At 46.1% G+C, this 230,686-nt stretch carries 212 protein-coding genes and 2 tRNA genes (2 of these 214 running past the window's edge); 104 read left to right on the top strand and 110 right to left on the bottom strand.

Translation table 11 applies throughout. The features are described from left to right. Nucleotides 1-282, top strand: partial view of a DUF4142 domain-containing protein gene (locus DP923_RS14055; protein WP_112306497.1) — the 3' portion only. Its footprint begins 267 nt before the window's first position; only the last 282 of its 549 coding nucleotides appear in the window; its start codon lies off the left edge, out of view; it ends in the stop codon at nt 280-282. Nucleotides 283-490: 208 nt separating this feature from the next. Continuing rightward, nucleotides 491-1,552 (top strand): proline iminopeptidase-family hydrolase, encoded by a 1,062-nt coding sequence (locus DP923_RS14050; RefSeq protein ID WP_112306496.1) that lies wholly within the window; start codon nt 491-493, stop codon nt 1,550-1,552. A gap of 70 nt (nt 1,553-1,622) precedes the next feature. On the opposite strand, the gene DP923_RS14045 is transcribed toward DP923_RS14050, so the two are convergent. The 3 genes from DP923_RS14045 to DP923_RS14035 form a co-directional block, all read right to left on the bottom strand. Next, entirely contained in the window at nt 1,623-2,054 is a 432-nt protein-coding gene (locus DP923_RS14045; protein WP_112306495.1) for an STAS/SEC14 domain-containing protein, read from the bottom strand. A gap of 358 nt (nt 2,055-2,412) precedes the next feature. Further along, nucleotides 2,413-3,672, bottom strand: a complete 1,260-nt coding sequence (locus DP923_RS14040; protein WP_112306494.1) for a hypothetical protein — start codon at nt 3,670-3,672, stop codon at nt 2,413-2,415. 351 nt (nt 3,673-4,023) lie between these two features. After that, a complete protein-coding gene (locus tag DP923_RS14035) occupies nt 4,024-5,667 on the bottom strand; it encodes an ABC-F family ATP-binding cassette domain-containing protein (protein ID WP_112306493.1) in 1,644 nt (547 codons plus the stop codon). A gap of 169 nt (nt 5,668-5,836) precedes the next feature. Here DP923_RS14035 and DP923_RS16885 point away from each other — a divergent pair, with 169 nt between their 5' ends. Beyond that, nucleotides 5,837-5,959 carry a hypothetical protein gene (locus DP923_RS16885; RefSeq protein ID WP_262510392.1) on the top strand — a complete coding sequence of 41 codons (123 nt, stop codon included), beginning with the start codon at nt 5,837-5,839 and terminating at the stop codon, nt 5,957-5,959. Nucleotides 5,960-6,021: 62 nt separating this feature from the next. Here the strand turns inward: DP923_RS16885 and DP923_RS14030 are convergent, their stop codons facing one another. After that, complete coding sequence (locus DP923_RS14030) at nt 6,022-6,960, bottom strand: NADP-dependent oxidoreductase (protein WP_239021043.1); 939 nt, start codon at nt 6,958-6,960, stop codon at nt 6,022-6,024. Nucleotides 6,961-7,361: 401 nt separating this feature from the next. Between DP923_RS14030 and DP923_RS14025 the strand changes: the two genes are divergently transcribed. From DP923_RS14025 to DP923_RS13990, 8 genes are all read left to right on the top strand, one after another. Further along, on the top strand, nt 7,362-8,255 hold the full coding sequence (locus DP923_RS14025; protein WP_125047743.1) for an EboA domain-containing protein: 894 nt from the start codon (nt 7,362-7,364) through the stop codon (nt 8,253-8,255). Between the two features lie 99 nt (nt 8,256-8,354). After that, nucleotides 8,355-9,299, top strand: a complete 945-nt coding sequence (locus tag DP923_RS14020; RefSeq protein ID WP_239021042.1) for a TatD family hydrolase — start codon at nt 8,355-8,357, stop codon at nt 9,297-9,299. A 1-nt stretch (nt 9,300) separates the two neighbouring features. Then, entirely contained in the window at nt 9,301-10,206 is a 906-nt protein-coding gene (eboC, locus tag DP923_RS14015; RefSeq protein ID WP_112306490.1) for a UbiA-like protein EboC, read from the top strand. A 68-nt stretch (nt 10,207-10,274) separates the two neighbouring features. Further along, nucleotides 10,275-11,456, top strand: coding sequence for a 3-dehydroquinate synthase (locus DP923_RS14010; protein WP_112306489.1), 1,182 nt, complete (start codon nt 10,275-10,277; stop codon nt 11,454-11,456). A 171-nt stretch (nt 11,457-11,627) separates the two neighbouring features. Then, entirely contained in the window at nt 11,628-12,854 is a 1,227-nt protein-coding gene (gene eboE, locus DP923_RS14005; RefSeq protein ID WP_112306488.1) for a metabolite traffic protein EboE, read from the top strand. Beyond that, a complete protein-coding gene (locus DP923_RS14000) occupies nt 12,847-14,235 on the top strand; it encodes an alkaline phosphatase family protein (RefSeq protein ID WP_112306487.1) in 1,389 nt (462 codons plus the stop codon). Before eboE ends, DP923_RS14000 begins: the two co-directional genes overlap by 8 nt. Nucleotides 14,236-14,250: 15 nt before the next feature. Beyond that, on the top strand, nt 14,251-15,306 hold the full coding sequence (locus DP923_RS13995) for a c-type cytochrome (protein WP_112306486.1): 1,056 nt from the start codon (nt 14,251-14,253) through the stop codon (nt 15,304-15,306). 221 nt (nt 15,307-15,527) lie between these two features. Beyond that, nucleotides 15,528-16,364, top strand: coding sequence for a DNA/RNA non-specific endonuclease (locus DP923_RS13990; protein ID WP_112306485.1), 837 nt, complete (start codon nt 15,528-15,530; stop codon nt 16,362-16,364). Nucleotides 16,365-16,625: 261 nt separating this feature from the next. Here DP923_RS13990 and DP923_RS13985 read toward each other — a convergent pair whose 3' ends face one another. Continuing rightward, entirely contained in the window at nt 16,626-19,883 is a 3,258-nt protein-coding gene (locus DP923_RS13985; protein ID WP_112306484.1) for a T9SS type A sorting domain-containing protein, read from the bottom strand. Nucleotides 19,884-20,180: 297 nt separating this feature from the next. On the opposite strand from DP923_RS13985, the gene DP923_RS13980 reads away from it, so the two are divergent. Continuing rightward, on the top strand, nt 20,181-20,861 hold the full coding sequence (locus DP923_RS13980) for an EcsC family protein (RefSeq protein WP_112306483.1): 681 nt from the start codon (nt 20,181-20,183) through the stop codon (nt 20,859-20,861). Nucleotides 20,862-21,052: 191 nt separating this feature from the next. Here DP923_RS13980 and DP923_RS13975 read toward each other — a convergent pair whose 3' ends face one another. The 4 genes from DP923_RS13975 to DP923_RS13960 all read right to left on the bottom strand — a co-directional run bounded on the left by DP923_RS13975 (nt 21,053) and on the right by DP923_RS13960 (nt 26,934). Then, nucleotides 21,053-21,262, bottom strand: a complete 210-nt coding sequence (locus DP923_RS13975) for a heavy-metal-associated domain-containing protein (RefSeq protein ID WP_112306482.1) — start codon at nt 21,260-21,262, stop codon at nt 21,053-21,055. A gap of 129 nt (nt 21,263-21,391) precedes the next feature. Beyond that, nucleotides 21,392-23,659, bottom strand: coding sequence for a heavy metal translocating P-type ATPase (locus DP923_RS13970; protein ID WP_112306481.1), 2,268 nt, complete (start codon nt 23,657-23,659; stop codon nt 21,392-21,394). A gap of 503 nt (nt 23,660-24,162) precedes the next feature. Continuing rightward, nucleotides 24,163-24,738 carry a helix-turn-helix domain-containing protein gene (locus DP923_RS13965; RefSeq protein WP_112306480.1) on the bottom strand — a complete coding sequence of 192 codons (576 nt, stop codon included), beginning with the start codon at nt 24,736-24,738 and terminating at the stop codon, nt 24,163-24,165. A gap of 33 nt (nt 24,739-24,771) precedes the next feature. Continuing rightward, on the bottom strand, nt 24,772-26,934 hold the full coding sequence (locus DP923_RS13960; RefSeq protein WP_112306716.1) for an FUSC family protein: 2,163 nt from the start codon (nt 26,932-26,934) through the stop codon (nt 24,772-24,774). Nucleotides 26,935-26,949: 15 nt separating this feature from the next. Between DP923_RS13960 and DP923_RS16730 the strand changes: the two genes are divergently transcribed. After that, on the top strand, nt 26,950-27,141 hold the full coding sequence (locus DP923_RS16730; protein ID WP_165838199.1) for a hypothetical protein: 192 nt from the start codon (nt 26,950-26,952) through the stop codon (nt 27,139-27,141). A gap of 6 nt (nt 27,142-27,147) precedes the next feature. Here the strand turns inward: DP923_RS16730 and DP923_RS13955 are convergent, their stop codons facing one another. After that, a complete protein-coding gene (locus tag DP923_RS13955) occupies nt 27,148-27,684 on the bottom strand; it encodes a YceI family protein (protein WP_112306479.1) in 537 nt (178 codons plus the stop codon). A 166-nt stretch (nt 27,685-27,850) separates the two neighbouring features. Continuing rightward, nucleotides 27,851-30,055, bottom strand: coding sequence for a PAS domain S-box protein (locus tag DP923_RS13950; RefSeq protein ID WP_165838198.1), 2,205 nt, complete (start codon nt 30,053-30,055; stop codon nt 27,851-27,853). Between the two features lie 301 nt (nt 30,056-30,356). Between DP923_RS13950 and namA the strand changes: the two genes are divergently transcribed. The 3 genes from namA to DP923_RS13935 all read left to right on the top strand — a co-directional run bounded on the left by namA (nt 30,357) and on the right by DP923_RS13935 (nt 34,434). Further along, a complete protein-coding gene (gene namA / locus DP923_RS13945) occupies nt 30,357-31,436 on the top strand; it encodes an NADPH dehydrogenase NamA (protein ID WP_112306477.1) in 1,080 nt (359 codons plus the stop codon). 63 nt (nt 31,437-31,499) lie between these two features. Then, entirely contained in the window at nt 31,500-32,540 is a 1,041-nt protein-coding gene (locus DP923_RS13940) for a ferredoxin--NADP reductase (protein WP_112306476.1), read from the top strand. 250 nt (nt 32,541-32,790) lie between these two features. Next, the gene (locus DP923_RS13935; protein ID WP_112306475.1) at nt 32,791-34,434 is read left to right on the top strand and encodes a M28 family peptidase; all 1,644 of its coding nucleotides are present in this window, start codon (nt 32,791-32,793) and stop codon (nt 34,432-34,434) included. A gap of 85 nt (nt 34,435-34,519) precedes the next feature. Here the strand turns inward: DP923_RS13935 and DP923_RS13930 are convergent, their stop codons facing one another. Genes DP923_RS13930 through DP923_RS13920 form a run of 3 tightly spaced genes read right to left on the bottom strand, consistent with a single transcriptional unit; the run spans nt 34,520 to nt 38,491 of the window. Then, complete coding sequence (locus DP923_RS13930) at nt 34,520-36,031, bottom strand: glycoside hydrolase 5 family protein (protein ID WP_239021041.1); 1,512 nt, start codon at nt 36,029-36,031, stop codon at nt 34,520-34,522. Then, nucleotides 36,018-37,208: a UDP-galactopyranose mutase gene (glf, locus tag DP923_RS13925; RefSeq protein WP_112306474.1), complete on the bottom strand. Its 1,191-nt coding sequence runs from the start codon at nt 37,206-37,208 to the stop codon at nt 36,018-36,020. The genes DP923_RS13930 and glf overlap by 14 nt, the downstream gene beginning before the upstream one ends. Before the next feature lie 11 nt (nt 37,209-37,219). Continuing rightward, nucleotides 37,220-38,491, bottom strand: coding sequence for a glycosyltransferase family 1 protein (locus tag DP923_RS13920; protein WP_239021040.1), 1,272 nt, complete (start codon nt 38,489-38,491; stop codon nt 37,220-37,222). 421 nt (nt 38,492-38,912) lie between these two features. On the opposite strand from DP923_RS13920, the gene DP923_RS13915 reads away from it, so the two are divergent. From DP923_RS13915 to DP923_RS13905, 3 genes are all read left to right on the top strand, one after another. Continuing rightward, a complete protein-coding gene (locus DP923_RS13915; protein ID WP_112306473.1) occupies nt 38,913-40,376 on the top strand; it encodes an aminoacyl-histidine dipeptidase in 1,464 nt (487 codons plus the stop codon). Nucleotides 40,377-40,659: 283 nt separating this feature from the next. Beyond that, nucleotides 40,660-41,271: a DUF3347 domain-containing protein gene (locus tag DP923_RS13910; protein ID WP_112306472.1), complete on the top strand. Its 612-nt coding sequence runs from the start codon at nt 40,660-40,662 to the stop codon at nt 41,269-41,271. 464 nt (nt 41,272-41,735) lie between these two features. Next, on the top strand, nt 41,736-44,204 hold the full coding sequence (locus DP923_RS13905; RefSeq protein ID WP_112306471.1) for an outer membrane beta-barrel family protein: 2,469 nt from the start codon (nt 41,736-41,738) through the stop codon (nt 44,202-44,204). Nucleotides 44,205-44,328: 124 nt separating this feature from the next. Here DP923_RS13905 and DP923_RS16590 read toward each other — a convergent pair whose 3' ends face one another. The 3 genes from DP923_RS16590 to DP923_RS13895 all read right to left on the bottom strand — a co-directional run bounded on the left by DP923_RS16590 (nt 44,329) and on the right by DP923_RS13895 (nt 45,370). After that, nucleotides 44,329-44,703 (bottom strand): hypothetical protein, encoded by a 375-nt coding sequence (locus DP923_RS16590; protein WP_125047741.1) that lies wholly within the window; start codon nt 44,701-44,703, stop codon nt 44,329-44,331. After that, nucleotides 44,676-44,972, bottom strand: coding sequence for a hypothetical protein (locus DP923_RS13900; RefSeq protein ID WP_112306470.1), 297 nt, complete (start codon nt 44,970-44,972; stop codon nt 44,676-44,678). The genes DP923_RS16590 and DP923_RS13900 overlap by 28 nt, the downstream gene beginning before the upstream one ends. 173 nt (nt 44,973-45,145) lie before the next feature. Beyond that, a complete protein-coding gene (locus DP923_RS13895; protein ID WP_112306469.1) occupies nt 45,146-45,370 on the bottom strand; it encodes a hypothetical protein in 225 nt (74 codons plus the stop codon). A gap of 111 nt (nt 45,371-45,481) precedes the next feature. Here DP923_RS13895 and DP923_RS13890 point away from each other — a divergent pair, with 111 nt between their 5' ends. Then, nucleotides 45,482-46,129: a hypothetical protein gene (locus DP923_RS13890; protein ID WP_112306468.1), complete on the top strand. Its 648-nt coding sequence runs from the start codon at nt 45,482-45,484 to the stop codon at nt 46,127-46,129. A gap of 83 nt (nt 46,130-46,212) precedes the next feature. On the opposite strand, the gene DP923_RS13885 is transcribed toward DP923_RS13890, so the two are convergent. After that, nucleotides 46,213-46,482, bottom strand: a complete 270-nt coding sequence (locus DP923_RS13885) for a hypothetical protein (RefSeq protein ID WP_112306467.1) — start codon at nt 46,480-46,482, stop codon at nt 46,213-46,215. 453 nt (nt 46,483-46,935) lie between these two features. On the opposite strand from DP923_RS13885, the gene DP923_RS13880 reads away from it, so the two are divergent. From DP923_RS13880 to DP923_RS13870, 3 genes are all read left to right on the top strand, one after another. Next, nucleotides 46,936-47,127 carry a cold-shock protein gene (locus DP923_RS13880; RefSeq protein WP_112306466.1) on the top strand — a complete coding sequence of 64 codons (192 nt, stop codon included), beginning with the start codon at nt 46,936-46,938 and terminating at the stop codon, nt 47,125-47,127. Nucleotides 47,128-47,314: 187 nt separating this feature from the next. Continuing rightward, nucleotides 47,315-47,797: a DUF4126 family protein gene (locus DP923_RS13875; protein WP_112306465.1), complete on the top strand. Its 483-nt coding sequence runs from the start codon at nt 47,315-47,317 to the stop codon at nt 47,795-47,797. Between the two features lie 263 nt (nt 47,798-48,060). Then, nucleotides 48,061-49,470 carry an MBL fold metallo-hydrolase gene (locus DP923_RS13870; protein WP_112306464.1) on the top strand — a complete coding sequence of 470 codons (1,410 nt, stop codon included), beginning with the start codon at nt 48,061-48,063 and terminating at the stop codon, nt 49,468-49,470. Nucleotides 49,471-49,528: 58 nt separating this feature from the next. Here the strand turns inward: DP923_RS13870 and DP923_RS13865 are convergent, their stop codons facing one another. Further along, a complete protein-coding gene (locus DP923_RS13865) occupies nt 49,529-50,176 on the bottom strand; it encodes a hypothetical protein (protein WP_112306463.1) in 648 nt (215 codons plus the stop codon). A 141-nt stretch (nt 50,177-50,317) separates the two neighbouring features. After that, on the bottom strand, nt 50,318-51,661 hold the full coding sequence (locus tag DP923_RS13860) for a hypothetical protein (protein ID WP_112306462.1): 1,344 nt from the start codon (nt 51,659-51,661) through the stop codon (nt 50,318-50,320). 271 nt (nt 51,662-51,932) lie between these two features. On the opposite strand from DP923_RS13860, the gene DP923_RS13855 reads away from it, so the two are divergent. From DP923_RS13855 to DP923_RS13845, 3 genes are all read left to right on the top strand, one after another. Beyond that, nucleotides 51,933-52,262 (top strand): hypothetical protein, encoded by a 330-nt coding sequence (locus DP923_RS13855; RefSeq protein WP_112306461.1) that lies wholly within the window; start codon nt 51,933-51,935, stop codon nt 52,260-52,262. Nucleotides 52,263-52,537: 275 nt separating this feature from the next. Beyond that, nucleotides 52,538-53,551, top strand: coding sequence for an NAD(P)/FAD-dependent oxidoreductase (locus DP923_RS13850; protein WP_112306460.1), 1,014 nt, complete (start codon nt 52,538-52,540; stop codon nt 53,549-53,551). After that, a complete protein-coding gene (locus tag DP923_RS13845) occupies nt 53,548-53,871 on the top strand; it encodes a 2Fe-2S iron-sulfur cluster-binding protein (RefSeq protein WP_112306459.1) in 324 nt (107 codons plus the stop codon). Before DP923_RS13850 ends, DP923_RS13845 begins: the two co-directional genes overlap by 4 nt. Before the next feature lie 173 nt (nt 53,872-54,044). Here the strand turns inward: DP923_RS13845 and DP923_RS13840 are convergent, their stop codons facing one another. Beyond that, complete coding sequence (locus DP923_RS13840) at nt 54,045-55,148, bottom strand: alanine racemase (protein WP_112306458.1); 1,104 nt, start codon at nt 55,146-55,148, stop codon at nt 54,045-54,047. Nucleotides 55,149-55,344: 196 nt separating this feature from the next. Between DP923_RS13840 and DP923_RS13835 the strand changes: the two genes are divergently transcribed. The 4 genes from DP923_RS13835 (at nt 55,345) to DP923_RS13820 (ending at nt 59,438) form a co-directional block, all read left to right on the top strand. Then, on the top strand, nt 55,345-56,061 hold the full coding sequence (locus DP923_RS13835; RefSeq protein ID WP_165838197.1) for an acetolactate decarboxylase: 717 nt from the start codon (nt 55,345-55,347) through the stop codon (nt 56,059-56,061). Between the two features lie 200 nt (nt 56,062-56,261). Further along, on the top strand, nt 56,262-57,638 hold the full coding sequence (hemN, locus tag DP923_RS13830; RefSeq protein WP_112306457.1) for an oxygen-independent coproporphyrinogen III oxidase: 1,377 nt from the start codon (nt 56,262-56,264) through the stop codon (nt 57,636-57,638). A 389-nt stretch (nt 57,639-58,027) separates the two neighbouring features. Further along, entirely contained in the window at nt 58,028-58,555 is a 528-nt protein-coding gene (locus DP923_RS13825) for a CopD family protein (RefSeq protein WP_112306456.1), read from the top strand. 244 nt (nt 58,556-58,799) lie between these two features. Then, complete coding sequence (locus DP923_RS13820; protein WP_112306455.1) at nt 58,800-59,438, top strand: hypothetical protein; 639 nt, start codon at nt 58,800-58,802, stop codon at nt 59,436-59,438. 264 nt (nt 59,439-59,702) lie between these two features. On the opposite strand, the gene DP923_RS13815 is transcribed toward DP923_RS13820, so the two are convergent. After that, the gene (locus DP923_RS13815; protein WP_112306454.1) at nt 59,703-61,481 is read right to left on the bottom strand and encodes an aminopeptidase P family protein; all 1,779 of its coding nucleotides are present in this window, start codon (nt 61,479-61,481) and stop codon (nt 59,703-59,705) included. A gap of 516 nt (nt 61,482-61,997) precedes the next feature. On the opposite strand from DP923_RS13815, the gene DP923_RS13810 reads away from it, so the two are divergent. The 4 genes from DP923_RS13810 to DP923_RS13795 all read left to right on the top strand — a co-directional run bounded on the left by DP923_RS13810 (nt 61,998) and on the right by DP923_RS13795 (nt 67,278). Next, a complete protein-coding gene (locus tag DP923_RS13810; RefSeq protein ID WP_112306453.1) occupies nt 61,998-62,219 on the top strand; it encodes a hypothetical protein in 222 nt (73 codons plus the stop codon). Nucleotides 62,220-62,673: 454 nt separating this feature from the next. Beyond that, nucleotides 62,674-66,012 (top strand): PAS domain S-box protein, encoded by a 3,339-nt coding sequence (locus DP923_RS13805; protein WP_112306452.1) that lies wholly within the window; start codon nt 62,674-62,676, stop codon nt 66,010-66,012. Between the two features lie 6 nt (nt 66,013-66,018). Next, entirely contained in the window at nt 66,019-66,429 is a 411-nt protein-coding gene (locus DP923_RS13800; RefSeq protein WP_112306451.1) for a response regulator, read from the top strand. A 480-nt stretch (nt 66,430-66,909) separates the two neighbouring features. Continuing rightward, nucleotides 66,910-67,278 carry a hypothetical protein gene (locus tag DP923_RS13795; protein ID WP_112306450.1) on the top strand — a complete coding sequence of 123 codons (369 nt, stop codon included), beginning with the start codon at nt 66,910-66,912 and terminating at the stop codon, nt 67,276-67,278. A gap of 89 nt (nt 67,279-67,367) precedes the next feature. Here DP923_RS13795 and DP923_RS13790 read toward each other — a convergent pair whose 3' ends face one another. Next, nucleotides 67,368-67,742: a hypothetical protein gene (locus tag DP923_RS13790; protein WP_112306449.1), complete on the bottom strand. Its 375-nt coding sequence runs from the start codon at nt 67,740-67,742 to the stop codon at nt 67,368-67,370. A gap of 95 nt (nt 67,743-67,837) precedes the next feature. Next, the gene (locus tag DP923_RS13785; protein ID WP_112306448.1) at nt 67,838-68,599 is read right to left on the bottom strand and encodes a DUF547 domain-containing protein; all 762 of its coding nucleotides are present in this window, start codon (nt 68,597-68,599) and stop codon (nt 67,838-67,840) included. A gap of 143 nt (nt 68,600-68,742) precedes the next feature. On the opposite strand from DP923_RS13785, the gene DP923_RS13780 reads away from it, so the two are divergent. Next, nucleotides 68,743-68,967, top strand: a complete 225-nt coding sequence (locus DP923_RS13780) for a hypothetical protein (RefSeq protein ID WP_112306447.1) — start codon at nt 68,743-68,745, stop codon at nt 68,965-68,967. On the opposite strand, the gene DP923_RS13775 is transcribed toward DP923_RS13780, so the two are convergent. Then, complete coding sequence (locus tag DP923_RS13775) at nt 68,968-69,972, bottom strand: alpha/beta fold hydrolase (RefSeq protein ID WP_112306446.1); 1,005 nt, start codon at nt 69,970-69,972, stop codon at nt 68,968-68,970. A 261-nt stretch (nt 69,973-70,233) separates the two neighbouring features. Between DP923_RS13775 and DP923_RS13770 the strand changes: the two genes are divergently transcribed. Next, complete coding sequence (locus DP923_RS13770; protein WP_112306445.1) at nt 70,234-70,872, top strand: hypothetical protein; 639 nt, start codon at nt 70,234-70,236, stop codon at nt 70,870-70,872. A 131-nt stretch (nt 70,873-71,003) separates the two neighbouring features. Here DP923_RS13770 and DP923_RS13765 read toward each other — a convergent pair whose 3' ends face one another. Beyond that, complete coding sequence (locus DP923_RS13765; protein WP_112306444.1) at nt 71,004-71,693, bottom strand: porin family protein; 690 nt, start codon at nt 71,691-71,693, stop codon at nt 71,004-71,006. Nucleotides 71,694-71,896: 203 nt separating this feature from the next. Between DP923_RS13765 and DP923_RS13760 the strand changes: the two genes are divergently transcribed. Together DP923_RS13760 and DP923_RS13755 are read left to right on the top strand one after the other, a co-directional pair. Further along, a complete protein-coding gene (locus DP923_RS13760) occupies nt 71,897-72,946 on the top strand; it encodes a nucleoid-associated protein (protein ID WP_112306443.1) in 1,050 nt (349 codons plus the stop codon). A gap of 113 nt (nt 72,947-73,059) precedes the next feature. Then, entirely contained in the window at nt 73,060-73,512 is a 453-nt protein-coding gene (locus tag DP923_RS13755) for a hypothetical protein (protein ID WP_112306442.1), read from the top strand. A gap of 36 nt (nt 73,513-73,548) precedes the next feature. Here the strand turns inward: DP923_RS13755 and DP923_RS13750 are convergent, their stop codons facing one another. Beyond that, nucleotides 73,549-74,496, bottom strand: a complete 948-nt coding sequence (locus tag DP923_RS13750; protein WP_112306441.1) for a sterol desaturase family protein — start codon at nt 74,494-74,496, stop codon at nt 73,549-73,551. A 244-nt stretch (nt 74,497-74,740) separates the two neighbouring features. Here DP923_RS13750 and DP923_RS13745 point away from each other — a divergent pair, with 244 nt between their 5' ends. Continuing rightward, a complete protein-coding gene (locus tag DP923_RS13745; RefSeq protein ID WP_112306440.1) occupies nt 74,741-74,932 on the top strand; it encodes a hypothetical protein in 192 nt (63 codons plus the stop codon). A gap of 7 nt (nt 74,933-74,939) precedes the next feature. Here the strand turns inward: DP923_RS13745 and DP923_RS13740 are convergent, their stop codons facing one another. From DP923_RS13740 to DP923_RS13730, 3 genes are all read right to left on the bottom strand, one after another. Continuing rightward, entirely contained in the window at nt 74,940-75,788 is an 849-nt protein-coding gene (locus DP923_RS13740) for a potassium channel family protein (protein ID WP_112306439.1), read from the bottom strand. An 87-nt stretch (nt 75,789-75,875) separates the two neighbouring features. Then, complete coding sequence (locus DP923_RS13735; RefSeq protein WP_125047739.1) at nt 75,876-76,403, bottom strand: RlpA-like double-psi beta-barrel domain-containing protein; 528 nt, start codon at nt 76,401-76,403, stop codon at nt 75,876-75,878. A 372-nt stretch (nt 76,404-76,775) separates the two neighbouring features. Beyond that, nucleotides 76,776-77,579 carry a rhomboid family intramembrane serine protease gene (locus DP923_RS13730; RefSeq protein ID WP_112306437.1) on the bottom strand — a complete coding sequence of 268 codons (804 nt, stop codon included), beginning with the start codon at nt 77,577-77,579 and terminating at the stop codon, nt 76,776-76,778. 284 nt (nt 77,580-77,863) lie between these two features. Here DP923_RS13730 and DP923_RS13725 point away from each other — a divergent pair, with 284 nt between their 5' ends. Then, entirely contained in the window at nt 77,864-79,759 is a 1,896-nt protein-coding gene (locus tag DP923_RS13725; RefSeq protein ID WP_112306436.1) for a glycoside hydrolase family 3 protein, read from the top strand. 17 nt (nt 79,760-79,776) lie between these two features. Then, nucleotides 79,777-80,481, top strand: coding sequence for a hypothetical protein (locus tag DP923_RS13720; RefSeq protein ID WP_112306435.1), 705 nt, complete (start codon nt 79,777-79,779; stop codon nt 80,479-80,481). A 61-nt stretch (nt 80,482-80,542) separates the two neighbouring features. Here DP923_RS13720 and DP923_RS13715 read toward each other — a convergent pair whose 3' ends face one another. The 10 genes from DP923_RS13715 to DP923_RS13670 form a co-directional block, all read right to left on the bottom strand. Further along, entirely contained in the window at nt 80,543-81,058 is a 516-nt protein-coding gene (locus tag DP923_RS13715; RefSeq protein ID WP_112306434.1) for an NUDIX domain-containing protein, read from the bottom strand. A 58-nt stretch (nt 81,059-81,116) separates the two neighbouring features. Beyond that, on the bottom strand, nt 81,117-82,139 hold the full coding sequence (locus tag DP923_RS13710; protein ID WP_112306433.1) for an SDR family NAD(P)-dependent oxidoreductase: 1,023 nt from the start codon (nt 82,137-82,139) through the stop codon (nt 81,117-81,119). A 97-nt stretch (nt 82,140-82,236) separates the two neighbouring features. Continuing rightward, the gene (locus tag DP923_RS13705; RefSeq protein ID WP_112306712.1) at nt 82,237-83,004 is read right to left on the bottom strand and encodes an outer membrane beta-barrel protein; all 768 of its coding nucleotides are present in this window, start codon (nt 83,002-83,004) and stop codon (nt 82,237-82,239) included. A 285-nt stretch (nt 83,005-83,289) separates the two neighbouring features. Continuing rightward, nucleotides 83,290-84,189, bottom strand: coding sequence for a M28 family peptidase (locus DP923_RS13700; RefSeq protein ID WP_112306432.1), 900 nt, complete (start codon nt 84,187-84,189; stop codon nt 83,290-83,292). A 63-nt stretch (nt 84,190-84,252) separates the two neighbouring features. Then, nucleotides 84,253-84,447 (bottom strand): hypothetical protein, encoded by a 195-nt coding sequence (locus tag DP923_RS13695; RefSeq protein ID WP_112306431.1) that lies wholly within the window; start codon nt 84,445-84,447, stop codon nt 84,253-84,255. A 146-nt stretch (nt 84,448-84,593) separates the two neighbouring features. Then, complete coding sequence (locus tag DP923_RS13690; protein WP_112306430.1) at nt 84,594-85,175, bottom strand: hypothetical protein; 582 nt, start codon at nt 85,173-85,175, stop codon at nt 84,594-84,596. Nucleotides 85,176-85,314: 139 nt separating this feature from the next. After that, nucleotides 85,315-86,208 (bottom strand): M48 family metalloprotease, encoded by an 894-nt coding sequence (locus DP923_RS13685; protein ID WP_112306429.1) that lies wholly within the window; start codon nt 86,206-86,208, stop codon nt 85,315-85,317. A 172-nt stretch (nt 86,209-86,380) separates the two neighbouring features. Beyond that, the gene (locus DP923_RS13680) at nt 86,381-86,974 is read right to left on the bottom strand and encodes a hypothetical protein (protein WP_239021039.1); all 594 of its coding nucleotides are present in this window, start codon (nt 86,972-86,974) and stop codon (nt 86,381-86,383) included. Nucleotides 86,975-87,049: 75 nt separating this feature from the next. Then, nucleotides 87,050-87,598 (bottom strand): porin family protein, encoded by a 549-nt coding sequence (locus tag DP923_RS13675; protein WP_112306428.1) that lies wholly within the window; start codon nt 87,596-87,598, stop codon nt 87,050-87,052. A gap of 187 nt (nt 87,599-87,785) precedes the next feature. Beyond that, a complete protein-coding gene (locus tag DP923_RS13670) occupies nt 87,786-90,053 on the bottom strand; it encodes a Tex family protein (protein ID WP_112306427.1) in 2,268 nt (755 codons plus the stop codon). A gap of 204 nt (nt 90,054-90,257) precedes the next feature. Between DP923_RS13670 and DP923_RS13665 the strand changes: the two genes are divergently transcribed. From DP923_RS13665 to DP923_RS13625, 10 genes are all read left to right on the top strand, one after another. Further along, on the top strand, nt 90,258-91,619 hold the full coding sequence (locus tag DP923_RS13665; RefSeq protein WP_112306710.1) for a neutral/alkaline non-lysosomal ceramidase N-terminal domain-containing protein: 1,362 nt from the start codon (nt 90,258-90,260) through the stop codon (nt 91,617-91,619). A 359-nt stretch (nt 91,620-91,978) separates the two neighbouring features. After that, nucleotides 91,979-92,167, top strand: coding sequence for a hypothetical protein (locus tag DP923_RS16585; protein WP_125047737.1), 189 nt, complete (start codon nt 91,979-91,981; stop codon nt 92,165-92,167). Between the two features lie 19 nt (nt 92,168-92,186). Further along, nucleotides 92,187-92,747, top strand: a complete 561-nt coding sequence (locus tag DP923_RS13660; protein ID WP_112306426.1) for a hypothetical protein — start codon at nt 92,187-92,189, stop codon at nt 92,745-92,747. 130 nt (nt 92,748-92,877) lie between these two features. Beyond that, nucleotides 92,878-93,570 carry a glycosyltransferase family 2 protein gene (locus DP923_RS13655; protein WP_112306425.1) on the top strand — a complete coding sequence of 231 codons (693 nt, stop codon included), beginning with the start codon at nt 92,878-92,880 and terminating at the stop codon, nt 93,568-93,570. Nucleotides 93,571-93,578: 8 nt separating this feature from the next. Continuing rightward, nucleotides 93,579-95,054 (top strand): cellulose synthase family protein, encoded by a 1,476-nt coding sequence (locus tag DP923_RS13650; protein ID WP_112306424.1) that lies wholly within the window; start codon nt 93,579-93,581, stop codon nt 95,052-95,054. 1 nt (nt 95,055) lies between these two features. Next, the gene (locus DP923_RS13645; protein WP_112306423.1) at nt 95,056-96,387 is read left to right on the top strand and encodes a glycosyltransferase 87 family protein; all 1,332 of its coding nucleotides are present in this window, start codon (nt 95,056-95,058) and stop codon (nt 96,385-96,387) included. Nucleotides 96,388-96,476: 89 nt separating this feature from the next. Then, complete coding sequence (locus tag DP923_RS13640) at nt 96,477-96,911, top strand: hypothetical protein (RefSeq protein ID WP_112306422.1); 435 nt, start codon at nt 96,477-96,479, stop codon at nt 96,909-96,911. 88 nt (nt 96,912-96,999) lie between these two features. Beyond that, nucleotides 97,000-97,521 (top strand): GNAT family N-acetyltransferase, encoded by a 522-nt coding sequence (locus DP923_RS13635; RefSeq protein WP_112306421.1) that lies wholly within the window; start codon nt 97,000-97,002, stop codon nt 97,519-97,521. 141 nt (nt 97,522-97,662) lie between these two features. After that, complete coding sequence (locus tag DP923_RS13630; RefSeq protein WP_112306420.1) at nt 97,663-98,202, top strand: DUF2975 domain-containing protein; 540 nt, start codon at nt 97,663-97,665, stop codon at nt 98,200-98,202. A 2-nt stretch (nt 98,203-98,204) separates the two neighbouring features. Next, entirely contained in the window at nt 98,205-98,414 is a 210-nt protein-coding gene (locus tag DP923_RS13625) for a helix-turn-helix domain-containing protein (protein ID WP_112306419.1), read from the top strand. Here DP923_RS13625 and DP923_RS13620 read toward each other — a convergent pair. Then, complete coding sequence (locus DP923_RS13620) at nt 98,411-99,340, bottom strand: DUF1684 domain-containing protein (protein WP_112306418.1); 930 nt, start codon at nt 99,338-99,340, stop codon at nt 98,411-98,413. The two genes, DP923_RS13625 and DP923_RS13620, sit on opposite strands and share 4 nt — an antisense overlap. Before the next feature lie 176 nt (nt 99,341-99,516). Between DP923_RS13620 and DP923_RS13615 the strand changes: the two genes are divergently transcribed. Continuing rightward, entirely contained in the window at nt 99,517-100,092 is a 576-nt protein-coding gene (locus DP923_RS13615; RefSeq protein WP_112306417.1) for a sugar O-acetyltransferase, read from the top strand. Nucleotides 100,093-100,225: 133 nt separating this feature from the next. Here DP923_RS13615 and DP923_RS13610 read toward each other — a convergent pair whose 3' ends face one another. From DP923_RS13610 to DP923_RS13575, 8 genes are all read right to left on the bottom strand, one after another. Beyond that, complete coding sequence (locus DP923_RS13610; RefSeq protein ID WP_112306416.1) at nt 100,226-100,912, bottom strand: DUF2461 domain-containing protein; 687 nt, start codon at nt 100,910-100,912, stop codon at nt 100,226-100,228. A gap of 70 nt (nt 100,913-100,982) precedes the next feature. Beyond that, complete coding sequence (locus tag DP923_RS13605) at nt 100,983-101,861, bottom strand: hypothetical protein (protein ID WP_125047735.1); 879 nt, start codon at nt 101,859-101,861, stop codon at nt 100,983-100,985. Nucleotides 101,862-101,974: 113 nt separating this feature from the next. After that, complete coding sequence (locus DP923_RS13600; RefSeq protein WP_112306414.1) at nt 101,975-102,577, bottom strand: TIGR04282 family arsenosugar biosynthesis glycosyltransferase; 603 nt, start codon at nt 102,575-102,577, stop codon at nt 101,975-101,977. Then, nucleotides 102,564-103,085, bottom strand: a complete 522-nt coding sequence (locus DP923_RS13595) for a rhodanese-like domain-containing protein (RefSeq protein WP_239021038.1) — start codon at nt 103,083-103,085, stop codon at nt 102,564-102,566. Before DP923_RS13595 ends, DP923_RS13600 begins: the two co-directional genes overlap by 14 nt. A gap of 36 nt (nt 103,086-103,121) precedes the next feature. Beyond that, nucleotides 103,122-104,189 (bottom strand): arsenosugar biosynthesis radical SAM (seleno)protein ArsS, encoded by a 1,068-nt coding sequence (arsS, locus tag DP923_RS13590; protein WP_112306413.1) that lies wholly within the window; start codon nt 104,187-104,189, stop codon nt 103,122-103,124. A 3-nt stretch (nt 104,190-104,192) separates the two neighbouring features. Continuing rightward, complete coding sequence (locus DP923_RS13585) at nt 104,193-104,528, bottom strand: arsenosugar biosynthesis-associated peroxidase-like protein (protein WP_112306412.1); 336 nt, start codon at nt 104,526-104,528, stop codon at nt 104,193-104,195. Nucleotides 104,529-104,634: 106 nt separating this feature from the next. Continuing rightward, nucleotides 104,635-105,471: an anti-sigma factor gene (locus tag DP923_RS13580; protein WP_112306411.1), complete on the bottom strand. Its 837-nt coding sequence runs from the start codon at nt 105,469-105,471 to the stop codon at nt 104,635-104,637. After that, nucleotides 105,464-106,018 carry an RNA polymerase sigma factor gene (locus DP923_RS13575; RefSeq protein ID WP_239021037.1) on the bottom strand — a complete coding sequence of 185 codons (555 nt, stop codon included), beginning with the start codon at nt 106,016-106,018 and terminating at the stop codon, nt 105,464-105,466. The genes DP923_RS13580 and DP923_RS13575 overlap by 8 nt, the downstream gene beginning before the upstream one ends. Nucleotides 106,019-106,196: 178 nt before the next feature. On the opposite strand from DP923_RS13575, the gene DP923_RS13570 reads away from it, so the two are divergent. Continuing rightward, complete coding sequence (locus DP923_RS13570) at nt 106,197-107,561, top strand: NAD-dependent succinate-semialdehyde dehydrogenase (protein WP_112306410.1); 1,365 nt, start codon at nt 106,197-106,199, stop codon at nt 107,559-107,561. 104 nt (nt 107,562-107,665) lie between these two features. Here the strand turns inward: DP923_RS13570 and DP923_RS13565 are convergent, their stop codons facing one another. From DP923_RS13565 to DP923_RS13545, 5 genes are all read right to left on the bottom strand, one after another. Next, entirely contained in the window at nt 107,666-108,430 is a 765-nt protein-coding gene (locus DP923_RS13565; protein ID WP_112306409.1) for a YdcF family protein, read from the bottom strand. 105 nt (nt 108,431-108,535) lie between these two features. After that, complete coding sequence (locus DP923_RS13560; protein WP_112306408.1) at nt 108,536-108,757, bottom strand: DUF2905 domain-containing protein; 222 nt, start codon at nt 108,755-108,757, stop codon at nt 108,536-108,538. Nucleotides 108,758-108,787: 30 nt separating this feature from the next. After that, on the bottom strand, nt 108,788-109,387 hold the full coding sequence (locus DP923_RS13555; RefSeq protein WP_125047733.1) for a hypothetical protein: 600 nt from the start codon (nt 109,385-109,387) through the stop codon (nt 108,788-108,790). A 9-nt stretch (nt 109,388-109,396) separates the two neighbouring features. After that, a complete protein-coding gene (locus DP923_RS13550; RefSeq protein WP_112306406.1) occupies nt 109,397-110,215 on the bottom strand; it encodes a metallophosphoesterase family protein in 819 nt (272 codons plus the stop codon). A gap of 248 nt (nt 110,216-110,463) precedes the next feature. Next, nucleotides 110,464-111,372: a glycosyltransferase family protein gene (locus DP923_RS13545; protein WP_112306405.1), complete on the bottom strand. Its 909-nt coding sequence runs from the start codon at nt 111,370-111,372 to the stop codon at nt 110,464-110,466. Between the two features lie 142 nt (nt 111,373-111,514). Between DP923_RS13545 and DP923_RS13540 the strand changes: the two genes are divergently transcribed. Next, nucleotides 111,515-113,944, top strand: a complete 2,430-nt coding sequence (locus tag DP923_RS13540) for a type IA DNA topoisomerase (protein WP_112306404.1) — start codon at nt 111,515-111,517, stop codon at nt 113,942-113,944. A gap of 62 nt (nt 113,945-114,006) precedes the next feature. Here DP923_RS13540 and DP923_RS13535 read toward each other — a convergent pair whose 3' ends face one another. Then, nucleotides 114,007-114,408 (bottom strand): Ig-like domain-containing protein, encoded by a 402-nt coding sequence (locus tag DP923_RS13535; protein WP_112306403.1) that lies wholly within the window; start codon nt 114,406-114,408, stop codon nt 114,007-114,009. Between the two features lie 455 nt (nt 114,409-114,863). Here DP923_RS13535 and DP923_RS13530 point away from each other — a divergent pair, with 455 nt between their 5' ends. Beyond that, nucleotides 114,864-115,895: an SWFGD domain-containing protein gene (locus tag DP923_RS13530; protein WP_112306402.1), complete on the top strand. Its 1,032-nt coding sequence runs from the start codon at nt 114,864-114,866 to the stop codon at nt 115,893-115,895. A 162-nt stretch (nt 115,896-116,057) separates the two neighbouring features. Then, on the top strand, nt 116,058-116,675 hold the full coding sequence (locus DP923_RS13525; RefSeq protein ID WP_112306401.1) for a porin family protein: 618 nt from the start codon (nt 116,058-116,060) through the stop codon (nt 116,673-116,675). A 79-nt stretch (nt 116,676-116,754) separates the two neighbouring features. On the opposite strand, the gene DP923_RS13520 is transcribed toward DP923_RS13525, so the two are convergent. From DP923_RS13520 to DP923_RS13505, 4 genes are all read right to left on the bottom strand, one after another. After that, complete coding sequence (locus DP923_RS13520) at nt 116,755-117,393, bottom strand: carbonic anhydrase (RefSeq protein WP_112306400.1); 639 nt, start codon at nt 117,391-117,393, stop codon at nt 116,755-116,757. 70 nt (nt 117,394-117,463) lie between these two features. Next, the gene (locus DP923_RS13515; protein WP_112306399.1) at nt 117,464-119,041 is read right to left on the bottom strand and encodes a SulP family inorganic anion transporter; all 1,578 of its coding nucleotides are present in this window, start codon (nt 119,039-119,041) and stop codon (nt 117,464-117,466) included. A 141-nt stretch (nt 119,042-119,182) separates the two neighbouring features. Beyond that, entirely contained in the window at nt 119,183-120,577 is a 1,395-nt protein-coding gene (locus DP923_RS13510; RefSeq protein ID WP_112306398.1) for a HAMP domain-containing sensor histidine kinase, read from the bottom strand. Continuing rightward, the gene (locus DP923_RS13505) at nt 120,574-121,257 is read right to left on the bottom strand and encodes a response regulator transcription factor (RefSeq protein WP_112306707.1); all 684 of its coding nucleotides are present in this window, start codon (nt 121,255-121,257) and stop codon (nt 120,574-120,576) included. The genes DP923_RS13510 and DP923_RS13505 overlap by 4 nt, the downstream gene beginning before the upstream one ends. A 104-nt stretch (nt 121,258-121,361) precedes the next feature. Here DP923_RS13505 and DP923_RS13500 point away from each other — a divergent pair, with 104 nt between their 5' ends. Then, on the top strand, nt 121,362-122,267 hold the full coding sequence (locus DP923_RS13500) for a cation diffusion facilitator family transporter (protein WP_112306397.1): 906 nt from the start codon (nt 121,362-121,364) through the stop codon (nt 122,265-122,267). A 71-nt stretch (nt 122,268-122,338) separates the two neighbouring features. On the opposite strand, the gene DP923_RS13495 is transcribed toward DP923_RS13500, so the two are convergent. The 3 genes from DP923_RS13495 to hpf form a co-directional block, all read right to left on the bottom strand. Beyond that, nucleotides 122,339-122,698 carry a DUF1801 domain-containing protein gene (locus tag DP923_RS13495; RefSeq protein ID WP_112306396.1) on the bottom strand — a complete coding sequence of 120 codons (360 nt, stop codon included), beginning with the start codon at nt 122,696-122,698 and terminating at the stop codon, nt 122,339-122,341. Nucleotides 122,699-122,823: 125 nt separating this feature from the next. After that, a complete protein-coding gene (locus tag DP923_RS13490) occupies nt 122,824-123,471 on the bottom strand; it encodes a DsbA family protein (protein WP_239021036.1) in 648 nt (215 codons plus the stop codon). 281 nt (nt 123,472-123,752) lie between these two features. Next, complete coding sequence (hpf, locus tag DP923_RS13485; RefSeq protein WP_112306394.1) at nt 123,753-124,058, bottom strand: ribosome hibernation-promoting factor, HPF/YfiA family; 306 nt, start codon at nt 124,056-124,058, stop codon at nt 123,753-123,755. Between the two features lie 242 nt (nt 124,059-124,300). On the opposite strand from hpf, the gene DP923_RS13480 reads away from it, so the two are divergent. Further along, on the top strand, nt 124,301-125,557 hold the full coding sequence (locus DP923_RS13480; protein WP_112306393.1) for an alpha/beta fold hydrolase: 1,257 nt from the start codon (nt 124,301-124,303) through the stop codon (nt 125,555-125,557). A 109-nt stretch (nt 125,558-125,666) separates the two neighbouring features. Next, the gene (locus DP923_RS13475) at nt 125,667-126,386 is read left to right on the top strand and encodes a hypothetical protein (protein ID WP_112306392.1); all 720 of its coding nucleotides are present in this window, start codon (nt 125,667-125,669) and stop codon (nt 126,384-126,386) included. A gap of 134 nt (nt 126,387-126,520) precedes the next feature. Here the strand turns inward: DP923_RS13475 and DP923_RS13470 are convergent, their stop codons facing one another. Then, a complete protein-coding gene (locus DP923_RS13470) occupies nt 126,521-126,952 on the bottom strand; it encodes an OsmC family protein (RefSeq protein WP_112306391.1) in 432 nt (143 codons plus the stop codon). A gap of 348 nt (nt 126,953-127,300) precedes the next feature. Here DP923_RS13470 and DP923_RS13460 point away from each other — a divergent pair, with 348 nt between their 5' ends. Next, complete coding sequence (locus DP923_RS13460) at nt 127,301-129,820, top strand: TonB-dependent receptor domain-containing protein (protein WP_239021035.1); 2,520 nt, start codon at nt 127,301-127,303, stop codon at nt 129,818-129,820. Nucleotides 129,821-130,157: 337 nt separating this feature from the next. After that, a complete protein-coding gene (locus DP923_RS13455) occupies nt 130,158-130,946 on the top strand; it encodes a PhzF family phenazine biosynthesis protein (protein WP_112306389.1) in 789 nt (262 codons plus the stop codon). Nucleotides 130,947-131,045: 99 nt separating this feature from the next. Here the strand turns inward: DP923_RS13455 and DP923_RS13450 are convergent. Then, nucleotides 131,046-131,119: transfer RNA gene (locus DP923_RS13450), tRNA-Ile, on the bottom strand. 96 nt (nt 131,120-131,215) lie between these two features. Here DP923_RS13450 and DP923_RS13445 point away from each other — a divergent pair. Together DP923_RS13445 and DP923_RS13440 are read left to right on the top strand one after the other, a co-directional pair. Beyond that, the gene (locus DP923_RS13445) at nt 131,216-131,848 is read left to right on the top strand and encodes an HAD family hydrolase (RefSeq protein WP_112306705.1); all 633 of its coding nucleotides are present in this window, start codon (nt 131,216-131,218) and stop codon (nt 131,846-131,848) included. Beyond that, nucleotides 131,835-133,124, top strand: coding sequence for a site-2 protease family protein (locus DP923_RS13440; RefSeq protein WP_112306388.1), 1,290 nt, complete (start codon nt 131,835-131,837; stop codon nt 133,122-133,124). The genes DP923_RS13445 and DP923_RS13440 overlap by 14 nt, the downstream gene beginning before the upstream one ends. 150 nt (nt 133,125-133,274) lie before the next feature. Here the strand turns inward: DP923_RS13440 and DP923_RS13435 are convergent, their stop codons facing one another. The 4 genes from DP923_RS13435 to DP923_RS13420 all read right to left on the bottom strand — a co-directional run bounded on the left by DP923_RS13435 (nt 133,275) and on the right by DP923_RS13420 (nt 139,117). Next, nucleotides 133,275-133,580, bottom strand: a complete 306-nt coding sequence (locus DP923_RS13435) for a rhodanese-like domain-containing protein (protein WP_112306387.1) — start codon at nt 133,578-133,580, stop codon at nt 133,275-133,277. 2 nt (nt 133,581-133,582) lie between these two features. Then, the gene (locus tag DP923_RS13430) at nt 133,583-135,391 is read right to left on the bottom strand and encodes a T9SS type A sorting domain-containing protein (protein ID WP_112306386.1); all 1,809 of its coding nucleotides are present in this window, start codon (nt 135,389-135,391) and stop codon (nt 133,583-133,585) included. A gap of 142 nt (nt 135,392-135,533) precedes the next feature. Next, complete coding sequence (locus tag DP923_RS13425) at nt 135,534-136,310, bottom strand: PASTA domain-containing protein (protein WP_112306385.1); 777 nt, start codon at nt 136,308-136,310, stop codon at nt 135,534-135,536. A gap of 104 nt (nt 136,311-136,414) precedes the next feature. Beyond that, nucleotides 136,415-139,117, bottom strand: a complete 2,703-nt coding sequence (locus DP923_RS13420) for a D-alanine--D-alanine ligase family protein (protein ID WP_112306384.1) — start codon at nt 139,115-139,117, stop codon at nt 136,415-136,417. A gap of 137 nt (nt 139,118-139,254) precedes the next feature. Between DP923_RS13420 and DP923_RS13415 the strand changes: the two genes are divergently transcribed. The 8 genes from DP923_RS13415 (at nt 139,255) to DP923_RS13380 (ending at nt 144,036) form a co-directional block, all read left to right on the top strand. Further along, nucleotides 139,255-139,614, top strand: a complete 360-nt coding sequence (locus DP923_RS13415) for an endonuclease domain-containing protein (RefSeq protein ID WP_112306383.1) — start codon at nt 139,255-139,257, stop codon at nt 139,612-139,614. A 146-nt stretch (nt 139,615-139,760) separates the two neighbouring features. Beyond that, the gene (locus DP923_RS13410; protein WP_112306382.1) at nt 139,761-140,960 is read left to right on the top strand and encodes a phosphoglycerate kinase; all 1,200 of its coding nucleotides are present in this window, start codon (nt 139,761-139,763) and stop codon (nt 140,958-140,960) included. Between the two features lie 131 nt (nt 140,961-141,091). Beyond that, the gene (locus DP923_RS13405) at nt 141,092-141,472 is read left to right on the top strand and encodes an SRPBCC domain-containing protein (protein WP_112306381.1); all 381 of its coding nucleotides are present in this window, start codon (nt 141,092-141,094) and stop codon (nt 141,470-141,472) included. Nucleotides 141,473-141,557: 85 nt separating this feature from the next. Continuing rightward, nucleotides 141,558-142,289 carry an FRG domain-containing protein gene (locus DP923_RS13400; protein ID WP_112306380.1) on the top strand — a complete coding sequence of 244 codons (732 nt, stop codon included), beginning with the start codon at nt 141,558-141,560 and terminating at the stop codon, nt 142,287-142,289. Nucleotides 142,290-142,339: 50 nt separating this feature from the next. Continuing rightward, complete coding sequence (locus DP923_RS13395; protein WP_112306379.1) at nt 142,340-142,561, top strand: VF530 family protein; 222 nt, start codon at nt 142,340-142,342, stop codon at nt 142,559-142,561. A 21-nt stretch (nt 142,562-142,582) separates the two neighbouring features. Beyond that, the gene (locus tag DP923_RS13390; protein ID WP_112306378.1) at nt 142,583-142,843 is read left to right on the top strand and encodes a hypothetical protein; all 261 of its coding nucleotides are present in this window, start codon (nt 142,583-142,585) and stop codon (nt 142,841-142,843) included. An 8-nt stretch (nt 142,844-142,851) separates the two neighbouring features. Continuing rightward, nucleotides 142,852-143,475, top strand: coding sequence for an HAD family hydrolase (locus DP923_RS13385; protein WP_112306377.1), 624 nt, complete (start codon nt 142,852-142,854; stop codon nt 143,473-143,475). A gap of 78 nt (nt 143,476-143,553) precedes the next feature. Further along, entirely contained in the window at nt 143,554-144,036 is a 483-nt protein-coding gene (locus DP923_RS13380; RefSeq protein WP_112306376.1) for a GNAT family N-acetyltransferase, read from the top strand. A gap of 365 nt (nt 144,037-144,401) precedes the next feature. On the opposite strand, the gene DP923_RS13375 is transcribed toward DP923_RS13380, so the two are convergent. The 4 genes from DP923_RS13375 to DP923_RS13360 all read right to left on the bottom strand — a co-directional run bounded on the left by DP923_RS13375 (nt 144,402) and on the right by DP923_RS13360 (nt 149,746). Further along, nucleotides 144,402-146,396 carry a RecQ family ATP-dependent DNA helicase gene (locus DP923_RS13375; protein WP_317047283.1) on the bottom strand — a complete coding sequence of 665 codons (1,995 nt, stop codon included), beginning with the start codon at nt 146,394-146,396 and terminating at the stop codon, nt 144,402-144,404. Nucleotides 146,397-146,720: 324 nt separating this feature from the next. Next, nucleotides 146,721-147,509, bottom strand: coding sequence for a hypothetical protein (locus DP923_RS13370; RefSeq protein ID WP_112306703.1), 789 nt, complete (start codon nt 147,507-147,509; stop codon nt 146,721-146,723). A 341-nt stretch (nt 147,510-147,850) separates the two neighbouring features. Beyond that, nucleotides 147,851-148,507, bottom strand: coding sequence for an ABC transporter ATP-binding protein (locus DP923_RS13365; RefSeq protein WP_112306375.1), 657 nt, complete (start codon nt 148,505-148,507; stop codon nt 147,851-147,853). 186 nt (nt 148,508-148,693) lie between these two features. After that, on the bottom strand, nt 148,694-149,746 hold the full coding sequence (locus DP923_RS13360) for an AI-2E family transporter (RefSeq protein WP_112306374.1): 1,053 nt from the start codon (nt 149,744-149,746) through the stop codon (nt 148,694-148,696). Between the two features lie 211 nt (nt 149,747-149,957). Here DP923_RS13360 and sucC point away from each other — a divergent pair, with 211 nt between their 5' ends. Further along, nucleotides 149,958-151,160 carry an ADP-forming succinate--CoA ligase subunit beta gene (gene sucC / locus DP923_RS13355; protein ID WP_112306373.1) on the top strand — a complete coding sequence of 401 codons (1,203 nt, stop codon included), beginning with the start codon at nt 149,958-149,960 and terminating at the stop codon, nt 151,158-151,160. 287 nt (nt 151,161-151,447) lie between these two features. On the opposite strand, the gene DP923_RS13350 is transcribed toward sucC, so the two are convergent. Further along, nucleotides 151,448-151,864, bottom strand: coding sequence for an organic hydroperoxide resistance protein (locus tag DP923_RS13350; RefSeq protein WP_112306372.1), 417 nt, complete (start codon nt 151,862-151,864; stop codon nt 151,448-151,450). Between the two features lie 173 nt (nt 151,865-152,037). Here DP923_RS13350 and DP923_RS13345 point away from each other — a divergent pair. The 6 genes from DP923_RS13345 to DP923_RS13320 all read left to right on the top strand — a co-directional run bounded on the left by DP923_RS13345 (nt 152,038) and on the right by DP923_RS13320 (nt 156,579). Then, nucleotides 152,038-152,111 (top strand) — tRNA-Arg (locus tag DP923_RS13345). A 410-nt stretch (nt 152,112-152,521) separates the two neighbouring features. Beyond that, complete coding sequence (locus DP923_RS13340) at nt 152,522-153,397, top strand: STAS domain-containing protein (RefSeq protein WP_112306371.1); 876 nt, start codon at nt 152,522-152,524, stop codon at nt 153,395-153,397. A 4-nt stretch (nt 153,398-153,401) separates the two neighbouring features. Then, nucleotides 153,402-153,815 (top strand): STAS domain-containing protein, encoded by a 414-nt coding sequence (locus DP923_RS13335; RefSeq protein WP_112306370.1) that lies wholly within the window; start codon nt 153,402-153,404, stop codon nt 153,813-153,815. Then, complete coding sequence (locus DP923_RS13330; RefSeq protein WP_112306369.1) at nt 153,808-154,212, top strand: anti-sigma regulatory factor; 405 nt, start codon at nt 153,808-153,810, stop codon at nt 154,210-154,212. The genes DP923_RS13335 and DP923_RS13330 overlap by 8 nt, the downstream gene beginning before the upstream one ends. Further along, nucleotides 154,202-155,230, top strand: a complete 1,029-nt coding sequence (locus DP923_RS13325; protein ID WP_112306368.1) for an ATP-binding protein — start codon at nt 154,202-154,204, stop codon at nt 155,228-155,230. The genes DP923_RS13330 and DP923_RS13325 overlap by 11 nt, the downstream gene beginning before the upstream one ends. Before the next feature lie 5 nt (nt 155,231-155,235). Beyond that, on the top strand, nt 155,236-156,579 hold the full coding sequence (locus tag DP923_RS13320; RefSeq protein WP_112306367.1) for a sensor histidine kinase: 1,344 nt from the start codon (nt 155,236-155,238) through the stop codon (nt 156,577-156,579). Between the two features lie 59 nt (nt 156,580-156,638). Here DP923_RS13320 and DP923_RS13315 read toward each other — a convergent pair whose 3' ends face one another. After that, entirely contained in the window at nt 156,639-157,049 is a 411-nt protein-coding gene (locus DP923_RS13315; RefSeq protein ID WP_112306366.1) for a response regulator, read from the bottom strand. Nucleotides 157,050-157,669: 620 nt separating this feature from the next. Between DP923_RS13315 and DP923_RS13310 the strand changes: the two genes are divergently transcribed. Then, nucleotides 157,670-157,966: a sll1863 family stress response protein gene (locus DP923_RS13310; protein WP_112306365.1), complete on the top strand. Its 297-nt coding sequence runs from the start codon at nt 157,670-157,672 to the stop codon at nt 157,964-157,966. A gap of 57 nt (nt 157,967-158,023) precedes the next feature. Here the strand turns inward: DP923_RS13310 and paaN are convergent, their stop codons facing one another. Next, entirely contained in the window at nt 158,024-159,697 is a 1,674-nt protein-coding gene (paaN, locus tag DP923_RS13305; protein ID WP_112306364.1) for a phenylacetic acid degradation protein PaaN, read from the bottom strand. Between the two features lie 184 nt (nt 159,698-159,881). On the opposite strand from paaN, the gene DP923_RS13300 reads away from it, so the two are divergent. Then, nucleotides 159,882-163,664, top strand: coding sequence for a S8 family serine peptidase (locus DP923_RS13300; RefSeq protein ID WP_112306363.1), 3,783 nt, complete (start codon nt 159,882-159,884; stop codon nt 163,662-163,664). Between the two features lie 100 nt (nt 163,665-163,764). On the opposite strand, the gene DP923_RS13295 is transcribed toward DP923_RS13300, so the two are convergent. Continuing rightward, complete coding sequence (locus DP923_RS13295) at nt 163,765-166,032, bottom strand: aconitate hydratase (RefSeq protein WP_112306362.1); 2,268 nt, start codon at nt 166,030-166,032, stop codon at nt 163,765-163,767. A gap of 162 nt (nt 166,033-166,194) precedes the next feature. Here DP923_RS13295 and DP923_RS13290 point away from each other — a divergent pair, with 162 nt between their 5' ends. Next, entirely contained in the window at nt 166,195-167,457 is a 1,263-nt protein-coding gene (locus tag DP923_RS13290) for a peroxiredoxin family protein (RefSeq protein WP_112306361.1), read from the top strand. A gap of 375 nt (nt 167,458-167,832) precedes the next feature. Here the strand turns inward: DP923_RS13290 and DP923_RS13285 are convergent, their stop codons facing one another. Continuing rightward, entirely contained in the window at nt 167,833-168,813 is a 981-nt protein-coding gene (locus DP923_RS13285; protein ID WP_112306360.1) for a polyprenyl synthetase family protein, read from the bottom strand. Between the two features lie 237 nt (nt 168,814-169,050). Here DP923_RS13285 and DP923_RS13280 point away from each other — a divergent pair, with 237 nt between their 5' ends. Genes DP923_RS13280 through DP923_RS13270 form a run of 3 tightly spaced genes read left to right on the top strand, consistent with a single transcriptional unit; the run spans nt 169,051 to nt 170,985 of the window. Next, nucleotides 169,051-169,908 carry an alpha/beta hydrolase family protein gene (locus tag DP923_RS13280; RefSeq protein WP_112306359.1) on the top strand — a complete coding sequence of 286 codons (858 nt, stop codon included), beginning with the start codon at nt 169,051-169,053 and terminating at the stop codon, nt 169,906-169,908. Next, the gene (gene folK, locus DP923_RS13275; protein WP_112306358.1) at nt 169,901-170,392 is read left to right on the top strand and encodes a 2-amino-4-hydroxy-6-hydroxymethyldihydropteridine diphosphokinase; all 492 of its coding nucleotides are present in this window, start codon (nt 169,901-169,903) and stop codon (nt 170,390-170,392) included. Before DP923_RS13280 ends, folK begins: the two co-directional genes overlap by 8 nt. A 35-nt stretch (nt 170,393-170,427) precedes the next feature. Next, the gene (locus DP923_RS13270; protein ID WP_239021034.1) at nt 170,428-170,985 is read left to right on the top strand and encodes a YdeI/OmpD-associated family protein; all 558 of its coding nucleotides are present in this window, start codon (nt 170,428-170,430) and stop codon (nt 170,983-170,985) included. Nucleotides 170,986-170,989: 4 nt separating this feature from the next. Here DP923_RS13270 and DP923_RS13265 read toward each other — a convergent pair whose 3' ends face one another. From DP923_RS13265 to DP923_RS13250, 4 genes are all read right to left on the bottom strand, one after another. Continuing rightward, the gene (locus tag DP923_RS13265) at nt 170,990-171,295 is read right to left on the bottom strand and encodes a hypothetical protein (RefSeq protein ID WP_112306357.1); all 306 of its coding nucleotides are present in this window, start codon (nt 171,293-171,295) and stop codon (nt 170,990-170,992) included. 91 nt (nt 171,296-171,386) lie between these two features. Next, on the bottom strand, nt 171,387-172,262 hold the full coding sequence (fabD, locus tag DP923_RS13260) for an ACP S-malonyltransferase (RefSeq protein WP_112306356.1): 876 nt from the start codon (nt 172,260-172,262) through the stop codon (nt 171,387-171,389). A 122-nt stretch (nt 172,263-172,384) separates the two neighbouring features. Next, nucleotides 172,385-172,810, bottom strand: coding sequence for a thiol-disulfide oxidoreductase DCC family protein (locus tag DP923_RS13255; RefSeq protein WP_112306355.1), 426 nt, complete (start codon nt 172,808-172,810; stop codon nt 172,385-172,387). Continuing rightward, complete coding sequence (locus tag DP923_RS13250; protein WP_112306354.1) at nt 172,810-175,611, bottom strand: T9SS type B sorting domain-containing protein; 2,802 nt, start codon at nt 175,609-175,611, stop codon at nt 172,810-172,812. The genes DP923_RS13255 and DP923_RS13250 overlap by 1 nt, the downstream gene beginning before the upstream one ends. 220 nt (nt 175,612-175,831) lie before the next feature. On the opposite strand from DP923_RS13250, the gene DP923_RS13245 reads away from it, so the two are divergent. From DP923_RS13245 to DP923_RS13230, 4 genes are all read left to right on the top strand, one after another. Next, nucleotides 175,832-176,512: a succinate dehydrogenase cytochrome b subunit gene (locus DP923_RS13245; protein WP_112306353.1), complete on the top strand. Its 681-nt coding sequence runs from the start codon at nt 175,832-175,834 to the stop codon at nt 176,510-176,512. 21 nt (nt 176,513-176,533) lie between these two features. Then, nucleotides 176,534-178,468 carry a fumarate reductase/succinate dehydrogenase flavoprotein subunit gene (locus DP923_RS13240; RefSeq protein WP_112306352.1) on the top strand — a complete coding sequence of 645 codons (1,935 nt, stop codon included), beginning with the start codon at nt 176,534-176,536 and terminating at the stop codon, nt 178,466-178,468. A 168-nt stretch (nt 178,469-178,636) separates the two neighbouring features. Continuing rightward, nucleotides 178,637-179,389, top strand: a complete 753-nt coding sequence (locus DP923_RS13235; protein ID WP_112306701.1) for a succinate dehydrogenase/fumarate reductase iron-sulfur subunit — start codon at nt 178,637-178,639, stop codon at nt 179,387-179,389. Nucleotides 179,390-179,526: 137 nt separating this feature from the next. Further along, on the top strand, nt 179,527-180,051 hold the full coding sequence (locus tag DP923_RS13230) for an NADPH-dependent FMN reductase (protein WP_112306351.1): 525 nt from the start codon (nt 179,527-179,529) through the stop codon (nt 180,049-180,051). A gap of 276 nt (nt 180,052-180,327) precedes the next feature. Here the strand turns inward: DP923_RS13230 and ftsZ are convergent, their stop codons facing one another. The 13 genes from ftsZ to mraZ are packed head-to-tail and all read right to left on the bottom strand — an operon-like array spanning nt 180,328 to nt 195,706. Continuing rightward, nucleotides 180,328-181,887: a cell division protein FtsZ gene (ftsZ, locus tag DP923_RS13225; protein ID WP_112306350.1), complete on the bottom strand. Its 1,560-nt coding sequence runs from the start codon at nt 181,885-181,887 to the stop codon at nt 180,328-180,330. 24 nt (nt 181,888-181,911) lie between these two features. Further along, entirely contained in the window at nt 181,912-183,261 is a 1,350-nt protein-coding gene (ftsA, locus tag DP923_RS13220) for a cell division protein FtsA (RefSeq protein WP_112306349.1), read from the bottom strand. A gap of 11 nt (nt 183,262-183,272) precedes the next feature. Then, on the bottom strand, nt 183,273-184,034 hold the full coding sequence (locus DP923_RS13215) for a cell division protein FtsQ/DivIB (RefSeq protein WP_112306348.1): 762 nt from the start codon (nt 184,032-184,034) through the stop codon (nt 183,273-183,275). Further along, complete coding sequence (murC, locus tag DP923_RS13210; RefSeq protein WP_112306347.1) at nt 184,021-185,430, bottom strand: UDP-N-acetylmuramate--L-alanine ligase; 1,410 nt, start codon at nt 185,428-185,430, stop codon at nt 184,021-184,023. Before murC ends, DP923_RS13215 begins: the two co-directional genes overlap by 14 nt. Next, nucleotides 185,427-186,539, bottom strand: coding sequence for an undecaprenyldiphospho-muramoylpentapeptide beta-N-acetylglucosaminyltransferase (gene murG / locus DP923_RS13205; protein ID WP_112306346.1), 1,113 nt, complete (start codon nt 186,537-186,539; stop codon nt 185,427-185,429). Before murG ends, murC begins: the two co-directional genes overlap by 4 nt. After that, nucleotides 186,532-187,671 (bottom strand): FtsW/RodA/SpoVE family cell cycle protein, encoded by a 1,140-nt coding sequence (locus DP923_RS13200; RefSeq protein WP_112306345.1) that lies wholly within the window; start codon nt 187,669-187,671, stop codon nt 186,532-186,534. Before DP923_RS13200 ends, murG begins: the two co-directional genes overlap by 8 nt. 24 nt (nt 187,672-187,695) lie before the next feature. Then, on the bottom strand, nt 187,696-189,033 hold the full coding sequence (gene murD / locus DP923_RS13195; protein WP_112306344.1) for a UDP-N-acetylmuramoyl-L-alanine--D-glutamate ligase: 1,338 nt from the start codon (nt 189,031-189,033) through the stop codon (nt 187,696-187,698). A gap of 7 nt (nt 189,034-189,040) precedes the next feature. Continuing rightward, nucleotides 189,041-190,261 (bottom strand): phospho-N-acetylmuramoyl-pentapeptide-transferase, encoded by a 1,221-nt coding sequence (mraY, locus tag DP923_RS13190; protein ID WP_112306343.1) that lies wholly within the window; start codon nt 190,259-190,261, stop codon nt 189,041-189,043. A 59-nt stretch (nt 190,262-190,320) separates the two neighbouring features. After that, nucleotides 190,321-191,775 (bottom strand): UDP-N-acetylmuramoyl-L-alanyl-D-glutamate--2,6-diaminopimelate ligase, encoded by a 1,455-nt coding sequence (locus DP923_RS13185; protein WP_112306342.1) that lies wholly within the window; start codon nt 191,773-191,775, stop codon nt 190,321-190,323. Beyond that, nucleotides 191,775-193,874, bottom strand: a complete 2,100-nt coding sequence (locus DP923_RS13180) for a penicillin-binding protein (protein WP_165838196.1) — start codon at nt 193,872-193,874, stop codon at nt 191,775-191,777. Before DP923_RS13180 ends, DP923_RS13185 begins: the two co-directional genes overlap by 1 nt. Beyond that, on the bottom strand, nt 193,864-194,295 hold the full coding sequence (locus DP923_RS13175) for an FtsL-like putative cell division protein (protein ID WP_112306341.1): 432 nt from the start codon (nt 194,293-194,295) through the stop codon (nt 193,864-193,866). Before DP923_RS13175 ends, DP923_RS13180 begins: the two co-directional genes overlap by 11 nt. Before the next feature lie 38 nt (nt 194,296-194,333). Next, the gene (gene rsmH, locus DP923_RS13170) at nt 194,334-195,239 is read right to left on the bottom strand and encodes a 16S rRNA (cytosine(1402)-N(4))-methyltransferase RsmH (RefSeq protein WP_112306340.1); all 906 of its coding nucleotides are present in this window, start codon (nt 195,237-195,239) and stop codon (nt 194,334-194,336) included. After that, entirely contained in the window at nt 195,239-195,706 is a 468-nt protein-coding gene (mraZ, locus tag DP923_RS13165; protein ID WP_112306339.1) for a division/cell wall cluster transcriptional repressor MraZ, read from the bottom strand. The genes rsmH and mraZ overlap by 1 nt, the downstream gene beginning before the upstream one ends. Nucleotides 195,707-196,056: 350 nt before the next feature. Between mraZ and DP923_RS13160 the strand changes: the two genes are divergently transcribed. From DP923_RS13160 to DP923_RS13150, 3 genes are all read left to right on the top strand, one after another. Further along, nucleotides 196,057-196,458, top strand: coding sequence for an HYC_CC_PP family protein (locus DP923_RS13160; protein ID WP_239021033.1), 402 nt, complete (start codon nt 196,057-196,059; stop codon nt 196,456-196,458). A gap of 84 nt (nt 196,459-196,542) precedes the next feature. Continuing rightward, entirely contained in the window at nt 196,543-198,771 is a 2,229-nt protein-coding gene (locus DP923_RS13155) for a TonB-dependent receptor (protein ID WP_112306338.1), read from the top strand. A 69-nt stretch (nt 198,772-198,840) separates the two neighbouring features. Then, entirely contained in the window at nt 198,841-199,200 is a 360-nt protein-coding gene (locus tag DP923_RS13150; protein WP_112306337.1) for a heavy-metal-associated domain-containing protein, read from the top strand. A gap of 65 nt (nt 199,201-199,265) precedes the next feature. Here the strand turns inward: DP923_RS13150 and DP923_RS13145 are convergent, their stop codons facing one another. From DP923_RS13145 to DP923_RS13100, 10 genes are all read right to left on the bottom strand, one after another. Beyond that, nucleotides 199,266-199,838 carry a hypothetical protein gene (locus DP923_RS13145; RefSeq protein ID WP_112306336.1) on the bottom strand — a complete coding sequence of 191 codons (573 nt, stop codon included), beginning with the start codon at nt 199,836-199,838 and terminating at the stop codon, nt 199,266-199,268. A gap of 212 nt (nt 199,839-200,050) precedes the next feature. Then, a complete protein-coding gene (locus tag DP923_RS13140) occupies nt 200,051-200,743 on the bottom strand; it encodes a fatty acid desaturase (protein ID WP_112306335.1) in 693 nt (230 codons plus the stop codon). Between the two features lie 26 nt (nt 200,744-200,769). Then, nucleotides 200,770-201,468: a lycopene cyclase domain-containing protein gene (locus tag DP923_RS13135; protein WP_112306334.1), complete on the bottom strand. Its 699-nt coding sequence runs from the start codon at nt 201,466-201,468 to the stop codon at nt 200,770-200,772. After that, nucleotides 201,469-202,005 carry a hypothetical protein gene (locus tag DP923_RS13130; protein ID WP_112306333.1) on the bottom strand — a complete coding sequence of 179 codons (537 nt, stop codon included), beginning with the start codon at nt 202,003-202,005 and terminating at the stop codon, nt 201,469-201,471. Beyond that, entirely contained in the window at nt 202,002-202,835 is an 834-nt protein-coding gene (locus tag DP923_RS13125; RefSeq protein ID WP_112306332.1) for a phytoene/squalene synthase family protein, read from the bottom strand. Before DP923_RS13125 ends, DP923_RS13130 begins: the two co-directional genes overlap by 4 nt. A 21-nt stretch (nt 202,836-202,856) precedes the next feature. Continuing rightward, on the bottom strand, nt 202,857-204,353 hold the full coding sequence (locus DP923_RS13120; RefSeq protein WP_112306331.1) for a phytoene desaturase family protein: 1,497 nt from the start codon (nt 204,351-204,353) through the stop codon (nt 202,857-202,859). 29 nt (nt 204,354-204,382) lie between these two features. Then, nucleotides 204,383-204,898 (bottom strand): RNA polymerase sigma factor, encoded by a 516-nt coding sequence (locus tag DP923_RS13115; RefSeq protein ID WP_112306330.1) that lies wholly within the window; start codon nt 204,896-204,898, stop codon nt 204,383-204,385. 249 nt (nt 204,899-205,147) lie between these two features. After that, nucleotides 205,148-206,038: a MerR family transcriptional regulator gene (locus DP923_RS13110; RefSeq protein ID WP_112306329.1), complete on the bottom strand. Its 891-nt coding sequence runs from the start codon at nt 206,036-206,038 to the stop codon at nt 205,148-205,150. After that, nucleotides 206,019-206,504 carry a sterol desaturase family protein gene (locus DP923_RS13105; RefSeq protein ID WP_112306328.1) on the bottom strand — a complete coding sequence of 162 codons (486 nt, stop codon included), beginning with the start codon at nt 206,502-206,504 and terminating at the stop codon, nt 206,019-206,021. The genes DP923_RS13110 and DP923_RS13105 overlap by 20 nt, the downstream gene beginning before the upstream one ends. A 50-nt stretch (nt 206,505-206,554) precedes the next feature. Further along, entirely contained in the window at nt 206,555-207,328 is a 774-nt protein-coding gene (locus tag DP923_RS13100; protein ID WP_112306698.1) for an enoyl-CoA hydratase/isomerase family protein, read from the bottom strand. Nucleotides 207,329-207,520: 192 nt separating this feature from the next. Here DP923_RS13100 and DP923_RS13095 point away from each other — a divergent pair, with 192 nt between their 5' ends. The 5 genes from DP923_RS13095 (at nt 207,521) to paaD (ending at nt 211,251) form a co-directional block, all read left to right on the top strand. Continuing rightward, nucleotides 207,521-208,105 carry a TetR/AcrR family transcriptional regulator gene (locus DP923_RS13095; RefSeq protein WP_112306327.1) on the top strand — a complete coding sequence of 195 codons (585 nt, stop codon included), beginning with the start codon at nt 207,521-207,523 and terminating at the stop codon, nt 208,103-208,105. Nucleotides 208,106-208,212: 107 nt separating this feature from the next. After that, nucleotides 208,213-209,199 (top strand): 1,2-phenylacetyl-CoA epoxidase subunit PaaA, encoded by a 987-nt coding sequence (gene paaA, locus DP923_RS13090; protein ID WP_112306326.1) that lies wholly within the window; start codon nt 208,213-208,215, stop codon nt 209,197-209,199. Between the two features lie 71 nt (nt 209,200-209,270). Then, entirely contained in the window at nt 209,271-209,903 is a 633-nt protein-coding gene (locus DP923_RS13085) for a phenylacetic acid degradation b (RefSeq protein ID WP_112306325.1), read from the top strand. A 2-nt stretch (nt 209,904-209,905) separates the two neighbouring features. Then, nucleotides 209,906-210,661 carry a 1,2-phenylacetyl-CoA epoxidase subunit PaaC gene (gene paaC, locus DP923_RS13080; RefSeq protein ID WP_112306324.1) on the top strand — a complete coding sequence of 252 codons (756 nt, stop codon included), beginning with the start codon at nt 209,906-209,908 and terminating at the stop codon, nt 210,659-210,661. A gap of 110 nt (nt 210,662-210,771) precedes the next feature. Continuing rightward, nucleotides 210,772-211,251, top strand: coding sequence for a 1,2-phenylacetyl-CoA epoxidase subunit PaaD (gene paaD, locus DP923_RS13075; protein ID WP_112306323.1), 480 nt, complete (start codon nt 210,772-210,774; stop codon nt 211,249-211,251). A 76-nt stretch (nt 211,252-211,327) separates the two neighbouring features. Here the strand turns inward: paaD and DP923_RS13070 are convergent, their stop codons facing one another. Next, nucleotides 211,328-213,052: a M3 family oligoendopeptidase gene (locus DP923_RS13070; protein WP_112306322.1), complete on the bottom strand. Its 1,725-nt coding sequence runs from the start codon at nt 213,050-213,052 to the stop codon at nt 211,328-211,330. A gap of 114 nt (nt 213,053-213,166) precedes the next feature. Then, nucleotides 213,167-214,246, bottom strand: coding sequence for a ferredoxin--NADP reductase (locus DP923_RS13065; RefSeq protein WP_112306321.1), 1,080 nt, complete (start codon nt 214,244-214,246; stop codon nt 213,167-213,169). Nucleotides 214,247-214,515: 269 nt separating this feature from the next. On the opposite strand from DP923_RS13065, the gene DP923_RS13060 reads away from it, so the two are divergent. The 3 genes from DP923_RS13060 to DP923_RS13050 all read left to right on the top strand — a co-directional run bounded on the left by DP923_RS13060 (nt 214,516) and on the right by DP923_RS13050 (nt 216,732). After that, entirely contained in the window at nt 214,516-215,070 is a 555-nt protein-coding gene (locus tag DP923_RS13060) for an AP2/ERF family transcription factor (protein WP_112306697.1), read from the top strand. Nucleotides 215,071-215,168: 98 nt separating this feature from the next. Continuing rightward, nucleotides 215,169-215,864 (top strand): peptidoglycan DD-metalloendopeptidase family protein, encoded by a 696-nt coding sequence (locus tag DP923_RS13055; protein WP_112306320.1) that lies wholly within the window; start codon nt 215,169-215,171, stop codon nt 215,862-215,864. Between the two features lie 76 nt (nt 215,865-215,940). Beyond that, nucleotides 215,941-216,732 carry a mechanosensitive ion channel family protein gene (locus tag DP923_RS13050; RefSeq protein ID WP_112306319.1) on the top strand — a complete coding sequence of 264 codons (792 nt, stop codon included), beginning with the start codon at nt 215,941-215,943 and terminating at the stop codon, nt 216,730-216,732. A 95-nt stretch (nt 216,733-216,827) separates the two neighbouring features. Here the strand turns inward: DP923_RS13050 and DP923_RS13045 are convergent, their stop codons facing one another. After that, nucleotides 216,828-218,036, bottom strand: a complete 1,209-nt coding sequence (locus DP923_RS13045) for an ABC transporter permease (protein ID WP_112306318.1) — start codon at nt 218,034-218,036, stop codon at nt 216,828-216,830. Between the two features lie 65 nt (nt 218,037-218,101). On the opposite strand from DP923_RS13045, the gene DP923_RS13040 reads away from it, so the two are divergent. The 3 genes from DP923_RS13040 to DP923_RS13030 are packed head-to-tail and all read left to right on the top strand — an operon-like array spanning nt 218,102 to nt 220,752. Next, complete coding sequence (locus DP923_RS13040) at nt 218,102-219,328, top strand: exo-beta-N-acetylmuramidase NamZ family protein (RefSeq protein ID WP_112306696.1); 1,227 nt, start codon at nt 218,102-218,104, stop codon at nt 219,326-219,328. Nucleotides 219,329-219,331: 3 nt separating this feature from the next. Next, nucleotides 219,332-220,270: a methionyl-tRNA formyltransferase gene (gene fmt / locus DP923_RS13035; RefSeq protein ID WP_112306317.1), complete on the top strand. Its 939-nt coding sequence runs from the start codon at nt 219,332-219,334 to the stop codon at nt 220,268-220,270. Beyond that, nucleotides 220,267-220,752, top strand: a complete 486-nt coding sequence (locus DP923_RS13030; protein WP_112306316.1) for a dihydrofolate reductase — start codon at nt 220,267-220,269, stop codon at nt 220,750-220,752. Before fmt ends, DP923_RS13030 begins: the two co-directional genes overlap by 4 nt. Before the next feature lie 98 nt (nt 220,753-220,850). Here DP923_RS13030 and porU2 read toward each other — a convergent pair whose 3' ends face one another. Further along, on the bottom strand, nt 220,851-225,920 hold the full coding sequence (gene porU2, locus DP923_RS13025; protein WP_112306315.1) for a putative type IX secretion system sortase PorU2: 5,070 nt from the start codon (nt 225,918-225,920) through the stop codon (nt 220,851-220,853). A gap of 28 nt (nt 225,921-225,948) precedes the next feature. Beyond that, a complete protein-coding gene (locus DP923_RS13020; protein WP_125047731.1) occupies nt 225,949-227,046 on the bottom strand; it encodes a putative type IX sorting system protein PorV2 in 1,098 nt (365 codons plus the stop codon). Nucleotides 227,047-227,320: 274 nt separating this feature from the next. On the opposite strand from DP923_RS13020, the gene DP923_RS13015 reads away from it, so the two are divergent. Next, a complete protein-coding gene (locus DP923_RS13015; RefSeq protein WP_112306694.1) occupies nt 227,321-227,659 on the top strand; it encodes a PadR family transcriptional regulator in 339 nt (112 codons plus the stop codon). A gap of 2 nt (nt 227,660-227,661) precedes the next feature. After that, nucleotides 227,662-230,172, top strand: coding sequence for a PspC domain-containing protein (locus DP923_RS13010; protein WP_112306314.1), 2,511 nt, complete (start codon nt 227,662-227,664; stop codon nt 230,170-230,172). 222 nt (nt 230,173-230,394) lie between these two features. On the opposite strand, the gene DP923_RS13005 is transcribed toward DP923_RS13010, so the two are convergent. Continuing rightward, nucleotides 230,395-230,686, bottom strand: partial view of a CCA tRNA nucleotidyltransferase gene (locus DP923_RS13005; RefSeq protein WP_112306313.1) — the end only. Its footprint extends 1,121 nt past the window's final position; only the last 292 of its 1,413 coding nucleotides appear in the window; its start codon lies beyond the right edge, outside the window; its stop codon occupies nt 230,395-230,397.

Here is a 230,686-nt window from a genome sequence, read left to right as displayed (position 1 = left end):
GCAAAAGCCAACAACATCAATGTACCGATGCCAACCCGTGAAACTTTGCCGGAAGATAAAAAAACCATCATCTCCCGACTGGAAGGGAAAACCGGCGTAGCCTTCGACCAGGATTTTGCTGATGTGCAGGAAGATGCACACGAAGATGCGGTTGAGCTGTATGAAGACGCCGTTGAAGACCTGGATAACGGCCCGTTAAAAGACTTTGCACAGAAAACCTTACCCGTTTTGCGCAAACATTTAGAACACGCCAAACAACTTGAGACGCAGGTAGGAAGCTAATAACCTTTTAGCCGATCTTACTTTTCTGAAAGTAGTTATTTTTTAATTTGCAAAAAGCCGGTTCTGTGCAGGACCGGCTTTTTGTTTTTTCTACAAAGTATAAATTGTTGAGAGGATGGAGTATGCTACTGAAAAGTATAGCATTTATTAACCTACTATTTTTATATTTACTAAAGTTAAAATCCTGACCTTTTTTATACCGAACCCCATGAAATGTATACTTCCTCTTGTGCTGGTTTTCCTCTTGTTTTTTCAGGGATGTTCGTCCCCGTCTGGCACCGAAAATGAGCGCAAGTCTAATACCACTGCTAACTACCTGGATTACTCCGGCCGGGAAGATGTGCTGAGCGGCGGTGCCCGGATGATCAAGATCTCTACCCCGAAGGGCGACTTTAACGTCTGGACAAAACGTGTAGGTAACAACCCAACCATGCGGGTGCTGCTGTTGCATGGCGGCCCTGGCGGTACCCACGAGGCCTTTGAGTGCTTTGACAGTTACCTGCCCAAAGCTGGCATCGAGTATTATTATTACGACCAGCTTGGCTCCCATTACAGCGACCAGCCCAACGACACCAGCCTCTGGAACATAGATCGTTTTGTAGAAGAAGTAGAACAGGTACGAAAGGCGCTCGACCTGGATAAAGACAACTTCTATTTACTGGGCCATTCCTGGGGCGGCATCCTGGCCACAGAGTATGCGCTAAAGTACCAAGATAACCTGAAAGGGCTGATCATTTCGAACATGATGTCGAGTGTGCCGGCCTATAATAAGTATGCTGAAGAAGTGCTTGGCCCGCAAATGCCCAAAGAAGTGCTTTCGGAAATAAAAGCGCTGGAAGTTAAGAACGATTTTGCAAACCCACGCTACATGGAGCTGCTGATGCCCCATTTTTATACCCAGCACGCCTTGCGCATGCCCCTGGAAGAATGGCCCGATCCGGTTAACCGTATGTTCAACCACATGAATAATACTATTTATGTACAGATGCAGGGCCACAGCGAATTTGGAATTACCGGCAATGCTTCCCTTAAAAACTGGGACCGCTCCCAAGACCTGGCTAACATCAAAGTACCAACTTTAACCATTGGCGGCCAGCACGACACCATGGACCCTAAACACATGGAGTGGATGGCCACACAGTTTCCGGAAGGCCGCTACCTGCATTGCCCCAACGGCAGCCACATGGCTTTCTACGACGATCAGCAAACCTATTTTAACGGACTTATTTCCTTTATCAAGGATGTCGATAACCCCGGCAAAGGCAATTAAAAGTATAAATGCTTCAAATAAAAAAGCCCGGCCTGCCAGGCCGGGCTTTTTTATTTGAAGCATTTATAAATTAGATTTCGATGGGGACATCGGCTGGCTGCGCTGTGATGATCCAGTTTCGGGCCTCCTCAAAATCTTCAAAAATGCGCATCCTTAGCAGGCCACTTACTTGTTCCTCCATCATCTGAGCTGATAAAGCTGCATAAGATTCAGGGTTAACCACATGCGCGAAATACCGCAGGCCGTTCTCCACTGCCAGTGGCGTCCATTCATTGGCAATCCAATCGTTGGCATGGTTCCAGTCTCCGATAACCAGGCGGTTGTCGTTTAACAGGTAGGGGCAATTATAATAAGCAAGCAATTCGAGGCAGGCATTTGCTCCCAGCATTACATTTTCCAAGGTCTGATAGCCTAGCCAGTTGTTATGCACCAGATTATATTTGTCCTCATACTCCACCGTCAGGAAAACATTCCCAAAAGCGTTGCAAATTTCTTTCTTCATGGCACAGGTAAGCTAAATGTATTTTTTATCAGAAGGGTAATATAATAAATCTAAAGTAAAATTTCCCTTAAAAAGCGCAGGCAAAAATCTGCCCTGCCTGACAGATGCTTTTATTCACACAATTTTCAATTTACAACGTATTGATCATCAAACATATTAATAAACTGACAAATATTTAAAATAAATATATTTAAGCACCGTCTTCCGCCTTATCTGGGAGTAAAAAGCTGAAGTAATCAACTTAGAAAACACAGCTGCATTATCCACTAGCTGGCTTAAGAAGAAAAGTTATCCTTAATTTATACTTTGCTGAGCTGTATGTAAAAGAAGGGAAAGGTTATACTTTCCTGAACCGGATTTAAGAAGAAGGTGAATAGCGCTGAATGGCTTTTACCTGCCCTACCAAAAATAAAAGCAAACCGACCGGCATCAGGGTGCTCACGCTAAAAAGCAGCAGCAGGTAGCCTGGCAGGCTGCCGTAACCAAGCCAGTTCAGGATTCCCTGCAAAAAAAGTATACTTTCGCTACTGATAAAACCAAGTATAAATAGCCCGACTCCCCACCTGCTAACCCTTTTCTGCATACTGAGCCATCTCAGTTGCACAAAAAAAGCAAGTATAAAAAAGCTAACGAACCCAATTAAAACCAAGTGTAGGTACCCGATAATGAAGTTCCGGAAAGTATAGGCCAGGTTAGCCACGTACGGAAACGCAGAGGTAAACTGCATCAGTACTTTAAAAACAAAAGCCGTAGCAGCCAGTAAAAACAGAACCCGGACCCAGCCTGTAAATAACGCCAAAAGTTGCTTGCGTAGTGGCCGTAACATACTGATTAATAACCCAAGCGCAATTACCTGAGCCAACGCCGCTGTTCCGCCGATAAAATAAACTATAGTTGGTGGTTTTATCCAGAGTACAGATAGCAGATAAGCAGGAAAACAAGCCCAGCACATCAGCCTGAAAAACAATTGGCTATACTTTTTATTGAAGTCGATTTTATACTTTTCGAGGAGCCAGCACAGCAGGCCAAGCACTACAAACGTAAACCAGCCGTTGTACAGGAAGTGCAGGTAAAAATAGATGGCGTTAAAGTATAGTTCGGTGCCGCTGTTGCCTGTCCCCATGATCGGGCCCATCGCCCAGGGCCCAAGTGTAGAAAGTACCAGAAAAAACAGCGCCGCTTTTATAAACCGAAACGATACTTTATACTTGCCAGCGACTACTTTTGCAGCTTTGGCATCTTTCAGAAACCTGTATACAAACCAGTAGCTCAGCAGTATGTGCAACGTGGAAAACGTAATGGAAACAGCGCCGTAGCCCTGCAACGGAAAACTCAGCAACATACCCAGCACCGCACCCTGCGAAAGCCAGAATTGCCAGGCATAGGTTGGTTTGGAACGCAGGTTTACCGGGAGGTAAGCATACAGCAGCGCTACAAAACAGGCCGGGTAAAGCCAGCCCAGCAAGGCCACATGCGAGTGCGCGTGCAGCAGGTATTTGTAATTGATACCCGCAAAAGGCGACACCACCTGCCAGCGGAGCAGCAACCCAAGCAGTGCCACTACTACAAAGTTCAGCAGCGCGACCAGTAACCAGTTCTGTTTTTTTGTGATATCCAATTCGTGTACGGAATTACGTTGCCTTATACTTTGATCAGGCCAGACAGGGTGCAGTTTGAAGTATAAGTGCAAGTATAAAGCTATTGCCGGAAGTATGAAATGATGTAGGTCATGTTACAAGTTGGGCATAAAAAAAACGCTTTCCGGTTAGAAAAGCGCTTTTTTATACTTTGAGGCTGTTTAGAGTTTTAAACAAATAAATTACTACGGCCCTTGCTGCGTGTTTTCACCAGCAAGCTCCTATTGGTGAAAGTATAGTTGTCGGAGAAAACACCAACAACGGCAGGTTTAGGTACTATAATTGATAAAAAAAGCGCCTTCCGGTTAGAAAGGCGCTTTTTTAATATGTTGTTATTTTGCAGCGGTTCGTTCTATCTCCCGCAGGTTTTCCATTTTCTTGTTTCTGAGGAAGCCGTTGATATCTTCGAAGTGCTCGCGGATACGCTTGTTGCCAAATTCGTATACTTTGTTGGCCAGCCCGTCCAGGAAATCCCTGTCGTGCGATACCAGTATTAATGTTCCATCGAACGCTTTCAAAGCATCTTTCAGGATATCTTTTGTGCGGATATCTAGGTGGTTGGTAGGCTCATCCAGTATCAGCAGGTTAACCGGTTGCAGCAACAGTTTGATCATGGCCAGTCGTGTTTTCTCGCCACCTGACAGCACTTTTACTTTCTTCTCAATCGTTTCGCCACTGAACATGAAGGCGCCCAGCATATCTTTAATGCGCGTACGCACATCGCCAATCGCAATCTGGTCTATCGTCTGGAAAACGGTCAGTTCTTCATCCAATAAAGAGGCCTGGTTCTGGGCAAAGTACCCGATCATGCAGTTGTGGCCCAGTTGCAGTTTCCCGTCAAAATCAATTTCGCCCATAATGGCTTTTACCAGCGTAGACTTTCCTTCGCCGTTTTTGCCTACAAACGCTATTTTCTCGCCACGTTCAATGGTAAGCGATGCATCGGCAAATACGGTATGGTCGCCATACTTTTTGGTTAAACCTTCGGCCACCACCGGGTAGTTGCCCGAGCGCGGTGCCGGCGGAAATTTAAGGTTAAGCGCAGACGTATCTACTTCATCCACCTGGATGATCTCGATTTTCTCCAGCATTTTTACCCTGGATTGTACCTGCAGCGTTTTAGAGTAGGTACCTTTAAAGCGGTCGATAAAGCCTTGTATATCGGCAATCTCTTTCTGCTGGTCTTCGAACTGGCGCTGCTGCTGTTCGCGTCTTTCTTTACGCAGCTGTAGATATTGCGAGTAATTTACTTTGTAATCGTAGATGCGGCCCATCGTTACTTCGATGGTGCGGTTGGTGATGTTATCGACAAAGGTCTTGTCGTGCGAGATCACGATCACGGCCTTGGCGTTGTTCACCAGGAAATCCTCAAGCCACTGAATCGATTCGATGTCCATGTGGTTGGTCGGCTCATCGAGTAAGATCAGGTCAGGCTTCTGTAAAAGGATTTTGGCCAGCTCGATGCGCATGCGCCAGCCACCACTAAACTCGCGCGTCGGGCGGGTAAAATCGGCCCTTAAAAAGCCAAGACCCAATAGCGTTTTCTCTACTTCGGCATCAAAGTTTATCTCTTCAACGGAGTAATATTTTTCGCCAAGTTCGGATACCTGCTCGATCAGTTTGTAATAATCATCGGAGTCGTAGTCGGTGCGGGTTTCGAGCTGGGCGTTCAGTTCGTCCATCTGCTTTTTCATGTCCAGCACTTTGCCAAATGCTTTCGATGCTTCCTCAAATACGTTGCAATTATCTTCGGTGAGCAAGTGCTGCGGCAGGTACGCAATCACGGCATCTTTCGGGGCCGATACTTTGCCACGCGTCGGTTTGCTCACGCCAGCAATAATTTTAAGCAGCGTTGATTTGCCTGCGCCGTTCTTACCCATCAGGGCGATGCGGTCGTTTTCGTTGATGTTAAAAGCGATGTTGCTGAAAAGTGCCGAGCCGTTAAACTCGACTGTAACTCCGTCTACTGAAATCATGATTTTCTAAAAATAAGCCTGCAAAGATAAGGTTAATTCTGACCAATTTCATTGCAAAGTATAACTGAAACTGCACAACAGCAGCTGGCTGGTTAAAAGTTTAGCTTCTATATCAGAAATCAAATTCAGGGATTATACTTCTGCTTATACTTTTATTCAGAAAAAGCTGATGCAGCCAGCCCTTGCTGTGTGTTTTCACCAGCAAGCACCAATAAGCAGAAGTATAGTTGTCGGTGAAAACACCAACAACGGCGCGACGGCAGGTACAGCTATACTTTATACTTTCGTCTGAAACCAGAAAGCCGCCCGGCTACAAAGCAAAGCGGCTCTCTGAAGTATAATAAAGGGTTGATTTTACGGGGTGATCACGATTTTGCCGGTAGTGTGCTGCGTCTGGATCTGGTCTAATGCTTCAGCGGTTTGCTCCAAAGTATAAGATTTAGTTTTCGGCACGTTCAGTTTTCCGTCTTCTGCCAGCTGGCGCATGTGCTCGAGTTGCTTTGAATTTGGCTCCACAAACACGTACGTAAAATCTATACTTTTATCAAGGTCCTGGCCTTGGTTTAAGATCGAAACCAACTTCCCTCCCGGCTTCAGGGCTTCTAAACTTTGCGTCAAGGTTTCGCCGCTGGCACAATCAAAGATCAGGTCTACGCCCTCCGGAAGTATGGCTTTTACAGCCTGGCCAATGTGATTATCTTTGTAGTCGATGGTATGGTCGGCGCCAAGCTCTTGCATGTAAGCATGGTTTTTCTCGCTGGCTACTCCAATTACGGTAGCGCCTTTTTCTTTCGCCAGTTGGATGCCTATGGTGCCCACGCCGCCCGATGCACCAAGTATAAGTACCGTTTGCCCTGCCTGCAGATTGCCCGCATCAAACATGGATTGGTACGCCGTCAGCCCCACCAACGGAATGCCGGCTGCTTGTTCCCAGGTCATATTTTTTGGTTTGGATGCCAGGTAACTTTCCGGAATAACGATATATTCTGCAAAGGTACCGTATTGCATCGTTGGCCTGCGCGCATAGGCGTATACTTCGTCGCCAACCTCGAACCGGCGGGCACTGAAAGCATGCTCCTCTACCACGCCAGCCACGTCCCAACCCGGAATAACCGGAAACTGGTAAGGCAGCATTTCTTTCAGGTAGCCCTCGCGCACTACATAATCCACAGGGTTTACGCCAGCCGCTTTTATCTTCACCAGTACCTCCCCTTCTTTCAGTTCAGGTATCTCTACGGTACTAATTTTTATCTTGTCGGAGCCGCCGAATTCTTCATAAATCGCAGCTTTCATTTGTTTTGCCATAGGTTGTATTTTCTTTTTTGATAGTAAAGTATAACCTGATCGGCCGAAAATGGTTGGCGGGAATGTAGGATGATAGCTAAGTGCAAAGTATAAGCTGCTGTTGCAAACTCTTTCTTCCACTAATTTTCATTCTAGTTTATAAAAGATAAACACCAAACTATTCGTATACGCATTGTAAAAACTATACTTTGACGCTATTAAAAATATAACCGCCTTATAATCAGCTTAACAACATAAATCTATACTTTTCAGCTATATTTGTATAGAAAATTATCCTGAAATCTCCCTTAAAAGAGTTACCTTTTACAGATAAGCCCGTATAAGCAGAAAGTATTATATATTAAACATCTAATACTTTAACAGATTCGCTACTTAAAATTCAGATGCTTGTGTATCAGACAGATCTAAATCAGGCTAAAAGCTTCCTATTCAACCTGTTCCGCCAAAATGCTACGCCGGCAGCCCAGGACTGGCTTTCTCAGAAACTAACCCTGCTGGATACGGCCTTTTCGGAGAAAGACTTTTACCTGGCTTTTAGTGCAGTGCCCCGCTTTACCGGCAAAACGCCTTTACAACTAACAGCAGCAAGTATAGCCGAAGCCGATCAGCTTCGCACCGGTTTTTCGCCTGCTGCTTGGACGGTGGATCAACTGGCCCGAACACTGCTGTTGCTGGCATTGCCGTATGAGGAGAAAGAACGCTTCCTGAAGATCATCAACCAGTTGTATAATACCGCTGATATGGGCGAACTGGTTGCGCTGTACGCCAGCCTGCCTTTATTGCCTTACCCGGAAGCGTTTAAAGCACGCGCCGCCGAAGGTATCCGAACCAACATAGGCTCTGTTTTTGAGGCCATCGCGCTGCACAACCCCTACCCTGCCGATTACCTGGAAGAAGGCGCCTGGAATCAATTGGTTTTAAAGACTATCTTTACAGGTAAGCCGCTGTTTAAAATTTATGGTTTGGACAAACGCAGCAATCCGGCGCTGGCACGCATGCTTTCGGATTATGCGCACGAGCGTTGGGCAGCAGGCCGCACCGTTACCCCGGAATTATGGCGACCAGTAGGGCCGTTTATAGAGGAGCGTTTGCTGCAGGATATTAAAAGGCTTTTTGCGGAACCGGCCGGCCTGCAACACGAAGCTGCGGCACTTGCCTGCTACCAGAGCAACTCCACCGAAGCGAAAAATTTACTGAACGATCATCCCCAGCTAAAACAAAGTATAGAAAACAATGAAATTACCTGGGAACTGATCGGCACGAAAAACCTGGCTGTTTCCTAAAATTCTACAAATGAAGCTTTTACAAAGGACAAAAGAAAGTATAGCTTTTACCCTTTGCCGCTACAAAACATACATCAAGAAACTATAAAATCATACTTCATGCTTAACCCGAACATGCGCTTTATCGACCCACATATCCACATGACCTCCAGAACGACAGATGATTACGCCAGAATGCGCGAAGCAGGCATCGTAGCCATCATCGAACCTGCTTTTTGGCTGGGGCAGCCACGCACCGAAGTGGGGTCTTTCAAGGATTATTACAGCAGCCTGGTTGGTTGGGAGCGTTTCCGGGCAAGCCAATTTGGCATCAAGCATTACTGCACCATCGGCCTGAACTCGAAAGAGGCGAACAACGAAGCGCTGGCCGAACAGGTAATGGAACTGCTGCCGCTATTTATTTACAAGGAAGGTGTGGTGGGCATTGGCGAGATTGGCTACGACGACCAGACGGCCGCTGAAGATAAATACTACCGCCTGCAACTCGATCTGGCCAAAGAAACCAACATGCCAGTGCAGATACACACGCCACACCGCGATAAAAAAGCCGGCACTATCCGAAGTATGGAAGTATGCCTGGAGCATGGCGTGGCACCCCACATGGTTATTGTAGACCATAATAACGAAGAAACCGTGAAAGATACTTTGGACAGAGGTTTCTGGGCCGCCTTTACCATTTACCCGCATTCTAAAATGGGCAACGAGCGCATGGTAGAAATTGTGAAGCAATACGGTTCCGAGCGCATCATGATCAACAGCGCCGCCGACTGGGGCATCAGCGATCCGTTGTCGGTTCCGAAAACCGCTGCGCTGATGCTGGAAAAAGGGATTTCGATGGAGGATATCCACAAAGTATGTTACCAGAACGCCCTTGCTGCATTTGGCCAGAGCGGGCAAATGAACGAAGCTGACTGGATGGATAACAACACCGTAGACCAGCGCGATAAGTTTTCTGACAATTCTATACTAAGAGGTGGCCAAACGCCGGTTGTAGGAGAAATTAACACATCTTCTTCAGCAACAGACTCTAACATTATTCGCTAACATGGCCCTTGTACCTTACCTGCGCCTGATGCGGCCTGCCAATATTGTTACAGCCATTGCTGATATCATGTTGGGTTACGCTGCTTCAGGCGCACTTTTATACTTTTTAGACGGCAGCCAGACGTTAGCAGTTTCAGGCCTGACTCCACTTTTCTGGCTGATACTGGCAACGGTGGGTTTGTATGGCGGCGGCGTTGTTTTTAACGATGTATTTGATGCCGAACTCGACAGCGTAGAAAGGCCCGAGCGCCCGATCCCAAGCGGACAAGTTTCGTTAACGGCCGCAGCTTTATTAGGCGGAGCTTTACTTGTTGCCGGAATTCTGGCAGCGTGGCAGGTTTCGGATTTAAGCGCTGCTATTGCCGTAGCCGTTGCTTTGTGCGCACTGCTCTACGACTGGAAAGGCAAACATCATAATCTGCTTGGCCCTGTAAACATGGGTACTTGCCGTGGTTTAAACCTGTTGTTGGGTGTGAGTGCCGTGCCCGAAGCCGTAGAACAATTCTGGTACCTGGCCTTCATTCCGATCGTGTACATTTCAGCGATTACCATGATAAGCCGCGGCGAAGTGCATGGCGGTAACCGGAAAGCATTGCAGGGTGCTATTGTAATGTATGCACTCGTTATTGGAGCTATACTTTGCCTGGCTATACTTCCCGAATTTGAGTTACTCTACAGCGTGCCCTTTTTGCTGCTTTTTTCGTATCTAATTTTTCCACCGCTCTTTAAAGCTTTGTCAGCTAAAGAACCGAAACTGATCATGAAAGCAGTAAAAGCCGGTATACTTGCCCTGATTGTGATGGATGCGAGCATTGCAGCTGGTTTTGCCGGTTGGCCCTATGGTTTGGTGGTGCTGTTGCTGCTGCCCGTTTCTATTTTCACTGCCAAAAGCTTTGCTGTCACCTGATCCGGTAACAGCAGACTTACGTATTCAGAAATCGATCTTACGAACTTAATTGCCCAATTTTATACTTTATGCAAGTTATCCAACAGACTTTCCAGGTGCAGTACAGCTACGGCATCCATTTTACCGAAGGTCTTTTTAATACCAATAATACCCTGTTGCCTGATCTACTTAAAAAAGACGGCAGTCTGGGGCCACGTAAACTTTTGTTTGTGCTCGATAGCGGTGTGGCAGCGGCGCATCCAACTTTACAACAGGATATCAAGGCCTTTTCGGAACACTACTCACAAGTGCTGACCGCTGCTTCCGATTTTATCATTATACCCGGCGGCGAAGAAGCGAAAAACGACCCGAAATACCTGCAGCAAATATTGGATGCAGTGAACGATCATGGTATCTGCCGGCATTCATACTTAGTGGCCATTGGTGGTGGCGCTATACTTGATCTTGCTGGTTTTGCAGCGGCCATTTCGCATCGCGGCATCCGTCATATCCGCATCCCAACTACTGTTTTATCCCAGAATGATTCGGGAGTGGGTGTAAAAAACAGCGTGAATGCTTTTCAGAAGAAAAACTTCCTGGGCACATTTGCACCGCCTTTTGCCGTTTTAAATGACTATCATTTCCTGACCACTTTAGAAGACCGCGACTGGCGTTCGGGTATTTCGGAAGCAATTAAAGTAGCGCTTATCAAGGATGCCGCTTTTTACGATGAAATAAAAACGAATGCAGCCAAACTCGTTGCGCGTGATAAAGCGGCAATGGATTCGCTTATTTTCCGTTGTGCCGAATTGCACGTAGCCCACATCGGCGGCAAAGATCCGTTTGAGATGGGCTCGTCGCGACCATTGGATTTCGGGCATTGGGCCGCGCATAAACTGGAGCAACTGACCAACTACGAACTGCGCCACGGCGAAGCGGTAGCCATTGGCATTGCCCTAGATGTTACTTATTCAATGCTTTCGGGAAGACTCAGCGAGCAGGATTGGGAAAATGTACTAGCGCTTTTAGTTGAGCTGGGCTTTGATCTTTATGTACCGGAACTGTCCCAAACCATCAGCGAAACAAACCAGACCTTATGCATTTCGGTTGGCCTGCGCGAGTTTAGAGAGCACCTGGGTGGCCAGTTAACCATTATGCTGCTAAATAAAATCGGCGAAGGCGAAGAAGTACACCAGATGGACGACGCAATGGTAAAGAAAGCCGTTGCACTGCTTGCCCAACGCTACAGCAAAGCGCCGGTTATACATTAACCTCCCCCTGCCCCCTCCTAAAAACTGGAGGAGGTTTAGGCAAATCGTTAAGTTGCATAACTGAGCTAAAGGCAAAAACTTAAGTGCTGTAATTTTTTAGAATAAAACACTCTTTCCCGCCTCACTCCTGTTTTTAGGAGGGGGCAGGGGGAGGTTAACCATTCGTTCTAGATGAACTATAAAGCTAACTACCACCTCACTTATTGCACCAACATCCACCCTGGAGAGACCTGGGCCGAAGTGATGGCGAGCTTACAGGATTACCTGCCCGCTTTAAAAGCCAGGCTTTCGCCGGATGCACCTTTTGGTGTGGGATTGCGCCTGTCTGATTTGGCGAGTCGTGAGTTGCTGGAAGAAAATAAACTGGATACGTTTAAGCGCTGGCTCATTTCAGAAGACCTGTATGTGTTTACCATGAATGGGTTTCCGTTTGGTGGCTTCCATCACCAGGTGGTAAAAGATGCCGTTCATAAACCTGACTGGACTACCCGCGAACGACTGGATTATACCATTAGGTTAGCCCAAATCCTAGCGGTGCTGTTGCCCGAAGGTATGGAAGGTGGCATTTCTACGTCTCCGTTGTCTTATAAACCGTGGCACACCAGCGCAGATGCTACGGAAGAAGTTTTCAGAACATCCACTGAGCACCTGGCAGAACTAACCGGCACCTTGCTGCAGCTCAAAGAGAAAACCGGCAAAACAATCCACATCGACATCGAACCCGAACCGGACGGCGTACTCGAAAACACCGAAGAAGTGATCCGTTATTACAATAACTGGCTGCTGCCTTTTGGGGGAAGTATACTTCAGCAACAGTACGAGCTATCACCTGAACAAGCAAGGGAAGCCATACTTGCACACATACAGCTTTGCTACGATGTGTGCCATTTTGCGCTGGCTTACGAGCAGCCCAAAGTTGCTTTTGCACAGCTAAAAGAAGCCGGCATCAATATCGGAAAGATACAGTTGAGTGCCGCGCTTAAAACGGCCATTCCGGAAAGTATAAACGAACGCGAATTACTGGCTGGCAAAATGGCGCCTTTTGTAGAATCCACGTACCTGCACCAGGTGGTAGCCCGTAACAACTCCAACCAACTTGCTCACTTCCCGGACCTGACCGAAGCGCTGGAAAACTTAGAACAGACAGATGCAGTAGAATGGCGCACGCATTTCCATGTGCCTTTGTTTACGGATGCGTATAACGGGTTGCAATCAACCCAGGACGATATCAAACAGGTACTCGACCTTTTGGAAAACAACGCCGTAACCGCACATCTGGAAGTGGAAACCTATACCTGGGATGTACTTCCGCAACCTTTAAAACTCGACTTAACCGACTCCATCCAACGTGAAATGGAATGGGTGCTTAACCATACTGGCCTGAAAAATCATGCATAAAACTGTCGTAATAGATGTAGTAGGCTTAACCACCTCGCTGCTTTCAAAAAACAATACTCCTTTTTTATCGGAATGGGCAACTAAAGCGCAGCAACACCTCATAAAACCTGTGGTGCCTGCTGTTACCTGCACGGCTCACGCTACGTACCTCACCGGCAAAGCACCCGAAGAACATGGTATTGTGGGCAACGGCTGGTATTTCAGGGACGAGTGTGAGATCAAATTCTGGCGGCAGTCAAACAAACTGATTCAGGCAGAAAAGATCTGGGATGTGGCCAAAGCCATGGACCCGACGTTTACCTGCGCGAACATGGGCTGGTGGTATAACATGTACACTAATGCAGATTATACGCTCACGCCGCGCCCGCAATATCTGGCCGATGGCCGTAAGATGCCCGATTGCTATACCCAGCCTGCTGACCTGCGTGATAAGTTACAGGCGAAACTGGGCACGTTCCCGTTATTCAGTTACTGGGGACCTAAAACCGAGATCAAATCGAGTAAGTGGATTGCGGATGCCTCTAAAATAACCGATGAGCTCTACAACCCGACCCTCACCTTTATTTACCTGCCCCACCTCGATTATAACCTGCAACGCCTCGGACCCAGCGATTCGCGCATCGCCAAAGATTTGCAGGAAATTGATACCGTCTGCGCTGATCTGGTAAAGTTTTATGAAGCCCGCGGCGCACAGGTAATTATACTTTCGGAGTATGGTATTTCGGATGTGAACCGCTCTATATCGCTGAACCGGATTCTGCGTGAGAAAGGCTACATAGCTGTGCGCGAAGAACGTGGCCTGGAGTTACTGGATGCCGGAATCAGCAAAGCTTTTGCTGTAGCCGACCACCAGGTAGCGCATGTTTACGTAAACGACTTATCAAAATTAAAAGAAATAAAAGCGCTGCTGCAACAGGTGCCCGGCGTGCAGGAAGTACTGGAAGGCGACGAGCGCAACAAGTATAACCTGGCCCACGACCGTTGCGGTGAACTGGTGGCGATTGCCGATAAAGATTCGTGGTTCAATTATTATTACTGGCTCGATGATGCCAAAGCGCCGGATTTTGCCCGCATGGTCGATATCCATAAAAAGCCGGGTTACGACCCCGTAGAGATGTTTGCCGACCCGAAGATCAAGTTCCTGATGCCGTTGGTGGCAGGTAAACTGCTCAAAAAGAAACTGGGATTCCGGACGCTAATGGATATCATTCCGCTGGATGCTACGTTAGTGAAAGGCTCGCATGGGCGCATTCCGGAAGATAAAGGGGAATGGCCGTTGCTGCTAACTAAAAACCCGGATGTAGCGCCCGCCGAAGTACAGGCAACCGATGTTTTCAATATCATATTGGCCCACTTAACACAAGGCGTAACCGTAACGTAAACGAAACTCTAAAGTATGAAAGACGACAAAAAAAGTATAAACCTATTGCTAAGCACCTGCGGCATACTGGCCTTACTTTCTTTTGTCGTTTTGCTTTTAGTGGCTGTTACAGGTGCTTTCTATTTATACCCGGCTGCCAGTTATACTTTCACTGATTCAAAAACCGTCAATTCAACCGGAAAATCTGAACCTGTTACGTCAATAGAGAAAGACGAAGTATGGCGCGCACCTGCGCTCAGTTCGCTGACAGGAAATCCCGAAGAAAAAAGTATAACGTATGGCCGCGAGTTGATTGCGCATACAGCCAAATACCTAGGGCCTGAAGGAAGCGTTTTGCAGATCAGCAACGGCATGAACTGCCAGAACTGCCACCTGGATGCAGGCACCAAGATATTCGGAAACAACTATTCGCGCGTATTCTCAACTTACCCTAAATTCAGGAAAAGATCAGGCTCCGAAGAAGATATATACAAGCGCATCAACGATTGCCTGGAGCGCAGCCTAAATGGGAAGCCACTGCCACTGCACTCAGAAGAACTAAAAGCCATGGCCGCTTACATCAACTGGGTGGGCAGGGATGTAAAAAAAGGCGACGAACCGGAAGGAGCCGGCTTATATGAAATCGCGCTACTTGACAGGGCTGCCTCACCTGAAAAAGGAAAACTGGTATACGAAACCAGATGCCAAACCTGCCACAGCGAAAACGGGCAAGGCCAGAAAAAAGCTGGCGCCACAGAATATCTTTATCCGCCGCTTTACGGGGACAACAGTTATAATGTAAGTGCAGGCCTGTACCGGATCTCTAATTTCGCGAAGTTTGTGAAAGCCAACATGCCCCTTGGCGCGACTTACGACAAACCCATACTTTCTGATGAGGAAGCCTGGGATGTGGCCGCGTATGTAAACTCCATGCCACGGCCGCAAAAAACATTCAAGCAGGACTGGCCTGAAATAGCAGACAAACCGTTCGATCATCCGTTCGGGCCTTACGCCGATGCCTTCACTGAGAAGCAACACAAGTATGGCCCCTTTCAGGAAATAAAGCAGGCACAGCAAAAAAAGGCACTTTAACTTATTTATACTTTAGAAGCGATCTTTATACTTTGAAAGCACTTCCTTAAAATCATTTCCCAGCCTGATTTCAACGGCCATTATACGACCTTAACGCTTGCTGACAAAAAACACGCATCAAGAGCAGAAACCATTTATTTTTGGTACAATAAAGTTACTTTTACTAAGTTATCCTTACTCCTACTCTCTCCTTTTGCCGGAGGAGTTCACACAATTTATAAATGAAAGTTTCCCATACTTTAAAATACCTATTTATACTTCTGCTCGCGTTTAGTTGTAAGTCAACAGAAGTTACTCCCGATAAAACCGATCACCTGGCCTTGGGCAACCCCAGCAACGCTATAACCGATAGCAGCCAACCGGAAAACTACCTGCTTGCCAAGCCACAATATGTTGTATCGTATAGCAAAAGTCGGGGTATACCTAACTGGGTAAGTTGGCACGTGAACAGCACCTGGCTCGGCCAAACCGACAGGCAGGATAACTTCCGGGCCGATGCAACGCTTCCGGCAGGCTGGTATAAAGTAAACGCATCCAGTTACACGGGTACTGGTTTTGATCGGGGGCACTGCACACCTTCCGCAGACAGAACAAGCAGCAGCGAAGATAATGCCGCTACCTTTTTAATGACGAATATGCTGCCGCAAGCCCCGAACCACAACCGCGAAACCTGGGCGAACCTCGAAGAATATACCCGCAAGCTGGTGCAGCAAGGCATGGAGATTTATGTGATTATGGGGGCGTATGGCGCAGGCGGCACCGGTGAAAATGGCTACCGGAAAACAATTGATGAAGGCCGTGTGACCGTACCGGCACGCATCTGGAAAGTACTGGTGGTTTTACCTGAGGGGAATAATGACCTGAATCGCATCAACAGTTCTACGCGCGTAATAGCGGTAGATTCTCCTAACCTGAATTCTGTTTCCGGGGATTGGGCAAAGTATAGAACTACGGTGGATGCCATTGAACAGGCAACCGGCTACGATTTGCTATCGGCCTTGCCAACCAAATTACAGCAAGACCTGGAAAGCCGCCTCGATAACGGGCCAGTCAGGTAAGTATAAAGCGCATAAAAAAGAAAGGCTCTCTGAATAAACAGAGAGCCTTTCATAATATTGAAAACTTACTTTTCAACTTTTAGCCATCCGTTTATACGGTAGCTTATTTCAAAGGGTTTCGTTATTGCTGAAAGTTTTTGATTTTTTTCGGCGTCCGCCTTTATTCTCTATTTCAGAACTCTCCAGCAAGTATAAACCTAGTATAAAAACCGCCCTTCCTGCAAAACAGAAAGGGCGGCTGAAGTATAAAGTAAGCGATACCTACTCTTTTACAATTCTAACAGTGTGTGTTCCTGTTTCGTTACCGGCTTTCAGGTAGTATAAACCTTCTTTCAGGCGCAGTGATGTTAAGTTAAGCTCGAGGCTGTTTCCTTGTAATGCGTGTGTACGGTTGTATACTTCGGTGCCCTGGCTGTTGAAGATCACAACAGTTACTTTCTTGCTAGCTGGTACTTCGCCGAAGCTCATGGTAACATTATCTTTAACCGGGTTTGGATAGGCTGTGAAAGTATAAACGTTCGCCGCAGCAGCCGGAGCTACAGGTGCTGGTGCATCCTCACAAGATGTGGCAACACCACAACTTCCCAATGTAGCACCCTTCGCCAGGAACGATTCTACAAGTTTAGCCGGCACCTGCAGGCTCTTCTCAAGACCTGGTTTGCCGGAGGCGTTGTAGCAGATCTGTACCATGCCATTCTTATAGCTCACATCTACCACGCATACCTGTACCGAATCAGTGGCTGTTCTGCCTATGGCATCGGTTACTGTAACGGTATAAACGGTGGTTTCGGAAGGGCTAACCGTGATAGACTGCCCTGTCTGGCCGTTGCTCCACTGGTACGTATAACCCGGCTTGCCGCCAGTTGCATCGCTTGCTGTAAGTGTAGTTGAAGCCTGCGGCGCATAGCCATAGTATACCGTTCTGTTTTTACCGGCATCAACCGTAAGCGGGTCGGCCAGCTCGAAGCGTGTCACCACTGCCAGGTGGTCGGAGGTGGTGTTGGCGTAATTCGGGATCAGGTTGAACGGAATAACAAGCGTTTCGGTACCAACCAGGTAATTATCATACAACTCGTTGCTGATGGTGATATGGTCGATCACGTTATCCTGTGTGATGAACGAACGCAGGCCAGCTTCGCTTAAAGAAGCCGTTACTGTTTTAAAGTTATCAGAAGACACAAACGGGTTATAAGTTGTAGTGCCTCCTCCGATCGAAACGTCTACATCATCATTATAATCTCCCAGCATTACAATGTTTGCATTCGGGTAATACTGATCCAGTGTATCTTTCAGGGCCTGTACATCAAAGCGTCTTCTGGTTAGGTCTGCGCTGGCAGAACCGGATTTTGCGTGGATGTTGATCAGCTGGTATCTTTCTGTTACGCCTTCTACGGTTGCATCAACAGTCAGCATATAAGGCAATCGGCCACTTGACCAGAACGAAGAAGGATTACCGCCCGGAATTTTATCCAGTGGTGTGCTAGCGCCTAAACGGGCCGCATCATACATTTCTTCAAAAATAACCTGCTCATCTACTACCGAAATTACAGCTGTATTATACAGGAAACATACTTTCTGAGCCGGGAAAGCCGGGTCCTCGCCATCAAAAGAATAAGAATAACGATCGGAACAAATACGCTTGTAACCAGGCAGCATATCTACCAGGCGTTGCAACAGGGCTTCATCCGAAATTTCCTGCACTGCAATTACATCTGCTTTTACGCTATCGATCAGTTTAAATGCGTTCTGTAGTTGCAGTTCGTTATCAGCCGGTCCGAAATCTTTTTGCGTAGCGCCGAAAAACTCCATGTTCCAGGTCATAACGTCCAGTGTTTTGGTGATGGCTACATCGGTGCCTTTTGGCAAGTATGGCGCAGTGCCTGGCAAATCGGCTCTGAAGCGCGGGAATAACTGCAACGCACCCCGGAAGCTACCAAGAACGCCTGTTACAGTAACTGCCTCCTGTGGCTTCACGCGGCCAACAAGACTTTCTACATCACCATCGATGCGCAGTTGGGTAGTGCCTGTGTTATCTGTAATGGTATAGTTGCTCTCCGGGAACAGTAAACCGCGTGTATCCGTGAACGTAGCATTCGGGATCGTTACCAGCTGGCCTTCCAGTGTGCTGATCTCGGCAATAGAAACCTGCTTCGAAGCAATCGGATTTTTAGCAACACCTAGGTCTGTAAACCCGATCACATCCACTAGCTGCACCTGCTGGTTAAATGCACCAATAACCGCAATTACCTGCAAGGAATCGCCGATGGCAAAATCTTCTCCGTTATGAACATCAAACTCAAATAAAGCGATACCACCGGTGTTATCCTGTATAAAAGCAGGTCCGCCGAGTTCGCCGGCAGCCGTTAAGGTACCATTTACAATCACTTCGGTACCAAGCGGAAGCTTGCGTGCCTGCGCAATAGTTACTTTTTGTGGTTCAGGGTTTGGCTCTGGCTCCACCGGACCATCGCCGAAGCTCTGCCCAGCGTTGATCTTGTTATAAGTGCTGGCGATGGGCACAGACCAGGTAAAATCAGACGCTTTGAAACCTGAACCGGTTAGCTGTAAAGAAAAACCGATAGGAGTTGTGCCAGTCTCTTCTGGTACAATCGCTGTGCTGGCCATGCCATCTGCCGGGCCACCTACTGCCGTAAAAGCACCTTCGTAGCTTAAGAACTCTACTACCTCACCGTTCGCATTTACCAGCGCAACTGCATCCGGAGATCCGTTCTGTAAATCTTTTATTTCGAAAAATAACGTGCCGTAGCCATTCTGCTGATTAGGCAGCACCCCTGCAAGAGACGTCGTTTTGTAAGGTTTGCCATCATTGCCATTGTACGCTACAATGCTCCAGCCTGCCAGGTCGGTGCCCGCGTTACCGGCTACTTCCACGCCTTCGCCAGCATCGGTGCCAGCGTTATCGTAGTGCAGCTCGTTGATGAACACCACTGCTTGTAAGGGTATAAAGCTTTGCCCGTTATTGACAGCATTGTAAGTAGAGGCGGCTTCCGGCGCCCAGGTAAAATCAGTGTAAGACTTGCCTGTGCCCGTTAACTGAAGCGAAAACCCAACTGGGGATGCGGTACCTTGCTTCACACCGATATCAGTGCTGGTTAATCCGGTTGCCGGTCCGTTGGTAGCTGCAAATGTACCTTCGTAGCTCAGAAACTGCACAACTGCCCCGGCTGCATCTACTAAAGCAATCCCGTCGGGGTCGCCGTTCTGTAAGTTTGCGATCGGAACGAAAACAGTCCCAAACCCAGCCTGCTGCGCCGGAATAGTACCGGATAAATTCTGGATGCTGTAAGACTGCCCGTTGGCTCCGTTATAAGGTACCAGTTTCCAGCCGGATAGGTCAGCGCCAGCCGGGCCCGCTATTTCAATGCCTTCACCTGCATCGGTGCCTACATTATCGTAGTGTATTTCGTTAATAAAAACTTGTTGTGCTGCAGCTTGTAGCGGAAGGCCTAAACCGACCACCAGGCAAGCGGCCTGCAAGCTTCGTAAAATTTTTTTCATTTGAATCTGTTTGTTTAGTTTAACTGAGAGGCAATTTGTAATCTAAATTATAAAATAAAGTATATATTATGTTATTAAAAAATTAAATTTTATTAATCAATCTTGTTTAAGCTATAAAATATATTTTCTTATATATAGTAAATTAGAAGGATACAGGTTGCTATTAAACATCGAACTCTTAAAGTTAGAGCAAGTATAAATTTAAGAGTATAAGAGAATTAACTTCAAGTAAGCAAAAAAATGGTGCCACCATACGAGAATTACGCTTTACAAGAAATGCAGGATTAGCAGCAGCAAATGCAGCGCTCCCCAACTTTCCTGAATAACATGGCCAAAAAGCTGCAGGTAAAAATGAACAGCTATATTCCGGATAAGGTACACGGTGCTATTACTGCCACTATCAAACAGATGGTACGTGCTATGTTGTTTGGTGCCCAAAAGATAAACCGGCAGCCTTTGTTACACGCGCCGCTGCAGGAACGCGAAAGGCTGGTGCAACGACAAATTGAATTCTACAAGAAAGCAGCCGCGACCGAAGGCGGCATCACGGGTGCAGGTGGCTTTTTGCTGGGCCTTGCTGATTTCCCGTTGCTGATCAGTCTGAAAATAAAGATGCTCTACGACATTGCCGCTTTTTACGGATTTGCCCTGGATGATTACCGCGAGCGGATCTATTTGCTGCATATTTTCCAGCTGGCTTTCAGCAGCCACCAGCACCGCCGCGAAGTATACCTGCAAATGCGCCACTGGGAACTACAAAAAAACGATCTGCCCGAAGACATTCACCAGTTCAATTGGCTGCACTTTCAGCAGGAGTATCGCGATTATATTGATCTTGCCAAAATGGCCCAGCTGATCCCGATCATCGGGGCACCGGTTGGGGCAATCGTGAATTATAAACTGCTGAACAAACTTGGTAATACTGCCATGAACGCCTACCGGATGCGCTGGTTCGAGAATCAGAAACTGCTAAACTAGTTAACAGCTTAAAGTATAAGTGGAGAATAAAAGATACAACCAATACTGAAACCCACCCCTAACCCCTCCGAGGAGGGGTTAGGGGTGGGTAAAGTCTACAGTATAAAAGCATTTTGAAGTATAAAAAAAGCGCCGTTCCATAGCCGGAACGGCGCTTTGCAAGTATAAAATCTATACTTTAAAAGTATAACCTATAGGGTCTGGGCTTTAAAGCCGGCTTTCTCTACTACCGCAATTACTTCGTTTTCGGATAAGGAATCTGTTTTAACGGTCAGTATCTTTTCTTTAACGGCTGTATCTACGGCCCATTCTGCTATGCCTTGTGTGTTATCGAGTACGGGGGTAACTTTCTCGATACAGCCGCCGCAGTTTATGTTGGTTTTAAATTTAAGGTCTTTCATATCTTTCTCTTTTTATACTTCTACTAGATGTTACAAAGGTACGGCCGGGCTAGTGGAAAGTGTTTATAGAATTCCGGATTTGCGTTACAGAATTTTGCTGTACATCTATACTTCACACCCAATTATACTTTACAGCTTCCGGGCTTTTAACCTTAAGCTGTTACTAACCACCGACACCGAACTCAGGGCCATCGCAGCACCAGCCAGCATAGGATCCAGCAGGAAACCGTAAACCGGGTAAAGTACGCCAGCCGCAATAGGTATCCCGATCAAATTATAAATAAAGGCCCAGAAAAGGTTTTGCTTAATGGTGCGCACTGTTTCCCGCGACAATTTCAGGGCTTTGGGTATGTGCTGCAGGTCCGATGAAATAAGCGTCATTTTGGCTACATCGATGGCAATATCCGAGCCTTTGCCCATGGCTATACTTACATCAGCCTGCGCCAGCGCCTGCGAGTCGTTTATACCGTCGCCGACCATGGCCACTACTTTACCGGCTGCCTGCAACTCTTCTACAAAAGCCGCTTTATCGGCAGGAAGCACTTCCGATTTATACTTTGTTACGCCCACCTGCGCCGCTACAGATGCAGCCGTTTGTTCGTTATCGCCGGTGAGCATGTACACGTCTATGCCCTGTTGCTGCAATGTTTTGATAGCCGCCGCAGAACTTTCTTTTATCTGATCGGCGATGGCGACAAGGGCGAGTACCTGGTGCTGATTTGCAAAAAAGATAACCGTTTTCGCTTCGGCGCGCAGGCTAGCAGCTTTATCGGCCAGTAAGGTGTCCGGAAGTATAGCCTGATCTGAGAGTAATTTAGGACTGCCGGCAAAGTATACTTTATCTCCGGATTGCGCCCTTACACCCTTCCCGGTTATACTTTCGAAGTTGGTTAAAGTATGCGTTTGTACTTTCTGTTCCCGTAATTTCCGAACGATAGCCTCGGCTAGCGGGTGCTCGGATTGCTGCTCTAAAGCCAACAGTACAGGCAATAAAATTTCTTTCTGATTTTCAGCTCCAGCTGCCCATTGGATGTCGGTTACTTCGGGCTTACCTGCAGTGATGGTGCCTGTTTTATCAAGTATGACCGCGTTTACTTTGTGCGCCAGCTCCAGGCTTTCCGCATCTTTTATCAGGATGCCATTTTCAGCGCCTTTGCCAACGCCTACCATAATAGCAGTGGGTGTGGCCAAACCAAGCGCGCACGGGCAGGCAATAACCAGTACCGTTACCAGCGCCAGCAAACCTTGCGTCAGGCCATTATCGCCGCCCAGCACAAACCAAAGTATAAAACTAAGCAGCGCGATGCCGATCACGATGGGAACAAAGATGCCGGCAATTTTATCGACCAGTTTCTGCACCGGCGCTTTGGAACCCTGCGCCTCCTGCACCATTCTGATGATCTGGGCCAGCATGGTTTCGCTGCCTACTTTCTCGGCCGTAAACCGGAAGCTGCCTTTCTGGTTAATCGTACCTGTGTACACTTTATCACCGGACTGTTTGGCTACCGGCACCGGCTCACCGGAAAGCATGGCTTCATCCACATACGAACTGCCCGAAACCACCAGACCGTCCACCGGAATTTTCTCGCCTGCCCTAACCAACAATAAGTCGCCTTTTTGTACTTCGGAAACCGGTATTTCGCGTTCCTGCTCTCCTTCTATGCGCCACACCGTCTTGGGTTGCAAACCGATCAGTTTCTTAATAGCAGTCGATGTGTTGGATTTGGCCCGTTCCTCAAGCAGCTTACCTAACATAATAAACACAATAACGACAGCAGCAGCCTCAAAGTAAACATGCGCATGCAACCCACGTGCGTGCCAGAACTCCGGGAAAAACGTATTGAAAACACTAAACACGAAGGCAATGCCGGTACTCAGGGCAACCAGCGTATCCATATTGGCTTTGCCATGGCGGGCCTGCTTAAAGGCATTTATGAAAAAGCTACGGCCAAAATAAAACACAACCGGCGCACTCAGCACCAGCATGATCCAGTTGGCGTAAGGCATATTCATGAAAAACATCCCGATCATGAAAACCGGAAACGTAAGTATGGCCGCCGCTATGGTTTTCTGTTTGAGTTGCCTGTAATTATTTTCCTGTACTTCCTCCTGCTTCTCCAGCGCATTTTCCTCGTCCACGATCAGGTCGAAGCCGATGTCCTGCACACTTTTCTGGATTTCTGAAATCGAAATTTGTTTGGGGTTATAAGCAACCTGCAGGGTTTGGGAAGCGAAGTTTACGGCTGCACTGTGCACGCCTTCCTGCGCGCCTACCATACTTTCTACGCTGCCGGCACACGAGGCGCAACTCATACCCGTAACCGGAACCGAGGCTTTTATTTCTGAAGACGCTTTGGCAGCAGTCTTTTTAGTTGATCTTAGCTGTATATTTTCCATAGCTCATTTTATTTATAGCGTTCAGGATAATACAAAGATACATAAAGCCGGAGCCGGGGTGTTACACAATTCGGAAGAAGCGTTATATGATTTTGGTTGTTGGATGGTTTAATTGTTAAGTTGTTGAAAGCTAAATTATTGATTGGCTGAAGTATAGAACTAAGTTCTACCGCAAGTTTGAGCGAAGCGGTAACTTGTGGTTTTGCATGATGTAAGTTTGTAACTTGCTTTCTGCGACAGCAGAAAAACTACTCGTGCTGAAACGGTCATTCTATTTGTCATCCTGTTAAGGATCCTGGTAATGAGTTGCAGATAATTCACAAGATCCTTAACAGGATGACAAATAGCATGAGGCAGAATAGAGATAGTATAAGCCGCTGCCATACTTGCTTTTGCAAAGCAAAGAAGTTACAAACTTCTATTCATACTTAACCACAAGTTACCGCTGCACTCAAACTTGCGGTAGGATCACTTTATGCTTCAACAATCCAGCAATTCAACCATTAAATAATCTTATCAATGGTCTTGCGTTTGTTCTCTTTTATCTCTTTAAAATGGCTGGGCGTCAGGCCGGTTACTTTTTTAAACTGATTGGAGAGGTGCGCCACGCTGCTGTAGCCGAGTTTATATGCTATTTCTTTCAGGCTGAGTTCGTTGTACACCAGCAGCTCTTTTACTTTTTCGATGCGCTGCAGGATCAGGTATTTCTCGATGGTGATGCCTTCGAAAGCAGAAAAAAGCGAACTGATGTAGGAATAGTCCAGACCGGTTTTTTGCGATAAATAATCTGAAGTGTTCACGCGCTGATCTGCTTCGCCTTGCGTATGAATCAGGTCAATGATGGCCAGTTTTACCTGTTCTATCACCTGCGTTTTGCGGTCGTCGAGCAGCTCGAAACCATTATCGGTCAGTACTTGCCTGATCTTCTCCAGGTCGATGGTATCGTTTTCAGCACTGATTTCCGCTTCGCCTAACGATATGTTATGCACTGTATAGCCAAGCCCCGAAAGCTCCTCTGCCACTACCCTGTTGCAGCGGTCGCAAACCATGTTTTTAATAAAGAGCTTCGTGGTGTTCATACGTCAAGTTTATACGTTGTAGGATGCAAAAATTTATACTTCCAGCCTGTGTTTCGGATTAGTAGCTGCTTCTGTTACCTTCAGAATATCGCTGCTGATCTTCTGAATAAAATCGAGGTGCTCCTGTAGCGCTGCATCTTCAGGTATGGTAACAACCTGGTCTGCCATTTCGGGCAATAATTTTACCAAATGCGCACTTTTAGCAGCCGGGTTCAGCGCATTTATACTTTCAGAAAGCAGGTGCAGCGACCGGCGGACCGACCGGAGCATATCCGGAGCATAAACGCCGCTTGGACGTTCCTGCACGCTTGCCCCCAGGGCCGCCATACTCGACGACAGCACATGCGTCAGTACCCTGAATTTGTGCACTTCTTTGCTGCGCCACTGCTTGCTGCGCGGCTCCGAGAGCATCCGTTGGAACGCCGCAGAAAGGTTGGCCGAGCTGACGTATACTTCTTTTCGGGCCAGTTTATATTCCAGTATGTTGTCTTCTTTCCCGGTCATCAACTCGCCGATGCGCCATAGGTAGTCGCTGTTAGCCTTTAAAACATGCTGCATAAAACCTTTTATAAGCTGCGACTCCCAACTCGGAAACAGGAAGTAACTGGCCGAAAAAGCAATCCCTGCCCCGATAAAAGTATCCACGATGCGCTCTTGTACCAGATCTATGCCGCCCACACCCATAAACGAGAACAGGATGAGCACAAAAGGCGTCATGAAAATGACGCTGATAGTATAATTAACCCGCTGGAAACTGTACGTACCTACCATCAGGAAAAGCAAAAGTATAAATTGGGCCGTTTTATCTTTTACAAAGGCCAGCACCAGCACCCCGATCAGACCGCCGATCAAGGTGCCAACAATACGCTCGTAATTACGCTGTTTGGTTAAGCTGAAACCGGGTTTCAGGATAACGATGATGGTGAGCAGCACCCAGTAACTATGCGGCCCGTAGGCCAGAAATTTGGTAAGCAGAAAGCCAAAAAAACAAACCAGCGCTACCCGGAACGAGTGCTTGAAAATAGAGGAATTAAACGTCAGGTTCTCTCTGATCTTTTTAATGTCGAAGCTCTGATGGGATACAAAACGGTCGTAATCCAGCATGTTCGGTTTGTTCAGCGGATTGGCCGGTCCGGCATTCAGGAAACCCATGATGGCGTGCAGGTGCTGTGTCAGGCTGCGCAGGTTTACCATTATTTTTTTCAGAACCAGCAGGCTGCCGGTATTTCCTTGCCTTTCCAGGGCATCAATCTTCTGCTTTAGTTCGTCGAGTTGCGCATTCAGGTTTGGCAGGCTTCTGTAGCGCGTATTCGATTGGATGGCAAAACCGATGTTATCGAGTTCGTTGGCAACTGCCCGGATATGGCTGGCTACATCCGGCAGGATACCGGTATTCCCGAAGCGTTCCCGGATCATGGCATAATCAAATGCGTTGGCCAGGATCTGCTCATACAGATCCATCAGATCAACAAAGGTCAGCAGTAAAGCGCGGCTGGCATGAGTGGATTCCTTAACAACAACCCTGGTTTTGAACAGAATTTCCCGGACGGCATCTTGTTTTTCGCTTACCTGCACCTGCTGCGCCACCAGCTTTTTATAATCGTCTTCGAGGTTGGTATGTGTGTTGTAGAAATCAGCTTTGATGCGAAGGAATTTGGCTACTTCGTGCACGCATTCGCCAAGGGCCTGTTGTGCCGCTAAATAGGGCCGTATCTGGAAAAAGAGTAAGCTCAGCACAGCATACCACACGCCTCCGGCCATAATAAGCGCACTGTAACCGGGTACTTCTGCCGGTGTCAGGGCGGTATCCATCATCAGGATCATCACCAGCAAACCCGACGTGCCCAGCGCAGCCGCGCGGTTCCCGTACACCAGAAACATCGAAAACAGGAAGCTTAGCAGCAGTACTTCCAGACCCAGCAACCATACATACAAACGGGCAAAACCCGTTAGCATGGCAATTACAAAAATAAGCAAACTGCATAGCAGCATAGCATTGCGCTTGTGCAGTACCGGCCCGGGGGTATCGGTTATACTCACACAAAGTGCGCCCAGCGAAAGAGTAAGCCCGGTTTGGAACTCGTTAAAATGCGCAAACACCAGCGAAGGTAAAAGTATACCCAGTGTAATGCGCAATCCGTCGGAAAAGTATTGGCTGAAAAAAAAGTGTCTGATCTCGCGTGTCTGGCTATTCATAGCAAAGGTAGGGCCGTGCAACAGCGTACATTATTGTTTAGGGTAGCGTTGGTAGCCGTGAAGCTACTTATTTATATCATGCTTTGCAGCAAAATACAGTTCAGAATTTTATACTTGCTGCTGCAAAGCTATACGTTGGGCAAGTATAAAGCTCAACGGAGCCGCTCTGCACAAAAGCAAAACGGCTCCGTTGAGCATGAAGTATAATTCAGATTAACCCTGGCGTACCAATTGGATTTCGCCGTGCAGCTTAATATCATCGCTTACTACTACGCTGCCCGCTTCGGTCACAGCATTCCAGGTGAGGCCAAATTCTTTGCGGCTTATTTTGCCTTCTACGGTAAAGCCCGCTTTGGTCTGGCCATAAGGGTCTACCACAATGCCGGCATATTCCACATCAAACGTTACGGGTTTCGTCGTTTCACGAATGGTGAGGTCGCCGTGAAGTTTTGCGCTGCCTTCGCCTGTTTTCTCGTATCTGTTCCCTTTAAAAATAAGCTGCCCGTGGTTGTCGGCATCAAAAAAGTCAGCAGATTTCAGGTGGGTATCGCGCTGCTCGTTGTTTGTATTGATGGAGTCGATATCGGCCGTGAACATAATTTTGGTAGCAGTTTCGAAGTTATCTCCTTCTGTTTCTACTTCCAGGTTAAATGTCTTAAAATAGCCTGTTACAGTCGTGATCATAAGGTGCTTTACCTTGAACTGAATTTCGCTGTGGGCCGGGTCGATGATCCATTTTACATTTGCCATGGTTTTTTCTTTAGGGATGAAAACAAGTTTAGAAGGCTTTCTTAGTACCTACCTGCTGCTTATATGGTTTTCCGTTCCTTTTTGTTTCGACGAATATTATGGGCAACCTGACTTTTACCGCTCATACTTTATCCGGGCACATGCAGACAAAGTATGATTTGAAAACTTATGCGGCCAGCTGCGGTATCGTGATCCGGAACCTGGTACCAACGCCCGGCTGGCTGGTCAGGGATATTTCGCCGCCAAGCGCTTCTACCTGCGTTTTAACCATGTATAACCCTATGCCGCGCCCTTCTACGTGGTAATGGAACCGTCTGTAAAGCTTAAATAACTGGTCACCGGCTTTCTCCATATCTATCCCAATGCCATTGTCCTCGAAGTATAACGTACGCGTTTTCTGGTCACTTTCCATATAAACCTGCACATGCAATGCTCTTTCCGGCGATCTGTACTTGATGGCGTTGCTGAGCAGGTTATGGAAAATGCTGTACAGGTAGGCTTTGCTGGCAGTTATGGTAATATCGCGCGGCACCAGGTTTTCCAGGATAGCACCTGATTCTTCGATTTTTTCTTCAAGGCCGCTGGCAGCTTCGTTTATAACCTGTGCCAATGGCGCAATCTCGTCTATGCCGGCCTGTGCATTACTTCTGATGGTCAGGATCTTGTTCAGGTCTTTGATCACCATATCCAGGTGGTTGGCTGATGTTCCTAGCTTCGAGATGGCCAGTTCGTATTGCGGGGTTTCCTTGTTCATTTTACCCAACAACCCAATCAGGCCCAGCACATTGGCTACAGGCGCACGTAGGTTATGCGATATAATGTAAGTAAACTGCTGCAGGTCGCGGTTCTGTTTCAGCAACTCGTCTGCCAGCGTGATCAGCTCTTTTTCTTTCTTTTTTTCTTCTGTGATGTCGGTTTCAATAGCAATGTAATTGATCAGCTCACCGCTATCATCAAAAATTGGCGTAATATCAATGGCAAACCATATCTTCTCTCCGTTCTTGCGATAATTCAGCACTTCTTCCGAAAAAGGAATCTTCTCATTAAATTTTTTGTCGATGCGCGCACTTGTTTCCGGGTCTGTGCCGGGGCCTTGCAGTAACCTGCTCGGTACCATGCCAATTACTTCTTCTTTGGTGTAGCCGGTTAAGCGCATGAAGCCTTCGTTTACCCATTCAATCTGTTGTTCGGCGTTCATGATCACCACACCGTTGGTTATTTTGCTGGCTACAAACGAGAGTTTGTTCAGTTCGCGCTCGGTATTTCTGATCTGGCTTACATCCGAAAAATAAATGGTCAGGCCGTTTCGGTGCGGGTACAAGCTATAGCTAAGCGTCAGGTTATGAAGGGCAATATACTCTTCAAAGTATACGGACTGCTGGGAAGCCACCGTAGCCTGACATTTCGCGTAAAATAGCGTATCCACCAACTTCGGGAAGATATCCCAGATGCATTTGCCAATTAACTGGCGGCGTTTTATACCTACATAAGAAGTATAAACTTTATTTACATAACTGTAGCGCCACTCGGTATCAAGCACAAACAGCGGTTTGGTTACGCTTTGTATAACACTGTTAAATTGCTCGGCCTGCTGCCTGATGATCTGCTTGGCGCGTTTAAGCTTTGTTATATCTTTGGCCATGCCCTGTACGCTTACTACCTCGTTCCCTCTGAAAACCGGCGATAGTGTAAAGCTGATATCGCGCTCACTTCCGGATGGGTGGTATACTTTTGCGGCAATCTTTCCGGACTCCCCGTTCAAGGCTTTCTGGAAGGCAGTCATGGCGTGGCGGTGGTATTCGGGGTGCAGAAAACGGGCAAAATGGCTTCCCTGCATTTCTTCCTGTCCGTACCCGATGGCTTTGGTAATGCCCTGGTTTACGTGTTCTACCACTCCTTCGAGCGACAAGCCGAAAACGCCTCCCAGTTGGTTGGCAGCAAACGAAGTATATAATTGTGAACTGTAAATTTCGGTAGCGACAGGTTGGCTTACAGGCTGCTGTACAGTTGGTGTTACCAGGCGCGCCTGCAGCATGATGCCCGAAATAGAAGCATTGGAAAGTTGATTGGTAAGTGTACATTCCAGCCATTTCAGTTCGCCGGATATACTTGAAAACCGCAAGGCGGGCAGACGTATCTCTTTTGCCTGCTGAACAGACTCCAGCGCAGAAGCCAGCACCGGTTGGTCGTGCGGGTAAAGTAAGCGTAAAATATTGGTTCGTCTAAGTACAGTAGAATTTGTTCCAAATATTGCTCCTGCAACCGGATTTATGTATTCGATGTTCCCCCATGGGGTTAGCACAGCAATAATATCGGCACTGTTTTGCACCAGAGAAGCAAACAGTGAGGGTGGCAAAAAGGTATCAGGCATAGAAAAATGTGTTGCAGCCGGCATAGCGAAAGGTGGGTATATCCTTGTGCTATACGTTAATGCTCGAAGATACGGTTTTAATATAAAAAACAATATATTCTAACAATATTTATAATATAGTTTTCTTAATTCTTTATTTAAAAGTATAAATCAAGGATTTGAAAGGTAACTTCCTGGAGATCACACGTAAGATTTTTAATTCAAAACAAATTCCGGGCGCTGTTTGTAAAAGAGACGAACATACTTTACAAATCCGGAAAAACTATTTGCTTCCGGATATATACTTACTGGAACTAAACCAATGGCTAACCTTTTCACACCGCTTACCATACGCAACATCACTTTCCGGAACCGCATTGCCGTTTCGCCTATGTGCCAGTACTCAGCCGAAGATGGCTACACCAACGACTGGCACTTGGTACATTTGGGCAGCCGGGCTGTAGGCGGCGCTGGCCTTGTAATTGCCGAAGCAACCGCCGTTTGCCCCGAAGGCCGCATCACACCAGACGATATCGGTATCTGGAAAGACGAACACATACAAGGGTTGCAGCGCATTGCAACCTTTATTAAAGCAGAAGGCGCCATACCCGGCATACAACTGGCCCACGCCGGCCGCAAAGCCAGCCACCAAAGCCCCTGGAAAGGTGGCAACGTTATACTTGCCGATGAGCCGAATGGCTGGCAAACCGTAGCACCAAGCGCCATCCCGTTTACTTCCGAAGAACCTGCTCCGCTTGCCCTGGATGAAGCCGGCATTCAGAAAGTGATTTCCGACTTTAAAGCAGCAGCAGAACGCGCTTTGGAAGCTGGTTTTGAGGTGATCGAATTGCATGGCGCACATGGCTATTTACTGCACGAGTTTATGTCGCCGTTAAGCAACCAGCGCACCGATAAGTATGGCGGCAGTTTCGAGAACAGGGTACGATTGCTTTTAGAGATAACCGACGAAGTCAGAAAAGTATGGCCCGAGGAATATCCGCTTTTTGTGAGAATTTCGGCTACCGACTGGACCGAGGGTGGCTGGACAGAACAGGACTCCATCGAACTTTCTAAAATATTAGTGACTAAAGGCGTTGACTTGATTGATTGCTCCACGGGCGGAAATGTACCGAATGCAAAAATTCCGGTAGGGCCGCTTTACCAATTGCCTTTTGCCGAAAGTATAAAACGCGAAGCCGGCATTTTAACCGGAGCCGTGGGCATGATCACGACAGCCGAACAAGCCGACAACATCATCTCAGCAGAAAAAGCTGACCTGGTTTTACTTGCCCGCGAACTGCTCCGCGACCCGCATTTTCCGTTGCGTGCCGCACAGCAACTGGGCTACGAAGTAAGCTGGCCACCGCAATACGACCGGGCAAAACCTTACCGTGTACTTTAAATTTCGTATGTATAAATTCTGAAAATATTAACCACTTTAACTCCGGGCAAAATTTTTTAAGCGATGTCAACAAGTTATAAAACCTTAACTGTAAGCCATATTAAAGAAGAAGCGCCCGGCGTTAAAGAAATAACGTTTACCCAGGGCGCCGATCAGGTAACGTATAAACCGGGCCAGTACCTCACACTGGTGCTCCCGACCAAACTGGGCGAGATCAGGAGGTCTTATTCCATCACATCTGCGCCCGCCCTGAACGAGCCGCTGGCCGTTGGCGTGAAACGGATTCCGAACGGTGCTTTTTCGAGGTTTTTAACAGATACACTGCAGGTTGGCGATAGGCTCTTAACCACAGGGGCCGGTGGTTTTTTCACTTTGCCTGATGAGTTGGAAAAGTATAAACAAGTATTTTTTCTGGCGGCCGGCAGTGGCATTACGCCAATCTTTTCGCTTTTAAAAACGGTACTTTATACTTGCCCTGACTTAAAGGTAGTACTGGTTTACAGCAACAGCACAAAAGAGCGTACTATGTTCCGGGAGCCGCTCGAGCAACTCGCCGAAACCTTTAAAGACAGGCTGCACATCGAGTTTTTATACAGTAATTCAGCTGATTTGGCGCGGGCACGTCTGCACAAAGAGTTGCTGCATGATCTTTTGCGCACTTACGCACACGCGCCCTTTTCAGAAACGCTGTTCTACATTTGCGGACCGCTTAACTACCGGCGGCTGTGTTTTTATACATTGCGGCAAGCCGATGTACCGTTAGAGAATATCAGGAGAGAGATTTTTAACACCGAACAGGCCATGCCCGTTATGCTTCCACCGGATACCGAGCCGCACCACGTAACCATACTTTTCAGGGGGCAGGAATACAGGCTAGAGGTGCAGCACCCCACTACTATCTTGCAAGCAGCCCGTGCAGCCGGCATTACACTTTCTTACTCCTGCGAAACCGGGCGTTGCGGCAATTGCGTAGCAAAATGTACCTCTGGCGAAGTATGGATGGCCAACAACGAAGTGCTAACCGAAAAAGAAACTGCTCAGGGCCTTATCCTGACATGTGTGGGCTACCCTGTTGGCGGCGATGCCGTCATCGAACTGGATTAATCATACTTTCCTGAAAATCAGTCCTGAAATCAACCCAATTCATACTTGCAGCAAGTATAAATCGGGTTGATTTTCTCGTTGTAAGCCAGCCGCATCCTGTTGATTTGTTAATAGAAAAGCTTTTAAATTTTTCCTGGCTGGGCTTTCAAAGTATAAATTCCAACTTCCGAAAACGGGATTGCCAGGTTGATCCGATTATTAATACAACTGAAAATTGTTTAGCTTTATCCGGATAAACGAACTGAACTTTATGAAAAAAACCTCGCTCCTACTTTGCCTGTGCGGTCTGTTTTTTACGCAGCCTGTTTTTGCACAAGCTTTAAAAGTAGAAAAAAGCATTTCTAAAAAGCTAAAAAAAGTAAAGCCTGAAAGTATAAAAGGTCACATCCAATACCTCGCCGACGATAAACTGAAAGGCCGCAAACCCGGCACCGAAGGTTACCAGATGGCCGTAGATTATGTAACTGATGAATTTAAGAAAATGGGCGCCGAACCGGGCGGCGAAAATAATACCTACCTGCAGAAAGTACGGCTGCGCACAGCCACTACCGCGCCAAGTGCTACGTTTACAAGTATAGATGCCAGCGGCAAACAAGAAGTTTTAACATATGGCAAAGACTTCTCGATTTACCCGAATCCGCAGGAAAAAAATGTGACCGTAGAAGCGCCGCTTGTATTTGCCGGTTATGGTATTACAGCCCCGGACCTAGGCTACGATGACTATGCAAACGTAGATGCGAAGGGCAAAATTGTAGTTGTGTTGCGTGGCGCTCCGGCCAGTTTCCCGTCTACAGTTTCGCTTTATAGCATGGATATGCTGACTATTCTGGAGAATGCTGCCGCGCATGGTGCGGTTGGTGTGCTGGTTGGTGCTACTGCGCAGGGCGCTACGCCTCCTACTTTTGCAGGCGGCGTTAACAGCGTGATGGGAGCAGATGGCAATGTGGCTTTTTCCAGAAGTTTTGCATCCGATCAGATCAAAATGCTGGGCATGGTAAACTACGAAACCCTGCAGAAATACCTGGCAACAGCTAACCTGAAAATTGACGAAACCATGGTATCGCTTAAGAGCGGAAAAACGGTTTCGGCACCGATTGCTTACTCGGCCAAAGCCAGTTATACTTCCCAGTATAAAGACATCGAAAGCTATAACGTGATCGGCAAAATAACCGGCTCCGACCCTGTCCTGAAAAATGAATACGTGGTTCACAGCGCGCACCTCGACCACATGGGCATCGGCAGACCTATAAACGGCGACTCTATCTACAACGGTGCCCACGATAACGCATCCGGTGTTGCCAGCCTCCTGGAGATTGCAAAGCTCTACTCTAAGATGAAAGTAAAACCGAAGCGTTCGGTACTGGTCGTGATGGTAACTGCTGAAGAAATGGGCCTGCTGGGTTCTGCATACTTTGCTAAATTCCCGACGGTGCCGGCCAAAAGTATAGTAGCCGATATCAATACCGATATGCCTACCCTGATTGCGCCCTTGCTTTCTGTTGTGCCGTTGGGCGCTAACCACTCGTCGTTACAGAAAGAGGTACAGCAAGCCGCTGCATATTTAAATCTGGACGTAGAAGAAGACCCGGAACCAGAGCAGAACCGCTTTATCCGCAGCGACCAGTACAGCTTTGTAACTGCGGGCATTCCGGCCCTGCACATCAAGTATGGCAACAAAACCGCCGATGGCCAGAACAACCTGAACAAAACCGTAGAAGCCTGGCGCGCCACTACCTACCACAAACCTCAGGATAACCCCGATGGCGTTTTCGATTACGATGCCGCTAAAAAATATGTGCAGCTTAACTTCCTGATCAGTTTGCAGGTAGCACAAGCACCTCAACGCCCTACCTGGAACCCCGGCGATTTCTTCGGAACACGCTTCGCGCTTTAAGTAAAGTATAAAGCAGAGATCTTACAAAAGCAGAACGGCCTCCCTGAAAAGGAGGCCGTTCTCGTTTAAATCAAAGTATAAATTTCTAGTTTTCCAGTGTCAGGGCAACGGCAATATCTGCTTTTACTTCGCCCAGGTCAAGTATTAGATCGCCTCCTTCAAGGTGTGAAATAGTAGAGCTTTTAACTGGATAATCCTGCAATGTATTCCAAAGTGTAACCTTAAAATCTCCAGCCATCATTCCCGGCACTGTTACCGAAACCGCTATAGGTGTTGCATCTGGGTTAATCAGGCCTTTGTTCTTAGGCGTGGCATCTTTCCGAAGCAGCCAAAGTATAGCTTGTTTATCGTCGGCGCAGGCAAAGGCGGCAAACGAATCCGAGTTTAGTTTTACTTCTTCGTTCAGATTTTTTCTTCTGAAATTTTTCCAGTCGATGAGCTCGATGAAGCCGGCCATACTTTTCTGGGCTTCCCGCATGCCGTGCGTTAACGTATGGGGCTGGCGATACGGCCAGCGCATGCCGCCACCCGCTCCACCAGCTGCCAAGTGTGCCCATTGTATGTGCCGGAAGTACTCGTCATCAAACGCTTCTGGCAGCATTTTCTGCTTTGTTTTGTACACCTGGATGGGCCCGTGTTCGCTATCAAAAAACGGCCTGTTGCCCTGCAAATGATTGATGGCCTCGCGCACTAATTTGCCTGTACAAATGGCAGATAAAACGGTTTCTTTTGGTTTGTTGATGGAAGCAGCATCATAAAAATGTGTGCTCGCAAAATCCAGCATCGGGTGCCTGAAAATAACGTCGGCTACAGTCGGGTGCTCGTCCAGCACAGGCCCGAAAAGCGATACGGTTTGCGGATGGCTTTTCCCATACAAACTCATTTCAAGTGTTCGTACATGCTGGCTGAGTTCCTGTATAACTTCAAAAAAATTATCAGTTCTGCCTCCCGCGTACGCCGGATGAATCTCGTTCCAGAGGTCCCAGCCAAATAAAACGCCGCTTCCGCCCCAGCGTTCTACCACAAAGGTTAACCTGTTTTTTACGGCTTCCATCGTATTCGGGCAAAACAGCCAACCTGATCTTTTTTTACAGGGGCCTCCGTTTTTAGCGTTGTAGGGATGATGTTTCCACCGGATCCACATCCAGAACGTATCGAAAGGCGTAAGCAGAATCCGCATGTTATACTTGGCGCAGAGCTTGAACAGGTCGTCCCATAACTGCACCATGTTAGGAGAAAAATTACCGGCCGGCCGCTCGAAATAACTATGGTCGTGTTGCGCATATTCCAGCATCAATCGCAAACAAGTCACGCCTTTGCCGGCGAGCCAGGCCAGGTGCCCTTCTACCTGCGCCAGGTTCTTCCGCCTGAAAAGCCCTTCAAAATCCGGCCAGGTAATCGCATCGTTCTGCCCGATCGGTGTCCAGTTTTCCCCGCTTTCGGTTATAAAATAGGGAGCATCCGGAGCCACCTGTATCCAGGGCAGATCATTTTCCAGGGCAAAAGGCTGCATCCGGGCAATGCCGGGCCTGCTGCTTTTTTTGGGTTGTGCGAGCGTGATTAACTGGTCTTCTGTTTCAGTACTAATGACTTCCATTGGTTTTTATGCCTGTGGTAACATCTTCAAAAATGCTTTCTTTCCCGTTCAACTCCAAATCTACTCCATTGCCCTGAAATAGCTGGTTGCGCGTCAGTATCTTTTTATAGAGTGTAAGGGCCTGCGCCACCACCTGGTCCATGTTATAGTATTTGTACGTTGCCAGTCTGCCTACAAAATGTACGTTTGGTGTCTCGTCGGCCAGCTTTTTATACTTGTTGTAGATCTCGGCATTTTCGGGGCGAGGCACCGGGTAATACGGGTCTCCTTCGGCTTGCGGGTACTCGTAAACGATGCTTGTTTTGGTATGCTGCTGGCCGGTCAGGTACTTAAATTCTGTGATGCGGGTATAAGCATGTTCGTTCGGGAAGTTAACTACAGCTGCTTCCAGATGTTTTTCGGTTGGCAGCGTTTCGTGCTTAAACTCCAGCGAGCGGTAGGGCAGTTTTCCGTAAGTATAATCAAAATACTCATCCACCGGGCCGGTAAAGATCATCTCCTTAAACGCAATCGTATCCTGTACATCATGGTAATCGGTGTTCAGCATGATGTGAATATTTGGATGAGCCAGCATTTTCTCGAACATGGCTGTGTAGCCGTGCAATGGCATGGCCTGGTAGGTATCCGTAAAATAACGGTTATCGCGGTTGGTGCGCACCGGCACCCGCGAGGTAACCGATTTATCCAGCTCAGAAGGGTCCATGCCCCATTGCTTGCGGGTATAGTTCCGGAAAAACTTCTCGTACAGTTCGCGGCCAACTTTGCTCACTACCACATCCTCCGACGTACGCACCGGCGATACTTCCTCGGCCACGGATTTAAAGAAATCATCTACCTCAAAAGAAGTCAGGCTGAGGCCGTACAGTTTGTTGATCGTATCAAGGTTAATGGGCATCGGTACCAGTTGTCCGTCCACGCTTGCCAGCACACGGTGCTCGTAAGGGCGCCACGCCGTGAAGTTAGACAGGTAATCAAACACCTCGCGCGAGTTCGTATGGAAAATGTGCGGCCCGTATTTGTGCACCAGAATCCCGTCTGTGTTATAATGATCGAAGGCATTGCCACCAATGTGGTTGCGCTTATCCAGGATCAATACTTTTTTGTTTAATTGCGTAGCCAGGCGCTCTGCCAGCACACTTCCTGCGAAGCCCGCCCCTACTATCAGGTAATCATACATAGTGTGTTGGTTTAAGCAATTTCCATTTTAGTTTGAGTGGACGCGGCATTCTGGCGAATTTTCAGGCTGATCAGATCAACCATGTCCTGCCAGGTCTGGTCCCACGACATGTTGGCCATGAACGTATCTACCTGCTGTGCCCATACTTTGTCTTCGCGTTGCGTGAGTGCTGCTTCGATGGCCTGCACAAATTCTGCTGATGTGGCAGCAATGTGTACCAGTTTTTCTTTACCATACGGCCTCACCACATCGCGTATCGGCGTAGATACCACCGGCTTTCCAGCCGAAAGGTATTCCGGTGTTTTAGTCGGGCTGATAAAGGTAGTGGACTCGTTGATAGCGAAAGGAAGCAGCGCCACATCCCAGCCACTTAAATAAGCAGGCAGTTCCTGGTAAGATTTTCCGCCCAGGTAATGGATATTGGCGCGTTGAGGCAGCATGGCAGGATCAATTTTAACTACCGGCCCAATCATGATCAGTTGCCACTCCGGTCTGGCATCAGCAACGGCTGCCAACAGATCTAAATCCATGCGCTCATCAATCACACCAAAAAAGCCCATGCGCGGGCCTGCTATACTTGCCTGGTCTGCGGGTTGCGGTAATTGTTGTTTTGCCTGTGCAAAATGCGCTTTATCAATACTGCTCGGGAAAGGGTAAATGGCATTGTGCTGGTGTTGTTTGGCTTCGTATAAACTTTGGCCGCCGGTAAACACCAGGTCTGCTTTCTTGAACAATTCCTTTTCAAGGTCTTTTAAACGCTCCGGTGCAAACTTAAAAGCTGCCAGCTCATCCATGCAATCATACACGGTTAGCTGCGGTTTAAAATGAGCCGAAAAGCCCAGGGCCATGGGTGTATAGTACCAGAAAATATAACGGTCCAGCGTTTCAGCTTTAAAAAAGGCATCGAGCAGATCGCGCTGTGCAGCCTCCAACTGGTTATGATCGAAGCCATGCGGAAAGTGCGGCACCACTACCTGTACATTTCCGTCGCGTGCCGAAGTATGAAGTACCGGGTTTTCTGTCTCATCAAAGATCGGCTCTTCGATAAAGTATAAACGGCCGTGTTGCGCAAACCTGGAGAGCAGGTGTTGGGGGCGCTGGTACACAAAATCCCAGCGCAGGTGAGAGAAGCAAACTACATCCGGCATTTGCTGCAAAAAACTGGTGGCTGTCTCTTGCCCTGTACGGGCGATTTTCATAGGTGAAACACTGTCAGTGCTCGTAATGGCGGCGGTATTTTCTTGCAGGTTAAGGGCAGCAGACGAAGGTATGTCTTTATACATATAAATTTGTTTCGGTTAAGATTTACGGGACTTCGGGAAGCGTGCAAGGCCTTTCAGCTTTTTTGCACATAAATCTCCATAAGTACGATTCAGCTGCTAAAAAGTGAACATCAAATCTTATTATATTTCACTTTTTTATCTATTAATATAATCCTATGTTTAGATTTAAAAATTTTGCCTTTATAAAATACAGTTAACTTAAGTTACTTTAAAGATTAAGCATGCTCCTGAAAATAGCTTTAAAGTATGGCCTGGCGCTGGTATTTATTTATACTTTAAGAGCTTGATTTATACTTGATGGATGATCGGATTTTAGATGCTAAGAAAGTAAGCCTTATATTAGCGGCGCAGTTATACTTCTGGTTTTACATCCGGAGTTGATATACGCAGTTTATACTTTACAACACCAACCTATCTGATTATGAGCAACGAAGTAAGAGCGTTAGAACCCAAAGCTTTATGGAGCAATTTTGCCGACCTGAACGAAGTACCGCGCCCCTCTAAAAAAGAAGAACGTGTTATTCAGTTTATGAAAAGCTTCGGCGAAAAGCTGGGCTTACACACGCAGGTAGATGAGATCGGCAACGTGATCATTAAAAAACCGGCCAGCCCCGGCATGGAAAACCGCGAAACCGTTGCGCTGCAAAGCCACCTGGATATGGTGCATCAGAAAAATGCCGACACCACATTCGATTTCAATACACAGGGCATCCAGATGTATATTGATGGCGATTGGGTAAAAGCAAAAGGCACTACGCTGGGCGCTGATAATGGCATTGGCGTAGCGACTATTATGGCGCTACTAGCCTCAACTGATATTGCGCATCCTCCCCTGGAAGCTCTTTTCACGATTGATGAGGAAACTGGTATGACAGGTGCCTTAAACCTGAAAGGCGGTTTGCTGGATGCCAGCATCATGTTGAATCTGGATACCGAGGACGACCGCGAACTGACTATCGGGTGCGCCGGCGGCATCGATATAAACGCAACCGGAAAGTATACTTCCGACACCCTGAGCGGCGACCATAAAAGCTACAAATTAAGTATAACCGGCTTAACCGGTGGCCACTCGGGCATGGATATCCACCTGGGGCGCGGCAATGCTAACAAACTGATGAACCGCCTGCTGGCTGGTGCTGTCACGGCGCATAACGCACGCATTGGCTCTATAGATGGCGGCAGTTTACGCAATGCCATTCCGCGCGAGTCGTTTGCAATAGTAGCTGTTCCGGCTGCCACTGAGGTCGCTTTTAAAACTTATATTACCGAGCAAACGCAAATACTACAGGCGGAATACAACATCACAGACCCAAACATACAGGTAACACTGGAAGAAGCCGAAACGCCAACAGAAGTTCTGCCAACTGCGCTGCAGGCTACTTTTATCCGGGCCATTTATACGTGTCCGAACGGCATTCACCGCATGAGTCCGGCCATTGAAGGCCTGGTGCAGACGAGCAATAACCTGGCACGTGTACTTGTAAAAGACGGCACTTACCTGATGCAATGCCTGACCCGCAGCTCCGTAGATTCAGAGAAAAATGACCTGGCGATGGCCGTGCAAAGCGCTTTCGAACTGACAGGCGCTACGGTTAGCAACAGTGGTTCTTACCCGGGCTGGACGCCAAAACCAGATGCTGCCATCGTTAAAATTATGAGCGACCTGTACCGCCAGAAATTTAACGAAGCGCCTCACGTTAATGCCTGCCACGCCGGCCTGGAGTGCGGCATTTTAGGGGGAAACTACCCTGCCATGGAGATGATCTCGTTTGGGCCAAACATACAGGGCGCACACTCTCCGGATGAAAAAGTACAGATAAGCTCGGTTCAGAAATACTGGGATTACCTGCTCGATACTTTAAAACAAATTCCGGTTAAAGGTTAATCCAGATACTTTTCAAAGTATAAATCCTTAAATTTTATACTTTGAAGCTGTTTAGCGTTTTTAACTAAATAAATTTTTGCGGCCCTTGCTGCGTGTTTTCACCAGCAAGCACTTCAAGTTTAATGTATAGTTGTGGGTGAAAACACCAACAACGGCGGGTTAAGGCGCTGTAATTGAAAACGCTAAACAGCTTTTTTTGAGAAGCTTTCTTGAAACCTGAAATACAAATCCGGAAATGAAAGCAAAACATCAGTTTTAGCGGACGTTATAAAAGAAACCGAACATGAAAAAGACACTTATTGCAGCCACATTTTGCGCGTTTATTTTTACAGCCTGCTCCGAGCAAAAACCAGCTACTGAAGGCCAGGAAACTGCCCAGGCAGAACAAGCATCAGAAGATTCCGAAGCAGAAACCGTAGTGGTGGAAACACCGGATTTTACAGCTACCGGCGGACCGGTTAAAATGCAGGTGGAACAATTGCTCACAGATTATATTACCCTGAAAGATGCCCTGATTGAGTCGGATGCGGCTACTGCCAAAACAGCAGCCACTACCGTACTGACAGCTGTAAATGCCATTCCGGTTGCGTCGCTGGCAGGTGATGAAAAACAGTATACCGAAGAAAAAACGCAGGCCATAAAAGATGCTGCCACCGCTATTTCCGGCTCTGCCGACCTGGGCGTGCAACGTACACATCTGCAGCCTTTGTCTGAAGCTACTTATGCGCTGACTAAAGCATTTGGCGCTACCGATCAGAAGCTATACTACCAGTATTGCCCGATGGCCTTTGATGACAAGGGCGCTTACTGGATCAGTACGGAAGAGCAGGTGCTGAACCCATACTTTGGTGATGCAATGCTGAAATGCGGCACTAACAAAGAAGCATACAACTAATTTATAAGTTTATACTTTGCTGAAAGCGGAACAGGCTATCCTGTTCCGCTTTTTTGTTTTATAGCGTATTCAGGATTCGTACATTCTATAACTTTTCCGTTATCCATTCTGCTTTATACTTTGAAGCAACATTCCGTTTCATCCTTAAAATAGAATGGTTGGCCGGTTAATTTCTGCTATTCGTCTACTTCTCGTTTCCCTCAGGCAACCACTGCCCTGCTTCCTACATCTTTGGTTCATAAGTTAAAAAGACTAACTCTACATCGCAGCAATCATTTTTAGCTAATTGATTTTCAATTAATTAAATGCAATTATACTTTCTATACAAAGTATAATCTGGTTGAGCGATAAAAAAGTAAGGTTCGTCTAAAACTATACTTTAAATCTAAACAGTACCTTGCTATACATAGTACTTTAGTATAAGTTTGCATCAGTACATTAACACTCGCTAACAAAATAACACTATGAAAAAATTGTATCTCTTTCCTGTTTTGTTTTTATGTATGCTTCTGGGAGCGGGCCCTGCCCAGGCCCAATCCGGAAGTATGCTTTCCGGAACTATCGCCGACGAAAAAGGGCAGGCTGTTGGTTTTGTGAACGTAGCTGTTTTAGATGCTGCCAGCGCTAAGATCGTTACAGGCGCCATTGCTGATATGGACGGAAAGTTTGAGATCAAATCTCCGGCTACCGGCACCTATCTTCTGAAACTGACAAGCCTCGGCTACGTCGAAACCAAGACAGCTGTTTTTACTGTTACGGGTCCTGAGTTTTCGAAAGATTTCGGAAAGATACAACTGAAGTCTGATGCCAAAACACTGAAGGAAGTGCAGGTGCAGGCCTTGCGCCCTACAGTAATTACGCACCCGGATAAAATGGTGGTCAGTGTTGAGAACACGGCCATGGCATCGGGCAGCACAGCTTACGAGGTACTCACCAAATCGCCGGGCGTTTGGGTTGATCAGGATGGCAACATACAGCTGAATGGCAAAGCAGGAATCCAGATCATGCTGAACGGCAAACTATCCTACTTAACAGGCAAGGAGCTGCAAACTTTACTGCAGGGCATGTCCGCTGAAAACATCAAAGACCTGGAGATCATCACTAATCCATCGTCAAAGTATGATGCGGAAGGCGCTTCGGGCATCATCAACATAAACCTGAAAAAGAACATTGATTTTGGTTTGAACGGCAGCGTGTACGGCAACTATACCTACAACAAACTGAATTCATATTCGGCAGGTACCAACTTCGGTTTTAAACAGGGCAAATGGAACACCACCGCCAGCCTCGATTTTGCAAACCAGTTGCGTTACCGCGATATAAACACCAACCGCATCATCATGGACAAAGGCGAAAAAAGCACACTGCTACAGGACGGTTACGACGAGTCTGAGCGCATTTCTCCTTCCCTGCGCTTCAACACCGATTATGATATCACAGACAAGCACAGCATTGGTTTTATGGCACGACTGGCCCATACAACGAGCAGCGATGTGTTCCTGACAGCGACAAACCAAACGCTACAAAATGCAGCCGAAAACAAGTTTATTGATGCCAGAAATGAGGCAGATGGTACTTATAAAAACGGTACGTTTAACCTGCATTACATGGGCAAATTAGATACAGCCGGCACTACCCTGTCTGCGGATCTGGACTTTGTAAATCTGGTGAACGATGACCAGGCGGAGTTCTTTAACCGCACCATTTTCCTGTCCGGAAACCAGGCAGATGCAACTGAACTTCTACAAAACGACAACCCCACCAGTTATAACATTTATGCTGCGAAAGTAGACTTTACCAAACCCCTTACCAAAACTACCAAACTTGAACTGGGCGCAAAAGCAAGCCATGTAATTTCGGATAACGAACTGCAGTTTTATGTTGTGAACGATGGCCGACGAAATCTGGACCCGAACAGAAGCAACCACTTTATTTATACCGAAAACATTTATGCTGCTTATGCCAACTTATCTGCAAAACTGGGCGATAAATGGACGATGCAGGCTGGCTTACGCGCTGAACAAACCGAATCGGAAGGCGACCTGAAAGACAAAGCTCCGATTAACAAACGTAGTTACCTTAATTTTTTCCCGACCTTGTTTCTGCAGCAGAAAGTGAGCGATAATTACCAGATAGGCTACAAATTCAGTCGCCGCATAAACAGGCCGCATTACGAAAGCCTGAACCCATTCGTTTTCTACCTCGATAAATTTACATCGGCACAGGGCAACCCGAACCTGAAACCGCAATACACCAACTCTTTTGAAGTAACCAACACGTTTAAGCAGACCTATAACCTGATTTTGAGCTACGCCGAAACCAAAGATTTTATGGGCGAAGTACCGATGCTGGTGAAGCGTATGGTAGAAGAGAACGGCGAAATGAAAGAAGAAATTGCAACTGTTTTTCTGCAGCAAAACGTGGAAGATTTGCGCAACGCTACCGCTACACTGGTTGCTCCTGTACGAGTTTCCAAAAGCTGGGAAATCAGCAACAACCTGATTCTGATGTATAATCGTTACAAGAAAGAAATTGCCGATGAGCCGGTGTTAAACGAGAAAACAACTTTCTTCTTCAACACAAACCACAACATCAGGCTGCCTTATGGTTTCGGCTTGGAGCTTTCCGGACAATACCAGGGCCCGGCCGCATACGCACTCTACGAAGTAAAAAGCACCTGGTGGGCTGATGCAGGCTTGAAGCGTTCTTTTAAAGACGATAAACTGACCCTGACCCTGAATGTAACAGATATCTTTAGAAGCCGCACCATGAACGTGGATACCTACTTAAACGGCAACTTGAATGCCATAGAACAGTACCGCGGCACCCAGGCCGTGCGCTTCAGCCTTCGCTATAAGTTTAACAAAGGCAAATCGTTTGAGCAACGCAAACGCGACACCAGCCTCGACGAGCTGAACCGTACCGGAAATTAAGATTCTTATGATTTTATACTTTGCCGGCAGCAGATTTATACTTGCTGCCGGCTTCGTTTTTATACTTTGCGATTGATTTATACTTTGGTTGATCAGCCAGAAATTAGCTGTTTAGCATTCAGATTTACTTATTGAGGAAACGGTAAAAGATCATCCCGCCAATTGCATAGAGTACGCCATCCACCCAATCGGAAGTATAACGGGGCATAAAACCAGGAAAGAAAACTTCGAAAGCAAGTATAAAATACACGACCGTAAAAACCACGTGGTACCACGCAAGCCGTAATTCAGAACCGTAAAAAAGACGAAGCAAGTATAAAGTGATGGTTAGTACCAGGGGCAGGCAAAGCAGATCATCAAGGTAATTTATTATCCACCACGGTCTTGGTAAGGCCAGCCAACGCCAGCTTACGTGCCCAGCATAAATTGCCGCCAGCACCCAGAATAAGGGAGAAACAGTGTGCCAGATTCTTAGCCAGCCAGAAATGCGATAAGCCACAGAATAAGCGAGATAATGGAAACAAAGGCAAGCTGAAAGCCCAGCCCTATCCTTTTGAAAAACTTAGTATACCACGCATCATCCGGATCGACCTGAATAAAATTAACGGAGAAACGCTCTTTTTCTTCTTGTTTGCGCACTTCCTGTGCTTGCTGGCTGGCTACTTTAACCGGGTCCAGTATCTTGTGGCAATGTTCGCAGCGGTCAGTTGGGTTCTGGTTCCAGCCGGACCATTGGCCGCAGTGTGGGCATTTCTTGCTGGCTTTCATAAAGTATAAATTTATTTGTGGCAGGTAAACCTAACCTGAAATCGTGTAAAAGAAAATCAAATGGCAGCATTCTAATTTACTCTATTAGTAAACAGGCAAGTATGATTTTAAGGGGTCTAGAGTAAATTTCAGGTAGTAATAGCTTGATGATTTACTGGCTTACAAAGTATCCATTATCGGAAATTGCTTGTCGGGTTGGCAGGCCGTATAAGTAGCCAGAGAATGATGCCCAGCGGCCAAGATGGCAGAAATGCAACCAGCAGCGCTATTAAAATACCGGATTTCCCTCTGCGTTCGGCATCGCGGTAGGCCCAGATAATGCTCCAGACATAAAGTACCAGAATCACAATACCCAGCACAATTCCTAAAAGCCCGAGCCCTAAGATTAACTCTCCCATTACTTTACATTCATTGGTTTACCTTATTTTTTAACGAAGTAAACACATGTTGGTTTAACATCGGCCCCGCCCAGACGTACGCTTTAGTAAATGTAACTTAAAAATAATGCCATGGGCCTGAAGAATATAGTAGACAAAGTAAAGGAAGAAATTAAGGTGTTGCAGGGCGATGCCTCGAAAGATAAGGTTTATGCCAACGAGCAGGAATTTGCCGATGAAGCTGCCGCATTAGCCGCTTTTAAACGGAGCCAGGAGAAATTATTTGATGTAAACAGGTGGTCAGAACTGGAAGGTTTTAACTCTACCTTTACACTGTATGATGCCAACGGAAATCCGGCAGAAAACGAAGTGGCGCAGGAAGGCTTTTATATGCAGATCATACTTCCGGCCTCTCCGATCGAGAACTGGGTACGCATAACTGATGTACGCCGGCAAGACAACCTGGTGGAATTTACCGTGCACCCCAGCGAAAAGCCAAAGCCAACCAACGAAGGCAGGGAGGTAACCCAGCACTTTTTTGTAAAGGAAGCCAGCAGCACGTTCCGGGTAACCAAAGAAGGCATCAAACTGGCCGCTTTCGAAATCGGTAAGAACGAGACCATCAACAACACCGGCGAAGAGGCAGGTAACAGAGCTTTACTGAATACGCTGGTGGCAGAAGGCGGCTGGGCAGGTGTGCAGGCGCTGCAATGGGATAAGCTTACCCGCTACCTGGTACATTTAGAAGAACCTCCGACAGCAGATACAGCTAACGCTTAAATCTTCGTTTAAACAAAAACCCCACGCTGCCTACCTCATAAGAGTTGTGCAGCGTGGGATTTTATACTTGGATCGTATGCTTGTTACAGAAGTTCCTGGTATAGTTTCTTAGATTTTACGCGCAATGAAAACCAACCGTAATCAGCTTTCAAAGTATGGAAATTACTGCCTTCGATGATGCCGTTAACGCTTTTGCCGTTCAGCTCTTCAGCAATAATTTTATCTTCAATCACAAGAAAATCTTTTACCAACCCTTCCTTCACAAAAGAACATTCTACGCCTTTAGTGTTGTAAGTCAGTACCAGTGTGTTGCTGTTTGCTAAACCCTGTTGTATTTTCTCTAATTCCTTCATAAATAATTATTGATCTAAGGCTATAAGTAATATTGGTAACAGTTAGTTCCTTAATATATAAATATTTTTTCAAACAAGTGTACTATTGGCTTAACTATCAAGGTTAAGTTAAACCTGAAAGTATAAAAGTTAAGGTTTACGGTCTTTTCCTTGTTGATGTAAGAATATATTATGTGTTAGTATACTTTACACCTCCCACAACCAGTTAATGCGGAATTTAGAAGCAAAGCAAATATCGGTTGGATGGAGCATACTCCGATTTTCAGGGAGATTTCCAGAAGATGCTGATTGGTTATTTTGAACAGATATGGTTTGAGCAGAAGTTTAACCTTGAAAATAAATACAGTACTGAACGGTTTTAAAGGGGCTTTTTGGAAAAAAAGTATAAAATAAAAATGCGATAGTGAACAATTTAGCCTACCTTAACGTCTTCAGTGTATAATTAACAACATCATGAACAAAGGAACAGTAAAATTTTTCAACGATTCTAAAGGATTCGGATTTATCAAAGACGCAGATTCAGGACAAGAGTACTTCGTACACATCTCTGGACTAGTAAACGAAGTTCGTGAGAACGATGAAGTAACTTTCGACCTGCAAGAAGGAAGAAAAGGACTAAACGCGGTAAACGTAAAGCTGGTTTAGTTTTAAACTATAAACCATCAAACAAAAAAGGCCTTGCTTCACAGCAAGGCCTTTTTTGCGCCCGCTATTTCCGCTCTGATAAGAGGTTAGGTTGTTGGGTAAAAAAAACACCTGAACTCTTTAAGCGCATAATTTTCCCGTCTCTGCCTGCGCTTTCGCGTATATCCAAAAAACATACGACGAACAAATGAAACAGACAACTCAAAACTATACTTTAAAAGCATTGGGCATGGGCGCTATTGCAGGCATGCGTGCGCTTTCGGCCCCTGCCATACTCAGCAACGAATTACAGGACGCCCCTACCGCTTTGCTTGCCAATAGCCCCTTGCGTTATTTACAAAAAGGCCCGGTAGCAACCGGACTTAAATGGCTGGCCGTAACCGAAATGGCCGGCGATAAAGTACCGAACTCACCAGACCGGATTGCCTTGCCGCAGATCGGGGTGCGCGCTATTTCAGGCGCTGTAGTAGGGGCTACCATCTTTACTGTAAACAACGATAGTCCGCTAAAAGGCGCAGCACTCGGAGGTGTAGCTGCCATTGCCGCTACCTATGCCACTTTCTACCTGCGCAAAGCGCTACATGATAAAGGCAAGGTTCCGAATTTAATCTGTGGATTGATCGAAGATGGCATCATGCTGAAAAGCGGCTTAGCCATCGCTAAAAAGTAATTCATACTTTCTTTAAATCTGCCGGCTGGTGATTTATACTTTAAAATCATCAGTCGGCAGATTTTATTTTAGCACCCTGCAGCTGATTTCAACATAGGTTATCAATGCATACTTTCCCTTGTTTTCATTTATACTTCTCAAAGATGATTTCCAATATACAGCATTCTGATAACGCCAACTTCTGAACAGTAAATAACATTAATCACTTTTTGAGCGAAAATTTATACGCATCTTTGCAGGAGTTTATACGCAACCACTGCATCATGAAAGTTGAACAGATTTATACCAGTTGCCTGGCTCAGGGCGCTTATTACATCGAAAGCAACGGCGAAGCTGCCATCATCGACCCGCTCCGCGATATTGAACCCTACCTGCAAAAAGCTGCCGGCAACAACGCCACCATCAAATATGTACTCGAAACACACTTCCACGCTGATTTTGTATCCGGGCACATAGACTTAACCAAAGTAACCGGCGCAACGCTGGTTTTCGGGCCGAACGCGCAGCCCTCTTACCCTGCCCATATTGCCAAAGACGGCGAAGAACTGAAAGTGGGTAAGCTGACCCTGAAAGTGCTGCACACACCTGGCCATACATTAGAATCTACCACGTATTTGCTGCAGGACGAGAACGGAAAAGACCTGGCACTATTTACCGGCGATACACTGTTTATTGGCGATGTTGGCCGTCCTGATCTGGCTGCAAAATCGGACCTTAGCCAGGCTGACCTGGCCGGTATGTTGTTCGAGTCGCTGCGCACGAAGATCATGCCGCTGGCAGATGATGTGGTCATTTATCCAGCGCATGGCGCGGGCTCTGCTTGTGGAAAAAACATGAGCAAGGAAACATCTGACACCCTCGGAAACCAAAAGAAAACCAACTACGCCCTGCGCGCTGATATGACGAAGGCGGAATTTATTGCAGAAGTTACCAACGGACTCCTTCCTCCTCCGGAATATTTTCCGGTTAACGTACAACTGAACAAACAAGGCTATATCAACATTGATACGGTGCTTGCCAAAGGCCTGCAGCCTTTAACAGTAGCTGCGTTTCAAAATGAAATAAATAGTGCGAACGCACTGGTGCTGGATACCCGCAAACCGCAGGATTTTGCTGCCGGCTTTATTCCTAAATCAATAAATATCGGGATTGATGGCGGCTTTGCGCCCTGGGTAGGCACTTTGTTACCGGATGTGCACCAGCCTATCATATTAGTTGCAGATGCAGGCCGCGAGCAGGAAGTAATTACCCGCATGGCCCGCGTTGGGTTCGATAACATACTTGGCTTTCTGGAAGGCGGAATTGCTGCCTGGACTGCTGCCGGAAACAAAACTGAAACCATCACCTCTATTGCAGCGGATGCGTTTGCAAAAACCTATGCTGAGGATGATACAATTGCTGTAATTGATGTGCGCAAGCCCGGCGAATTTGCTCCGGACCACATTGTAAACGCTAGGAACCTGCCGCTCGACTACATACAGCAGCAACTTGAGCAGTTTCCGAAGGGTGAAACGCTATATATCCATTGCGCGGGTGGTTACCGTTCTATGATCGCAGCTTCCATCCTGAAGCACAAAGGCTTTACCGATCTGGTTGAAATACAGGGAGGTTATGCTTCCATCAAAAACACAACTATACCACGCCATATAGCTGCAACTGAAGTATCGGCTTAAAAGAATAATAGAGTACATTATAAAAAAAGCGCCTCCTGATAAAGAGGCGCTTTTTTTATTACCAGTTCTGTTCGTGGTTTCTTCTGTATCTGTTCTGATGATCCTGATTTCTGTAATTATCTGAATCAGGTTGCCTTATACCCTGTCCGTATGCATTGCGGTTTTCGCCGCCGCCATAACCTGATGCGGATGTGTATTGTGTTACATTGCCTCTGTCGCCGCTCATGGCGCCGTACTCAGGTGCTCCACCAAACCCGCCATGTGCACTGTAATTAGATCCTCCGAAGGCAGCACCGCTGTAACCGCTCATTCTTCCGGAATTGTAGCCTTGCTCCTGCTGATATCCCGAACCTGATGAATTTCCGAATTCCGGGACGCCGTAGCCCTGCCGGATATCGTCTAACTGGTGGTGCTCGCGACGTACCTGGTTATCATAAGCGTTCCTTAATTGTTGGTTGTTGCGCTGGTAATTGTTGTACGCTTCGTTATCGAAATCGTGGTTGCCGGAACGGAGTCGGGCGTGGTTATCATACTGGCTCATATCTTGGCGGCGCTCTTCTATACTTCGGCCATTAAAATTGCTGTCTGGTCGGCGGTCGTGGCCTCTCCCGAAATCGTTGTGGTAATTCTGGCCGTGGCTTTGGTTGCGTCTGTTTTCTTCGCCTACACCTCCGTGGTAATAGTTGTCTTGCTCGTATCTTTCCATAGCGTTGTTTATTAAATTGAAGTATGAATTAGTTTGAAACTATACTTTACGTTTTAATCAAAGTATAAATCTGAAAAGTATATAATACAAAAGCCTGCAACATGGCAGGCTTTTGTGAGTGTGAATAGGGTTCCGTACGACTTAGTATCTGTCGTTCTCGTCCCAGTTTCTGCCACGGCCGGAGCGTGGATTCACATTGTTATCGGAGTTATAGCTTCCATGGCCAGACTGGCTTCCGGAACCATAGTTGCCCTGGCTGCTGCCTGAGCTTCTGCCATAACTAGAGTTAGAAGAACCCATAGAGCCGCCGCCGTAATTAGACGAACCCTGGCCTCTGGAGCTGCTGCCGTAATTGCCCTGCGAACCTGATCCCATAGAACCACTTCCGCCATAACCTGAGCCAGAACCCATCGAGCTGCTACCATAGTTTGAACCACCGTAGTTACCCTGTGAACCTGACCCGCCTCTGTTGCTGCTTCCGTAGTTTGATGAGGAACCGTAGTTGCCTTGCGAACCACTTCCGTAGTTAGATGAGCCTTGTCCTCTTGAGCTGCTGCCATAATTACCCATGGAGCTGGAGCTTCCCGTAGAACCGCTTCCATAATTACCTTGTGATCCTGAACTTCCCATGGAGCTGCTTCCACCATAACCTGAGCCTGAACCCATAGAACTGCTGCCGTAACCTGAAGAGCCAGTGTTACCTGAACCGTAGCTATTCATAGAGCCGCTGCCAAAGCTGTTTCTGCCACTATCAGATGATGCGCCATAGTTGCTTCTGCTGCTGCTGCCGTAACCAGACTGCGATCCTGAGCCATAGCCTGACTGTGAACCTGAACCAGACGAACCATAGTTTGATCCTCTGCTTGAACCATAGTTGCTGCTGCCGCTCTGGCCGTAGTTAGATGAACTGCCCATGCCACGGTTTTGGCCTCCGGAGCTATAGTTGTTGTTCATGTAGTTGCTGTAATCGTTGTCGGAGCTGCCACGTGATGAGCTGCCCTGCGAAGAAGAACCGTAGTTTCCTGACGAGTAACGATCGTTGCCACGCATACTTCCGGAAGAACTTCCCTGGCTTCCGTAGCTACTTGATTCGCCTCTGTCTGAGCGGTAAGAACCGCCGCCGCCGTATCTGCTGGCTTCATTGCTGCTGGAGTTGCCTAAATTAGAGTAACCATACCCTGAGCCTCCGCCATAAGTGCTGCCACCTTCTCCGTAACGAGTACCGCCGCTGTAGTCGCCGGTCGTGCTGCCGTAAGAGCGGTAACCGCCACGGTCGCTGTCGCTGGATGAGCCATATGAACGGTTGCTGTTTCCTGAGTTTCCGTAGTTGCGGTTGCTATTGTTATCCTGGTTATAGTCATCGTCATCGTGTCCGACTACGCGGTTCCAGGCGTTGCTTATAGTCTCGCCTACGCGACCCAGAAAACCTCTGTCTTCGTTATTGTCGTAATCGTTGTTGTAGTCATTCTGATAATCTCTTGCCATAGCTTTGGTTTTTAAAAATTAGAGTTAAAGTACACATGCTTCTTAAACGCAGTTACTTACGGCCGGTTATCCTTTTGAGCTTTAAAAACCCATATTTCACCGCAAAATATTTGGGCCCGCTTTTATGCTCCAGGTATCCTGAGCTGCATCTGATCTAGTCATCCCTGTTTTAAGCTGATAAAGCAGACTTCCGCCACAACATTATAAGGCAATTACAGGTACTGCATAGTGCTTTACTACAAATCCGTTTTCCTTCCTTCGTAACAAAAAAATGGCGACTCAAAACAGGTATCTGAATGCTAACATGCTCTTAAACCGCCTTTTTGAAGAAGGCCTATCCTTACAAGCCATCACATCTACTTTGCAAAATGAAATAAAACAGGCTGAGAACCTGAAGATAAACCTGGTAGATGAAGAGATAAAAAATAACCCGGAAGCAGTGGTGCTGCTCACAAATGATATCGACTCTTATGTTATGAAACTGCAGCAGGTGTTAGCTGAAATCGGCCTGGACCGTTATTCCCGGAAAGTACTGAACTCCGAGCCGATCGCAGAAGTCAGGAATGCAATTTTAAAAATTCTGGAAAACGATAAGGAATAGAGTAATCTATACTTTCAGGAAGTATAAATTAATTTTGTTGTGGCTAATAATCACATTAAGCAGGCTGAACAAAGTATAAATACCTGCAACAAAGTAAGCCAATCGGTGTTATGCTGAAAAGCATGTTACAATTCCGCGACCGAACATTTACTGATGCATAACCGCACATCATCCTAACCAGCTAAACCGTTTATTTTAAAGTATTTTATTAGGGAAGCTCTAAAGGCCGTTGTAATTTTGCGCCTTTAACCGAGCGACTAAAATCTGACGCAGTAATGGAAAGAATAACAACTGATATATGTATAGTGGGCGCAGGCCCCGTAGGACTTTTTGCCGTATTCGAAGCCGGACTTTTAAAAATGCGCTGCCATGTGGTAGATGCGCTGGCAGCTGTTGGCGGCCAGTTAACCGAGATTTATCCTAAAAAACCGATCTACGATATTCCGGGTTTTCCGGAAGTGATGGCCGGCGACCTGGTTAAAAATCTGGAGCAACAGATTGACCCTTTTCACCCTACATTTACATTAGGCGAGCGCGTAGAAGACCTTGAAAAACAGGAAGACGGTTCTTTTATAGTAACCACTGTTGCCGGTACCGAAATTGCCTGCAAAGTAGTAGTGATTGCCGGTGGCCTGGGTTCTTTTGAGCCCCGCAAACCAGCCATCGAAAACCTGGAAAAGTATGAAAACAACGGCGTAACCTACATGGTGCGCGATCCGGAAACATTCCGGGACAAGCGCGTGGTAATTTCGGGTGGCGGCGACTCTGCCTTAGACTGGACTATTTACCTGGCGGCAATCTGCAAAGAACTGACCCTGGTACACCGTGGCACCATGTTCAGAGGAGCGCCTGAGTCTGCGGCCAAAGTCATGAGCATGGCAGAAGAAGGCCAGATCAAACTCATCCTGAAATCGAATGTAAGCGAGCTGCACGGCGAAAACGAACTGGAAGCGGTAACGGTGCTGGTTGATAACGAGGCACCTTATCAGATCGAAGCCGATTACTTTATTCCGTTATTTGGCTTGGTTCCGAAGCTTGGCCCGCTGGAAAACTGGGGACTGGATTTGGAGAAAAGCGCGATCGTGGTAAACACCTTTGATTACTCTACCAATATCCCAGGCATCTACGCCATCGGCGACATCAACACGTACCCGGGCAAACTGAAACTTATACTTTGCGGTTTCCATGAGGCGGCCCTGATGGCACAAAGCGCTTACAACATTGTGTATCCAGATAAAAAATTCGTGCTGAAATATACTACCGTGAACGGCATACAGGAACTGACATGAAAGACACCATAACCATTTATGTAGCCCAGGAAAACGGCGAACGCATTGCCCTCGAAGCACCCACCGATATGGGCCTTTCGGTTATGGAAGTGCTGAAAGCAAATGAGTACGATATTCAGGCTTTGTGCGGTGGAATGGCTATTTGCGCAACCTGCCATGTAGAGGTACTGGAAAGCGAAGCACTACCCGAGCAGAGCGACGACGAAGCGTATATGCTGGAATCGTTGCCGCACGCTACCCAGCAAAGCCGCCTGTCGTGCCAGCTGCGTGTAAACGAAGAACTGGATGGCATAGTGCTGCGCATTATGCCCGAAGCTTAACATTTATACTTGCAGGCATGCTGTTTATACCTGGCAGCGTACTTGAAAGTATACTTACCCACCCCTAGCCCCTCCAAGGAGGGGAATTTATACTTGAGCGAATTCCCCTCTCAGGAGGGGTTAGGGGTGGGTTTACAAGTTCAGAGGTAATCTCTTTGTACAGGCTCCAACCTTTACTTTAGCAACCCCGATAAATGTTCCAGCTGCTCACCTTCCAGCGTAGTATAACCCCGCATGGCATCCGCCGTCAGGCACGAGTGAACAGGTAGCACATACAGCAGATCGCCGATTTTATACTTTGCCAGTTCCGCATCGCTCGCTTTTACGATACCATGTTCCTGCGAAAGCGACACCAGCATAATCCCCTCTTTTGGCGCAGTCCAGCCGCTTTCGGTTAGCTCCACAATCCGGCCAAAACATAAGCTGCCATCTGCCTGCGGCAAAACATCTTTCGAGAAATGCACGCTGCCGCCGTAAAGTATAATTTCGTTGCGCTCCGGGTGAATGGCCACTACCGGGCAAGCCATGCAAACTGCAATTTCATCAAAAGTACAGGAGCCGATGTGCTGCTGCGTGAGGTCGTAAAAAACATAATTGCCCGGCCGGATCTCATCCACACCACTCAGATCATCCAGCATACTACACGAAGGCGTATCGCCTAACGAAAGCTTCAGGTCCGGAAAATGCGGTTTATACTTTGTTTGAAGCTCCTGCAATGCACTGACCGTTGTGTTATGAATGGCCTGCACGGCTGCTTTTTCGGTTTGCTTATAGGTATGGCCGTCGTGTGCCAGGAAACCCGAGAAATACAGGTTTACACTTTGTTTTATACTTTCTAAAGTTAAGCTGATGTGCCCATGATCGGTTGGAAGTATGCCGGTGCGGTGATAGCCGGTATCGATCTTGAGCCAGGTATAAACCGGATGCAGCAACCCTTGCGCCAAGGCCTCAATCGTTTCTGAATTTACAGCAACCAGGTGTAGTTTTATAGTGGCGGCCAGCCGGTTAATGCGTTCCATTTCCAGGATGTTGGCCGGGAAAGCTACCATAATATCCGTCCAGCCGTGGCTTGCAAAATACTCGGCCATCCGCAACGATGAAACCGTTATCCGGTCTACTCCCGCTTCCCGGAACCACTCGCCCACCTGCCAAGATTGGTGTGTTTTAAAATGCGGCCGCAGCTTCACATTATTTTGGTCGGCTTTCGCTGCCATTTTATGTATGTTGCGTCTGCATTTTTCCTGATCGAGCAAGAGCGTTGGTACGGTTATGTTCATGGCATTCTACTTTTGAGGATACATCACTTTTATACTTCAGGCAATGTAAATGATTTAACAGGTATTAAAAATAAGAACGTAGCTTTAAGTTGAAAGCTGAACCTTTTTTAAATTCAAAAGAGATTAACTTAATTTTAAGCTAATTTAACAGCTGTAGTGCCGGCTACAGCCATCAACGTAAAAACAATTTTATACTATGAATTTCAACACCATACTATTAGGCCTTGCCGTTTTGACTTTTACAGGCTGCGCAACAAAAACGCAACAAACAGATCATACAGTAAAAGTTGTCGGTGAGATGAAAAACGTAATGTGGAAAGGGCAACTCCAGGGCAACATTCAACTTGATACCATCGCAGACAAGACAAATTTATACGGCCTCGGCCCTGTGGAATATCTAACAGGAGAGATCCTGATCCTGGATGGTAAATCGTATAAATCGACTGTTACTTCGGACACAACCATGCTGGTAGAAGAAACCTATAACTTGAAAGCGCCCTTTTTCGGATATGCCAACATTTCAAAATGGAAAGAACAAAACCTGCCGGAAAACATACAGACCATTCAAGAATTGGAGCAGTACCTGGATAAAGAAACCAAAGCCTCGCAAAGGCCATTTATGTTTAAGCTTTCAGGTGCAGTGGAGCAGGCAACTATCCATATTGTAAATCTGCCGAAAGGCTCCAAAGTGAGTTCTCCGGACCAGGCCCACGAAGGACAGATAAACTATAAACTCGAAAATGAACAGGCAGAAATAGTGGGTTTCTTTTCTACAGAACACAAAGCCATTTTCACGCATCACGATACCTACCTGCACATGCACCTGATAACGGCCGATCGTAAAAAAATGGGCCATTTAGATGATGTGCTGTTTCAGAAAGGAGCGGTTAAACTTTACTTACCGGCAGAGTAAAAACTGCAGATACACACCAATAAAGTTGAATTTTGGGTTGCTGGAAGTATAATCTTAAAAGATTATACTTCCAGCCTCTTTAAACCTGACAATAATCTCCCTTTTCAACTGATATTTATCATTTAATTCACAGCCGTTACTTCAGACCTTTGTAGTATCAATTGCAGCCCAGTTAACGGGCGCTGATACAACCAGAAGCTATGAACACGACTGTTTTAACTACCGCCTCCGAACTGCTAGCCAAATATGATGTGCCTTCGCCGCGTTATACCAGCTACCCTACCGTGCCTTATTGGGACGAAACCCCACTAACACAGGAGCAATGGATGGCACACGTAAAACAGGCTTTCCGGAAAACAAACAGCACCGAAGGCATCAGTTTATACCTGCACCTGCCTTTCTGCGAAAAACTTTGCACCTACTGCGGCTGCAACAAGCGCATCACCACCAACCACGCCGTAGAAGAACCCTATTTGCAGGCTATATTGCAGGAGTGGGAAATCTACCTGGCAGAATTCGAAGAGCGCCCGCGCATCACGGAGTTGCATCTGGGCGGTGGAACGCCCACTTTTTTCAATGCGCAAAACCTGAAAACGTTACTTACTTTACTTCTCGAGAAAGCTGATATAACCGAAGATGCAGCCTTTAGCCTGGAAGTACACCCCAATGCTACCAACCGCGAACAACTGGAAGTATTGTATGAACTGGGCTTCAGAAGGCTGAGTGTGGGTATTCAGGATTTCGACTCAAGAGTACAGTTTGTGATCAACCGCATCCAGACATTCGAGCGCACTAAAGTTACGTTTGATGATGCCCGCGCCATTGGCTATACTTCCATGAACGGTGACATTATTTACGGCCTGCCGTTCCAAACTCAAGACAGCATTCGCCATACCATCGAGAAAGTAAAAGAGCTGCGCCCCGAAAGGATCGCCTTCTATAGTTATGCCCACGTGCCCTGGAAAAGTAAGGCACAGCGCCGCTATTCAGATGCCGACCTGCCATCGCCGGATGAAAAACGTGCCTTGTATGAGCTGGGCCGCGAGCTATTGCAGGAAGCCGGTTACCTTGAAATTGGGATGGACCATTTTGCCCTGCCGGATGATGAACTGAACATTGCTTATGAGCAAAACACGCTGCACCGCAACTTTATGGGCTACACGCCGCGCCATACCGAACTGCTGATCGCTTTGGGCGCATCCAGCATTTCCGATACAGGTACCGCGTTCCTGCAGAATGTAAAAGAAGTGGAAGCCTATGAAGCTGGCATCGCAACAGGCAAACTCCCCATCCTGAAAGGCCACGCCCTGACAGCAGAAGATACTTTGATACGAGCGCATATCCTTAACCTGATGTGCCGGTTTTATACATCGTGGAGCGAGGCCGAGCAGCCATACTTTGCCGATGCCCTAACAAGATTACAACCTTTAGCCGAGGATGGGCTGGTAGCCTACGGAAACACATTTGTGGAAGTATTACCGGCCGGAAAAACTTTTTTACGAAACATTGCCATGTGTTTTGATGCCCGCCTCTGGGAATCGGAGCCAACCACACCTGTATTCAGTAGATCAGTTTAACAAAAATGGCAGCGCAGCCTTCCTGTTTCATTTGCTAAGGTAAGGTTTAACATCGTTACAAAGGCTTGCTGCTTATGCCCTTCCGGTAAACCGGAAGGGCTTTTTGTTTTAGATCCTAATCTGTTTATTCCGGAACAACTTATGCAGTCTCGGCTCTTTCGATTTTTATTCCGGTTTTATACTTTGCCGGTTGATTAAAAGCTAAAAATCGAGTTATAAATCCGCACATTAAGTACTTCAGGCTTACAAACCGGCAGAGTAAATATTTATACTTGTGCGCTGATAGTATCTTGATAAGGAGATGAGCGTTTTTTTCAGGTTGGTGCAAGCTGAACAGTCTTCACCAATTATTCCGACGTATACCTTACCTTTGTAAAAAACAGTTTCAGATGAGCTTCTTTTACGTTAAGGCCCTGCATATTATTTTTGTAGTTACCTGGTTTGCGGGCCTGTTCTATATTGTGCGCCTGTTTATTTATTTCGCTGAAGCCGCCGAAAAACCCGAACCCGAGAAAAGTATACTTCAGAAACAATTTTCCCTGATGCAGAAAAGGCTGTGGTATGGTATTACCTGGCCATCGGCTGTGCTGACGTTTATCTTCGGGTTGGGCATGTTGTACTTGTATGGCTCGGTGCCGGGCTGGCTCGTCTGGAAGTTGTGTTTTGTTGCGGGATTATACGTGTACCATTTCCTGTGCCACGTCCTTTTTAAGCAGCAGCAGCAAGGCATTCTAAAGTATACATCCACCCAATTACGCATCTGGAACGAAGTAGCCACGCTTTTCCTGTTCAGTATCGTATTCCTGGTGGTGCTTAAAAGCAGCCTGAGTATGCTTTGGGGGCTTATCGGGCTAATCGTATTTTCAGTTATCCTGATGCTGGCTATCCGTATCTACAAACGAACCAGAGAAGGTTAATTTAAGTTAGAAATTTAGAAAGTTAAAAGGTTAGAAAGCTGGTTTTCTAAAGTATGGCTTTTTAATCAGACACTTTGCTTCGTCTATACTTTGGTTAGCACATCTTTAGCGGATTTATACTTTGTTTTTGACTGAATGAGGAAAACTTCTTGCTCAACTATATCCCCCTTTCTAACTTTCTGAATATCTAACTTTTTAACTTAGCCCGACTTTCTAACTCATACTAACTTTTTTAACTTAAACTATGCCGACTAACGCTAACCTGAAACCAAACGAAAGAGAACTGATGAAGCTGATCCGGTTTTTCAGCAAGCGGGCTGTGGCGTTGGCGCAAACCGGCGAACTGACCGAAGACCACTCACAGCTGACCAACGCCTGCCAAAATCTGGAAACCCAGCTGTACATGCATGCCGAAAACCGCGCCGCCATACTGGACAAACGCGAGCGCCTGCAGAGAATAATAGAAGAAAACGCACAATGCCCCAAGTGCGGCAAAGCCGATATGCTGAAGAAAAACGGTGTGGCTACAAACGAACACGGCTGGAAAAGTAATACCTACCGTTGCCGCCGCTGTAACACAACCTTTACCTGGAACCGCCCGAACAACCCCTGGCACATGGCCGAGTTTCTGGAAGTATATATGAAACAGTTAGAAGAAAACGCATCTAAAGAAGTAAACGAAGAAGTACAAGCACATATAGCGCAAGCCTTGGCAAACATGCAGGAAAGCCTGGACCGCCTGCGCCCGGTACTGCAAATATCGGATGAAGAAGTAGCGGCACTGGAAGAAAAAGAACTTGAAATGGACAAAATGATCCACCAGTTTAAAAACTACCTGCTCATCGAAAAAATAAAGCTGGATACCTGGCAAGACCCGAAATAATTAAAACAAGAACGGCTATACCTGCACCTGCAAGTATAGCCGTTTTTCAAAAATAAGAAGTATCCCCCCCTTTATTGTGTCATCTGACCAACAAGTTGTTGGTGAAAACACACAACAACGGCCAACATCCTCTTGAACTTGTTAGTAATACTTTTCTGATAATTTATTACCCACCCCTAACCCCTCCGAGGAGGGGAATTTATACTTGAGAGAATTCCCCTCCACGGAGGGGTTAGGGGTGGGTTAACAATAGAAAAAATCAACTCAAATCGCCTTTGCTTTCTCTTTCAGCCAGGCTAGTTCCTGGGGGTTCAGGTGCGGGCCAACACGGTCTAGGACCATCTGGTTGTAGGCATTCAGCCAGTTTAACTGGTGCGCTTCCAGCAACTCTACCTTAACAGGCGTTGTATCGATCAGGGCAACAGTCAGGTGCTCAAACGTATAAAACTCACCGAAATCGTTTACTTCGTCTTCAATCGTTAATACCAGATTTTCGATGCGAATGCCGTACTGGTCCGGGCGGTAAATACCGGGCTCCACTGATGTGATCATGCCCAGCTCAATATCGATGGGGGTTGGCGTGGCATTAAATACATGTGGTCCTTCGTGCACATTCAGGAAGAAGCCAACGCCGTGGCCGGTACCATGGCCATAGTTGCGGGCATAATCCCAGAGCGGCTTACGTGTAATGGCATCAATCTGGTAACCACGCGTGCCCTTCGGGAAACGGGCTGTTGCACCATCAATCATCCCTTTTAATACCAACGTATAATCTATACTTTCCTGCTCCGTTAAATTTCCCAGCGATACCACACGCGTGATATCAGTAGTGCCGGTACGGTATTGTCCGCCAGAGTCTAATAAAAATAAACCTTCTGCTTTCAGTTCCACATCGCTTTCGGGAGTGGCTTTATAGTGAGGCAAGGCGCCGTGCGCGCGGTAACCGGCAATGGTATCAAAGCTTTCGCCCACAAAACCCTCCTGCTGCGCTCTGAACTCCAGGACTTTATCTGCCACCGAAAGTTCGGTAATAGTAGTTTTGCCGATATTATCTTCCAGCCACTTAAAGAAACGGGTAAGCGCCACGCCATCTTTCACCATCGTGATGCGGGTATTTTCGATCTCCGTTTTGTTCTTTACTGCTTTAAAAACGGTGGTTGGGTTGGTATCCTGTACAATGCGCACGCCAGCCGGTATTTTATTATATAAGGCAAAGCAGGTACGCCTCGGATCTATCAGAATGGAACTGTCAGAGGACAAACCCGCCAATGCCTGTTCTATACTTTCGTAAGGCTGCAACGTAACGCCTGCCTGCTGTAAGGTAGCTTTATCGCTGCCGCTTAGTTTACTTTCATCTACATAAAGTTCGGCTTTATCCGCGCTGATCAGGGCAAAGCTTAACACCACCGGGTTGCATTTTACATCGGAGCCACGCATATTAAACAGCCAGGCCATATCATCCAGTGAAGAGATAAGGTGCGTGCCTGTTTTATGCTTCTGAAGCGAAGCACGAACTTCTGTTAACTTATCGGTCAATGATTTCCCCGTGATTTCTTCGCCTAACAGGTAAGCTGGTGCAGTTGGCAAAGCAGGTCGGTTTTCCCAGATCGGATCAAGCAAATCGTATTCAGGGGCCAGTTTTATACCTTGAGGGGCTAATGCCTGTTCCAGCATTTGTGCCAGGTTAACCGCTATCAGTTTGCCGTCAAAAGCTACGATTGCACCTTTGTCAAACTTCTCGCCTAGCCAGGTAATGTACTCGGGTGTGTTTTGTACTTTCAGTTTCACCAGCTCAAAACCGGAATTTTCCAGTTGTTCGTTTGCCTGTACAAAGTAGCGCGCATCGGTCCAGAGTCCGGCAAAATCTTCGGTTATCACCAGCGTGCCCGCAGAGCCGGTAAAGCCCGAAGCAAAGTAAATACACTTATAACGATCTGGCAGGTACTCGCTTATATGCGGATCGGCGGATGGAATAATGTAGGCACTTATGCCGTGCTCCTTCATTTGGCTGCGGATGGCAGATAATCTTTCTTTATAGCTCATAGTTTAGGGCTTTCGTGTTATGGCAAATTAAAAAAAGATGGCGATAATCAGGCAGCGAAGTTGATTTATCTCCACTACACCTCTTTTAATTTGCTGCCAACTATATTTTATAAGCCTCTGCCTACGCCAAATTTTAAAGTACAGATCTTTGATTAGGCTATTAATTTCTGGCCCCTGCTTTGTTAATACTTAATAAAGTAACCTGTAATTATACTTCTATCAGATTAAAGGAATAATACTATTTTTTATTTAATAGTAGTGCTTCTGTTTTTTAGGATAAATGGAGCTGATAAATCCTTGGTTTATCAGATTATACTTTCAAAACAGCTCTAGCCTGTGTTACTAATTTAGTATTTATATTATTAATTTACTCATTAAAGCACCCATATTTTATACTATTCCTTTAATTCAATAAATAATAAAATGAATTTCAACAATTTTTAAAATAAAACGTAGCGCGCCAATACAACCTATTAAATTAATTAATACATTAGAACTATAGAAAAGGAAATCGTTATGGAATACAATATTATAGTTGCTCCGGACCTGGAGGTGTTGGCAACAGAAGTAGCAGGATTTTTGCCAATGGGTTGGCAATTAAAAGGTGGTATCTTAGAACATAACGATGGTTTTGCCCAGCAGTTAGTACGCACCCCTTCCGATAATATCAGATTACAGCGCAAACAAGTGCGCCCAGCAAAACAAAAACGAACAAAATGGATCCAGACGGGTCTGTAAGCATATAGCGCTTTCAACCTTTAGCCGGGTATAAAGCCCTTCTGCTTGTAGCTTTCAAAGCTGCAGACAGAAGGGCTTTTAATTTTCAGGCATTTTCCCCTAGTTTAAAAGCAAAACTGTATTATTTGGCAAAACCAGCATTTATAGCAGGAAACCACAAAGTATAACTTTTATAAAATAGTATAGCCCATTATAAAATTACCTGAAGTATGATCTCATTTTTAGTGACCAATTTTTTTTAACTAAAACACTAATTATCACGAGAGTATACACAAGTAATGGTTGTACACCAGCTACATCCCCGATGCTCTTATTATTAAAATCAACGGCTTAACATATAATCTAAGTAATATTAATTTTTAATAATCTAACAATCCCGATATATAATTATTAGTTGTTAACTGTTAGCCTTATATTTATCATTCGACAACTGTGACCTTCAGCGCATTACATAATGCCAAACGACAATAAACATCCATATACGAATAACCAGAACAGGACGATCCGATTTATAACTATTTCGTTTTCAGTACTTGCTATTGGTTTAATTGCCCTGAGTGCAATCTCTTTTATAGGATTTAAAAATATCCGTGAAACTTACAGCAAACAGGTTTCTACCGCTTTTCAGAAACTTGACCTGATAGACACGCTACATGACAACGAAGAACTCGTGTATACGAAGGTCATGGGGCATCTCATTACTTCGGACCCCAAACTGAAATCTGATTTAGAACGCGTTATCCGGCAAGCAAACGCCGAGAACACTACCAAATTACAGGCGCTGGAAAGTACAGTTGTAGAGGATAACCGCGTAGAGCTTTTTCAGAGCCTCCAGCAAGAACGTGCGCTGTACTATACGGAAGTCTGGAAACTGCTTTCCCTCAGCAATCAGAAAATGCAAAAGGAAGCAACACAGTTTAACCGCTCTAACCTGCTTCCTGCTTATGTTAGTTATAAAGACGCTATCGATAGTTTTAACGACCATATCCGGGATTCTACAAATAAGAATGGAGACAAAGCGTTGGAGTTTGTATCTGATGCAGCTTTAAGTTATTACACACTCCTGATGCTGGCTGTGCTGGCCGTTGTGATCACATCTCTGTTGATGTATTATATCATCAAGCAGCTAAAACAGGAAAATATCGCGCTCAATACAGAAGTTACTGAGCGCATTCAGCTTGAAAAAGCCTTAAATGACAGCCAAACACAATACAAAGGGCTTTTCGACAATAACCCTATGCCCATGTGGATCTATGACCAGAACACCTTCAGGTTTCTGGAAGTGAACGAAGCGGCTGTAAATGAATATGGCTTAAGCAGAGAAGAGTTTTTGGAAAGAACGATACTTGATATAAGACCTGACGATGATGTAGAACCTTTAACTGCCCATCTTGACAAGATAGATAAGTCTTCGGTTGCAACCAGCACCCGCCTGCACCGGCGAAAAGATGGCAGTACATTTAATGTACTGGTTAAATCCAGACCGCTGCCGGACATGGACCAGCAAAAGCCACGGGTTGTTATTGCTATCAACATACACGACCAGGTAGTGGCCACTGAAAAGCTCGAACGCCAGGAAAAACAATTACGCGAAGTAAGCTCCAGTATTCCGGGTGCGGTTTACCAGTTCCAGCTTACACCTGCTAAGGTATTCGATTTCCCTTATGTAAGTGAAGGCATCATCGATCTTTTTGGTGTTACTCCCCAGGAAATCTATGCCAACGCTAATGTTGTGTACGCTTCCATTTACCCCGACGATCTTCTGGTTGTGCAGGAATCTTTGTATGTATCTTACGAGAAGCTAACACCCTGGGAAAAAGAGTTCAGGGTGTGGCAACCTGCTTTGCAAAAACATATCTGGATTCGGGGCCATAGCCTGCCTACCCGCAAGCCAGATGGTACCGTGCTTTGGAATGGTACTTTTATAAACATAAACTCTCAAAAAGAAGCTCAGGACGAATTAGTAAGAAGCGAAGCCAACCTGCGAGCGTTACTGGACAGCTCGCCGCAGGCCATTTTCCTGTTAGATGAACACCTTCGCATTATTGCCTATAATGCGGTTGCCGCTGAAGATGTATTCCAGTTCGAGATGAAAAAACTTGAAACAGGTGAAAATATCATGGGCTACATTACAGAAGGAATGTCCGAAAGCTTTGTGCAACACCATGCGTTATGTTTGCAAGGAGAAACGATCCGGTACGAAACAGGCAAACATGATTTCTGGCATGAGGTTACATTCAGGCCCGTTACTGGCCCGGATAATAAAATACTGGCTGTTGCGCTTTCTATCAATGATATATCAGAACAAAAGAAAGCGATCGAAACAATCCGCCAAAATGAGGTAAAACTTGCCCGAGCGCAGCAGATGGCTAATATCGGTAACTGGGAATTCGATCTGCAGCGAAGGCTGGTACATTGGTCTGCAGAGATGTATGCCATTTACAATCTTAAAAAAGATTTTATTCTGACTCCGGAAGCTGCCTCTTCTTTTCTGCACCCTGATGACAGAGATGAAGCCCGGGAAAAGTATCTCCAGTTAATTAAATATCCCGGAGATTATACTTCAGACTATAAAATAGAGCTTCCCAACGGGCAGATAAAATACATTTCGCAGGTTTGTGAGGTCTTAACCGATGAATTTGGTAACCCGGTTAAACTTGTAGGGGCCGTGCAGGATATCACAGAAAGGATTCTTGCTAAACAGGAAATAACAGAAGCAAAGAATTTGCTTCAATCCACAATAGAGAACATTCCTGAGATTATTTTTTCTTCGGATGCAGGCTTAAAGATCACGTACATCAGCCCCCAATGCGCTGAGATTACGGGCTACCCGGGCGATAAATTTCTGAATTGCGCGCATACCTGGCTCGAAATATTACACGAAGAAGATAAGCAGTATATACTTAGCCATGTAGTATCGCAAATTAAGTTAGGCCAGAAACAGCAATTTGAAGTCCGGATAACAGATGCCAATGGCAACCAGAAATGGCTATTACTGAGAATGTCGCCTTTGTTGGATGAAAATGGCAGAGTTCTACGTGTAGACGGTTCTGCGGCTGACATGACACAGTATAAGCTGGCTGAGGAAAAACGGCAGGATCTGACCGAAGAACTTTTAAGACAGAACCAGAACCTGCAGCAGTTTGCCTATATCGTATCGCACAACCTGCGGGCACCTATTGCAAATATTTTAGGCCTCACATCCATCTATAACCGTGAGCAGCCGAACGCGCCCGCTAACTTAAAAGTAGTAGATAAACTGGAAATATCTGCTAACCTGCTGGATACCACCATCCGCGACCTGAATGATCTGCTAACCATCCGAAGCGAAATAAATAAAGTAAAAGAAGAAGTGTACCTGGAAGATCTTCTTCAGCCGGTGTTACTTAGTTTATCGGAAGAGATTAAAAATGCAGGAGCCTGTATAGAATATGATTTTAACACAACTTCAAAAATTAAAACGGTACGCAGTTATGCCTACAGCATCCTCTTAAATTTGGCTTCCAATGCAATAAAGTATAGATCAGAAAAAAGAAAATTGCACTTAAAAATTAAAACTTCAAAAGTTCCTAACTATATTTGTCTAAGCGTTTCAGATAATGGCATTGGTCTTGATTTAACAAAAGTAGAAGACAAGGTTTTTGGCCTTTATAAACGTTTTCACTCTAACATTGAGGGCAAGGGACTGGGTTTGCATTTAGTTAAAACACAGGCCGAGCTGTTGGGTGGTAAAGTAGAAATTAGAAGTCAGGTAGACGTAGGTACTACATTTAACATATATTTCAAAAGTTAGCTTATAATGAGTTTGTTAAAGAAGGTTGTTTTAATTGATGATGATCAGGTTAATAATTTTGTCTGTGAAAGCATCATTAAAAATGAGAAGTTTGCGGAGGAAGTTATAAGTTTTGAGCGGGCTGAAAACGCTCTTGCCTATTTAAGTTCTGCAGCAGCTGAAAAGCCTGAAAGCTTCCCAAACCTAATCTTTCTGGATATTAACATGCCCGGTATGGATGGCTGGTCTTTTATAGATGAATATCGCATGTTACCTGAACACATCACAAGCAATTGCTGCCTGTTCATGCTATCTTCGGCGGTAGATAGAAAAGACATCATATCTGCTAAAAACCATCTGGAAGTAAAAGACTTTTTCTCTAAACCATTATCTCCTGAAATCTTAGAGTTTATCAAAGAAGAATTTATCGGTCGGTAATCTACACCTGCCTTATACTTAAAAAGCAAATGCCAGCTGGTCGTAATGCCAGCTGGCATTTGCTTTTTACACTCTGCCATCCTGCGTTCATACTTCTCACCTACTATTTATTATCCTTAATTTAAAGAAACCATTGTGGCTACTTTCTTATATTTAAAGCGTATAAACCAGTACAACCTGTGTTAATAAGACTATCGTTAATTTGATATCAAGCATGAAGTATACTTTCTACATCCCATATTTTCTATGCTTGATCCTAAATAACTAAAAAAATAGTCAATACATTGCACTATTACAGTATTAATATTAACATAATAAGATATTAAGTAAATTTTTAAAAAAATATTAATAAAAGTATCGCATTTTCAAAACTATAAAGTACCTTCGGGCGTAAGTTATATCTAATAATAGATATATATAATTTACGGCAACAGTTAAACGCAATTAAATACTCTGTATCTATCTATACTTTACGCCCAAATGAAAAAATTTTTACTTACCGTAACATTACTTTTTTCTTGTGTTTTAGCATTTGCTCAGGTACAGTTATCTCCTGAAGGAGAAAGAAAGTGCCTTGAACTGACCCGCTCCATGTCTATCAAATTGCGCTTAAACGAAGCAGAGTATATCAGATTAAAAGCTTTAAACCGCAGCCATGTGGCTAAAACAGATGAGATTCTGAGGGCTTACAGCCAGGATGACCGACTGAAAACAGAAAAGATCGCTGAATTGGAGAAAGGATACGAGAAAACGCTTACTTCGTTTTTAAAGCCTAACCAATTGCAAGCCTACGCTGTGTACAAAGAGGAAAAGAAAGTACGCTTTATGGCTTCTTCTGAAGAGAACTAAATTTATTGCCTGATCAGGGCTTTATACCATAACAAAAAAGGCTGCGAAGAAAATCTTCGCAGCCTTTTTTGTTATCAGAACCTTTATGTTTAAATGCGGCTGTGGTCGGCGTTATCAGCTGTTTTTTCATCGTCACCAAATTTCTGGTCACCTGTCCGGATGCCCGAAACGCTATCATCCATGGCAGTATCGCTTCCTTCAAACTCAAAGCCAGGGCCTTGCGCATGACTTTCTATACTTTTAGGGTCGTTGGCACCGTAGCCTGTTGCTTCGTTTCCGCCAATGTGCAGGTTTTGTAACTGATCTTTCTGGCCGGTGCGTTCGGTATCTCCGTTTTGGGCTACATTTCGTTTGGCACTTGGGTCTGGTTGGTTCCCCATGCCTACCCGCTGGTTGTAATCGCTGTTTACGTTTTTAGGTCCGCCGGTATTTTTCAGTTCTTCTTCGTTTTCTATATTTTCCATGGTTGGGTGTCTTTAGTTATGATATCGTATACGCGCCGAAGAACCACTTGTTCAATTATACAAATTTATACTTTACATAATAAATACACTAAATACTACTGTAAGCTGGTATCATTCAACGCCCAATCATAAGTGTAGTAACCCACCGTTTTGGCCGGCAAGGGTTTAGGTAAATACTTGTTGATGTAATCCACTATACTTGGCGCCTCTCTTAAAAAGTCTGCCTCGTACCACCTAAATATCTCTGATACCTGTACCTTGTTTGTTTTAGCATCTACTCTGATGAAGTTCTTATCCTGCAAGGTCTGTTTGGTTTGCGCTTCTAACTGGGCATCTAGCGTAGCCGGCCTGAATGCTTTAGCCAGTAGCGGCGGACAGGACTTGGCTGCACAAACCAACGCAAAATGGATGCGGGCATCTTTGTAAGGAGCTATTAGCTTTTTCTTTTCCAGTTCATTCAGAGTCAGCATCTCTCCCGCTACGTTATACTTTTTTGCATCAAAAAAACCGGCTATATCCATCACAGACTTTACCGGGTAGTAGTGAATTACCTGTTGCCACACCAGCATATTATAGGCATTAATATAAAAGGCTTTTTTCTCGTTAGCCGAGGCTTTGCTTAGATCATAGGTCGCAATCTGTTGTGTTATACTTGCCAGTTCCTTTTTACGCTGCTGCAAAAACGTATAGCGCACCTGCCCACCCCGGACGTGGTCCTTCAAAAGCTGATCTACCTGATCAAAAAAGGTTATATGATATACTTTTTGTACAGTTGCCTCAGCTTTTGAAGTAACAATTAACAGCAGCATGATGGCTACAACGTATAGTTTCGGAATCACTTTCAGGTTATTTTTCACTTGGATCTGATTTTATGGCCTTGTTGCAATAAACAAGCCGGAAGGTAGTTATTGCTTTATTATCTTTGCCTCGATCATTAACCTGTTGCCACCCTAAAGGTTTATCCACGTTAATAGTAATAAAAAAACCAAAAACCTGTTGCATGAAGCTATCCAAGATCTACGACCCTCGCCAGATGAATTCCTACCAGTTTGTAGCTGCAACAGGTTTAGTTATGACGCTTTTAGCAAATATCATACTTGCCTTAGTCGGTAAAGAAATCGAGAACTTTAATGCGTTATACCTCTGTTGGGCAGTCTTTTTTACGTTAGGCACGATCGTGAATTTCCGGAGCAAGCCCGAAGATGACCACCATCACCACCATTAACTAGTTCTGTTTCAGGAAATCGGTTAAGGCTTTATGAAACTGTGCCGGTGCTTCGATATGTGGTATATGGCCGATCTGGCTTAACTCTATTAACTTGGCATTCGGGATAGCGCCTGCAGTTTGCTGCCCTAACAAGGGATATTGCCCGTGCTGCTCCACTTTCTGTTTATCTTTAATATAGCCTTTGCCTACAATTGTCCTGTCTGTTTGCCCTATTACCAGCATCACGGGCACCTTCAGCTGGCTGAATTCATACACAACAGGCTGCTGAAATATCATAGCATAGGTTAGCGCCGCTGCCTTGGCCACCACCGGATAATCTTTACTGGCTATTTGCGAGGCAGGTAATTGCACCCACTCGTCGTAAGCTGGCTTCCAGGCGGTATAGTAGGTTTTGTGGTAGTTGCGGATAGAGGCTTCTGTGCGTTTCAACTCCTCCTGGTACAGTTCTTCTATTGTTTTATAGGGCACAAACGTGCGGTAATCTTCCAGCCCGATCGGGTTCTCCAGTATAAGTTTGTGCGTTTGCTCCGGATACAGCAAGGCAAAACGCGTGGCTAGCATCCCTCCCATCGAGTGCCCTACAACGGTCGTTTTTTTAATACCGAGATGCAGCAATAAGGCGTTTGTGTTATGGGCCAGTTGATGGAATGTATAGTATACTTCGGGTTTATCGGATTTGCCAAACCCGATCTGGTCGGGCACGATTACCCGGTATCCCTGCTCTGAAAGGTAACTGATAGTTTGCTTCCAATACGCTCCGCTAAAGTTTTTGCCGTGCAGCAATACAATTGTCTCAGGGTTGGCATTTTTACCTGACGCAGCCACATCCATATACGCCATTTTATAAGGGCTGCCTTCCATACTTACTTCAAAATATTTAACGGCAAACGGGTATTTGTATCCGGATAAAGTTGCATCCTGCACCTGTAACAGCTGCGCCCGAAGCGGTAGCAAGTATAAGATCAAACTAAAGAACAGGATGCTTTTGAAAATATTTCTCATAGATGCTTAATTGCTTTGGTATGTAGTATCATACTCTTTTAAAGCAGGTTGAGTTGGAAGCAAGACGATAAGAAAGAATATGCAACAGAATTAAAATACTTAAGGGTAACTTCTTTCAGATTAAAAATAAATCCTATATATTGTATTTTATATTTATACTTTACCTCGGCAAAAAGCTAGCATTTATACTTTTAGAACGCTTCGTTACCTGCCGGATTATCGTGCGCTAAACCTAACACTTACCTATAAATTACCAAGCCCATGAAAAAACTAGTTATTGTATTACTGGCCTGTATGGCTACTTTCAGCAGTTGCGGACCTGAGATTTACCAGTCGGCCAGCTTTGCAACTGTGAAGGAGAAACACAAAGTGGTGGCCATACTTCCATTTGACGTTACCATCGAATCCAGGAAACTACCAAAGGGCGTAACCGCCGACATGATCCTAGACCAGCAGCGTGATTATGGCTATGGCATCCAAAGCGATGTATACGGTTATTTTCTGAAGCAAATGAGCAAATATAAGTATACCGTTACGTTTCAGGATGTAACCAAAACCAATGCTACGCTAAACGATGCCGGCCTTAGTTATGACGAGCTTCGCCTGAAATCGAAAGACGAATTATGTGCTTTGCTGGGCGTGGATGCCGTGGTATCCGGAAAAGCATCCATGACGAAACCAATGTCGGATGGCGCTGCCATTGCAGTTGGTTTACTGGTAGGTGCCTGGGGCCCAACCAATACCGTTATGACAACCATTACCATACATGAAAGCGAAAAAGGCGACCTGCTCTGGAAGTATGATTACATGGCTTCTGGCAGCATTGGCAGCAACCGACAGTCGCTTACCAATACGCTGATGAAAAACTCCTCTAAAAAATTCCCTTATAAGAAATCTTAGTTCTGAGGCTCTCCAAAGTATAAAATTATAGCTGTTACTTCTATACTTGCTTGCATAAAAAAGGCCGCTACTTCTAGTAGCGGCCTTAGCAATCACCTTAAAACATATGTACTTTTAATATTTTCTTTCTTTCAGAAAGTATAACCAACCGAAGCCTTTATTGTTCTGTTAAACGTTTCGAAACTTCCGTTCTTATCGATTGGCTGTAAACCGTAATCGTAGCTGGCGCTCATGTTAAAGCCATTTGCAAAGCGGTAACCTAAACCACCGGCCAGGCCAAGATCAAACTCGTTAAACTGCTCTGTAGCATCAAACTCGCGGTTCAGTACATTAAAACCAAGTGCACCAGCCTCTGCCTTTATTTTATTTGAAACCAGGTACGACACCTGTGGCCCACCAAAAACATGGAATCCTTCGCCGATGTATACTTTCGCCATTATTGGCAAATCAATGTACTCGGCTTTGTTTGTGATGGTAGCACGTGGGTTCAATATGTTTAAAACGCCTCCGCTTTCGTTCGGGATAGAGCCAATCAGCTTTGTGCCTTTCTGAGAGTAAGATAAACCCGGTTCAATCTCAAAACCAGGCATCACCGGAATAGTTACATAACCTCCCACATGGAACCCTTCGCGCATTTTTCTGGAAACGCTGCCGTTCGTAAAATCGATCAGGCTCTGGGCGCTGTTTACTGTTTCGCCTTCCCACTGAGATAAGTTAAGGCCTGCTTTTATACCAAAACGGATCGGTTGCTGCTGTTGTGCAGTTGCTTTTTCTGCTGCAAAAGCCAGCACAACTGCTATAAGTAAAAATATCTTTTTCATCTCTTCTTCCTTTTAATTTTATGCTGTCTTTAAAGCTGCGCTGCTTGTATTGCCAACTTGTAAAAACCGTGCCACAAAATAAAAGGCGTAGAAACGAATTTATACTTTTAATTTATACTTCAGATTATCAATTAGTTAAAAATTAACATTCTTAGAAAGCAGCTTTATCTGTTACCTTTGCGGCTCCTTATTATACTTGTACCATGAACGATAGAACAGAGGTCAGGCTGAAGAAACTTGCCGTGCACCGCGTTGGCAATAAAGCGAAGGAAGAAGGCGTGATTGCCTCGAAGGATCTGGTGGACCTGCGCGATGAACAGTTATCCGATCTGCTGCTTACTTACTTCATGACGCCGTTTAAACAGGAAGAGTTTTTCAGGTTTACGCATACTTCCGACCTCGCCCTGAACGAGTTGTTTGCTTATGCAGCGCTGCTTTTTAACGAGCCGGAGAAATTTCATACTTACTCGGTGCATATTCTTAACCACTTGTACGAGCAATCAGACCACCCGAAAGTGAAAAGCGGCGAGCTGTATGTAGTCTACTTTTCGGGTTGCGTGATGGGCGACGAAACCGTGGACGCGATCGGTATTTTTAAATCAGAGAACAAAGACACGTTTCTTACCTTTCAGGATAAGGCCGATGACCTGGAAATAAACTACCACGCGGGCGTAAACCTGAAAAGCGTAGACAAAGGCTGCCTCATTTTTAACACCGAAGCCGAGGATGGTTTCAGGGTGAAGATGGTTGATGCCAACAGTACCGATGCCGTTTTCTGGAAGGAAGATTTTCTGAATGTAACCGAGCTGCGCGATACAAACTTTAACACCAAAGCTGTTTTAAACCTTTGCAAGGATTTTTCTGAAGAGGTGTTTGCCAAAACGGAAAGCAAAAAAGCGCAGGTAGAATTCATCAGCCGTTCGGTCGATTACTTTTCTAAAAGCGATACTTTTGACCTGGAAGAGTTTACCAGCAGCGTGATAGATGAACCGGAAGCAAAAGAGCGCTTTAAGAACTATAGCCAAAGCTTTGCCGAAGAACGTGGTTTTGATGTGATCGATGATTTCGAGATAAATAAGAATACGGTGCGCAACATGAAGCGTAAATTCCGGAATTTCATAAAACTGGATACGCAGATCGAAATCAAATTTAGTGGCTATAACCCGGAGCAAAGCGAGCAGTTTGTAGAGCGCGGCTTTGATAAGGAACGGAACATGCACTTTTACAAAGTATACTTTTACAACGAGTCGTAACGTTTTTGATCAGAAACTATACTTGCAAAACCTGTGTTTGTAACTGCGCACTAAAACTACGGAACAATAATTGCGCTACACCCCAGACCAGCTTTAGAGATTAAACAACCCATATGAAGAAGACAGCTTTTGTCCTGCTATTAACTATTTTTGCCAGTAGCGCTTACGCGCAGAGTATTGCAGCACAGCAATCAACTACAACAACGCCAACCAAGGCCGCCCCGGCTGCAAAAACAGTGGAGCAGCGCGCCGAAGAAATAACCAACGGTATGTCGCGTAATTTGCGCCTGAACGCCGAGCAAACCAAAAAGCTCTACGTGATTAACTTGGAAAGTATGAAACAGGCCGAAAAAGCGAAGGTGAAGCATAAGAACGATCCGCGCAAAACGGTACAGCAAATGGATATCATCAGCCAGACCAGGCTTTCGCAGGTAAAAGATATTTTATCGCCCGCCCAGTTCCAGCAATACCAGGAGCGCCGCGAAGAAAAAATGGGTGTACCGCGCGAAGTACGCTCTAACCCGGCAGCACGGCAGCAAAGCCCCATGAACGAAGAAAATAACTAATAAAAAAAGCCTGGCTCACACCAGGCTTTTTTGTTTTCAGGCAGTTGCTACAGGTTCTGTTAAGCTAGGTGTAGGGCTGCCACTTCGGCTTTCTTCTTTAGCAGTTAAGGCAGCCTGTTGTTGCTGTTCTGTTATAATGGCCCCCGGCGGATAGTATAAGATCTTAAACACCTCTTTCAGGGATTTAGCACCTTTGATATCCTGCCAGATGGCGACCCACTCATGGAAAACCAGGTATACCGGATTGTAAGACGTAACCGGTGTGGTTAGCCCGTAAACCGGCTTTTCTTCTTCAGACACAAACGTGCCAAACATCCTGTCCCAGATAATAAAAGTAGAGCCGTAATTTTTATCGATGTATTCGGGGTTAGACCCGTGGTGCGCACGATGATGTGAGGGCGTTACAAAAATATATTCGATTGGGGCCGGCAGTTTTTTGATAACTTCGGTGTGTACAAAAAACTGGTATAGCACCGCTACCTGGTGGCAGATAAAAAATGTGAACGGATCGATACCAAGCAAAGGCACAGGTATAAAGAAAACGAACTTTATATGGTTTGTCCAGCCGGTCCGGAAAGAAACACCAAAGTTCATTTTCTCTGAGGAGTGGTGCGTAACGTGGGTAGCCCACCAGAAACGCTGCTCATGCGATACCCGGTGCGCCCAGTACCTGCATAGGTCTACGGCAATAAAACAGACGATAAACCCAACCCAGCTCCGTGGCATGGCCCAGGGCACCATGTTATATACTACCATCGCAATTGCAAACAGCCATACTTTAAGTATAGCCCCAAGCACTGCGTTAACGCCGCCGATCACAACAGCCGCCATAAAATCTTTCCGGTTGTAATAAGCCCGCTTACCGAAAAAACTGATGCCCCACTCTACCAGCAACGAAAGTACAATGATCGGCACTGCATAGTGCATAATCGTCAGGTCGTCGAGCTGCTTGAGTTGGTCAAATGTGTAAATTTCCTTTCCCATTAAAAAGTATAAACTGTGTACTGTGTATACCTTTTAAAACGGTTCTCTACCTAAAGAGTTAGAAATTTATACTTTCAGGAGTCGAAAATGAGTTTTAACCTGTTGCCTTGATGCTGTTTATGCTTCCGTTAAATAATTTCTGAAGCAAGATTAATCAATGTTTAAACACTTTATTTAGTGTGCCAGCGCTTAACCTGTAAAGCATTATAAACCGCCATTTCTTATATTTGCAAAAAAGCTGAACATGAACATCCGCAAGAAAATAAAAACAACATTACCAGGTAAAGGCTCCCGTTTCACGGCGCTCGATCTGTTTGTAAAGGCTGCCGAAAATGAGAACTGGACCGAGCAGGAAATTCAGTTTGTGATAAACGAAATTGTGGAAGCAAAAGACGATAAGGAAGCGCACGAGATACTGAAAGATTACAGCGCATAAAACAAGCCTATAGTTGCGGAGGACTAGGACTGGGCTTGTCATTTTCTTTTTCCTGAAGGTGCTGTAATACTAACTGCAACTCAGAGCGGAGTTGGTGGAGCTCTTGTTGCAGCTCTCGTATCTGCTCTGCCCCTGCCACCGCCGACTCTTTATCATTGGCATCGGTATCTATAAAAAAAGTAGCCAACGTGGCGGTAAAGTATCCGAACACAGCAAAGCCATACATCGCTAATAACAGGCACAATACCCGCCCCTCGGCCGTTACCGGAAAATAATCGCTCCCGATAGAAGTCAGCAGCATAACCGTCCACCATACGGATTCGCCAAAGCTATCTAAACCATGTTTGTTTTCGAAGGCATAGATGCCAGCCGAACCAGCCAGAATTACAATTAGCGTAAGTGCAAGCATGTAACCGAAGGCCCGCCGTTTCATGGTCTGGCCCAGGCTGCGCATACTTCTGTTAATAGAACTAACTACTTTTACAAGCCGCAAGCCTCTTGCTGCACGCACTGTAGCCAGTAACCGGAATGCACGTGCCACCCTGAAAAGCCTGAGGGCAGGCACTGCCAGCGAAATAGTAGTGAGGATGTTCTTTTTTAAGAACTTAATCTTATGGGGTGCAAGTATAAACTTGATCAGGAAATCAATTATAAATAGTACCCAAATAATATTGCTGAACAGCTGCAGCAACGGGCTTAACCCTTTTATAAGTTCTACTACCAGCAATACCAGCCAGATAAACCCAAGCACCACCATCGGTATTTCCAATGCATCCTGCAGGCGGTTCAGGAGTTCGTAGCGCTCCTGCTCAAGTTGTTTTTCCGGTTGTGCTGCTTCTGTATCTTTTTGCTTCATGTATATTTCCGTGCGTGGCGCCGGCTTTTGGGGCTGACCGGCTTAATAGCACAGGTACGGTTGTGGCTCCAGGAACGTTAGGCGGCCTTAATCCACTTTGGCTATACTTACGTTTTTCCAGTAGCCCATTACATCATCTTGTTTGCCAACTAAAATATCGATGCGGTTACGGATGCGGCGGTTCATTACATCCCGCACAACATAAAGTCCGTCGAGGTCGTTGGAGATGCCGCTTACCCAGAGCGAGTCGCCATAATTAATTTCGCCTCCCCAGCGGCTGTGCAGGTTTCTTGATACGGCAATCCAGCGGTGTTTTCCGGGGTTTTTCTTACTGATGCGGGAGCCATCCGCAGTTATAAAGGGAGTAGAATCGGTTTGATTTGGCTCAGGGAAATAAACGGAAGCAGAAACGTTGAGTTTGGGTGGTATATCTTCTGCTTTTTCTTCTTTTTCAGGGGCAGGTAAAGGGCTGATAAAATTGCTCGAATCGGGCACCCATCCTATGTAGTAATCTTTTGTTTTCGGAACAGAAGTATCAGCCTTCAATTCGGAAAATTCTTTGGCAACCAATCCCATAGAAAAAAAGGCAACCACGAGTATTTTTAACCTTATCATGCTTAATCCATTTCGTGAAACATCGATTTTTGTAATAATGACGCTTAAACGGCTGGAAACTGATAGGGTTTTACAAAAGCCTCAGAAAGCATTTTAAACTCAGTTTTACCCACTAAATTCAAACGCAAGGTTTTGTCTAATTTGGTATAATTTTTATTATAATATTTAAATATTGAGATGCAGCAAAAATAGGATGGCATCCCACACCTCGTAGCAGCTTGTACTTGCCGGGTAAGTTTATACTTTAGGCTGCTTTTGGTTGAGTTATATACTTAGGCTAAAGTCAAACCTGATCTTACTTCTGAAGTTTATATATTGATCTGAAACAAGTACGGAGCTGTATAAAACAGCCGGACTAAGTATGGATAGATTTTAACGTTGAGCAACCTGCGGCCCGGTAGACAACGGAAAAGTGTTGGTTGCCGGCCCTAACTTATACGTGTGGCTGACGATAGCAGCAGGCTTAGGTTTTTGTACGGTATAAGCGATATGAAAATACTGATGATGGCTCCCCAAGGTATGGCTGAGATGCTTTTGCACCACATCGGTCTGTAATACAATGGCCTCCTTCTTTTTTATGGCTTCGGTTTTCTCACCAAAAAGCAGCGCAGCTACAAAACCCGCTATAAGGCCGCCCACATGCCCTTCCCAGGATATGCGTTCTTCAGCCGGAAATAAACCGTAAAAAAGCCCGCCATATAAAAAAAGCACTGCCAGCGAAACCGCCATAGCCCCCCTGTTCTGTTTCAGAAAGCCATTAAAAAGCAGGTAGCCGGCCATGCCGTAAACCAAACCGCTCGCGCCAATGTGGTAGGATGATCGCCCCAGTAACCACGTAAGCAAACCGCTGCCCAGATAAATAGTGCCCAACACACGTAATGCCACCGAACGGTGCAGGTAAAAAATAAAACCGGCTAACAACACCAACGGAAAAGAATTGGACAGCAAGTGCAACAGATCTGCGTGGATAAGCGGGCTGGCAACAATCCCGATCAGGCCAAAAAAATTACGCGGCAACACACCTAACCAGGCAATGCTGGCATCCGTGAGGTAGGTTAACACATGAATCAGCCAGAGCATGGCCATAAAAAGCACGCCCGGCAAAAAACTGTAACTAAAATCAGTTTTATCGGTTCCTGCTGCTACAGCAGAATCTTTTAAAGGTGAGAGGTACATGGTTCTGAGCTTAATCTTTTACCAAGTTATACTTTCTGGCCATTTGTGCGTCCTCTAATTTAACTTTATACTTTGATAACGGATAAAGCGCTGGTACTGGCGAGTAACGTTAACCTGAGTTCAGGCATCTACAAACCTAAACACACTTTGTTCAGTTAAGGCTATACTTTATAAAAATACCTTTACACTTTTAATTCACGTATTGGTGCAGTCCGGTAATTGTTATGTACGCTTTAACCAGCAGCAACGCAAGAAGTAAGAATAAACAGCGTTAAAAGATAGTTATGCTCTTCCACCACATTCGCCCTTCCCTGACCAAGTATGTTTTAATCTGGTCGATGCTGCTACTGCTCTGCACATTGCTGGCTGGCTGCGATAGCTCGGATGCGCGCGGGCAAAAAACATACAAGGCGGTTCATGCAAAAGCTATGGCCACCCCAGCTGTGCCTTACAAAAGGCCCGATAATTTACTGGAAGCATTGGCTTTACCGCCCAGCACCTGGGTCGATTCTGTTTTTAAGACCCTGACGCCTGAAGAACGTATTGCACAACTTATTATCATCGAGGCATTCTCGAACAAAGGAAAAAAGTATGAAGCCGATGTGCTCAACCTGATTCAAAAGTATAAAGTAGGCGGTATCATTTTTTTCCAAGGGGGGCCGGTGCGCCAGGCAAAACTTACCAACCGTTTCCAGGCTGCTTCTAAAGTACCTCTGATGATCGCGATGGATGCCGAAACCGGCGTAGGCATGCGACTGGATAGCACGATGCAATATCCTTTTCAGCAGATGCTGGGCGCCATTCAGGATAACGGGCTCATTTATGCGATGGGTGCCGAGGTGGCCGAAGAATTTAAACGCCTGGGGATGCACATTAACTTTGCGCCGGTTGCCGATATCAATAATAACCCCAATAACCCGATCATAAGTTACCGCGCTTTCGGCGAAGACCGGCAGGATGTAACCGCAAAAAGCCTGGCTTACATGCAGGGAATGCAGGAAAACGGCATTATCGCGGTAGCCAAGCACTTCCCGGGTCACGGCGATACCAACATCGATTCGCACTATGATCTGCCGGTTATTCCGTTCAACCGCCAGCGCCTCGATTCGCTGGAACTTTATCCTTTCCGTGAACTGATCAAATATGGTTTGGGCGGTATGATGGTGGGGCACATGCATCTGCCTCAACTCGACTCAACCAAAAACCTGCCTTCCACCCTATCAAAACCAATTGTAACAGATCTGCTGCGCGATGAACTAAAGTATAACGGGCTGATTTTTACGGATGCGATGGTGATGAAAGGCGTGACCAAATATTTTAAACCCGGCGAGGCCGAAGCGCGCGCCCTAATTGCCGGCAACGATGTACTGGAACGATTAAACAGTGTGCCTAAAGCCATCCAGGCGGTAAAACTCGCTATTGCAAACGGGGAGATCAGCCAGCAGGAAATAGACAGGCGCTGCAAACGCATACTGGCTGCCAAACAATGGCTGGGGCTGCATACGTACAAACCCATCCCGCTACCAAATTTACACACCGACCTGAACCCGTCGGTAGCGCACGAAACAAACAAGCACCTGGCAGAAGCTTCGCTTACTGTGCTCCGGAACCAAAAAAGGATGTTGCCGTTGCGCACTCGTCGTAAAGCTCGTATTGCCACTTTATCAGTCGGGGCGGTTAGGCCGACAGCCTTTCAGAAGTATACCAGCCAGTTAACTACTACCAAAAACTTCACTATCCGGAGAAAAGCAAGTATAAAATACGCCAGAAAGTTAGCGAAGCAGCTGGCAGGTTATGATGTAGTGCTGGTAGCTTTGTATGGGCCTGATATGCGGCCAAGTACAAGCCTGGGGTACGGCAAACCTGTAAAAGACCTCGTGGTGCAGTTAGCGAAATCAAATAAAGCAGCCATCGTTTTGTTTGATAATGCTTATACGTTAAACCAGTTTCCGGGCATCGAAAAAAGCAGGGCCCTGGTGGTGGCTTACCAGCCGCAGGTTATTGTGCAGCAATCGGCGGCAAAACTGCTTTTCGGTTATTTACCTGCGCGGGGGCAGCTTCCGGTAACTGTTAACAAACATTTTGTTTACGGCGATGGCATCATCAAAAATAAGCCCCTGCACATTTCACTTACCAGCACCAAGCATCCTGTTTCGGCTGCATCCGTACGTATACCTTAGAAACACAGAAACACCTCATGCAAAAAATAAAAACACCCCTGTACCTGGGCTTAGCTGCCTGTTTAACTTTTGGCCTTGCCAGCTGCGAAGGCAACCGGCAGGTAGAGGGCAACGATGAAATAGCGACCGAAACCACAACAGAAGACACAGCTGTGGTAATGGAAACCGGCGAGACAGCCGACGAGAAACTGGAAGAATTCAGGGGCTGGTTAAACGAAAAATCAGCGAAAGGCGACACGGCCATACGCCGCGACTGGCCGGAAGTAAAAGAAAAACTACGCCTCCGGAATGCCGAACTGGAAAAGAACTTCGACAGTTTATCAGTTAAATCAAAAGAAGAATACCGCCAGCTGCAGGCACGTTACAAACAGTGGGAAAAACGCCAGGAAGAGCGCCAGCAACAGCCCCTGGATGTAAAGCAGGTTAAAAAATGGCAGCAGCAACTGTTAGGCGAGTTCAGTGATATGCAGAAGATAACGCCTGCCAATGCGCGCGAAGCCTACTTAACTTTTATGGGTGTTGTTAGAGCCAAGCGCCGCAACTGGACTCAGAACGATTGGGATTATGTGGATTATGTGTACAGCCAGCTAAACGTAAGACGAGGCCAGATTGAAGGCCAGTTAAACTCAGCGGATAACCTGAAAATAAGAGCGCTGCAAACCGAATACCTTGCCCTGGAAGGTGCAGCCGATACACGAAGCATTCTACGTGAGCAGCAATAAAGTATAAATCTTAACTTTAAAGTATAAAGGCCGGTTCAGAGCCGGCCTTTATACTTTAAAGTTATTTTCGCTGGAGCTTTACCCATTGCTGTGCGATGATGGTTTTTGCATCGGGCGTTTCCAGTTCATCGAATTCCTGGGCAGTTAATTTTACCAGTTCGATGTGTTCGTTTTCGTGGGCATTACCGCCGCCTGCTGCGTGTTGCGCTGATACTTCCGCATAGTATAACGTTACTTTTTCGGTAGTGCCGCCCGGCGAGGAATAGAACGTATGCAGGTACTCCAGTTTATCTACGTGGTAGCCAATCTCCTCTTCTATCTCGCGTTTTATACTTGCTTCGGGCGTTTCTCCTTCATCAATCATACCGGCTACAACTTCAATCAACTCAGATTCCGAACCAACCCTGAACTGCTTTGTCAGGATGTACACCTGCTGTACGGTATCGTAAACAAGCGCCGCTACGGCATGGCCACGCTCAAACTGCTCCCGGGTAAATTCCTGCCCTTGGTGCTCTACTGTAAGTTTATATATTTTGAAATAGCCGTTGTAAGCTTTTTCTCTTTTTTTGATTTCCATAGGTTTTGTAGGCCATGCGTTTAAAGTATGGCTGGCGCGAAAGTATAAAAGATTAAACTTAAAGCTCGTTATTTTTGACAGTTGCTTTGTTTGCATTGTTGGCCAGCCACGATTTGGAAAGGCTTGTTTCGCTCTCAAAACCTGTAGCCCTGTTCTTGCCAATACCGCCTTCGCCGGGTAATAACTGGTTTACAAACCCAAAAATATCCGCCATCAGTTGCGGGGAATGGGCGTGCAACCGTTCAGCCATCTTCGCCGGGAAAGTAGTGGTAACCTGTGCATCGCCATGCCGGAAAGCATTTAAAATCTGCTTCGCTGTTTTCTCCGCACTCATCGATGTTAGCGGACTCGAATCCATCAGTTTAAATAAAGTATATTCTATTTTGTGTTGCCCTTTTACGATGGCATGGCCCGTACTACCCGATTGGATCAGGCCTGGTGTAGCTGTAGTTACGGTGATGTTATACTTTTTAAGTTCGGCGCGCAGCCCTTCCGAAAAGCCAACCAACGCAAATTTACTTGCGCTGTAAGGCAACAAGTGTGGTACGCTTATTTTTCCGCCGATAGAGGCAATGTTCAGAATACGGCCTTCGCCGCGCGCTTTCATGGAGGGCAGCAAAGCATAGGTGGTAAAGATAGGCGCCCAGTAATGGATTTTTATGGCCTCATCAAACTCCTGCATCGTCATTTCTGCGGCCGGGCCAGCGTGTATCATGCCGGCATTGTTGATCAACACATCAATCGGCCCAAATTCATTCTGAACCGTCGTGATCATGTCGTTCACCTGTTGCTGCTCAGTCAGGTCGCATTTTATTACCAGCACATCAGCGCCTTTTCCGGCCAGTTCCAGGCGGGCGTCTTCCAATTGGCGTTCGGTGCGCGAGCACAATACCAGCCTGGCTCCTTCTTTGGCTAGTTGGCGGGCCATGACAAGGCCAAGGCCACGGGCACCTCCTGTTATCAGGACTACTTTGCCCTTAAAATCGTAGGCATTCAGTTTTTTGGAAATAGCTTTGGCAGCAAATAAAGCACCGGCCCCGGCAGCAAGCCACAAAAGCTTGTTATCATTCGTTGTTTTCATAGTTGTTAAAGCAGTATGTTTCGTGTGGCAGTATGTAGGGTTGCCTTTCTGCTTTACGGAGGTACTTAGCTGTAGTTAGTATAAAAACCGGGAGAGGTTATTTTGTGCGAGGCCGCCTAGTAAACACTTCACTTTTAACAACCGGTGTGTACATGATTTTGACTGAGGCGGTACCATAATGATCGTTGGTATTCGGGTTACCGAAGCGTGCACTGATGTTATCGAGAAAATCGGTGGTTGAGATCTGGTACATCAGCTCCGGGGCTATACTTATCTGGTCGTTTATCCGGAAACGAAGGCCACCGCCAAACGGAATTACGGCAGCTACAGCCGGGTAATCGCGCTCAGGGTCATCTTTTACAGGCGCTTCATCCAGTTTGCCCTGTCCCGGGTAAGAGATAGCAGTATAATAGATCAGGCCAGCACCAGCTTTTACATAGGGCACAATAAAGCGTTTGCGCGACGAGCGGTAACCGGTGCCACTGTAACTATCGAGCAGGTTCAGCACCACCGTTCCGGATACTTCAATTACTTCTGTCTGAAACGAAACATTGAGCTTGCGCCACTTTTCACTTTCCTGTGCACCTAGGCGGGCATAGTTCACATTTCCGCTTATTCCGAATTTAGGAGAGAGCTTATACAGGGCTCCTACACTGAAGTTTGGTCCAAAATTGTTGCATCCCCAACCCCGGCAAATATCGCTTTTAACTGCAGCTATGCCTGCTCCGGCAATAAAAACCAATCCGCGCTCCGGCGTTAAGCTTTCGCGGCCTTTCGGTAAAAAGTTAGGCTGGGCCTGTACAAAGTATGGCAGTAAGCTAAATAAAAGTATGAAAGTTATCTGTGCGTATAACTTCTTTCCCATCGCATTTTCAGGGTTAACGTGAATAAAAATAAGGCAGCTTTTAAATTGAGAATGCCCGGTAAAGTATAGCTTTCCTTCAAAATCTATAACAAACAACTTACGGTCTGTTTAAAAATACTGCGCCGGTTTATACTTCCGGATTACTTATATCTCCTACGTCAAATATAAAAAATGGATAATATATACTTGAATATCGCTACAAATACTTTTTAAAATGATATATCAAGCATTTATACTTTGTATGCGTAAGGAATCAGACTGGATTATACTTGGCAGTCTGATTATTTACTTACTGAAATGTTTGTCTGCAATCCGGATAAAGTCGATTACTAATGCGGCAGCATCGGCATAAAAGTCTGGTGTCAGGGCTTCGTACTCGTCGGTTGGCTTGTGATAATGCGCATGAGACTCTACCCCGAAATAGGCAAACGGAATGTTGTGTTTATGAAAGTGGTAATGGTCGGATTGGTTGGTCCAGTCATCATGGAGCTGTTCTGGCCTGTCGTGGCCAAGCAGGAGTCTGGCTTTGGCTCTTGGCTTCACTTTTTCGAGCAGCGGTTTTAACTGCGGATAATGATAGGCACCGCTGGCATATAGTTCACCTTTGGTATTAAGGCCTAACATATCCATGTTCACATTCAGGAGGATATCCTTTACTGGTACCGGAGGATTTTTCAGGAAAGCTTCTGCTCCTTTCAGCCCCTGCTCTTCCGCATCCAGGGCGGCAAATATCAAGGTATGATCTGGTTTGTTTTTCGAAAAATATGCGATCGCGGCTAACAGCCCACCTACGCCGGAGGCATTGTCATCAGCTCCGTTGTAGATCTCGTTGCCACGCTGGCCTACATGGTCGTAATGCGCCGTAATTACAATGGCTTTCCCGGATTTGCCCGGAATATAGCCTATCAGATTTGTGGCCTGTAAAGAACCCAACTCACGGTTTACCAGTGTAAAAAACTGTTTGTAGCTTTTATTGTAAGGTTGTAAACCGAGCTGCTGAAAACGCTTCTCGATGTATTGCTGCGCCCGCTTGTTTCCGGAACTGCCACTTAGCCTCCCTCCCAGCGAGTCCGCTGACAGCACTTTTACATCCTGCAGCAGTTGGGTTTTATTGAGGACGTTGCTTTGCGCTACACTTACAAATGGCAGGAGGGCAAAAAAAAGGAGGGCTATTTTCATTCTCATAACTTTCAGATTATAAAAGTACGAAGAAGAAAACAGCCCTCTATTAATATGCCTTATATTTAACTAGAACACCGGCCACGGAATCCAGGATTTCGATCTTTTCTTGCTGGTTTCCTGCGGTGTGTTATCATCATCGGTAATAGAAGCTGGTTGCGCTTGCGCCGATTCAGCAATAGCGTAACTTCTTGGTATCCAGCTATTATTCAATGTTTTGGTAGTAACCTGTGCTTCTTTTGCATTAATTTCCTGATTCTCCATGATCTGTTTGGCTAGCAGTTGAATGAATAATTTTCTACTTATATAGCCTTAACAAGGCGTGCTACGGCTTTTGTTCACGAAAAGTTATAATATTGGCCAGCTGCCCGAAATTCATTTACAGAATAATGTACTACCTAGAAATTATACTATTTTATACTTATAAACCCCGGAAATTCGAGCGCACCTACACTGGTTTGCAAAGTAGGCTTTATCTGTAATTTGATATTCGGTTTTTGGGCACCGTCCTGCTGCAACAGCGAGGCCAGCCTCACCAGGTTATTCAGGTTTGGTTTGCCTTTCTCTTCGTTAAAAACAATCGGCGTCCGGACGGTTAAGGTATTCAGGCCATGGCGCAGCTGTACCGGCTCACTCACCATTCCACTGATTTCCTTTTCGTCGTTGATAAGCAACTGCCATTTAAGCTGGGTGACCGTTACGGTGCGGTCCTGATTGGCCTCATCCAGCTCTACGTTTAAGCCAAGTGTCGTGATCGCATCAAACTTGTTCTCGGAGAAAGCACTGAATAAGGTGGCCGCTTCGCTGAACGAAAAGCTTTGCGGTCCTTTCTTTTCGAGCATATTAATGCCGTTCACATCAATCTGGCTAATGCCTGCCAGGTCATACTTTGCTTCTTTGAAAGCATCGAGGTCGTTTTTGGTTTTGCAGGAAAGTATACTTGCAGCCAATACGATCAGCAGAAAAAAATTAGTCAGTTTATTCAGGTTCATGTTTAATCGGTTATTCAGGCCGCTTACAGGCTTATCGGAAGTATAAAATTACGGAGTAAAGATATTAATTGGTTGCTAAAAATACGACGGCCATACGTTTATAGTATGGCCGCCTGTATAGCAAAGTATAAAATAAGGCTTAAGTAAAATAACCTACACGTTGCCCGCGCTTGTTTACTACTGTTCCTTTTTCCGAAATAAAGAGCGGCTGCATGTACTCGCTTTCGAAGTAATATGGGTAATCCGGGTTATTGGTTCTGGATAATTTGCCCAGCACTTTTACGCCCTGATTGGTAACTTGTACCAGTTGCAGCTTTTTAGTTAGGTAAAACTGCTCGTTTGGCGCTGAAGTAAAGTATACCCGTGTGATAACATCCTGCGAAGTTAATACTGCGCGCTGTACCTGAGGCTGCTGCCGTTGTTGCTGCGCAGGTTGTGGCCGCGATGCGATAGCGCGCTGGTCCGGGCGTGGTTTCTGGGAGCTAGCCATTAACTGGGAATCTGCATCTTTCCAGCCTTTGCTGATAGCGGCCATCCGGTAACTGCGGCCCGGGTGCGTGCGCGAAGTGCGCTCCTCCGACAGCAGGTTGATCGCAGCCTGGGCTTCGGCCAGACTGGCTCCCATCTTGCGCAGCACAAACCCGGAGAACTCATCAGCCTCTAGTTCGTCGGCTGGGTTGCTTCCGCTTCGGGTTAACGTATGGCCGTTTAAGTGGTGGCCTATTTCGTGGGCCAGTATACTAACGCCGCCCCAGTCTGTGTGCACGGCGTTGTTAATGGCAGCCAGGAAATCCTCGTTGTATAAAATGTAACGGTTGCCATTATAAATCACAGCGGCTGCATTTTCGATATCGGCGGCACGCAGTTCAAAGCGTGCTTTCAGGCCCACCACCTGGATAATTTCCTGCACAATATCGCGTGCGCCCTGTACCTCTGTTGCCGGCGAAGGCTTTGGAGAAAGCGCCGCAGATTGGCCCAGCAAAGGCAGCAGAACTAAGCCAAGTATAACCGGAAGTTTATGTAAGTATCGCATAAGTTTGAGTATTAAAGCGTAGCAGAAATAAAACGAAAATGGTCTTGCTACCGGTATACTTGCTATAGCAACTTTTTTGCCAGACTTTTTATACTTTCTCCCTGATGGCTATTTACTTATACTTTATTTGTTGCTGCTCCTAGATCTTGCAAACCGGAAGTATAAAAAGGTTTTAGTTCTGACCTGAAACCGTAATAAAGTTCGGAGATGGAATGTTACCGACCGGTGTTTTGATTGTTGGTTTTATTTGTAGCGATACGTTGCCTCTTATATCAGCCTTCGTATTGATCAGGTTGATGATTCGGGATAATCCTTCGTAATTTGGCTGGCCATTGACCTCGGTTAGCAGCACAGGCGTAACTAACGCAATGGTATTCAGGCCTTCGCGGAGTTCTAGTTGTTTTGTTACGGTGCCGGTTAATGCTTCTTTGCCGCTTACCAATAACAGCCACTCCAGTTTGGTTACTGTTAATTTCCGGTCTGATGTTGTGTCGGGTAATTGCACGTGCAGGGCCATGTTACCGCTTACCTGCAGTTTGTTGCTGGTTAAAGAAGTGAGCAGGCTGTCGCGTTCCTGGTTGGTGAGGTTTTGGCCGGTCATCAGGCGCTGCTGCAGGTCTACGCCGTTAATTTTTACATCGGTTATACTTTCGAGCTGGTAGTTTGCTTCTGTAAAAGCCTGTATATCCTGCACTTCTTTGCAGTTGGTAAACAGCAGGATCATACTTAAAAACAGCAGCGTTCCTCTCATTTTTTCAATTCTCATTTTCCCTAGTACGCAAAAGCCCCGGCTGCGAATACAGCCGGGGCTTCAGGAATCTACTATAATTTATACTTTAAGTTAGTTAATTGGGAAGGCAATGCCAACCTGAATCGCAATCTGCTCCAGCGGTGTGTTATACTTTACCTGGGCATTGAAGTCTACTTTTTCGGTGATCGGTAGAACCATTCCGGCGCCAAGGTTTACGCCAGCCTTGTTATCAGATACATCATCGGCATCCATCCAGTTATCATCACCGGATACCTCTAATTTCGCAAAACCTACAGTTAAGCCCGTCATACCGTAAAATGATACTTTTTCAGATTTCGCAAAATAATATCGCGCGTCAAGATCCAATGTACTTACTCTACCCGACATTTCGCCGCCAAAAAAATCAATCTTCGATTTAAAGAAATAAGTAAAGCTGGGAGCAAAGCTGATCTTTTCATTAAAAAAATATTCGCCTCCAATGTGTACGCCTAGTCCTCCTTTAGAATCTAAATCTTCATCTAAAGCAGCTTCTGATCCATAAGCCAGGCCGGCGCCTAACTTAAATTTCCCCTGCTCCTGAGCAAATGTTGTACCTGCAGCCATAACAGCTACCAATAAGGCTAATAGAAAAGTTTTCATGTAATTAAAAGGTTTAATTGTTTAACTATATCCGTTAAAATTACATCTATTACCTATATATAAAAAACAATATATAAATAAAGCATCTATTTATAATCGCTCCATTTTAAAGTATAAAATGCTAGGCAGCATTAAAAAAAGCCCCGGCTGCGAATACAACCGGGGCTTTCAAATTATACTTTGAATTTTACTTGAACATGCCTTTCAGCTTGGCCAGTTTCGCCTGGAAATCATCCATCGGCTCTTCCTCTTTTTTAGCATTATCCTTTTTAGCTGTATTTCCGGTAGCTGGTCTTGCAGCTGGTTTGGCTGCATTCGGCTCGCCTTTCATACTTAGGGAGATGCGTTTGCGGTTTACATCCACTTCCATCACCGTTACTTCTACCTTCTGCCCTACTTTCACTACATCGTGCGCGTTGGTTACGAAGCGGTCTGATAGATGGCTCACGTGCACAAGGCCGTCCTGGTGCACACCTACATCCACAAAAGCACCAAAGGCAGTAATGTTGGTAATGATGCCCGGCAGTTTCATGCCTTCGCGCAGGTCTTTGATGTCGTTTACGCCTTCGGTAAAGCTAAATGCCTCAAACGTCTCGCGCGGGTCGCGGCCTGGCTTGGCAAGCTCGCTTAAAATATCCTGCAGCGTAGGCAAACCCACTTTATCGGTTACGTAATTTTTCAGGTTGATCTGCTTGCGGAGTTCTTCTTTCTGCATCAAATCGCGCACAGTTACGCCGAGATCTTTCGCCATTTGCTCTACAACCGGGTAACTTTCGGGGTGAACGGCAGAGGCATCGAGTGGATTTTTAGCATAGCGGATGCGCAGGAAACCTGCTGCCTGCTCGAACGCCTTATCGCCTAAACGGGCTACTTTTTTCAGTTCGGTGCGCGTCTTGAACGGGCCGTTCTGGTTACGGTAATCCACAATGTTCTGCGCCAACGCAGGCCCTAAACCGGAAACGTAGGTCAGTAGTTGCTTGCTGGCTGTATTCACTTCCACTCCAACGGCATTTACGCAGCTCATTACCACATCATCCAGGGTATGCTTTAAAGCAGTCTGGTCTACGTCGTGCTGGTACTGGCCTACACCTATACTTTTCGGGTCGATCTTTACCAGTTCTGCGAGCGGGTCCATCAGGCGTCGGCCAATCGAAACAGAGCCACGAACGGTAACATCCTGGTCCGGAAATTCTTCACGGGCCACTTCCGAAGCCGAGTAAATAGATGCGCCGCTTTCGTTTACCATCACCACCGCTACTGTTTTCGGCAGGTTAAGCGTATTTACAAATGCTTCCGTTTCACGGCCGGCTGTGCCGTTGCCAATCGCGATGGCTTCAATTTCATACTTGGTAACGAGGTACTTTATGTTCTGGCCTGCTTCCTGCGCTTTGCCGGCACCGGTGTGAGGGTAAATGGTTTCGTTGTGCAGCAGTTTGCCTTGTTTATCGAGCACCACCAGTTTGCAACCCGTTCTGAAACCCGGGTCAAGGGCCATCATCGTTTTCTGGCCAAGCGGCGAGGAAAGCAGCAACTGGCGCAGGTTATCAGCGAAAACACGAATAGCTTCTTCGTCAGCACGCTTCTTCGAGCTCAGGCGCACTTCAGTTTCCATACTAAGCTTCAGCATGCGTTTGTAGCAATCGCGGGCAGCCAGGCGTACCTGCTCCGAAGCCGCGTTGTTGCCTTTCACGAACATCCCTTCGAGCTTGGCGAGTGCTTCTACTTCTTCGGGTTGCGCGTTCAGCATCAGAATCATTTCGGTTTCGCCGCGGCGCATGGCCAGCACACGGTGCGAAGGTGCTTTTTCGATCGGCTCTTCCCACTCAAAATAATCCCTGAACTTCTGGCCTTCTTCTTCCTTGCCCATCATCACGCGACTCTTGAACACGCCTTTCTTCTCGAACAGCTGGCGCATACTTGCCCGTGCATCGGCATTCTCGTTTATCCATTCAGCCATGATGTCGCGGGCACCGGCCAGGGCTTCTTCGGTTGTTTTTACTTCTTTTTCTTCTGAAATAAAAGCAGCGGCTTCGGTGGTTACATCCATGTTCTCCTGCTCAAACAGACGTTGGGCTAATGGCTCCAGTCCTTTTTCGCGGGCGATGGTGGCTTTGGTGCGGCGCTTAGGTTTGTAAGGCAGGTAAATATCTTCGAGTACGGCCATGGTTTCGGCGGCCATAATGCGGGCTTCCAGTTCCGGCGTAAGTTTTTCCTGGTCTTTGATCGACTTCAGTATACTTTCGCGGCGCTTGTCCAGTTCCTGCAGCTGCTCCAGTCTGTCGCGGATGGCAGCGATCTGAACTTCGTCTAAAGAGCCGGTGGCTTCTTTGCGGTAACGCGAAATAAAAGGTACGGTCGCGCCTTCTGCCAGCAGGGCTGCGGTGGCTTCTACCTGCTTAATGGTGATAGTAAGCTCGGAGGCAATTTTTAATAAATGGTCAAGATTCGGTTCCATATGCTGGATGTGGATTAGGCCGGGGCAAATGTAGATGGTAATAGAAGTATACTTTCCGCGCTGCTGCCTTCGCCCCTGTTATCGTGTTTTAAAAGATTGTAGTAAGTTAGCAAAACCAAATTTAAGGTTTCCTGACCAAACCCGAAAGAAAAAGACAGGCTGCTTTTAGGAACCGGCCCCCGTATGCAAGCTCAATCTTCAAAAATGCGCCTTTCAGCCTCGTTTGTTCTCAGTATACTTCCGAAAAAAGTACGAAACGTGCTGATGTTGGTCTTAGTAGCATGCGTGGCTCCATCCTGTGTTATTCAGAAACCGGACGAAACACCTTTCCAGCAAGCAGCTTATTATAAAAACACATCTGAAAGTATAAATAACAGCAAACCAATTTCAATTACAGGCGATACGCTGCAAGTTGGCTGGGCGAAGGTAAACATTACGCCGCCTGCCGGAACACCGCTGGCTGGCTACGGCAAACGGCTCGGGATGAAGTATAAAACGGTACACGATTCGGTTTGGGTACGGACATTTGCTTTTGATAATGGCCAAAGTAAAGCAGTATTGATAACCCTGGACATGCTGATCGCGCCCATGAGCGTAGCTGCTGGTTTGGAGACAGAGTATGAAAAGCTGGATTTGAAACCCGACCAAGTATACTTAACGGCTACGCACACGCATACCAGTTTTGGCGGTTGGGGCAAGAAACCGGCCGGCAGAGTAATGGCCGGCAAGTATAAAAAAGCAGTTGTAAAGCAAACGGTGCAGCACATCATCCAAAGTATAAAACTGGCGCAGGTAAGGCAACAACCGGCGCGCGTAGGCTACGGAACTGCAAACGGAGCGGCGCTGATCCAAAACCGGCTTACAGGCAGTGTTACCGAGCGCGATACAACCATCCGGTTTATGAAGTTCGAACAGGCTGGCGGCGCTTCGGCTATACTTACCACGTTCTCGGCACACCCTACCATACTTCCGTCCATGCAACCTATACTTTCCAGGGATTACCCGGGCGTGCTGGTGGATGAACTGGAAAAGAACGTGAACTTTGCTGCTTTCGCGGCTGGCGCGGTGGGCAGCCATAACACCGTTTACAAGTATGGCGACACGTTTAGGAGTGTAACCGAGACCGGAACGCAACTGGCCAAAATCATACTTCGGGAAGCTAATCAACTTAAAACAGCCTATACTTCAGAACTGAGTACCCACAAAATTGAACTGGCCTTACCGGAACCACACTGGCGGCTCGGCGATAACAAGCGGTTGGCTCCGGGTCTGTTTTACGCTGTTTTCGGAAAGTATAAAGCGCACCTCAACCACCTGCAAATTGGCAATACGGTGCTGCTGGGCGTGCCCGCCGATTACTCTGGAGAATTTATGGCCGAACTTGAAACAGCAGCGAAATCAAACGGGAAGAATGTGCTGGTTACAGGTTTCAATGGCAGTTACATTGGTTATATCATCCCTGAAAAACATTACCAGCTCCGCAAGTATGAGGCACGGGACATGAATTTTTATGGCAGGCAAAGTGGTACGTATATCACACAGCTGCTTTTGCAGTTGCTTTACTAAATACTTAAGTTGAAAGATGTGTTTTGTTTTTGCTGGCGTAGCTTATGTCTTCTTTAACTTGACTAGTACTAGTTGCATAGTTGGCTTTTTCGCTCCAAGTCCGCTGGGACTCGTTTTCCCCTTCAGCGCTGTGTTAATTTCCTGCCTTACGGCTGCTGCGCACCGGAAATTCACAAGGCGCTTCATGGAAAAACTGGGATAAGTTTTTTATTTGATCAGCCGATTTATACTTTACAGAAAGTATAAAGTATACTTCAATTAAGAGCAGGTGGCTTTGGTTGAGCTAACTCCCCTCCTTTTTTCAAGGAGGGGTGCCGCAGGCGGGGTGGTTAAGCGCATAAGTTAGGCCCAGCCTGCACATGAAAAACAGCTATAAAACAAAAGATTTAAATGATGAGTATGTGCAGCTACACCGGCAAAGCCATACGTTTCAGCTACCATTTTTCGTTTCAACTGAAAAGCACATGCAACCCTTTGCCCTGTTAAATGGGTCTATTAATCGTATATTAGTCGCTTGTTCAGAAAAGCTAAAATCAGATTACCTTTAAAATCATACTTAATTTCATCATGAAAGTAAAATCCCTCACCCTCGGAAGCTTGTTAGTTTGCAGCCTTTTTTTGAGTTCCTGCGAAGATTGCGACAGCCCGACCGTAACCGAAGTAACTGAAGCCGATGCAGAATGGCTGGTGTATGAAGACCCGAAAGACACTATCCGGTTTGTAGATGAGCAGGCCAATGTGATCAAATACATCCGTACAAGCGTGAGAGGGGGAAACGTGCCCGGCAAAGACACTTCCATTGATGATGAATGCTACAAAAACCTGGATACCCAGGTAACAGTTACCATCGAGGATGTGAAACGTAAAAGCCCCGGACTTGCTACCTACGTCCTGAAAAGGCCGGACGACCTGTCTATAGGTCTGGCTGTAGAAAACCGCAAAACATACGACCTGGACGAAACAAAGCCAACCATAGAGGCTGAAGTAAATGGCAAAGTGTATCAGAATGTATTTGAGCTGACGCCTGCCGCCACTAACCCGACCGATGTAAAGCGTATACTTTTCACGAAGGCAGAAGGCTTTATCCGGATAGAGTTTAACGACAATAAATTCCTGGACCGCCAGTAAAAACCAGGTTCACAAAGTATAAAAGCGTAGCTTCTGCAAAACGGGGCTACGCTTTTTTTAAGCAGCTTCTTTTAAAGTATGAACGGCTACTCAAAATCCTTTCTGTAAATTGGCGGTTATAACTGCTTACATGCCCTGTATCAACGTCATCATCCCGGCTTACAACGAAGAACAATCCATCGCTCAGGTAGTAGCTGCTATCCCTGCCGGTTTGGTAGCGGATATCATCGTTGTCAATAACAATTCATCAGACCAAACGGCTAAGGTGGCCAGCGCTGCCGGCGCCACTGTGTTACACGAGCCCACGCCCGGTTACGGGAATGCCTGCCTGTGCGGAATTGCGTATGCCACTGCAAAACCTGAAGAGGAGCGTCCGGATATTATTGTTTTTCTGGATGGCGATTTTTCTGATCATCCCGAAGAAATGCCCTTACTGCTGGCTCCCATACTTGCCGGGAAAGCCGATATGGTGATAGGTTCGAGGGCGCTTGGTAACCGTGAGGCAGGCGCTATGATGCCACAACAGATCTTCGGAAACTGGCTGGCTACTACCTTAATGCGATGGTTTTACGGCGTAACCTATACCGACCTCGGGCCTTTCCGGGCAATAAGAACAGACGCGCTGCTGGCCCTGAACATGCGCGACCGCACCTACGGCTGGACAGTGGAAATGCAAGTGAAAGCAGCTAAAAAAAGGGTGCCCTATACCGAAGTGCCTGTAACTTATCGGAAGCGGATCGGTTTGTCTAAAGTATCAGGTACAGTGAAAGGCTCGGTGATGGCTGGCTATAAAATTATACTTACCATTTTTAAATACCTGTAACAGCACCTATGCACTTACTCAGCGGTCTTGTTCTGGTTATTTATGGCATCTGTCTGGCCTTTATTTTCGGCTACAGCCTGGTGCAGCTGCACTTAACCATACTTTACTGGCTCTGCAAACGCTCCGCACAACGTATAAAAGCATACCCAGCACCCGATGTATGGCCCGCCGTTACGGTGCAGTTGCCGGTTTACAACGAGCGTTATGTTGTAGAACGCCTGCTGGATGCTATAGCTGCTTTTGATTACCCACGCCACCTGCTCCAGGTTCAGATATTAGACGACTCTACGGACGATACCACCGAGCTGATACAGACCAGGCTAAAAACTTACGAAGGCAGCGGCATTGATTTTCAGCACATCCGGCGCGAGCGGCGAAGTGGTTTTAAAGCAGGCGCTTTGCAATATGGGCTGGCACGCGCTACCGGCGATTTCATTGCTATTTTTGATGCTGATTTTGTTCCTGGCCCCGATTTCCTGAAACGTACCATTCCTGCTTTTACTTCAACTAAAATTGGTGTGGTGCAAACCCACTGGGGCCATCTCAACCAAAATTATTCGCTGCTTACCAGGTTGCAGGCTTTCGGGTTGGATGCGCATTTTACCGTGGAGCAAAGCGGCCGCAACAGCGCCGGGCATTTTATTAATTTTAACGGTACGGCCGGCGTTTGGCGCAAAACCTGTATAACCGATGCCGGTGGCTGGCAAGCCGATACCTTAACCGAAGACCTGGATCTGAGCTACCGCGCCCAATTAAAAAACTGGCAGTTTGTATACCTCGAACAGGTCGAAACACCTTCTGAACTGCCCGTAGCGATGGGCGCTTTAAAATCGCAACAGTTCCGATGGGCAAAAGGCGCCGCCGAAACCGCCCGCAAACACCTCAGGCAAGTATGGAAATCAGATAAACCGGCCGGTACCAAAGCGCATGCAGTTTTCCATTTGCTGAACAGCGGCATTTTTATTTGCGTGCTTGTAACGGCCTTGCTGAGTGTGCCTTTGCTGTACATAAAAGCGGAGCTACCCGACCTTCAGTTTCTGTTTAAAATAGGCGCGGTGCTGTTAATCAGTTTGCTTTCGCTCAGCTTTTTTTACTGGACTGCCCTGTACCAGAAAACCCACGATGCAAGCAAAACCACCTGGCAATTTATTCCTCTTTTTCTGCTGTTTCTGAGTATGTCGATGGGGCTTTCGCTGCACAATAGCCTGGCGGTACTGGAAGGGTATATCGGCAAAAAATCCCCTTTCATCCGGACGCCCAAGTATAACATTGTGCAGGCAGCAGACAGTTGGCGGAAACAAGCTTACTTCCTGAAAAGTATAAACCTGTTAACCATACTGGAAGGAATTTTGGCGGTATATTTTTTATTTGGCATTGTGGCAGCTTTCGAGCTACATGATTTTGGCTTGCTGCCATTCCATGTGCTGCTGATGCTGGGGTTTGGTTCTGTTTTTCTATATTCGGTTTTGCATAGCAGGCGCTAACATGACCAGAAACACCGTTGCTTACCTTTTACTTGGCCTATCAGGAGTAGCCTATGTGGGCTTAGGATATTACACGCCGCGCACCGATTTTACGCAACTGCTGCTACTTTATACTTTCGTTTTCGGGGTGTATGTATATTACATCAACCTGAAAATAAACCTGTGGCACGGGCTGGCTGCAGCTATACTTTTCAGATTATTGCTGCTTTTTGCTACGCCTGCTTTATCTGATGATTATTTCCGTTTTATCTGGGATGGGCGTTTGCTGACTGCCGGCTTTAACCCGTATTTATACTTGCCTTCGTGGTTTGTAGCGGAGGGCGCTCCTGCCCTGCCCGGAATTTCCGAAACGCTTTACCAGCAACTAAACTCCCAGGTATACTTTAGCGTGTACCCACCAGTGGCGCAGGCTATTTTCTGGCTCAGCGTAAAGCTTTCTCCGGAAAGCCTGCATGAAAGTATAATCGCTATACGGGCTATACTTCTAATGGCCGAAACCGGAAGTATACTTTTGCTGTTACGCCTGCTCCGCAAAATGGCCCTCCCCGAAAAAAACGTTTTGTTCTACGCCCTGAACCCGCTGGTTATACTGGAGATTACCGGCAACCTGCACTTCGAGGGACTGATGATCTTTTTCCTGCTGGCTGCGCTGCTATTTTTATACTACAACCGTTTGGTGTGGGCGGGCGTTATGTTCGGGCTGGCTGTGAGTGTAAAATTATTGCCGCTTCTTTTCCTGCCCGTCGTGCTACGCAAGTTGGGCTGGCGCAGGTTTATACTTTTTGCGCTGCCGCTCGGGCTTACCGTACTGCTTACATTTATACCTTTGGTTACCACAGAGGTGCTGCAAAATATCTTTCAAAGCATCGATTTATACTTCCGGAAGTTCGAGTTTAATGCCAGTTTGTATTACCTGCTGCGCTGGCTTGGTTTCCGGGTGTGGGGCTATAACCAGATTGCTTTGATCGGACCGCTTTTATCGGTGGGCACGCTGGTACTTGTATGCGCGATGGCTACTGTAAAACAGATCGGTTCGTTGCGCCGCCTGATGGGCTTTATGGCTGCCGCGCTCGTGATCTACCTGTTGCTGGCCACAACGGTGCATCCCTGGTACATTACCACGCTCGTAGCCTTAACAGCAGCCAGCCATTTCCGGTTTGCCATCGTCTGGTCGGGTTTGGCTATACTTACCTATGCCGCCTACAACACGCCGGTTTACAAAGAAGACCTTAGCCTGGTTGCCCTGGAATATACGCTGGTGCTTTTGTGGCTCGTCGTGGAATTATACCTATACCGCCAGCGTCGCCGGCACGCTAATCTGGAAGTCGGATAGTTTCATCTCATTAATAACCAGCTATGTAAAGCTATCTGAGCATTTTTTATAGTTGCACTCACAGGATGATATTTAGAAATTAAATCAAAATGGAAAATTTTAATCTGTGGTTCGGAGGGCTGATAGGGTTTGGTTACATTTATTACATGATTGCAGGCCGTTTCTCTCTAAAACCTAAGGATCAACCTTTTAATAATTTATTTGAAAATAGCTTCTTTGTCAAAAATTTAGGTTTAACAGTATCAATAGCTATAATCGGGCTGTGGAGGATTAGCGATGACACTCGTGAGACATTATATTTTGCACCCATTATTTTCCTTGTTACACTAAGGATAGCAGACTTAATTTCATTATTTATTAATGACCGTCATGTTATAATTGCAACAAGATGGGACAATCCTCCTAAAGGTAAGAAAGGAATAAATTGGATTGACCGTGTTCTTTCCTTTTTAATAATATTCATACCTATGATTTCTTGCGGACTTATTATGAATAAATTGAATTTTGGAGTATTTATTAAATAAACATTCCTGACGCAAGTAAAAAGCATTTGTATGATTTACTCCTAACTAGTAAAACAGTTATTAACAGATGTGCGATCGCTAAAACCAAATGCAAAGTATAAAAATCAAAAAAGTAACGACCGAAGATATAGCGCGGCTACAGGAAATTAGCCGACAAACTTTTACAGAAACTTTTGCGGAAGGCAACACAGAGGAGAACCTGAAACAATACCTGGAAGAAGGCTTCTCACTTGAAAAACTGACTGCCGAACTCAGCAACGAAAACTCCGAATTTTATTTTGCGACAGAGAACACAAACGTAATAGGCTACCTGAAACTCAACTTTGGCAAGGCTCAGACAGAATTGAAAAGCAAAGAAGCTTTGGAGATAGAAAGGATCTATGTTCTGAAAGAGTATCACGGGAAAAAAGTCGGGCAAGTGCTTTATGAATTCGCGCTAAAAGTGGCAAAGCAGAAAGATGCCAGTTACGTTTGGTTGGGTGTTTGGGAAGAAAACCATAGGGCTATCCGTTTCTACAAAAAGAACGGCTTTGTGGCGTTCGATAAACACATTTTCAGATTAGGGAACGATGAGCAGACAGATATTATGATGAAGCTGCATCTAAAGTAAAAACAAAGTATAAATCCGCCTATTTTACCCGATCGCTAGCTAAAAGTATAAATCCACCTTAACCTAAATAATTAATAAATATTTATTGTTTTTCAATAAAATATTATTGATATTTGTTTCATACTTTTAAATCAAAAGGCGATGAAGACAAATACACACTTTATTTTCACGACGGTTAACGTCCTGTTCTGGATCGTATTTATTGGTTTGTGCATTAAAACCGGCGCGCTCCTTTTCTCATTTTTTGTCAGTCTGTTTATAAATCCGGCAGGTTCTCAGAATCTATACTCCGGATTAAACCTTTCCGGGCTCCACCACTTTAGCAGGCACAACTATATCTCCATCATGTCGCTGCTGATTGCGCTTTCGGCCCTGAAGGCGTATATGGCCTTTCTGGTTATCCAGATCTTCCAGAAAATCGACCTGAGCCAACCCTTCAACGTAATGGTTTCCAAATTAATAAATAACATCAGCGAAGTGGCGCTTGGCGCCGGAATTCTGGCCATTATAGCCGAAGGTTATGCCAAATGGCTTTACAAAAAATCTCCTGACATCGGCAACCTGCACCAGTACTTTGATAATGGGAGCGAATTTCTTTTCCTGGCCGGGATCATCTTCGTAATCGCACAGATCTTTAAGAAAGGCGTTGAAATACAGTCTGAAAACGAGTTAACCGTTTAGCTATGCCGATTATTGTAAATCTGGATGTGATGATGGCGAAGCGCAAGATGTCACTGAACGAGCTCTCGGAAAAAGTAGGACTAACCCTGGCCAATCTTTCTATTCTGAAAACAGGAAAAGCAAAAGCCATCCGTTTCAGTACGCTGGAAACTATCTGTAAAGTGCTCGATTGCCAACCCAGCGACTTGCTGGAGTATAAAGAAAGTGATTAATGCGCTTCTTCGTAGCTTTTTTCGCCAGCAGGAACCGGGATGGTTAAAAAGTTTTGTTTAGGCGGCAACGGGCACGTGGCGTAAGGAACAAAAGCGCAGGGCGGGTTGGTGGCTTTGTTAAAATCAAGGATGATCTTGCCATCTGCGCCCGGTTTATCGGCATACAGGTAGCGGCCCGCGCCATAGGTTTCGGTTCCGTTGGTCTTATCCGCAAAAATCACGAAATACGAGTCTCCTTCGCCAAGCGCATCCAGCCTGTGCTCTTTACCATCAACCGTAAAAACGAGCGTTCCCGGAGATTCCTCTTGGGCCGTTTGCCCCAGCACATTGGTTATGGCAATCTTCTTCGGGAAAATACCGGATTCGAGGCGGGCTTCTACTCGCCAGTCGGTGGTAACGGGGTAGCGTGTAATGCCTTTAAAGTTGAGGCGCGCATCGCTTTGGGTATCGCGCAGCCGGATGCCATACTTGTTACCGCGTTTGATGACATACCATTTCAGGGAGCCATACTTCATTTCGGGCGCATCTTTGGTGCCGCGCTCAAAAACAACTGCTTCGGTTACCTGTTTGTTGTTCACTAAAATAGCTGTTTTGTTGTGCACCTGCAGCGTTACTTCGTTCCCGGAAAGTATAAACGTACCTGCCCGCGCCGCAATCTTGCCTTCCGGAAAAACCAGGTCATTGCCTGCAGCGCTTCCGAATGTGTTCTCTCCTTCGTTCAGCCAGAATAAGCCGGCTAAGGCCAGCCAGCCATCTTCGGCTTTTAGCTTTGCTTCGCGCTCCTGGTGCCACGCGTTTATACTTGCTTCGTAAGCTGCAACATCCTGTACAGCTGTCTGGGTAGTTTGCTCCTGCTTGCTGGTGCAGGCGGCCAGACTCAGAATCAAAACAAAAGCTATACTTATACTTACTCTTATACTTTTCATGATGCTTTATACTTTAAGGCGCTGATTTAAAACCAACGTTGATGAGCGCAAAGTTAATTACTTATTGCATATGTAATTTTTGGTTTTACAGTAAGAGATGAGCTGCTGAACTGGCAAATCAGCAAATAAAAGTATACTTTAACTACAACACTTTCACTTAGCTTTAATGTAGTACGATGGCCCGATCAGAAAAAGAAAAAATGCTTGCCGGCGAATTATACGATGCGCTGGATCAACAACTTTCGGAAGAACGCCTGCAGGCCCGGCTGCTTTTAAAAGCCCTGAACGACGCACCCGAAGACCAACCCGAAAAACGTGCTGCTATACTTGCCAAATTAATTCCGGAAGCCGGCGACGGCCTTTGGATCCAAACTCCTTTTTACTGCGATTACGGCACCAACATTAAAACCGGCGAGAAGGTATTTTTCAACTTTAACTGCGTGGTGCTGGATGTGATGCAGGTAACCATTGGCAGCCGCACTTTATTTGGCCCGAATGTGCAGCTTTACACCGCTACGCACCCAATGGATTACAAAGAACGCGCTTCCGGGCTGGAGTTTGCCAAGCCGATCACCATCGGGGAAGATGTTTGGGTGGGCGGCAGCGCCGTTATTTGCCCAGGCGTATCCATCGGCGACCGCAGTGTAATTGGGGCCGGTAGCGTGGTGACAAAGGATATTCCGGCAAATGTATTTGCGGCCGGAAACCCCTGCAAAGTGATCCGGAATCTGAAAGAAAATGAGCCGGCTTAAACGCTTTTGCCACCACTCCATCCACAAAGTATAAACCTCGAACCAGTTTCTAACATGCTCTTGCTTAAGAAGGAGAAACTGAAGCGATAATAAACCCTGGTTATACTTTAAAGCAAGTATGACCGGGCTTTTTTTATTTCTCTTTTTCGACGTCGCGCATCGGGTGTATCAGGAAATCGTTGAGGGGTTTCACCGCTCTAAAAGCAGTTAATACCACATCCATAAAATCAGCCTGAAGCACTACTTTATCGGGCAGGTTCATTACACCGTTCCAGCCTTTATAGCGCAGGTATTCGATGGCCGGGTTGTCTTTATCGTAGCCTTTGGGAGTTGTTTTGAGCTGGTCGCCGGTAATGCCCTTGAAATGTTTTTTAAACGCCGGCGCTTCCAGAATTTGCTTAAACTCATCGAGGCTGTAATCAATTTCCTGGCGCACGGCTTTTAGCTGCTCTGCCGGTGGGTACCACAGCCCGCCTGCCAGAAAAGATTTGTCGTTGCCGGCCAAATGTAAATAGTAACCCGGGTAAATAGACTTGCGCCCGCCTTCTGCTATATAAGCCCCAAAATGATCTTTGTATGGCCTTTTATCAGTTGAGAAACGCACATCGCGGTAAATCCTGAACACCAAATCTTTGCCCTTCTGGTCGCGTACTACGGGCTCAAATTTTTCCATGCCAGGCAGCATTTCATCCAGAAAAGCAATGTAATTCTGGCGGGCAGCATCGTAGCGCTTTTTGTTTTCTGCAAACCATTCGCGGGCGTTGTGCTCGGCCAGTTCAGCCAGAAAGTTGAGCGTGCTTTTATCTATTGTGGTAGCCATGTAGCTTTTTTCTTCTTTTGATCAAGAATCTATACTTGGTTTTGGCGCGGTAAGGTTGCCTCTACTTCAATTATGAATCGCGTTTCCAGTAGGCGTAGCGGCTTATTTTTTTCAGTTTCAGGTTGCGGCCGTCCCAGGTTTGTTGCTGCAACAAATGGTTTGGGTAGGCTTTTGCAAACCAATAGCTGTTCACTTTCGCCGAGTCGAGTTGTACCTGCACCTGCCATACTTCCGCTTCGTTAAGCTGGGCATTTATACTTCGGATGTGGGCTTTGTACACCACCGGCGCTTTGGCCTGGTTGGTTTGCTGCGTTTCTAAAATATTAGCGTCAAAAGTCGGGTTGTCGGTAAACTTTAAAGCCCGCAAGGTATACGGAAGCTGATCTTCTACGAGCAGCTCTTTTGGTAATTGATGCATGCCTGTCCCTTGCCCATCGAAGTATGAATTATAGCTCAGATCGAAATTTGCGCCCTTATCTGTGATCGATTTAAACGTATTGCCACACCATTCCTGCGACGAAGTTGTGAGTTTATGCAATGCCCACGGCCTGTCGCGAAGTATAAATACGGAGGTCAGGTAATGGTAAGGATAATTGTCTGTTTCGATACGGGCAAAACTGTTTACTTTCAGCACTTCAAAAAGATCATTGCGGGTATAATCATCGGTCTTCACATTATTTTCCCGGTTAAAATCTTCTTTCACCGTCAGAACCGCGTATTCGTACGCCCGGTTTTTTCCGTAAATCATGCGTTCGGCATCGTATATGGCTACTTCGGCCAGGCCATCGTCCCAGTGTTTAGCCTTTGCCCAAGTCTGGTTAAAATAGGTTGCTAACTGGTTGTATTCTTTTGCCGGCGCATTGCCAGCCTCACTTCCTGCGTTCCGGGAGGTGCAGCCTGCCAGTGCGCACCAGGCCCAAAGTATAAAACCACAAAATCGTGTCGTCATTTTTTTGTTCTTAAGAAGCGAAGCTACGGCTATATTTTTTATACTGAAATGCTGAACCAACCCTGCCTGTAGTGTACTGATTTATACTTTGGAAAGCGCTGGTAACAGACTAATCACTCCTGCCCAAGCTCAGAAAAATCAAAATCCTCGGCTTTGTCAACGTCAGAAAGTATGGGCAACAACGTATAAGTCAGGTGCAGCGCCCTGGTATCTTTGAGCGTATCCGGAAAAACGTGTTCGGTGCTCCACTGCTTATTCCGGAAAAATGGCAGGTGCAGTTTTTTCATGCCAAGCAGGTAATAACCGCCATCCAGCGCCGGGCCAATAACTACGTCATGGGTTTCGAGTGCAGCAAAAGCCTGTTGTATAATTTCCTGGGTCAATTGCTGGCAATCGCTCCCGATGATCACCACCGAAGTATAACCAGACGCAAAAGCGTTTTCAAAAGCAGCATTCATTTTCTCACCCAGATCGCCTTCGGGCTGCAGGGCCTTCTGGTAAATATCGTCGGGCCAGTTATCGTTATGCGCTATTTTTTCGGCGTAATACACCAGTTTATCTACGGGGAGTTGCTGTGTAACCTGGCGTGTGTGCTGCAATAAATGAATGTATACTTCCAGCGCTACTTCGGGACCAACGGTGGCTGCCAGGCGGGTTTTAACTTTGCCAAGCTCCGGGTTGCGCACAAATAACAACAAGAGTTTAGTCTGCTCCATATACTTTTTCTCCTTTGTGTAACCAGATTCCCCAGCTCTTAGCATAAGCATGCACTTGTTTGGTGCGGCCCGCTTTGTTATAAACCGGCAGCCCGGTGTTTACCCAATCAAAAAGGCCACCATACAAATTCCGGACATTGGTGAAACCGGCTTCCTGTAGCTGCTCTCCTACTTTTTCGCTACGGTAGCCCACAGAACAGTATACGACAAGCGGTGTGTTTTTAGGAATGTCCTTCAGTTTAGAAACCTCGAACGTATCATAGCCTACCAGCCTGGCTCCTTTCAGGTGGCTGACTTTATACTCTTCGGGAGCGCGGGCATCCAGCAAAACAGGAGGCTGTTTCTGCTGCATTTGTTCTTTAAGCTCCGCTGATTTTATAACCGGAACCGTATGGCTATACAGCCCGCGCAACATCAGCGCGTACGCGTTATTGTTTGTTTGTCCGCAGGCTTGCAAGCTTACAGACCAGCAAACCAAAAGTGCGAAGTATAGTTTTTTGAGTTCCAAGCGGTAGTATACTTTTATATAATGCGAGCTAACAACCTACTTAACGGTTTCGCCGCCGCAGCTCGAGCCCGCTCCGGCCGTACAGCCAAAGCAATGTTGGCTTAACATAATATACCTACTATCTAGATATTCAAGTATAAACTCGCTGATATGTTGAGAGGCGCGTGCGTCTACTTTCAGATCAAGCATCTGGTTAAAATCGCAATCATATAAATAGCCATCCCACCCCACCGAAATGGTGTTGCGGCACATGACACCGGCAGCAGCCACCGGGTTAAAGGCGTCGATTATTTTCTGCATGTAGCTCTCGTAGTTGCCGCTGCTTACCAGGTAATCGAGGTAACGGCTAACCGGCAGGTTGGTAATACAAAACAGATTATTGAACGTGATACCGTACCCGCTCTTAAGTCTGCGCTTGAATTCTGCTTCGAGGGAGGTTTGCGAGCCCGGCAAAAAGGCACCGGATGGGTTGTAAACCAAATCAAGCGATAAACCCGAACCTTCAATTCCATACCCTACAGCATTCAGCATTTGCAGGGCTTTTATTGATTTCTCGAATACGCCTTCGCCACGCTGCGCATCAGTTCGTGAAGCCTGAAAATAGGGCAACGAGGATACCACCTGTACCTGGTGCGCCTTGAAAAACTCAGGCAGGTCGTGGTATTTAGGGTTGGCAAGTATGATGGTGAGGTTGCAGCGTACCATGATCGTTTTGCCCAACTTCGAAAGCTCCGCTACAAACCACCTGAAATCCGGGTTCATTTCGGGCGCGCCGCCTGTCAGGTCTACTGTCGTGATCTGGGGCGTGCGTGCTAACACATCCAGGCATTGCTGCATGGTAGCGCGCGTCATGATCTCTTTGCGGTCGGGGCCTGCATCTACGTGGCAATGGCGGCAGGTCTGGTTGCACATTTTGCCCACATTTATCTGCAGAATGGTAGTGCCCGTGGGTTTTAACGGGAACAGGCCGCTTTCCTGCAGTTTACTGCTGAAAGCCGGAAAATAATCGCCTTGCTGCCGGGGCTGCTGCAACACCTCCAACTGAAAAAAACTATCGGCAAACTGGCTCTGCTGCGCTTTTAAAGATTTAACAGGAAATGCCATACCTTACATAGAGAGTTCTTTGATCTTGTTCATCATCTGCACCCCATGTACCAGCGCTGCGCCGCCTTTAATAGCCGCTGCCACGTGCACAGCTTCCATCATCTGGTTTTCGTCGGCGCCTTTCTGCAGGCAATCTGTTGTGTAGGCATCAATGCAATACGGGCACTGCACCGCATGCGATACTGCCAGTGCAATCAGGGCTTTTTCACGTTCGGTTAAAGCGCCTTCTTTAAAAACCTCTCCGTAATAATCAAAAAACTTGCGCCCCATCTCCGGTTGCAACTCTGATATGTTTCCGAATTTGGCAAGGTCGGCTGGGTTGTAATAAGTATTATCCATGGTTTGTAAACTAGTATATACGTGTAAGTATAGAGTAAAAAACAGGCAGCCGGCAACGTGGTTATTCGCGTGTGCCGGCTGCCTGCTATGCTAAGTATAAATGGTACTAAGACTTCACCTCGCCCATCACAAAAAGTTGCTCTAGTGTAGGGTTTACGCTTCCGCCTTCCGGCTCCAGGGTAATGGCGAAGGCTTGTGCAGCTCCTATGGTTTTCATTTGCTGCAGGCCGGTTATGTTGGTTAGAGCCAGCGTGCCGGCATCTACTGGTTTGCCATCATACAACGCCCACAACTGGTATTGCTTGCCTGCTGGTGCCTGTGGCAAGGCCAGTGTGTTAAGGTAAACCTGCTTTTCCTGCTGGTTCCAGTACACAATGGCGCGTGCTTCCGGATGCGCTTCCACGCCCTGCAATTTTACAGGTTTATAGGCTTCATCCTGAAGGATGGTAAGCAGTTGTTCCTGTTGTTTTAATTGCCCTGATACGGTAGAAAAGTTTTGAGCCAGTTGCTGTTCTGCTACCATGGCCAGCGCTAATCTGTTCTCAGCTTCCTGCCATTTGTTGTAAAAATGAAAGCTAAGTATACCCGAAAGCAGGAACAGCACCACACTGGCTGCCATCATCCATTTATACGGATTGCCTTCTCTTTCCTCGTCTACATAGAAAGGGATTACGTTATCTTGATCCGGAGAAGTATAAGGAGCCTCAGTGGTGATAGGCTGTGCTCCCAGTTGGTTTAAGATTCTATTTTTAAGCGCAGGCTGCGGTTGTACAGCATACAACCGGGCATAGTTTTCCATTACGGCGCAGGCTTCATCCAGCGCAGCTTTTATCTCCGGCGATGCTGCTGCCAGCGTTTCCACCTCCTGGCGTTCTTCGTGCGTTAATGCGCCTGCCGCATACAGCTCTAACACCCCGGACGCTATGTAATTTTCGTTATTCACGTCCTTTAAACAGTTTTCCTAATGATTTAATTGCACTCCTTGCCCTTGTTTTCACCGTACCTAACGGGATGTTGTACTCGTCTGCTATCTCAGATTGTGTAAAGCCTTCAAAGTACATCAGGTCGATGATCTGTTTTTGTTCCGGGCTTAGCTGTTCCGTTATTTCCCGGATACCGATGTGGTCTGGCTTAAAACCGGACGAACCAAATTCCATACGAGGCGAATCCGGAATTTCCTGTGTTTTCAGACTTACGCGGTGTTGCTTCGAGCGGATTTTATCAATGGCCTGGTTGCGGCAAATATTTATCATCCAGGTAAAAAGCCTGCCTTTGGAGGCATCATACCCATGAAACGAATTCCATATTTTCACAAAGGCTTCCTGCAGCACATCTTCGGCCACTTCCTCTACCTTCACGATCTGTAAGACCACACCAAAAAGGGTAGCACTGTACATATCATATAAGATAGAAACCACTGTGCTGTCCTGTGCACGCAGGCGGGCAACCAGCTCTTCTTCTGAAATACTAGATAGTGGAGAGTTAGACAATGATTTAAGGTTAAATGCCCGACAAGTACAGGCATATGCATCAAATTTATAAATATTCTGGAAACTGTTTCTATAACTGTAAATAGAAATAAAAGTTTTTAGGCTTACGCTAATAATTCGGCATGCAGCCACGTAATGATACCTTACGTATATTTACCCCGAACCTCAATACCAAACTATGGCAATTGCAACACTAAATCCGGCTACCGGAGAAGTTATAAAAACCTTTACCCCATATACCGCAGAAGAAGTAGCCCAAAAGATTGAGGCTGCCCAGAAAGCCTTCGGAAGCTGGAAAAAAACAAGCTTCACAGACCGTGCTGCCCTGATGCAGCAGCAAGCCGATGTACTTGAAAAAGAAGCCGAAAAGTATGGCCGCATTATTTCCCTGGAGATGGGCAAACCCCTGAAAGATGCGATAGCCGAAGTAAAGAAATGCGCCAGCGTATGCCGCTATTATGCCGAAAATGCCGAAGATTTTTTAGCGGATGAAGAAATAAAATCTAATGCTGCGCGCAGTTTGATCGCGTACGAACCGTTGGGCGTTGTGCTGGCTGTGATGCCCTGGAATTTCCCGTTCTGGCAAGTATACCGTTTTTTAGCGCCCGCCCTGATGGCCGGCAACGTGGGTTTACTGAAGCATGCTTCCAATGTGCCGCAATGTGCCCTCGCGATAGAAGAAATTGTGAAACAGGCAGGCTTTCCGGATCATGTTTTCCAGACGCTGCTGGTGGGCTCTAAAGAAGTAGATAAGATAATTGAGCACGAGCACGTAAAAGCGGTAACACTAACAGGCAGCGAAGGCGCCGGCGCCAAAGTAGCCGAAAAAGCTGGCCATGAAATAAAGAAAACTGTACTCGAGCTGGGCGGCAGCGACCCTTTTATTGTACTGGAAGATGCCGATCTGGAAGAGGCCACTACGTTTGCCGTAAAATCCAGGATGGTAAACACAGGCCAGAGCTGCATTGCTGCCAAGCGCTTTATCATCGTTGAAAGTATAGCCGACGCCTTCCTTGAAAAGTTTAAAACAAAGATGGCAGCCCTGAAAACCGGAAACCCATTGGAAGAAGCCTGCGATTATGGCCCGCTTGCCCGCGCTGACCTGGCAGAAGAACTCCAAAAGCAGGTCCAGGAATCAGTTAAAAAAGGGGCTGAAGTGGTTCTGGACGGTGGACAAAAAGAAAAAGACAGTGCCTACTTTAAGCCTATGATTCTGAAAAATGTAGTGCCCGGCATGCCTGCTTACGACGAAGAAATGTTTGGCCCGGTGGCCGCTGTGATGGTGGTGAAAGACGAAGCCGAAGCGATCCGGGTGGCCAATGATTCAAGGTTTGGTTTAGCCGGAGCCATCTGGACGAAAGACGAAAAACGGGGGCTGGAAATTGCCCGCCAGGTAGAAACCGGCGCTATGTTTATCAACGCTATGGTCGAATCGTCGCCGGAACTGCCTTTTGGCGGCATCAAAAAATCGGGTTATGGCCGCGAGCTATCCTATGTGGGCATCCGGGAGTTTGTTAACCAGAAAAGCATCTGGATAAGCTGACAGTTAAAAGATAAATTCCCCATAATCTGAAAGTATAAAAAAGCGCTGCAGCCTGATCAGACTGCAGCGCTTTTTTATACTTTATACTTTATACTTGCCTGGTATTAACAGTACCCCAGCATTTTGTAGATGATGTAGCCCGCAATTTCGTGGAGCAGCATGTGCCAGTCTGAGAACGAATAAATATCCGGTATAAGTAACTTATCGGGCATATAGGATCGCTCGATAGCGTAAAAATCGGTACTGAAAATGGCAGGGCGAAGCCCCGCTTTCTGGAAGCAGGCTTCTGAGCGCCGCATATGAAAAGCCGATGTTACCAGTAATAACTTCTTAAGTTCCGGGTGCTTTTTCAGCAGTTCTGCCGTTTTGGTTGCATTTTCGTAGGTATTGCGGCTCTCGGTTTCGAGGATGATATTCGAAGAGGGCACGCCGGCCAGCAACAGTATTTTCTTTATCTGCTCCGACTCGGGCGAGGCTACTCCATATATTTTTCCGTTACCGCCACTGATCACAAATTTCTTTATCTTCCCTAAGCGGTATAACTGCAGCGGATGCAGGAAACGGTCGGCGCCTTTTTTAGTGTGTACCCTATCCGGCAGGCTCGTATCATACTTGGTAACGCCCGTCAGGATAATAGCCGCATCGTACTTTTCCATTTGCTTCAGAGGGGTAGCTGCCACTTCCCAGGCGCGCCAGGCTTCGTTGCTCAGGAATGGATTGGAAAGTATAAAAAGGATAAGTATGGCAGCCAGTAAACTTCTTCTCCGCCAGATGGCAGATTTCAGGAAAACGGCAAACAAAAGCAAAAGCAACACCCACAAAAAAGGCATCAACAGGTAATCCAGTGTTTTGGAAAGTATAAAAAACATAGCAGTGGCCAAACCAATAGGAACGCTTGCAAAGATAGGCCTTTCTGCTAACGTGCCATACGATGTGCTGACTTTAGCGCCTATACATGCCGGAAAGTATACTTGCTAAAAGAACTTCCGGAAAACCCACAGCAGAACCGACAGCAAAATACTGATTAGCAACATGCTGGTAAGGGGCGCATAAAACCGCATATTTTTATTTGCTATCCGGATATCGCCGGGCAGGTTGCCAAACCAGTTCAACTTATCGCCGGCCAGCCAGATTACCAAACCAATTACCACGATCAGTATACCAACTAACACAAGAATTTTACCGAGAGGTTGCATAGTAGTAACGTTTATACGTACTGGTATACTTTAAAAACCAGCTTTCAGGCCAACAGAAAAACTAATGATATCCCAGCCTGTCAGGGTTTTATCTTTTAAAGCAGAAGTTAAGATCAGGTCGTAGGTTCCGACTTCTCCATAAAGGGTAATATCCTTAAAAAGCCCATTTTTAGGTAAGGGATGGCTTATTTCTGAGCCCAGGCCGCCGGTTAAGCGCAGGCTGCTGATCCACCAGTAATAGTTTTCCGGGTAGGCATTATCCCATGAAGTTGAGAACTGGCTTCGGAAATGGTAGGTTAGGGCCAGGTTGGTGCGCAACGGTGTCAGTTTAAAATCGTTGCCCAGTTCCACTTTCTTAAATGGCTTGTAAATTCCTTTCAGGGTAAGCAAGTGCAGCGATTCTTCGGCATCAAAAGAAGGCACATACCCATACAACAGTTCTGCGTTTATTTTATCTTTTGAAAAACTATAGTTGGCACCTGCTGCAAACATACCGATATTGCCTGCAAACTGCACTGTCAGGCCATCAGGGGCATACCATTTCCGGATTGTGGTGGTATCGGTTTGTGCAAAAGTATAAGCGGGCATTAGAAATAGTAATGCAAGCGCGACAAGTTTATGTAATTTCATTTCTTTTAATTAAAACTTAACGCGTTCGAACGTAATATCAGGGCCGGTAACAGTAAAGATGATGTACTCCCGTGTTTCTGTTGAGCCGGTTATCAGATAAGGCACGCGGCTGCCTGGCAGCGTGCCGCTTTCATACTTATGGTTATGCCCATGCAGCGAATAACGCACGTTGTAGGTGCTCAATAAATTGGTGTAGCGGTCTTTGTTTTCGGGGCCAAACTCAGGGCTGCTGGGCGCGATATGCGAAACCACAAATACAGGCTCATTCCTGGCAGTAGCTGCCAGTTCTTTTTCGAGCCAGTTCAGGTCAGGCACTTTCTTGTTAAATTCCAGATAATTGGTATTCAGCAATATAAATTTTCTTCCGCCCGCAGTAAAGCTCAGGTCATACTCCCCATACATCGCCTTAAAAACTTCTTTGCCATTATTTACGGCATCGTGGTTCCCGATTACCGCTACATACGGCATTTTAAGCTCCTTAAAATCCTGGTGCACCAATCGGTACTCTTTTGTTAATCCGAAATCGGTTATATCGCCGCTAAGCAACACAAAATCGATGTTCTGCTGCTGGTTAATGTGTTTAACCATTTCAGCGTTCTCTTCATAAAAACCCTGGGTATCGGCGGTAAGTATAAACCGGAGCGGTTTGGATGGGCTAAGGTTTGCCTTCTGTATTCTTTGTATATTGATCTGGTTGATGTTCTTTTCATCATCCTTTAACCGGACCTCGTACGGACTGTACTCAAACTCGTCGCAGCTTTGCAGGCCCAGCGTAAAAAGCACAACAAACAACCCTGCAACAACCCGCATCTTATCTTTCAAACTCATAATCTAACTAGTGTAACTGCATAGTATACCATAAAGTCGTGCGTATGTTTCAGACTTTAAGTATTTAAAAGCAACTATATTCCGATAAGTAAAGATTAAGATTAAAAATCAGGATGTTATAACTTTAAATTATTTTGTAATTACGATACTCCCCGATGCGGTGCCCTGTCAGGCGCTCAATAAATATTTTAATCTTGTCTTTTAGTTTGAGTTTGTTCTTGCTCAGGTTATAATTTTACTTACAGTTGCTATACCTTATTCCAGTTAGAATAACCAATAATGCTTTTACCTCCATTAAGATTATTTTCAAAAAAAGAAATCAGTCTATACTTTAGTTTTTCATGTTTTACCTTTGGACGTTTGAGATCTGCTTTTTTAGAGAAATTGAGTTTATTCTTCCAATTTAGCCTCTGAATGCACTCATGCATTACTTTCGGATGCGTACCTTTGAACACAGGAATATTACCTAAAGCTCCAAAATCAAATTCATTTGCCCACAAACGATGCTCTTGTTCAATCTTTTCAATTCCATGATGCATAGAATCTTGTTCTTTCTTTTTAACCTGCATGAGCCGGGGCGGCCTTACCCATCCGTAGTGGTATACATGCGCATCAATCTCTTTTACGCTTAACTTTTCTGAATTTCCTTTACGAAAAGATTGTGCATCTTTATAAGAGTAGATGCCTACCTTGTTTCTCACAATTCTTATTTCATTTCTGTACCATCCATAGAATGGCAGATAGTGATCATAGTCTCCCCAAAAATGGTGGTATTTAAAAAGAAATCCATCTACCAGTGGGTTATCCAATTCTATCTGGCAAGCGGATAGTATCATTCCAAAATCTTGTTCGTGTATCACCTCATCAGCCTGTAGGTAAAAACACCAATTTCCGCTACATTTACTTAAAGCAAAGTTAGTTTCTTCAGCAAAGATCTGGCCCTCCACAAAACTTTGTTCAGACCAAACCCTGTCGTAAACTTTTATTTTGTCTGAGCCAATCGATTCCAAAAGCTCTCTGGTTTTATCGTCTTCATCAGAATCCCCGAGTGCAACCACAAACTCATCTACAAGGGGCAATATGGAGCATACTGATTCTTTGACAGGATAATATAGTTTATCACCGTTTCTACTCATTGTAAATCCACTTATCTTCATGGGTTGTAGCAGAGTTTAGAGTAAATGAATAATATATAAACGTAAGGAATCCCGAACAGAGCACCATACTTTCAGAAAATCGGAATTGAGCATTAAAAACCGTAAATTTGGAAGGTGTTAAATCTGCTTAATCTGTAATTGTTTGAAAGTTTGTATTGCTGAAAAACCAAGTGTGGCCCGCGAGATAGCGCAGGTAATTGGCGCAAAAAACCGCAAAGACGGCTACTTTGAGGGCAATGGCTACCAGGTAACCTGGACGTTCGGCCACTTTTGCACTCTCCGTGAGCCCGACGACTACCGCCCGGAGTGGAAGCGCTGGAGCCTCTACGACCTTCCCATGCTGCCGGAGCGTTACGGTATAAAACTGATGAAAGACAGCGGCGTGCAAAAGCAGTTCAATATTATCAAACAACTGCTCGACCATGCCGACGAAGTAATAAACTGCGGGGATGCCGGCCAGGAAGGGGAAGTGATTCAGCGGTGGGTTTTAACGGAAGCAAAGTATAAAAAGCCTTTCAAGCGGCTTTGGATTTCGTCGTTAACAGAAGATGCCATTCGCCAGGGTTTTGCCAGGCTGCGCGAAGGTGCCGAGTTCGACTCGCTGTACCAGGCTGGTAAAAGCCGCGCCATCGGCGACTGGCTGCTGGGCCTGAATGCCACGCGTTTATTTACGCTGAAGTATGCAAATGGCAGCCGCCAGACCTTATCTATTGGCAGAGTGCAGACGCCTACCCTGGCCATGCTGGTGAATCGCCACCACGAGATCGTCAATTTTGTGCCACAGCCTTTCTGGGAACTGAAGACTGTGTACCGCGAGGTAACTTTTGCCAGCACCAACGGCCGTTTCCAGAAAGAAGAAGATGCACAGAAAATACTCGAAGCTATCCGGCAGGCCGAACTTACGATAACCGATGTCGAAACCAAAAAAGGCACGGAAGCACCGCGCAACTTATTTGATCTGACTTCGCTGCAGATTGAGTGCAACAACAAACTGGGCATGTCGGCAGACGAGACCCTGAAAACCGTGCAGAGTTTGTACGAAAAGAAAGTGGTTTCTTACCCGCGTGTCGATACCACGTATTTGCCGGACGATATTTACCCGAAGATACCAGGTATACTTCAGGGGCTCGATAATTACAGACAGGAAGTAGCGCCGCTGCTACAGGACAAGATCCGGAAAACGAAGAAAGTATTTAACAACAATAAAGTAACCGACCACCACGCCATTATTCCGACCGGTTCGTCGGCTGGTGGTTTGTATGGCCGTGAGGCTGATGTATACGATCTTATTACCCGCCGTTTTTTAGCTGCTTTTTACCCGGATTGTATCGTGAGCAACACTACGGTTAGTGCCGAATCAGCAAGTTATGCGTTTCGGGTACGTGGCAAGCAGATTCTGGAACCAGGCTGGCGTGTGTTGTATGGGGCTGAAGATATTAAACCGGATACTCCTGCAAAAGAAGGTGAAGCCGAAGAAGTAACAACCGGTGTACTGCCACATTTCGATAAAGGCGAGCATGGTCCGCATGAACCTCTGCTCGAACAGAAAATGACAAATCCGCCAAAAGAGTACACGGAAGCAACACTGTTACGCGCTATGGAAACGGCCGGAAAACAGATTGAAGACGAAGAACTAAAGGAGGCATTAAAGCAAAACGGCATCGGCCGGCCCTCTACCCGCGCCGCCATCATCGAAACTTTATTTAAACGCCAGTATATCCGGAAAGAAAAAAAGAAGATCATCCCAACACAAATGGGTATCGATCTGATTGGGGTTATTCCGAACCAGACCCTGAAATCTGCGGAGATGACAGGCCAATGGGAACGTAAGCTGCGACAGATCGAAGCAGGCGAGTTTCAGGCAGACGAATTTCTGAAGGAGTTGCAGGAGTTTGTCGTAAGCCTGGTGCAGGAAGTAAAGTATGATAAAGCCACTGTTACCATCGAGCAGCGGCCCGAAGAACCAAAACCAGCCACCAAAGCAGCACCTAAACCAAAAAAAGAAGCTGTTCCTACGCAGGGCTTAGGCGCTTGCCCGGCCTGCAAACAAGGATACATTGTAAAGGGCAGCAAAGCGTATGGCTGTATCCGGTACAAAGATGGCTGCCGTTTTCTGTTACCAATCGAGTACCAGGGTAAATCACTGACAGAAAAGCAGGTAACAGCATTGCTTACAAAAGGCAAAACGCCAGCCATAAAAGGTTTTAAAGATGAAGCCAGCCATAGCTATGATGCCATACTTACCCTAAACCCAACTACGTACCAGCTGCAACTCGAAAAAACGGAGAAAGTCCCGGCCGCTGACCCGTTTGCGCAATGCCCGCGCTGCAAACAAGGCAGTTTACTGAAGGGCAGTGCCGCTTACGGTTGCAGCCGTTTCCGGGAAGGGTGCCAGTTTAGGTTGCCTTTTGAGATGGGGGGCAAGCAGCTTTCCGATAAGCAGATCAGTGCATTGCTTTTAAAAGGAAAGACGCCTGTTATCAAAGGGTTTATTTCAGCTAAAACCGGTAATGCTTTTGATGCCGCCCTCACCATTAACGACGAGGGGCAGGTAGTGTACCAGTTCAAGTAAAACACAAAGGGCAGTTATACTTTATAACTGCCCTTTGTGTTAATTTATACTTAAAAAACATGTCATCGTACGCTAAACTTCACTTCCTGTGTGGCTTGGTTGGTACGCTTATCAATTGCGTTGATCAGCAAGGTATACGCGCCCGGTTTTAAGGCATTTACGGCTATTACAGTATCAAAAGCCAACCTCGACTTGGCTTCTGCTTTGTTAAATTTTACATGCTCTTTGGCATCTTTTGCACCGGCTATAGTAAAAGAGATTGCTTTAAACTCATCTTTATCTACCGCAGAAACGGCTATGTGCAGCCCATCATTTTTGCTGATCGCCTGGTTATTGGTCGGGCTGATGATCATTACGCTTGGCTTTGAACCATCAGGTTTCAGGTTATTCTCATCAAAAAGATCTGAGCAGGAAGATAAAGCAAGCAAGCCTGCAACAAAGAAAAGGAAAGTTTTTAATGGCATGGTATTATTGCTAAAAGTCACCCGTTGTGCTTCAATCGGTTAAAATGTTATTTTATTATACTTCACCGGAATGCAAAACACACTTCGTACTGCTAAATTACAACTACTACTTAAATCTCAAAACAAAACACATAAATAAAGTATAATAATTTATAAACTCAGATTTACAGATATACTTAAATCACAGCTTATTAATCAAAACATCAAGTAAAATAATTCAGGCTATAATCACAAAATATAATAATTAACAACTTTACAAAACATCATAAAATCACAACTAACCACCAGAATGTATTTATAATTTACCTGTTACACCAAAAGGCAATGCTTAACGCATTTAGCAGACTTAAATTGCATTACTACTTTATAACCAATCAGCAGCATAGCCGTAAAAAAACACATCGCAGCCCTAAAAATGCTGCTTTAAATTGTTTTTAAACTAAAACACTACACGCATGAGAAGCTATGGAAACTTGGGTGCAAACCCATACAATAACAATTACAGATCAGAAACGAGAAGTTCAGGAAGAAATTATTATTCCGGAGACTTTGATTTAACAAAACGCGACCGCAGTTCAGATAATCAAGATTCATACGGCTCTAATTCAAATTCTTATGGATCAGGGCAAAGCAGTAATCTTTCATCTGGCTACAGCGGCAGACCATCTGGATATTCAGGCTCCGGTTCTTCCAATTACGGTTCAGGCTCTAATTACGGAAACTCAAACTATGGTAATTCCAATTATGGCGGCTCCAATTATGATACCGGTATGGGATCATCTTCTAATTACGGATCGTCTAATTATGGCTCATCTAACCGTTCAGGCAACTATAACCGAAACGAATACGGCAACCAGGACAACTGGGACAGAATGGGCGACAAAATAGAAAATTCCTGGGAGAGCGCTAAAAACAGCTTATCTAACGCCTGGGACCGCGCAACCAACGATAATGACAACGACTACAGAGGTTCTTCTTACAACCGTGGCAGCTATAATACCGGCCGTGGCACTTCCTCAAATTATGGCTCAGGCTACGATTCAGGACGCTCATCTTACGGTAACTCCTATGGCGGCTCTAATTACGGATTCGGCTCAGGTAGTAATGCAGGATTCTCTAATACAGCCTATGGTACCGGCTCGTCATTAGGAACAGGTTCCTATAATTCAGGCTCCGGCTATGGTTCTTCGAACTCGAATTATGGATCATCTAATTATGGCTCGTCTAACTACAACTCGGGCAGTGGCCGTTATTCCGATGATTACGATAACAACGACCGCGGCTTTTTCGACAGAGCCGGCGACGAAGTAAAATCGTGGTTCGGAGATGATGAAGCAGAACGCAGAAGAAGAATGGATGAGATGCGCGACAGAAGAGAAGATTCTGATTACGATTCTTATAACAGAAACTCATCCTCTTACGGCAATACCTATAGCGGCCCTCCGTACTCTTACGGTTCGTCATCACGCAGAGATTATGAATGGTAATACAAACTGGCTAATTAATTAGCTGTAATATTTTTAAAAAAGCCCTGCTACTTCTGGTAGCGGGGCTTTTAATTTATATGGATGTTATAACAAAAGCTTTTATACTTTTGTAGCAGGATTTGCATTGCTTATCCGGTTTTTATACTTCCATTCTTACTTACCATGAAAAAAACAACGTTAGCAGTACTCTTCTCCCTAATCACTTCGGTTGGGTTTGCACAACATGTAGGCATTAAAGCAGGTGGCACGCTGGCTACTTTTAAAGGCGAAAACGCCAAGAATTATGATCTCCGCGTAGGGTATACAGGCGGTATTTTTGTGCAGCAGCATTTTAACGACCTGCTGGGCATCCAACTGGAAGCACTTTACACCTCCAAAGGCGCGCGTAACAAGTATAGCTCCGGCTCTAACCAGGTGCAGGATAGCTACCGGCTCAACTACGTGGATGTGCCCCTTATGCTGCATTTTTCTGCTGGCGGTTTGTTTATCGATCTGGGTCCGCAGGTTTCTTTTATCGCCAACGCACGCTATATAACTGAAATAACGAACAGCTCCGGCAACAGAACTACTACTGTAAAATCCGACATTACCGATAATCCTTACTCCATCGACTTTGGGTATGTGGCTGGTATCGGCTACCGCGCACCAAATAAACTGGGCCTTGAGGTACGTTACAATGGTGGCTTAAAAGATATCGACGATGAAGGTGCGGCAGCTGTGGCTGGTCTGGAGCGTCGTAATTCTTCTTTCAGTCTGATGCTGAGCTACCTGTTAAATTAGCTTTTACCAACCTATCAAGTATAAAAAAAGCTTTGCCGGTCTGGCAAAGCTTTTTTTATACTTGATAGGTTCGATCGGCTTAGTTTTCCTGTGTTTCTTCCATCAGGTTATAAATATGCTCAAAACGTTTGAAATCTTCAATCTCCACTTTCAGATCACGTAAGAGGCCTTCTTTGATGTCGTACACCAATCCATAAAGTTTTGGCGGGTTATCAGTCAGCATGGCATTCTGGATAATAGATGTTTTGGAAAGGTTGTGCACCTGCTCTATCACGTTTAACTCCACTAAACGCTTCAGCTTATCAGTTTCATTATCTATTTCACCCAGTTCATCATCATGCAGACGGATCACATCTTTTATATTGCGCAACCAGTTATCGATCAGGCCAAACTGCTTGTTGCCTGCCGCTGCCGCTACACCGCCGCAGCCATAATGGCCCACTACCATAATGTCTTTCACTTTAAGTACCTCTACTGCATACTGCAACACCGATAGCAGGTTCATGTCGGAATGTACTACCATATTGGCAATGTTGCGGTGCACAAACATTTCGCCGGGGCCTGTTCCGGTTATAGCCGATGCCGGTACACGGCTATCAGAGCAGCCAATAAAAAGATAACGTGGCTCCTGCCCTAACGCTAATTTGCTGAAATAATCCGGATCGTTGCTTAATTTTTCAGCTACCCACTTTTTGTTATTCTCTAATATGTTTTCCATCTAGTTTTTGCTGGTTAATATCTTTTGTTGATCAATTTTATACTTTAAAAATCTTGTGCTAAGGCGGGTCTTAATGCATTTCCAGTACGTCCACTTCCGGCACGTTCAGTAACTCTACATTAATATTGCGCTCGTGTGCAGTCTTCTTAAACTCGTGTATGGCTTCCAGCACATCATAATCAATGTATTCCGAACTTTCAGCATCTATAATAACATGGCTGTTGCGTGGCAAATGATCTAGCGTAAGGGCAATACTGGCTTTGTTAAGGAAAGAAACGTGCTCGCTCAGTTTGATGCGGATCAGGTCCTTACCCGGCAAAGCTTCTTTCTCATAGAAGTATGGCGACTTGTAATTAGCTTTCAGGATAAAGAAAATACCAACTGCCAGACCAACACAGATACCTACCAGCAGGTCAGTGAACAGAATAGCCAGAATTGTTATGATAAAAGGGAAGAATTGCTCGAAGCCAAGCTTCATCTGTGCTTTATAAAGCGCAGGTTTGGTTAGCTTATACCCCACTATCAAGAGTACGGCAGCTAAAGCCGAAAGTGGAATCTGGTTCATGAATTTTGCGAAAAGCAATACCGACACAGCCAGTAAAACACCATGTGTAAAAGCTGATACTTTCGTTTGCGCGCCGGAAGCTACGTTCGTAGACCCACGCACGATAACCGCCGTCATAGGCAAACCACCTAACAAGCCGCTTACCATGTTACCGATGCCCTGTGCTTTTAACTCGCGGTTTGTAGGAGTTCGGCGCTTGTGCGGATCAAGCTTATCAACTGCTTCCACACTTAATAATGTTTCCAGGCTGGCTACTATGGCAATAGTAAAGGCTACCACATAAAGCGAAGGATTGGTTAAGGGCTCCAGGGTCAGGAAGCGAAGCTCGTTGCTGAGACTGCTTAAGCCATCCAAAACAGGCAGGTTTACCAGGTGTGTCGAGTTAATGGCCAGTTCAGGGAAAAAGCTCTTGAACAGGCTGTTGATACCAATAGCAGAAAGTACAGCTACCAGTGCGCTTGGCACTAATTTAAAGATCTTGATCCGTTTAATCACTGGCGTATCCCAAACCAGCATAATTACAAGGGAGATCACGCCTACCAGCAGCGCTCCTACTTCGATTACCGAGAAAGCATGCCCAAGCTCCGAAAAGGTGTTTCTGCCATCAGGCTGAAAGAACTGCATCTCCCCAAAAAAGTCTTCATCGGCTCCTAAAAAGTGTGGTATCTGTTTCAGGATAAGGATAAGACCGATAGCAGCCAGCATCCCCCGGATAACAGACGAAGGGAAATATAAACCAATGACGCCGGCTTTTAAAAACCCAAGTATAAGTTGCAGGAAACCAGCCAGTACAACGGCCAGCAAAAATGCCTCGTAAGAGCCTAAGGTTTCGATACCGTTTAACACGATAACTGTTAACCCTGCTGCCGGCCCGCTAACCCCCAGCTGCGACCCACTTAGCCAGGTAACCAGTACACCCCCTACAACACCTGTTACAATACCTGAAAATAACGGCGCACCAGATGCCAGCGAAATGCCGAGGCACAAGGGCAGTGCTACTAAAAACACAACCAAACCGGCTGGTATATCTTTGCTCAGGTTAGCGAGGTAATCCTGGCTTTTTAAATTAGCGTCTTTTATCATTTTAATTCCATCTTTAGATCCGGCTGCTGCCCCGCACTACTCACCAATGCAAGGGCAGTAACCGGATTTTTACCTTACAGCCACAAAGCTAGCTTGGCAACATTAAGCTGGAATTAAAACCAAATTAAAATCAGATTAAAATTACACGCGGCCTACCGGAATAAAGTAATAAGCCTGCGGAAGCGTAATAGTCACTTCAGTGCCCTCTTTAATAATGGAGTTCACGCAGATTTCGCCCTGGTGTAGTTTCAGGATGCGTTCGGCCAGTGGCAGACCAATGCCGTGGCCTGTAATATTGCGCACATTCTCAGCCCGAAAAAAAGGAACAAATACATGCTTCAGATCCTGGGAAGTGATGCCTACCCCATAATCTTTTACCTGCAGCTGCACATCGCGGTCTGTGATAACAATGCGCCCTACAACGGCTTTATCTTTTGGCGAAAACTTGATGGCATTCTCCAGCACATTCACAATGGCGATAAGTAACAAGGCTTCATTTCCTTTAATGATCAGGCGGTCTTCTTCTTCCGGGAAGTTGGCAAAGTCGATGTTGATGCGGGAATTTGGCTGGCGTTTAATAGCCTGGTCGCGGGCCATCCAGATCAACTCATCTATCCGCAAAAAAGATTTTTTAATCTTAGAGGCATCTATACTTGCCTGTGCTATCTGCAGCAAGCCATTCGATAGTTCGGCTAGCAGGCGTGCATCTTCCAACGTAGACTGCAGCACCCGTTCATACTCTGCTGTTTCGCGGGGCTTCATCAGTGCTACTTCCAGTTCCCCGATAATGGCCGTAAGCGGGGTGCGCAACTCATGCGAGGCATTGGAAACAAAGGTGCTCTGCATCTCGAAAGACATTTCCAGGCGGTCGAGCATTTTGTTGAAAATACGAGCCAGGTGTGATACCTCGTCGCGGCCATCGGCGTTGCTCAGGCGCATACTCAGGTCAGATGCGTTTATTTTTTCCACTTCGCTCACCACCTTGGTAATAGGCCGCAGCGCCTCCCTTGAAAAACCCCAGCCCGCCAGCATCACAATCACCATCGAGCCAAGAAAACCGAAGGTCAGCAGTATCTCGAGTTGGTCTAATTTACGCAGGCTGTAAGCATCTACACACGAAGAAAGTACAATATAATCGCCCTGGTTATCGGGGTAATAAATACCTACTACCTGTCGTACGCCTTCCTCATACATCACTATTCTTTTAGTTTTGATCAGGTTGAGTAGTTTGGCATCTACGCCCAGTGTTCCTTTTCCTTCAGAAAATAAAAGCTCACCATCTGCTTTAAAAACACGGACAGCCTCATAGGGCAATACCTGGTAATATTTAATTTGATTTTGTCTGCGGGCTTTTGGTGGCAGTTCATCAGCATCCAGCAGGTGATGAGCCGTAATATAGGCACGCTGCCTGATGCGTTCGTAAAAATCGTTTTTACGGTGCAGCGATGTAAAATAGTAAACGCCCAACGAGAACAGTGCCAGAATCAAGGCAAAAATGGCGGCAAACTGCAGTGTTAATTTGGTCCTGATTTTCATACGCCGTCCTGTATTTTAAGCACATATCCCATCCCTACCAACGTATGGATCAGCTTGGTTTCGAACCCTTTGTCTACTTTTTTGCGGAGGAAGTTAATGTATACATCGATCACGTTGCTGCCTGTATCAAAGGATGTTTCCCATACCTGCTCGGTAATATCAACCCTGGATACTACCCTGCCCTGGTTACGCAGCAGGTAATACAATAAGGCAAATTCGCGGGCGGTCAGGTTTAAGGCTTTGCCACCTCTAGTTACCGTTTTTTTGCTTACATCCAGCTCCAGGTCGGCAATGCCCAGTTTTTCGCCGGAACCGTTATCAGTTACACGGCGGGTAAGCGCCCGGATGCGGGCCAGCAACTCTTTAAACTCGAACGGTTTGGTCAGGTAATCGTCTGCGCCGGCATCAAGGCCTGTGATTTTATCATCGGTGGTGCCAAGCGCTGTCAGCATCAGTATAGGCATTGTTTTGCGCTGCTGCCTGATGTGGCGGCAAACGTCCAGGCCGTTCATGTTCGGAAGTATAATATCCAGTATGATCAGGTCATAGTCGTTCTGCTCGGAAAGCTTTATGCCGAAAAGCCCATCGTATGCCTGGTCTACCTCATAGGTCTGTTCTTCCAGTCCTTTTTTTATAAAGGCGGCTACTTTGGGTTCGTCTTCAATTAATAAAATTTTCATAACTACGCGCAGGATGCCGCAAATGGCCTTACCGCTGTCCAAAGATACGAAGCCACAAGTACAGATTGAGGTATCTAATTATACTTCTTTTCGTTCTGATAAGTATGGCAGCTCCTCATAACCACGATCACGGCCACCATCACCACGCTGGCAGCAACATAAAATTAGCTTTCTTCCTGAACCTTAGCTTTGCCTTGCTCGAGCTTTTTGGCGGAGCCTGGATAAACAGCGTAGCCATACTTTCTGATGCGCTGCACGACCTCGGCGATTCACTGGCGTTGGGGCTGGCCTGGTACTTCGAGAAGCTATCGGTGCGTGGCCGCGACCTGAAGTATACGTTTGGCTACAAGCGGTTTTCGCTCTTGGGTGCTGTTATAAATGCTGTTATCCTGCTGGCTGGCTCGGTGCTTATACTTTCCGAAGCTATACCGCGGGTCTGGCAACCCGAACAAGTGAATGCAACCGGCATGATCGGTTTTGCAGTGCTGGGCATATTGGTGAATGGCGCTGCCGTTTTAAAACTGAAAGACAATTCTTTAAACGAGCGTGTGGTGCGGCTGCATTTGTTGGAAGATGTGCTGGGCTGGGTGGCCGTTTTGGTGGGCGGCATTATTTTATACTTTTTCGATTTCCCGATCATCGACCCGCTGCTTTCCATTGGCATTTCTGTTTACGTGATCTACAATGCCTTTAAGAACCTCCGGGCAAGTATGAACATTTTGTTACAGGCGGCACCCATCGAAGTAAATTTAACCATTGTGCAGCAAAAATTAGAAGAACTTCCTGCCATCCAATCCATCCACGACCTGCACATCTGGACCCTGGACGGAACCACACATATTTTAACGTTGCACGCCATCGTAGATAAAGATGTATCGCTGCTGGAAGCTGAAAGTATAAAACAACAGATCCGCGACCGGCTTTCCGACCTGCAGATAAACCATGTTACGTTAGAGCTCGAAATACCCGGCCAGCCCTGCAGCCAGCAACAATGCCCTGCCGAAGTATAAACAGCGCGTAAACTAAAAAGAGAAACACAGCAGCTGTATTTCTCTTCAAGTCTAAAGTATAAGTTCGTAAATCAGGTACGGTTCAGGGTAACGGCTGCGCGCACCAGCTCCGTAAAATAAGCCGACTGTATATCCTGCATTGATTTTATTTTGATGTGAGGCGGTTGCCCGTCGCGGCTTACCAGGCGCTTTTCCGGATCTGCTAATTCCTTTCCTCTGAAAAAGCCTAAGTGGATACCACTGCGGGAGGAGGCGAAGTAACAAACAGGGCCGTGAAAAAAGTAGCAGGGCAAATCCCAGCGTACGCATTCTTCCAGGTGAGGCACAGCTGCCAGTATGATCTGCCGAACAACTTCTGCTAATTCGCGTTTCTCGTCTGGCAGCGTATCCAGGTATTCGTCTACCTGATTGGCTGTAGTTCTGTTTCTCATGGTGTGTTGATCCCTGGTAAAGTTTTTACTATCAAATATACTTATATTCTGATATTTAAACAACTTTCAGGCATTTACCACCATTCAGATCGAACTAATAGCTATACAATCGTAAACTTAAAGCGTTATACTTTCATTTCGAGTTCGCGTAACATGCGCTGTTCCAGCTCGTTCAGGTCGGTGTAACCTTTAGTGAGGTAAGCCATGCCATGGGTAGTTTGCAGAAATACGCTCGGGAAATTATCAGCGCCTATACTTTCTACATAGTTAAATTCTTCTTCCATCTGCTGGATGATCTCTTCAGATTCAAACAACGTCATGAACAGGTTTTCGGAGATGCCAAACGGGCGTACCAGCTCTGCCAGCACGGCTGGGTTCCGCAGGTCTTTCAGATCGGCAAAAAAAGCCGAATGCATGGCCCGTAAAACTTCCAGGGTTAACTTAGGCCGGAGTAAACGCACGCATAACAAAGCACGGCAGGCCGGCTCGGTATTATAAACAAAGCCACGGCGGGTAAAGAAACGGTAATCGAAGGGTACGCTGGTGCGGTCCTGTACGCGATGCCAGCTTACGGCCAGTTTATCTTTTGCATCCGGGGTGAGCGGTTCGGTGGCGTAAGCCTGCAAAGGGCCCATTAAAACTTTAACAGTTAACCTGCCTTGCCATAAGGCCCGCATCCTCCGGATAACAGGCGTAAATCCATAGCACCAGCCACACATGGGGTTGGTAATATAAAGCAGCGTCGGGTTGTCGGGCGTCTTGATCATAGGCATTTCATTTGTTTTCGGGAAGGCAACAAAAAGCAGGGTTGCCCGGGGCTAAAGTAGCTAAGGTAAAGTATAAACCGGCTTGCAAGTAGTGTTAAGGTAAGCATTTCTGGCCAGATTAGCGCCGGTAGCCGCGTTAATTAATCAGAATTAGCTGTAATTCTGTGTCCACACTTTATTTTTATACCTGCAATACCGGTTTTATACCTGGCCTTAAGCCACCAGACCCGCTGGCTTACCTCCGAAATGAAGCAAAGCAGCGGGCCTGGTTACAGCTGATTTTGAGCTTATCTTTTCTCTAACTGGCGCTTCAGTTTTTCTTCCACATTTTTAAGCAGCTCGTACCAGTTGCTGCCTTCGTCCTGGGCAAAAACATCGTTCCCCGGAATACCTACGCGCATGTGCACACTTTTCTGGTTGGTGGCCTGGCTGGCTTCTTCCTTAAAGTATACATCAATCGAGTCTATCTTTTTGGCATGGCGCTTTATTTTCAGGATCGAATCGCGCACACTTTGCTGGATCGCATCTGAAATGTCAATATCCACGGCCTGCACATCTAATTTAATGCCTTCGAAGTTTTCAGTATAGTTCATTTTGTGGTTCGTTTTAATGGGGTGAAAATTTTATAACATAGGCGCCCTGCCTTTGCAAGCACGCCTTAGCCAATTAAACGGGCGGGCTGGCTTTAAGTTAAACGCAGGGGCTGCAATTTTATACTTTATGTTACAGATGAGGCATCTTATTAATTTTTTCAGAGGCCAGGCAACTATACTTTGGGAAGCTGCATCTGACAGGTATAAACTAAGAAAATGTATACCAACCCTCTTTCAATTCTATGAAAAAATTAGCTACCTCCCTCTTCCTCTTGTTTTTTATGCTTGCCAACCAGCCTTTGCTGCATGCGCAATCCACTAGCCTGGTAAGCGTGGGCGACCACTCCCTGGAAATGATACAGGCCGGCGCAGGAGATTACACGGTTATCTTCGAATCTGGGTTCGGGATGGATTACAAAGTATGGGGCAACGTAGCTTCGGAAATAATGAAGACCAACAAAGTATTACTGTATTCCAGAGCCGGAACAGGCAAATCGGAGCCAAACCCGAAAACCCAAACCCTGGAGCAGGCTGTAAACAGTTTGGCTACGCTTCTTGAAAAAGCGAACGCCCAGCCGCCTTACATCCTGGTGGGCCACTCGTATGGCGGTTTCATTATCAGGGCGTATGCAGCGCAAAACCCGGGCAAAGTAAAAGGGCTTGTTTTTGTAGACCCATCGCATGAAAAACTAATGGCAGCGCTCAAAAAAGCGGACCCGGCCAAAGCTGCGAAAGATACCGAAGCCCAGAATCAGATGATGCCGGCACAGTTTAAAGCTGAAAACGATTACATCAACCTAATTTTCGAGAAAGGCGCTTTGCCGGACTTTGGTACGCTGCCAGCTGTGCCGGCTGTGGTACTAACCTCGGTTCAGAAAAGAGAGAAGCCCGACCTGTTTTTGCATGAGCCACTGGGCATCACTATCTGGCGAAAACTACACGCTGATCTTTTCGCTCAGTTTACGGATGGCGCCCATTACGTAACAACCCGCAGCGGCCACAACATCCACCGGACCGAACCCGAACTGGTGGTACAAGCCATTAAACAAGTGATAACTTTAGCTGATAAAGCAAAAGCAGAACAAGCGTACGCCCTTAAAATGCAGCAACTCGAAAGCAAGCTGAAGGAAGCAGAAAAGCAACTGAAAGGTAAGAAACCCAAAACCGGAGAAACGCTGGTATTTGCTGCCCTCCAGGATGCCGGCTTCGATGAAAGCACAATCAACGGCATTGGCTACCATTACCTTGGAAACCCGGCTGCTACTCCGTTAGCAGTGGCTATTTTAAAGTATAACACTGTTGCCCACACCGGTTCTGCCAATGCCTACGATAGTTACGGCGAAGCCCTCTTGGCCCAAGGGCAACTGGAGCTGGCCCGAATTCAGTTTATAAAAGCGATCGAGCTGGCCACCGCCACCGATAACCAGGCCACGATCCGCAACAGCAAAGCCAATTTAGAGAAAATAGAATCGCGCCAAAAGCTGGCTAAAAAGAAGTAGAACTGCGGCTGTGAAAGTATAAATCAACTTACTTTTTTGGCACACAAGCACATCAGAACAAAGCCGATTTACGTTTAAACTCCACGTATACTTTCTAAAGCTAACACCCATGAACACCCTACCAATCAACTGGCTAACCGAAGGATTACTGGATTTTGAATATAAAAAGTATTTGCTGCTGGCTTACCTGCAAACTGCCCGGCAGGAGTTTTCGGCGCAGCGCCTCTACCCTGTTTTCCCTGATTTAATTATGCATTACCAGAACTTAAAACTGGTGAAAGAGAAAAAGCAGCTGGTGTATGAGCAGTTCCCGGAACGCATCAGCCGGGCCGATTTTGAGAAGCTGGAACTGGTATATGAAAAAATTGTGGCCGACGACGAAACCATGCAGCAGATAGAAGACATTATTCAGTTTGCCTACCCCCGTTTCAGCGAAACCCTGGAAACCGGCCGCGAAGTATATGACGCCATAGAGCGACAGCTCGAAATTATGCCCGTAGGCATTACGCCGCTTTACTTTAATGAAGGTTACCTGTTTCTGGATGAATTTCCGGGAAAGGAAACGCAGGTGTTTATGTACCGCATTACCGTGTTCGAAAATACCTATGAAAAGTACCGTGGCATCCATACCGAACATCTGCAAACCGTGCGCCGCGGCATGGCCCTCACGCACGAAAACCTGAAAGTACAACTCGTAAAAGAGCGCCAGGAACTGCCCAACCCCGCTACCTTTGTGGTGGCAGCCAAAGTGCCCGTTCCGCTGGAACATGCTTTGCTGCCAATTGCTAAACGCTCGCTGGTAAAGTATGTAACCAAACTGGCCGCTTAATTTATACTTTAGCGCCCTGCATTTTATGAAGTATGGCAACGTATAATTTATCGTAACTTAACAAAACAAAAAGCCGCTGCAAGTATAAATTGCAGCGGCTTTTTGCTGAGCACGATCATACTTTAAAGTATAATTTACAGATTTACTTCCTGGCCTTTCAGCTCATAAGTATACGTTACGGTAGCTGTTTTATACAGAATATGGGCAACAGAACAGTATTTTTCCATCGAGAGGTTAATCGCTTTCTTTACTTTTTCTTCGTCTAAAGGTCCGCCAAGTATAAAGTGTACCTGTATATCCTTAAAAACAGAAGGTAGTTCGCCGGGCACCCGTTCGCCGTTCACTTTTATCTCGAACAAATCTATTTGCTGGCGCTGCTTTTTCAGGATCTGGATGATGTCGATGGCGCTGCAGCCACCCAAGGCCATCAATAGCATTTCCATCGGCCGGGCACCTGCATCGTGGCCGCCTATGGCAGGCGAACCATCCAGGTGTACTTCTACGCCGGCTGCACCTTTGGCAACAAAATGAAAATCCTGATCTACGCGCGTTAAGTTAACTTCCATGTAAAACTGGTTTGTGGTTATTTTTAAAGTATAAAATTAAGCTAAAAGCCGGATTAATCTATACTTCAGCGGTAGGTATAATGCTTCTTTTGTTTTGCCTGAAACCGTTCCTGGCTACTGAAATCCTGCTTTATCAAGTTTTCTCAAATGAAACAGCCATTATCATCGACCAACTGCTGATCGGGTTCATATGCCTGTTTATATAGAAAGCGGGTGTGTCTGTCTAATCCATTTTAGCTACTCATAAACTAAGGTTTACTTTGTTAAAAGAAAGGCACTTCCGTCTTCCTCAATTGCTAAACTACCCCTTTACTTTACCTGATTGTTAGTTATCAAGCTCATAAAACTATGAACAAAAAAAATACGCTTTTATTACTGCTCGGCTTAAGCGCTACCACAGCGTTTGCACAAGCACCGGCAGCCCAGCCTAAAAGCAGCCAGCAGATGGCCTTGGCGCAGCCGAACGATGCAAAAGGCAATGCCAGGATCAGCGGTGCTGTTTTAGATGCCACCACCAAACAACCCGTAGAATTTGCTACGATCGCGCTGATCAGCCAGGCAACCGGCAAACCGGTAGATGGCACGATGGCCGATGAGAAAGGCCGTTTTACCTTAAATAAAGTAGGCGCGGGCAAGTATAACTTACAGGTATCGTTCATTGGTTATCAGCAGCAGGTTATCCCGAACGTAACGGTAGCCAATGATAACTCGGATGTAAACGTGGGCACGATTTCGCTTGCCACCGATACCCGCAGACTGGACGAGGTAGTGATCACCGGCGAAAAACCGTTGGTAGAAGAAAAAATAGACCGCACCGTTTACAACGCCGAAAAAGACATTACCAATGCAGGTGGTACGGCAGCCGATGTACTTCAGAAAGTGCCTGCCCTCTCGCTTGATAACGACGGAAACGTACAGCTGCGCGGAAGCGGAAACGTACGCGTACTCATCAACAACAAGCCTTCTGCTATTATGGCCGGTAGCATCGCTGATGCCCTGAAGCAGATTCCGGCAGACCAGATCAAATCCGTGGAAGTGATCACCAGCCCATCTGCTAAGTACGACGCCGAAGGTACAGCCGGTATCATCAACATCATCACCAAAAAAGATGGCGGTCTGCAGGGCGTAACCGGATCGGTGGCGCTTTCTGCGGGTACGCGTGCTTCCAACGGCAACGCCAGCCTGAACATCAGACGCGGCAAGCTGGGCATTAATGGTAGTTTAGGTGGCGTTCGGTTCTACAACAAAGGCGACATGACCAACGAAACCATTTCTCCTAAGTATAGCGAACTGTCTGACAACCGACTCATCAGAAGACAGAACGGTAAAACCAATATTAATGGTGCTTTCCTGAACGGGCAGTTGGGCTTTGAGTATGATTTCAATCCGCAAAACTCTTTATCGGGCAGTGTCCGCAGCAACGGCGGCAGTTTCGAAATGGAAAACGACCAGGCGCAGCGTGTTACGATAGGCGGCATTGAGGAAGAATCTCAATCATTCTCAACTGATATCCGCAACCAGAACGAGCGCATCGGGGTTGATTATAACCTGGACTTCGTGCATACGTTCAAAAAGCCGCAGCAGGAACTCGCCATCTTAACGCAATATGCTGTCAGCGATGTGGATACCCGCAACAATCAGGACCGTTTCTACAGCAACGAAGCCCCTTTTTACTTGCAGCGTAACAACAACGAAGGCGGTAACAAAGAACTGACCTTGCAGGCTGATTACGTGCATCCGTTAAAAAACAAGCAGATGCTGGAAGTTGGTGCTAAAACAATTTTCAGGGATGTGACCAGTTATGGTCTTTCCAGCAACCAGCAAGCCGGCTTGGAAGATACCGACAAACTGTCTTTTGACTATGGCCAGAATGTATATGCTTCTTACTTAACCTACGGTTTCGCGATCAGGAAAAAACTGAACGTGAAGCTGGGTACCCGCTACGAGTACACCGATATCTCTGCCGATTATGCACGCTCCGAGAACGGCAGCACAGAAGAAAGAGCGCCATTTGCAGATGATTATGACAACGTGATTCCGAGTGTGGCCCTTTCTTATACTTTGAAAGACAAACATACTTTCAAGGCAAATTATACGCAGCGGATCCAGCGTCCTTCCCTGTTTTTCCTGAACCCTTTTGAGCAGGACCAGGCACCGGGCACGGTAGTAAAAGGGAACCCGTACCTGGATGCTGAACTTACAGACCTGTTTGAGTTAGGTTACAGCACCTACTTTAAAACGGCATCCATCAGCACCAGCTTATACATGCGCCAAACGGATAACGCCATCGAAACCGTCCCGGCTTTTGACGACGCGACCAACACGACCATTTTAACGTTTGATAACGTTGCCCAGAACAAAACCTACGGTGTAAGTTTATTTGGTTCTGTGAAGCCTATAAATGCCCTGACTATTGGTGGTAGCTCCAACATTTACTATGTAAACCTGGAAAGCGATCAGTATAAGAATGATGGCTGGATGTATAACATCAATGCGAACTCGTCTTATACTTTCGGAAAAGGAATCAGTGCCCAGTTTAACGGTGGTTTTAACTCTAAAAGAATTCAGTTACAGGGTAACTCGGCATCGTTCTCTTACCACAGCTTAGCTTTAAAGAAAGAGCTGTTTGCAGGTAAAGGTGGTCTGAGCCTCGGTTTCGACAACCCGTTCCGCAGAAGTATGAAAATGAGAAACGATATCAACGCGTTGGATTACGAGCAGCACATCCGCATCAATAACTACAACCGTGGCTTTAAAATAGCTTTTGATTACCGTTTCGGTAAAATGGACCAGCAACGTCCGCCTAAACGCAAAAAGAGCATCCGTAACGACGATGCCAAGCAAGGCGACGGAAACGGTGTAGGTTAATAAACTCTAACTTCAATAAAAAGCCTCTCCTTTTGCAAGGAGAGGCTTTTTGCTTTTATGCTATTAGGTATACTTGAGGCGAAACAAAGTATGAATTGGCCTGAAATCAAAAAAAGACTCCCCGAATTAACAGAGAGTCTTTCTTTGTATGATCAGTTTTTGAAAACTTTTCAACTTTTAGCCATCCATCTATACGGCTCCTGTTTCCAAAAGGTTATGGAATTGTTAAAATAATTTGATTTTTATTTTTGATGATGTATTTCTGCAAGCAATAAACAGCTGCCACGTAGAATTTGTACCTTTATTGGCAGCAAACAAACACCATTAACCCGCTCCCATGAAACTAGACCTCTATCAGATTGATGCCTTTACGGATAGGATATTTGGTGGTAACCCTGCCTGCGTGGTGCCGCTACAAAGCTGGTTACCGGATGAACTGCTGCTACAGATTGCGAAGGAAAATGCAGTAGCTGAAACAGCTTTTTTTGTAGAGGAAGGAAATCGTTATCATCTCCGTTGGTTTACGCCCGAAATTGAAATGGACCTTTGCGGCCACGCAACGCTGGCAGCTGCGCATGTTATTAAAACGATACGAAACTACCCTTCCGATACGATTGCTTTTGATACGTTGAGCGGTGAATTAATGGTGAGCGTAAACGAGGACGTTTATACCTTGGACTTTCCTTCGCGGAACCCAACTCCGGCTACGTTGCCTGAAATCATCGAAGCAGCACTGAGCATCCAGCCGCAAACTGTTCTAAAAGCCAGAGATTATGTGTTGGTATATGCGTCTGAGCAGCAAATTAAAGAGCTGGTCATCGATCAGCAGATGTTCAATAAAATTAACCTGGACCCCGGCGGCGTAGTGGTAACAGCCAAAGGCACGGAAAGCGATTTTGTTTCCAGGTTCTTCACGCCGCAAGCCTCCATCCTCGAAGACCCCGTGACCGGCTCTGCCCATTGCTCGCTTATCCCTTACTGGAGCGCCAAGCTGAATAAAAAAGAGATGAAAGCCATTCAGCTTTCCGAAAGAAAAGGCACGTTGCTGTGCGTGGACAAAGAGGACAGGGTACTTATCAGCGGAACAGCAAAAACATACTTTAGCGGAGTGCTCTGGACGGATTAAGCAGAAAGTATAATCCATAAAGTATAATTTGTACCGGAAAAAGTATGAAAATAAAAAAAGCCACTTAGCAGTTTTACCTGTAAGTGGCTGATTATGAAGTGGGCCCACCTGGAATCGAACCAGGCACCTACTGATTATGAGTCAGTTGCTCTAACCGAATGAGCTATAGGCCCGTTCCCTGTTCTCAGAAGTAACTTCTTTGTTTTTGGGAGTGCAATTTTACATATTTGCATTCGAAATATCAAACCCTATCGCAAAATATTTTTCCTGTGGATTTAACGAAAGTCAAAAACATCATCTTCGACCTGGGCGGGGTGATCATCAATATAGATTATAACAAAAGCATCGAGGCGTTCCGGAAATTAGGTAAAAACAACAGTATCATTGAGTTCAACCAGAAAGAGCAGTCCGAGTTATTTGATAAACTGGAGACCGGAAACATCTCGCCGGAAGCATACCGCGCCCAACTCCGCGAAAAATATTTACTTGAAGCCACCGACGAAGAGATAGACGAAGCCTGGAACGCCATGCTGCTCGACATCCCAAAAGAGCGAATCGACCTGCTGCTGGAACTGGGTAAAAAGTATAGAATCTTTTTGCTGAGCAATACTAACGCCATCCACCTTCAGAAATTTAACGAGATTGTAGCGCATAGTTTCACTATCCCAAATCTCGATTCCTTGTTTGAGCAAGTGTATTACTCCCATTTATTAGGTATGCGCAAACCGGACGCGGTTATTTTTGAGCATGTGGTAAACGAAAACGGGCTGCAGAAAGAAGAAACGCTTTTTATAGACGATAGCATCCAGCACATCGAGAGCGCCAAACTGGCCGGTATACAAACTTTGCATCTGGCTCCGCCGCTTACTATTAACCAGGTTTTCGGGAATGGGGCTGCTTAACTTTGGGCGCAAGTATGGCCTGCACCTGCTGCTGTTCTGCGTTACGTTTATCACCACCACTATTGCCGGCGCAGAGTGGCGCTTCGGGAAGCTTTTTTTCCTGGGCTATGAGGGCTTTGCCTGGACGGGCACGCTCACTTGGGAAGAGTTTTTAGCTGGTTTATACTTTTCAATTCCGTTTCTGGGTGTGCTCACCGTGCATGAGTTTGGGCATTACTTTACGGCAAAATATTACCGCACCAACGTAACGCTGCCTTACTACATTCCGCTTTGGTTTGGCATCACATCGTCGCTTGGTACGATGGGGGCTTTTATCCGGATCAAAAGCCGGATCCGGTCGCGGCAGCAGTTTTTTGATATTGGCATAGCGGGGCCGCTGGCTGGTTTTGTGGTGGCTGTCCCGTTGCTTTTTTACGCCTTTACGCACCTGCCACAGCCCGAATACATCTTCAGCATCCATCCGGAATATAAACAATTTGGCCTGAATTACGCGCAGCAGGTATACCAGGAAAGTGGGTTTAATTTCGCGCTGGGCAAAAACCTGTTGTTTATACTTTTCGAGACGTTTGTAGCAGACCCGGCCTTGTTACCGAATCAGTATGAGATCATCCATTACCCGCTGGTTTTTGCCGGCTACCTGGCGCTCTTTTTTACCGCGTTAAACTTACTTCCTATTGGCCAGTTAGATGGCGGGCACGTATTGTATGGCATGTTAGGCTACGAGCGCTTTAACCGCCTCTCTTCTATCTTTTATGCGCTGTTTATACTTTATGCCGGCTTGGGTGTAATCTCCCCGCACAGCAACCCACTCTGGTCCGAAGACCTGTTGGTGGTACAAGCGCCTTTTACGTACTGGGCTTTCTCGAAATTACTGGATGATAAACGAAAGGGATTTTCGGCAGCCCTGGGCATGCTGGTGCTGCAATACGGGCTGGCATCTACCTTTCCGGCGTTAAGCGGTTATATCTGGATGTGGCCCTGGTATATATTGTACCTTGTTTTTGTGCTTCAACCGGCTACGCCAACTTTAAAGTACAACTTATACTTGGCAGGCATTATATTGGCAGCACAGGTACTGATCTCATTTGTTTTTCCGGAGGCGGATGGTTACAGTGGCTGGCTTGTATTCGGGTTGTTGTTATCGCGGGTGATGGGTATTTTCCATCCTGCGAGCCGCAACGAAGCACCGCTTACTCCCGCCCGGAAAGTGCTGGGTCTCGTAGCTTTTGTGGTGTTTATACTTTGTTTCAGCCCTACTCCTTTTATAGTTGAGTAAAGTATAAACTTTGATTTTACTGAGTTACATTCCTGGTCCTCTCAAACAACCAACTTTACAACTCAGGTAACAAACAATCACTTCAGCAACAAAAAAAGGCAGCAGACTACCGAAAGTCTGCTGCCTTTTTTTGTTGATTCAAAGTATAAATTAGCCATTGTATGCCAGAAACCCACCAAGCAGGTTACGGACATTGGCAAAGCCCTGCTGCTGTAAAAAAGCTTTGGCAGTAGCAGAACGCGCCCCCGAACGGCACTGTACAATCACTTCCTGCTCTTTTAGGTCTTCCAGGTCTTCTAATTGTTGTGGCAGCGAGCCAAGCGGTATATTTTTAGCGCCGGCAATGTTGCCTTCCTGGTATTCCCAGTCTTCGCGAACATCAATTATAACGGGCGTTTCGCCTTTGCTGAGGCGCTCTTTTAATTCTTCAACAGTGATATCGGCTGATGTGATCATGATTAGTTACGGATTATCTTTTTTGTGATGACAGATGTACTTGTTTGTATACGCAAGGTATAAAGCCCCGGCGAAAGCTTGGTCAGGTTTATGGGTTGCCCCGCTCCTTCCGAAACCTGAAAGTATACTTCTTTGCCCAGACTATCAAATATGCGCAGTTGCTGGTAAGGTTCTTTAAAGTAGATGAAGCCGGATGTTGGGTTTGGGTATACCACGAAACGGGCAGCTTCCTCGTCTTCTTTCACGCCAAGCGGCCCCTGCTGGCCGGTCATAACGGGGCGCAGCATCAGGGCGCCTTTTACGGTATTATCGGCTACCCACCCTGTCCGGCTGGTAAACAAAAAGCGCCGGTCCGGCATCTGCTCGTTCAGGTCGAGGCCAATGTTCACGTAAAAGTTACCGGGCTGCGACCAGCCTACATAAAAACGGCCGTTAACCGGCGCTGGCGTTGCAAGTGCCACTTCGTAAAACTCGTTTAAGTTAGCTGAATGGCGAATATCGAAATTCTGCTGATACAATTGGCGGCCCGGCACACCATTTTCATCGGCCCAGATTCTAAGAGTAAGTATAGTTCCGGTCAGGTTCTGGCCCACTCTCGGAAAGTATACCCGGAACGCCCTGACCTGATCTTGTTCTGATACTTCGTATAATTGCGCGACCTGCACATTTCCTTCTCCCGGAAAACTGAAACCAGCTTCGGCGGTGCCATCATCATAGGCAAAATAATCGGCAAACTCGGTTTTTCGTAAGGTGGTGTCGTTGGCATTTAATAAGGTGTTGCGTTCGCGGGTATCCAGCAAAAAGCCATGGACCAGTACCGCGCTCGGCTCATTTAAAGTAAGATTAGAAACACGGGGCGCACCCGAAATAGCATACTGCAGAGCAGCCTGTGGTAACAATCCCTGTTCCCGCAAAAAAGTATCGGCTACGGCTGCATCGTTATTTTTAATGAACCCACGCCAACTAATAGCAGCGGGCAAAGCAGAATTATTATTTGCCATGATACGTACCTGTTCAGCGAGATAAATGGCTGGGTTGGCCTTAAATTGCTTGAGCGGCATGGCTGTATAATCTTTTAACAGGTTACTCACCGGTTGGCTTACAGACACATCGCGGATGGTATTCTGGTTTTTGCGGCGGTTTCGGTCGAGTTCGATGTAATCAATGTTCCAGACGTCTGTTAAGCCATTGCGGCGCCCCACGCTCCGGAACCTGAACTGGAAATCATTATGAAGAAAAGTGGCTGCCTTTATACCTACAAACACCTGCGCGAATGGGGTTGCAACGCCTGTACCGTTCTGTTGCCAAACCGGAACCCATCTGCCGGCAATATCTTTAAATTCTAAAAGTATAAATACCTGGTTATTCGTACTTCTGTCGGGCACATCGCCGAGGCCGCCAGCCTGCCAGTAAAAGCTCAGGTACACCGAGTCCGCTGGTGACAGGTTACCTAAAAGTAGCGGCTGCGAAGTAAGCGTATCGGAAGGACCAGGTACGTTGGTAGCTAACGTATACGGGGTTCCGTTCTGGTTTAAGCCATCAAAAGAAGCTACGTTTTTAGAGGGCGGGGCAACAGGATAAGTATGATTGATGTAAACGCCACCGTTCAGCCAGCGGTTAGGGTCCGGCGTGGTGGTAACCGTAGCAAAATCATCGAAAAAAGGCAGGCTGATGGCTGCACCTACTTTATACTTTGCAACAGCCGCTGTTTGCCCTTTGATAATCTGTTGCCCTAATGGCGTTACAACTTGTGCAGAAGCAGCCAGGTTAACAACCAGAAACAGCAGTATAAATGCCAGCTTTTTTATCATGCTTTTGGTTTAATAAAGCGTTGCCAAAGTATAAATGTATCGTATCGTTCGCTTTGATCAGAAAGTATAAAAATGGCTTTTGTACCTGCTGGCAAAGTATAAACTAAAAGCGCCCGCCCATGTAAGGCAGGCGCTTTTTATTTTATTCTATGCCAAGTACCTGTTCCTGGCCGGCCACCCAAAGGTCTACAAATTCGCCTTTGCGTATCATGGCGCCTACTTCTGCAAACGGTCGTTGCTTTAAAACGGTACCATCGCGCTGGTCGCTGCCTTGCACGTAAATAATATTCCCGATCTGGAGCCCCTGCCCTACGAGTAAAACCGAAGCTTCATCTACCGGCATGCCTACTACTGCAGGTACTTCAAATTCTGTATCGCCTAAACCGTTGCCTACATGCAGATCAACAACAGAACCTTTCGCGATCATTTCTCCCGGCTTTATTTCACGGCCCTTTACAAATTGCTTTAGTACGGCATTTTGCTGCAAGTCAGGCACTTCTGTAATATTACCCTTTTTCAGGTCGTAGCTTTTCAGGATAAGCTCTGCATTTTTAACCGAACCACCGATTAGCCTGGGCATTTTGATCATCGGCGGGTTTTTCATGTTTACGGAAATGTAGATCTTGCGGTCCTGCTTTACTTTTTCGCCTGGTGCCGGGTCCTGGGTCAGGATCTCGAACGGTTTTTTGCCGGAGTTAAAGCTGGAGTCGTTTATAAAATAGCGCAGGTTCTGGTCTTCCAGCAAGGTTTCGGCATCGGGTAATTGCATGCCTGTAATCTGAGGCACCGGAATGCTTTCGCCGTGGTTGGTTGTAGACGGCAGGTACAGGTAAAAGAAGCCCATCACCAGCACCGCTACAATAGTCGCCATTATGGCGAGGTGCTTCAGAACATCTACAAACGAATTTACTTTAAACATATATTTCTTAGACAATAGACGTTAGACAAAAGACATCAGATACTCTCCTGCTTCTGACTTCCCAAATTTTAACTTCCTAAATTTTTAACTTTCTAAACTTCAGGCTATCCCTGGTTTTTAAGCTGTGTACGCTCTACGCCAAACTGCAGAATGCGGTCGATAAAATCGTAGGGCTTGTACCCGTTGATAGCTGTCTGATGGAAAATACAGGTAGCCGGGGTCATGCCTGGTAACGAGTTTACTTCGATGATAATTGTTTCTACCTCATCGTTTTCCAGCACGCGCACAAAGGCATCAATACGGGCATACCCTTCGATTTGCAAAATCTGGGCAACGCGCTTTAAATCCTGCTTTACTTTATCTGATATTTTCTGACGTCGCGCCGGGTCTGTGGCATAACGGGCCGGGGTAATATTCTGCCCTTCGCCAGCCAGGAACTTCTCTTCCAGGGACAATACTTCGCCTTCGGCCAGCGTCTCGGAAGCTTCAAATATCTCGTAGTTTACCGTTCCATCCGGATTATAGCTAGTCAGTAAACCGCCTGTTACTTCCAGGAAGTGCTTGGCGCCGTTTCTGGAGATCAGCGTTTCGATCAGGAAGCCGGCTTTGTTCGGAAATTCTTCTTTAAAACCAAGCGATAAGGTGCGGGCACAATCTGTATCCAGTTCTTCCATCTCCCTGAAAATAAGGGTTGTAAACGCCTCCAGTTCAGTACGATTCTTTATCTTTTTTACGGCAGAGCTGCAACCATCATCGGCTGGCTTGGCTATAAAAGGGTACGCAAACCCGGCTTCTATACTTGTAAAAAAGGCTTCCTTGTCGTTCAGCCAGTCTTCTTTTAGCGCCATGCGGTGTTTGGCCACCGATACGCCATGTTTGCCCAGCAGCTCCGTTGTATCATACTTGTTGATCGTGATCTGAGACGAACGGATGCCCGAACCGTTGTACGGAATGTGGAGTTTTTCGAGCTCCTGCTGCAAAGCGCCGTCTTCGCCGGGCCTGCCATGAAGCGCTATAAATACAGCATCTACCAGGTTTTTAAGCTGCGAATACGTAATGCGCTGTGGCTCCTGCAAACTGCGGCCTGTATACTTGCGGGTTATACTTTCGGCTTCTCTGATGATCTGTTCCAGCATCGGGTGCGGTTTGCCGCCCTGCTCAAAATGCTGTACTTTTTCCTTGATATCGTCTGCATTATCCTTCAGCATGATGTTGATCGGGATGGTATACAAACGGTGCGACTCGTTGCTGCCAGTTAAGAAAATAGGCAACGGTTCATACTTGGTAGACGAGGAAAGTTTTTCATAAATGTTACGGCCGCTCTCCACGGAAATATGGCGCTCCGAAGAATAGCCACCCATAATTACGCCTACTCTTATCTTGTCGTGGCGATGCGCCTGCTGTTCTTTGATCTTGGTATCCAGTTCTGCCAGCGTTCTTGCGAAGCGCACCGTATCTTTCCCGGACTTCAGGCGCTCGGCCAGCGAAGTACGGATAATATAGGTCAGGAACTGCGACGGGTTCAGGCCAATTTCAGCTGCCTGATGGAAGAAGAACGACGACGGCAACATGCCCGAAGTTGTGTTCGGATCGTTCAGGAAAATATCACCGTTTTCGGTAATAAACCCATCCAGACGCGCATATACGTTAAAGCCAAAAGCCGTAAAAAGTTTGCTGGTAGCCTCCCGGATGCGCTGAATATCTTCGGATGGCAGGTTGATCGGGGTGATTTTACGGCTCAGGCCAGGCAGGTATTTCGAGCGGTAATCAAATACTTCGCTGCCTTTCACGATCTCGGTGGGCGGCAACGCAATTGGTTTTCCGGTTTCATCCTGCACCACAATACTCGAGAACTCGCGCCCCTGAATAAAAGCTTCTACCAATATTTGATGCTCGTGCTCTACGTTGGTCAGGGTAATGCTATCGGTAGCGGTGTTGTTGAAAGTATGGTTGAGCTGGCGCAGCAATTCTTCGGGGTGGTAAATAAAGTCGCCTCCATCCAGCATCAGCGGCATCCCAATTCCTTCCCGGATATCGACCAGCTGCTTCATGCTGGCCAGTTGTTTCTCCTCGCCCATCGCCAGCCACTGGCTTTTGTAAATGGTCTTGGTAAAGAAACTACGGTCTACAGCTGCCTCAAAAGCGGCAAAATCTTTTTCCTTGATGATCGAAACGCCAATGGAAGAACCCTGATGCGGTGCTTTCAATACCAATGGCAAGCCCAGATCAGAAACCAGCTGCTCGAATAAAGCTGCCCGGTTATTTTTATCTGCCCACGTGGCATGCTGTATTGTTCTGTAATCCGGCGTCGGGAAGCCGTGCTGTTTCAGCATTTCCTTCTGCGCTGCCTTGTCGATGCCGATAGCCGACGGAAGTATGCCCGAGCCGGAATATGGGATGTGGTACCACTCCAGCAAACCCTGTATGCTACCATCTTCGCCGTACGGGCCGTGCAAAGTCAGAAAAGCAAAATCAAAATGCTTTTTGAACTCGTTTGGCTGTAAGCGCTTGCCGGCTTTGGCTATAATCTTGTCCTGCTCCTCTATACTCAACTCACCCAACGACTCCAGGTAAATCTGAAGGCCGTGTTCGGTGGCAGGCAACACATCCACAGACGGATAAAAATCGCGGATGGTGCCTTTGTAAACAAACTGCCAGTCTAAAAGTATGAAGTTACCCAGGCTATCCACAAACACGGGAACCGCCTCGAACAGTGATTTATCTAAGTTATCGTATACGGTGCGGCCGCCTGCAAACGAGATCTCACGCTCTCTGGACGGTCCTCCGAAAATTATGCCTATTCTCATGGTATGCAAAGGTAGTAAATGGAGTTAAAAGTTACTACCTCCCCCTGGCCCCCTCCTAAAAACAGGAGGGGGTATTTTTTTATTGTAATAAACAGCTTTTTTATAACTAGTGTTGCTTCGCTTTATAACATGATAGTATGAGACAGGAACAACTGCACAGTTTGCCTACGCTGAAAAAGATGAGGGCTGAATTACGAAATAATTTAACGCCTGCTGAAGAAGAGGTATGGCATCTGCTCCGGAAACATAAAATACAAGGCCTCAAATTCAGGCGGCAACACAGTATTGGTAATTTTATTGTGGATTTCTATTGTGCTGCTCTGAAACTAGTCATTGAAGTTGATGGCGCAGTGCATGATAGCCAGGAAGCAATAGCTAACGACAAACTCCGGGATGAAATATTACATGAACTCGGCTTTAAAGTTCTGCGCATCCGAAACGATGAAGTCTTCTTAACCCCCAATGAAGTCATCAATAAAATTAAAGCTTCTCTATAAAGATACCCCCTCCTGTTTTTAGGAGGGGGCTAGGGGGAGGTAATATCCTACGCCATTTTACTATATTTGCCGCAATCCCGTATAGGGGTAACAAAAAGCAGTTTCGCCCGAACAACAGAATCAGAATAAAACTATAACCATACTTCATGAAAACGATAGACCAGTACGATTTTTCAGGCAAGAAGGCCCTGGTACGTGTAGATTTTAACGTGCCCCTCGATGCAGATTTCCGCATTACCGACGATAACCGTATCCGCGCGGCGGTGCCTACCATCCGCAAAATATTAAACGATGGCGGCGCTGTTATTTTAATGTCGCACTTAGGGCGCCCGAAAACCGGCCCTGAAGAAAAATACTCGCTCAAGCACCTGGTAGATCATCTATCTAAAGAATTTAACACCACCGTAAAATTTGCTACGGATTGTGTGGGCGATGATGCTGCCCAACTGGCAAACGAACTGAACCCAAGCGAAATATTGCTGCTCGAGAACCTGCGTTTCCATAAGCACGAAGAAAAAGGCGATGTAGATTTCGCCCGCCAATTGGCAGCACTGGGCGATGTATATGTGAACGACGCCTTCGGAACAGCGCACCGCGAGCACGCATCTACGGCTGTAATTGCCCGCAACTTCCCGAACGATAAAGTGATGGGCTATGTGATGCAGGCCGAACTCGACAATGCCCGCCGCGTGCTGGATAATGTGGAGCGCCCATACACAGCCATTATGGGTGGTGCTAAAATATCAGACAAAATCCTGATCATCGAGAAACTGATGGACAAAGTGGATAACCTGATTATTGGCGGCGGCATGTCTTATACTTTTATAAAGGCAGATGGCGGCGAAATTGGCTCGTCTTTGGTAGAAGAAGATAAAGTAGACCTGGCGAAACGCTTAATTGCCATGGCCCGCGAAAAAGGTGTGCAACTGATGATACCGGTAGATTCCGTAATTGCAGATGCTTTCAGTAACGATGCTAACGTAGATACCTGCCTGAGCCACCATATTAAACCCATGTGGATGGGACTGGATATAGGCCCTGAAGCGCGCGGGCAGTATGCTGATGTTGTCCGCAACTCTAAAACCATACTTTGGAACGGCCCGATGGGTGTGTTCGAAATGTCGAATTTCTCGGTTGGCACAGAAGCTATTGCCGAGGCAGTAGTGGAAGCAACCTCGCATGGCGCATACTCGCTTATCGGTGGCGGCGACTCGGCTGCGGCGGTAAACCAGCTGGGTTATGCGGACCGTGTGTCGTATGTTTCGACTGGCGGAGGCGCGTTGCTGGAGTACATGGAAGGCAAAACCTTGCCGGGCGTTGCTGCGCTGGAGCGTTCCGATTACTAAGCCTTATAGGTTAAAATCATACTTTATCCCCTGTTGCTGTAAAGTAGCAGGGGATTTTTTATACCTTGCTACTTCTAACACATCAACCCTAAAGTATACATTTATACTTGCCAACTATACTTAGCATCCCCATGAAAGACTACAAGAAATATTACATCATACCGGCATCGCCAGAGGAAGTATATATTGCCTTAACCAACCCCGCTACCATCCAGTTATGGTCCGGCGACAAAGCCGACATGTCGACAGAGCCCGGCTCAGAATTCTCTTTGTTTGATGGCAGCATTGTAGGCAAAAACCTGGAGTTTGAGGAAGGCCGCATGATTACACAGCAATGGTACTTCGGCGACCAAACGGAGATTTCTACAGTTACGATTAAGCTGCACCCGCACAAATTCGGAACCTCCGCCGAGTTGCGCCATTACAACATCCCCGACCAGGATTACGACGACATTACAGAAGGCTGGGACGAAGCGTACTTCGGTGCTATTATTGAGTTTTATGAAGAGTAAGGAAGTATACTTATGTACATAGTGCAGATAAGCATATGTTTTATTGACATGAGATTCACAGTTTAAGCAGCTATTTCCTCAGAATATGAGAATTTTCGACCGACCTCAAGATCATATCTTTTCAGTTACTAAGCTTTTAGATCACATCAATTCCAGTTTATATACTTCTAAAATAGACCCTGGGAAATGGATGTTTAGAGGCGAATCGAATTTTGACTATACTTTAAAACCAAGTATCGGTCGGTTATTTGGAAAAGAACCTTTTTCTTCAAAAGAGATACTATTAAAGTTCGAAAAATCATCATTTAATGAATTTCAAGTAAGCTCCTATAATCAGCTACGCGAATCGAATTTATTTATTTTACTTGCAGTTGCACAGCATCATGGCTTAAAGACAAGATTATTAGATTGGTCTTTTTCAGCTTTAGTCGCTTTATTTTTCGCAGTTGAGAATGAAAGCCATTTTGATACGGATGGATCTTTTATAGCATTTCAATCACAATTTCCTTTTAATCAACATATCCAAAAATCTTCATCTCCTTTTGATATGGAGGAGGATTATGACTTCGTCTTTACACCAAGTCTTTCAAGAAGAATAGAAGCCCAACAGGGAATTTTTCAATTGTTCAGAGATCCAACCGAAGAATTTTCAGAAGCATCTAATCTCATGAAGTTTAGAATTCCAAACTCTAAAAAAGCAAATATTAAAAGAGAACTAGAAGTACTTGGAATATCATATAAGACTATCTTTCCAGATTTGGATGGACTATGTAAAACAATAAATTACAATAAACTTCAATCACAATCGATTTATTAAACCTTACAATTATATGTTTAAATTTATTCATATGATTTCTACAACCACCAATGGCAGAAACACAGAAAAATAACCCGCTCCACGGCAAAACCCTGGAAGCCATACTTACCGAACTGGTAGAGTATTACGGTTGGGAAGAACTGGGTTACAAGATCAATATCAACAGTTTTAACCACGAGCCAAGTATAAAATCGAGCCTGAAGTTTCTGCGCAAAACGCCTTGGGCCCACGAGAAAGTGGAAGGTTTATACTTGTATACCTTTAACCGCTAGTACTTTTATACTTATACTTTGATGAACAAGCAAACTATTTTACTGGTAATGAAGAAGGCAGTTCCGATGCTGTTATTCTACCTGTTTTTCGCGACCATCTTACGCCTTTGGGAGCCTATTAAAAATATGTTTTCTGGGCTGCCTGTAGACTGGACCGCCGAATTCGCTAAAATAGAGTATACCCGCATGTTGATCTTTGCCGTACTGGTTTCGGTGTATGTGGGCTACAGAGAACTGAAACGCCAGCAAGCCCGCGAAGAAATAACCCAGCCCGAAAACTAACAAAACAAATGAAAACCGACAGCATCATTTTCGACCTCGATGGCACGCTCTGGGATGCTGCCGATACAGTTGCCAAAGCCTGGAAAGCCGCTAAAAAGCAGGTTAATTTTGAGATTCAGGATATCACGCCGGAAGATATCCGGAACGTGGCCGGCATGCAACACGACCTGATCTTTAAAAAGCTGTTCCCAAACCTAAGCGAGGCGCAGCAAAAGAAACTGATGGAAATAAGCGGCAAAGAGGAAATGGCGCACATCCGCAAGTATGGCGGCGTACTCTACCCAAACCTAACGGAAACACTGCAATACTTACAGCCAACGTATAAACTCTTTATCGTAAGTAATTGCCAGGATGGCTACATCGAAGCGTTCCTGGAGTTTAACGAGCTGCATACTTTCTTTCCTGATTTCGAGTGCTCCGGCAGAACGGGTAATCCCAAAAACGAAAACATCCGTGCCATCATCCAACGCAACCAGTTGCAAAACCCTGTTTATGTTGGCGACACCACCGGCGACCAGCAGGCTGCCGAAAAAGCAGGCGTTCCGTTTGTTTACGCCAAGTATGGCTTCGGGCAGTTACCAAAGTATGAGCAACACCTCGACCAGTTCGCTGACCTGAAAAAGCTGTTCTAAAAAGCCTAATGCTGAAATATAGCTTTTAAAATTATACTTTTTGCAGAGCTTAAAACCGGCTCCGTCGTATACTTTCCCATGATCCGAGAAGCCTCCCCCGACGATATAGACGAACTCTTTGAACTCTGGCGCGAACTGCTGCACTACCACCAGGGCCACCACGCTGTTTTCAAGTATAACCCGAACCAGGAGCATGTTTTAAAAAGCGAACTCTTAACCCGCATCAAGGATAAAAATACGCGTGTATTCGGCTACATGCAGCACGATGAATGGGTTGGAATGATCATTACCAGTTTTAAAGAAGGCGTTTCAGGTTTCAAGCTATCCAGGAAAGGGCTGATTGCGGAAACGGTTGTAAAGGAAAGCCACCGGGGCAGCGGCATTGGCAAAGAACTGTTGGAGGCCGCCCGCAACTGGCTCGAAGACATGGGCGCCGACCACATCGAATTACAGGTATCCGTTAAAAACGAATCAGGGCTTGCTTTCTGGCAAAACCAGGGCTTTACCCCTTCTACTTACCACATGATTCTTGAGCTGAAAGATGCCGGGAAAAAGAAGTGAGTTATACTTTGAAGTATAGATTATGTTGGATTTTCAGTAATGGTAACCCACCCCTAGTCCCTCCGAGGAGGGGAATTTTACTGTAACGTTACGTTCGAAAGTATAAAGCTGAAATAAAGCTGATTCGGATATTTTATCCGGATCTTTAGTGATGGGGATTTGAAATCCCCTTGTTACAGCGGCTCGCAGGGATTAGGAAATCCCCTACTCCATACTTTCGGATTTGGAAATCCGAAAGAGCTGTGATATTTAAGCTATGATTCTGAATCAGTCGTTACATAAGTTGTTGGTGAAAACACACAACAACGGCGAGTTGTATTTCGGAAGGCGATTACAGATTTTAATTTGAAACCAAAATTTAATCATCAGCTTTTCTCAGTCAGTTCCAGTTTTCCGGAATCCTGGTATTTGAGTTTTCCTAAGTCAAGTAGCTCGCGGAGCAGGTTGGTTATGGTGTCGTTATACTTTGGCTCGAACTGTTGTACCAACTCTTTTGGTAAGTATGACTTTTGTTGCAGCAGGTCCAGCACTTTTTTCTGTAACGCTTTTCCATCTTCCGGTTCGCGTGTCTTTTTGCGTTGCGCCAGGCAATAATCACAGATGCGGCAGCTTGTATCCGAAACCTCCCCAAAATATTCTAGTAATTGCTGGGTACGGCAGCGGTTAGCGGTTTCTACGTAGCGGCCCATTTCGGTGGCCTGTTCCAGGGCACGGCTGCGGAGTTGATCCAGCTTTTTAGTGTCCAGTTTCAGGTTGGCAGCATCCTGGCGCGGAGCAGTAAAAATTAGTTGCGGTGAATCATGTTGCGGCTCGTACACCAACACTTTCAGTTTATGCAGGTATTCCAGTTTGCGCCGGACATCGGCTTCCGGCATGTTCATGTATTTAGCCAATGCTCTTTCAGATATCTTCACGAAGTTAGCAAACGCTTCTCCCCCATGCAGCCGCAGCAGCAACCGGATCATTCTATCCTGATCAGGGTTTTTGAGCTGAAAATCATACAGGGCCATATTCTCTAGCAGAAAGTATAACCGCGACGGCATATAGTAACTTTCGTTGAGCTGCACGTAGCCTTCCTGCTCCAGCCTTTTGATAACGTGGTGAACTTCCAGCGCATTCAGCTTATAGTTCTTGGCAAAATCAGCCAAATCAAAATCAAAGTTGCTGAGCAAACCACTACCGACGGCCAACTGGTAATAATTAGCCAACGATTGATACACTCTCCTGATCAGCTCTACCGGCGGATGCGCTTCCTGTACTTTGCGTTTGAGTTCGGCTACATCACTCGGCCCAACCAGAATAGTGGCGTACGCATACTTTTCGTCGCGGCCAGCACGCCCGGCTTCCTGGTAATAGGCTTCGAGGCTTTCGGGCAGGCCAAGGTGTACCACCAGCCTTACATCCGGTTTATCAATTCCCATCCCAAAGGCATTGGTCGCGACCATTACCCGTACGTTGTCCTCGATCCAGCTTTGTTGCACCAGGTTGCGGTCCTCAAACTTAAGTCCGGCGTGGTAGGCTGCTGCTGCAATGCGTTTTGATTGTAAATATTTGGCTATCTCCACTGTTACGCGGCGACTGCGCACATATACTATACTTTGGCCTTGCATGCGCTGCAGAATTTCCAAAAGCCGGCTCACTTTATCTTCTGTATAAAGGCACGAATACGAGAGATTGCTGCGGGCAAAGCTCTTTACAAAAACGTTCTCTTCCCTAAAGTGTAGTTTCTGCTGAATATCTTTCCGGACAACTTCGGTAGCCGTAGCTGTAAGCGCAATAACAGGCACTTCTGGCAGCGCAAGGCGAAGCTCGGCTAGTTGCAGATAAGGCGGCCTGAAATCGTAACCCCATTGCGAAATACAATGCGCTTCGTCGATAGCCAGTAGCGTGATGTTCATGCGCTTCATGCGCTCCTGGAAAAGGTCTGTCAGTAAACGCTCCGGCGACAAGTATAAAAACTTCACCTGCCCGTACACGCAGTTATCCAGCGTAATGTCGATCTCTCGTCGGTTCATACCCGAGTAAACTGCCACCGCCGAAATGCCTCGCTTCTTTAGTTGCTCTACCTGGTCTTTCATCAGGGCGATAAGCGGTGTTATTACCAGGCAAATTCCCTCCTTTGCAATAGCCGGCACCTGAAAGCAAACCGACTTACCGCCACCTGTCGGCAGAAGCGCCAGTGTATCCTTTCCAGCCAACACAGAACGGATAATATCTTCCTGCAACGACCTGAATTGGTCGTAACCCCAGTAGGTTTTAAGTATGGAATGTATGTGCTGCAATGGCCGGTTGTTTGAGTTGCGAAGATACGGGTTAAGCGGTATAATCACGAAGTATAAAATTCGGTTATACTTCAGCATCCTTTTTAAAGACTCATTTACCGTACAGATGTAAACCCACCCCAACCCCTCCAAGGAGGGGAATTCTCTGCTGAAGCTTAATTATACTTTTCAGCCCTCGCTCGCGTCCCACGAGTGTGAATACCAAGATTACTTTAACAGGAATTGCTTTCGAGTCCTGCTACAAACTAATTCCCCTCATCGGAGGGGTTAGGGGTGGGTCTACACTTAATTCACTTCTTCATTTCAAAACTATGCCCTATTCTCATTTTCAAAGTATAAACCGGGCATAAAAAAACCCTTTCACTAAAAAAGTAAAAGGGTTTAGGATAAGTATAAATTTACTTACGCTGCGGCAGATTGTCCGTCTTCACGGTCTTCGATCACTTTCTTCAGTTTCTCGATGGCCTGTGCGGCGCGTTCTTCGTCAAAGCGGTTAATGTTAAGCAGCATCTTTGTTTTTTCCTGGCGCGTGATAACCGGGTTGTTCAGCAGTCTGATGATCTCTTCTTTCTGCTTGGCAGATGCATACCGTACACTGTTTGTTGCCACTTCTTCTGCTGTAGGCTCTGGAGTAGCAGTATTCGCAGCTGCAGCACGCATGGTTGCCTTCTTCTCGGTTGGTACGGCTGCTTTGCCTACTGGCTCGTTGCCTGCATAATCCATTTCCTCGGTAGGAGTTGGCTCATAACCGGCAGCACGAATTACCCAGGCCAGTATGTTACGATATGCTTTACCAATAGCTCTTGTCTGCGCCATTGAGGCAATCGCAAATTCCTGGTAATATTTTTTACCACTCTCTTTGTTAGAACAGATGGCAAAACCGGCACCTACAATCTGCTGACTGCGCAGATCAAGTAAATTAACTTTTGCCTGGTATTTTATCTCATCATCTGTGCTGATGTTAACCACATGGTCTACTACAGGAAGTATACCTAGTCGCGATCCGGCATATTGCCAGCCTTCGACGTTTACATATTCTTTGCCCTGTATATTCTGGTATAATCGGTTTTCCTTTATAAACTTAGCCAGGTCAACCGCCAGATGTAGTGTCTCGTCAGATTTGGCAATATCATAACTCTCGACCTTTGCCTTCTTCTGCAACACTTTTGTTTCTTTCTCTGGTTGATTCATATCTCTTAGCTTCTTATTGTAGTACATATATCAAACACAACCCTGTGTAGAATAGTGCAAAAAATGCTAAAAATTATAAAATTTATAACACTGATTATCAGTAACTTATAAATTATTTTTTTAATATTTTTGGCTATTGCCACAGTTGTATCAAAAAGCTAAAAGTTGAGCAGCGGGTAAAGATTAACTACGTAAAAGTACAGCCCAGAGTTGGATTAAGGTAAGAAGTATAAAACTTGCGTTACAAGTAGCAGGCTTTACAAAAAGAAATCGCTCTGCTCCCATGTAAAGTATGGAAACAGAGCGACAAAGTATAATTAACAATATGTCTGAAGTATAACTTAGCTGCCTACAATCAGGCCGTCTTTCATTACCAGCCGGCGGTCGGCCATGTTAGCCAGCTGCTCATTATGCGTCACCAGTACAAAGGTCTGGTTAAACTCATCGCGCAGCTTAAAAAAGATATTGTGCAGCTCGTCGGCGTTTTTCGAATCCAGGTTACCGCTGGGTTCATCTGCAAAAATAATGCGTGGTGAGTTGATCAGCGCGCGCGCCACAGCCGTGCGTTGCTGCTCCCCACCCGACATTTCGGAAGGTTTGTGGTGCAGGCGATGCGATAGCCCCAGCATATCCAGCAAATGGGCTGCACGCTCCTCTACTTCTTTCTCCGGGAAGCCACCTAAGTAACCCGGCAAACAGGCGTTTTCGAGGGCCGTAAACTCGGGCAGCAGGTTATGAAACTGGAAAATAAACCCGATGTGCTTGTTCCGGAAACGGGCCATTTCGGCGGCATTCATTTTAGCGATGTTCTTGTCATCAAACATCACATCGCCGGAATCTGCCGTATCCAGGGTTCCTAAAATGTGCAGCAACGTACTTTTGCCGGCACCCGAAGCACCCACAATCGATACTACCTCGCCGGGAAGTATGGAAAGATCAATGCCTTTAAGGACAGGCAACGTACCGTATTTTTTGTAAATGTTAGATACCTGGAGCACAGCTTATGTATTTGTAAAAGAGCAATCAATTAAAACTTAAATCAGCCAAAGCTACAAAACAAACCTATACTTTAGCAATGCGCTCTTAAAATACCAACGCCTGCCAGGTTAAATGCTGTAACTATTAGCTTGTAATTTTCAGGCCGTGTACGGATGCAGGTTTCCAAAGTATAAAAATTCAGAAAATCAGGACATCGGTTTTTGTACCTGTGGTTTTTCCAGCACATCTTTTACATACAGCTCCTGCACCAGCACCATGATAACGGCCAGTATAGGCGCTGCCAGCAAAAGCCCCATCGCACCAAGCAGGATACCAAGCAATACCTGAAAAAAAAGCAGCAACGCCGGCGGCAAGTCTACTGTTTTCTGGAAAATTAAAGGTGTAATAAGATAGCTTTCAAATAGCTGGATCCCCCCATAAATCAGCAACACGTACAATGCCATCTGGCCTCCTTCTGTCAGGCCTATCAGCAAAGCAGGCAACCCGGCAATCCAGGGGCCGATATTGGGAATGAACGCAAACAGAAACGCAATAAACGCCAGCGCGAACGCCAGAGGCAAGCCGATTAAACTATACCCGATTGCTGTACTTATGCCAATGATAGCCATCGCCAAAAGCATGGCAACCAACCAGAGTTTGAGCGTTGTATAACACGCATCAAGTACCTCCAGTACGCGCGTTCTGCTTTTTACCGGAAATAATCTGGTGAAACCATGGGTATATAACTTCGGATTGGATGCAAAAAACAGGGCTGTTATCACCACAATAAAAAAATCGGTGAGGAAGCCCAGAACGGTAGAAAAAGCCCCAGTAACTCCCGATATAATGGTTTTCTGCTTTGGCAGCATGCTGCTCAGATCATCCGGCACTTTATCCAGTACCTTGTCGCCCCAGCTTTGGCTACTGACCCAGCTTTCTACGCTCGTGAGCGCCTGCGGTAAGGTTTGCTGCATTTCTTTTATCTGCTGCCCTACTGTAGGAGCCAGCAGCCAGAAAGCCCCGATCAGCAAACCAAAGAAAAGGATAACTGATAGCAACAGTGCTATTCCTCGTTTCATGTGCGTTTTGCCCACAATCCAATCGGTAATGCCACAAAACATAACTGCCATCAATACACCGGCAAAAACCAGTAAAAAGAAATAGGCTTGTTTTCCCAACAAATAAAAACCGGCTGCAGTTAAAAGTATAATGAAAGCAGCAAGCAGCACACGTTTTGCAAAAGTATAGGTAGCAGGCATAGGCAACAGGTAAAAACTAACCGTAAAACATCATATCTTCTTTTGTTTTACCTTTCATGTGCTCTACTTGTTATAGTTTTATGTACCGCACCTCTAACACCGGCCCTAACAAAACTTGTGATATGCTGTTTTACCTTAAGATTTTAAAAAAGCATTACTTGAATTTAAAGCTAAGAAGACGTACTTTCGTGCGTCCATTAAAACTGAAAGCATGAACATACACGAATATCAGGGTAAAGACATTTTAAAGAGCTTCGGCGTACGCATACAGGAAGGTATCGTAGCTGACACGCCGGAGGAAGCTGTAGAAGCGGCCAAAAAGCTAACCGAGCAAACCGGCACCAGCTGGCATGTAATTAAAGCACAGATACATGCAGGTGGCCGTGGCAAAGGTGGTGGCGTTAAGCTTGCTAAAAACCTTGACCAGGTTAAAGAAATTGCAGGCCAGATTTTAGGCATGACACTGGTAACGCACCAGACAGGCCCGGAAGGCAAACTGGTAAATAAAGTACTTGTTGCACAAGATGTTTATTACCCTGGCGAGTCTGATCCGAAAGAATTTTACCTGAGCATTCTGCTTGACCGTGCAAAAGGTCAGAACGTGATCATGGCATCTACTGAAGGTGGTATGGACATCGAAGAAGTTGCTGAGCACACACCAGAGAAGATCATCAAAGAATGGATCGATCCGGCTGTTGGGCTGCGTCCTTTCCAGGCCAATAAAATCGCTTTCGCGTTTGGCTTAGAAGGCGAAGCTTTTAAGGAGATGGTGAAATTCATCACAAACCTGTACAAAGCTTATGTTGAGACAGACTCATCTATGTTTGAGATCAACCCTGTTCTGAAAACTTCAGACAACAAGATCTTAGCGGTAGATGCGAAAGTTGATTTAGATGAGAATGCACTGTTCCGTCATAAAGACCTGGCTGCCCTGCGCGATACTTCAGAAGAAGATCCGTTGGAGGTTGAGGCAAGCGAATCGAACCTGAACTATGTAAAGCTGGACGGTAACGTTGGCTGTATGGTGAACGGTGCTGGTCTGGCTATGGCTACCATGGATATTATTAAACTTTCCGGTGGCGAGCCCGCTAACTTCCTTGATGTAGGTGGTGGGGCAAATGCACAGACTGTTGAAGCTGGTTTCCGCATTATCCTGAAAGACCCGAACGTAAAAGCGATCCTGATCAACATCTTTGGTGGTATTGTTCGTTGCGATCGTGTTGCAAATGGTGTAGTAGAGGCTTACAAAAACATTGGTGATATCCGTGTTCCGATCATCGTTCGTCTGCAAGGTACAAACGCTGAAGAAGGTGCCCGCATCATCGACGAGTCTGGCCTGAAAGTTTACTCTGCCGTAGCTTTGAAAGAAGCCGCTGAAAAAGTAAAGCAGGTTTTAGCTGAAGTTGGAGCTTAATCTCTAAAGTATAAAAACAAAAAAGGCTGCCGTAACTGGCAGCCTTTTTTGTTTTTATACTTTAAGAAAAGTTAGAAAGTTCAGAAGTTAAAAGTTATCATTGAAGTTGTTTAGTATCATAGATTATTTGCCCAAACCCGCCGTTGTTGGTGTTTTCACCGACAACTATACGTTAGCCTACTAATGCTTGCTGGTGAAAATACGCAGCAAGGGCAACCTGCATCAGTTTTCTTTTAAAACACTAAACAGCTTCATTTTTTACCTTTTTGACTTCTAAAATTTCTAATTTAAATCACTTCCAGTTCTACTTCGATGTTACCTTGCACGCCAACAGAGTATGGGCAAATCTGGTGCGCTTCGTTTACCATCTGTATTGCTTTTTCACGGTCAACGCCTTTTAGCTCTACTTCAAGCTTAACGCCCAGGCCATACGCGTGATTTTCACCTCTAAGCAGGTCTACGTATGCTTTTACAGTAGATGCCGGATCGAGGCGCTCTTTGTGCTGAGCAGCTACCACCATCAGGGCACTCTGAAAACAGGCTGCATACCCGGCTGCAAACAATTGCTCAGGGTTGGTTTTTCCTTTTTCGCCGCCTAAGCCTTCCGGTATAGAAAGGGGCATATCAATAATTCCGTCTGATGATTTTACGTGGCCACGTCGGCCTCCTGTAGCAGTTACTTCTGCCGTATACAGTTTTTCCATAGTTAGCTTTGTTATTTTAATGTCTGACTTGTTATCTATAAACTCAAAAATTGAGGGTATTGTTTTGGCTGCAAGTAAATTAACAGGCGCATATGTTAACGGCAGGATTTAACTTTATAAATTTAAGCCCGAAAGTTTCGTTTTAACGCCATTGTTCCTATTTTTGCATTCCTGCACTCGTAGTTCAACTGGATAGAATATCGGATTTCGGCTCCGACGGTTAGGGGTTCGAATCCCTTCGAGTGCACTGTAAAGCTTTAAAGCCCTGTAAATGTATGTTTACAGGGCTTTTTTTTGTGGCGCTTCAAAGTATAAATAATTCTGTTTGTTACAGAATGTACAAACCAGGTGGCACCACTCCTCTAGATTCTGGTTTTACTAGCAGGATAAATCATAATCTATTCATTACCAAGAAGTAATCACTCGAATCATAAGTACGCTTCTGTTTAGGAAACAAAACCCACGTTCCGTTTTATTAACAACAGCTGCATGTATCTTAAACCACTTACAACCGTATGAGTGAGCTTTGCAATAATATTAGTACATCGTATGCCAGTGGTTTTACCATAGATTATAGGTATGCTTATTTTATAATTATATCTTCGTATATAATCTGTTCCTGATAAACACTGCGATACGCTTAAGAGATAAAAAAACATGAACCAATCGGCACAACTGCTCAAAAAGAAAAAAAAGACGATACTTGAAAACTGGATTAAAAATCAGTTAACGGAAGAGTCGCTTCGCGAAGACCTGATCTCTAATGATGAGTTACGTCGCCAGTCAGAAGAGTTGTTGGATAAACTTACTTCTGCCCTGGAAAAAGGAAACACAGAAGATATTTATAATTCTGATTTTGAACAAGTTACAGATATATTAAGTGATATTTCGGTAACACGCGCACGTCAGGGTTTTTCGCCGCGTGAGGTTACACTTTACGTCCTGAGCCTGAAACAAGCCGTGACGGATGTGATGGAAAAAGAACTGCGCGACAAACCTGAGGTTTTGTACAAGGAGATTCTGCAGTTTAACAAACTGATCGATAGCCTGAGCATCCATACATTTGAAACTTACCTGCGCGGCCGCGAAGAAGTTATACTTCGTCAGACAGATGAGATAAACGAAATCTCTACGCCGGTTATCCGTGTTTGGGATGGTATACTTGCCCTTCCGATTATCGGCACGCTAGATAGCTCACGCACGCAGATTGTGATGGAAAACCTGCTGCAGGAGATTGTAAATACAGGCAGCAACATTGCTATACTTGATATTTCAGGTGTTCCGGCCGTGGATTCGCTTGTAGCACAGCACCTTATTAAAACGGTAAGCGCTACCCGCCTGATGGGTGCCGAGTGTATCATCAGTGGTATCCGTGCCGAGATTGCGCAGACAATCGTTCATCTGGGCATCGACCTTTCCAATATTAAAACTAAAGCTTCTTTATCTTCTGCGTTGCAACTGGCGTTCAGTATGCTTGCCCTTGAAGTAAAAAAGAAGAATGCTAACTCATTTTCAGGTAAAGTAATCAGATAATACCATGGATAGGATTCCAATTTTAAAAATGGGGCCCTTCCTGTTGGTAACTATACAAGTAGACTTATACGACAGGCTGGCTCTAAATCTTGAGAATGACCTTATCGCAATGGTAAGCAAAACCGGCGCGCGTGGCGTTCTCATCGATATCTCTGCAGTTAATATAGTTGACTCCTTTATGGGGCGTATTCTGGGCAACATTGCTTCTATGTCCCGTATCATGGATGCTGAAACTGTAGTAGTGGGCATGCAACCTGCCGTGGCTATTACATTAGTAGAGCTTGGTTTAACCCTGCAGGGTGTGCACACGGCCCTTAACGTAGAAAAAGGGATGGATTTGCTCTATGATAGAACAGATTTGTTAACTACACAAGAAGACGAAGACAACGGAGAGGCCCCTGATGATTACAATGAGTAAAGACACGATGCAAATCGTGCGTGAACAAGACGTTGTACCATTCAGGAACAGGGTGCGTGAGCTGGCCGTGAAAATAGGAATGAGTCTGGTAAACCAAACCAAACTTATTACTGCAGCCAGCGAACTTGTCCGGAACATGTTAAAATATGCCAATGGTGGTAAAATAACCCTTGAGATAGTCAACAAAAACGGGCAGAACGGCATCAGGCTGATCTTTGCAGACGAAGGCCCCGGTATAGAAAACATACCACAGGCTATGCAGGACGGCTTTTCGACTGGCAAAAGCCTGGGCCTTGGGTTACCGGGTACCAAACGCCTTGTAAACGAATTCGACATTAAAAGTGTGGTAGGCTCTGGTACTACAGTTACTGTTACACACTGGAAAAATGGACGTTAAACACCAGCGGTTTCTACTTACCGACAGAAGCTTCGCCAACATTGTAAAACGGGATATAACCCGGATGGCCGAAAGCTACGGCTTTTCGCCAACTGAAGTAGGCCGGATAAATATTGTGGTGTCAGAGATGGCATCTAACCTTTTAAAGCACTCCCCTACCGGCGGCGAACTGCTTGTAAAATTCACTCCTGATAACGCGATAGAAATTTTATGCCTGGATAATGGTCCCGGCATGAAAGATCCGCAGCGCATGTTAGCAGATGGGACCTCTACTACCGGCACGGCCGGCGAAGGTTTAGGGGCTATTATGCGGCAGTCCCATACATTCGATATGTATACTTTTGTGGGAGGCGGCACTGTTATACTTTCGCGTATCTATAAAGGGCAAACCGAAGTACCTAAAAGAAAAAGCCCTTTTGAGGTAGCTACGGTAGCCATACCAAAACCCAACGAGCAATTTTGTGGCGATGGCTTTGGCATAGCAGAAAAAGGGAAACAATGTTATTTTATTGTATTGGATGGATTAGGGCATGGCGCTGCCGCCAATGAAGCCAGCAACGAAGCAGCCGCTGCTTTTTTGGTAAACCATACTTTAAACCCTGCCGATAACCTGCGTCAGATACACAACACAATCCGGAAAACACGCGGCGCTGTGGGCACCATCGTGCACATAAACCTGGCGCAGAACATGTTAAGTTATTGCGGCATTGGTAATATTGCCGGCAGGCTTTTTAACATCGAAGGGCCGGGTATCCAGAATACAGCCAGCAAAAATATTATAGCTTACAATGGCATTTTAGGGCATAATATTCCGAGTACGCTTAATACCCAAACCCACGAGTGGAATAATTATAAGCTGCTTATCCTTCATTCGGATGGTATTAAAACACGATGGGACCTGAGTAAATACCCGAACCTGCACCGCCATGACTGCAGTATTATTGCTGCCATTGTTTACCGGGATTTCCGACGCGATACCGATGACTCGCTGGTAGTTGTAGCACGCACAAAATCCTGAGATGTATGCCAAAAGTCATCTTAAAAATCAATATCAACAATGAACTGGATGTAGTGCTTGCCTACAAGCGGGCGAAACAATTATCCGAAAGATTAGGCATTACCATCGGCAACCAGACCAAGTTTGCTACAGCTGTATCAGAGATTTGCCGCAATGTGGTGGAGCATGTAGGCAGTGGTACTATACAGTATAGTCTAACGGAAGTACAAAGTATAAATTACTTGGAAGCCATCGTGAGTGACCGGGGCCGGGGCATAGGCAACGTAGATTTCCTGATGAACCGCAATATAGGATCATCCCATATCAAAGGAGCAGGCCTGCTCAACTCCCGCAAGCTGGTAGATTATTTTAATATCCAGAGTGAATCGGAGAAAGGTACTAAAGTTACGTTGCGCCAGCGCCTGGCACACAACGCGCCTACTGTAACAAAAGCCATTGCTGAAAACTGGGTAATGGAGTTTGATCAGGATGGGGTATCGCCTTATGCAGAAATTAAACGCCAGAACATGCAGTTGCTGGAAGTGCTGGAACAACTCCGCGAACGCAACGAAGTAGCCGAGCAGCGCTTACAGGAAATCAGCAGGCTAAACAAGCAACTACAACAAACCAACAACGATATCCAGGTGCTGCTGCAGGAGCGTGAAAGCCAGAATACCCAGCTGCAAAGTATAAACGAAGACCTCGATACCTTTGCCCATACCGTATCCCATGATCTGCGTGCGCCCTTACAGAATATAAATGGCCTTTCAGAAGCGCTAAAAGACTGTTTGAGCACTAACAAGTTAACTGAGGCCAAAACCCTGCTTCCGATGCTGCAACAGCAGACAGCCCGCATGGACCAGTTTATTATGAGCATACTGGCTTACTCGCTGGCCGGCCGGAAGAACATAACTAAAGTAGAAACCGATCTGCACGAGTTGGTAAAGGGTGTTACCGAACTGCTGAACCTGCCGGATTACATTACCATCATCTTACCGGAAACGCCTTTAAAGCTCAGAACGGAAAGTATACTTCTGCACCAGGTATTCAGTAACCTGATAGGCAACGCCATTAAATACCACGACCTGAAGCAGGATGCCACTATAGAACTTAGTTTTACCCAACAAGGAGATTGGCTTTATTTTGCATTGCAGGATAATGGCCCTGGTATACCTGCCCGTTCCCATCAGCATATTTTTAATGTTTACCAAACAGTAAATATGGATAGTGCCGGAAACAGTACCGGGCTAGGCTTATCTATCGTTAAGCGGATTATAACAGGCAAGGGTGGCAAAGTATGGCTGGAGTCTGAAGGGCGTGGTACCAGGTTTAGTTTTACCTGGCCAGCCAGCGAAGTAATCAAAGAATAAATACATTCATACATCAAAAAGCCTGCTTTGGTAAAGCAGGCTTTTTGATGTATGAATAGTTAATTTCTGTTGAAAAATTCCTGCAGCAACTCCTGCACATCGTGCTTGGTAAGCGTTTTGGAATAATGCTTTTTAACACGGCTATAGTTCTTCAGGCGTTCCAGGTCGTAAAAGCTGGCCGAAGAGGTTAGCATCATAATAATGACGTGGTCCTGTGCATCTAACTGGCGGTTCTGATATTCATCCAGGAAAGAAAAGCCATCCATTACAGGCATCTTAATATCCAGAAATATCAGGTCCGGGCATTTTTTACCCGAAGCTTCTATACAGGCATCACTTAAATATTCTATTGCATCCCTGCCATTGGTACATACCATAATTTCCTTAGCCACCTGCATGTCTTCGAGCAGGCGCTTGTTCAGGAAATTAGTTGTATCATCATCATCAACTAATAGTATTAGTTCGAGCATTGCTTTGATATAAATTCTGGATAATTACAAACTGTAGTAACTACTAAAAGAGTTGCATTTACGACAACAAATATCAAATTAAGATTCCCCATTTCAAAGTGTCTTTTAAAACAATAACTAACTTTAGTAGTTTACCCACGCTGCTATACCAATAAACCCTTAGCAAAAGAAAAAAACTATTCTCAGAACGCTCCGGCAAGTATAATTTTAAGGCTTTTTCGCTCCCAAAAATTGTCCTTCTCCTTACACATACAACTAGTTATACTTTAGCTGCATCCGCTTGTCTGTGTTGTTTTAAGTTAACTAACCTGTTCCGCACCTTTCTATAAAACAGGTTAAGCTGCACTTGCCGCTTTCTTACACCTGCGAGCGCCAACATATAGTTATCGGTGGTTACAAAAACGGCGGCTTTAATCATTAAAAACAGGAGCGCTGAAGTATTTCAAAGTATAAATGCCTTCGCTGATCACCTTCAGTTTCAGACTACAAGTAAAAAGCTATTCTGTTTTTAAAAGTATGAATCTTGCTCCATATGCTTTCGTATCGTATGTTAGCTATATCCTTTTTAGGCTTATATAAGTAAATAACTCCATCAAACACCTGAAACCACAACTACCTATATGGATACTTATAAAATGAACCCCGATAACATGCGTGCCCCAAACAATCTTTCTCCTGAAGAGATAAGAAAAAGTCTGGAAGAGCTGGATGCAAAGATCAAAACGCTGAAAGCAAAGGTTAACGCCACCACCGCCGACTCGAACCATACATACCACGAACACATTGCAGCCCTCGAGAAAAAACGCTCGCTGCTAACTGATAAACTAAACAGTTCAGAAGAAAACCAAAGCAAATGGCAGGACATCCGGACAAGTATAAATAGCCTGCTGGATGATGTGAACAACATTTTTAAATAAAAAAAGCCCGGACTAAATGATATAGTCCGGGCTTTTTACTTTTGTTTATACTTTGAACTACGCCATAGCCGGCTCTCTGAAACCAACCCATGTAAAGCGCTTAATTACAAACTCAGGGTTTGTGAACGAAGCGTTACCTGCCGGGTTACCACCCGTTACGTGGAAATCAGAGAAACTCGCATTCTGGTTTACATAGATGCCACCGGTCAGGTTAAAGCTTACCGGCGTAGCAGCCAGGCTCATCTCATCCATTATTTTTTCTTTCGTTTCCGGATCTGTCGTATAAGCGCCGCAGGAAATAGCGCCATAGTTCAGGGCCATCTCTTGTGCCAGCGCAATCGACTGATCGGTATCTTGCGTTTTGATCATCAGCATGATCGGGCCAAACAACTCGCGGCTGTAGCTTTCTTTTTCAGAAGCATCCACCTCGTAAATTACCGGTGTGCAAGTACGGGCGTTCGCAAATACCGGGTTACTGAAATCGCCACTATTCAGCAATGTAGTCCCTTTGATGGAAGCAGACTCTTTTACACGCTCAATGGTAGCCGGATTCTGGATGGCACCTAAAATATGCGGGCCAGCTTTCGGGTTATTGGCAAGTGCCGTAACCGCATCTGCAATTTTTTTCACTACCTCTTCGTAAGGCACTGTTTCGCCGGCTACTTTAACACCCGAAGCCGGGATAAAGAAGTTCTGCGGTGCGGTACACATCTGGCCAGAGTATAAGTTTACCGAAAATGCCAGGTTCTGCGCTACTTTATCCAGGTCCTCCACCGAGTCAAGTATGATAGAGTTCACACCCGTTTTTTCAGTAAATACGGTTTTGCCTTTCAGGCTCTCTACGTAGTTACCAAACTCTGTTCCGCCTGTGTAATCGATCAGTTTTACTTTCGGGTTCTCAGCCAGTTCTTTTGTGATTAGGTGGTCGTCTGCATCTACAGCCAGCTGGCAAATGTTTGGATTTAATCCGTTTGCCTGTAACACTTTCTGTACTTCGGCTACCACTATTGCAATTGGTAATACCGCTTTCGGGTGTGGTTTAATGATAACCGGGTTACCCGTGATCAGGCTGGCATACATACCCGGCACTGTGTTCCAGGTCGGGAAAGTGGCACAACCAATTACCAGTGCAACGCCTTTTGGTACGGCTTTCCAGGTTTTATCCAGCTTCAGGTTGTACTTGCCCATCGGCTTCTCCCAGGTAATCGCTTCCGGATAGCGGGTCTGCTCCTGGTAACCGGATGCAATTGCTTCCAGCGCACGGTCAGCGGCATGCGGCCCCGATGCCTGGAAAGACATCATATAGGCCTGGCCTGTGGTGTGCATGGTCGCGTACGCGATCTCAAAGAAACGGTGCTTTATCTGCTCCAACGATTCGATCAGCAAAGCTGCACGGTCGGCAGGTTTTACTTTACGCCACTGATGGAACGCTTCTTCGGCCCGGCTCACCAAGGTTTCTGTTGCAAAGTATGGATATTTTATACCTAACGGCTGCTGCTCGTAAGGCGAATCCTCCTGCCCTACCCATGCTTCCGGGTCTTGCTGCAGTAATTCTGTAAACTGCTTGTTCAGGTGTGTTTTATACTTTTCGCGGCCTTCTTTGTCGGCGTTTTCGCCATATACTTCCGGTAACGGGTTTTCAGGGTATTGTGCAAAGAACGTACGGGCGTCGATGGCCGCTACGGCTGCTTCTAAAATAGAAGTATGTTTCTCGCTTAAATTCAATTCCATAGTCAAGCTTTCTATATGTATGAGGATATGGTTTATCTTAATTGTGTGAATTTACATAATTTTTGGCAAGGTATAGACACCTCTTGAATTTATGTAACTAACTTTACGTTAGACGGAACCGCTTCCGGCTCATCCTGGTTTCGTTCGCTATTTATAATTAATTTACTACAAGCAATTTGACAAAATGTTTACCAGCCGTTTTGCGCTGTTTCGTGGCTTAGGCTGCGTACTGGCATTTATACTTTATACTTTACCCGGCTTTGCCCAACAGCCTGGTGCCCCTACACAACCCTACACCGTTGTTTATAAACTGAAGCCAGGGTATAGCGAGGCCGCTTCGGTCAGGGCTATGGGCGGCAGCCGCCTGCAGGAGTCTTTCGAAAAGATAAAAGCCAGAAAAGTACAACAGGTTTTCCCGAACCAGGCTGCCGGTGCAAGAACGCTGCGTAAACAAAAAAACCAGGTCGATCTGTCGCTGCTTTACAAATTAACCTATGGCCAGGACCAGAATTTCGAACAGGTAAAACGCGCCTTGTTAAGTACCGGAATGGTTGATTATGTAGAGCCTGTTTACGTGCGCGAGCCCATGCACCAGCCCAACGATCCGAGCTCAGACTCTCTTGTTACAGCGCAATATTATTTAAAGCTGATTAACGCGTACCGAGGGTGGGCAATTACAAAAGGCAGCGAAGAAGTGGTGATCGGGATACTGGACACAGGTTTCAGACTAAGTCATAAAGAACTGGAAAGTAAAGTAGCCCTTAACACCAGCGACCCGATCGATGGCATCGATAACGATAACGACGGTTTGATTGACAACTACAAAGGCTGGGACTTTTCTGATAACGATAACAACGTATTCGACGATACTTCCTGGAAAACCCACGGCACAGCAGTTGCTGGTATCACATCTGCTTCTTCGGACAATGGTTTTGGAATGGCTGCCGTTGGTTTCAACACAAAGTTTCTGCCTTTAAAGGTTTTCCCTTCTACGGCCAACGGTAGTTTCGGCGGCTACGAAGCTATGGTATACGCTGCCGAAAAAGGTTGTAAAGTAATTAATTTATCGTGGGGCGGTTTGGGTTACTCACAGTTCGAGCAGGATATTATCAATTATGTCGCGCTGGATAAAAATGTAGTGATCGTGGCTTCCGCCGGGAACACAGGCACAGAGGTAGACTATTACCCTGCCACTTATGATAATGTGCTGTCTGTAGCCGGTACTGATATTAATGACCGCAACAATTATACTTACAATTATGGTGTGGATATAAGTGCACCCGGCGTAAATATGTATTCGGTTAATGGCAATACAGAAGAGGGCTTCAGCAGGTTTTGGGGAACTTCGTTTGCTGCTCCGGTGGTGGCAGGCGCCGCAGCACTTATCCGGACACAGTTTCCGGCGCTAAACTCCCGCCAGGTAGTAGAACGCATACGTATGAGTGCCGATGATATTTATGCTAAAAACGCAGCTCCCAATTTTGCAGGTAAATTGGGCAGAGGCCGCCTCAACCTAAAAAAAGCGTTGTTAGCTACCGACCTCAAATCTGCCAGGGCAACGGCGCTTTATTTTGAGAGTAAAGCCACGCCGCGTGCCGGAGCCATTGTGCCGCTTACAGCAGATATTACCAACTTCCTTTCTCCCCTTTCCAACCTCCAAATCCGGCTTACAAGCCAGTCCGAATTTCTGGCAGTGGAGCAGGCAACCGTAACAGCCGGAAGTATAGCTACAATGCGTTCGTTTACAACCACTCCAGATAAAACATTTAAAGTCCGTATCTCCGAAAGTACGCCCCTAAATACGAAAGTTATTGTTCGGTTAGATTATACGGATGGTGCTTACACTGATTTTCAGTATATCACCCTGATCTTAAACCCAAGCTTTGTAACCCTGGATGCCAATAACCTGCTGGTAACCATAAACAGCATGGGTAACCTGGGATACGATGGTCTAAACCTGGATAAAGGTTTGGGAATACGCTATGAAGGCAACTCGCTTTTATTTGAAGGAGGCCTGATGGTAGCGACAGCACCTACAAAAGTGGCAGACAATATCCGGAACGAGTACTATGAAAGTGATGGTGATTTTACGCCTGTCAGCAACGCACGGCTGCACCACCAGACGCCGCTGGCAACCCAGGAAGGCCGTGCTGTTATGCAGGATGAAGCCAACACAGGCCTGCAGATAAAACACATTACCTACGCCTGGGCCGACCAATCCGATCAGGATTACGTGATCCTGGAATATCACCTGAAAAACACCACAAACGCTACCATAGAAAACGCTTACGCCGGTATTTTTGCCGACTGGGATATCAGTAACTCTTCGGATGGCTTTCTGTATAACGCTGCCGACTGGGACAACGACCTGCGTATGGGGTACGTGTACAGCCTGCGCCAGCCATTGCCGTTTACAGGTATAAAACTCCTCACAAATGGCACTGCCGGCTACCACGCCATCGATAATTACGGCGGCGATAAAAGTTCTTTCTCGGTGGAAGACGGCTTTACAACGCAGGAAAAGTATAAAGCATTAACCAGCGGTGTAGCACGGCAAAAAGCCGGTTCAGGCAAAGGAAATAACGTATCGCATGTGGTTAGCAGCCAGGTTCAAAGTATAGCGCCCGGCCAAACCGCCATTGTTGCGTTTGCGTTACTGGCAGGCGATGACCTGGCTGCCCTGAAACAACACGCTACAGCCGCCCAGCAAAAGTATAAACTTCTGAAAACCGGCCCTGCTCCGCTTGCCATACAAGAGACACTTTGTAAAGGCAGTACCTATACCTGGAAACCGGAAGGTGGCAGCAAGTATAATTTTTACACGGATGCCGAAAAGAGCAACTTACTCGCATCCGGAGCTTCTTATACTTTAAAAAACTTAACGGAAAACACTGTTATCTACGCCGCCAACATCGATTCTGTATTTGAAAGTGCAGTTGCAGCCGGTACCTTCGCGTTAGCACAAACCCCGGAAGCAGAGATTAATCAAACCGGGGCAAAGGTTCATGCCGGCATTCCGGTTACGTTTACCAGCCAAACCCAGCATGCCCATAACTTAACCTGGTACTTACCCGAAGCCCAAACCAGCAACAGCGAAAGTATAAATTATACGTTCACGAAGGCAGGTACTTATGAGATCAGCTTAACAGCCACCGACGAGCAAAACTGTACAACTGTAACAGCCACTAAAAAAGTAACGGTATTGCCGCTGTTACCAGGCCCGGCACCTCTTGCACTTACCGAAACGATGTGCGCCGGCAACAGCCTGGTTTGGGCTCCGGAAGGAGGTACTACCTTTAACTTTTACGCTGATTCAGAAAAGAAGAACCTGATCGGAACCGGTGCTTCGTTTGCATTAACGAATATCACCAAAAGCACTACCATTTACGCCTCAAATGCTGATTCGCTGGTAGAAAGTGCCTTGTCGCCTGCTGTGGTTAAACTTGTACCTAAGCCGGAAATAGATTTTACGTTTGATGTTGCTAAGATCTATCCGGGTATGCCTGTTACGTTCGTTAGCCAAAGTATAAATGCCGCCACCTTACTTTGGAATTTCGGAACGCCTGATACGCATACAAGTCCAAGTACCGTCCATACTTTTGCAGCTCCGGGCACCTACTCGGTTACACTTACCGCAACAGATAATTTAAACTGCAATACAGTTAGCGTCACCAAACAGGTAGAAGTACAGGCCACCTCTCCTGCTGCCATTGCGGAAATGCTGGTGCTCTACCCGAATCCGTCAAACGCTGTTGTTACAGTTAATTTACTCACAGACGGCGACGCGACCAAACTACCTAAGATCAGTATCTGGGATGCAACCGGCCGTGCCGTGCAACCGCCTGTTACTTCCCTAAAGGCCCAGCAGGTAACTATTAATGTCAGTAACCTGCAGGCTGGCTTATACTTTGTCCGGTTCGATTACAGCAACACCAGCATCACCAAGCGAATTCTGGTTACAAACTAAAGCCATACTGTTTACTTAACTTATACTTTCCCAAAGTATAGAAAAAAAAAGAGAGCCTCCGCTATAAGCAGAGGCTCTCTTTTTTATGTACTAATTGTTACTATTTCGATTCCTGCATACGGATCAGGTTGAGTGCAGATCCGGCTTTGAACCAGGCAATCTGGCCTTCGTTGTACGTATGGTTTACTTTGATAATATCCGTGCTGCCATCTTTGTGGTGAAGTGCCACTTTTAACGGAACACCCGGTGCAAAGCTTTCCAGACCGAGGATATCGATGGTATCGTTCTCTTCGATCAGGTCGTAATCTGCTTTGTTATCGAAAGTTAAGCCCAGCATACCCTGCTTTTTCAGGTTGGTTTCGTGGATACGGGCAAAAGATTTTACCAGTACAGCACGAACGCCTAAGTGGCGCGGCTCCATGGCAGCGTGCTCACGCGAAGAACCTTCCCCGTAGTTTTCATCACCCACTACAACCGTACCGATACCTGCTGCTTTGTACGTACGCGCAGTTGCCGGTACCGTATCATAGCCACGGGTCATGTCGTTGTATACGTTGTTAGGCTCGCCGTTAAACGCGTTGATCGCACCGATCAGCATGTTGTTGGAGATGTTATCCAGGTGGCCACGGTATTTCAACCAAGGACCAGCCATCGAAATATGGTCTGTTGTACACTTACCTTGTGCTTTAATAAGCAGTTTCAGGCCTTTCAGGTCTGTACCTTCCCATGGCTTAAAGCCTTCCAGTAACTGCAAACGGTCAGATTGCTCATCCACGATGATGTTTACAGCACTTCCGTCCTCAGCTGGTGCTACATAACCGGCATCCTCTACCGCAAAGCCATTAACCGGCAACTCGATACCTTTTGGCTCATCAAGCATTACCTGCTCGCCGTCTTTGTTTGTAATGGTATCTGTAAGCGGGTTAAATGTAAGGTCGCCGGCAATTGCAAAAGCAGTCACGATCTCAGGCGATGCCACAAACGCGTGTGTGTTCGGGTTACCATCGTTACGCTTCGCAAAGTTACGGTTGAAGGACGTGATGATCGAGTTTCTGCGAGTCGGATCATCGGTATGGCGTGCCCACTGCCCGATGCACGGACCGCAAGCGTTTGCCAGTACAACACCACCCATCTGAGCGAATGTATCCAACAAACCATCGCGGGCTGTTGTATAACGCACCAGTTCCGAACCAGGCGTGATTGTAAATTCAGCTTTCGCTTCGATGTTTTTCTCTACAGCCTGCGCTGCAATGGAAGCGGCACGGGTAATGTCTTCGTAAGATGAGTTGGTGCACGATCCGATCAGACCAACTTCCAGTTTAGCTGGCCAGTTGTGCTCTCTTACCACCGCAGCAAACTGCGAAATAGGCCAGGCTGCATCCGGCGTGAATGGACCGTTTACGTGTGGCTCTAACGTAGAAAGATCAATCTCAATTAACTGATCGTAGTAAGCAGAAGGGTTTGCGTATACTTCGTCGTCGGCACGCAGGATATGCGCAACCTCGTCAGCCAGTTGTACTACTTCTTCGCGGTTAGTAGAGTTTAAGTACGCACGCATGCTGTTATCGTAAGCAAAAACCGAAGTAGTTGCGCCGATTTCAGCACCCATGTTACAGATCGTACCTTTACCAGTACAAGACATATTTTCAGCACCATCGCCGAAATATTCTACAATCGCACCGGTACCACCTTTTACAGTAAGTATACCAGCCACTTTCAGGATCACATCTTTCGGAGAAGTCCAGCCGTTCAGTTTACCTGTCAGTTTTACACCAATTACTTTCGGGAATTTCAGCTCCCAGGCCATGCCAGCCATTACGTCAACGGCATCAGCGCCACCAACACCAATCGCTACCATACCAAGGCCACCGGCGTTTGGCGTGTGCGAGTCTGTTCCGATCATCATACCACCCGGGAAGGCGTAGTTCTCAAGCACTACCTGGTGAATGATACCAGCACCTGGCTTCCAGAAACCGATGCCATACTTGTTCGAAACCGAGGCAAGGAAATCATATACTTCTTTGTTGATATCGTAAGCTTCCTGTAAATCCTGGTCTGCGCCAACACGCGCCTGAATTAAGTGGTCGCAATGCACCGTAGATGGAACCGCTACAGTAGGTTTGCCAGCCTGCATGAACTGAAGCAAGGCCATCTGTGCCGTTGCATCCTGCATGGCTACTCTATCCGGGGCAAAATCTACGTAAGACTTGCCACGCTCAAATCCTTGTGTGGCGTTACCGTCGTATAAGTGAGCATACAGAATTTTTTCTGTCAGGGTAAGCGGCTTGCCTACTACCTGGCGGGCAGCGGTTACACGCTCTTCCATGCCGGCATAAACTGCCTTGATCATTTCTAAATCAAATGCCATAGTTTCGCTATTGTTAGTATGTTTAACTCTTTTTTGTGAAGTTCACAAATGTACGAAATATCATAGTTTCTGAAAAATATCAGCGTAAATGAATATAAGCTCAATATACCATTCATTTTTTTGTGTGCTGGTATTTTCAGCCATAACCCTTAAGTTTGTTTTATGATACAGTCTCACATTAATACACCTGCCAGGCTGATTTTGTTTTTGGCGCTGGCCTTCTCTCAACTTATAACGTCCTGTAACTCTAAGCAATCATCTGATATGGCCATAAAAGAAGGTAGCTGGCGCGTGGTGCTGCAGGCACAAAACCAGGAAATTCCGTATATCATGAACGCCGAAGCCAAGGACGGCAAAACGGTATTATACCTGCTGAACGGCGAAGAACGGATTCTGCTGGATGAGATTACACCGATGGGCGATTCTGTAAAAATCGGCTTACATATTTTTGATGCCGACCTGATCGCGAAAGTAGAAGATGGCCAGATGAAAGGCCGCTTTGTGAAAAATGATACCCCGGAACCATATTCTGTCCCTTTTACGGCAACACATGGCCAGAAAAACCGCTTCTCCGAAAAACCTGCACCAGCCACTTTTGCCTTTGGTGGCAAATGGGAAGTAGTGTTCTCGGATAAGGAAGGCAGCAGCTACAAAGCGGTGGGCGTTTTTAACCAGGATGATAATTATATAACCGGCACGTTCCTGACTGAAACCGGCGATTACCGCTACCTGGAAGGCGAAGTAGCCGGTAACCAACTGAAAGTTTCTACATTTGATGGCAACCACGCCTACCTTTTCACGGCAAAACCTGCCGGCGACAGCACCCTGCAGGGAGAATTCTTTTCGGGGATGAGCGGTTACGAAAGCTGGACAGCCAAACGCAATCCGGACGCCAAGTTGGCCGATGCCAACACCTTAACGTTTTTAAAACCAGGCTACGACAAACTTACTTTTTCTTTTCCTGACCTGAACGGCAAACAGGTAGCGTTAACCGATCCGAAGTATAAAGGCAAAGTGGTTATTGTGCAGTTACTTGGTACCTGGTGCCCGAACTGCCTCGACGAAACCAACTTCCTGAGCCCATACTATAATGCCAACAAAGCACGTGGCCTCGAAATTATCGGTTTAGGTTTTGAGCGCAGCCCTGAGTTCGAAAAAGCTGCTGCCCGCCTGGCTAAAATGCGTGATAAGCTCGATATAAACTATGATTTGCTGGTTGCTGGTGTATCAGACAAAGATGCCGCCGCTAAAGCTTTACCTGCATTAAACCACGTCATGTCTTTCCCGACCACTATTTACATCGACAGACAGGGGAAAGTAAGAAAAGTACACACCGGATTTTCAGGCCCCGGTACCGGTAAATATTACGAAGATTGGGTAAAAGATTTTAATGCCACCATGAACGAATTGCTTGCAGAAAAGTAGAATTTTATGGTCAGAAAAAGAGGCTGTTTAGCGTTTTAAACAAATAAATTACTGCTGCCCTTGCTGCGTGTTTTCACCAGCAAGCTCCTGTTGCTGAAAGTATAGTTGTCGGTGAAAACACCAGCAACGGCAGGTTCAGGCGCTGTAATTGAAAACGCTAAACAGCTTCGAAGTATGAAAAAGGCCGTTACAATTTTGTAACGGCCTTTTTGTTTAGCTCAAATAGTTCTACTGCTCCGGGTCAAACCACTCCCAGCCCCTCCTTATCCAAGGCGGGGAGTCTGCTGTTGCTGCTGTAAAGTATAAAAGTGATATCTAAAGTATAACTCCCTCCACTGTTTTTAGGGGAGGGTTGGGGTGGGGTAAAATACGGAATTATTTCTCGCGCTCGATGGTATACGCGATGAGTTGCTCCAGGGAAGTTCGGGATGGCGAAGCCGGGAACGTATGAAGTATAGCTAAAGCCTCAGCATGATACTTATTCATGATCTCAATTGTATAATCGATGCCGCCGGATGCTTTCACAAACTCAATTACCTGCTGCACCCGTTTGCTGTCGCCGTTGTTGTTTTTTACGTTGTAGATAACGCGGCGCTTGGTCAGCCAGTCTGCTTCGCGGAGGGCGTGGATCAGGGGCAAAGTCATTTTTTTCTCCTTGATATCAATGCCAACCGGTTTGCCTATTTCAGCTGTTCCGTAATCAAAAAGATCATCTTTTATCTGGAACGCGATGCCTACTTTCTCGCCGAACAAACGCGCTTTCTCCACATCTTCCGGCGATGCGCCTGCCGATGAAGCACCTACGGCACAGCAAGAAGCAATTAAAGAAGCCGTTTTCTGGCGGATGATGTCAAAGTATACTTCTTCGGTAATATCGAGTCGGCGGGCTTTCTCAATCTGCAGCAACTCGCCTTCGCTCATTTCGCGCACTGCATTCGATACGATCTTCAGCAGCTCAAAATCATCGTTGTGCAACGATAAAAGCAAGCCTTTTGAGAGCAGGTAATCCCCTACCAGTACGGCAATCTTATTTTTCCAGAGGGCATTTACAGAAAAGAAACCACGGCGGTAATTGGCATCATCTACCACATCATCGTGTACCAGCGTAGCCGTGTGCAGCAATTCGATCAGGGCAGCGCCACGGTATGTTGCATCGCCAATGCCATCGCCCCGGAAAAGCTTGGCCATAAAGAATACGAACATCGGCCGCATCTGCTTGCCCTTGCGCTTTACAATGTAGCTCATGATCCGGTCCAGAAGCAGCACCTTCGACTTCATCGAAGTCCGGAACTTCTTCTCGAACAGCTCCATTTCCTCGGCAATGGGGGCTTGTATTTTAGTTAGGCTGATGCTCATGTGTTGGGTATGCAATATTACGGTCTCACGGGGTGGTTTGCAAGCGCATACTTTAATTGTTGGTTCCCGATTGTTAAATTGCTGCATAAAATAAAGTGTTACATTGTCGGATTGTTAGGTTGTGATATGCAAGTGGCTTCTTTATAGCTCCCTCATCCGAACTCACCCGGAAGTATGGATCTGGCAACAAAAAGCCACTCAACAGTTTAACCATCAAACCATTTAACTAAAGCAGCCATGACTGATACCCTGAAAATAAATTTCACTGTTTACCCCAATCATAACCGGCCTTTTACCGCCGACGCCTGTTTTATACAGGACGGCAAACCAAAACCTGTTGTCATTTTTACACATGGCTTCAAAGGCTTTAAAGACTGGGGCCACTTTAATCTGATGTCCGGGTACTTTGCAGAGCGGGGCTTTGTGTTCGTGAAATTCAACTTCTCGCATAACGGCACCAGCGTAGATAATTTTGCTGACCTGCATGACATGGAAGCCTTTGGCCAGAACAACTTCAGCTTAGAACTTGATGACCTTAAAGCACTGATAGACCTGTTGCACGACGAAAATGGCCCGCTCTCCCCTGCTGAGCTTGATTTAAGCAACCTCTTCCTGATCGGGCATAGCCGGGGCGGTGGCGCAGTAATACTAAAAGCCGTAGAAGATAGCCGCGTGAAAGCTGTGGCGAGTTGGGCAGGCGTGAGCAATTACGACCAGCGTTGGCCCGAAACGGTGATGCAGCAATGGAAAAAGGAAGGCGTGCAATGGGTACTGAACGGGCGCACCGGCCAGCAAATGCCGCTCTATTACCAGGTAGTAGAGGATTTTCTGGAAAATAAACACCGCCTCGATATTTCGGAACTGATCAAAAAAATGCAGCAACCGCTTTTGATCCTGCATGGCGAAAACGATGAGACACTCCCCATCCAAATGGCCCATCAACTGAAGGCCGGTAAGCCAGATGCGGACCTGCACTTGCTGCCCGGCGCAGATCATTCTTTCGGAGGAAAGCACCCTTACGAGTTAGCCGATTTACCAGATGCAGCAACTGTAGCAGCCAATCTCACCATCGATTTTTTCAGGAAACATGCCTAAGGTATACTTGCTTTTGGGCGGCAACCTGGGTAACCGCACTTTATACTTGCAGCAGGCCCGCGAACATATCAATCAGCAGACCGGAAGTATAAAACGTGCTTCCAGACTTTACGAAACCGCCGCCTGGGGAAAAACCGATCAGCCTGCTTTCCTGAACCAGGTGCTGGAAATTGAAACACAGCTAAGTCCGGAGCAGGTGTTACAAAGTATAAACGCCATTGAACAGGAACTGGGCCGGGTACGCTTTGAGCATTGGGGCGAACGCGTAATCGATATCGATATACTTTTTTACGACGAGCTGGTGCTACAAACGCAACGCTTAACTATTCCGCACCCGCAACTACAGAACCGCCGCTTCACGCTGTTGCCTTTAGCAGATATTGCCCCTGAACTGCTTCATCCGGTGCTCAACCAAAGTATAAATCAGTTGTTAGCAACCTGCGCCGATATGCTGGAAGTGAAAGTTTTTGAGGAATCAGTTTAGCGTAATTCCAGTAAAACGTTTATCAAAGTATAAATATGATAAAACCTGCTTTTTTTGCTGATCAAGCTGCATTCAGAAACTGGCTGGCGCAGCACCATGCCCATGCAAAAGAGTTGTTGGTTGGCTTTTATAAAGTTGGCTCTGGTAAAGCAAGTATGACCTGGCCGCAATCCGTGGATCAGGCGCTTTGCTATGGTTGGATCGATGGCGTGCGAAAATCCATAGACGCGGAAAGTTATTGTATCCGTTTCACGCCGCGCAAACCTAAAAGTATCTGGAGCAACGTGAACATCAAAAAAGTAGCAGCCTTAACCGAACAAGGCCTGATGCAACCCGCCGGGTTAGCCGCTTTTTCTTTAAGAACCGAGGCAAGATCCGGAGTTTATACGTTCGAGAATGCTCCTGTTGAGCTGGATGAAAAATTTGAAAACCAACTAAAGGAAAATACAGCTGCCTGGGAATTTTATCAGAAACAAGCTCCATCCTATAAACGCACCGTAGCCAGCTGGATTATGAGTGCAAAGCAGCCCGCTACGCAGCAAAACCGGATACAAAAGCTGATTTCTAAGAGTGAAGCCTGCGAAAGAATCTAAGCTGCTAATGCCTTGTTGCAATACTTTTATCTATTAAAGCTGCAGCTTCTGCATAGCTGCCTTCCGGGAAAAACTCAGCACAAATTTTAAGAATAGCAAAGAGATGGTTCTGAAGTGAGGCTTCGTTTATACTTTCTTCTTTTAGTGCATCCTGCGCCAGGTGCAACGAAAGATCTGAAAGTAACAATCTTCTTTTCTCAGCCCATTCCGGTGTGTTTTTATAGACAGCTGACTCCGGATAAAAGGACTCCACTTTCGAGTGAGAGGCATCTATTAACTTTAGTATGGCTTTTCTGTTAGCAGCATTCATAGATTGAGTAGTTATGAAAGTATAAAGTATATAAAGCCCGGGCTGGTTCGTAACTGGCCCGGGCTTTTTATACTTTATACTTAGTCCGGAATTAAATGGCGGAGCTTACTTCCATAGTACGTTCGATCTTTTTAACAAGTCCCTGCAGCACTTTGCCCGGTCCGCATTCCACAAAATCGGTGGCGCCATCGGCTACCATTTGCTGCACCGATTGGGTCCAGCGTACGGGTGCGGTTAGCTGCTTGATCAGGTTTTGCTTAATCTCGGTGGGGTCGGTGTGCGGTTTGGCGTCTACGTTCTGGTAAATCGGGCAGATGCCCTGGCTAAACGTAGTGGCTTCAATCGCTTTGGCCAGTTCTTCTTCGGCGGGCTTCATCAGCGGCGAGTGGAAAGCGCCACCAACCGGCAACGGAAGTGCGCGTTTGGCACCGGCTTCTTTCATTTTTTCGCAGGCAATTTCGATGCCTTTGTTAGAGCCGGAAATAACCAGCTGGCCCGGGCAGTTGTAGTTTGCCGGTACCACCACTTCATCAATAGCAGCACAGATCTCTTCTACCTTTTCGTCTTCCAGGCCAAGTATGGCGGCCATCGTAGATGGGTTGGCTTCGCAGGCTGCCTGCATGGCAAGTGCTCTTTTAGAAACCAGACGCAGGCCATCTTCAAAGCTTAAAACATTGCAGGCAACCAGCGCCGAGAACTCACCCAGCGAGTGGCCTGCTACCATATCCGGAGCGAAATCTTTCGCTACTCTGGCCTGCGCCACAGAGTGCAGAAAAATAGCTGGCTGCGTTACTTTGGTTTGCTTTAGTTCTTCGTCGGTGCCGCTGAACATGATCTCGGTGATGTTAAAACCAAGTATCTCGTTTGCTTTATCAAACAACTGTTTTACTTCGTCGTGCTGCTCATACAGGTCTTTGCCCATACCTACAAACTGGGAACCCTGCCCAGGGAAGACGTATGCTTTCATTTGTATTGTATTAATGGTTATTCGTTATTCCGCTTGATGGTTAAATAACTTGATGGTTGCTCAGACTATAGTTAGTTTATACTTTAGAGAAACAACAATCTAACAAACAGCAATTTAACAATTTACGCTACAAACCTGGCGCGTTCTTCGGGGCCAGGCAACAGGCAGCTTTCTCTCTGGCCGGCAATCAGGTAGCGGTTTCGGGCTACTAGCCGGTACACAAAATTGCGGAAAGATAAGGGAATAAACCTTAAATAATAAAGAAGTGGCAACGGAAAATTAAGGTAACGGGCAATGCGCAGCACCGCTTCAGACTCGGTATAAAGAACACCTTTCTCGTAAAAAAGGATGGAATCGGGCAACGGCTCCGGTACTTGCGCTAACGGTACAAGCTGCGTAGCCAACCCGGACTGGAGCGGTGCAAAGTATAAATCCTGCTTTTTGTTATGCTTCAGGGCAAACTGTACGCTACCCTGGCAAAAGCCGCAGGTGCCATCGTAAAACACGATGGGCTTTTCCTGCAACTCACTTACTGTATGGTTTTTCATTAGCGAACGATCTCAACCCAGCCTTTATACTTGGTTGATGCCCGGGCCGGATCTATACTGAATACGGAAACTTCTGCTTCGTAGTAGTATACCCCGTCGGTTAACCGGTTGCCGTCCTTATCTACACCGGCCCAGTTAATGTATGGGTCGCTGCTGCTTTCGTATACCAATGTCCCCCAGCGGTTAAACACTTTAAACTTAGTTGACCGGATAAATCGTGCACGCTCATCTGGTCGGAACACATCATTTTTACCGTCTCCGTTTGGCGTGATGATGTTTGGCAACATAAAGTAGAAGCAGTTGTCTTTGCATACTTCGTTACTAAATACGCTCTCGCGACCAGTTACATCGGTTAAGGTTACCACATAGCAACCCGCAAACGACTCGAGGCCCGTATGGGTGAAAGTAGTTTCTTTGGTAGTCGCTAATTTAGTGTACTCTGTCTGGCCCGGCCCTTTAAAGTATACAGTATAGAAATCAATGTCTGTGGTACAATCCGGGTCGGTTGGCGGCACCCAGGTAAGTATGTTCTGGTAAGGCGGATCCGTTGGATTCTGCAGGAACTGCTCACAATTAAGCTCGTTTATACTTAGCACCGGCGGGCAAACCAGCAACGGAATGAGCGCACATGACTCCTGGCTCTTGTTCAGGAGTGGCTCCGGCACGCCCGCTATCTGGTAGGTTCCGGCAGTTTCGACATAATAGCAATAGGTTACGCCGCGCTGTAATGGCCCGCCCTGCGCCGTGCCACGGTCTGTATAGGTTCCGCTTGTCGCGCCGGCTTTCACCTGATCTACGAGAACAAACTGCGTTGAACCTTCGGCTCTTCTGTAAATGCGATGATCCAGTATGGTATTGTTCCAGGGCACATTATACGTCCAGTTCAGCACAATACCTTCTTCATCGTTTGGCGCTGCGGCTGTTGTTAACCGTACGCTGGATGCTTCCGTGGAATGACGCAGGTTGGTTGGTTGTCCGTTCTGAGCCTGGTAAAACTCCAATTTATAGCGGTACGCATTATTCTGCGTATTCAGGTTCTGATCTACAAAAGAAGTAGCGCCTGCAATGTTCCGGCTTGTAAAGATCGGCGCACCAAAGTTGCCACCCGGCTCCATGCCTACTTTACGGTATAATCTATACTCAAGCGGCTGCGCCAGGTTATCTAAGTTAAGCGGCGCGATCCATCTTACCGTTATCTGGCCATTTGTAGCGCTTGTACGGTCAACAGTTACATTAGTAAGGTAAGGTATATCTTGGTCTACGGTAATGCATACTTCGTTTGATGCTATACTTTTACCACCAGCCGGCGCCGGGAATTCAGCATAAGTAATGTAGCAATATTCTGTGCCGGGTTTCAGGCCGGCTCCGTTGTTGGTATCTGTAAAACTGGTAGCCCACGTACCGTTTGCATTCTTTCGTACTTCCCCGATCAGCACATAACCTGTGCTGGCAGGCACGCCGGTCTGGCAGGCATCCGGCACAAAATTAGACTTGCCTTCGCGTCTGTAAACTTTCATAACAGATGCGTTCTGGCACGTATATGGGTTCCAGTTAATGGTTACACTGCTTGCGCCGCCTTGTATACCCGTTAATACAGGTGGCGGACCAACTACTGTAATGTTCCAGGGTTGGAGATCGGCCAGCTTGTTTTCGGCAGGTATGGGCCTGTCTTCCGCTTTAAAAATTACCTGGTACGGGCGCTCTCGCACATCGCCACAAACGGTTGGCCATCTGAACGTGCCTGTTGCCACGCCGCCTGTTGTATTGGCATTGGCTACAAAACTGGCTGGCGGCACAATTCCACCGTTACCGGCAAGCGTTAAATTAATTCTGTCGCCGTCCGGATCGGTTGCTCTGACAATACCTACAAGGGTTGTACCGGCTACTACACAGGTGTCTTTTGGCTGCAATACAGGTGGCCTGTTCGGGTTATCTTTTACAATGATCTGCATATCCCGGACCACTTCGCTTAGCTTGGCTGCTACGCGCCTGCCATTTGGCTGTACGGTTATCCGCCATTCTTCTACCACAAAAGCTACGTTGTACTCCCCTTTCATGCAGGGTGCATTCCACTCCAACTGGCCGGTTACAACATTCAGAGTAAGATAAGAGGTAGCTGTTCCGTTGGCAGTGGTACAGGCAAAAGTTCGGCTTGGCAACGTATAACCGGGCACATCCGATATTCTGCCACCTGGTACTTCAACCCGTTGCGGCACGCGCAGTTTAAAAGCAAGGCTATCTCCGTCAGCATCGGTGGCGCCGGGGTTGTGCACAAATATTCTGCCTACCGCAGCTTTATCGATGGGGGCAACGCGCAGTACAGGCGTACTGTTAAACCCGCGCAGGGCATTTATATTAACAATCGTTTCAATGTAGAAGTTGATATCCTGCGAAGGAGGTGCAATGTTTTTGATGTCGTTGTTCCGGTTCTGCCCGTTCCAGGAAACTACGTAGCTCCCGTCTGCTCCATAGGTGTACTCCCACCTAAAAACTTCTTTATCAACCAGATCGGCGGGCTCGCCTATCGGTATAACAGCCAGGCGTTCTACTTCCTGTGTGGTGCCATCTCCGTTCCTGATCAGTACAACAGGGTCTTCCGCGCTGGATGCCCGGTCGGTGTACATGATCATGGTAAAGAAAAAACGGCGCGGATTGGGGTTTGCTGTGGTGTCGCGCTTTGCTGTAATATCTCCTGCCCGGATGTGTGTGGCCTGCGCCTCAGGCACTGCACCCAGTAACATGATCATTACCCACAACAGGCAGGCATGCAGGAAGTACTTTATGCGTAAGCTTTTCGGCATACAGGTGGGGTTTGGCAGTAAAATTTAGCTATAAAGAAAACAAATCCGGGTAATATTACCAACAATAAGAGATAATGATGGTTATACTTTAAAGGTTTTTTGTCCTACGCATACCAATTTAGATTGATTCAAAATATGATTTTAAAATTGTTTTGTATATAGCCTGCATGTACCTTTGAGAATTAAAAACGCTCATTTATTTAACCCTTAACAAATACAGATGAATTGGTTTACTAAAACGTTTTCCAGTACTGTTGGCCGGAAGATCGTGATGTCCATCACAGGTCTTTTTCTGTGCTCTTTCCTGGTGGTCCACTTAATTGGCAACTTACAGCTCTTTAAAGACGATGGTGGCGAAGCCTTTAACATCTACTCCCACTTCATGGCGACCAACCCGATCATCCGCACCATGGAGATCGTTTTAGTCCTTGGCTTCCTGTTCCACATTTACGATGCGATCGTTTTAACGCGTAAGAACAAAGCCGCCCGCCCGATTGGTTATGCCGATAGCCGCCCGCAGGAAAACTCTACCTGGTCTTCCCGCAACATGGGTTTATTAGGTACAGTTATACTTGTGTTCCTGATCATCCACCTTTGGAACTTCTTTGTTCCGGCTCGTTTTGGCGGTCTGGATGGTGTCGTGATCGAGAATGTAGAGTACGATAACCTTTACCTGAAAGTAGTGCAGTCGTTTGACATTTGGTGGTATGTAGCCATTTATGTTATTTCGATGGTAGCGCTAGCTTATCACCTGATCCACGGTTTCCAGAGTGCATTCCAGTCGCTGGGCCTTGATCACAAGAAGTATACCCCATTCATTCAGAAATTCGGATACGCTTTTTCTGTAATCGTTTGTGCTGGCTTTGCTGTCATCCCATTATACTTCTTCTTCCTTAAGTAATAACTGTCTTTTCATATTGCTATGATATTAGATTCTAACATCCCGGAAGGCCCGTTAGCGGAGAAATGGGACAAGCATAAATTTAACGTGAAGCTGGTAAACCCGGCCAACAAACGTAAATACGATATTATTGTAGTTGGTACCGGCCTGGCTGGTGCTTCTGCTGCTGCTACTTTTGGTGAGCTTGGTTACAACGTAAAAGCATTCTGTTTTCAGGATTCTCCGCGTCGTGCGCACTCCATTGCGGCTCAGGGTGGTATTAATGCTGCTAAAAACTACCAGAACGATGGCGACTCTGTTTTCCGTCTGTTCTACGACACCGTTAAAGGTGGTGACTACCGCGCACGTGAAGCTAACGTGTACCGTCTGGCTCAGGTATCTGTAGATATCATTGACCAATGCGTGGCGCAAGGTGTACCGTTTGCACGTGAGTACGGCGGGCTTCTCGCTAACCGTTCATTCGGTGGTGCGCAGGTATCGCGTACGTTCTATGCACGTGGCCAAACCGGACAGCAGTTGCTTTTAGGTGCTTACTCAGCGCTTAACCGCCAGATTGCTTACGGTAAAGTAAAAATGTATCCGCGCACCGAAATGCTTGACCTGGTAATGGTAGATGGCAAAGCACGTGGTATTGTAGTTCGTAACCTGATCACGGGTAAGGTTGAATCGCATAGTGCACACGCTGTAGTTCTGGCAACCGGCGGATACGGTAACGTATTCTTCCTGTCTACGAATGCGATGGGTTCTAACGCTACAGCTGCCTGGAGAGCACACCGCAGAGGGGCATTGTTCGCTAACCCTTGCTTTACGCAGATCCACCCTACCTGTATCCCGGTATCCGGCGATTACCAGTCAAAGCTGACGCTGATGTCTGAGTCGCTTCGTAACGATGGCCGTGTTTGGGTTCCTAAAACTGTTGAGACAGCACAGCGTCTTCGCAAAGGAGAAATCACGGTGAACGACATCAAAGAAGAAGACCGCGATTACTACCTGGAGCGTAAGTATCCTGCATTTGGTAACCTGGTACCACGCGACGTGGCTTCCCGTAATGCCAAACTGATGTGCGACGAAGGTCGTGGTGTAGGTGCTTCAGGCCTTGCCGTATTCCTGGATTTTGCTGATGCAATTAAGCGTGAAGGTCAGCCGGCTATTGCAGCCAAGTATGGTAACCTGTTCGATATGTATGCTAAGATTACTGATGAGAATCCGTATGAAAAGCCAATGCGTATCTACCCTGCCGTACACTATACCATGGGTGGCCTTTGGGTAGATTATAACCTGATGACTACTATCCCTGGTTTATATGCGACCGGCGAGTGTAACTTCTCTGACCACGGTGCAAACCGCTTAGGTGCTTCTGCCCTGATGCAAGGTTTAGCTGACGGATACTTTGTAGTTCCTTATACTATCGGTGATTACCTGGCTAAAATGCCAAACGAGCGTATCAGCACCGAGCACCCTGCCTTTAAGGAAGCCGAGCAGAACGTAATGGCTATTACAAACAAGCTTCTTTCTATCCAGGGAACGCGCACAGTAGATGATTTCCATAAGGCACTTGGCCTGATAATGTGGGATTACTGCGGTATGGCCCGTAACGCCGAAGGACTTCGTTTCGCGAAAGCCGAGATCCGTAAACTGCGTGATGAATTCTGGAGAGATGTGAAAGTAACCGGCGTAAACGAAGAGTTAAACCAGACACTTGAGAAAGCACACCGTGTTGCCGATTTCCTGGAGCTTGGAGAACTGATGGTAGACGATGCGCTGCACAGAGAAGAATCTTGTGGTGGCCACTTCCGTGAGGAATACCAGACACCGGAGAACGAAGCCCTGCGCGATGACGAGAACTTTGCTTATGTAGCGGCCTGGGAGTTTACAGGAACTGGCAACCAGCCAATGCTGCACAAAGAAGATCTCAAATTCGAGAACGTGAAGCTGACACAGCGTAGCTATAAATAAATAATTAATTACGAATTAAGAATTACGAATTACAAATTAGGATTGCAGGTAAGTATAACTTCTCAGTTTTTTTCTAATCAGTAATTTATTTTTCTCAATTCGTAATTGTTAATTCGTAATTCTTAATTGACAAATAAAATGGCTGGAAGTAATCCAAATGCTAAACCGATGGATCTTACGCTAAAGGTTTGGCGCCAAAAAAATAAAGATGCCGCTGGTCAGCTGGTAACTTACCCTGTTAAAGGAATCTCTCCTGATATGTCTTTCCTGGAAATGATGGACGTACTCAACGAGAACCTGCTGCGTAGCGGTGAAGACCCGATCGCGTTTGACCACGATTGCCGCGAAGGTATTTGCGGTGCGTGCAGCCTGCACATCAATGGCCGTCCGCATGGCCCGGAGCGTGGCACTACAACCTGCCAGCTGCATATGCGCCACTTCAAAGATGGCGATACCATTACCATTGAGCCCTGGAGAGCAGCTGCCTTCCCGGTGCACAAAGACCTGGTAGTAGACCGTTCTGCCTTTGACCGTATTCAGCAGGCTGGTGGTTACGTATCTGTTAACACAGGTGGCGTACCGGATGCCAACGAGATTCCGATTCCGAAAACGATTGCAGACAAGGCGTTTGATGCGGCAACCTGTATCCAGTGTGGTGCATGTGTAGCAGCGTGTAAAAATGCTTCTGCTATCCTGTTCGTATCTGCTAAGGTATCGCAGCTTGCCCTGTTACCACAAGGTAAAGTAGAGCGCCAGACGCGTGTAGAGAACATGGTGGCCCAGATGGAAATAGAAGGTTTCGGAGCTTGTAGCAATACAGGAGCCTGCGCTGCCGAGTGTCCGGTAGGCATTTCGCTGGAGAACATTAACATGCTGCGCAGAGAATATATTTCTGCTAAGGCAACTTCAGAAAACTTCTAAGTAACTTATTAGTTTATAAAAGGCGGGAGCAGCAATGTTCCCGCCTTTTTTGTTTTAAATCCAGACCACTTATCTTTGAAACTATACTTGCTTTGGTGAATTTATACTTGGCCTGAAGCACTTTTATACTTTAACCTATGATCACACTTATATCCGGCACGAACAGACCTGCCTCTTTAACCAGAGCGATAGTGAGTTTATATGCTTCTAAACTGGAAGAAAAAGGCATGGCATACCAGATACTCGATCTGGCCGAACTTCCTGAGGACTTTGTAATTTCTGCTCTTTACGACTACACCGGCAAAAACGAAGCGTTTAATAAATTAGGCGCTATGGTCGCCAATTCTGAGAAGTTCGTGTTTGTGGTGCCAGAGTATAACGGTTCCTTCCCGGGTGTTCTGAAAGCTTTTATTGATGGCCTGGATTATCCGTTTACCTTCAAGAATAAGAAAGCGGCTTTAGTGGGCCTGTCCTCCGGGATGCAGGGCGGCCTGCTGGCTACCAGCCACCTGACCGATATCTTTAACTACCTGGGCATGCATGTGCTGGCACAGAAGCTGAAACTGGCTTTTATAAGCAAGAACTTCGATGGCAAGGAGCTTACCAACGAGTTGTATGCGCAGCTTTTAGAGGAACAGGTAGAAAGCTTTATTAACTTTTAAGTATAGAAACTGAAGACTGTATTTATACTTTGAAACTACTTAGCTTTTCAATAAAACCGTATAAACTGGACTCCTGCGTGTTTTCAACTGCAAGCATATAGACTAATGTTGTCGGTGAAAACACCTACAACGGCGCAATCTGAAGTAAAATCTTATTGATTTATACTTTGATCTGAAAGTATGACTTTACTTTTAAATAACATCAGAAAGTATAAAGTATAAAAAAAGCCCGCTTTAAACAGCGGGCTTTTTTTATACTTTATACTTGGAAGAACCTTAGTCTACATTGTCATGCAGGAAGCGGTTATCTCCTAAGATCTCGTTGTCGTCGTTCAGGTTAAAGCGGGAGATGCTGCGCTCCGAAGAATGAGAAACTCTATCCAAGGCTACATTGCGGCGCAGGTAAGCCGGAACTTCCATCTTCTCCTTCATGGCTTCAGATGTAATTTCGGTGCTCAACATTTGCAGGCGTGCTTTTCTTTCGTCGGCAAGTTGCTTTAAATGTAATTGCTCCTGAGCACGTCTGTCTGCTTCACCAACAGAATAGCTGTCCGTGCTTCTGGCGGCAGCCGTAAACCCATCGTTCTTCGTATGCGCATCCAATATATGCACGATACGGGTAGGCTGAGCCTGTTCAATTGGCTTGCGCTGCTCATACTGCTGCGGTGCCGGAGCAGGTGCAGGCGTTGGAACTGGTACCGGTGCAGGCGCAGGAGCAACAGGTGCTGGTGCTGCTGCCGGACGAGGCGCATAGTAAACCGGCTCAGGTGTTTCTACCTTAACGGGCGCTTCGTTTGTTACTTCAATTTTTTTTTGGCTGTTTAAGTCAAATACTGTTTTTTTTGGTTCCAGTATACTTTCAGCAGTGCTCGCGAAACCTGTAGCAATAACAGTTACACGAATGCTCTGGCCAAGCGAAGAATCAATACCATGTCCGAAGATAACTTCAGCTTCCTGACCGGCTTTGTCCTGGATATACTCCGTGATCTCAGTCAGTTCATCCATTTCAAGTTCAGCCTGCTCACCAGACATGATCGAAAGAAGAATTCTCTGAGCACCAATAATATCTGTGTTGTTCAGCAACGGAGATGAAAGCGCTTCTTCAGCAGCACGCAGGGCACGGCCCTCGCCTTCTGTGGTAGCAGAACCCATTACGGCAGCACCAGAGTCTTTCATTACCGTCTTAACGTCTTCAAAGTCCACGTTCACTTCCGCAGTAACCGTAATGATCTCTGCGATAGATTTAGCGGCTGTCGTTAATACGTTATCCGCCTTCGCGAAAGCTTCACGGATGGTCAGGTTACCGAACATCTCACGCAGCTTATCATTCAGGATAACAAGTATGGTATCACAGTTTTCGCTTAGTTCTTTAACACCGTTCTCGGCAGCAGTTTTCTTTTTCTTGCCTTCAAATATAAAAGGCGCCGTTACGATCCCAACTGTCAGGATGCCTAACTCCTTTGCCACTTTCGCGATAACCGGTGCAGCACCCGTACCAGTTCCGCCGCCCATACCTGCCGTGATAAACACCATTTTTGTATCGGCGCTTAACATCTCACGTATTTCTTCTTTGCTCTCCAGAGCGGCTTGTTTTCCTTTTTCAGGGTTGGCACCTGCCCCCAGTCCTTCTGTCAGGTTCTGGCCAATGGCAAGTTTATTTGGTACACTACTGCTTTGCAGCGCTTGTGCATCAGTGTTGCAGATAATAAATTCCACATCCTTGATACCCTGCTTATACATGTGGTTGACAGCGTTACTACCACCGCCCCCAACGCCAATCACCTTGATTATAGACTTACCGCTGGCTGGCAAATCGAAAGTGTACATTGAAGTCATGCTGTTGTCTCCTGCTCTAATAGGTTAATAACTTTGTTTGTCTATGTCGTCTGTTAAAAAGCCTTTCAGCTTCTGAAACAAACCGCCGCCGCTGCTACCGGAGCCTGAGCTCGTGTTATTGCTACTGCTGCTATTTGTATTGTTTGCTGTACTTTTCTGTACAGGCTTGTTCTGGTATTCTTCTTTCTCTTCAACCTGTGCGTAATTCCCGCTACGCTGGTCGATTGGCTGATAGCCTGCAAGTACCAAACCTACGCTAGTAGCGTACATCGGGCTTTTTACAGCATCAATTCTTGATTTACCGAGGTGCTCGTTCGGATAACCGATTCGGGTATCCATTCCGGTAATATATTCTACTAATTGTACCAGATTCTGCAATTGTGCGCCGCCACCTGTAATTACAATACCGGCTGCGAGGCTGTTTGCATAACCAGAGCGCATGATCTCGGCATACACTAACTCGATAATCTCTTCCATTCTTGCTTCAATGATATAAGCAAGATTCTTTAAAGATATCTCTTTTGGCGTTCTGTCGCGCAATCCTGGGATAGAAACTATTTCATTTTCTGATGCTTCGCCTGCAATTGCTTTACCAAATTTAACTTTCAGCTGCTCTGCCTGGTTCTGCATCACCATGCATCCCTGCTTGATATCGGACGTAATTATACTGCCGCCAAAAGGTAAAACTGCCGTATGGCGAATTATATTGTCTTTAAAGATAGCTAAATCTGTTGTACCGCCACCTATATCCACCAAAGCAACACCTGCTTCCTTTTCTTCATCGCTTAAAACAGACATGCACGAAGCAAGCGGCTCCAGTATCAGATGGTCTATTTCAAGGCCGGCACGCGTCATGCACTTGTTAATGTTGTTGATAGCGTTTGACTGCGCTGTGATGATGTGGAAATTACCTTCCAGGCGCACGCCGGACATACCAACCGGGTCCACTATACCTTCTTCGTAGTCCACTTTATACTCTTGTGGCATTACGTGGATGATCTCGCTGCCGGGAGGTGTAACAAGGCGGTACATATCGTTTGTAAGCCTGTTTACATCGTCTACGGTTATCTCATTGTCTGATACCTGGCGGGTGATGCTGCCGTTATGCTGCAGGCTTTTAATGTGCTGGCCTGCAATACCTACGTTTACAACTCCTATGTTTATCCCGGATTGTTCTTCAGCCTGGCGGATCGCTTTTTTAACAGCATCAACTGTTTTATCGATGTTGCTTACAATGCCACGCACTACCCCTTCGGAGGGCGCTTGTCCCATCCCCAGGATCTCCAGTTTGCCAAATTCATTTTTTCGACCAACAAGTGCGCAAACTTTGGTTGTTCCAATGTCCAAGCCTACTACTATTTTGTCGTTCTGCATAGTTCCATTTATTATTCGCAAATAATCTGATCGTCGTATTCTATGTTTACCCTTTTATATTTGTCCCAGCCTGTTACGGGCAGCACTTTCTTATAAAAGATCATTAACTTCTTAAACTTATCTTCTATTTCCATGGGCTTGCCGAACTCGATGGTGTGTTCGCCAACCTGTGGTAAAAAAGAAACTTTGCCCTTGCCATCAATATGCATCTGGGCCAACTGTGCTTTCCAGAACTGGTCGCTTTCGATAAACTGTAGCAACGAAAGATAAGACTGCCCTGCTGAGTCCTGAAAGAAACCCTTATCGGTTGATTCTAAGAGTGCCGATTTTGTAATAGGGATGACACGTGCCGTATACCTTTCGGAGAGCGGAAGTATGGTTCCCTCTGCATCGATGTATACATCCTGGTTAGGTCTGATGATCCGGGCTATCGGCCTGTTTTGCTTTACTGTAACATGGATGTTGCCATCCAGCCCTCTGAACACTTCTGCATTCTTTACAAACTTGTCTGCTTCGATGCGCTTTTCCAGGTTCTTCAGATCAATGTTATCATTTGCCAGTCCTTCGAGCTTTCTTTCTCCTTCCCTGGTTAGTAAATCCCGGACCTCCTTTTCTCCAAGAAAGTAATTATTGTACTCATTATCAATTTTAACAGTAACTGTTTTGCATACTTTTTTATTCTGGCGCGAGGTCGCAAAACCTGCCAGCGCAACAACCAATAGGATGCTACAACCTGCAAAAATTAAAGATTTTATTTTACTATTCAAGCCCATCTCCGTTATTTTCTAAAATATTTTTGACAGGTAGTACCAATGTGTCAATATCCCCGGCCCCGATAGTAGCTAAAACCTCGAAATCAGCGTTCAAACGCAGTTTTTGCAATATTTCTTCTTTTCCCAACAGGGATTTGTCCGGGCACGTGATCAGGTCCAGTAACATGCCAGAATTAATGCCTGGAAGCGGTTTTTCGCGAGCCGGGTATATTTCAAGCAGGATCACTTCATCGGCACGGCTCAGGCTTTCTGCAAATCCGGTCGCAAAGTCGCGTGTACGTGTAAACAAATGTGGCTGAAATATAACGCTCACCTTCTTATCCGGATACAGCGCCCGCAACGATCCCATAAAAGCATCTATTTCTTTTGGGTGATGTGCGTAATCATCGATGTATACTTTGCCATTGCCTTCATAGACAAATTCGAACCGGCGTTTAACACCGGAAAATGCTTTCACCCCCGCTTTTATACGTTGTTCGGGAACCTGCAAAACCTGGGCGGCAAGTATAGCAGCCAGCGTATTCTCAGCATTATGGAAACCGGGCACGCCCAAACGCAAGTTGTTTATACTTCCAAACGGACTCTTTACATCAAACTCGAACCAGCGGCCATTTATGTTGAGGTTCTGAATATGTGCCTGCCCTTCCGCAAAGCTGTACCGTACTACCTGCACACCTTCCTGTAGTTCATTTAGTAAACTGGCATCCGTGCTTTCCTGAATAAAAAGAAAACCACCCGGTTTTACCTGGCTGATAAATTTCCGGAAAGTGCGTGTCAGTTCTTCTTTATCGCCATAAATATCCAGATGGTCCGGGTCGGCGGAGGTAACGATGGCAATATCGGGGTATAAAGTCAGGAAAGAGCGGTCGAACTCGTCGGCTTCCACTACCACAATTTCTCTTTCACTGGTGCCGCTTCCTATAAGTAAATTCGAGTTGAGGTTTGTAGAAATCCCGCCCAGGAAAGCAGAACAATCCACACCGGCATGGTGCAGCAAATGCGTTACAATGGAGGATGTGGTGGTTTTACCGTGTGTACCGGCCACTGCAACCGTGTATGCCGAAGCCGTGATGATGCCCAGAACTTCAGATCTTTTTTTGATCGTATAGCCGTGCTCCTGCAGGTATGCCCACTCCGTATGGTCTTTCGGAATGGCCGGTGTAAGTATAACCAGCGTCTGTTGTTTGTGCTGCAGTACCTGCTCCGGCAGGTTTACAATATTATCTTCGTAATGGATAAGTATCCCTTCCTGCTCCAGCGCTGCAGTTAGTGGCGTACGTGTTTTATCGTAGCCCCACACCGGAAAACCTTTGGCTTTAAACCAGCGGGCAATCGAGCTCATGCCAATGCCGCCGATGCCTAAAAAGTATATGTAGGTATAGTCTTGGAGCTTCACTTTATCAGCTTTAAAAGTTCGTTTACAATTTCGGCGGCGGCGTTCGGTTTAGCCATACGTGTAATGTTACCGGCCAGTATTTTTTGCTCTGCCTCATCTTCTGCTAATGCTAACGCTTTGTTTATCAGTTGCTGAGAAGCATCGGCATCGCGTACAAGTATGGCTGCGTGCTGCTGCACCAGGGCCATTGCGTTTTTTGTCTGATGGTCTTCTGCCACATTAGGCGAAGGCACCAGTATAACGGCTTTACCTGCCAGGCAAAGCTCTGAAATAGACAAGGCCCCTGCCCTGGAAATTACAATATCGGCTACGCTATAGGCCAGATCCATACGTTTGATAAAATCGAAGGCGCGTATACCTGCTTCGGTTTTTGTTGCTGCCAGTTTCTCTGCTTCCGGGAAATATGTTTTCCCTGTCTGCCAGATGATTTGATAACCGGCAGCTACCAGTTGATCCAGGCCGGCGGCTATACTTTGGTTAATGGTTCTGGCTCCTAAACTGCCACCAATTACAAGTATGGTTTTCTTAGCTTCGTTTAAATTGAAATGTGCCAGCGCTTCGTTTCGTTTCAAGTGGCTTTCCATGATGTCGCTGCGCACCGGGTTGCCGGTCAGTACCAGTTTATCGCTTGGGAAAAAATTTTCCATGCCCGGATAAGCCACGCATACTTTGTCCACACGTTTGGCAAGCAGTTTATTCGTGATGCCCGCATACGAGTTCTGCTCCTGAATGAGGGATGGAATACGACGTGCCGTAGCTGCATAAAGCAAAGGGCCACTGGCGTAACCTCCTACTCCAACCACAGCATCCGGCTTAAAATCTTTAATGATCTTATAAGATGCACGTATACTTGATGCCACTTTGAGCGGGAAAGACAGGTTATCCAGTGTAAGCCTGCGCTGCAAACCGCTGATCCAAAGCCCGATAATTTTATAGCCTGCATCTGGTACACGGGTCATTTCCATACGGCCTTTGGCGCCCACAAACAGAATTTCAGCAGCCGGGTTTACGGTTTTTATCTGGTTGGCAATAGCCACGGCCGGGTATATGTGCCCGCCGGTGCCGCCACCGCTGATGATGATGCGATATGGACGTGGACTGTTATGCATTTACGGCTACTTTAGCGGGTGCTTTTTCAAACTCGTTTCCTGTGCGGCTTACACTCAGGATAATCCCCAGGGAAATACCCGTAAAGATCAGCGACGTACCTCCCATACTTAGCAAAGGCAATGGCAAACCCGTGATCGGGCCTAACCCGACTGCTACGGCCATGTTCACCATGCCCTGCAACACCAAACTAAAGGTTAACCCCGCAGACAAAAGTCCACCAAAGGCACCGTTACTTTTATTAACCGTAACCAGTCCCCGATACAGAAGTGCCAGGTATAAAAACAGAACAATCACGCCCCCTACCAAACCATATTCTTCCAGGATGATCGCGTAAATAAAGTCGGAGTACGGGTGAGGCAGAATATCGCGCTGATCAGAATTGCCTGGGCCTTTGCCCAGTAAACTACCGGTTGCAATGGCAATGTAAGACTGCTCCAACTGGAATGGCACTTCCGTATCGCTTCTGAAAGCCTCCACGCGGCTGATGGCCGTATCCAGTCGCTGGCCGGCTGCTAAACCTGCTGCCCCCAGGACCACACAAAAAACCATGGCTACCATCAGGTACTTCAGCGGCACACGCCCGATAAACAGAAGCAGCATACTGGTCAGGAATAGCAACACAGCGGTTGATGTATTGGTGAGCACGATCAGGCCACAGATAGCGCCTGTCCATAAAAAGATTGGGATCAGCGTTTTTTTAAGATGCAACTCGTGCTGCTTCTTGGATAACATACTTGCCAGGTATGAGATAAGGGCAAGTTTGGCCAGATCCGAAGGCTGGAACGTCTGGTTGATAACAGGGATGGTGATCCAGCGGGAAGCTTCGTTGATATTAGAGCCGAAGAAATACGTAAACAGCAGCAACGGCACCGAAATAATAAGCGCCAGCAACGATAATTTGGAATAATACCGGTAATCGAGTTTGTGCGCCAACCACATAAAGGCCAACCCAACCAGGATCAGGGTAGTATGCTTAAACAGGAAATATTCGGTGTTGCCCTCTTTGGATTTATAGGCCAAGGTACCTGTAGCCGAATAAACCACAGCTACACTTATCAGCGAAAAAGCGATCACGATCCCCCACAAAACAGGATCCCCCTTCATATTCTTCTGTAACCACTGCTTTATCATAAACCTTCGGTCTGCTTGGTTATATTATTTATTCAAAACGATGCGCTCTACGGCCTCCTTAAAAAGCTGCCCCCGGTGCTCATAATTATTAAAAAGATCGAAACTGGCACAGGCCGGTGAAAGCAGTACCACATCGCCTTCGTCTGCGAGCGAACGGCTCAGTCGCACTGCATAACCCATGGATTCTGTTTCGGCTACTACAGACACGATGCGGCCGAAAGCCTTCTTTAATTTCTCATTGTCTTTGCCCAGGCAGATCAGCACTTTTACTTTTTCTTTGGCCAGATCATGCAGCAAAGTATAATCATTGCCTTTATCCACGCCACCGGCAATCCAGATAATAGGCTTTTTTATACCTTCCAGAGCATAATATACTGCTTCGACGTTGGTGGCTTTGGAGTCGTTGATATAAGTTACGCCTTTGGCTTCGCCTACTGGCTGCAAGCGGTGGTCTGCATTCTGAAAAGTATAAAGCGCCTGCTCAATCTCTGCATCTGAGAGACCCACAAGTTTTGCAACCGCCACAGCTGCCATGGTATTGTATTGGTTGTGCTTGCCAATGAGCGGAGATTTCTCTGTGCTGATAGTTGCGTTCGTATCCCCAAAAGCCAGGTTTATACTTTGGTCGTTATACTTTACAGCCGCATTTTCCTGTAGCGAGAAAGGTATTGCTGTACCGGCAAATTGGTTCTTATCAAAAGCAGCAGCTATATGCTGATCATCGGCATTATATAAAAAATGATCCGCTTGAGTCATGTTTTGTATGATCCGCATTTTAGAGGCGGCATACTTTTCTAACTCATAATTGTAGCGGTCCAGGTGATCAGGCGTAATGTTGAGCAGAACGGCAATGTGCGCTTTAAACTGGTACATGTTATCCAGCTGAAAACTGCTGAGCTCTATTACATAAAACTCATACTTGTCTTCAATCACTTTTTCGGCGAGGCTCTCCCCGATGTTACCAGCTAATGCCACATTGATACCCGCGCTTTTAAGCAGATGGTAAGTCAGTAGTGTAGTAGTGGTTTTGCCGTTGGTGCCTGTAATGCAGATAAACTTAGCCGACGTATAACGTGCCGCAAACTCGATCTCAGAAACTACCGGAATTCCTTTGCTGATTGCTTCCTGAATAATGGTCGCCTTTTCCGGAACGCCCGGGCTTTTGATGATCTCATCCGAAGTAAGAATGCGCTCAAAGGTATGCGTGCCTTCCTCGAACTCGATTCCGGATTCTGCTAATTTGGACTTATACTTGTCCTTTATCGGGGCCATATCCGATACAAACACGTTCAGCCCTTTCGCTTTCGCTAATAGAGCCGCTCCTACGCCGCTTTCTCCTGCTCCAAGTATGGCTATGTTCATCACTGCGTTAGCGTAATTTAAGTGTTACAAGTGTTAAAATGGCCAGCATGATGCCTACAATCCAGAAACGGCCAACGATCTTCGATTCGTGGTAGCCCATTTTCTGGTAGTGGTGGTGCAACGGTGACATTTTAAAGATGCGGCGGCCTTCGCCATACTTTCGTTTGGTGTATTTAAAGTAGCTCACCTGCAACATTACAGAGAGGTTCTCTACCAGGAAAATACCGCAAAGTATAGGAATCAGTAATTCTTTCCGAACGATCAGGGATAAAACGGCAATGATACCGCCGATGGCCAAACTGCCCGTATCGCCCATAAAAACCTGCGCCGGATACGTGTTGTACCACAGGAAACCCACACAGGCACCCACAAAAGCCAGACAGAAAATAGCCAGCTCCCCGGAGTTCGGAATAAACATGATATCCAGGTAATCCGCGAAAATGGTATTACCGGATACGTAAGTAAAAATAGCCAGCGTAGTGCCAATAATAGCCGAAGTACCGGCAGCCAACCCGTCAATTCCGTCGGTAATGTTAGCGCCATTCGATACGGCCGTAATCACCAGGATCACAAATGGAATGTATAAGTAGCACGACCAATCCTGGAACAAAGGACCGGCAAAAGAGAACAGGTTACAATAATCGAGTTCGTTGTTTTTGCGGAACGGGATGGTTGTGATCATCGATTTCACATCAACCCAGCTGGATGTAGCTTTTACAGCAGACGTGGTGCCATCGGCAAGTATGTACTGGCGCACCGTTACATCATCGCTAAAGTATAACGTGAAGCCCACAATCAGACCCAGACCTACCTGGCCCAGAATTTTAAACCTGCCGGCAAGCCCTTCTTTGTTCTTTCTGAAAACCTTAATGTAATCGTCCAGGAAACCGATCAGGCCCAGCCAAACCGTAGACACAATCATCAAAAGGATATAGATATTGTCGAGACGGGCAAACAATAGCACTGGAACAAGTATGGCTAAAAGTATAATCAGCCCGCCCATGGTCGGCGTTCCTTTCTTTTCCATCTGCCCTTCCAGGCCCAGGTCGCGGATAGATTCGCCTACTTGCTTGCGCTGCAGCATTTTAATCAGTCTGCCACCAAATATCATCGCAATCAGCAACGACAAAAGCGTGGCCATACCTGCCCGGAAGGAGATATACTGGAACACACCGGCTCCAGCTAAATCAAATTCTCTATCGAGGTATGTAAAAAGGTAGTAAAGCATTTAATTAATCTCTGTTACTTTTTGGCTAAAGTATGGGTAGCACAATCTTGTTTTATACTTTACAGCTGAAACATTTCAGCTAGTATTTCTTTATCGTTGAAAGGATATTTAACTCCTTTTATTTCCTGGTAAGTCTCGTGGCCTTTGCCCGCCACCAGTATAATATCCCCGGACTGCGCCAGCATGCAGGCTGTTTTAATGGCCTCTTTCCGATCCTGAACCGTCAGTGTCTTTTTGTAATCGATCGGCCTGACGCCCTTCTGCATATCTTCCAGTATAGCCTGGGGTTCTTCGAAGCGCGGGTTATCCGAGGTAAGTATAACTTTGTCGCTTAAGCGGCAGGCGATGTCGGCCATCACAGGCCGCTTTGCTGCATCCCGGTTTCCGCCGCAACCTACCAGCGTAATAATTTTCTGGTTCGGGTTCCGGATTTCCTGGATGGTGTGCAGTACATTTTCCAGCGCATCCGGTGTGTGGGCATAATCTACAATCCCAGTTACTTGATCCTTGGAAACCACATAATCGAAACGGCCCACAGCAGAATCAAGGCTCGAAAGTACGGTCAGGGTTTCTGTCGGATCTTCGCCAAGCAACACGGCCGCTGCATAGGCCCCCAGCAGGTTATAAGCGTTAAAAGCACCGATCAGTTTACACCAGATCTCTGTGTCGTTTACATCCAGGTGCAGGCCTTCGATAGTATTATCGATGATGCGCGCCTTAAACTCTACAGCCTTGCGCAACGCAAAATAATGGACACTTGCTTTGGTGTTCTGTACCATTACCGGCCCGCGCTTGTCGTCTGCATTAATCAGGGCAAAGCTCTTTTTAGGCAGGCCATCAAAAAACGACTTCTTGGCTTTGATGTATTCATCAAACGTACCGTGGTAATCTAAGTGGTCGTGGGTGATGTTGGTGAAAATACCGCCTGCAAATGCCAGTCCGGACACGCGGTGCTGCACCATGGCATGCGAGCTCACTTCCATAAAGCAGAATGTGCAGCCGGCCTTCACCATCTGCGCGAGCAACTCGTTTAGTTTTACTGCATCCGGTGTGGTGTGGGTAGCAGGTATAACGTCTTCGTTTATCTGGTTCTGTACCGTAGAAAGCAACCCCACATTATACCCCAATTCTCTGAACAGTTTATGCAGCAGTGTAACCGATGTGGTTTTGCCATTGGTACCTGTTACGCCAACCAGTTTCAGTTTTTTAGAAGGATGTCCGTAAAACGCAGAAGCCATTTTACCCAGCGCTTCTGCTGAGTTCTCTACCACCACATAAGTTATACTTTGGCTTTGCACTTCAGGTAATGCTTCGCAGATTACAGCTATAGCATTTGCCTGTACCGCTTTCTCAATAAAAGTATGGCCATCGGTTTGTACACCGCGCATCGCTACAAACACTACCCCTTCGCGCACTTCACGCGAGTCGAAGGTAATAGCCTGTACCGATACATCCAGCGAACCGATTGTATGCAGTATTTTAACGTCTTTCAGTATATCCCGCAGCACCTGCATTAGCTTAACACAATTATGATTTTCTGATTTTTTGAAATGACAGTACCCGGCTCCAGCGACTGCGTCTGAACACGCCCACCTGCCCCCTGCACCTGCACTTGCAGGCGCTGGTTACCAAGTATAAATAAAGCATCCCGTAGGTTCATGCCTGTTACATCAGGTACACGGCCGTTCGGCACCGGGTTAGGCTCCAGGTTTAATGCGCGGCGCTCCGGCTTTGCTTTTACCCATTCTTCCTCTTCGCCTTTGGGGTGCGTACTGATGCCTATTTTGTTACAGATAAGTGTAATATCATCAAAACTTCCGGCCTTTACCTGCGGCAGACTATCCTTGTTTGGTACCATGCGGGCCAGCAACGGTTTGTGCATCGCCAGGTCGCGGGCAAATGCTTTATCAGCCAGTTCCTTAAATACAGGCGCTGCCACATCGCCACCGTACACGTTCACACCCTTCGGGCTATCGATGATAACAATGGCGCTATACTTTGGCTTATCTGCCGGGAAGTAGCCCGCAAATGAAGTAGAATACTCGCGTACATACTTGCCGTTTTTAACCTTGCGTGCCGTTCCTGTTTTGCCTGCTACTTTATAATCTGTGCTCCTGATATTTTTAGCCGTGCCGTTCTCGACTACCCCTTCCAGCATGATGCGTAGTTTTTTCAGCGTTTCATCGGAACATACTTTTTCGTTTAAAACACGCGTCTTAAATGATTGTATCACTTCGTCTGCTTTGCGAATTTCTTTTACAATGATGGGCTGGATCTTAACACCGTTGTTGGCTACTGCATTGTAAAGTGCCAGCGTTTGCAGAGGCGAGAACTTGGTCTCGTAACCAATCGCCATAGAGGTAAGTGTGGTGCCGTACCAGGTTCTGTCCTGGGTACTTTTGATAAACGGCCTTGCTTCGCCATCCATCTGGAAACCAAGGGTATTGGCCAAACCGAACTTATGCAGGTAGTTGATATAGGCCTGTTGGTCGTTGCCGAAATACTGCTCCATCAGTTTGGCAACACCAATATTAGAGGATTTCTCGAAGATCTGCTGCACCGATAATTTACCGTACCCGCCTGTTTTCGCATCCGACATGATGGTGTTTTTGATGCGGTAAGATCCGTTTCCGGTATCTACGGTATCATTCAGGCTTATACTTGAGTCATGCTCGAAAAGCGCCATCATAGACGCTAGCTTAAAGGTAGAACCCGGCTCTGTACGCCCCTGGTTACCAACGGCATAGTTATAATCTTCGATATAGCCCCCTTTGGTTTTACCCAGGTTTACAATAGCCTTAATTTCACCGGTCTTCACTTCCATCATGATCACGCAGCCATACTCCGCATTCGTTTTCTCCAGTGCTTTATACAAGGCATTTTCTGCCACATCCTGCAGGTTAATATCGATGGTGGTTTTGATGTCGTAACCATGCTGCGGCTTTAGTTCTGTGCCATCGTAAATGGGTTTGCTGCCACCCGCGATCCGCTCAAAAAGAGCCTCCCCATTTGTACCTGCCAGGTTATCGTTAAAACTGAACTCAAGGCCGGCCCCGTTTTTATCTTCGTTGATAAAGCCAATGGTACGCTCTGCCAGCAACCCGAAAGGCTTGAAACGCTTCTCTACTTTTTCAAAAATAACGCCGCCCTTGTTTTTACCTTCCCTGAAGATAGGCCATTTCGCCATGATCTTCTTTTCCTGGTAGTTAACCAGTTTGCTGTTGAGGCGCACGTATCTGCGGCCTGCATGGCGTGCGTTCCGGATTTTGCGGCGGTAATAATCTTCCGACCTGTCTTTGTAAAAGCGCGATAGTAAATAAGCTAAAGAATCTGCGCCTGCATTAAACTTCTGGGCATCCACTACACTCGGGTCGAATGCTATTCTGTAAAATGGCAGCGAAGTGGCCAGTATACTTTCGTTATCGGAATAAATGTTGCCGCGCGTTGCAAAAACGGGACGGTAATAAATGCGGCGCTCTTTGGAAATCTCTTTCCACTTGGCTCCATCGAAATACTGGATACGGATAACTTTGTACACAATAGCGCACGCAAAAAAACAGACAGCCAGGAAGGCTACCCGCACACGCAGCACGATGGATTTTTTAATATTCATCGGCAGGAATAATTACTTGGTAAGGAGGTGATGAACTTTCGATAAGGCCAAGCGGTGCCACATTGCGGGCAACTTCTGATTGCTTGCTGGCTTCCATGTAGTCCGATTTCAGCGTCGTATAGTCTGCGCGCAGATCCTCGGTCTCCACTTTTATCTTATCTATCCTGCGGATTGTTTTTTCGGCGAAATGGGTATTACCGATGTAAAATAACGTAATGGCTGTCAGGAAAAGTACCTGCGGCATATACTTGAGCGGCACGCCCTCTTCAAAGAGCGCATCAACATTTGTGTATTTATCCAGCAGCTTAAACAAACTGAACCCTTTCTGGTTTGCTTTCTGAGAGGGGTTGTCTTGTGGCTTCACGCGCGACCGGTTATATTTTGGCGCGGCTGGTCTCTTCGTTAACAAGTTAGAAGCCATAATTATTTAAGTTTTAAGCAACGCTTTTAATCAATCATTCAGTTCTTTTTCTCTGCTACTCTTAGCTTGGCGCTGCGTGAGCGGGTATTTTCGAGTAATTCCTGGTCGGAAGGCGTAATCGGTTTCCGGATAATGGATTCCAGTGGTTTTAGTTCGTTCCCAAAAAGGTCTTTTTCTACTTCCCCGAAGAATTTACCTTTCGCTATAAAGTTTTTTACAAGTCTGTCTTCGAGAGAATGGTAAGATATAACCGACAACCTCCCGCCGGGCTTTAGCAGATCTGTTGCCTGCTCCAGCATTTCTTCGAGGGCTTTCATTTCATCGTTCACTTCGATGCGGAGCGCCTGAAACACTTGTGCCAGGTACTTGTTCTCTTTACCACGTGGCGTGATGCCGTTTATTGCCTGCTTAAATTCTGCGATGGTTTCGAGTGGCAAACGTGCTCTTTTCTCGATGATGGTCCGGGCCAGTGTGCGGGCGTTTTTTACTTCGCCGTACATGCCGAATAGTTTGTGCAATTGCTCTTCCGAGTAAGTTTGCAGCACTTCTTTGGCTGTAATACCAGCTTCAGAGTTCATGCGCATATCCAGCGGGCCATTAAAACGGGTAGAAAAGCCCCGCTCCGGCACATCGAACTGGTGCGAAGAAACGCCCAGATCGGCCAGCAGCCCATCTATACCTTTAACACCGTACAGCCGCAGGTATTTTTTCAGGTCACGGAAGTTGGCGCGTACAAATTCAAAATTCGGGCCTTCGAGCTTTTTGGATTGCTCCTGTGCATCTGCATCCTGATCAAAGCTGTAGAGCTTCCCTGTCGTCAGTTGGCTAACAATTAAAGCCGAGTGACCGCCTCCCCCAAATGTAACATCCACGTACACGCCGTCCGGCTTAATAGCCAGGGCATCTACAGACTCTTGTAATAAAACAGGGCGATGGTACTCCATTAACTGATTGGCTCTGCTGCCGGTTTATCACCCAGAAACTTCTGGGCAAGCTGTGAGAAATTCTGTTGATCCTTGATCAGGAACTCTTCATACTTATCCGGGTTCCAGATCTCGACACGATTACCTAAACCGATCACGATCGTCTCTTTTTCGAGGTTGGCAAAACGGGCCATGGACTTTGGCACTATAAAACGGCCGGTGCTATCCAGGTCAATCTCAGTGTTGCCTCTGAAGAAATTACGCTGAAAATGACGGTACTCCTCGTTAAACTCATTCAGGCCGGCCACCTTGTCGTAAATCACTTTCCACTCCGATTTGGCATAAAGCACCAGGCATGGCTCGAAACCACGCATCAGTACTACCTGATTGCCAGACTCTTCAGGCAGGTTGGCTTTTATCTTTGCAGGTAAAACCAGCCTTCCCTTTGGGTCAATCTTGCATTCATATTCACCAGAGAGGAAGTTCATGCTTTTTCCAAGGTTAGTCCTTATGGTTTTCGGAGTATACAAATGTACGTAATCTGCTAAGTGCGACAACCACTATCTCCCACTTTTTACCACTTTGTGGATAAATTAGGGTTATCCACTCCGTTTATCCACATTATCCACAATTAAGGCGGATAACTTTGGGTATAAGTTTTTTTGGTCTGTATCTATATTTTTCTTAATATACGAGAATCAATGTTATAACAAATTAGTAATCAATTAAATACCCAAATTCACTTAACTTAAAACTCTAGCAAACTGCCATTCGATCGAAAGTGGGGGAAAGTGGCAGATTTGTAGCAAAGTGGAAAACTATTATGTATATTTGTGCCATGAAATTATTGCTCCGGTCTATCGTTTTATTTCTGCTAACATCCAGTGTACTACTGGGGTCGGTGGGTGTGGCGTTAAGCAAACAGCTTTGCCAGATGGCAGAGATGGAAGCAAAAAAAATTTCCGGCAAAAAGGCGCAGTGCTGCGAGAAAGCAACTGACCCTGAAGAAAGAGAAAGCTGCTGCACCGCTGAAGTTTCTTATGAAAAGCTGGAGCCTGTCTCTTCCCTAAAAACATTCAGCTTAGAAGTTCCTGTTTTCTTTGCTGAGCCGTTAAAGCCTTTCATAGCACTTCAGGCTTTAGCCATCACCAAAGATCAACGCATCCTTACTTATGCAGACAGTTCGCCGCCCTTGTATGGCCGTAACCTCCTGCTACAGATCCAGACCCTGGTAGTCTAAATTTTCAGATGAACTGTTTTTGCAAGGCATTTATACTTTGCATCTCTACTTTGTTATCTGTAAAATTTAAGCTATACCTTATCAATGCCATCTAACTTTATTTCGCCAATACTGGCAAAAGCTTTTACTGTACTTGTTTTTGCGCTTATAGCTTTGCCTGCCACGGCCCAGCAACTACACGGCCGTATCGCAGACCAAACAGACCCAACACAACCCTTAGTAGGCGCTTCTGTGGTCTGGAAAGGTACTGCAAAAGGAACAGCCACCGATGCAAACGGCCAATTTATACTTGAGACATCTGATGTCCAGACATCGGAAGTTATTGTAAGCTACCTGGGTTATAAGCCAGACACGCTTAATGTAAGCGGCAAAACGGAAGTCAGTATTCTGCTTTCCCGCTCTACCACTATAAAAGAGGCTGTGGTGGAAGGCCAGAAAGAGCGTTACTCCTCCCTCACCCCTACTAACTCCCAGATCATTACTACCCGCGACCTGGAGAAATCAGCTTGCTGTAACCTGGCTGAAAGCTTTGAGACCAACGCTTCCGTAGAAGTAACTACAACAGATGCCGTTTCAGGAGCTAAACAGATACAGATGCTGGGCCTGGATGGCGCTTATACCTTACTGACTACAGACAATATCCCATCGTTGCGCGGCCTGGCTACGCCGTATCGTCTTAATTATTTATCAGGTACTTACATCGAGTCGATTGATATTATTAAAGGGATGGGCTCAGTCCTGAACGGCTACGAATCTATATCAGGGCAGGTAAACGTGAAGCTGAAAGACCCGGAAAAAACCGAGCGTTTATACTTTAACCTATATGGCAACAGCCTGGCAAAATTCGATGCGAACCTGAACGTATCTGCGCAGGTAAGCCCGAAATGGAGCACGGTACTGATGCTGCACGGCAACCACTTAGGTAACCGCGTAGACCGTAACAACGATGGCTTTATGGATGTGGCACTGGGTACCCAATACAATGTATTCAACAAATGGAAGTATACCCACAATGCCATCGTTTCCGAATTCGGGATTAACGCTTTAACAGAAGAACGCCTGGGCGGCCAGACAAATTACGAAAAAGACCAGCCGGCAGGGCAAAACTACGGCACCGAATCTGACACCGACAGGCTTTTTGCTTACAACAAAACATCTTATACTTTTCCGGGTAAGCCTTACCAGAGTATAGGATTGATCAGCTCAGCCACGCACCATAAATTTAATTCGCTTTACGGCCTGCGCCGGTACGACGGTGAGCAGAACAGTGCTTCAGGCAGGCTCATTTTCCAGTCTATTATCGGGCACACCGGCCATACTTACAAAGTAGGTTTAAGCTATAACCTGGATGATTATACCGAGACCTTTAACGGACAGAATTTCAGCCGTACAGAACATGTTCCGGGTGCCTTTGCCGAGTACATTTTCAACAATGCAGAAAACCTGACGGTAGTAGCCGGCGCGCGTGTAGACTTCCATAATTTGTACGGCAACATCTTTACGCCACGCCTGAATGTAAAGTATGATTTAACAGCCAACAGCATTTTCAGGGTGGCAGCCGGCAAAGGTTATCGCGTAGCCAACCCGCTTTCTGAGAACACAGGCGCTATGGTGAGCTCGCGTAGCTTTATTTTCCAGGAGGACCTGGACCCGGAAGAAGCCTGGAACGTAGGTGGGTCGTTTACGCATTACTTTGAGTTAGGCGGGCGCCCGGGAGCATTTATTACAGACTATTACTACACTACTTTTAACAACCAGGTAGTAGCTGATATGTACTCAAACCGGAATGCCATTGAGTTTTATAACCTGGTAGGCCGTTCGTATTCCAATAGTTTTCAGGCAGAGTTGCAGTATGAAGTATTAAAAGGCTTCGATGTAAAAACGGCCTATAAATATTTTGATGTAAAAGCTACCTACAACGGCCAGTTAATGCAGAAACCCATGATACCGGAACACCGCTTTTTCGTGAACCTAGGCTTTGCCACGCCCTTCGATAAATGGCGCGCCGACCTGACGACACAATTTTTCGGCTTGATGCCACTGGCCTCGATGGATGAAGCAGACCATAACCACCCGAATAACCTGATCGGGAAAAGAAATTCAGACAGATTTTATACCGTTAATGCGCAGGTTACGAGAGCATTCAAGCGCTGGGATGTATACGTGGGCGGTGAAAATTTATTAAATTTCCGTCAACCAGATCCGATCATGGGTGCATCCGATCCTTTTGGCTCAGACTTTGATGGGAGCATGGTATGGGGGCCTATAACCGGGCGGGTTATTTATGCAGGCCTTCGTTACAGAATTGATTAACAACAGGCTACCCAGCTTGAATTTATACTTTCTTATTTTTATTTTTAAATCAGACAAACCAATCCAGAAATGCAAAAGTTAAAAATGTTCGTTTTATCGCTTGTGATGGCTTTTATCAGCATTAGTGTACAGGCGCAAACCACCAAAAAAAGTACAGACGAAACCATCCAGGTAAAAACTTCTTCTGTTTGTAACATGTGTAAAAAATCGCTTGAAAAAGCAATGGCTTACGAGAAAGGTGTTAAGTCTTCTTCCCTGGATGTGAACTCACAAGTGTTAACTGTCGTGTTTGATAGCCGCAAAACCAACGCAGACAATATCCGCAAAACTGTAAATGCCACGGGTTATGATGCCGACGATAAGCCTGCTGATGCCCGTGCTTATAACAAGCTGGACGATTGCTGTAAAAAAGAAAATGGCGTACACTAAGCCAGCTATATACTTATAAAAAAAGGGAGCCCGAACAGGCTCCCTTTTTTTATAAGTATATTTTTCTAGAATGTAAATCCGATGTGCATCCCTATGGAAAGAACGGGGGTGCCTTTTGTATAGTAATAGTACCCGATGCGGCCACCTGCTACGCCATTTTTAAGGATGCTGAAATCGTTTTCGATGTAGCCGTTAAAACCGAAATCTGATGTTTTGATATGCATCACTTTGCCATCCAGCGTTCCTTCGTCTTCAGCATTCGAGTTGATCTCGGCGCGATGCCTGGCCGCTCCTCCTCCACCAATCCTGAAAGCAATGGACTCGTTTCGCAGCAAATCAAAACTGGCTTCCAGCGAGCCCATATAAAAGGTGTTTTTGATAGAGAAAAGCTCTTCTACTTTATCGTACCGCGATGCCGATAACATCCCGAGGTTAAGCCCCAATGAAAGCCGATCGCTCAGGTAATGGTTAAAAGAATTGCTGAACATCATGCCCTGACTGTCATAATCTGATAGCCATACATAACTTACACCAGCTTTGAGGGTGTTATTATCTTTGCCGGCAAAACTTAGCGTTGGTGTTAAAAACAAGGCGCAGAGAACTGCAAACGCAATTAGTTTTTTGGTAAACATTTTCATGGGATTCTAAAGAATAGAGGAGAAACGTAAGAAGTCTTTCGTTAAAAGACATTTCCTGATACGCCTATCACTATATATAGTTTCATAAATAAACTATATAGTCGCTATACTTCCAGTATCTTGATGGTAATACAATTTATACTTTAGCCCCAGGTATGAGCTCACGCATTTTTATACTTTAAAACACCTTGTTTCAGGGAGAAAGCAGATTGCTATGACTTTGTTTTGTAAAGTTGCCACCAGGGTATGTAAGGTTTGTCGTGGTGCTCGAAATGGTAACCGAAAAAGTAACAGCTTACAAAAGCCCATACATGGTTTTTAGCCAACGTGCCTGATCTGTGCTTGTTATCTTTGGCGTGTTCGCCTTTGTGCGGGAGGTAAGTGCCAAAATAGAAAAGCTGAAACGTAGCAAGTATGGCAGGCACCATCCAAAACATAACCACATTCTCCAGCGGGAAGTATAATTTCAGAACATTAAACGTAATAGCCATCAGCACAATCTGCCACCAGGTAATGTACTGTTTCAGAAAGCTGAAGTACCAGGCTACAAAACTACCACCGTGGTAATCCGGGTCTTTATCGGTTGCTACAAAGTGATGGTGCTGGTGGTGGCGCGGCAGCAGGCGCGGATACCAGTTATAGGCAAACAGAAAAGCCGCAACCGTTCCGATAGTTTTGTTAAGAGTTGGTTTACCTGGAGCAACAACGCCGTGCATGGCATCGTGCGCGGTTATAAACAAGCCCGTATACAGATGCGTTTGCAGCAGAAAAAAGATGTAGGTAAGCGGCGAGCTAAAATCCAGTTGATAAGTATAAAGCAAGTATACAAGCAGCGCAGTCCAGCAACCGATTACTATTAAAGCGATCAGAACACCCAGGTAGGTATGTTTTTTTACGGCTGCCATACTGCTGTTTTATACTTTAAATATCGTTAAACGGGTAACGGAACTTGCTTTGGTACTGATTTCCGTTGCCGGAGCCCTTCATAAATAGAAATCGGTAACAATAACATTAACATCGAATACATCGAATCCTCTATCGGAATGGTGATAATGCGCAGACCCAGGTTGTAGGTATTGTTGTACCATACAATAGGCAGGTACGTCAGCACTCCGTTTACCAGCAGGAAAGGAATCAGGTGTACCAGGTACATCTGGTAAAAGCGGCCCAAGAATTTTGTTTTAAAGTAGTAGTAATGGACCCCATACATCAGCACCAGCAAACCGAAGGTAATGGAAGTATAAAGCTTATCGAGATTAAGTAGTGCAACAACTATAAGTATAACAAGCAAACTGATGGCAATTACTTTTGTGTAAGGCTGCAAGAAGTCCTTTTCGATATAAGCAATCAGCACATCGTAAATAAAAATACAGGCGTAAGGCACTGTAATAAAGAACAGAATTTCCTCTATGGGGAGGTTGTAAAAGTATAAACCACACAGATACGCCTCATTAAAACCCCAGACCCCTGCATCAGTGAAAAGTATATCCCAGATTATAAAAAGAATGGCATTGATAAGTATAGCCGGAAAAAGCCAAGGCCAGTTTTTATAGAAGGCTACTTTCTTATCAAACGAAAGAAGCAGCGGAAATAAGATCGTGAATATATTGAGGTAAAGGTAGATGTACATTTACAGCGGGATAGATTTTAAAACCTTCTTTTCTTCTTCGGTGCTATGGTCTTTCGACAGCATAAAATCGCGGATGGTGCGGGCAAGATCGTTGGGCATACCAGACGATGGATGATTTTTAAGACTGTTAAGAATGATCTTTTTATCAGCTTCGATGTTCTCGCTCATCTTTAAATAGCGCGGCACATAATGCTCTACAGTAAACCTGAGAAAACGTATCTCCGCATTTTTAGGGTTCAGCTCGATGGCCTGCTCAAAAAATGAAGCGGCACTTTTCAGCTGTTTTAACTTACTGTAAGGGTTCCAGACGTGTTTTGCCATAACGGCTTCTGAGGCTCCTTTGTAGGCAATTATGAGCGGGTTGTTACCTTCGTAACGCTTCATCTGCTTGTTAAACTTTGTTGCTTCTGCGGCATTCTCAGAGGCTTCCAGGTATCTCGGCCGCAGGTCTTCCACTTTATAAGTATATTCTTTCTGAGCGTAAGCGGTAGTAAAGGCGGTAAATAAAAGTATAAAAAGCAGTATCGGACGTATCATATTACATTAAGTCTGTATTTCAGGTATGAACCCAATAACAGTGCCAGCTTGGTGTTATCAGGTACCCGCACGCGTTCCTCTAAAATGCGTGTTGCCGGAAGATACTGAATTTTACGGAAAAGTTTGCGATAGTATACATACGCCAGGTAAACTCCCATGCGCGCCGTACGCGGTAACTGCATAATGCCTGCATAGGCGTCGTTAAAATCCTGCAGTATATCTGCTTCGATCTCTGCTTTGCAATTATTGCTGAAGTTGCTGTACTCTACTTTCGGAAAGTATACGCGGCCCCGGTCCTGATAATCGCTGCGCATATCCCGCAGGAAATTTACTTTCTGGAAAGCGGCACCCAAGCTACAGGCTGGTTTTTTCAGCTTCTCGAACATGGCCTCATCGCCTTCACAAAAAACCTTCAGGCACATCAGGCCAACTACTTCTGCCGAGCCATAAATATATTCTTTGTAAAGCGAACGGTCGTACAAATGGTCTTCCAGGTCCATTTCCATACTTTTCAGGAAGGCCTCGATATACTCCAGGTCAATTTTGTATTCGTTTACCACACTCTGGAAAGCATGCAAGACCGGGTTCAGGCTAATGCCTTGCTCAATGGCTTCGTAAGTTTGCTTTTTAAAATCTGAAAGGAGCTTTCTTTTGTCGAAATCATGAAAAGTATCTACAATTTCGTCTGCAAACCGCACGAAACCATAAATGCCGTAAATTGGCAGGTGCAGCTTTTTATCCAGCGTTTTAATTCCCAGCGTAAACGATGAACTGTAAGCCTGGGTAATAACTTTGCTGCATTTAAGGCAGGTTTCTTTAAATAACTCCATTCATTTTCATAGTTGAGGTGCTTATATTTTTACTGTTGCAGTTACAGCAAACTCTTTTGCTATTTCGGCTGCCACTACCTGCCCCGAGATAAGCGATGGCGGCACGCCTGGCCCCGGAACAGTTAACTGGCCGGTATAAAACAGATTGTTTACCTTTTTGCTTTTTAAGCTGGGCTTCAGCAAAGCCGTCTGCATCAGCGTATTTGCCAAGCCATAAGCATTGCCTTTAAAGGCATTATAATCAGCTATAAAGTCCTGGTGGGCATAGCTGCGGTTATAAATTATCTTGCTTCTGATCTCCTGCTTGGTTAGGCGCTCCAGGCGGTCCATAACAAGGTTAAAGTACTTTTCACGGGTTTCGGGATCATCTTTCAAATCTGGTGCCACCGGTATAAGTATAAACAGGTTTTCGCAGCCTTCGGGTGCTACCGTAGCATCTGTTACAGATGGCGCGCAAACGTAAAAAAGAGGTTTGGCAGGCCACTTGGGGTCTGTGTATATTTCGTGGGCATGGGGCTTAAAATCCTCGTCAAAAAACAGATTATGGTGCTGTAAATTCTGAAGTTTCTGATTTACGCCCAGGTAAAATATCAGGGAAGAAGGCGCCATTACCCTGGAGTCCCAGTAAGCTTTATCGTATACCCTATCCGCAGGTTTTAACAACTGCTGCTCTACATGCTGGTAATCGGCACTGGCTACTACTATATCGGCGTCAAAAATGCCTGTTTCAGTTATAACCTGTGTGGCACGCCCGTTTTCAACTTTTATACTTTGTACGTCTTGGTTATAGTAGATTTCCACCCCTTTTTCCTGGGCCAGCTGCACCATACCTTCCACAATTTTGTACATGCCGCCCTTTGGGTACCAGGTACCCAAACTTATATCGGCATAATTCATTAAACTGTAAAGGGCAGGCGTATTTTCAGGCAGAGCTCCCAGGAAAAGTATAGGAAACTCCATTAATTTGATGATCTTCTCGTGCTTAAAGAACTTGCGGATGTGCTTGTGAAACGACTGAAAAACATCTAATCGCAGTACATCCAAAAGCAAACGCGGGCTCATAAACTCTGTTACCGAAAGGCCTGGCTTATAAACAAGCTGGTTAATACCTACTTCATACTTATACGCTGCCTGCGCCAGAAATTTATTTAATTGTGCGGCGCTTCCCGGCTCCAGTTCTTCAAACTTCGCTTTCAGTTCCGAAAGTATGGCTGGCACTTCCATAAAATCATCTTCACCAAAAACGACCGTATAAGATGGGTCCAGTCGCTCTAACGTATAATAATCAGCGGCACTTTTGCCAAACCTGTTAAAGTATGATTCGAAGACATCAGGCATCCAATACCAGCTTGGGCCCATATCAAAAGTAAATCCTTCGGCAATATAACTCCTGGCGCGTCCGCCGGGTGTACTGTTTTTTTCCAGCAGCGTAACCTGGTAGCCTTGCTGAGCCAGACTGGTAGCAGCTGATAAACCTGAAAAGCCTGAACCGATGACAATTACTTTTGATGAATTCATGACTTAAGGTAGGAAAAACTGGAAAATAATTAGGCGGATTGCTGATAAACTTTTAACATTTCCTTTAACTCCTTACGGGCAATATGGATTCTGTTCTTTACCGTGCCAATCGGAATTTTAAGCTTCTCTGCAATTTCAAGGTATTTATAACCAACGTAGTACAGCATAAACGGCGTACGATGTTCTTCGCTTAAATGCGCAATAGCCTCGTTTATATCGTTTATGACGAAAGTAGACGTGCCTTTGTTTTGCGTAATATAATTTTCGTCGGTGTTCAGGTACTGCAGGTACTCGGTGCTATCAATGTGGCTGCTGCGCTTTGTTATCTTGTTATAGTTATTGATAAACGTATTGCGCATAATTGTGTACAACCAGGCCTTCAGGTTTGTACCTGCCTTAAACTTTGTACGGTTGGTTAACGCCTTCAGCATGGTTTCCTGCACCAGATCTTTGGCATCGTCTGAGTCGCGGGTTAGTTTAAAGGCGGCAGGCCATAAAGATTGGGCAATGTTCTGAACCTGGTTTGAATATTCTACTGCTGTCATTTTGTTTATACTTTATAAGTAAAACTATAAACAAATATACGCGGCTTAAACAAAATAAGCTAGACTTGTTTAATGTTTTTTTGAAAATATTAAACAAAAGCTACCAATAACGCTTCAAAGCATATAAAATGCAGCAAAAATCTGCCGGAAAGCATAGTAGTGTTTAAACAACAGGTTGTTTGTTTAGCTTTCCGTAGTTGTAAAGTATAGGCCATTTATACTTCACAGATCAACCAGTTATGGTAATGCTTAAGATTTGGAAACCTTATTAAACAAGGCGATAAATTCAGGCATGGATTTGAAGCCGGAAACATTTTCAGGAAAGAAGAGGCAGTCGTTTTGTACCTGCAGGCCATACACATAGATCTGGCAGTCGGTAAACCGCTCGGATAATTTATTGATATAAGCCTGCAGGTTGCAACGCTCAGGCGCAGTTGTTAAAACAGTACAGATATAATCAACTTTAAACTGGGCATACGTGCGCTCCAGGTCTTTAAAAGGCAGGTTCTGGCCCAGGTAAATAACATGCTGGCTGTTTACTTTAAGTATATAGTACATATACAGAAGTGCCAGTTCGTGTAGTTCGCCTTCGGGCAAGTATAAAATATAGGTTGGCGAGTCCGGTGTATAATGTACACCTTCCGCATCAATGGCAACAATTAATTTCTGGCGGATCAGGTTACTGATAAAATGCTCGTGTGCAGGCGTTATGTTTCCGGTTTGCCAAAGGATACCAATCTTATTCAGAAACGGGTAAATCACATCGAGCATAGTAGCCATAAAACCCCATTTAGCCACCGCATTATTCAAGGTCTGCTGAAACTTCTCCTCGTTCATATCCACTGTCGCGCTAACCAGAGCATTGATGTATTGTGTGCCCCGGCAGGCGGTTTCGCAGAGTAACTTTACTTCTTCCAGAATCTGGTCTGGGGCCATCTGCGCAATCTTGGAGATTTTATAGCCACGCTCATTGAGCAAGGAGATATTGAGCAGATTTTTAAGGTCGGCATCAGAATAATAGCGGATATTCGTATCCGTACGTTGCGGACAAAGTATATGGTAGCGCTGCTCCCAGATGCGGATGGTATGCGCCTTTATGCCTGATAAATGTTCGAGTTCTTTAATGGTGTACTGAGCCACGCTTATTTCTTTTTTGTACGGATTGATTTGCCAGCCTGAAATATTTGGGAGCCACCCAAAGCATTCCAAAAGATTGAGAGCCCTCTTTGCCCTGTGTTTTATGATGTACTTTATGCGCCATGTTCAGAGCTTTCAGGTACACGTTTGCGGTTTTTCTAAACAGCTTAATGCGCCTGTGAATAAAAATATCATGGATCACAAAGTAGGCAAAGCCATACAACGATATACCCACACCTATCCAGAACAGAAACCAAAGCGATCCGTGTCCGAAAATAAAACATAGCATCGCTAGTGTTCCATAAAAGGCAAAGAACAAGTCGTTCCGCTCGAAGGCGTGCTTATGCGGTACATGATGGGATTTGTGCAGCGACCATAAAAAACCATGCAGCACATACTTATGCATGGCCCAGGCAACCACTTCCATCACTACAAAAGTTAAGAGCATTATACCGATGCCTGCTATCATGACAACTCAACAACTAGGTTAGCAAATGGTTTAGATAATTGTTGACCTGATTACCAAATAAGCGTTTCTTTGTTCAGGAAGGCAGCTATTCCGCGTTGGCAATCTTCGCTGCCACGGGCTACGGCGTTCATTTCGGCTGCGTAGCGCAGGCCTTCATCCAAAGTCATTTCCTGCACGCGGCCGATCATCTCTTTGGTAACTTCCATGGATTGGCGCGAATTCTGGGTGCAAAGCTTACTGGCAAATTCAAATACACGCGCTTCCAACTCGGCTGCAGGCACAACATAATTTACCAACCCAAATCGCTCTGCTTCTGAAGCCGAGATCAAGTCACCGGTCAGAAGTAATTGTTTGGCGCGTGCCTCTCCTATTTTGCGTAGCAAAAACACTTTTACGATAGCAGGTATAAATCCGATCTTTACTTCGGTATAACCAAACTTTGCTTCCGGTACGGTAAAGCCAAAATCGCAGATGGCAGCCAGACCGCATCCGCCTGCAATGGCATGCCCGTGTATCTGCCCGATCACCACCTTTTTTAAAGTATAAATCAAGTGGAAAAGCTGCATCAGGTGGGTTGAGTCGGCCAGGTTATCCTGGTAATCGTTGTTCTGAAGTTGCTGAATGTATTCCAGATCGGCACCGGCGCAAAACACGTTCCCTTCAGCACGCAACACAATTACCTTACAAGCTTCATCGTCTTCTGCATTGGCAAAGGCACGTTTCAGTTCGGCTACCACTTCATAATTAAGTGCATTCCTTTTTTCTGAGCGGGCCAGCGTAATATAGCCTACCCGGTCTTTCAGTTCATAATGCACAAATTCCATTGTTTCGTTTTCAGTTATGCTGTTCATTTTATGTGGGGATCTTTCTAAAGTATGGATTTTACCGGAAGTGCCGGCATTCAAATATACGCAACTCTGCCGGCAGCGCTTTACAAAAATAAGGAACTGCAGCTGTATTTATAACAAACTTAATTTGCTAACGAACGTTAGGTTGTATATATTTGTTGAATAACTATGCAACTAACCCTGAGCAGAAAAGAACAAATAGAACAAACCGCTACTGCCCTTTTTAAATCAAAAGGGTTTTCGGCTACTTCTATGCGCGATTTGGCTACGGCTTTAGGCATAGAGGCTGCCAGCATTTATTCTCACATCAAATCGAAAGAAGAAATACTGCAGCGCGTATGTTTCCGGATGGCAAATGAGTTTTTTGAAGCATTAGCCAAAGCCGAATCTGCTCCCAGCTCAGCTACCGAAAAACTAAAGAATGCCATTGTAGCCCATGTGTTGGTTTTAACAAGCAATACAGCTGCTTCTGCGGTTTTCCTGCATGAGTGGCGCCACCTGAGCGAGCCTTTCTTAGCGGATTATCTTTTGCTGCGCGACCAGTACGAAGCGCGTTTCAGAAGTATAATAAAGGAAGGCATAGCCAACGGCGAGTTTACCGTTCCTGACGAAAAGTTTGCAGTCCTGACCATTTTCTCAGGCCTTAACTGGATCCACACCTGGTACAACCCAGCCGGCAAAATGACTCCGGTCCAGATCGCTGAAAACCTATCGGCGATGCTTTTAAACGGATTAAAGAATAACAACAACTAAGTATATTACACGCGCCTCTCTTACCTTAAAACGAGTACCCTACTAAACTAAACCGCCGGACTGGAAACAGTCCGGCACCATTACCAGAACTTAAAACGAAAGATATTATGTACGGAGGAGGAAATGTTTTTGAAGCGACCAAGTTCGACGACCTACAGGCCGAAGACCCTGTAAAACTGGCTGAATTTGAAGCACGCATTGCGCGTGGCGAAAAAATTGAGCCAAACGACTGGATGCCGCAACTTTACCGCAAGCAGCTTATCCGCATGATTGAGCAGCATGCCCATTCTGAAATTATTGGTGCGCTGCCGGAAGGAACATGGATTACCCGTGCGCCTGGTTTCCGCAGAAAAATGGCGCAGATGGCCAAAGTACAGGATGAGGTTGGCCACGCACAGTTACTCTACAGCGCTGCCGAAACGCTGGGCAAATCCAGAGAGCAGATGCTAACCGACCTGATCAACGGAAAGTCTAAGTACTCGAATGTTTTTAACTACCCTGCTTTAACCTGGGCCGATTCTAATGTCATTTCCTGGCTGATTGATGCCGGTGCTATTGTAAACCAGATGGCAAATGCGCGTGGTAGCTATGGCCCTTACTGCCGTGCCCTGGATCGTATCTGTGCTGAAGAAGCCTTTCACTTAAAGTATGGCCATGATGCTGTAGTACACTTGGCAACTGGTACTCCGAAGCAGCGCGAAATGGTGCAGGCAGCGCTTAACCGCTGGTGGCCTCCGATCATGACCTTCTTCGGTCCTTCCGACAAAATGAGTACGCATACCGAAACCCTGATGCGCTGGAAAGTAAAAATGGCTTCGAATGACGAGTGCCGCCAGCAGTTCCTGGATATGTATGTGCCGAAGATTTGGGAACTTGGTTTAACTGTTCCGGATCCTAACCTGAAAAAGAACGCCGAAACCGGCCAGTGGGAATTTACCGAACCGGATTGGGACGAATTTAAGCGTGTAATTAATGGTGATGGCCCTTGCAACGCAGAACGCCTGGCCGTACGCCGCACTGCAGAGGAACGCGGAACCTGGGTACGCCACGCCTTGCTAAACCCGAAAGCTAAATACGTGAAGCCGCTGGCTTAAACTGAATATAAGTCCTGGGTTAAAAGTATAAAATCTTCTAACTCAGAACTCAGAATTCTTAACTCAGAACTATGCTGAAGTCATTAGACCCACGAGTAACCCGACTGAACCTGCCGGATGGCGAAGTACCGAACATGGAGCCGAAGCAGGAACTCGATCAGTTTGAAACCTACGAAGCGTTCCATCAGAAAAAAGACGGCGCAGCTTTTACCTATGTTGGCCCTGTGCATGCGCCAAACGAAGATGTGGCATTCCTGTTTGCAAAAGAGCAGTATAGCCGCCGTTTTGCCTGCGTTGGCCTTTGGATTGCCCGCACCGAAAACATCATGGTTACGCCTTATGTAGGCGATACCGAATCGGTGTATGATATGATCGCGATAGAAGAACCTGCAGAAAGATCAGCCGAGCCGGAGAAGTATGAAATCTTTCATCTCAAAAAAAGAGGCAAAGCGCATACCCACGTGGGCCGTGTTTCTGCTACATCTTACCAGGAAGCACTGCAGGAAGCAAAACAACAGTTTGGTGAAAAGCCTCCGGTTGTGAATGTATGGGTCGTAAAATCAAAACACATCTTGCAATCCGCTGAAGAAGATAAGGATATGTGGTTCACGATCCCGGAAAAGAAGTACCGCGAAGCCACTGCCTACAAGGTAATGGACAAAATCACGAAGTATAAAGCAGAAAATAATAACGCTACTGTATAGCTATGAACGAGTTAGCCCTGAAAGACCTCCTTTATAAACTTGCTGACGATCAACTTATACTTGGTCATCGCAACTCAGAATGGACTGGCTTTGGCCCTATTCTGGAGGAAGATATCGCGTTCTCGTCTATGGCGCAGGATAAGTTAGGCCACAGCCTGGCTTTTTATACGTTGCTGCACGAGCTTGGCGAAGCTGAACCTGATACTGTTGCCTTCACCCGTAATGCAGAGCAATTCCATAATAGCCAACTGGTGGAGCTTCCGAATGGCGAGTATGATTTCAGCTTGATCCGTCATTTTTTGTATGATAACGCAGAGATCATTCGTTTTGAGATGCTTTCGCAGTCAGGCTACGAGCCAATTGCGAAAGTAGCTACCAAACTGAAAGGTGAAGTAAAATACCACGTGCTGCACGCCAATACCTGGATTAAAAACTTAGGTGCCTCTACTGAAGAAGCCATACTTCGTTTGCAAGCCTCTTTAAACGAAGCGCTACCTTATGCATTAGGCATGTTCGAAAAATCAAAGTATGAGCAGGAGTTGATAGAGGCTGGCGTTTATGCAGGCGAAGAAGCTGTGAAAGCAGAATGGCTGAACCGCATCCAAACCGTACTTGCTAAAACAGAACTTAAACTGCCTGCTTTGGAAAGTATTGAACCGGTATTGGGCGGGCGTTATGGCGTACACACGGAGCATCTTCAGCCACTTTTAAGCGAAATGTCTGAAGTATTTGATATCGATCCTACTGCTGAATGGTAATTTTTAATGTAGCACGATATACGTATCAAGAACCACGACTTTTTACTTGAGCAGTTATAACGCTAATCAAAAATCTTGATACCTGATACTTGCTACGAAATACGAAAAGGATGACTAAAGAACATATCTTAACGCTGCTGGAAGAAGTAAAGGATCCGGAAATACCCGTTTTATCGTTGGTAGATCTGGGTGTGATTACGGACGTTATCATTTCAGAAGCAGCGCATGTAACCGTACACATGACACCGACTTTTGCCGGTTGCCCTGCCATGGATTACATGAAAAAAGATGTGGAGCGTACCCTGGAAAAGTATGGCATTAGCAGTTACAGCGTTATCATGTCGTTTGATAACCCCTGGAACAGCAACAAAGTATCCGAAAAGGGGCGAATAGCGCTGAAAGAGTTCGGGCTTGCGCCTCCGCCAACTTACAACTTAATCTTAGATCTCGACATACTGGAATACGCGGAGTGCCCTTACTGCAACAGTACCAACACTACCCTGCGCACACCTTTCGGCCCGACACTATGCCGCTCGATGCATTATTGCAACGATTGCCGCCAGATGTTTGAGCAATTCAAGCCACTGTAAAAAGTATAAATAAATATAAAACAAAGACGCCTGCTAAAGTATAGCAGGCGTCTTTGTTTTATAAAGTATGCTTGTATTAAATTTTCTCCATTTCGGCTTTAACAAAATCAGCCAGGCTCTTAATATACGCCGTACTGAAATCGAATTTGATTCCGGCGGCTTCGTATACTTCTCCAATCGAAACAGTATAACCTAAAGCCAACGCGCGTTTGTAGGCAGCAAGTCCATCGGTAGGGTTTTCCTTGTAGTTTTTCCAGACGGCAATAGCACCCAGTTGCGCCATCGCATACTCTATGTAATAAAAAGGCACTTCGTAAATGTGCAGCTGCTTTTGCCACGAATAGGCTTTATACTTTTCGAGCCCAGTCCAGTCTACCAATTTGTGGTTGAACGTACCAAAAATGCTTACCCAAGCTTCCTGGCGCTGCTCTTGCGAGTGTTGCGGGTTTTCGTAGATCCAATGCTGGAATTTATCTACCGTAGCTACCCACGGGAATGTTTCCAGAACGCTTTCCATGTGCGTTTTTTTAGCACGGCGCAACTCATCTGCATCTTCAAAGAACGTATCCCAGTAATCCATCGAGATCAACTCCATCGACATAGAAGCCAGTTCAGCAACTTCGGATGGCGGGTGTTTGAAAGCGTTTAAAGTAAGGCCGCGCGTCAAGAAAGAATGCACCGCATGGCCGCCTTCGTGCAGCATCGTGATCACATCGCGCAGGCTGGAAGTAGCATTCATAAAAATAAATGGTACTCCAATTTCATCCAGCGGGTAATTATAACCGCCCGGCGCTTTCCCTTTTCTTGATTCCAGGTCGAGGTGGTTCATTTCACGCATGGTAGCCAGACAGTCTCCGAGGTAGGTATCAAGCTTATAAAAAACCTGCACTGTTTTCTCGAGTAATTCCTGCCCAGTCGTGAAAGGCTCTAAAGGTTTTTTACCGCTTGGGTCCACGTCCAGGTCCCAGGGCTTTAGGGTATCAATGCCAAGTTCATTTTTGCGCTTTTCATCCAATTGTGTCAGCAAAGGCACAATTGTTTCTTCAATCGAAGTATGGAAATCAAAGCAATCCTGTGGCGTGTAATCGAAGCGGCCCATAGCAGCAAACATATAATCCCGGAAATTACCGAAATCAGCGTTTTTGGCCACTTGGGTACGTAAGTTCAGCAATTCATCAAACAGGTCATCCAGTTTCTGGCGATCCTGCTGGCGGCGTTCCTGTATGGCAAACCACGCTTCTTCGCGCACAGGGCGCTCGTTGCGTTTCAAACGGTCAGCGGCGCGTTGCAGCGTCATTTCCTCGCCATCCAGTGTTACCGTCATGGCGCCTGTAATGGCTGCATACTGCTGCTGCTTGGTGCTGATCTCGGTGTGCAGGGCAATGTTTTCTTCCCTGAAGATTTCTAGCGCGCGCCCTACGCCACGTAAATAAATTCTGTATTTTTCCTGATCCACCTCGCCCAGGTAAGACGAGTGCATCAGTTTCAGGTTAAGTTCGTGCTCATAAGGGGCGATCTGAGGTTCTATTTCAGAAACAAAATATTGAAAAGCAGTGGTTACTGCTTCGTTCTGCGTATCGCAGGTCATCCGGATGTAGCGCCAGCCCAAGTCTTCAGATAAAACACTTTCTAGTTCGCTGCGGTCCTGCATCCATTTTTCCAGATCTTCCACACTGGTAATGGGCCGGCTCTTCAGTTCTTCAAAGTATGGTTGGATGGTATCCCAAGTTTCAACTTTAAAGTCGTTGGCCAGGTAATTTCTTAGTTTGCGTTCAGGTATGGTAATGCTGGTTGATGCCATATATAGAAAGTATATATAAAAGTTGTAAGGTACTAATTTCCAGTGATAGTACAAAAGTAAAACGGAACCATCCCTTTTATTGGTGGTTCCGCATACTGTGTACGTAAGATCAGTTTATCCGATCTCGATTACTACATTACTTGTTAACGGGTGGCCGACACAGTTCAGTACATACCCTTCATCCAATTCGGCATCTGAAAGGCCTTCGCGCTCGTCTAAATGCACTTTGCCACTCAGACATTTGCCACGGCAGGCTGTACAAAGCCCTGCCTGGCATGAGTAAGGCAAATCGATATCCTGATCCAGTGCTGCTTCCAGTATCGTTTGGTCGGGCTCTACGGTGAAACTGTATTCAGCTCCTTCGTAAATTACGGTTACAGTTTGGGTGGTAATTTCGTCTTCATCGGAAGCGCTAACGTCGCCATGTTGCTCGCTCTGCTGGGCATCTACAAGCTTGTTGCTTACAAAACTTTCGCGTAGGATCCGTTCCGCTGGCACATGCAACACTTGCAGGGCACGTTTTACTTCTTCCATCATCCCTTCCGGGCCGCACATAAAGTATAGCGCATCCTGTACTTTGGCTAGCTGCAGACTTTCCAGAATTTTAATGATCACGCTCTGGTTCATGCGGCCTTTGTGCTCGCAGGAGAATTTCGGCTGACTGAAAATATAAGCAATATTCAGGCGGCCGCTGTACTGCTGCTGCAAAGCCAGCAACTGGTCTTTAAAAATGATTGAGTTTTCGTCGCGGTTACCATAAAGTAAGGTTACGGTGCTGTTCGGCTCTTCGGCTAAAACAGTTTTTAAGATCGACATAAGTGGTGTTACGCCACTACCTGCCCCAAAAAGTATAACATTTCGCTTTTGTGTCGGCTCGCAGGTAAGGCAAAAGTTGCCAAGTGGCTCCATCACCTTTATTTCGTCGCCCACTTTAACATGATTGAGCAGGTAATTAGACATTAGCCCGCCTTCCACGCGCTTTACGGTAACAGACAAACGCGGCTCGCCGGGCTTACTGCTCAGCGAATACGAACGCCTGATTTCTTTTCCCTCAACAGGAAGTATAAGTGTAAGAAACTGGCCAGGTTTGTAAGGTATCGTTAGGTTATCGGGATGCTCGAAATGTATGGTTATGGCATCTGAAGTTTCTGGCGTTATATCCACTACCTTCAGCGCGAAATAAGGGCTACTCATGCGGTTATGTGTTAAATCTAAAGTTGAGTGTTCTACAGGAAATATAGAGTCGAATTTACGACAATCTGTACTGTTCCGTTAAATAAACGGTTAAAAAGTAAAGATTTTTATAAAAAGCATCCTTGTAGCTTAAAAATATAATATTAGTTATCGTTTATATTAAAAAAATCCTTCAACTTTACAGTAAATTACAAAGCAGGTAAAATCAGGTAAAAAGTTTATACTTGCCTGGTGCTGCTCATGGCAATCCCGCACTTATTGAAAACAAAATGCTGTACAAACTGACCCTAAAAAACTGTGAAAAAACGGTGGTAGTAGACGACCGCACGTACGAGTACATTCAAAACAATGCCTATCTACAGCAGATAGAATTTCTGAAGCACCTGCGTATCCACTCAAACGGGTACGCGTTCTTTCAGAAAAACTGGCCGCTCAAGAATGGCAAATACCGTAACGAGACCATCTACCTCCACAAAATGATTGGCGAGCAGCTGATCGAAAAGCCTGAAAGTGAGATCCGGCTTTACATGCACTTTAAGAACGGTAACAAACTAGACTGCCGCCGCGAAAACCTGGAATGGGCACCACTCTGCAAAATTGTGCGTAACACCTCCAAAACCGAAAACAAACTGGGCGTGCGCGGTGTGCACAAAGAAGCACAGAAATTCCGGGCCATTATCCACTTCAACAAACAGCGCATTAATTTAGGTACTTTCGAAACATTGCAGGAAGCCGCCCAAGCCTACAGCAAAAAATCGGAAGAGCTTTTCGGGAAAACCAAAAGCCTGAAAACGATGAGCAAACTGGTGGAAGAAGTAAACTAACTTTTACGCTGCACGAGCATACTTTAAACTGAAAACCTTATTTTTGTTTTAGTTTATACTTTAAGAGCGGTTTAATTAACCGCTTTTTCTTTTATACTATGGATACGACAAAAAACTTAAGCGCTATACTTGGCCGCCATACTTTTGCTCCTGTGCTGGCAACAGACCTTAACGCGGATGCTGTTTGCCTCCTTGATTTTACTGCTGCCAACGAGCTGCTGCAACAAACCGACCTGCGCGATACAGCTATCTTTAACGATACTGTAAACCAACTCCTGCAGGCTCAGAATGCAACTGTTGGCGTAGGGGGCTACTTAGAGAACAGGTTTATTTACAGCCGAAGCGCTCATTTTGATGTAGCCGCCGAAAGCCGCGACCTTCATTTGGGTGTAGATGTTTGGATCGAAGCCAGCACACCCGTTTTTACGCCCTTAGATGCGAAAGTACACAGCTTTCAGGATAACGCTAACTTCGGGGATTACGGCCCCACCATTATTCTGGAGCACGAACTGGAAGGCACCACATTCTATACTTTGTACGGACACCTGAGCCGTACCTCGCTGGCTGGCCTGGAAGTTGGAAAGCATTTTGCCAAAGGCGATAAAATTGCGGAAGTAGGCCCTTATCCTGAAAACGGCGATTGGCCGCCGCACCTGCATTTCCAGGTTATCAGCAGCATGGATGAAAAGTATGGCGATTACCCGGGCGTGGCTACTTTAGCCGAAAAAGAAAAGTATAAAGTGCTTTGCCCCAACCCAAACCTGATCCTGAACTGCCGCCACTTGCCTTTGTAAGTTCCACCTGCTTTTTTAAACATCCTACTTTAGCGCTGCCTCCAAAAGGTAGTGCTATTTTATACTTCAAGAACGTATGCCAGCTTTAGATCAATACCAGGATATCGCCATTAATTTTATACTTGTATATGGCCTGCGCCTGATTATAGCCATTCTTATTTTACTGATTGGTTTGTGGGCAATAAACAAGTTTACAGCTTTTGTATTCAGGTTGATGGAGCGCAGGAATGTAGACGAATCGCTGCGCCCTTTCCTGAAAAATATACTGGGCATTGCGTTGCGCATACTTTTACTGGTAGTGGTAGTGGCGCAGCTTGGCCTTGAAATGACTTCCTTTATTGCCGTACTTGGTTCGGCTGGCCTGGCTGTTGGTTTGGCGTTACAGGGCAGCCTTTCTAACCTGGCAGGCGGCGTACTTATACTTACCATCAAGCCATTCAGGGTAGGTGATTTTATTGAAGCGCAGGGCCAGCGTGGTACGGTGCAGTTGATCAACATCTTTAACACTGTACTGAAGACTGCTGAAAACAAAACGGTTTACATGCCTAACGGCCCGCTTGCCTCTACCGTCGTTGTCAATTATTCGGTAGAGCCAACGCGCCGGGTAGAGCTTGTTTATACTGTTTCGGTGAACAATGCTATTGGCAAAGTGCGCCAGCTTATACTTCAAACGGTACAGGCTGATGCACGCGTTTTGCCTGATCCGGCTCCTGTACTTGTGGTCACTAGCTTTACCGATACACTTATCACGCTGACTGCACAAGTATGGTGCAAGCGCCAGGATGCCGGTAACCTGGTATGGGATCTGAATGAACAGGTAAAAGCTGCGTTCGAAGCCAATAATATTGCTATTTCTGTTCCTAAGTAACCTATAAATCAGCCTGAAAACATCTTTTCAAAAACAGTAAAGCCCGGCTTTTAAGAGCCGGGCTTTACTGTTTCCTACTTTAAGCTGAAAGCTCGTTAATCGAATTTAATTGCTTTTACCGGCTTAATTCTGGAGACCATAGCGGCTGGTATCAGGATGGCCAGCATCGTTAAAATAAGCGTTATCAGGTTCAGGCCAAGTATAATCCCGATGTTCCAACTGATCGGAACGGTATCCATGTAATAATTTTCAGGGTCTAAAGGAATAAATTTAAAGTAATGTTGCAGCGCACAGAACCCAATGCCAATTACATTCCCCCAAAGCATTCCTTTCAGCGTTAAGTTAAGCCCCCTGAAGTAGAAGACCTGCCTTATCTGGGCATCCGTAGCGCCTACCGCTTTCAGCACGCCGATCATATTTATCCGCTCGATGATCATGATAAACACCGTGGAAACCATGTTAAAAGTGGCTACAAAAATGATCAGTACCAGGAAAATAACCACGTTTTTGCGCAACAGCTTCAGCCAATCGAACAACTGAGCGTGCTGGTCTGTAATTTTGATGAGTTGCAGGTCATAGTTCATCTGGTCGAATACTACCTCGGCAATCTGGTCGATCTGGTTAAAATCATGCAAAATAATTTCGACGCCACCAGCCAGTGTATCAGGCCACCTGTTCAGCTCCCGGATCAGGGCAATATCGCCAATCACAAAAACTTCATCAAACTCCTCCAGGCCTGTATTAAAAATGCCTTTCACTTTTAGTTTACGGGCGCGTGGCGGGTTTTGGATAAAGTGGAAAATAGCTTCATCCCCAACTTTCAGATTAAGCTTGCTGGCAATCCGCTGACTTACAAGCACCTCTTTGGAAGAAGCCGTATCACTAAATGTAATCAGCTGCCCTTCCAGCAGGTTCTGCTCCATTGCCTTCAGGTTATACTTGCTGTCCACCCCTTTCAACACAACACCAAGTACCTCTTCTTCTGATTTGATAATAGCAGTTTTGCGGGCGAAATACTGGATGTCTTTTACGCCGGGGATAGAATCCGAAAGGCCAATATTTTTGTTGATCGGTGCACCCTCATAGGAGTTATTGGTGTCGTATTTGCTGATCTGCAGGTGTGCTCCAAAACTGAAAATCTTCTGGCTAATCTCGTTCCGGAAACCTTCCAGAATAGAAAAGGACACAATCATGATGGCAATGCCGGCTGCTATGCTGATAATTGCTATTTTTGTAACCGATGTCGTAAACGAGCCGGCCTGTACTTCTGATATTTTGTCGGATATATACCTGGAGATGTTCACTCGCGTTATTTCTAATCTAAACTGCCTTAAAGATAGGTATGAATTTTGACTTCTTCCTTATGACGATGCTACAGCCTTTACTTATACTTTATACTTCGGTGCTGCTTGCCTTTGGCAGCTGTTCCCCCAAACAAGCTCCTGCCACACAACCGGAAGTGCAGCAGCAACCTCAGACTGCACCTGCAAAACCACAAGCTGCGGTGCTGAAAACCGGCGCTGAACAACTGGAACGCTACCTGCCTTTGCTGAAAAACAAGCGCGTCGGGTTAGTGGTCAATCAGACATCAGTTGTTGGCAAATCGCATTTGGTTGATACCTTGGTTAGTCATGGCGTAAAAGTAGTTACCATTTTTGCACCCGAACATGGTTTCCGGGGCGAAGCCGATGCAGGTGCATACGTAAAAGATGCAAAAGATATTAAAACTGGCCTGCCCATAATTTCGCTCTACGGTAAAAACAAAAAACCATCCGCAGCGCAGGTAAAAGATATTGATGTGCTGCTGTTTGATATCCAGGATGTGGGCACGCGCTTTTATACGTACATCAGCACGATGCATTATGTAATGGAAGCCGCTGCCGAAAACAACAAAGCCGTCCTTATACTTGACCGCCCTAACCCGAACGGGCACTATGTGGATGGCCCGGTGCTGGAGCCTGAACACAAATCGTTTGTGGGCATGCACCCGATACCGATCGTGCACGGCTTAACAGTTGGTGAACTGGCCCAGATGATTAACGGCGAAAAATGGCTGGAAGGCCAACGTCAGGCAAATATCACAGTTATTCCGGTAGTGGGTTATACACATGCTACTGCTTATACTTTGCCCGTAAAGCCATCGCCTAATTTACCTAACGCGCAAGCTATTGCCCTGTATCCTTCGCTTTGCTTTTTTGAGGGAACAAACGTAAGTGTGGGCCGTGGCACGGAAATGCCTTTCCAGGTAATTGGGAGCCCATACTATAAAAACAAAAGCTTCTCGTTTACGCCTGAAAGTATGCCGGGCGCTGCCGAACCGCCTTACAAAAACCAGGTTTGCTATGGCCTGGATTTAACGCAGCCATCCGATGCACAACCTTTCACGCTTACCTATTTGCTTGATTTCTACAAAAACTCTACAGATCAGGCCAAATTCTTTAATACCTTTTTTGAGAAACTGGCAGGAACAACCGCTTTACGCCAGCAGATCATAGCAGGCAAAACCGAAGCTGAAATCAGAGCCAGCTGGGAGCCGGCTTTAGCAGTATATAAGAAATTACGCAAGCAGTATTTGCTTTACCCCGACGTTAACTAACCTATGAACCAGGAATTACGCATCGTTTTTATGGGCACACCAGATTTTGCTGTGCCTACTTTACAAGCGCTCGTGGAGCACAACTATACGATAGCCGCCGTTATTACCGCACCAGATAAACCGGCAGGACGCGGTCAGAAAATTCAGCAGTCGCCGGTTAAGGAATATGCTGTTTCGCAAAGTATACCTGTGCTGCAGCCCACCAATTTAAAGTCAGAAGCGTTTTTAGAAGAACTCCGCAGCTACAAGGCAAATTTACAGATTGTGGTTGCTTTCAGGATGCTGCCGGAGGTGGTTTGGGCGATGCCGGAGTTGGGTTCCTTTAACATACATGGGTCGTTGTTGCCGCAATACCGTGGGGCTGCGCCTATCAACTGGGCTATTATTAATGGCGAAAAAGAAACAGGCGTCACTTCCTTCTTCCTGAAGCACGAGATTGATACTGGCGACCTGCTTTTCCAGACGCGCGTGCCTGTGTTGGAGGAAGATGATTTCGGAAGTATGTATGAGAAACTGAAGTATGAAGGTGCTACCCTGGCCATCCGGACGGTGCAGGCTATCGAGCAAGGTAACGTGCAACCGCAGCCACAGCAAACCACTTCTGAAACCAAACATGCACCCAAGATTTTTAAAGAAACCTGCGAGATCAACTGGAACCAACCGGCCAAAACTGTGCGCAACTTTATTCGGGGACTCTCGCCCTACCCTGCCGCCTGGACCCGCTTTGATGGTAAAACTTTTAAAATTTTTAAAACCGAAGTCCTGGAAAACGCAGCTTATATGTCTGAGCCAGGCCACCTGATCACGGATAACAAAACCTACCTGCATGTGCAAACTGCCGATGGCGCTTTAGCTATACTGGATTTGCAGATGGAAGGGAAAAAACGGATGCCAGTGCAGGATTTGCTGCGAGGTTATACTTTTAAACAGGAAACAGCATGATAACGATTGTAGTAGCCGCCGCCGAAAACAATGTGATCGGGAAAGATAATAACCTGATCTGGCACTTGCCTGCCGACCTGCGCCACTTTAAAAACCTGACGATGGGCCACCCGATGCTAATGGGCCGCAAAACATTTGAATCAATTGGCAAGCCGCTTCCGGGCCGTACTTCCATTATCATAACCACCCAAAAAGATTATACTGCTGAAGGATGCATCATCGCGCATTCTGTGGAAGAAGCCTTGGAAAAAGCGAAGGCCTTGGATGAGCAGGTAAGTATAATCGGCGGCGCTGAAATCTATAAACTCACGTTGCCTCATACAGATGTGGTGCAACTAACCCGCATACATCATACTTTTGACGGCGATGTATACTTCCCGGCTCTCTCTGAAAATGAATGGGAACTTGTATCCGAAGAGAACCACAGACCGGATGAGAAAAACAAGTATAGCTATACTTTCCAGGAGTTCAGGCGTAAATAAAAAAGTATGATTTAAGCTTACTGATAAAAGTATAAAGTATAAAAAAAGCGGTTGGAGATTTATCCAGCCGCTTTTTTTATACTTTATACTTTGTGTGCTTATCTCAGAATGTAAAGCTTACCGTAGCCGTTCTTGAAAGCTTTATCGCCGCGCGAGTTGCGGTGCTTCATTTCTTCGTCTACTTTGCTCATGACCACGCGGTACAGGTATACGCCGTTGGCCAGCTTATCTCCGTAGGTATCGGTTCCGTCCCAGGCATATTCTGTTTTGTTATTACCGATGCGCAATGGCCCGAGCTCTTCCTTCATGATTTCTTTTACAACTTTACCAGTTACCGTCATGATCTGGATCTTCATGTTCTCCGGAATCTGCTGGCCTGTTAAGGTGAAGATGAACTGCGTTTTAGAAGAGAACGGATTCGGGTATGGATAGAAATTGGTAACTGATGCTTCGTTTACAACCTCAAAGCCAATCTGGTAAGGCGACAAGCCCGATGCTTTTCCGGTTACATCTTTCGCCTGTACCACCAACATATACTTTCCGTTGGCCAGTACTTTTGGCTTATATTCTAACCTAAAATCGTTCTTCTCATCTGCCGGGAAAAACTGAACTTCCTGCGGATTGTTAACCAGCGAAATTTCTTCTTTTTCTTCCTGACCATCCTCATCTTTCCTCACCATCACAACCGACATTGTCGAAGGATCTTTCAGGAATTTATGGCGGTTTTCATCCCGCACCGTGATACTTATAACCGGTTTCGGCGAAATCAACTCGCCATCCATGATATGCACGCCATCAAAAGCCACATCCAGCACCGGGTGTGTGGTGCCATCTACTTTAAAGCTTACTTCATAAATATTGTTGAAGTATTGCTGCTCAGCTAAGATTCTAGGGTTAACATAGTAGCTCAGTTTATAATTGCCGGTAAGTCCTAAAGTAGACATACTGTAATCGAAGTATACCACCTCTTTTGCAGCAGCTGCTTTAATTTTGAAAGTCTTCATTTCAGCAGGCAAATCATCCCCGGAAACGGTTACCTGCACTGTGATCGAATCCTGGAAGGCGGTACCGGAGATGTTCTCGAAGGCCATGGGCACTTTTATACTTCCGCTTCTGGCTTGTTCGGTAATCGTCTGCTCGTCTGCTTTTACCAGATCCGGCCTCACGACACCTTCCGGGGCAGCATCGTAATAAACAAACCATTGTTTTAATTGTGGCGCAGTACGTTCTTCCGTATCCGCAAGAGCTGCTCTCAACTGCAACGCAGGATATTTTTTAGCATCTATATTGGACAAGTCAAGCGCTTTATTTTTGATGTCCTGCTGCAGTAATGTTTGTTTGCCATCAGCATCAACACCAATCAAATCTAAGGTATAACTATCGTTGCCCGCTTTGTAGCGCTCTATGTTGTGGTAAAGCGTTCCCCACTTCAGAGCGGGCCCAATTAGTGTAGAAGTAATCGTACCCTGGGTCTGCTTGGAAAGAAGGTTAACTTTTAAGTTAATTTCCTGACTCGTTGGGGCTGGTAATGCCGGGTCAAGGATAGCCGTCATTTCCTGTGCCGTACCCGGCGCGCTACCTTTACGGCCTACTATACCGTACGGATAACCATCCTTTACATCATTTATTTTGCTGGCCCCAATCCTGCCAAATGCTTCTTTTAACGAAACCGGGAAACTTTGGAAAGCAACTTTATTTAAGCTCATGCCTATTACATGATACCCTTCCGGAACCGTGTTCAGAAACTCTTCCATCCTGGCAAGGCTTGTTCTCCCTGCTGCTGTCGGGGCCCCTTTGCTATCCAGAGCTATCACAAACTGATAAACAATCGGGTAATAAGCGCAGGCTACCTGCGGTACTAAATTGCTTACTGCTTCCAGAGTTTTGTCATTAACCACCATCATATAAAATATGGGGTTTGACGTAACCGTCGGATCACCGCACGGAGGCAGTAATTCCATTCTGTTCTGGAAAAAAATACCATGTGTAGGGCTACTGAATTTTAACCCGCTCCCAACAGTCTTAACACCTATTTCAACCCGAAGAGGTGAGAACTGCCACTTATCCTCTGTCCGCTCCGCTCTTTCTACTTTTTCCGAAGTGTTTGTTATAAACTGATCGTGATGGCTTTGTGACCAGCCATGCTGTCCGTTTTTGATTAATCTGAAAGAACCGCCAGCCCATACGGTATCTTCGCCTACCGCATAATTCTGAAAGCGCGCCCGCCAGTAATACACGGTACTGTCTATACTTCCGTTAACTGATGCCAGGTTAAGTTCCCAGGTTGGCATTTGGACGTTACCGGTCGTGTAGGTTTGCTTAGCTCCGCTTTTAAAAGTTTTAATCGTATCTACTTCAAAATGGTACCCAAGGCGGCTCTCATCCAATTGTGTTGACTGGGTTATTATTTTAACATTGCTTTCTGTAACAATGCCATTATCTGCAGGAGTAATGGCAGTAAGCCCACTAACAGGGAAGTAAAACTCAAAATTACCGGTGTTATTGTTTTCATCAAATTCGTCAAACGCATTCGGGCTATCCAATACGATTTCGAACTTGTTCATCCCTGCCGCATTAATACCTTCATTGTTGACAGGTAGCTCCAGTATAGTCTTTTTAAGAATAGCTCCTACTTTGATGGGCTCAGACTCGATAATCGAATTATCACTAAGGGTCCGTTTGATTTTTACAGTTACCTCATCAGGCAAAGCTTTACCTCTGTTGTCGACTTTAACTTTGATGTTCAATTTCGGGGATGAGGCAGTTACCGGCTCATTCTTATCTGTTTTTACTTCAAGCGTATTGCCATTAAAAGTATAATCAGGCTTATCCGGCGTATACATGCGTACAGCAGGATCGCCCTGCATCACCATTTCCAGCAGCATAGCTGTTGTAATGCCTCCTTCTGTAGTGGCCGTATTAGTTGGAGTGCTTTTAGCAACTTTCCTGATTGTTTCTATCTGTACCTCTCCAATCGGTTTTCCGTAGTGCGCCTGCTCCTGGAAAGCTGTTGCGTAGAAGTTCTTTGAGTAGATATCCAGGTATTTGTCATAACCCGATTCTACGTGAGCAATCATGTTAATGGCTCCTTTGCGGGGCGTCAGTAACCAGTCTTCACCAAATGAAACACTATTAGGCAGAAAGGCATCTCCTGCGCTGCACCCGTTCATTAAGATTACCGGGTACTTGCCTTCATTTTTATAATCCAGGTTTTTAGAGACATACCCGATATCCAGATCCGTTGTACCAGGTGAGCTATGCCCAAAGAAGGTAACAAGCGATACGCCCGCGTTAATCTCTTTGGATACATCAACAGACTCTACCACCTCACTTACGTTTTGTCTGTATTTTTCAGTTACATACGCTCCCAGCAGAGGTCCTTCGGCCTGTAGCCTGTAGCCTGTCAGGTAGGAACCGATACGGGCTATTTCATCTGGTCGCGATCCTCCTCCTAACTGCAGAATATTCTTTCGCCATGCTTCAGTTTGAGAGAGCTGTTCGTGCTCCTTTATTTTTTGCAGGTAGTTAAGTATATCATCAGGTTTTGTAGCGGTAATTCTGCCCGTTGAAATTCTAGGATGATAGGAGTTATTTCTGAAATCGGCTGTGAATAGAATGTCAGACGCCGGCACCCCTCCCGCCGGAACAAAATCCAAGGCTCTAACAGTTGCGCTTCTGAAGTTACCTTTATTTACTGTTATACCTTTGCCCATGAGCAGCAAGTGCTTTGGCGCTCCTGAGGTAAGCATAAATTCCGAAAATTTCCGTATTGCTACAGCGGAATATTCCCCGTAATGAAACTGGTCGATCAGATCGTCTATCATGACAACTAAAGGCTTGTAACCACCACCTGCAGCAGAAGCTCTATAAGCAACATATTGCTCGGGCGCGGTTAAAAATCTTTTGTTTGAAACAATAAGATAGTCGTAAGCTGTCGGGTCTATCTGCTTAAATTCTACTTTGCTCTTTTTGCCGGCAGGCTTAAAAGTTCTGGATATGTCGGTCAGTAACAATTTATGGCTTCTCCGATCTTCTGCATCTACTGCGAACCCTCTTTTACCATTTACATTATACCCAGCTATACGGATGATATTTGCCGGATCAGTTACATCATAAGCTACCACGCTTGCAGGAACTGCAGCACCAGATAAGCCAGAAAACTCATAATACGGGTTAGTTGATTTTGTTGAATCAGTATAAACAAAAATAGGAGTGGCCTTGTAAATACTTTTCTGCGGAAAGGTTAGTACTGATAAGGCAACGCTTATTTGGTTTTCTATTGTTTCATGCGCATCAGGCAAAGATTTTACAGCTACTCGGCCTCCTGAAATATCAGAGAATTCCAAAACTGAACCAGCACTTACATGTCCATCGCCAACAAGTACATGCCGGGCTATTTCACGTGTAATATTTGTTGTATTAGTTACCCTAATAGCAAAATTATGAGTAATATTTCCTCGGGCATAGGCTACATATTTTAAGTATGGCTTAGGTCCGGATGGCTCAATATCCGTAATTGAATTTATATTGTAGGTTTTCTCAAATCTTGATGTATTAGGAATATTTCCTTCGCCCGCATCCATCCAAGGCAAGGTGTTTTCGCCATACTTTTTACCAGGATAGTAGGTTGTTAAATTACCCCCTGGTGCATCAGCCTGCACAATTTTCTGTAGATGATAAGGTTCCGGCGTGCGACCTTCGATTGCAGGATTGATTTCGCGCATACGCTTGCCACCCTGCGGGCTTACTGTTAAAAAGTAAGAAGCCGTATCGGTATATAAACTATAAAGCTGGTGCACCTGATGAGCTGGATTCTTATATAGTTCAGCGTCGAGTGCGCCGTTATTCCGTTCTCCGAAAAACTCCACATAATCCTGCTGATCCAGGCGGTCGTCGGCTTGGCCAGCAACATAAATGGCTACCTCCTGCCCCCTTCTGAAAAGCTGGAGATGCTTAGGATTAACACTTGCCAAACCAAGGCTATCTAAATAACCATAGCTAAGGCGGTGCAGGCCAGTATTAATAACTTTGATCTTATAGTAGGGCTGGTCAAACCTGATCCATTCGTTTCCGAAATTTGTCTGGGCCTGGGCTGCACCGGACAACAAGCCGAAAAGAATAAAAAAAAGGGCAAAGCAGATTTGCTTTTTGGGAGTAAAATTTATCATCGGCTTTTCAGCTAAACAATGTTGATGCTTAATTAAAGGAATATCCAAGCGAAACTATAACAGAAGAGGTGCTGGCGCTGGATATGGAATTGCTTTCTTTATCGTTAATGCGGGAAAGGGCAAGATCGAGGTTAAGGCCATTGGTTTTAAAGCCGATCCCGAAATTGGGTTGCACACGCTTATCGGTTCCGCCATTAAAATTTCGGGTTTCCTGGTAGTTATTAAGGCCGCCGCGCACAAAAACGGTATTCGCGTACGCCAGCTCCAGCCCAATATGCGGGTCAACGGAAACGACATCAGATTTCAGGAGCACATTTCGCCTTCCGTCAAACGTAAAGTCGATGTCAGTTGCGAGCAGTGCCGAGAATTGATCTGTTATTTTAAAGGATTTGCCCACACCAAGTACTAAGCGGGGAAGGGTAAGTTCAGCATTGTTTTCGGGAAGGTCGTTGCCGGTTTGCAGGTAGGCTTTTTCCAGCTCTTCTACATTATGCGTCCAGGCGGTAAAGGTGGTTGTAACATCTTTTGCCATTACGCCAAACTGCCAGGTGCCGCGCTGCAATTGGGCACCGACATCAATCCCAAACCCATACGCATTGGCAAAATCTCCTACGTTACGGTAAATAAGTTTCGCGTTTGCTCCCAGGCTCAGGCCTTCTATCAGGTTGCTTTTGCGGGCATACGAAAGTATAAGCGCATAATCTGCTACCGAGAAAAACTTGATACTGTCATATTGAATGTAGCCATACTCGTTCTGCAGCCTTCTGGTATCGGCAATATCATCCACACCTAACCTGATAACGGAAATTCCTAAAGCACTCTTCTCATCTAAAGGCATGGCAAAGCTCCCGAAGTCGTTTTTTGCGATACCGGCAAAGAGCTCCGAGTGCATCAGGGCTACATTATACTTATCTTTTAAAGTCAGCAGCCCCGCCGGGTTCCAGTAGCCGGCCGTGGCGTCGCTGGCAATGGCAGACTGCACATTACCCATACCCAGCGCTCTGCCTCCCACCCCGATGTTCAGGAATTCATTGCTATACTTTGGAGTAGATACCTGTGCATGCACTGCCAGCGAACTTATGCAAAGCGCAGCCAGCAGTATCAAACGGAGAGAAAAAATATGCATACTAGAAAGTAGAGTTTTATTCATTTTGAAATTATCAGCACAGAGAGCCTAACTAACTATATAGTATGGTTTGGCAGTTTTCACCCCCTAACACCTTATAAGCTAATTTAGTTGAGTTTTCAGAAAGTATATTTTGTACCAAAATTACTGATTATTAGCGATAAACCGCAGAAGTATAAACCCTTTTAAAAATGTATCGTAAATAATTTTAAACAGTACCTTGTTTTACATAGTACCTTATATTACATTTGCCTTAACAATAAACGGAACCATCATGAAAGTAGAAAACACACAAGTGCAGATGCGGAAGGGAATTCTGGAATTCTGCATTCTTGAGATTATCTCTCGTGGTGAAGCCTACGCGTCTGATATGTTGGAAGAGCTTACAGCAGCCAAAATGATTGTTGTGGAGGGTACACTCTACCCCCTGCTTACCCGCCTCAAAAACGCATCGCTTCTCGACTATAGCTGGGTAGAATCTACCTCAGGGCCACCACGAAAATATTATACGCTCACCGAGACAGGCACTGCTTTTCTGATGCAACTCCGGGAAACATGGCGGGAACTGGTAGACTCCACTGAATTCATCATCCAAAACAAGAAAGCGCTTTAACCATGAAAAAGAACATAAGTATAAATCTGCAAGGCATTATCTTTCATATTGAGGAGGACGGATACGAACAGTTAAGAGCTTATTTAACCTCCATCAGAACATACTTCTCGAACTACGAAGGGCATGAAGAGATAATAGCTGATATAGAAGGTCGCATTGCGGAGATCTTCTCGATGCGCCTGGCACCTGGCAAAGAGGTCATTACACAGGAAGATGTACAGGCTCTGATTGCACAGATGGGCGGTGTTACCGATTTCGAAATTCTGGAGCCGATGGATGAGGAAATACCCTATACCGGTGCTGATTCAACTACTACGGTGTACTCAGAAAATCAGACTTACAACACTGGTCCTAAGAAACTATACCGCGACATTAACCGCAAAGTAGTGGCAGGTGTGTGCTCCGGTATTGCCAATTACCTGAACATTGATGTGGTTTGGATCAGACTGTTTTTTGTTCTGTTTGTGGTGCTGGGCATCCTTTCTGCAGGCATTTCTGCAGCCCTGGGCATCTTTATCTACATCATACTCTGGATAGCCATGCCGCAAAACGACCAGCTACCCGAAACTACTGTTAAGAAACTGTACCGCGACCCTGACGATAAGAAACTGGCCGGTGTGGCAAGTGGTGTTGCCAAGTATTTTGGCACCGATGTAGCCGTGATCCGTATCCTGTTCCTTGTTTCGTTTTTCCTCGGTGGGTTTGGCCTGATCCTTTACATTGTGCTCTGGATAGCTGTACCGCTCGCTACCACGCTTACAGAACGTATGCAGATGCAGGGCGACCCGGTTACACTGGCTGGTATTGAAAGAACGCTGAAGGATAACCTCAACATGAAAGATCATAATGGCGAGGAAAACACACTGGCAAAAATAATATTACTGCCAATCCGTCTTATTGCGCAGATCTTTAATTGGATGGGCACAGCCCTTGGACCTGTACTTGCGTTCCTGGTTACACTCATCCGTATCGGGGCTGGCGTATTTTTACTGGCTACGTCTATCGGTCTGCTTATCGCGCTGTTTACAACCTTCTTTATAAGTATAGGGGCTATTGAAAATTCTGAATACATGTCTTTCGGTGATTTTCCGGCCTCCGTGTTTCTGGAGGGCTTCCCCCGGCTCGGACTGGTTACAGGTTTTCTGGTAGGCTTGATCCCGCTTATCTTTCTGATTTTTCTAGCGATCGGGTTACTGGCCAAACGCTTTTTCCTACGCCCGATTGTAGGCTGGTCGATGTTCGGATTGTGGTTGGTAGCACTTATTATTATGATTGCCAGCATTGCCGCTTATGCCACTAACTTTAAACGCTCCGGCGAGATAACCACAACCAAGGTAATACCTGTAACAGCCTACCAAACCGTAACCCTGGATGCGTATGATACCGGCGATAGCTTCGATCATATCTATGTGGATGTACGCGAACACAACGGCGATAATATCGAGATTATCCAGACGATAGAAGCCAAAGGCAGAACCGAAGAAGAAGCAAAACAACATGCCCGTATGGTAACGTACCGCGTGGTGCAGCAAGACTCTGTTATCCGTTTCGATGATGCGTACCAGTTTAAAAAAGGTGCCGCTTTCCGCGATCAGGACCTGGAAATAAAGCTGATGCTTCCGAAGAACAAAAAAATCAGACTGACAGAAGACTTTATTTACATGTTGCCAATTGCCACGTTTATGCAGGAATACAGCAACGCCAAAATTGCCCGCAATACCTGGCAGGTAAAAGGCGACCAGCTGGAGTGCTTAACCTGCGCTGCAGACACGCTTGACACAGAAACCGATAATAGCTACGAGGATGCCAATGTAAATGTAGACATTGATATGGATGGCCTGAATGTAGGCACAAGTGCCTTGCTGGATAAAGGCCAGTACAGCAGCAACACACAAACGTTTGACTACAAGGATTTCGACGAGGTAAGTATAGGCGGCCCGTACCATGTGCAGATCAGACAAGGAAACACATATAGCGTAAAAGTACAAGGCAAAGGACGCGATATCAACAGAATGGAGATCAGCAAGCGTGGCAGCGAACTGAACATCGAGTTCGAAGATAAAACCATCGAACTGTTTGATGACCGGGACCCTATCCTGATTTTGATTACAGCGCCTGAGTTCAGCAAAATAGATTTAAGCGGAGCTATCAAAGCTGACATCGGAAACATATCAGGAAACAACCTGGAGCTTGGTTTTTATGGCGCAACCAAAGCGGCTGTGAATGTACGCACCCAAAACCTGAAGGTGGATATTGCCGGTGCTTCTACTACATCCTTCAGAGGCACTACCGAGGTGCTGAAACTGGATGCTTCCGGTGCCTGCAAGATAGATGCAAACCAACTAAAGGCTGATGAAGTAACCATCGAGACCAGTGGGGTAACAAAAGCCGATGTTTATGCTGTTTCTACGCTACGGGCCGATGCTTCAGGTGCCAGCGACATCAGTTACCGCGGCAACCCTGGAAACACTACAATTGATGCTTCCGGAGCAAGTAAAATTAACCGGAAATAAAATTTATACTTTCTGATCAGCCTGAGCCATGTACCGTTCAGGCTGATTTTTTACCCGCCCTTGGTACAAAATAAAACCAATGAATTGATTTATACTTCACTGCCTTTCCAACTATGAAAAATCTATACCTGTTTTTGCTGCTTATCCCGGTTTTTGTTCTTAAATCAGATAAGTAGCCAAAGTATACTTTACAGTATACCTGATTTATACTTTGGTTTAAGCCTAAACCTGCTGCAAGCCTTTTTCTTTACCGCGCTCAAGTAAAAAAGCAAAGGCAGCTTCGTACTCATTCTTTACTTTTCCTTCCAGTATAGCTTCTGTTAAAACCTCCTTCAGTTCGCCCACCGTTTTAGATGGCGACAGGCCAAACGTTTCCATGATGATTTCGCCGGTAATAACAGGCTGAAAGTTGCGCAACTGGTCGCTCTCCTCCACCTCTACTAACCGCTTTTCTACTTTATCAAAATTCTGAAGATAGCGTTTTACTTTGGTGTCGTTTTTAGAAGTGATATCA

The sequence above is a fragment of the Pontibacter arcticus genome (assembly GCF_003284895.1).
GTDB lineage: Bacteria > Bacteroidota > Bacteroidia > Cytophagales > Hymenobacteraceae > Pontibacter > Pontibacter arcticus.
This window is presented reverse-complemented; position numbering and strand designations above follow the sequence as displayed.

Excerpts from the sequence above, each read along its gene's own strand:
- DP923_RS13200 (WP_112306345.1), bottom strand. The coding sequence starts at position 187,671 with ATGATAAAGCAGTGGTTACAGAAGAATATGAAGGGGGATCCTGTTTTG.
- DP923_RS13745 (WP_112306440.1), top strand. The coding sequence starts at position 74,741 with ATGAACATCCGCAAGAAAATAAAAACAACATTACCAGGTAAAGGCTCC.
- DP923_RS13470 (WP_112306391.1), bottom strand. The coding sequence starts at position 126,952 with ATGGAAGTTAACTTAACGCGCGTAGATCAGGATTTTCATTTTGTTGCC.
- DP923_RS13055 (WP_112306320.1), top strand. The coding sequence starts at position 215,169 with ATGGATACGACAAAAAACTTAAGCGCTATACTTGGCCGCCATACTTTT.
- paaN (WP_112306364.1), bottom strand. The coding sequence starts at position 159,697 with ATGGAATTGAATTTAAGCGAGAAACATACTTCTATTTTAGAAGCAGCC.
- DP923_RS14020 (WP_239021042.1), top strand. The coding sequence starts at position 8,355 with ATGCTTAACCCGAACATGCGCTTTATCGACCCACATATCCACATGACC.
- DP923_RS13285 (WP_112306360.1), bottom strand. The coding sequence starts at position 168,813 with ATGAGCATCAGCCTAACTAAAATACAAGCCCCCATTGCCGAGGAAATG.
- DP923_RS13410 (WP_112306382.1), top strand. The coding sequence starts at position 139,761 with ATGAAAACGATAGACCAGTACGATTTTTCAGGCAAGAAGGCCCTGGTA.
- DP923_RS13645 (WP_112306423.1), top strand. The coding sequence starts at position 95,056 with ATGACCAGAAACACCGTTGCTTACCTTTTACTTGGCCTATCAGGAGTA.
- DP923_RS13585 (WP_112306412.1), bottom strand. The coding sequence starts at position 104,528 with ATGGATAATACTTATTACAACCCAGCCGACCTTGCCAAATTCGGAAAC.
- DP923_RS13625 (WP_112306419.1), top strand. The coding sequence starts at position 98,205 with ATGCCGATTATTGTAAATCTGGATGTGATGATGGCGAAGCGCAAGATG.
- DP923_RS13930 (WP_239021041.1), bottom strand. The coding sequence starts at position 36,031 with ATGGAAGTCATTAGTACTGAAACAGAAGACCAGTTAATCACGCTCGCA.
- DP923_RS13250 (WP_112306354.1), bottom strand. The coding sequence starts at position 175,611 with ATGCCGAAAAGCTTACGCATAAAGTACTTCCTGCATGCCTGCCTGTTG.
- DP923_RS13895 (WP_112306469.1), bottom strand. The coding sequence starts at position 45,370 with ATGGGAGAGTTAATCTTAGGGCTCGGGCTTTTAGGAATTGTGCTGGGT.
- DP923_RS13505 (WP_112306707.1), bottom strand. The coding sequence starts at position 121,257 with ATGAAAATTTTATTAATTGAAGACGAACCCAAAGTAGCCGCCTTTATA.
- DP923_RS13280 (WP_112306359.1), top strand. The coding sequence starts at position 169,051 with ATGACTGATACCCTGAAAATAAATTTCACTGTTTACCCCAATCATAAC.
- DP923_RS13360 (WP_112306374.1), bottom strand. The coding sequence starts at position 149,746 with ATGCCTGCTACCTATACTTTTGCAAAACGTGTGCTGCTTGCTGCTTTC.
- rsmH (WP_112306340.1), bottom strand. The coding sequence starts at position 195,239 with ATGGAGTACCATCGCCCTGTTTTATTACAAGAGTCTGTAGATGCCCTG.
- DP923_RS13415 (WP_112306383.1), top strand. The coding sequence starts at position 139,255 with ATGAGACAGGAACAACTGCACAGTTTGCCTACGCTGAAAAAGATGAGG.
- DP923_RS13480 (WP_112306393.1), top strand. The coding sequence starts at position 124,301 with ATGAAAAAATTAGCTACCTCCCTCTTCCTCTTGTTTTTTATGCTTGCC.
- DP923_RS13085 (WP_112306325.1), top strand. The coding sequence starts at position 209,271 with ATGCTGAAGTCATTAGACCCACGAGTAACCCGACTGAACCTGCCGGAT.
- DP923_RS13245 (WP_112306353.1), top strand. The coding sequence starts at position 175,832 with ATGAATTGGTTTACTAAAACGTTTTCCAGTACTGTTGGCCGGAAGATC.
- DP923_RS14045 (WP_112306495.1), bottom strand. The coding sequence starts at position 2,054 with ATGAAGAAAGAAATTTGCAACGCTTTTGGGAATGTTTTCCTGACGGTG.
- DP923_RS13820 (WP_112306455.1), top strand. The coding sequence starts at position 58,800 with ATGCCGACTAACGCTAACCTGAAACCAAACGAAAGAGAACTGATGAAG.
- DP923_RS13985 (WP_112306484.1), bottom strand. The coding sequence starts at position 19,883 with ATGAAAAAAATTTTACGAAGCTTGCAGGCCGCTTGCCTGGTGGTCGGT.
- DP923_RS13325 (WP_112306368.1), top strand. The coding sequence starts at position 154,202 with ATGGACGTTAAACACCAGCGGTTTCTACTTACCGACAGAAGCTTCGCC.
- DP923_RS13615 (WP_112306417.1), top strand. The coding sequence starts at position 99,517 with ATGGCCCGATCAGAAAAAGAAAAAATGCTTGCCGGCGAATTATACGAT.
- DP923_RS13395 (WP_112306379.1), top strand. The coding sequence starts at position 142,340 with ATGGCAGAAACACAGAAAAATAACCCGCTCCACGGCAAAACCCTGGAA.
- DP923_RS14050 (WP_112306496.1), top strand. The coding sequence starts at position 491 with ATGAAATGTATACTTCCTCTTGTGCTGGTTTTCCTCTTGTTTTTTCAG.
- fabD (WP_112306356.1), bottom strand. The coding sequence starts at position 172,262 with ATGAAAGCATACGTCTTCCCTGGGCAGGGTTCCCAGTTTGTAGGTATG.
- sucC (WP_112306373.1), top strand. The coding sequence starts at position 149,958 with ATGAACATACACGAATATCAGGGTAAAGACATTTTAAAGAGCTTCGGC.
- arsS (WP_112306413.1), bottom strand. The coding sequence starts at position 104,189 with ATGGCATTTCCTGTTAAATCTTTAAAAGCGCAGCAGAGCCAGTTTGCC.
- DP923_RS13375 (WP_317047283.1), bottom strand. The coding sequence starts at position 146,396 with ATGCTGAAGTATAACCGAATTTTATACTTCGTGATTATACCGCTTAAC.
- DP923_RS13650 (WP_112306424.1), top strand. The coding sequence starts at position 93,579 with ATGCACTTACTCAGCGGTCTTGTTCTGGTTATTTATGGCATCTGTCTG.
- DP923_RS13565 (WP_112306409.1), bottom strand. The coding sequence starts at position 108,430 with ATGTTTTTTATACTTTCCAAAACACTGGATTACCTGTTGATGCCTTTT.
- DP923_RS14010 (WP_112306489.1), top strand. The coding sequence starts at position 10,275 with ATGCAAGTTATCCAACAGACTTTCCAGGTGCAGTACAGCTACGGCATC.
- DP923_RS13050 (WP_112306319.1), top strand. The coding sequence starts at position 215,941 with ATGCCAGCTTTAGATCAATACCAGGATATCGCCATTAATTTTATACTT.
- DP923_RS13525 (WP_112306401.1), top strand. The coding sequence starts at position 116,058 with ATGAAAAAAACAACGTTAGCAGTACTCTTCTCCCTAATCACTTCGGTT.
- DP923_RS13060 (WP_112306697.1), top strand. The coding sequence starts at position 214,516 with ATGCTGTACAAACTGACCCTAAAAAACTGTGAAAAAACGGTGGTAGTA.
- DP923_RS13855 (WP_112306461.1), top strand. The coding sequence starts at position 51,933 with ATGGCGACTCAAAACAGGTATCTGAATGCTAACATGCTCTTAAACCGC.
- DP923_RS13455 (WP_112306389.1), top strand. The coding sequence starts at position 130,158 with ATGAAACTAGACCTCTATCAGATTGATGCCTTTACGGATAGGATATTT.
- DP923_RS13545 (WP_112306405.1), bottom strand. The coding sequence starts at position 111,372 with ATGAAGATAAGTGGATTTACAATGAGTAGAAACGGTGATAAACTATAT.
- DP923_RS13725 (WP_112306436.1), top strand. The coding sequence starts at position 77,864 with ATGCTCTTCCACCACATTCGCCCTTCCCTGACCAAGTATGTTTTAATC.
- DP923_RS13530 (WP_112306402.1), top strand. The coding sequence starts at position 114,864 with ATGAGAAGCTATGGAAACTTGGGTGCAAACCCATACAATAACAATTAC.
- murG (WP_112306346.1), bottom strand. The coding sequence starts at position 186,539 with ATGCATAACAGTCCACGTCCATATCGCATCATCATCAGCGGTGGCGGC.
- DP923_RS13510 (WP_112306398.1), bottom strand. The coding sequence starts at position 120,577 with ATGAAAATCAGGACCAAATTAACACTGCAGTTTGCCGCCATTTTTGCC.
- DP923_RS13805 (WP_112306452.1), top strand. The coding sequence starts at position 62,674 with ATGCCAAACGACAATAAACATCCATATACGAATAACCAGAACAGGACG.
- DP923_RS14000 (WP_112306487.1), top strand. The coding sequence starts at position 12,847 with ATGCATAAAACTGTCGTAATAGATGTAGTAGGCTTAACCACCTCGCTG.
- DP923_RS13860 (WP_112306462.1), bottom strand. The coding sequence starts at position 51,661 with ATGGCAAGAGATTATCAGAATGACTACAACAACGATTACGACAATAAC.
- DP923_RS13620 (WP_112306418.1), bottom strand. The coding sequence starts at position 99,340 with ATGAAAAGTATAAGAGTAAGTATAAGTATAGCTTTTGTTTTGATTCTG.
- DP923_RS13890 (WP_112306468.1), top strand. The coding sequence starts at position 45,482 with ATGGGCCTGAAGAATATAGTAGACAAAGTAAAGGAAGAAATTAAGGTG.
- DP923_RS13490 (WP_239021036.1), bottom strand. The coding sequence starts at position 123,471 with ATGCCTATGATCAAGACGCCCGACAACCCGACGCTGCTTTATATTACC.
- DP923_RS13720 (WP_112306435.1), top strand. The coding sequence starts at position 79,777 with ATGCAAAAAATAAAAACACCCCTGTACCTGGGCTTAGCTGCCTGTTTA.
- DP923_RS13570 (WP_112306410.1), top strand. The coding sequence starts at position 106,197 with ATGGCAATTGCAACACTAAATCCGGCTACCGGAGAAGTTATAAAAACC.
- DP923_RS13030 (WP_112306316.1), top strand. The coding sequence starts at position 220,267 with ATGATAACGATTGTAGTAGCCGCCGCCGAAAACAATGTGATCGGGAAA.
- DP923_RS13685 (WP_112306429.1), bottom strand. The coding sequence starts at position 86,208 with ATGCGATACTTACATAAACTTCCGGTTATACTTGGCTTAGTTCTGCTG.
- DP923_RS13515 (WP_112306399.1), bottom strand. The coding sequence starts at position 119,041 with ATGATAAAAGACGCTAATTTAAAAAGCCAGGATTACCTCGCTAACCTG.
- DP923_RS13255 (WP_112306355.1), bottom strand. The coding sequence starts at position 172,810 with ATGAAAAACCATACAGTAAGTGAGTTGCAGGAAAAGCCCATCGTGTTT.
- DP923_RS13845 (WP_112306459.1), top strand. The coding sequence starts at position 53,548 with ATGAAAGACACCATAACCATTTATGTAGCCCAGGAAAACGGCGAACGC.
- DP923_RS13350 (WP_112306372.1), bottom strand. The coding sequence starts at position 151,864 with ATGGAAAAACTGTATACGGCAGAAGTAACTGCTACAGGAGGCCGACGT.
- DP923_RS13660 (WP_112306426.1), top strand. The coding sequence starts at position 92,187 with ATGAAAGTAAAATCCCTCACCCTCGGAAGCTTGTTAGTTTGCAGCCTT.
- DP923_RS13840 (WP_112306458.1), bottom strand. The coding sequence starts at position 55,148 with ATGAACATAACCGTACCAACGCTCTTGCTCGATCAGGAAAAATGCAGA.
- DP923_RS13960 (WP_112306716.1), bottom strand. The coding sequence starts at position 26,934 with ATGAATAGCCAGACACGCGAGATCAGACACTTTTTTTTCAGCCAATAC.
- glf (WP_112306474.1), bottom strand. The coding sequence starts at position 37,208 with ATGTATGATTACCTGATAGTAGGGGCGGGCTTCGCAGGAAGTGTGCTG.
- DP923_RS13095 (WP_112306327.1), top strand. The coding sequence starts at position 207,521 with ATGCAACTAACCCTGAGCAGAAAAGAACAAATAGAACAAACCGCTACT.
- DP923_RS13390 (WP_112306378.1), top strand. The coding sequence starts at position 142,583 with ATGAACAAGCAAACTATTTTACTGGTAATGAAGAAGGCAGTTCCGATG.
- DP923_RS13900 (WP_112306470.1), bottom strand. The coding sequence starts at position 44,972 with ATGAAAGCCAGCAAGAAATGCCCACACTGCGGCCAATGGTCCGGCTGG.
- DP923_RS13965 (WP_112306480.1), bottom strand. The coding sequence starts at position 24,738 with ATGAACACCACGAAGCTCTTTATTAAAAACATGGTTTGCGACCGCTGC.
- eboE (WP_112306488.1), top strand. The coding sequence starts at position 11,628 with ATGAACTATAAAGCTAACTACCACCTCACTTATTGCACCAACATCCAC.
- DP923_RS13975 (WP_112306482.1), bottom strand. The coding sequence starts at position 21,262 with ATGAAAGACCTTAAATTTAAAACCAACATAAACTGCGGCGGCTGTATC.
- DP923_RS13160 (WP_239021033.1), top strand. The coding sequence starts at position 196,057 with ATGAAATTATTGCTCCGGTCTATCGTTTTATTTCTGCTAACATCCAGT.
- DP923_RS13995 (WP_112306486.1), top strand. The coding sequence starts at position 14,251 with ATGAAAGACGACAAAAAAAGTATAAACCTATTGCTAAGCACCTGCGGC.
- DP923_RS13140 (WP_112306335.1), bottom strand. The coding sequence starts at position 200,743 with ATGGCAGCCGTAAAAAAACATACCTACCTGGGTGTTCTGATCGCTTTA.
- DP923_RS13730 (WP_112306437.1), bottom strand. The coding sequence starts at position 77,579 with ATGTACCTCTCACCTTTAAAAGATTCTGCTGTAGCAGCAGGAACCGAT.
- DP923_RS13425 (WP_112306385.1), bottom strand. The coding sequence starts at position 136,310 with ATGTTTAAAGTAAATTCGTTTGTAGATGTTCTGAAGCACCTCGCCATA.
- ftsZ (WP_112306350.1), bottom strand. The coding sequence starts at position 181,887 with ATGACTTCAATGTACACTTTCGATTTGCCAGCCAGCGGTAAGTCTATA.
- DP923_RS13880 (WP_112306466.1), top strand. The coding sequence starts at position 46,936 with ATGAACAAAGGAACAGTAAAATTTTTCAACGATTCTAAAGGATTCGGA.
- mraZ (WP_112306339.1), bottom strand. The coding sequence starts at position 195,706 with ATGAACTTCCTCTCTGGTGAATATGAATGCAAGATTGACCCAAAGGGA.
- DP923_RS13905 (WP_112306471.1), top strand. The coding sequence starts at position 41,736 with ATGAAAAAATTGTATCTCTTTCCTGTTTTGTTTTTATGTATGCTTCTG.
- DP923_RS13915 (WP_112306473.1), top strand. The coding sequence starts at position 38,913 with ATGAGCAACGAAGTAAGAGCGTTAGAACCCAAAGCTTTATGGAGCAAT.
- DP923_RS13460 (WP_239021035.1), top strand. The coding sequence starts at position 127,301 with ATGAACAAAAAAAATACGCTTTTATTACTGCTCGGCTTAAGCGCTACC.
- DP923_RS13145 (WP_112306336.1), bottom strand. The coding sequence starts at position 199,838 with ATGAAAATGTTTACCAAAAAACTAATTGCGTTTGCAGTTCTCTGCGCC.
- DP923_RS14035 (WP_112306493.1), bottom strand. The coding sequence starts at position 5,667 with ATGATTTCAGTAGACGGAGTTACAGTCGAGTTTAACGGCTCGGCACTT.
- DP923_RS13175 (WP_112306341.1), bottom strand. The coding sequence starts at position 194,295 with ATGGCTTCTAACTTGTTAACGAAGAGACCAGCCGCGCCAAAATATAAC.
- DP923_RS13675 (WP_112306428.1), bottom strand. The coding sequence starts at position 87,598 with ATGAAAACTTTTCTATTAGCCTTATTGGTAGCTGTTATGGCTGCAGGT.
- DP923_RS13430 (WP_112306386.1), bottom strand. The coding sequence starts at position 135,391 with ATGATAAAAAAGCTGGCATTTATACTGCTGTTTCTGGTTGTTAACCTG.
- DP923_RS13950 (WP_165838198.1), bottom strand. The coding sequence starts at position 30,055 with ATGCCTGATACCTTTTTGCCACCCTCACTGTTTGCTTCTCTGGTGCAA.
- DP923_RS13715 (WP_112306434.1), bottom strand. The coding sequence starts at position 81,058 with ATGGAAATCAAAAAAAGAGAAAAAGCTTACAACGGCTATTTCAAAATA.
- DP923_RS13310 (WP_112306365.1), top strand. The coding sequence starts at position 157,670 with ATGGATACTTATAAAATGAACCCCGATAACATGCGTGCCCCAAACAAT.
- DP923_RS13065 (WP_112306321.1), bottom strand. The coding sequence starts at position 214,246 with ATGAGTAGCCCTTATTTCGCGCTGAAGGTAGTGGATATAACGCCAGAA.
- DP923_RS13770 (WP_112306445.1), top strand. The coding sequence starts at position 70,234 with ATGAAAAAACTAGTTATTGTATTACTGGCCTGTATGGCTACTTTCAGC.
- DP923_RS13825 (WP_112306456.1), top strand. The coding sequence starts at position 58,028 with ATGAGCTTCTTTTACGTTAAGGCCCTGCATATTATTTTTGTAGTTACC.
- DP923_RS13295 (WP_112306362.1), bottom strand. The coding sequence starts at position 166,032 with ATGGCATTTGATTTAGAAATGATCAAGGCAGTTTATGCCGGCATGGAA.
- DP923_RS13555 (WP_125047733.1), bottom strand. The coding sequence starts at position 109,387 with ATGAAATTACATAAACTTGTCGCGCTTGCATTACTATTTCTAATGCCC.
- porU2 (WP_112306315.1), bottom strand. The coding sequence starts at position 225,920 with ATGATAAATTTTACTCCCAAAAAGCAAATCTGCTTTGCCCTTTTTTTT.
- eboC (WP_112306490.1), top strand. The coding sequence starts at position 9,301 with ATGGCCCTTGTACCTTACCTGCGCCTGATGCGGCCTGCCAATATTGTT.
- DP923_RS13810 (WP_112306453.1), top strand. The coding sequence starts at position 61,998 with ATGGAATACAATATTATAGTTGCTCCGGACCTGGAGGTGTTGGCAACA.
- DP923_RS13125 (WP_112306332.1), bottom strand. The coding sequence starts at position 202,835 with ATGGAGTTATTTAAAGAAACCTGCCTTAAATGCAGCAAAGTTATTACC.
- DP923_RS13400 (WP_112306380.1), top strand. The coding sequence starts at position 141,558 with ATGAGAATTTTCGACCGACCTCAAGATCATATCTTTTCAGTTACTAAG.
- hemN (WP_112306457.1), top strand. The coding sequence starts at position 56,262 with ATGAACACGACTGTTTTAACTACCGCCTCCGAACTGCTAGCCAAATAT.
- DP923_RS13740 (WP_112306439.1), bottom strand. The coding sequence starts at position 75,788 with ATGAAGCAAAAAGATACAGAAGCAGCACAACCGGAAAAACAACTTGAG.
- DP923_RS13870 (WP_112306464.1), top strand. The coding sequence starts at position 48,061 with ATGAAAGTTGAACAGATTTATACCAGTTGCCTGGCTCAGGGCGCTTAT.
- namA (WP_112306477.1), top strand. The coding sequence starts at position 30,357 with ATGGCTAACCTTTTCACACCGCTTACCATACGCAACATCACTTTCCGG.
- DP923_RS13815 (WP_112306454.1), bottom strand. The coding sequence starts at position 61,481 with ATGAGCTATAAAGAAAGATTATCTGCCATCCGCAGCCAAATGAAGGAG.
- DP923_RS13315 (WP_112306366.1), bottom strand. The coding sequence starts at position 157,049 with ATGCTCGAACTAATACTATTAGTTGATGATGATGATACAACTAATTTC.
- DP923_RS13655 (WP_112306425.1), top strand. The coding sequence starts at position 92,878 with ATGCCCTGTATCAACGTCATCATCCCGGCTTACAACGAAGAACAATCC.
- DP923_RS13875 (WP_112306465.1), top strand. The coding sequence starts at position 47,315 with ATGAAACAGACAACTCAAAACTATACTTTAAAAGCATTGGGCATGGGC.
- DP923_RS13980 (WP_112306483.1), top strand. The coding sequence starts at position 20,181 with ATGCAGCGCTCCCCAACTTTCCTGAATAACATGGCCAAAAAGCTGCAG.
- DP923_RS13500 (WP_112306397.1), top strand. The coding sequence starts at position 121,362 with ATGGCAGCTCCTCATAACCACGATCACGGCCACCATCACCACGCTGGC.
- DP923_RS13340 (WP_112306371.1), top strand. The coding sequence starts at position 152,522 with ATGAACCAATCGGCACAACTGCTCAAAAAGAAAAAAAAGACGATACTT.
- DP923_RS13695 (WP_112306431.1), bottom strand. The coding sequence starts at position 84,447 with ATGGAGAATCAGGAAATTAATGCAAAAGAAGCACAGGTTACTACCAAA.
- DP923_RS13630 (WP_112306420.1), top strand. The coding sequence starts at position 97,663 with ATGAAGACAAATACACACTTTATTTTCACGACGGTTAACGTCCTGTTC.
- DP923_RS13040 (WP_112306696.1), top strand. The coding sequence starts at position 218,102 with ATGCTACAGCCTTTACTTATACTTTATACTTCGGTGCTGCTTGCCTTT.
- DP923_RS13105 (WP_112306328.1), bottom strand. The coding sequence starts at position 206,504 with ATGATAGCAGGCATCGGTATAATGCTCTTAACTTTTGTAGTGATGGAA.
- DP923_RS13185 (WP_112306342.1), bottom strand. The coding sequence starts at position 191,775 with ATGCAGGTGCTGCGGGATATACTGAAAGACGTTAAAATACTGCATACA.
- DP923_RS13135 (WP_112306334.1), bottom strand. The coding sequence starts at position 201,468 with ATGTACATCTACCTTTACCTCAATATATTCACGATCTTATTTCCGCTG.
- DP923_RS13180 (WP_165838196.1), bottom strand. The coding sequence starts at position 193,874 with ATGAATATTAAAAAATCCATCGTGCTGCGTGTGCGGGTAGCCTTCCTG.
- DP923_RS13670 (WP_112306427.1), bottom strand. The coding sequence starts at position 90,053 with ATGGAACCGAATCTTGACCATTTATTAAAAATTGCCTCCGAGCTTACT.
- DP923_RS13010 (WP_112306314.1), top strand. The coding sequence starts at position 227,662 with ATGAAAAAGAACATAAGTATAAATCTGCAAGGCATTATCTTTCATATT.
- DP923_RS13865 (WP_112306463.1), bottom strand. The coding sequence starts at position 50,176 with ATGGAAAGATACGAGCAAGACAACTATTACCACGGAGGTGTAGGCGAA.
- DP923_RS13640 (WP_112306422.1), top strand. The coding sequence starts at position 96,477 with ATGGAAAATTTTAATCTGTGGTTCGGAGGGCTGATAGGGTTTGGTTAC.
- DP923_RS13885 (WP_112306467.1), bottom strand. The coding sequence starts at position 46,482 with ATGAAGGAATTAGAGAAAATACAACAGGGTTTAGCAAACAGCAACACA.
- DP923_RS13710 (WP_112306433.1), bottom strand. The coding sequence starts at position 82,139 with ATGAAAACAACGAATGATAACAAGCTTTTGTGGCTTGCTGCCGGGGCC.
- murD (WP_112306344.1), bottom strand. The coding sequence starts at position 189,033 with ATGAACATAGCCATACTTGGAGCAGGAGAAAGCGGCGTAGGAGCGGCT.
- DP923_RS13665 (WP_112306710.1), top strand. The coding sequence starts at position 90,258 with ATGCGCCTTTCAGCCTCGTTTGTTCTCAGTATACTTCCGAAAAAAGTA.
- DP923_RS13405 (WP_112306381.1), top strand. The coding sequence starts at position 141,092 with ATGAAAGACTACAAGAAATATTACATCATACCGGCATCGCCAGAGGAA.
- DP923_RS13775 (WP_112306446.1), bottom strand. The coding sequence starts at position 69,972 with ATGAGAAATATTTTCAAAAGCATCCTGTTCTTTAGTTTGATCTTATAC.
- DP923_RS13800 (WP_112306451.1), top strand. The coding sequence starts at position 66,019 with ATGAGTTTGTTAAAGAAGGTTGTTTTAATTGATGATGATCAGGTTAAT.
- paaD (WP_112306323.1), top strand. The coding sequence starts at position 210,772 with ATGACTAAAGAACATATCTTAACGCTGCTGGAAGAAGTAAAGGATCCG.
- DP923_RS13320 (WP_112306367.1), top strand. The coding sequence starts at position 155,236 with ATGCCAAAAGTCATCTTAAAAATCAATATCAACAATGAACTGGATGTA.
- DP923_RS14030 (WP_239021043.1), bottom strand. The coding sequence starts at position 6,960 with ATGAAAGCTGCGATTTATGAAGAATTCGGCGGCTCCGACAAGATAAAA.
- DP923_RS13935 (WP_112306475.1), top strand. The coding sequence starts at position 32,791 with ATGAAAAAAACCTCGCTCCTACTTTGCCTGTGCGGTCTGTTTTTTACG.
- paaA (WP_112306326.1), top strand. The coding sequence starts at position 208,213 with ATGTACGGAGGAGGAAATGTTTTTGAAGCGACCAAGTTCGACGACCTA.
- DP923_RS13120 (WP_112306331.1), bottom strand. The coding sequence starts at position 204,353 with ATGAATTCATCAAAAGTAATTGTCATCGGTTCAGGCTTTTCAGGTTTA.
- DP923_RS13015 (WP_112306694.1), top strand. The coding sequence starts at position 227,321 with ATGAAAGTAGAAAACACACAAGTGCAGATGCGGAAGGGAATTCTGGAA.
- DP923_RS13475 (WP_112306392.1), top strand. The coding sequence starts at position 125,667 with ATGAACACCCTACCAATCAACTGGCTAACCGAAGGATTACTGGATTTT.
- DP923_RS13240 (WP_112306352.1), top strand. The coding sequence starts at position 176,534 with ATGATATTAGATTCTAACATCCCGGAAGGCCCGTTAGCGGAGAAATGG.
- DP923_RS13300 (WP_112306363.1), top strand. The coding sequence starts at position 159,882 with ATGTTTACCAGCCGTTTTGCGCTGTTTCGTGGCTTAGGCTGCGTACTG.
- DP923_RS13495 (WP_112306396.1), bottom strand. The coding sequence starts at position 122,698 with ATGAGAAACAGAACTACAGCCAATCAGGTAGACGAATACCTGGATACG.
- DP923_RS13780 (WP_112306447.1), top strand. The coding sequence starts at position 68,743 with ATGAAGCTATCCAAGATCTACGACCCTCGCCAGATGAATTCCTACCAG.
- DP923_RS13910 (WP_112306472.1), top strand. The coding sequence starts at position 40,660 with ATGAAAAAGACACTTATTGCAGCCACATTTTGCGCGTTTATTTTTACA.
- DP923_RS13535 (WP_112306403.1), bottom strand. The coding sequence starts at position 114,408 with ATGCCATTAAAAACTTTCCTTTTCTTTGTTGCAGGCTTGCTTGCTTTA.
- DP923_RS13610 (WP_112306416.1), bottom strand. The coding sequence starts at position 100,912 with ATGGCTACCACAATAGATAAAAGCACGCTCAACTTTCTGGCTGAACTG.
- DP923_RS13115 (WP_112306330.1), bottom strand. The coding sequence starts at position 204,898 with ATGACAGCAGTAGAATATTCAAACCAGGTTCAGAACATTGCCCAATCT.
- mraY (WP_112306343.1), bottom strand. The coding sequence starts at position 190,261 with ATGCTTTACTACCTTTTTACATACCTCGATAGAGAATTTGATTTAGCT.
- ftsA (WP_112306349.1), bottom strand. The coding sequence starts at position 183,261 with ATGCAGAACGACAAAATAGTAGTAGGCTTGGACATTGGAACAACCAAA.
- DP923_RS13680 (WP_239021039.1), bottom strand. The coding sequence starts at position 86,974 with ATGAGAATTGAAAAAATGAGAGGAACGCTGCTGTTTTTAAGTATGATC.
- DP923_RS13440 (WP_112306388.1), top strand. The coding sequence starts at position 131,835 with ATGGGGCTGCTTAACTTTGGGCGCAAGTATGGCCTGCACCTGCTGCTG.
- DP923_RS13435 (WP_112306387.1), bottom strand. The coding sequence starts at position 133,580 with ATGATCACATCAGCCGATATCACTGTTGAAGAATTAAAAGAGCGCCTC.
- DP923_RS13750 (WP_112306441.1), bottom strand. The coding sequence starts at position 74,496 with ATGGGAAAGGAAATTTACACATTTGACCAACTCAAGCAGCTCGACGAC.
- DP923_RS13970 (WP_112306481.1), bottom strand. The coding sequence starts at position 23,659 with ATGGAAAATATACAGCTAAGATCAACTAAAAAGACTGCTGCCAAAGCG.
- DP923_RS13605 (WP_125047735.1), bottom strand. The coding sequence starts at position 101,861 with ATGACGACACGATTTTGTGGTTTTATACTTTGGGCCTGGTGCGCACTG.
- DP923_RS13150 (WP_112306337.1), top strand. The coding sequence starts at position 198,841 with ATGCAAAAGTTAAAAATGTTCGTTTTATCGCTTGTGATGGCTTTTATC.
- DP923_RS13765 (WP_112306444.1), bottom strand. The coding sequence starts at position 71,693 with ATGAAAAAGATATTTTTACTTATAGCAGTTGTGCTGGCTTTTGCAGCA.
- DP923_RS13760 (WP_112306443.1), top strand. The coding sequence starts at position 71,897 with ATGAACGATAGAACAGAGGTCAGGCTGAAGAAACTTGCCGTGCACCGC.
- DP923_RS13335 (WP_112306370.1), top strand. The coding sequence starts at position 153,402 with ATGGATAGGATTCCAATTTTAAAAATGGGGCCCTTCCTGTTGGTAACT.
- DP923_RS13230 (WP_112306351.1), top strand. The coding sequence starts at position 179,527 with ATGATCACACTTATATCCGGCACGAACAGACCTGCCTCTTTAACCAGA.
- DP923_RS13990 (WP_112306485.1), top strand. The coding sequence starts at position 15,528 with ATGAAAGTTTCCCATACTTTAAAATACCTATTTATACTTCTGCTCGCG.
- DP923_RS13100 (WP_112306698.1), bottom strand. The coding sequence starts at position 207,328 with ATGGAATTTGTGCATTATGAACTGAAAGACCGGGTAGGCTATATTACG.
- DP923_RS13370 (WP_112306703.1), bottom strand. The coding sequence starts at position 147,509 with ATGAATCAACCAGAGAAAGAAACAAAAGTGTTGCAGAAGAAGGCAAAG.
- DP923_RS13070 (WP_112306322.1), bottom strand. The coding sequence starts at position 213,052 with ATGGCATCAACCAGCATTACCATACCTGAACGCAAACTAAGAAATTAC.
- DP923_RS13520 (WP_112306400.1), bottom strand. The coding sequence starts at position 117,393 with ATGGAAAACATATTAGAGAATAACAAAAAGTGGGTAGCTGAAAAATTA.
- DP923_RS13270 (WP_239021034.1), top strand. The coding sequence starts at position 170,428 with ATGATAAAACCTGCTTTTTTTGCTGATCAAGCTGCATTCAGAAACTGG.
- DP923_RS13020 (WP_125047731.1), bottom strand. The coding sequence starts at position 227,046 with ATGCATATTTTTTCTCTCCGTTTGATACTGCTGGCTGCGCTTTGCATA.
- DP923_RS13920 (WP_239021040.1), bottom strand. The coding sequence starts at position 38,491 with ATGTATAAAGACATACCTTCGTCTGCTGCCCTTAACCTGCAAGAAAAT.
- DP923_RS13705 (WP_112306712.1), bottom strand. The coding sequence starts at position 83,004 with ATGGGAAAGAAGTTATACGCACAGATAACTTTCATACTTTTATTTAGC.
- DP923_RS13560 (WP_112306408.1), bottom strand. The coding sequence starts at position 108,757 with ATGCAACCTCTCGGTAAAATTCTTGTGTTAGTTGGTATACTGATCGTG.
- DP923_RS13380 (WP_112306376.1), top strand. The coding sequence starts at position 143,554 with ATGATCCGAGAAGCCTCCCCCGACGATATAGACGAACTCTTTGAACTC.
- DP923_RS13755 (WP_112306442.1), top strand. The coding sequence starts at position 73,060 with ATGAAGAAGACAGCTTTTGTCCTGCTATTAACTATTTTTGCCAGTAGC.
- paaC (WP_112306324.1), top strand. The coding sequence starts at position 209,906 with ATGAACGAGTTAGCCCTGAAAGACCTCCTTTATAAACTTGCTGACGAT.
- DP923_RS13690 (WP_112306430.1), bottom strand. The coding sequence starts at position 85,175 with ATGAACCTGAATAAACTGACTAATTTTTTTCTGCTGATCGTATTGGCT.
- DP923_RS13795 (WP_112306450.1), top strand. The coding sequence starts at position 66,910 with ATGAAAAAATTTTTACTTACCGTAACATTACTTTTTTCTTGTGTTTTA.
- DP923_RS13235 (WP_112306701.1), top strand. The coding sequence starts at position 178,637 with ATGGATCTTACGCTAAAGGTTTGGCGCCAAAAAAATAAAGATGCCGCT.
- DP923_RS13130 (WP_112306333.1), bottom strand. The coding sequence starts at position 202,005 with ATGATACGTCCGATACTGCTTTTTATACTTTTATTTACCGCCTTTACT.
- DP923_RS13600 (WP_112306414.1), bottom strand. The coding sequence starts at position 102,577 with ATGGAGCAGACTAAACTCTTGTTGTTATTTGTGCGCAACCCGGAGCTT.
- DP923_RS13265 (WP_112306357.1), bottom strand. The coding sequence starts at position 171,295 with ATGAATGCTGCTAACAGAAAAGCCATACTAAAGTTAATAGATGCCTCT.
- fmt (WP_112306317.1), top strand. The coding sequence starts at position 219,332 with ATGAACCAGGAATTACGCATCGTTTTTATGGGCACACCAGATTTTGCT.
- DP923_RS13215 (WP_112306348.1), bottom strand. The coding sequence starts at position 184,034 with ATGGGCTTGAATAGTAAAATAAAATCTTTAATTTTTGCAGGTTGTAGC.
- DP923_RS16585 (WP_125047737.1), top strand. The coding sequence starts at position 91,979 with ATGAAAAACAGCTATAAAACAAAAGATTTAAATGATGAGTATGTGCAG.
- DP923_RS13735 (WP_125047739.1), bottom strand. The coding sequence starts at position 76,403 with ATGATAAGGTTAAAAATACTCGTGGTTGCCTTTTTTTCTATGGGATTG.
- DP923_RS13385 (WP_112306377.1), top strand. The coding sequence starts at position 142,852 with ATGAAAACCGACAGCATCATTTTCGACCTCGATGGCACGCTCTGGGAT.
- DP923_RS13790 (WP_112306449.1), bottom strand. The coding sequence starts at position 67,742 with ATGGAAAATATAGAAAACGAAGAAGAACTGAAAAATACCGGCGGACCT.
- DP923_RS13700 (WP_112306432.1), bottom strand. The coding sequence starts at position 84,189 with ATGAGAATGAAAATAGCCCTCCTTTTTTTTGCCCTCCTGCCATTTGTA.
- DP923_RS13420 (WP_112306384.1), bottom strand. The coding sequence starts at position 139,117 with ATGAGAATAGGCATAATTTTCGGAGGACCGTCCAGAGAGCGTGAGATC.
- DP923_RS13550 (WP_112306406.1), bottom strand. The coding sequence starts at position 110,215 with ATGAGTTTGAAAGATAAGATGCGGGTTGTTGCAGGGTTGTTTGTTGTG.
- DP923_RS13635 (WP_112306421.1), top strand. The coding sequence starts at position 97,000 with ATGCAAAGTATAAAAATCAAAAAAGTAACGACCGAAGATATAGCGCGG.
- DP923_RS16885 (WP_262510392.1), top strand. The coding sequence starts at position 5,837 with ATGCAGCCAGCCCTTGCTGTGTGTTTTCACCAGCAAGCACCAATAAGC.
- DP923_RS13850 (WP_112306460.1), top strand. The coding sequence starts at position 52,538 with ATGGAAAGAATAACAACTGATATATGTATAGTGGGCGCAGGCCCCGTA.
- hpf (WP_112306394.1), bottom strand. The coding sequence starts at position 124,058 with ATGAACTATACTGAAAACTTCGAAGGCATTAAATTAGATGTGCAGGCC.
- DP923_RS13835 (WP_165838197.1), top strand. The coding sequence starts at position 55,345 with ATGAATTTCAACACCATACTATTAGGCCTTGCCGTTTTGACTTTTACA.
- folK (WP_112306358.1), top strand. The coding sequence starts at position 169,901 with ATGCCTAAGGTATACTTGCTTTTGGGCGGCAACCTGGGTAACCGCACT.
- DP923_RS13955 (WP_112306479.1), bottom strand. The coding sequence starts at position 27,684 with ATGGCAAATGTAAAATGGATCATCGACCCGGCCCACAGCGAAATTCAG.
- DP923_RS13940 (WP_112306476.1), top strand. The coding sequence starts at position 31,500 with ATGTCAACAAGTTATAAAACCTTAACTGTAAGCCATATTAAAGAAGAA.
- DP923_RS13290 (WP_112306361.1), top strand. The coding sequence starts at position 166,195 with ATGATACAGTCTCACATTAATACACCTGCCAGGCTGATTTTGTTTTTG.
- DP923_RS13330 (WP_112306369.1), top strand. The coding sequence starts at position 153,808 with ATGAGTAAAGACACGATGCAAATCGTGCGTGAACAAGACGTTGTACCA.
- DP923_RS13155 (WP_112306338.1), top strand. The coding sequence starts at position 196,543 with ATGCCATCTAACTTTATTTCGCCAATACTGGCAAAAGCTTTTACTGTA.